Here is a 230,686-nt window from a genome sequence, read left to right as displayed (position 1 = left end):
TCCGGATCGACAATGCTTATGCTCTGTCTATTCCCCAAGTCAGCATAAATCGATAGTTTGTCTACCTTGCTTGAATCAACGGCGAAAATTTGCTCCGTCGTTTCTTTATAATTTTTCATTTCATAGAGTGAAGCATACTGGGGTTTGAATTCGTTTATATTCACTTGATAGTTCCTCACCAGCTTACTACCATCTTTCATCTTGTAATAGAAAAAGATCTGCTCGCTATCTTCAGGGGTTGCTTTATTCTGATCTTGGTTGTTAACGATTTCTTCATGAAGGTCCAGAACCGCTTCAATTGTTTTAGGTTCGCTTATAAATGGTTCTTCAATGAGTGTTTCTGGATTGTCTGTCAAGGAATAATAGCTTGGGCTTACATGCACTTTTTCTACATCTTCCAATTCAGGAATCTTCTTTTCATATTGAAATAAATCGAACTGAATGAATAAACCGATAAGAGAGATGACCACGGCAAACCCGGCGTATCCCTTCCAATGATGGAACACTCTCCAATGTTTTTGTAAAACCATTTCTGCAAGATAGTAGCCAATGAATGATCCAATAAAATAGCCAAATACTGTCCATTCTAGCTCTTGGTAGACTCCATTAAAGTACATACCGCCGACCAGCATGAAACAGAAAGCGACTCCATATTTGAATAGGGGTCGGAGGACAGGAAATACAATGGCAAGTGACGCTGCTTCTACTTTTCTCGTTCTATACAATACATACGATAAAACATAGAAAATAAGAGTAATAGCTATGAAAAGTGTTACATCTATTCCGGAAAAGATTTTATTCTCAAGATATACGGCCTTGATGACTGGGGAATATTGTTCAATTTGGATATTGAAAAAATAATCCTCTGGAAATCCATATAAAAGATTTTTCAAGCTAAAGCATACGAGCATAAACATTCCAGCCGGTAATAAGAGCAGGATGTAAGTCATTACTCCTTGTACAGCTGTTAGTCCCGTTATCATGGCCACAAAGGTAGAAGCTATAAACAGAAGGATGTTCATAAGGATCGTGATGCCGCACCAGATGAAAATGTCTTGAACATCAATAAATTGATGAAGATCCGTTAATGAATAAAGGGAAAGTAGAATCGCTGTATTCAGTACAATTGGCATGATGAGAATGACAAATCCTGTAACGGTAAAATGGTAAAACAATTTGCTGCGTGTCAGCGGAAGACTATGCATGAAGTCTGCAGCCTGTTTTACATGTAAATAACGAAACAGAAATAGAGATAGGATGACTGGAACGAACAGCATCAAACCCATTTGGATCGGGTATTGCATTTTAAATAGGTTTTCGTAAATGGCAATCGGATAGGGCTGATTGTCGTTAGATAGTTTACCGATAATGTCAACCGGCAAAGAAAAGAGAAGTCCGATAAAATAAACGATCCCTACCCACCCAACATTCCGAAGGCTTTGAATGATGACTTCCTTATTGATCCATGATGTTTTGGATGGCATATCCGACGTCCTCCATTTCATAAACAAATATTTCCTCAAGGGTCAACGGTAACATATCGAAAATCACCGGATGATAAGGCTGGATCATGCTTCTCACATGTTGTTCGTCACCTCTTACGATACAGAGGGATACGCTTCCCCTGGTCTCTTCGTGCAGAAGGTCCAACTCGGTAAAGAGCTTCTGAGGTGTCTCACCTTTGAAGGCCAACTGAACTTTATGAATCCCGGATTTTAAATCATCAAGCTCTTTCTCCAGTAAAAATCTTCCTTGATGTAAAATTCCGATATGATCACATATATCTTCCACTTCACGCAGGTTGTGAGAGGAAATGAGGATTGTCATTTCCCGGTTGGCAACTTCTGTGATCAGTACGCTTTTTACCTTCTTACGAACGACAGGGTCTAATCCGTCAAGGGGTTCGTCCAGAATGAGCACATCTGGTTGAGTGGATAATGCAAGAATGAAAGCTGCTTGACGCTGGACACCTTTGGAAAATTTATGAAGCTTTTTGTGAGGATCTACCCCAAATAGGCCGGTTAGAGATTTATATTGATGCTCATCCCAACGACTATAGGTATTTTGATAAAATTTTGCCATTTGATTTAAAGTATAGTGAGCGAAGAAAAACGGTTGATCAGGAATGAAAACCAGGGTTTCTTTCGTTTGGACATTTTCAAAGACCGGTTGATCTTTTAAATAAATGTCTCCATTTTCGGGCTTCAGGATTCCAGAAATGGATTTAAGTAGTGTCGTCTTTCCTGCCCCATTCGATCCGAGCAGTCCATAAATCGATCCTTTTTGAACAGAGAAGGAAACGTCATGAATGATTTTAGTACCTTCAAAGGATTTACTTAATGATTTAATCTCTATCATCAGATTGATTCCCTCCTACCGATGCCTCGATGTCAGCAATCATCTGCTTTAAATCTTCAGGCGTGATCCCTAAATATAGAGCTTCAGACAAAAGTTTAGATAACTCTTCCTTTACTTTCATGATTTTCTCCGCGTTTTGAATGTGACTTGATGGATTAACAAAGCTACCCCGTCCTTTCACAGAATAAATGTATCCTTGGGTTTCAAGTTCCCTATAAGCTTTTTGGATTGTGTTTGGATTTATGGTCAGCTGCTGAGCCAAGGCACGAACGGAAGGCAATTGTTCGTCAGGCCTCAACACCTCATTAATGATTAACTCTTTTAATTTCTCGACTAATTGTTCATAAATGGGCTTTCGACTTCTTAAATCAAGCTCAAACATATCCACCCTCCCAACTGTATACAGTGTACTATGTGTCTTAATACAGTTAAAGTATATAACAAGTTCTTCCAGTTTGGAAGAGGGGAAATGAAAAAAATTGAGAGTGACGAGTTAACTGTCTTTTGTGAATAAGGTCTCTAGGAATTGGAAGCATAAGAATGATACAAACACAAAAATAGATATAAAGCATATATATACAAAAGTGAAAACACGTAGTAAATATGAAATATGACATTTCCTTTGACAAAGAAAGTTTCCTTGATACAAAATGGTGGTATTCAAAATTTTTGATCGGAGGAGAGGGTTGGCATGTTCATAGATTGGTTAAGTGGATTCAATCCAGCTGTGCAGGCACTGTTTGGCGGTACGTTGACATGGGGGTTAACCGCACTGGGAGCTGCATCGGTTTTTTTCTTCACCAAAATTGAAAAGCATACATTGAATATGATGCTTGGATTTGCTGCAGGCGTCATGATAGCGGCATCGTTTTGGTCACTTCTTGCTCCTTCTATAGAGTTCAGTGAGCAAAATGGTCAGATCCCATGGCTCGCTCCTGCTATTGGTTTTTTGCTCGGTGGCCTCTTTATTAGACTGTTGGATTTTGTAGTACCTCATTTGCATCTCGGGAACTCAGCGGAAAAAGCCGAGGGACCTCCTACTAAATTTAAAAAATCAACCTTACTATTTCTTGCGATCACTCTTCATAACATTCCTGAAGGTTTAGCCATCGGTGTGGCTTTTGGGGCGGCGTCAATGGGACTTGGTGACGCAACATTGGTAGGGGCAATCGGGCTGGCAATCGGAATTGGCATACAGAACATGCCTGAAGGTGCGGCACTGTCCATTCCATTGCGCGGAGAAGGAATGTCACGTTTGAAGTCCTTCCACTATGGGCAGCTTTCAGCCATCGTAGAACCCATTGCTGCCGTAATCGGTGCAGCTGCTGTCCTATTAGTGCAGCCACTGCTTCCTTACGCGCTTGCTTTTGCTGCAGGGGCCATGATTTTCGTGGTGGTAGAAGAGCTGATCCCGGAGTCTCAATCTTCTGGAAGTACGGACTTGGCTACATTGGGACTCATGCTTGGATTTGTTGTGATGATGATTCTGGACGTATCGTTGGGTTAATAAAAGTAAGCATGCGGCTTATATCGCATGCTTTTTTCTTTTCCAAAAAACTCTCTTGTCGTAAACATTGTTGTTTTTTAACATAAGTTTTACCAAGGCTCCGTCAATTAGTGTGTGCTGGATGGTGAGGGGAACCGCTTCGCTTGCAGCTAGCGTTCGGCCGAGCCTCCTGTAGCGGAAATCAACTACTACTTTCTTCACTAAGAAAGCCACAAACTTTGAGAGAAGAGCCTTCCAAAAATAGTATAATGGTAGTGAAGGGGGCCGAAGTATGAAGATTGGTCTCGTAAGGCATTTTAAAGTAACAAGAGGATACCCTGATAAATTTGTGACATCCGTGAACTAATGAAGTGGGTAGAAGAAGTACGATGAGTCTGATGTAGAAGAGAATGAGGTTGATCTTCATGATATTGAATGGAAGAAGTGCTACGCAAGTGACTTAACCAGGGCAGAAGTAACGGCTCGAAAAGTCTATGCAGGGGATATCGTATCGTTGAAGGAACTACGTGAAATTAGACTATCTCCCTTGTTCAGTTCCAAGAGAAAGCTTCCACTGTTTTTACATTTGTTTATGATCCGGGTAGCCTGGTGGTTTAATCATCGTTCTCAGCCTGAAAGTAAGAATGAGATCCTTAAAAGAATCAACGGGATTGTCGATGCAATCATACAAGAGGGTGAAGACGTTCTCATTGTAGGCCATGGCGGGATTATGATGTTTATGAGAAAAGAGCTGATTAAACGAGGGTTTAGAGGCCCTAAGTTTAGAAGACCAGCAAACGGGAAGCTATATGTTTTTAAAGACAAAAAAGGATGATTCCTGGGAATCATCCTAAGTCATTTCTTTATAAGGTCAGTTCTTAACAATCAATAATATCTTTCCTTCATCGAGCTTTTCTTCGTACTGATCCGCTTCTTCGTGGGAAAATCCAACTTCCATCAGCTTGTTTCGGAGTTCGTCACCTTTTTTCAGAATCATGTTCCCTACTGCAGTCCCGATACCTGTTTCCTTGACACCAATCTCATTGGCGTCAGCCCGATCAGCGACTCTGTCCGTCCGGTCATCATCATGGGATAATACATAAAGATTGTGTTTGTCGATACCTTGAGAAGAAAGCTTTTTAACTTCTGTAATTAATTCCTTATCGTCATAAAATTCCTTAACAGTCGGTTTCATTTCAATCTCCTCCATCATTCAAATTGATTTGTCGTTTATCTTTTCCCACGGGTTCCTAATGGTAAACCTTTGGAGATGTGGGTATACCTATTATTAATGTGAAATCAGAGAAGGGAGATCTCAAGATATGGAAGAAGTTCATTCTTTAGAAACCATCAATGCTACACTTGCTGCAGAAAAGCTGGTGTTACTATACATATCCAGACCCAACTGTTCTGTTTGTCACGCTCTCTTGCCACAGGTGAAAGGGTTACTAGAAGAGTTTCAAGATGTTATGTCCATCCATGCCGATGCAGAAAAAATACCGGAAATAGCTGGTGAGTTCTCCATCTTCACTGTGCCGGTCGTCATCGTTTTTGTATATGGAAAAGAAATGTTCAGGAAGGCACGCTTCGTTCCAATCGAGGAATTACATAGCCAAATGACTCGTCTGGTGAAGATGTTAGACCACTAAACAAACGTTTGATTAAGATTGGAATTTGTTGATCTGACAAGGTTGAAAGGGTTAAACGGTTGTTTAATACTGTGGAAATTTAAAATCGAGAGCCGTTTTTATTTGAAGTTCTATAGCAATAAAAAAAGAGCTGCTAAAAAAAGTGGCTCTTTTGTCATGGTTCAGTGAATAGGTATATAATAGAAAGTATAGGAGTATAGTAGTTGTGAAGAAATTAAAGGGGGCTTGATGAATGATCAGATTGTCTGGAACAAAGAAAGTCATGTTACTGGGTTTAGCAATCATCCTCATAATAGTAGCCAACCGGATTTCTAGTGTACAACACCTGACAGCAAGAATCGCCACCAACCTGTATGTGAGCCTAAAGTATCAAGATCTGGATCTCGAATACCAGAACGTCGAATTTTCACCCCAGTTTGGAGATTATTCTGTAGCGTATAAGGACAAGGACGGAAAAGTCTATGGATTCATGGTTACCCCTAAGTCAATGCCCGTCATCATACTTCATGACCCTCTTAATGAGTCACCTTAAACAAGAGCGAAATCAAAGAGTGAACCTATCTATCTTTCATAATTTCATTCTTCATGTATAATAAAATATAACAACTTTATAAACGTTACCACAAGGGGAGCGAAAGCTGAGAGTGAACAATCTGTTCTGACCCTATGAACCTGTTAGTTAGTACTAGCGTAGGGATGTGGAAAATAAGCGGCATCTTGCTTATTTTGCTTTTTACATTCAGCCCCCTTATGGTTTCGTTTCATCAACCCTAGGGGGATTTTTCATGAAAAATATACGTCTTGTCATTTTACTTGAAGCCTCATTGATGGCGGCATTCGCCGTTATCCTTGATATGCTTCCGTCTATTAAGCTATCACCCAGTATCTCCATTTCGATAGCAATGGTTCCTATTTTTCTATTGTCCTATCGAAGAGGATGGAAGGCTGGGATACTGGCTGGATTTGTATGGGGGCTATTGCAGATTGCCTTGGGTGATGCTTGGATTGCAACTCCTGTGCAGATGGTAGTTGAATATTTCATCGCCTTTGCCTTTATTGGTCTTGCCGGAATCTTTTCCGGTAAGATCCAAGCCTCATTAAGAAGTAACCATCGATCTAAAGCGGTAATGTGGATAGTGGCTGCTACTTTTTTAGGCAGTCTGGCTCGATATTTTTGGCACTTTATCGCAGGCTTTGTCTTCTTCGCAGAATATGCGCCGAAAAGCATGTCGCCACTACTTTTTTCATTAGTAGCAAACGGAATCACCATGCTGGGCTCAGCTCTTCTCTGTACAATCGCTCTGCTGATCTTACTCAACACAGCGCCAAGGTTGATCAGAGTTAGGATATCTCCACAAGAAAGCAGCCGAAAGGCATCATAAAGTTATCTGGACCCGCCCCTACAAAGAGGCTGGTCTTTTTTATGTGAAAATACTCCCCAGGTCCTAGAAACATTTACTTCTACGGCTTCTGTTTGCATGTTGGCGATTTTTTTATACTTAAGATATTCGTTCATATAGGAGTGACCTTGATGGAAGAAATTATGTCAAATATAGCGGCTGAGTGGGGAATATGGGGTGTATTGCTTTCTCTATTTATTGAAGGAAGTGCTTTCCCTTTTGTAGGCACTTTTTTTATCGTAACAATGGGATTTATTTTAGAATTAACGTGGATGGAGATAGGAGTCATTTCTCTAATAGGAAGCTTTCTTTATACAGTGGGGAGCTATATTCCTTATTTTATCAGTTTAAAATTAGGTGCGAAGCTGGAGGCAAGGTTGAAACCTGAAAAACGGAAGAAGCTCAAAGAAGCTCAGGAAAAGTTCAACCGCTACGGAATCTGGAGCGTAGCAATCGCAAGCCCCCTTCACTTAGGAAATGTCATTCCCTTCATGGCAGGCATGGCAAAAATGAATCTGAAAGTGTATTCCCTCCTTACTATGCTAGGGATCGCTCCGTCTACCTTTTTTTTCTTAAGTATTGGCAAGTTTTATGAGGGTGATAAAGAAGTGATCCTGGGGGTGGTAGAAGAATATCAAATGTTGGTTCTGACAGGGTTTGTGCTGGTAACTGTTTTGTACACTCTTTTCAAAAGGAAGAGAGAGAAGGGCATAGGAGGATGATTAGTAAAGATTCGGAGTCTAGATTTTTCGACAAGTTGCTCATAATCCTTTAAAAGTGGCTCATAAATCCTGAAACCGGCTCATAAACAGCCGGAACCAGCTCATAAATCCCTCACCAGCTCACTTGGTCGGCATTCAATATTCATTTTTGGGGGAAAGGTACATTTTCCCGAAAGATTACCCACTAATTCAACCCAAAAACCCTCTACACAGATTAAATCTACGTAAAATCATCCCGTTCCTCATTGATTACACCCCTTCTTTCCTATAAACTAGACCTATTCAAAAAATAGCACGTGTGGAGAGATCGTATGGAAGCAAAAATGATAAGAAGATATGACATTATGGAGGTCAGCTTGCTGGCGGGTAAGATCATGTTGCAAAGTGGTGCAGAGACGTATCGCGTCGAGGATACGATGATGCGCATCGCCGCTTCTTATGGGATTTCAGAATCTCACAGTTATGTGACGCCTACCGGGATCATCTTCTCGATTGAAACGTCTGAACCAACGAAAACGAAGTTGATTCGAATTAACGAGCGATCGACTGATCTTGAAAAAGTAACCCTCGTGAATAGTATTTCAAGGCAAATCAGTAAGGGGCACCTCACCGTTGAGGAAGCATACAATGCCCTGGAAAAACTGGATCAATCTAATCTATCATACTCCTTTGTGATTCAAGTATTGGCCGCTTCGATTGCCAGTGGATGTTTTCTCATCATGTTCCAGGGAGTGTGGAAGGACTTCATTCCGGCACTGATCACGGGAGGAGTCGGGTTTACGAGTCTGATTTATTTTCATCGCCTCGTTCCCATCAAATTCTTTGCTGAGTTTCTTGCTTCCTTTATTATTGGAATGCTTTCCTATGGATTCGTCCAGCTTGGAGTCGGACAGGAGTTGGATAAGATTATTATTGGATCAGTGATGCCCCTGGTTCCTGGGCTCCTTATCACAAATGCCGTGCGGGATTTAATGGCAGGACATTTGGTGTCGGGTCTATCGAAGGGAGCAGAAGCTTTTTTAACGGCGTTTGCCATCGGGACGGGTATTGCCGTAGTTTTCACTTTGACGTAGGGTGACTTTGTTTAGTATTAGGAAAAAAAGATTGAGGTGAAAAGGGAATGCTCATAATCGAACAATTAGTGACCAGCTTCATCTCCGCTGCTGCATTCGGTATAATTTTCAACGCTCCAAAGCAGTCCCTTTTCAAATGTGGAATTGTTGGAATGTTAGGCTGGATCATTTACATACTAATGAGTTTAAACGACGCCGATGTGGTTCTTGCGACGTTACTTGCATCTTTTGTCGTGGCTGTAATCAGTCAGATATTTGCGAAAATGTATAGAACCCCGGTCATCATCTTCTCTGTAGCCGGCATTATACCCCTTGTACCTGGAGGACTTGCATACGATGCCATGAGAAACTTCGTTCAAAACGATTACAATGCCGCCATCAACCTGGCAGCAAAAGCCTTCATGATCTCAGGCTCCATCGCCATTGGACTTATCTTCTCAGAAGTCATCAACCAAGTCATCCGAAACGCACGACTGAACGCAAGCGCAAGAAGAATGAGATAGAGGGATGGACCTTACTTTTGTGGGGTCTATTTCTTTTTTTAAGACTCTTTTCGTAAAGATTGTTGTTTTTAACATAAGGTCTGCTTGAGCTCTGTCAATCAGTATGTGCTTATGGTGAAGGGGATTTCTTCGCTTGCAACTAGCGTTCGGCCGAGCCTCCTCAGCTTAGCCTAACGGGTTCTCGCCACGACCAAAATCCGCCGGAGTCTACCCAGTTCCCCTCACCATCTTTAAGAGATTTTTCGTGACAGATCTAGAAAGTGTCAAAAAACAATTTCTAAAAGTTTTGGTTTTTATTTATTTAAAGAAACATGCTCAGAAAGTTGATTCTCGCTGCAGGTGCTCGACTCCTGCGGGAGAAGCGGGACAGTACGAAAAGCGGAGGGGCTTTGCACAGGGGCGACAAGCATAAGTCGAGTCTGCTGAAAAGGCGCTTTTTGCCTTTTTGGCAGACTTGGCTTATGACCTCGAGCCCCTAAGCCCCGTAGTTGGACAGGTGAGACCCCGGAGGCGTGCCGAAGAGGTTCACCGCCAGCCCCGCGGAAAGCGAGCATCCTGTAGCGGAAATCAACTACTACTTTCTTCTCTAACATAGCCACAAACTTTGCGAAAAGAGCCTTTTTTAAACAGTCGATAAAATTCCAGTCCCCTCCAAAAATTACTCTTTCATACCACAACTTCCACCATATGACCCATGTAACATTTACCCCTCCAGAACGTCTAATCAACAAATAAGAAATAGAGGAGGGTCATACATGAGTAAGAAATCGTATTTGCTCATTATTGCTGGTATTGCGCTGCTGATGGCACTTGGAACGTTTGCGTATAGTCAAAGACCTGTTGTGATGGCCGAGGGGAAGATGGATGGGAATCTTCTCGTGATGGAGAATAACTCCTGGAATCTGCAATTTTCAACGGCACTAAATAAGGAAACGGTGACGCCCCAGAACATTTATGTAGAAGACACCAATGGAGAGAGGATCAATGTTTCCCTCAAGTTGAATGAAAATCGAAAGACCCTGCAAATTCAAGCACCGCCAGGAGGGTATCCTTCTGACCCCCACCATTATACACTTCATATTTCTCCGAAAGTGAAAACCAAATGGGGTTTTTCTTATGACGGAGACACAGAATTACCCTTTTCTGTAACCTCTAAACTACCCAGTATTCAATCCAAGGAAGAGCTAACGAACTATTTTAAACAAATCTTAAAGAGTAATAGGGAAGATACGGAGTTTTCTCTTTTCGGAAGAGAAGGAAATATGGAGTCCAAGTCATCGGAAGATAGTGCGGCTGGGGAGTCGTCTCAATCGGGATCCCATTTTTCTGAAACGAATAATCAGGTTCAAGGAGTTGACGAAGGGGATATAGTGAAGACCGATGGAAGCTATATTTACCAATTAACCGACCGTAGGCTGCTGATTACTAAGGCAAATCCTGTGAAGGAAATGAAAGTAGTATCTTCTACCAGCTATAAAGAAAGTATGCAGCCTCATCATCTATTTTTACAGAAAGATAAGTTGCTCGTCATCGGCAACAACTGGGGGACTGCCCATTTTCAAGAGGGTAAACAAGAATCATTTGCTTCCACTATGCCTGTAGACGGAACGACTGTTGCGCTTCTGTATGATATCTCCGATAAATCAAAACCATCTCTCCTCAGAAAGGTAGAGCTTGAAGGTCAATATTTAACGTCCAGGAAGATTGATTCCACTGTATATTTAATTTCGAATTTGTATCCAAACTACTGGATGCTTGAACAGGGGAAAAACCCTGATCTGAGACCCCGGGTGAAAGATAGTTTGACAGGTGATGAAACGACACCACTTTCAATACAAGATATTAAGTATTTTCCGCAGTCCCAGTCCCCTAACTATACCTTATTGACAGGAATGAATATGGAGGATCCCAAAGCTTCTCTAAACATTCAATCCTATCTCGGAAGCGGTGATAAAGTGTATATGTCTAAAAACAATCTTTATGTGGCTGTAGAAAAATACAATGAAGATGGTATGAACGGTTGGACCTCTTCAAATACGGAGATTTATAAATTTTCCGTCCGTGATGGGAACATTGCGTATTCTTCATCAGGGAATGTAGAAGGAAGGGCGTTAAATCAATTTTCCATGGATGAACATGATGGCCACTTTCGGATTGCAACGACGAAAGGGGAGGTATGGAACAGTGATTCACCTTCTTCCAATGCTCTCTATATTTTAGATGAAAACATGAAGAATGTTGGAGAAGTAACGGACTTAGCCCGGGGAGAACAGATCTATTCTGTCAGGTTTATGGGAAATAAGGCATATATGGTCACCTTTAAACAAGTCGATCCCCTTTTTGTCATCGATACGGCAGATCCGAAAGCTCCAAAGGTTTTAGGGGAGTTGAAGATTCCTGGTTTCAGCACCTATCTCCACCCCATTGACGAACATCACCTCATCGGGTTTGGTTTTGATACGAAAGTGGTGGATGATAACAAAGTAACCAATGAGGAACCCAGAGTTGTTAGAAACGGAATGAAGATTTCATTGTTTGATATTACAGACTTTCAGCATCCAAAGGAAACGGACACTGAAATAATAGGGGGGACGGGTACTCACTCTTATTTGTTGGAAGATCACAAAGCATTGCTTCATGAACCTTCAAGAAATCTATATGGTTTTCCCATTTCTGTTTATCATGAAAAAGAAGGAAGCCGGCATGAACTGGAGTTTGACTATCAAGGTGCCCTCCTTTATGAAATCACACCTGAAAAAGGAATTGTTTTAAAGTCTCAGCTCACAGAGGAAGAAAACAAAAACAAAGAATATTACGAACAGTGGGAAGACCAGATTCAAAGGCTCCTATATATTGATAATCAGCTTTACACAGTATCACATAAGAGAGTGACTGCTTACTCTTTAGACGATTTTAAAATAGAAAACGCGATTGATTTCCCATGATGAAAACCCTTAAGGCGCTTTGCCTTAAGGGTTTTCTATTACTTAAGACTCCCTGATGAATCATTTAGACTATCTTTTTTTGTCAGGTTTTGAAAAAAAATCTTTGGGTAGATAATTATTAGCATTATACAATTTCCATAATTGAAGGGAGAACATCGAATGAACAATGATATAACGCAAGAATGGTATGGGTACTTAGGGAAGCTTCCTGATCTGTTATTGGCTCTATTAGTGTTATTAATCGGGTGGATCATTGCAAAGGCTGTTGAAAAAGCCGTTTACGGAATTTTAAAACGGGTGAAGATCGATGACAACCTTTATTTTGGCAGCAGGAACGGAGAACGGAAATGGACATCGGAGAAAGTCATTAGTAAAATTGTGTACTTTATTCTGCTTGTGTTCGTGTTTATTGCCTTCTTCAATATGCTTGACTTGAACTTCATTGCTTCTCCTTTAGTCGGTATGTTGAGTACGATGGCAGCAGCGATTCCAAACGTATTAAAAGCAGCACTTATTCTATTATTTGCATGGATAGTTGCTTCTGTACTGAAGGTATTGATAGAGAAACTGGGTACGAAACCTTCAGTTAAAAGTACGCTGGTAAGATCTAAATTAGCGAAAGATGAGAACGATGTACATCGCTATGTCTATACGGCTGCCAGGATTGTGTTCTATCTCGTACTGCTCATTTTCTTACCGGGAGTGTTAGCGGCTCTTAATATCACAGGAGTGTCAGAACCTTTCACGGAAATGTTGCAAAACTTCTTAGGGTTTATTCCTAAACTGTTTGCCGCAGCTATCATTCTCCTGGTTGGCTGGTTTGTAGCCAAAATCGTCCGGGATATCGTCACGAACTTTTTACAAGCGATTGGAACGGAGAGAGTCGCTGAACGATTCGGCATTAGCAAGCTCTTTCAAGGAACAACGGTTTCATCGGTCATTGGTACCATTGTATTCGTCCTCATTATGATTCCGGTTACGATTTCTGCATTAGATCAGCTGGACATTCGTGGGATTTCAGAACCGGCGATTAACATGCTCAATCAGGCCCTTGTGATGCTTCCAAATATAGCGATTGCTATTCTACTCATTCTTGCGGGAATCTGGGTTGGTAAATGGGCTGGAGCCATGATTGCGCGTTTATTGAACCGGGTAGGATTCAATTCTCTATTACGTAATATGGGTATAGGACGAATAAATACTAATAACAATCCGTATGAACCAACTGGCTCAACTTATATGAATCTATCAGGACTCGTAGGTAGAGTCGTTCAAATGATCATTGTTTTCCTCTTTGTAGTAGAAGCCCTGGAAATTGTGCGATTGGAATTCCTGGTCGCTCTGGCAACAGGCGTCCTTGCGTATTTACCACATGTATTAGCAGCCATCGTCATTCTTGGGGCAGGTTTATACTTAGGTAACTTAGTGAAGAGCATCATATCCAACGTATTGAGTGATCACTTCCAAGTACTTTCGACCATCACGAAATATGCAATCATTGCCCTAAGTTTCTTTATGGCCTTGGATCAATTAAAAGTGGCGGATTCCATCGTCAATATTGCCTTCATGCTGATTCTGGGTGGATTGGCACTAGCCTTCGGTTTGGCCTTTGGTCTAGGTGGAAAGGACTTTGCGCAAAAATATCTTTCTAAACTGGATCGGAAAATTGAAGAAGAGAAGAACAGGCCTAATAATGGCGGAACGGATACACCTCCTTTCAATCAATAAGCGTAAAAAAAACCACACGGTCCTTTTAGATCGTGTGGTTTTTTGTTAGGAAACAGATTAGATAAATTTGATGAGAAGGACCTTCAGCTTCAGCGGTTCGAAGCTCGAGGTCAAAAGACAAAGGCAAAGAGCCCCTTTCAGGTAGTTCGCCATTTGCTTGTCACCTCTGTTCGAGCAGCTTCCGCAATAACACTTCCAACTACCACACGGCATAAAAAAACGATATGATGATACATATGTAGATAATGGAAGCTTTTTGTCGGAGGGGTGTTCATTTGAAGGTCATACGTTTTTTAAAGCCTTACCGTGTTGCCATGGCGGTTGCCTGGAGTTTAATGCTGGTAGAGCTTGCTGTAGAACTATTAAATCCGCTGTTTATGGCACGGATTATTGATGAAGGAATTATGAATGAAGACTTGGACGTGGTGATGAAATGGGGTTTCATCATGGTGGGGATGTCTCTCCTCGCGTTTATTTCAGGCGTGACGAATTCATTTTTTGCAGCTCATACTAGTCAGGGATTTGGCTATGATGTGCGGGAAAGCTTATATAAAAAGGTTCAGTCGTTTTCCTTTGCAAGCTTTCAAAAGCTCCCGGCATCATCATTGATCACCAGGATGACCAATGACGTAAGGCAGTTGCAGAATACGATCTTCATGAGTTTGCGCATTATGCTAAGAGCCCCGCTACTTGTTGTCGGATCAACGATCATGGCACTCATCGTCAATGTTCGTCTTGCCCTTATTTTATTAATCGTGATTCCGGTTTTATGGCTGTTCCTGTTATGGGTACTGAAACGTGGATGGAGCCTTTTTGAAAGAGTTCAATCCCGTCTCGACAAAGTAAACGAGGTCATGAAGGAAAACCTCTCCGGGATGAGGTTAATTAAAGCTTATACACGAAGCAAGTATGAAGAAAGCCGATTTCATGGTGCAAATGAAGATTTGAAGGATCGGACTGTGAGGGCTCTTCGTTTTATGGAAATCATCATGCCACTTCTGATGCTCGTTATGAATCTGGCCATCCTATCCGTTTTGTGGTTCGGAAGTATAGATGTGGCCTCAGGTGGAGCAAAGGTAGGAGAAGTCGTAGCGATTGTCACATATGTTACGAGAATCTCTTCTTTTTTTTCAATTTTCTCATTTATTATTACGAGTTTTTCAAGAGCAAGAGCTTCCGCCGGCAGGGTAGAAGAGGTTCTGCAAACCGAAATTGATTTGAAAGACGGAGAGGAAGTACGACAGGAAAACACAGTGGTGAACGGAGAGATTACATTTAAAGATGTGTCGTTTCAATACCCTTCAACCCGTGGGAAGGTGCTTGAAGGAGTATCGTTTAAAGTGGAGGCTGGCGAAACGGTTTCGATTCTGGGAGCAACCGGATCCGGTAAAACATCCCTGTTCCAACTCATTCCACGCCTGTACGATGCGACGGAAGGGTCTGTTGAACTGGACGGTCAATCCATCCGGTCCATCTCTTTGGATCACGTAAGGAAAAATATTGGGTATGTGCCCCAGGAAGCGGTCCTGTTTTCCGGGTCAGTATCAGAAAACCTCCTATGGGGAAAAGAAGATGCCACCAGGGAAGAAATGATACAAGCTGCAAAGGATGCCAAAATCCATGAGACCATCCTGAATCTTTCCCATGGATATGACACAGTTCTCGGTCAAAAAGGGGTCAATCTTTCAGGAGGACAGAAACAGCGTCTGTCGATTGCGAGAGCACTCATACGAAAACCAAAGATTCTATTACTGGACGATAGTACGAGTGCTTTGGATTTGAAAACAGAATCTAAGCTGCTTCAAGCTTTGAAGCAATATGAATGTACGACGATGATCATTACACAGAAAATAAGTACGGCCATGGAATCAGATACGATTCTGCTCCTTGAAGATGGAGTGTTAATCGGAGAGGGGAACCATACAACCCTATTAGAAGATTCCTCTCTTTATCAGCGGATTTTTCAATCTCAATTCGGAGAGGAGGAAATGCATCATGTCTAAGCATGTGCGAAAGAAACTGGGGAAATACGATAAAGCGAAAGATGCAAGAGGGACGCTGCGTCGTCTTTGGAACTACCTTTCCGAAATGAAAGTGATCCTGTATCTCGTGATTTTAATGGTGTTCATTAGTTCAGTAGCAGCTCTTCTTGGGCCTTTCCTTGTGGGAAAAGCGATTGATGAATACATTGTAACGAAAGAGACTTCTGGATTGATTGGGCTTGTTTTAGGTTTAATAGCAGTGTACATCTTCCATTCCCTGTCCGTATGGTTCCAAAATTATTGGATGATCGGTGTGGCTCAGGATACGGTCTACCGCTTGCGGAAGGACCTATTTCATCAATTGCATCAACTATCGATCCCTTTCTTTGACAAACGGAAGCATGGAGAGTTAATGAGCAGAGTGACAAATGATATTGATAATGTGAGTGCCACGTTGAATAGCTCTTTCATTCAAATCATATCCAGTGTCCTGACATTAGTGGGGACCGTCTCGATCATGCTCTGGCTCAGCCCGTTGCTCACCTTGATCACATTAACCATCGTTCCTCTGATGGCTCTCGGCATGAATTGGATTACGAAAAGGACAGGACGTTTATTTAAACAATATCAACAAAATATCGGAGAGCTAAACGGCTATATCGAAGAGACGATTTCGGGGCATAGCATCATCAAAACCTTTTCCCGTGAGGATACTGCCATAAAGGATTTTGGAGAAAAAAATCAACGATTGAGAACGGCTGCTTATTGGGCGGATACCTATTCCGGGTTCATCCCGAAGCTTATGAATGTGTTGAACAATTTGAGTTTTGCCGTCATTGCCGGAGTCGGAGGGATCTTTGCATTAAATGGCATGATAACCATTGGTGTAATGGTGATATTTGCTGAATATGCCCGGCAATTCACCCGTCCGTTGAATGAGCTCGCGAACCAATATAACACGTTATTATCAGCCATTGCCGGTGCTGAGCGAGTATTTCAAATTTTAGACGAAGAGGAAGAAGCCAAGGATGAAGGGGATGCCGTGGAAATCGATTCCGTTGAAGGGAAAGTAGAATTTCAACACGTTTCTTTCTCGTATGAAAAAGGGGATCAAACTCTTCAGGATGTATCCTTCACCATTACACCGGGTGAGACCGTTGCTTTGGTCGGACCGACAGGAGCAGGTAAAACGACGATTACCAATCTGCTGTCTCGTTTCTATGAACTGAATGAAGGCACCATTGAGATTGACGACCAGAATATCCAAACCATTAAACGAAAGAGTCTTCGTCAGCAAATGGGATTTGTCCTGCAGGATAGCTTCCTGTTTCAAGGAACGATTGCAGACAATATCCGTTACGGAAGACTCGATACGGGCGATGAAGAAGTAAGGGAAGCGGCAAAATTGGCCAATGCCCATTCCTTTATTGAGAAAATGCCTGAGGGCTACGATACTTTGTTAAGACATGATGGCAGTGGGATCAGCCAGGGACAGAAACAGTTACTATCCATTGCAAGAGCGATCCTTTCAAATCCTTCCATTCTTATTCTGGATGAAGCCACGAGCAGCATCGATACGATTACAGAGCTGAAGATTCAGGAAGCCCTCAAACGATTAATGATGGGGAGAACAAGTGTAGTGGTGGCCCACCGTCTTAACACCATCCGACAGGCCGATCAAATTCTGGTACTTGATCAAGGAAAGATCATTGAACGGGGATCTCATGATGAGCTTCTCAAGCAGAAAGGGTTCTATCATGGGTTGTATCAAAGTCAGTTGATGGAGAGCAGTTAGGGTGTGGAAAGAGACGTGGCAGAAGATTAAGCGAGGAGAATCTTCGCTGTAATTCCCGATTTGAAAATAAAACATGAAAATGAAAAAGAAAGTCATCGGAATTGAAAATTAAAACCGAAATTTGAAAAGAAAAGTGGCAAAATTGAAAAAATGAACTGTGGTAAGAAGGTAAAATGCGCTGTAGAACCCTATAAAACTGCCTATTAAATAAAAAAACACCTCAAAAGTCAGCACTTTTGAGGTGTTTTTTATTATAAAGGGGCTAATCTTCCCGTTAGCGATCCCTTTGGTGTTACCTTAATCGGATAAAGGCAACTCTGTAACTTGCAACATCACAAGTAATATATTTATATCTTGAACGTTGTTTGCAGATAATAAACAGCCGCGGGCAATTCCTTGAGTCGTTTGATATACCTAAACGACGTAAGCCCTACCTCTCTTACATCCTAACGGCTCCGAAGCCGATCCAGTGTGAATAAGTTGTTAAATCAAAACAGAATAGAATTACGAATTATCTTCTCTATCGTTTTAATGTATGTTACAAGATTACAATAAATAAATATAACATCAATATTAAAATGTGTCAAGGGGATTTTCGATTATAATTCCAGTGACTGCGGCGAATCCTCATCATCGTTCATTAAGCGGATGCTGATAGGTTGAATTTTTAGGACAATGTAATCCGGATCGTCTGGACCCTCAAACCATCTTTTCATATGGTCGTTCCACAGTTTTTCCTTATAATGAGCGGACTCTTCAATGGAGGCGCGACCTTCGATTTCGACGAAGGTATCACCATACCCCTCTCCTTCGTAGCCAAGAAGAATATGCACATTAGGATTGTCCTCAATTTCATCTGTCTTATGCGTTTCCTTGTTTGTTGGCGTATATAGAGTCAGCTCATCATGTGAAAACGTCATATAACGGGAATGAGGTTTATTATTTTTAACCGTTGCCAGTGTCCCTACTTTGCTTTCATCGAGCACCTTTAAAATTTGTTGTTTCAGTTCAGCTTGTGACACACAATCCATCTCCTTTAAATGTTCATTTATATCCATACTATTCCTTTTCTTAAAGTGAAATAAACATGGGAATGTGTATTTCGGGTGCTGTCCGGGAATAACGAAAATAACAAATAAACAAAGGATGATGCGTGTGATACCGGAAGAATTAGTCGTTCTCTGCAAGAAAAGGATGGAGCCGTATTCCTGTGAGGGGTTTGTATATGGACGCGGCCCGGATAAGCCGACGATCATGATTGTCGGAGAAGCTCCGGGTGAAACCGAGATTCATAATGGAATGCCGTTTAGTGGACGGGCAGGAAAAGTACTGGATGAGTTCTTTCAGTATCTGGAGGTTCCAAGGGAAGACATTTATTTTACCTCAACGGTCAGAAGCAGACCTTATAAAATTGTCCCTAAGAAAGTAGGGGGAAATGAGATCGTGGAGAAGAAGTATAACAGGGCCCCGAATCGTAAAGAACAGCTGGCTCATGCTCCGATCCTGGATTACGAGCTGAAGCATATTAAGCCAAAACAGCTTGTCACCTTGGGGAATATCGGGTTACAAAGACTATTGGGGAATCAGTACACGATATCACAAATGCACGGCCGGCTGATTCACGCTAAAGTCAGGCGATTAAAAGACCTTGATTCAAATGAGTGGATCATGAGCGAAGAAAGCTACTCCATATTTCCGACCTTTCATCCTGCATCGATTTTCTACAATCGCTCATTAGAAAAAGAAATCTATAAAGACCTGGATAAGTTGAAAGAAATCCTCCGGGGGAAATAACATAAAAGAAGGCTGACATTTATTTAAGTGTCAGCCTTCTTTAAGCTATTTTTTATTTAAATTTTCCTGAGCCATTCTCACAAGCTCCTTCACCATGTTACCGCCAATTCTTCCACCTACTTTTCCTGCTTGCTCAGACGTTAATTTTCCATTATAACCTCTTTGTAGAGGAATACCTTGTTCCTTGGCGATCTCATATTTCGCTTCTTTAGGATCTGGCGTACCAGAAACTTTCGCTTTTAATTGATCCATCGCAGCCCGGGATTCAGGTACAAGAAGTTTTCTTCTCGACATAATATCACCCCTTTTTTATAGATTGCCCAGAATTTTTTTTGGTAGTACGAAGCCTGTCTTATAAGGGTTTTTGTTCCTATTAAAAAGAAGAAGAATAAAAAAAAGATTGTCTAATTTGTGTCAAATAAAATATAATTCTTAATAGTTGGACAATTTTTGTAAAGAAAAGGGGGAAATGCCGTGGAAGAATTAGTTGGCAAATTGGTAGGAATACTTTGGTCTCCGGTCATGATTTACTTCTGTTTAGGTGTAGGCTTACTATTTTCTATTTTAACGAAGTTTTTACAAGTGCGGTTGATCAAAGATATGGTGGTTCAAATGTTTAAGGGTGGTAGCTCCAAAGCAGGTGTATCTTCATTCCAGGCCTTGGCACTGTCGTTATCAGGGCGTGTCGGGACGGGTAACATCGCCGGTACAGCAACAGCCATTGCTTTCGGTGGTCCAGGGGCGGTTTTCTGGATGTGGACGATTGCATTTATCGGTGCGAGCAGTGCCTTCATTGAGTCCACACTTGCTCAAATTTACAAAGTGAAGCAGGATGGGGAATACCGTGGAGGACCAGCCTATTATATTGAAAAAGGGATCGGTTGGAAATGGTATGCCGTTCTTTTCTCACTTGCTACATTGCTTGCGATGAGTATTTTAATGCCTGGTATTCAATCAAACTCCATTGCGTTAGGTCTTGAAAATGCATTTGGACTCAGTACAACGATAACGGGTATTGGTCTTGTCGTGATAATCGGGGTCATTATTTTCGGAGGAGTCAAACGTATCGCTGGAGTTGCTTCTTACGTAGTACCATTTATGGCGATTGCCTATATTCTTCTATCTCTTATCATTGTAGGAATGAATATTACTGAAATCCCGGCAGTTTTAGCGCTTATCTTCAAAAGTGCATTCGGCTTTGATTCAGCATTCGGTGGAATCATCGGGATGGCCGTATCTTGGGGAGTAAAACGTGGAATTTATTCCAACGAAGCAGGTCAGGGTACAGGACCACATGCTGCAGCGGCAGCAGAAGTTTCCCACCCTGCGAAACAAGGGTTGGTTCAAGCGTTTTCCGTTTACATCGATACTCTTCTGGTTTGTTCGGCTACAGCGTTCATGATCTTATTTACGGGATCCTTCAATACAGAAGCTCCTGATGGAACAATGCTTGCGAACAATTTAGAAGGAATTGAAGCCGGGCCTGGTTATACACAGGCAGCCATCGAATCAGTCATCCCTGGATTCGGAGCATCATTTGTCGCGATCGCATTATTTTTCTTTGCTTTTACAACTATTATGGCTTACTACTACATGGCCGAAACGAATGTTGCATACCTATTGAGAGGCAAGAATTCAAAGGTGGCGATGACCATCTTAAAGTTCGTCCTGCTTGCTGCCACATTCTATGGAGCAGTGAGAGAAGCCGCTTTAGCATGGGCATTGGGTGATATCGGTCTCGGAATCATGGTGTGGCTGAACTTAATCGCCATTCTTATCCTTGCCAAACCTGCCTTGAAAGCCCTCAAGGATTATGAAGAACAGAAGAAACAAGGTCTTGACCCGGTATTTAACTCTACAAAGCTTGGTATCAAGAATGCAGAGTTCTGGGAGCAAGAGTATAAAGTAGAAGATAAAGAAAATGCTTCTTAACCTATAAAAGAAACCTGTTGCCTATATGGCAGCAGGTTTTTTCATTCAATACAGACCTTGTTGTTTAGAAACCGGACTTTCAATTTTAGAATAAAGCCGGTCACCGATATACTTCTGAAACGCATACATAAGTAATGATTTAACAAAAAACAGGAATGATAGCTGATACTGTTTTAATCGAATTAGCTTCCACACACCGAGTTTTTTGAATAGGGAGTAAAAAGGGTATGTAAAAAACGTATCAACCAGAACATTGACAAACAAATAAAGATAAATATTTTTATAAGTGAATTTAAGGATCCATACAGAACCACTCAGGAATACCCCAATGACAAAAGGCATAATGCCATTTACTTTCGGGAAGATTTTTGTCTTGATCGTCCACCATTTAATTCTTTCTGCCATCACATTTTCAGAATACACGAGAAATGACATAAACATAGAAGCAGGTAAATATTTTTTTAAGCTCTCTTTTCCTGCAAATAAGAGAAATACCCAAGAAATAAGCATTAGAATAAGTATGTAAAGTTTATTTTTGTTGTGGCTCACAGTGATTCCCCCCTAAAGGTACGAGATATCATACTCTTAGAATGGTTCATTAGAAAATGATTTATACGGAAAACGATAAAAATGTATTCCGATCAGATTAGTAAACAATATCTTTGAGTTAGACATGTGAATTGATTATGATAAATAGAAGAAGTAAAAACGTGATCTTTATCAGGAGGTGCTGTTTTAATGGATTTATATGAACCGTATATACAGAATGACCGTCAAAGACAGCTGGTTGATTTAGCTGGTGAGCTTGCTGATGCGTTTGATGAACGAGGGGAAGCATATGACCGTGAAGATGCCTTTCCTTATGAAAATTTCAACGATCTGAAGAAAAAAGGGTATGGAACATTATCTCTTCCTAAAGAATACGGTGGAGGAGAGATCAGCTTATATGAGCTCGTGATGATTCAAGAAAGGCTTGCAACAGGTGATGCAGCGACGGCATTATCCATTGGTTGGCATCTTGGTGGATTAATGGAACTGACGGAAAGCCGGACGTGGGATGAAGAGGTGTTCAAGGAACTCTGTAAGGAGATTGTAGCAAACAGCGCGCTCATCAATCGGGCAGCATCCGAACCGGCAACGGGGAGCCCCACTCGTGGGGGGCTTCCCGAAACCAAAGCAGTGAAAACGGAAGAGGGATGGAATTTAAACGGAAGGAAATCCTTTACTTCTATGGCGAGAGTTCTGGATTATTCTTTAGTATCAGCGACAATCGGTGACACCGAAGAGAAAGGATTCTTCTTGGTGAATCATGACCTGGAAGGAGTAAGCATTGAAGAAACTTGGGATACGATTTCCATGAAAGGAACGGGCAGTGATGATCTCGTTCTCAGGGATGTTCATCTTCCATCTTTCGCCCTCGTCGAACGTGATAGTGTAAATCCAAGAGGAAAGAATGCTCTCCCTAAAGCATGGCTCCTGCACATACCCGCTTGCTATATAGGGGTTGCGATAGCCGCGCGCAACTATGCCATCCAATTTGCGAAGGACTATTCACCAAACAGTCTGCCTGGGCCCATCAAAGATGTACCTGAAGTTCAACGGAAAATTGGTGAAATAGAATTGGAACTATTTAAGGCCAGACAAATACTCTATTCAGTGGCTGATAAGTGGGTAAAGGAGCCTGAAAAACGGAAAGACATGGCTTCGGAGCTTGCTACTGTAAAACATGTTGTGACGAACAGCGCCTTTCACATTGTGGACATCGCCATGAGAATTGTTGGAGCAAAAAGTCTTTTCCGCTCGAACCCGATGCAGCGTTATTATCGTGATGTCAGGGCCGGTCTTCACAATCCACCAATGGATGATATGGTGATAGGAATGTTAGCGAATAACGCTTTAAAATAAATAGTCATAGGAAGAGGTATAGATTCTGTTTTGTCTATACCTTTTTTGAGTGTCTATGGGTTCAATGTTTTCTCTAGGACGGTTTGGTGCTGAGCTTCTAACACATGTATTTCACTGAGCTCCTCTAAAAGGTCGTGAATGGATAGTAATTCGTATAGCAAGACCGTTTCACAGGAAAAGTGATGCTTCATGGACTGAAAGGGTTTTGTATGAAGACCTTCATGATTGTCCCAGAATTCCTCGAGTAAATCTTTCATAAGAGTGAAATGTTGTTCAGGTATGTGAAACGAGGGATGATGCATGATCCCTTTCAACGATTGAGTTGCATGTAAGATACGATCTTTCTCTTCTTCACTGAATGAATACTTAACAGGTAAGTAAATTAAGTTCCCAATATGAAATAGGATTTGCCTTAAAAGGTTAAGTTTTTTGTACTCATAATGGAAATAACGCAATTCCTCACGACTGGAGCGGTGAAGCTTCCATTCTTCCTTTTGATATTCGCAAAGGGTGTCCGTCGATTCAATATCCCTTAAAATATCATTGAAGATTAATTTGGTATCCCGGTGAAGAGAGTGATTCTGAAGAACTTCAGAGCCTCTTTTTTCTAACAAATTCCCCGTTTTGAAATAAAGGTTATGAATTTTGGTCGTAATCGTTTTCGAGTATTTGGGTGGGAGTATCCACAAGTTTACTAATGTTGATACAATCAGGCCGATGGTCGTGGTGCCCAGGCGAATGAAAAAGGTAGCTACATAGTGATCATGTATGGTGGGAATCATGGCAATCCCTGTTAATGTAGCGACCAGGATACCTGCCCCTAAATGAAGTCTGTGGCAGGTGATGATGGTGAGCAGCGCGACCAGTGCATATGTAATCGGGTGATCACCGAAAGTGGAAGCGATGATCACGGCAAAGAGTGCTCCTATCGCAGATGCAGGGAAGCGAATGAATGCTTTCTTGATAGAATTGGCGGCTGTGGGCTCGATTGTGACTATGGCTGTAATGACGGCAAAGGTCGCTGGCCAATTTAAAAGCTCACACACAAGAGCCGTTAAAAAAACGGCAATACCGGTTTTAGCTATTCTACCTCCAACAAATTGAAATTTTTTCAGAATTTCCATGATTTAACCCTCTTTTATAAATGGCTGTCGCCTTCATTATAAAGTAAGAAAAACCCAATTGAAATGAATGGACAAAAAAAGAACTGTTCCCGGAACAGTTCTTTTGTTATATGATAACTCATCTTAGAGGTAAAGGACGTAACATAATCTTGATTGATTTAGGCATCTTGTGTTCACTCTGAGCCTCTTTTAAATACTTGAACATTTGTTTACCTGCACCAGAGTTGGCGGAATGAATCGTAATTCGTTCTGCAAATAGCTGCTTTTCTACCATATAGTGTACGAGCATTAATCCATTACGGGTCTTGCTTTCTAAGTCATGATCCAATGAAAGATGAGCGATAGAAAAATTCAGAAGCAGGTCAATACATTCATCGATGTCTTTCGCGAGAATGTACCCTTGAGGACAGTGGCGGTAATCGTCTAAAAATACATTTACTGTCATATTCATTCTTCTTTCGTCATTTGACTTAATTTAAGCCTAACAGAGATTGACAAATACTTATATAGGTCAATAGTGTGAAAATTACAAATATATTTGTAATTTTTTTGTAATATGGGGGTTAATCTTTATGGAATTGCTAGGTGATAGAGGGAAATGACTATTTTGTTAAGCTTGTTCCTATTTTAGAGAAGAAAGTAGTAGTTGATTTCCGCTGCAGGATGCTCGCTTTCCGCGGCGTGGGCAGTGAGCCTCCTCGTTGCTGCACTCCTGCGGGTTCTCACCTGTCCAGCTACGGGGCTTAGGGGCTCGAGGTCATAAGCCAAGTCTGCCAAAAAGGCAAAAAGCGCCTTTTTAGCAGACTCGACTTATGCTTGTCGCCCCTGTGCAAAGCCCCTCCGCTTTTCGTACTGTCCAGCTACGGGGCTTAGGGGCTCGAGGTCATAAGCCAAGTCTGCCAAAAAGGCAAAAAGCGCCTTTTCAGCAGACTCGACTTATGCTTGTCGCCCCTGTGCAAAGCCCCTCCGCTTTTCGTACTGTCCAGCTATTCCCGCAGGAGTCGAGCACCTGCAGCGAGAATCAACTTTCCCAGCGTGAATTACCCAATAGAATCAAAATAAAACAACAACCTTTTAGAAAAGCAGGGGATCATTCATCTTTTATCTAGTACTTCGAATAATAAATCAGGGTGTTATGATATCGTCAGCGCCCCTTTTTACGAGCTTTTCCATGATTTTTTTGTCATTAATCGTCCAATAGTGGACGTGAAGGCCCCTGTGATGAAAAGGGAGATTGTGAAATTTTTTGGATGTTTTACTTCTTGAGGTAAAAAAATTACGTTTTAATGATAAAAATTATTGCTTCTAGAAGTAAAATAGATTACTCTATGAAGTGAGGAGGGGGTGTTTACCATGAAAGAGAATCTAAGGTTGAATGTTTCATTGCTGCGGCGTCGTGTACCCAATATAACATCAGCTGCCAAAACAGTAGGGTTAAGACCTGCAACGGTATCCAATCTATGTACTGGCAAAATTTCTGTAGGACGTGCCGAAGTAAAAACAATTGTAACATTAGCAAATTTGGCAAATTGTACGCTGGATGAATTAATTATTCAAGGAGGGAAATTAACTATGATTGAAACGGGAATCAAACCGCTCGATTTGTTTGCCCCGATTGTCCAAGGTGGAACGAATGGGTTCGTGGCGAGATCACAGGTCGGTCAATTTGTTGTTTTAGCGGAAATGACGAAAGTGCTGAAAGAAAAAGGATATCAATCGATCTTATTGACGCCGGATAAAACCTATCCTGGTTTGAGTGACCTTGAAGGATTTGTTGATGCGAAATGCCACTCGATTGATGAAGCATTTGCAGAAGTTAGCCTTATTGAGGATAAAGACAGAATTCTCTTATATGTTGACCGTTCCTATATTGTGTCAGGAAAATTGTATGAATTGAGAGAACGATTTGAAGGAGAGAGCTATCCAGAAATCACTACTGTTTTATTTGATCCCACCGGTGAAGCAGTAGATGAAGATGACCCGTTCGGTCCACTTGACACCTTATGTTACTTCGATATAGATCTCTCTACCCGGGGTATGTACCCAGCCATCCACCCAGTGCAGTCTACATCGATTTTACTTGAAGATGACGCCCTGGACACCAACCACACGACTATTCACAAGAAAGCGAAGAAACTGCTAAGACGCTACAAGGAAATTCGCGTCCTCATGAATACAATCGGCAAAGATAAAATACCTGAAGCCGATCTAAATCTATTTCAGATAGGAGAACGACTGGAAGCCTATTTGAGCCAGCCATTCTTCGTGGCAGAAGAATTCACCAAAACAAAAGGGCAAACCGTCCAAATCCAACAGACCATCCAAGACATTCAAAAAATACTCCAAGGACAATACAATCACCTTGAGCCAAAAGATCTCACCTACAAAGGTAAGCTAAATTAGAGTTTCACTTAAGGGACGGACTTCGATAGCAACGCTCGATATCCGTCCCTTTTCCGTTACTTATTTCTTGATTTTGTGGTAGATGAAAGAGGATTTACGAGAATTTTGTCGTATGTGTAAAGTAATGACTATATTTAATGGGAGACAAATCGATGATTATCGAGAAATTATTATTACATGTATTGATTATATTGGCTCCTGTTCTCATTCAAACTTCACTCCTTGAAAACAATAGGCTCGGGAAATCACCTGTTTTCATCGGTGTATTACATGGGATTGCAGCGTTTATGTGTTTACTATTCGCTTATGAAAGTTTCGGATTGTATTGGGATTTCCGCTACATTCCACTGGTTCTTTCAATGCTATATGGAGGGAGAAAAGCTGGGGTCATTGTTCTTGTATTTATTTTAGCCGCACGGATCATCAACGGCGGGGATGCCATCATTTTCGGATTTGTAAGTGCGTTTCTTGCGGGGACCCTTCCTTTCCTGATTTCAAATAGGTTCTGGACATTTCCACCAAAGAAACGGGTAACATTTGCCGTGTTACTTGGATTTTGGCCAGCGTTGGTGATGCTGGGAATTCTTCTTTCATTCGCATTCATTGCGGGTGTTCCTGTTTCGGGTAATAAAGAAATGGGCATATACGTTCTGATATTCGGCGGCATCCAGGTGTTGGGGGTCGGTATAGCTGCACAACTCAATGAGTGGATGATTGAGAAACGATTGCTACGTGAAGAGATCCTGAAATCTGAAAAGCTCAATACCTTGGGAGAACTTGCTGCTTCCATTGCTCATGAAGTGCGAAATCCTCTAACCGTTGTCAAGGGATTCCTTCAACTAATGAAGAAGCAAGTGACAGGGACTCACGATGAATATCTGAAAATCGTATTGAGTGAGTTAGGTAGGGCAGAGGAAATCATTAATGATTATTTGAATTTTGCCAAGCCTGAGTTCGAAAAGATAGAGAAAATTAATGTGAAAGAAGTTCTCTCGGATGTCACGGTCCTCCTGAACGCGTATGCCCTCAAAGAGGGGGTTTACCTTGAAGCGGACCTAAAAGATGATGGATTTCTTTTGACAGACCGAAATAAGTTGAAACAAGCATTCGTCAATATCATAAAGAATGCCATTGAAGCGACTCCACCTCAAGGAAACGTAAGCGTAAATTTAGAAGTCGCCGATACACAAGCCATCATCACAGTAGAAGACACAGGAAAAGGGATGACTAAAGACCAAATCTCAAGGATTGGCACATTGTTTTTTACAACAAAGGTCCAAGGTACTGGATTAGGAACTTCGGTGTCATTGCGCATCATCGAAGCCATGGGCGGTCATATCCATTATTCAAGTATGGTTAATAAAGGAACAGTCGTTACGATCGATCTTCCATTAAATAGTGATAAGGTTGTAAAATTTAATTCCAATCTCCCAAATACATATATGAACAACCAAAACGCTTAGGAAAATCACTAAGTGTTTTTTTTATGGAGCAACAAGACAAAATAAATATCAATCAACTCCATTTCCCGTACATACGTTCCATGATAGGATAGAAGATATGAATAATAAAACCAAGCGTACAGGCGACAATCACCGTTCCGACGCCAACTGCTCCATGAAACAGCATGGCTAACGTAATGGCAATCGCTTCGTTCAATAAACGGGAATTTCGTAAATTCAAACCGAACCGTCTATGAATCGCCACCATAAATGTATCCATCGGGCTAGAAGGAAGCTTGGCTTGAAGATAAATGGAGATTCCGATGCCGAGTAGCAATATACCTGTCAGCACAAGAAACAATTGTTGAACAAATCCGTCCGGTTCAAGTGTATTAAGACCGCTCGTGATCCAATAATCAACCATCATCCCGATGACGAAGATGGAGAGTGCAGCTAACCATTGAATGGGCTCCTTTAATAACAGAGCGTTTATACAGATGAGAATACATCCATTAATGAAGATGCATGTCCCGATTGAAAGGTTGAACAAAGTAGATTCACCGACGGCCAGAGCATCCCAGGGAGCCGCCCCCAAATCACCTTTAATAATAAGAGAAACACCTAATGATAATGCCAGTAATCCTATACAGTAAAAAATGAATTTTGCATTCATTCCCCGAATCCTCCGTTCAAAAAAGCTTGTCTAATATATATGTTCACTGAAAAAAATTAGAATGATAATTTGTGTGAGAAAGCCAGAGGTGAGACGTCACATGAAGAAAACTGTCAAGATTTCAATAAGGGAATTAGTAGAGTTCGTGTATAAAGAAGGAAGCATAGATGTCAGGTTTCAAGCCCGTTCTTCCATGACCATAGGAACAAAGCTTCATCAAAAACTACAGAAAGAATACAAAGAAGGTGATGAGAAAGAAGTCTTTCTAAAAGGAGAAAGAGTGGTAGAGGATATTGTCTATCAACTGGAAGGCCGCTGTGATGGGATCCTCTATGAAAACGAGGAAGTAATCGTAGAAGAAATTAAATCAACGGCAAGAACTGTAGCTCAGATCGAAGAAGGTGCCCGTGTCCACTGGGCTCAAGGTGAATGCTACGCTTACTTATTGGCAAAAGAAAAGCAGCTAAAGAATATTGGTGTGCGGCTCACGTACATAGAGGTCGAATCTGAAAAAACGAAGTCTTTCACCCGTACTTATACAATGGAAGAGCTCCAACACATCGTTGACGAGACCCTGGTTGCGTATACTCCATTTGCTTCACTTTTACTCACCAACCAGGAAAACCGAATAAAGAGTATTCCAGACCTGGTATTTCCTTACCCTTCCTATCGGAAAGGGCAAAAAAACCTCGCTGGTGCTGTCTACAAAACGGTTACTGAATCCAAATCTTTGTATACTAATGCGCCGACAGGAACTGGGAAAACCATTTCAACCTTATTCCCGACGATTAAAGCGATGATGAAAGGACATTCAAAGTGGTTTTATGTGACAGCCAAGACCATTACCCGTACTGTTGCAGAGGAGGCGCTTCTTCTTTTAGAACGGGAAGGATTGACACACAGGGCCATTACTATTACGGCAAAAGACAAAATCTGCTTTCAAGAAGAAACGATTTGTCAGAAAGAGTATTGTGAATTTGCGAATGGCTATTATGATCGAATTAACGGGGCGCTCATTGATATATTAACGGAAGAAACCATCATCACACGTCCAATCGTTGAAACATACGCCAGGAAACACCGGGTATGCCCATTTGAATTTTCAATCGACCTCTCCTATTTAGTAGACGGTGTCATCTGTGATTATAACTACATCTTCGACCCGAAGGTTTCATTAAAAAGAATGAGTGATGAAGGTAAGAAAAAGACGACTCTTCTCATTGATGAAGCACATAATCTTGTTGGCAGGGGAAGGGAAATGTATTCAACCACCCTGAGGAAGTCCGATTTTTTAGAAATCAAAAGAATGTATCCGGAATATGTGGCCTTGAAGCAAAGTATTGTCGCAGTTAATAAGCAATTCCTCCGTTTGAAAAAAGAACAAGGAGACGATGTGCGGAATGAGTTGGATGCAGAGTTAGTTGATGTGGTGGAAAGTTTTGTTGAGATAGCAGAAAAATACTTGGGAGAAGCGGAAGGGGATTGGACTGAGGAATTTCTTCAATTGTACTTTGATGCATTAAATTTTGTGAGGATTTCCAACCTCTTTTCTGATGAACATCGCTTTGTGATCAATCAAACGCCTAAAGATGAAGAAGTGAAACTATTTTGCATTGATCCTTCAAAGCTTATTAAACAAATAACGAGGTCGTTTCAATCATCAGTATTTTTCTCAGCTACGCTTCACCCCTTTTCGTACTATTTTCAGCAACTGGGTGGGTGTGAAGAGGATTATCGGTTTCTAATTCCTTCGCCATTTGAAAAAGAACAATGGCAGGTTGGGATTCATCCGATTTCAACCCGGTTTAAGGACAGAGAAAGAACCCTTTCCTCGATCACACGTTCCATTACAGAAGCGTTCAATGAGAATAAAGGAAATTATCTGGTCTTCTTTTCATCGTACGCCTATATGCGGGAAGCCTTCGGGGAAATGAATCAGGATGCAATGAATGCAGAATTCATCATTCAGGAGCCTGATATGAAAGAAGTAGACAGAGAGAAATTTCTAAACGAGTATCAAAGCGACAGAGACTGTCCGGTTATTGGATTTGCCGTATTGGGAGGGATCTTCTCAGAGGGTATCGATCTGAAAGGAGATAGATTAAAGGGTGTAATTGTTGTAGGAGTAGGGCTGCCTCAGCCAAGCAGGGATCATGAAATCATTAAGGACTATTTTAATGAACTGGGGTTAAATGGATTCAATCATACTTATGTCTACCCGGGATTAAATAAAGTATTTCAATCTGGAGGGAGACTCATCCGTTCAGACGAGGATACGGGAGTCCTCAGATTGATCGACGATCGTTATCTGTCACCGAAATACCAGTCATTATTGCTTGAAGAATGGAAGGATTATCGAATCATTACATGAAAAAAGACCGCTGATATAGCGGTCTTTTTTCTTATTAGTTAAAAGAAGGATCCTTTAATAAGCGATCGAATTCTTCAAGGTGATGGGTTTCATCTGCAATCATGTCATCGAGTTTGATGCTAAGCTCAACGAGACCCAATTCTTCTGCTTGCTCTTTACGCTTCTTATAACGTTCGATTGTATCAGCCTCAGCTTTACGACCTTCCTCTAACATTTCCTTCACATCATCTGTTTGTTTAACGGCAGTTGGAGTGGTCGTTGGGTCTCCGCCCAATGTTTTAATTTTTTCGGCTAAGTATAAAGCATGTCCCTGTTCATCCGGGATTTCCTCTTCGAAGAAAGGCTTTAAGATTTGACGATATAAACCACTCACGACAGCAGCGTAGTTTGTGTAAAGTATAACTGCAGCATATTCATTCGCTAAATCTTCATTTAATCCATCGATTAACTCTTTTAATTTTGCGTCATCCATTTGAATACCACCCTTTTATTTATTGTTATATAAAGTATTTACCCGGCAAAGTGAAAAATAAACATTCCGAAATGAATCGAATACCCTTCAAATATTTTGCCTGGAAATGGGGATTCTAATTCTATAAAAGTCAGAGGAGGGATGAGAGTGTCTAAACAGGGAAAAAAGAGTATGGACCAAACATCAGAACAGTTAGCAAAGCAAAAGGCAAAGAATGATGTGGAATTCGGATCTGATATTCAGGTGGGGAATTCAAAAGGCCAAAGTCAGAAAAAAAGTGGTAAACAAGTAAATAAAAAATAAATGACGAATATCTTTTTCCCCGAAAGAAAAACCTATATGTAGAACCAGGAGGTGTAAAGGCATGAGAATTGGTGTTGAACAATCCTTACAAAACGTCGTGCAAGCCTTACGTGAAAAGGGGCATGACGTCGTTGAACTAAAACAGGAAACAGACGCAAATGGCTGTGACTGCTGCGTAGTGACAGGGATGGATTCCAATGTAATGGGGATTCAAAATGTAGCTACTCAAGGATCCGTGATTGAAGCAAGTGGACTAAGTGCTGATGAAGTATGTCAGCAAGTTGAGAGTAGATTACAATAGTAGAAAAAAGAACAGTCATTGATGGCTGTTCTTTTCAATAGCATAGTAATAAGAAAAGTGAGTGCACGATTTTAGGCATTCGAGTGACGTCCGTTTCACTCGCCTTTCAGCATAGTTGAAAGGTCGCTTGAACGAAAAGAACCTCCGGCACAAATGCATTTATGCCGGAGGTTCTTTTCGTTCAGGCGGAAATGAGCCCAAAATCAAATAGTCTAAAATCCATCACCCAATCTGAGCAAGCGGCTGTTTTTTCAAATGCTCTCTCAGTAGGTCAGGTGCTGTTAAAAACAACAGACCATTTCCTTCCAATGTTTTTGAGAATCCGAGCGGAACGGTGCGTTTAATAAGTTGTGCATACACTTCGGTTTCTGAAAGTTTACGGTCAAAAGATACTTGTTCGAATTCTTTAATGAGGGCTAATGCTCCGGACACGTGAGGAGCTGACATGGAGGTACCACTGAGCTTAGCGTACTTTTCACCAGGAATGGTTGACAAAATTTGTTCACCAGGTGCCACTAAGTCGACTTCATTATTGGAATTCGTAAAGTAAGAAGATTTTCTTTGGAGGTCGATAGCTCCTACAGAAATCACTTCATTGTAACAAGCTGGAAAAGAAAACTCATCGGTGCTGCTGTTCGAGTCACCTTCGTTACCTGCTGCACAAACAACTGATATATTTGCATCTACCGCTTTTTGAATCGCTTCGTGAAGAGGCTTGTGGTCGGTGGGGCCTCCCAATGACATGGAGATGATGTCCACCTTTTGTTCGATCGCATACAGAATGCCGTTCACAATCCAATCGTATTTACCACTCCCACGGCTGCCTGCCAGTACTTTAATAACCAATAAATCGGCCAGTGGCGCAACCCCGATTACCCCATCACCATTTTCACTTGCAGCAATCGTACCCGCCACATGGGTACCATGCCCGCTATAATCAGTAACGTTATCTTCAGCACCGTTGTCATCGTCGGTGAAATTGCGGAAACCCCTCACTTTCCCTGCCAGATCCGGATGGTTCATATCGCAGCCTGTATCCAGAACGGCGATTGTCGTCCCTTTTCCTTTGTACCCATTCTTCCACATGCTAGGAGCTTGGATTAAATCAACGCCTTTAGGAATTTCATTTGCATCAACAATCATTTCGTCCATGAAATATGGAATTAACCTAATTTCACCTTGCATATCAATCCCTCCTAAAATAGTACTTCATAATAAAAATCTGAAGTTTCTGAAAATATAACATTTTTTGGACAGAATAAAAAGTGATAATAGTAATAGGGAAATAAAACCAATCATATTTTTTCCTCTTTAAGCATAGGGGAGGGGATTTTTAAAATTTCAAAGATAGTATTCAATGGAAGAATGGGTGAGAACCTCCAGGATAGCAGTCAATATGTCAATCTCATTAGCGGGAATTTAAACAAACGTTTGACTGATAGGATGAACCATTGAGTAGAAAAGGTTTTCAGAGATTAAACAAACGTTTGGTTAAAAAGTGACGTTCTGTTTTTTTCATCATGTCACCCAGACTTTCTACATAAAATGTCTTGAAGGAAGGTGATCCAATGATGAATTATTACCAATATGGCTATCCTGGTTATTCATATTATCGAAACGCTCCTCACATGGCCTTCGCTCAAATACAGGGAGGTCCATTAGCACCAGGATTGCAAGGATATGTTTTTTTTCGGGAAGTGCAAAATGGGGTGGAAGTATATGCAGAGGTAACTGGTTTACCATCATATAAGGAAGGCAAAGGTGATCAAAATCCGATTGGGCCTCATGGATTTCACTTACATGAAAAGGGAGTTTGTGAAATAGGTGATGCAAAGGAACCCTTTTCTTCTGCCGGGGGACATTGGAATCCGACCGATCAGCCTCACGGTAATCATGCGGGTGATTTTCCTGTACTGTTCTCAAACGACGGATACGCAAAAATGTCCTTTTTTACGAATAAATTCAAAGTGAAAGACGTCATAGGCAAAGGGGTCATCATCCATCAAAGCCCGGATGACTACAGATCACAGCCCTCAGGAGATGCGGGGAAACGGCTCGCATGCGGAGTCGTTATGGGGTATGGGATCTAACGAAAAAGGGTTGACCTCTTATTGACAGGTCAACCCTTTTTTATCATCTATTAGAATAGGCCTAATACATCAAGCATTACAATAACGATTAGCAACGGAGCCACAAAACGAATCAGGAAGAACCAGGTTTCGAATAATCCCCGCTTCAATCTACTTCCTTGCTTCAACTCTTCGTAAAGTGCTGTTTTCTTCATTTTCATAGGTACGAACAATGCAATAAGCAGTGCTCCAATCGGAAGCAGCACATTGCTGACAGCGAAATCAGCCAAGTCAAAAACGGTCTTACCGAATAGCGTGATATCTCCAAGTATCCCAAATGATAATGCCGATGGAATACCGACAACAAAGATGGCAAGTCCGATGATCCAAGACCATCTTTTGCGCTTTTCAGGTTCTCCTTTTGAAATGACCGAAACAATGATCTCGAGCATGGAGAACGCGGATGTTAACGCAGCGAACAAGAACAGGACAAGGAATGCAATAAAGAAGAAGATCCCAAAGGGAAGTTGACTGAACACGGTAGGTAAAACATTAAACAGTAGTACCGGGCCCGCCCCAGGTTCTAAATCAAAGGCAAAGACTGCCGGGAAAATGGCCAAGCCTGCTAACAGTACGATGAAGATATTCATAGCCACAATGGATATGGCTGATTTGGGCAGGCTCTGTGTTTTCGGCAGGTAAGAACTATATGTCACCATCACCGATACACCCACACTTAGCGTGAAGAACGATTGTCCCATCGCTTCTAATATCGTTTGTGATGTCACCTTTGAAAAATCAGGTTGCAACAGGAATGTGATTCCATCCATCGCATTATCAAGGGTTACAGCACGAACGACCAAAAGAATAAATAAAATAAATAATGCCGGCATCATAATTTTACTGGCCAGTTCAATCCCTTTTTGAACCCCTTTAGCAACCACGATGATGGTCATCAAGATGAAAAGGAATTGAACAAATACACTTGTTACAGGATTTGAGATCGTTGCACCAAATACTTCTGCGTATTGGTCCGAGGAAAGATTGTTCAATTGACCTGTAATGGCTTTAAATAAATAGACAACAATCCATCCGCCAATCACGCTGTAGAAGGAGAGTAAGATAAAGGATGTAACCATTCCAAGAATCCCGACCCAGTGCCAGCGTGTACCGGGGGAGATTTTTCGATACGCATCAACGGCATTGGTCCCGGCAGTCCGTCCGATGGAGAATTCAGCCAGTAGTAATGGAAGTCCGAGTAATAAAGTAAATAGAATGAAGATCAGGAAGAATGCTCCTCCTCCATTTTGACCAGCGATATAAGGGAATTTCCATATTGCCCCCAATCCAATCGCAGACCCTGCTGCCGCTAATATAAAGCCAATCTTTGATGACCATTGTTCACGTTGACTCATTCTCATTCTCCTTTCTGTTTATTATTGATGTGTGGGGGGCGCTTTCAACCAACATAAAAAAATCGCCCCTACATATCGTAGGGACGATTTGGATATCGCGGTACCACCCTAGTTATGAGAAAACGATTCTCATCACTCTTCACACATAACGGCATTAACCGTCTTTTGATCTCGTCAAAAGAAGCTCCGGAATCGAAATTCACCAATCATTTTTGTACCGGTTCACACCGACCACCGGCTCTCTTTAACAGGGAAATGTTCGCTACTTGTTTCCATCTAAGCTTATTCAATATTAGGTTATACAATTTTTATCATGAAACAAAACAACTTGTCAATGTATTTCGAAAAAGTAGTGAGAATTGTCTGGAATTGTTGGTGGTTTTTGGTGTTGTCAGGAAGTTAGTTGTACCAGGCACGGATGCTTTGAAATGTACCAGGTACAAAAAGGTCAAATTGTACCTGGTACAACAAAATCACTCTCCATGATAACCGCACCTCCATTGAGTTCCCCTTTCTTCTCAAGTAAAATAAAGAAAAAACGTAATGAAAAGGTGTTTTAAATGAAATCATATATTGTTGTTGGAGCTGGAATTCTTGGTGCTTCTACGGCGTATCATCTTGCGAAGGTCGGGGCAGATGTCACAGTAGTGGACCGAAAGGACCCTGGGCAAGCAACCGATGCCGCAGCGGGGATTGTCTGTCCGTGGCTGTCCCAGCGTCGGAATAAAGTGTGGTATCGACTGGCCAAAGGTGGGGCGAAGTATTATCCGGGCATCATTCAGCAGCTGGAAGCAGATGGAGAAACAGAAACAGGGTATAAGCGTGTAGGGGCGATCAGTCTGCATAAAGATGAAAATAAGCTTCGAAAAATGGTGGAGAGAGCGGAAAAACGCCGGGAGGATGCACCTGAAATCGGTGAACTCACTATTCTTACGGCTGAGGAAACACGTCAACATTTCCCACTTTTATCGGAAGAATATCAAGCTGTTCATGTAAGTGGGGCTGCACGAGTGGATGGAAGAGCGATGCGGCAGGCGCTTATAAATGGAGCCAAAAAGAACGGGGCGACATTCCGACAAGGGGATGCCAAGCTTCTGAAAGAACATAACAGGATCACAGGCGTCACAATAGACGAAGAAAAGCTTGAAGCAGATGAAGTGATTGTCACAGCGGGTGTTTGGGCGAAGGAACTTTTTGAGCCACTGGGAATAACCTTTATGGTGTCTTCCCAAAAAGCACAAATTCTTCATTTAGAGGTAAAGGGAGAAGAAACGAGTGGGTGGCCTGTCGTCATGCCGCCGAATGACCAATACCTTCTTGCTTTTCCTGAGGGAAGAGTTGTAGCAGGAGCCACACATGAAAATGATAGGGGGTTCGACCGTCGGGTGACAGCAGGTGGTTTACATGAAGTCCTTCACAAAGCGATTGAAGTAGCACCTGGCATCCATGACAGTACAGTGATTGAAACGAGGGTGGGGTTTCGCCCATTCACTCCCGGTTTCCTCCCCGTTTTCGGAGCGATGCCAGGATTGGATGGGGTGTTGGTAGCGAATGGACTTGGAGCATCTGGACTGACGGTCGGCCCATATCTTGGTTCTGAGCTTGCGAAGCTTGCACTCGGTGAACCTACTGAACTGGATCCTGCTGACTATGATGTAACAGGGGCCATCGAGTAAAGGGAGAAAAAAACACCAGCTCATTTCCCCCTATCTTCTAAGCGTAAGGACCCTTATAATAAAGGGAGCGAATTTTAGTATATAAAGAAAAGGTGTTTACAATATGAGTTTATTATCAGTTCAAAATTTGACTCACGGTTTCGGTGACCGTGCAATTTTTAATGACGTTTCTTTCCGTTTGTTAAAGGGTGAGCATATCGGCTTGATCGGTGCCAATGGAGAAGGAAAGTCTACCTTTATGAATATCATTACAGGAAAGCTTGAGCCCGATGAAGGAAAAGTGGAGTGGGCGAAGCGTATTCGTATCGGCTACTTAGATCAGCATGCGCAGCTGAAGCAGGGAATGACGATTCGAGATGTATTGAAAACAGCCTTTCAATATCTTTTTGACATGGAAACAGAAATGAATGAGTTATTTGCAAAAATGGGTGAGGCAACACCAGAAGAGCTGGAAGGATTGCTGGAAGAAACCGGGACTCTTCAAGACGCCCTTACGAATAATGATTTTTATATTATTGACGCAAAGGTAGAAGAAATTGGGCGAGGTCTGGGATTAGATGATATTGGCTTGGATAAGGATGTTCACGATTTAAGTGGAGGACAAAGAACGAAAGTCTTACTGGCTAAGCTTTTACTGGAAAAACCAGAAATTCTATTACTCGATGAGCCGACCAACTATCTTGACGAGCAGCATATCCAATGGTTAAGACGCTATCTTCAGGAATATGAAAATGCGTTTATCCTGATCTCTCATGATATTCCTTTCTTAAATAGTGTTATTAATCTTATTTATCATATGGAAAATCAAGAGCTGAATCGTTATGCGGGTGATTATCATGAATTCAAACGCGTCCATGAAATGAAGAAGCAACAACTTGAGTCAGCATTCAAGAGACAGCAGCAGGAAATTTCCGAGTTGAAGGATTTCGTTGCCCGTAACAAAGCGCGAGTATCCACTCGAAACATGGCGATGTCCCGTCAGAAGAAGCTGGATAAGATGGACATGATTGAACTGGCTGCCGAAAAGCCGAAGCCTGAGTTTCATTTCAAACAAGCAAGAACCGCCGGCAGGGTTATTTTTGAAACGAAGGATCTTGTGATCGGTTATGATGAACCATTGTCCAAACCACTCAATCTCAAGATGGAACGCGGTCAGAAGATTGCTCTATCTGGAGCAAACGGTATCGGGAAGACGACTCTACTACGAAGTATATTAGGAGAAATCAAACCCATTTCAGGTTCAGTGGAGCTTGGAGACTATCTTTGTATCGGTTATTTTGAACAGGAAATCAAGACAAAAAATAATAACACGTGTATTGAAGAGGTGTGGAATGAGTTCCCATCCTTCAATCAAGCGGAAGTGCGTGCTGCCCTGGCGAAATGCGGCCTGACGACAAAGCATATCGAAAGCAAGGTAGAAGTGCTGAGCGGTGGAGAAAAAGCGAAGGTCCGCCTATGTAAATTGATGAACAAAGAATCGAACGTCCTTGTATTCGACGAACCGACCAACCACTTGGACGTTGAGGCAAAAGAAGAATTGAAACGGGCCCTTAAAGAATACAAAGGCACCGTTCTCTTAATCAGTCACGAACCTGAATTCTATGAGGATGTGGCGACAGAAGTATGGAACTGTGAAAACTGGACGACGAAATTATTCTAATTGTAAAAGCCGATTCCCACGCAAAGACAAGGTGGGAACCGGCTTTTTACGTACATGAATCTACTAAAACAGACTCAAGCGATGAATACCCATTATCCTCCAATCGCAAATCATCAAAACTATGCTTCATATGAAGGTCGATCAGTTCCAACAAAGTTTGCTGATCTTTGTTTTCAATCGCCTTTACCATTTCTTCATGTTCGCGGATACGGACGTTCTCACCTGGTTCCACATGATAAAACACATCAAATAAAAACAGATAGACGTTAGACTGAGTAAGCATTTCATCCATATATCGTATCAGGAATTTATTCCCGCTGACTTCTGCGAGGAATAAATGAAACTGCTTATTGAGCTCGACGTATTTTAAGAGATCCTTTTGTTTGTAGGTTTCCTGTTCATTCTCAAGAAACTCATAAAGCTTTGACATATGTGTTTTTTTTACCTTTGGGAGACCGTATTTTACAGTAAGGAATTCTAGTTCTTTCCTTAATTCAAAGAAAGATATAATCTCTTCTTTTGTAGGATGGACGACAAATGCGCCTCGATTCGGAATGATCTGAACCAGTCCTTCGGCTTCCAGTCGTTTCAACGCATGTCGGATGGGAGTTCTGCTCACATCCATTTTCTCAGAGATGATTTGTTCCACAAGCTGGGTTCCCGGAGCAATCTTTCTGGCAAGTAAGGCATCTTTCAGTTGCCCATACACTCTAAACTCTGCGGTTTGTCTCTTCTTCACGTTCATCATCCATTCAATCTATTATTTCATAATGTCTATCATATACGAAAAAGAGGCTGATCCAAAATCAGGTGTCTCCAAATTCCTAATATGACACCTGACCAGATCAGCCTTTTAAGCAAATGATTTAAAATTCTGTCCCCAAATTTCGTTCATGCTGTGTACGGTGATAAATGCTTTATCATCGGTTGATTGAATATATGATTTCAATTTCGAGAATTCTTTACGACCAAGAATGGTTGTGATGACTTCTTTTTGGTCATCTGAAAAAGCACCTTTTGCTGAATGGAGAGTGGCACCTTTTTCAAGGTCTCCGACGATAAACTGCTTAATTTCCTCACTGTGTTCGCTGATGATCACCACTTCTTTGTTTTCATTGAAAAATTGAAGGGTCCGGTCAATCATCATTCCTTTTAATAACAATCCAAAGAATGCATACAATCCGATTTGCAGTCCGAAGAACCAGGCAGATGAAATGACAATTAGAATATCCGAAGCGAGTACTGCCCATCCGAGCTCAAGACCAGTGAACTTGTGAATAATCTTCGCAAGAACCCCCGTTCCCCCGGCAGAAGCTTCTTGGTTAAAGATCATGGCGACACCAATGGCCCCAATAAGCGTGCCAATCACAATTTGGATGAGAACGTCATGGCCAATGGGATTATGGAGGGGATGATATACCTCTAAAGCCCATACCATGCCACTTAGTGAGAGGCTTGCGAAGACCGACTTCAGACCGAAGCTGGGGCCAATCAGAAGTAAGCCGAGAATAAATAAAATCATATCAAGTGTAAACATAATCACACCAACAGGTAAGTCCATGAATTGTGATAGAACGATACCCGCCCCACTGGTTCCGCCTGTACCAACCTTATTTGGTGATAAGAAAAAATGTATATTCAACGCAATCAAGAAAGCGCCAAGAGCGATGTTTAATAAGGATTGAACTTGTTTCATCATGGAGCAAGCTCCTTTCAATAACCGTAGTTAGAAAAACAATCAACCCGATTATAAAGAGTGAAAACTGCGATGTGAATGGTAAATTCCCATGTAAGCATTTACGTATAAAAGTTTTTATTATGGATTTTTTCTGACTTTTTTTGAACGGATTTGGGGAGGGAAAATCGTTGACTTTTTTACCTAACCTAATTAATATTTAAATAGATTAAATATTAATGATATGAAAAGAAATGGAGGAGCAAGATGGACTCGAAGCATATCCAGCATTCTTATATAGATCGATTGTTCCATGCATTTCAAATCTCGAACAGACATATTCAACAAGATCTGACTTCTACATTAAAAGAAATGAATTTAACAGGTCCTCAGTTTTACATTCTTTATCTCCTATCTGCATCAGAAGGTACAAAATCGACGGAGCTTGCAGATAGGTTGGACGTAAAGCCCAGTGCGATTACGGTCATGATCGACCGATTACTCAAAAATGACTTTGTCATCCGGGAAAGGGATGAAAAGGACCGACGGATCGTAAAACTGGATCTAACAGCAGCGGGGCGTGAGGTTTTTGAGAAGGCGAAAGCCAAAAGAAGAGAAATTTTTTCCCGTTATCTGGCTTTTCTTGATGAAGAAGATGTCAATCAACTTGTCATGATATATGAAAAGCTCGCTTTAGCCGTGGAAAATAAAACAACAGAAGAATGAGGAGAGAAACATATTATGTCAGTACAACCAGGAATCAATAAACGCTTAGTTCTGACCGGCTTGATTATCGGAATGTTCTTTAGTGCCCTTGAACAAACCGTAGTAGGAACAGCAATGCCAACGATCATTGCTGAATTGAACGGTTTTTCCATTTTTGCGTGGGTGACCACGGCTTATCTGATTACTTCTACTACCGTTACTCCAATTGTAGGGAAGCTATCGGATTTATATGGCAGGAGATTATTGTATTTAATCGGAGTCATCATTTTTATTATTGGATCAGGATTGTGTGCAACGGCCACTTCCATGGAACAGCTTGTGTTATATCGTGGTCTTCAAGGGATTGGTGGAGGAATGATTATGCCTCTATCCCAAACGATCATTGGGGATATCTTCACGGCTGAGCAGCGTGCCAAGTGGCAGGGGGTCTTTGGAGCGCTATTCGGCTTAAGCTCCGTTATCGGTCCATTTATTGGAGGCTTTATTGTTGATACAATCAGCTGGCACTGGATTTTCTTAATTAACGTCCCATTTGGTTTATTATCAGCGCTTCTATTGTTCATCGGTTTGAAGTATGAAAACGTTGGACGCACGACAGAGAAGGTGAGTATTGATTATTTAGGGATCATTACCCTGATCCCAGCGTTAGTACTTTTACTTATAGGATTAAATTTCGGGGGCGACAAATTCGAGTGGGCGTCAGGAACAAGCTTTACGATTTTTGGTGGTTCCATCGTGTTACTGCTTCTGTTTGGTTTCATCGAAAACAAAGCAAAAGAACCAATCTTGGATCTAAGCCTGTTTAAAAATAGAGTGTTTGCGACGACGAATGCGTTAGGTTTCCTGCTTGGACTTGGAATGTTCGGAGCGATTATGTTTGTACCGATGTTCATGCAGGGAATTCTTGGGGTTACACCTACTCAAGCAGGTTCTACCATGACTCCAATGATGATCTCGATGATTATGGCAAGTATCATCGGAGGCAGATTATTACTGAAACTGAAATACCGCACCGTCCTTACAGCAGGTATGCTCACTACTGTAGTCGGCTTTTTCTTGATGAGTACGATGGGGCCGGATTCTAAAGAATATACAGCATACTTTTTTATGGTGGTCATGGGATTTGGAATGGGATTGGTGATGCCAACACTTATGATTGCTGTTCAAAATGAATTCCCTAAGTCCCGATTGGGGGCTGTCACATCATCGGCAACCTTCTTCCGTTCAATCGGCGGAACGATTGGGATTACAGTATTGAACGCCGTAATGAATCAATCACTTCAAGAGAATATGAAGGAAGTGACGGCACAGCAGGATAATCCAGCTGCAAGTCAGATCCTTGCAGGGTTAAGTGAGAAAACAGATGCCCTGTTCGGACTGCTTGTAACACCAGGTTTATTGGAAGTTCCGAAAGAGATTGGCAGCATCGTCATTGCTTCCATTGAAACAGCATGGTCTGATGCTTTCACAACTGTATTCTTAACAGGTTTAATCTTCATCGCGATTGGCGTGGGAGTGGCCCTTTCAGTCGGTAATGGAAGAATCAAACGAGATAAAGAGTTGCAGGAAGAAGCGCTCAAAGAGGAGACAACGTTTAAACCGGCTACTGAATAATAACAAAAAGCTTGCTTTGAAATTCAAAGCAAGCTTTTTATTAGTTGTTTTTTTCGACCTAGATTGAGATAAGTAAGCATCCTATACGAGAAAATCGATATTTTTGTAGAAAAAGACTCTCAGAAAGAGTATTACACAATCATATTACTCACTTATCAAAAAAATCGATATTTTAGTTGGTTCATAGAAACTTACGTTAGGATAACGGCGAAATCTCACTTTTATCAGCGAAATTCTAAATATAACGGCGAAACGGATTCTCACGCCGATAAAAACACTCTATGCCCTACATCCAAGAAGGATCCCTTTCCGCAAGCTCGCTTTTCACCTAGCCGCCACCGAATTTGCTTTGATGAAATTTTCTGAAAATATATTGACAATTTCCAGCAGAAACGTTATCTTTTGAGTAGATAAATATAACACATAATTACATAAACGAATTAATAACGTTATATAAATATATTTTTATATAGTGTCAGGAGGCCGATACGTTGATTTTGCATGAGATTGAAACTGCCAGTCGATCGCAAATGGAACGCCTTCAACTAGAGAGATTACAACATATTGCTGCTTATGTGTATGAACGAGTCCCTTTTTACCGTGAACAATTTGACCTGAGAAGTCTGAAGCCACAGGATATAAAGTCTTTGTCAAACCTTAAAATGTTACCGCTTACAAAAAAGAAGGATTTAAGGGAGCATTACCCTTTTGGCCTGTTCGCAGTCAAGCGTGAAGAAATGGTAAGGGTCCATGCATCTTCCGGAACAAGTGGCAAGCCAACGGTTGTAGGGTATACCCAGAACGATATCAACATGTGGGGAGAAATTGTGGCCCGGGCCATTTCCATGTCAGGTGGAAAACCGGGGGACGTCCTGCATAATGCATATGGATACGGACTATTCACAGGTGGTTTGGGGCTGCATTATGGAAGTGAGAAGCTGGGGATGATCACGGTGCCGGTATCGGGTGGAAACATGTCCAGACAAATCACTTTATTGGAAGACTTTCAGCCCACGGTCATATGCGGCACGCCCTCTTACGTTCTCAATTTAGCAGAATCAATGGAGGCACAGGGGAAGGAGCCGGCTTCACTATCTTTACGATATGGAATATTCGGGGCCGAGCCCTGGTCGAATACGATGAGAGAAACATTGGAAAGAAAGCTGAATATTAAAGCGTGTGACATATATGGCTTAAGTGAAGTCATCGGCCCTGGGGTTGCCATGGAATGTCACGAAGCACAGGATGGCCTTCATATTGCAGAGGATCATTTTCTCGTGGAAGTCATTCATCCTGATACATTAGAGCCGCTGCCGGAGGGGGAAGTCGGGGAACTTGTCTTTACGAGCTTAACGAAGGAAGCCTTTCCAATTATCCGCTATAGAACCGGAGATATCGCTTCGGTTCAGCAAGGAACATGCTCATGTGGACGAACGACAGTGAAGATGTCTCGTGTTAAGGGAAGAGTGGATGACATGCTCATCATCAGGGGAGTGAACGTGTTTCCATCTGAAATGGAACACTTCCTGCTTCAGATAAGTGAGCTTGCGCCACATTATCAGGTTCACTTAAAGAAAAAAGGGGCACTCGATTTGGTGGAGCTGCAGGTTGAGGTCACGGATGAATACTACCAAGGAATGTCTCAAGATTTAAAACATGAAGGAATCAATCAATTGGAAGCAAAAGTGAAATGCCTCATGAAAGAGCGATGCTATGTTTCCATGGATGTGAAAATCAGGGGCCCGAAAGAAATCCCCCGTTCAGAAGGAAAAGCCATTCGGATTGTGGATCTTAGAGGAGAAGCCATGTTTCAATAAAATTTTTTGAGAAAAATAGTTATCACACAATACAGTTCCCGCGTAGTAACTGTGTGATAAAGGAGGGGCTACAATGAGTGACGTATTATCAAATCAACAACTGACAGAAGAAGAGCGTATGGCTCATTTTATGAGAAAGATTGAAAATGACGAAAAGATTGAAGCGGATGATTGGATGCCGGATGAATATCGGAATGCACTGATTAAGCTGATTTCCATGCATGGGATAAGTGAAATCATGGGGGCACTTCCCGAGAAGGAGTGGGTACCGAAAGCACCTACACTAAGAAGGAAGCTTGGTATCATGGCAAAGGTACAGGACGAGATGGGCCATGGACAACTTCTGCTTCGTGTAGCGGAAGATTTAATGAAGCCTTATGGGAAAACAAGAGAGCATATTATGAGAGATTTATTTTCAGGAGATTTAAAGTTTCATAACGTCTTTCACATGGAAGCACCTACTTGGGGTGACGCTGGGTTAATCGGCTGGCTTGTGGACGGGGCAGCGATCATCACTCAAACGAATATGCTCCATGCCTCATATGGTCCATATGCCCGGGCGCTCAAGCGGATTTGTGCGGAAGAAGTGTTCCACGCACAGCATGGTGAAGCCATCATCATGGCTCTTGCAGAAGGGACTCCCGAGCAAAGGGCATTAGTTCAGGATGCAGTAGACCGCTGGTGGGAATCGCTTCTTATGTTCTTTGGACCGGGTGATGCGAAAACGACAGGTTCCTCTAAGCAAGATATTACCATCAAGTACAACATCCGGACGAAAACAAATGAACAGCTGAGACAGGACTTTTTCACGAAATATGTTCCGAGGATGCTGTCGTTAGGACTGACTCTTCCTGATGAAACGATGTACTTCGATGAAGAAAAGGACTTATGGATCTATAAGCAGCCCGACTGGAACCGTTTCAAGGAAATCATTCGGAACAATGGGCCGAAATCAAAGGATCGCCTTCGTTTAAGAGAATTATCCTACGACAATAATGCGTGGGTTCGAGAAGCATTAAGCCCTAGTGACCAAGTAAGTTAGAAGGGAATGAGAAGGATGTCAGACAAGGGGCAAAACTTTTATCAGGAATTTGAAGTGTTTAGTAAGAGAACGGACGGGGCACAGATGCAGCATCAATTCAGTTTGTTAGCCCCCAACCATGAGCTTGCCATGGTAATGGCTCAAGAGAATTTCATGAGAAGAGAGCCGGTTTCGGATATATGGGTTCTGAAGCGGTCGGACGTGCGGATGATGACACCTGAGGAAAGAGAGAGTGTTGGCCGTCTTGATAATAAAGATTACCGGAACGCCAAAGGCTACGGTTATCTGAAGAAGAAGTGGAGACAGTACGAACAGGAAATGCTCGATGAGAAAGAAATCATGTCATGGGGAGAGTTGGTGAAGAAGAAATGAAAGTGAAAAGTCCAAATGACATCCCAAACGCAGATTATAAGGAAGCGCTTCTGAGCCTGCTCTATCAACTGGCCGACGATGATTTCATCCTTGCGTATCGCGGTTCTGAATGGCTGGGACTCGCTCCTCATATTGAAGAGGATGTCGCGTTTTCATCTATTAATCAAGACACGATGGGGCATGCCACGATGTTTTATCAGCTCCTTGAAGAGTTAGGGGAAGGGGATCAGGACCATCTGGCACATGGAAGGAAGGCGTCAGAACGAAGAAATGCCATCTTACTGGAAGAAGTGAATGGATCAGGACACTACTTACAAGAACCCCGCTACGACTGGGCTTTTGCTGTTGTAAGACATTATTTCTACAGCGTCGCCAAAAAGGTACGAATTGACTCATTAAAGAACTCCTCCTATGAACCACTTGCCGACATGGCAATCAAAATCAACACAGAATTATATTATCACCTGCTGCACTGGAAAACCTGGTTCATTCAATTAATGAATGCAGGCGGGGAAGCAAGGGAGCGAATGAATAAGGCGATTGAACGAGTATTAAATGAATTCCAGGGAGTCCTGACCCTGGGACCAATGGGTAAAGAAATGTCTCTTATGGCTCTGATCGAAGGAGAAGAAAGCTTAACGAAACGATGGGAGCTGGCCCTTCAACCGGTCTTCCAATCTACTCAACTATTCTTTCCTCCGAATGTAAGCATGAAAAAAGGGAATGGACGCTTAGGTGAACACACTCCTGAACTGGATACGGCACTTTTCACATTAAGCGAAGTCTATAACACAAATCCCGCAGCAAGCTGGTAAAGGATGAAGGAAAATGACTGCAACCGTTTTAGATGTTCTTCAAACTGTGAAAGATCCGGAAATAGATTCCATCAGCATTGTGGATCTTGGAATGGTCAATCGTATTCATCATTACGAAGATGCTGTGATGATTGAACTCCTTCCAACCTTTGTAGGCTGTCCTGCATTGGACATTATCAAAGGAAATGTGGAGAAGGCTTGTCGGGATCAGCTTGGAATTCAATCCGTACAGGTACAATTCGTTTATTCTCCTCCCTGGACATCCGACCGGTTAACCGAAAATGGCCGGGAAAGACTGAAGGAATTCGGCATCGCACCTCCGCCTGAACATTTCACCGGGGAAGAAGAATGGGAGATTCATTGTCCATATTGTGATTCCCCCTATACTTCAATGGAGAATCTGTTCGGTCCCACCGCCTGCAGAAGCATTCTATACTGTAAGCAATGCCGCAACCCGTTCGAAGCCATGAAGCCAATATCAACAATGATGTGAAGTTTAGTAAGTTTTAGCTTTTAGCACCGTTTATCTAAATCTATCTTTTTACAAGGCTATTTTCTAAAAGATTGTTGTTTTGTAAGGGTTTTGTTAAAGCAAACCGGATTCTCAGAAAGTTGATTCTCGCTGCAGGTGATCGACTCCTGCGGGAATAGCGGGACAGTACGAAAAGCGCAGGCGGCTTGATCAGCCCCGACAAGCATAAGATGAATGGGTCGGGAAGGTGCTCTTTGCCTTCTTGGACCATTTAGCTTATGACCTCGAGGGGCGAGCCGCCGGAGCCAGACAGGTGAGACCCCGGAGGCTCGCCGCCAGCCCCGCGTAAAGCGAGCATCCTGTAGCGGAAATCAACTACTACTGTCTTATTACAAATAGTACCAAAATAAACTTTTGAAAATCAAAGGAGAGATTCCACTATGGTAAAACTAATCGCATTGTATAAGCACCCTGAAAACAAAGAGAAATTTGATGAGCATTACTTCAATACCCACGCTCCGATCACGGCAAAAATTCCAGGACTTAAAAAGATGGATGTAACGAGAATCGTCGGTTCACCTATGGGTGGAGAAGGCAAATACTACTTAATGTGCGAAATGTATTACGACAATCATGAAGCGCTGAAAGCAGCCATGAAATCCGATGAAGGCAAAGCCTCCGGGAAGGACCTTATGGGCTTCGCCGCAGAGTTAGTCACTCTTATGATCGGTGAAGAAGTGAATGAGTAAAGCGTACGAATATATCGTAGTGAGCGAGAGGGACGGACTTGGTTTTATTGAATTAGATAGACCTAAAGTCCTGAACGCTATCAATCGTCCTATGGTATCGGAGTTAGTCAATGCTTTCGAGTCATTTGACCGGAACGACAGTGTGAAAGCAATAGTTTTATCTGGTAGGGGCAGAGCCTTTGCTGCAGGAGCAGACATTGATGAAATGGCAGAGGACGGAGCCATAGATTTAGAACTCTTGAATCAATTTACCGAATGGGACCGCTTGGCCTGGATTAAGAAGCCGATCATCGGAGCGGTCCAGGGGTTTGCATTAGGAGGCGGGTTTGAGTTAGCTCTTTGCTGCGACATTCTATTCGCTACTGAGGATGCAAGCTTCGGGTTTCCAGAGGTGAATCTTGGGGTCATGCCTGGAGCAGGCGGGACACAGAGGCTCACCAAGCTGATAGGGAAATCAAGAGCTATGGAATGGCTGTTATCGGGAGACCTGTTTACATCCACGCAAGCTCTCGAGTGGGGAGTCATCAACCGGGCGATTCCAAAAGAGTTATTAATAGAAGAAACCGAGAAGTTTGCGAAGAAATTAGCTGCAAAGCCACCGCTTTCCTTGAGATTGATCAAAGAATCTGTCCATAAAGCCGTTGATTCTTCGGTTTATGAAGGGATGCAATATGAGCGGAAGAACTTCTATCTTCTCTTTGCCTCTGAAGATCAGAAAGAAGGCATGAAGGCTTTCGTGGAAAAACGCAAACCGGAATTCAAAGGAAAATAAGGAGGCTGCAGAATGTACGAAACCCTTAAATATGAAGTGAAAAATAACGTAGCCTGGATTACCTTGAACCGCCCGGATAAGCTGAATGCTTTCATTCGTCAACTAAATCTGGAAATCCAAAAGGCCATGAAGGACTCTTCACGAAATGAAGAAGTAAGAGCCATTGTGATAACAGGTGAAGGCAGGGCTTTTTGTTCGGGACAGGATTTAAGCGAAGTAGATGAATCGATGGATCATGGAGAGGTCCTTCGAAATAACTACGGACCGATGGTGAAAGAAATTGAGCAGTGTGAAAAGCCGGTCATTGCAGCCGTCAATGGAGTGGCGGCAGGAGCGGGATTCAGCCTGGCCTTGGCATGTGATTTCAGGATCGTGTCAGAGAAAGCGAGCTTTGTGCAAGCATTTGTACATGTCGGATTAGTCCCAGATTCAGGGAATCTTTATTATTTATCAAAGATTGTTGGATACGCAAAAGCGCTGGAACTGGCGGTGTTTGGAGAGAAGATAAAGGCGATCGATGCAGAAAAGCTAGGTCTTGTCACGAAAGTCATATCACTTGAAGAGTGGCAGGAAGAGACGGTTGCGTTTGCCGAAAGAATCGCCTCCATACCAACGAAGGCAATCGGCTTGATGAAGCGTTTGTTAAAGGGCAGCGCGGATCTATCCTTCAACGAATACTTAGAAAAAGAAGCCTGTGCCCAGCGGATCGCAGGCCAGACAGAAGATCACCGCGAAGGTGTGACAGCATTTATGGAGAAAAGAAGACCAGCCTTTCACGGAAAATAATTCAATCAAAAAGGAGATGGAGTTATGTCTACAGTAAAAGAGCAAAGCTTTGAAGTCCTTGAAATGAAAAGAGAACATTATTCATTGGTGATCAACGGTCAACGTATGGAAAGTGGTTCAGGTGAAACCTTTACAACGTACAATCCAGCGACAGGTGAAGCGATTGCCACCGTTTCACTGGCATCTGTTGAAGATGCTGAAAAAGCGGTTGAAGCAGCGAGAAACGCGTTTGACTACGGTAAGTGGAAGAAGTTCCCGATCAATAAGCGTTCCCGCGTGCTCAATAAAATTGCAGGCATTATGAGATCACGTTTCAATGAACTTGTCTCACTTGAGATCATGGATAGCGGGAAATCACTATCCGCCGCACAAGGTCAAGTGATGCAAGCGATCGAAGACTTTGAATTCTATGCAGGAGCGATTGTGGGCCATCGTGGAACGGTCAATAATGTACCAGGTCAATTCATGAATGTTGCGGAGAAAGAGCCGGTCGGTGTATGTGCTCAAATCATTCCGTGGAATTATCCATTGATGATGGCAGCGTGGAAAATTGCGCCTGCCATTGCGTCAGGCTGTTCGGTTGTGGTGAAACCAGCGACTCTTACACCATTAACAGCGATTGTCTTGGGTGAAATCTGTATTGAAGCCGGCGTTCCTGAAGGAGTAGTCAACATCATCCCGGGTGCAGGTTCTTCTGTCGGTAATTACTTAGTTGAGCATGAAAAGGTTGATAAAGTAGCCTTCACAGGTTCTACTCCTATCGGTAAAAACATCATGGAAAAAGCGTCTCAAACCCTAAAGAGAGTTACTCTTGAATTAGGTGGGAAGTCACCAAACATCGTATTTGAAGATGCAGATGTCGATGCAGCGGTGGATGGTTCCCTGTTCGGAATCTTCTATAATACAGGCCAGTCCTGTGAAGCACGCTCCAGATTATATGTTCACGAAGACATTTATGATGAGTTCATGGAGAAATTCGTTGAGAAGACGAAGAAGCTGAAATTGGCTGACCCACATGATAAAGGAACTCATATCGGGGCGATCATCAACCAGGAGCAGCTGGACACGATCGACGGTTATGTTCAATCTGCTAAAGAAGAAGGGGCAACGATCTTAGCCGGGGGAAGTCCTGCGAAGGTTGAAGGCTTCGAAAAAGGCTATTGGTATGAGCCAACCATCATTACAGATGTGAATCACGACATGAAGGTTGTAAAAGAAGAAATCTTCGGACCAGTTGTGGTGGTAATGAAATTCAAAGATGAAAAAGAAGCGATCAAAATGGCCAACGATAGCGAATATGGACTCGGTTCAGCGGTATGGACTCAAAACCATGGCCGTGCGACAAGAGTATCGAAAGCGATCCAGGCCGGAATCGTGATGGTGAACTGCCCGTTCTCCGCATTCCCGGGTACTCCATTCGGAGGCTACAAGCAGTCCGGATTTGGCCGTGAACTTTGCGTTGAAACGCTCGATCTTTACACAGAAACAAAGAGTATCATTTCTTACTTCGGAAGCCGTCCGTTAAATCCTTTTGGTGTGTAAGAAGACATAAACAAGCAGGGGGGGGTCCTATCAGGGTCAACCCCTTATTACAAGAAAGGGGAAAACAAACATGACGCAGCATATCGTGGTAGTTGGTTCCGGAGTAATGGGTAGAGGGATTGCCTATGTGAGTGCAGTTGGAGGCTTCCGGACCACACTGGTTGATATTAAACAAGAGCAGTTGGATCATGCCAGGAATGAGATTCAGCTCATTTTCCAAAAAGGAATTGAAAGAAATAAGCTCACTCAGCAACAGTACGTAGAAGCAAAAGAGTTTATGAACTATTCAACGAATCTTTCGATTGCTGTACGGGATGCCGATGTGGTTATCGAAGCCGTTCCGGAAAAAACAGACATTAAGCGTGGCGTATTCGAAGTACTGGATGCTCATGCCCCGGAGTATTGCTACCTGGCAACGAATACCTCCACCATGAGCCCGACTGAAATCGGCTCCTTTACGAAACGACCTGACAAAGTCATTGCTATGCACTTTTTCAACCCTGTACATAAAATGACACTCGTTGAAATCGTGAAGGGATTGGAAACAAGTGATGAAACGACGGAGGTCATCCAGCAAGTGGCCCGACTGATGGGGAAAGAAACGGTAGTCATCAATGAGTTCCCTGGTTTTGTCACAAGCAGAATCTCTGCCCTCGTTGGGAATGAAGCCTTTTACATGCTCCAGGAAGGACTCGGTTCTCCTGAAGAAATCGATAAAGCAATCAAGCTCGGCCTCAATTATCCAATGGGGCCATTTGAACTTGGGGATTTAGTCGGACTGGATACGCGATTGAATAATCTTAAGTACCTTCATGAAAAGCTTGGAGAAAAGTATCGTCCGGCCCCTCTTTTAGAGAAATATGTGAAGGCAGGACGTCTTGGCCGAAAAACTGGTAAAGGTGTTTATGATTACTCTGAAACAAAGGAAAAGGAGCATCAGTCATGAGAGAGGTTGTCATTGTCGATGCTGTCCGGACCCCGATTGGAAAATACAAAGGCTCTTTAAAAGAGGTGCGCCCTGATGATTTGGGTGCACATGTTATTAAAGCGCTCATCGAACGAAATCCCCTCGTCCCGGTGGATACGATTGAAGAGGTGGTACTTGGAAATGCCAACGGTGCCGGGGAGGATAACCGGAATGTAGCCCGGATGTCGACACTCCTGGCAGGTCTCCCTGTTGAAGTCGGGGCCACCACCATCAACCGTTTATGCGGTTCTGGACTGGACGCTGTGAACTATGCGGCGAGAGCAATTTTGGCTAATGAAGGAGATGTTTTCATTGCAGGCGGGACTGAAAGTATGACACGGGCTCCGTATGTCATGGCAAAGCCTTCAAAGGATTTCCCAAGAGGCAATATGGAAATGTTCGATACGACGATCGGGTGGCGCTTCGTTAATTCCCGTCTGAAAGAAAAATACGGGACCGATTCCATGCCGGAAACAGCAGAAAACGTGGCGGAACAGTTCGGCATTTCGAGGGAAGAACAAGATCACTTTGCTTACTGGAGCCAAATGAAAGCGAAACGTGCCATGGATGAAGAACGGTTTAAAGAAGAAATCGTGCCCGTTGAATTACGTGACCGTAAAGGGAACCTATCTACGTTCCAGTTCGATGAACACCCAAGACCCGATACCAATAGTGAGAAACTGCAGAAGCTTAAGCCCTTATTCCAAGGAGGAACGGTGACGGCAGGGAATGCATCAGGAGTCAATGATGGTGCATCTGCTCTTTTATTAATGAGCAGGGAGAAGGCAGAAGCATTAGGCGTTACACCGCTGGCCCGCTACATGACATCGGCCACTTCAGGGCTTGAACCTTCTGTGATGGGACTGGGACCGATCTATGCCACACAGAAGGTACTGAAACGGTCCGGCCTTGCTCTTGACCAAATCGGCTTAGTGGAGCTTAATGAAGCATTCGCTGCACAATCCATTGCCTGCATCCGTGAGCTTGGGTTGAATGAAGAGATTGTCAATGTCAATGGAGGAGCCATCGCATTCGGTCATCCACTTGGAGCAAGTGGAGCACGTATCCTTACCACCCTTCTGTATGAAATGAAAAAGAGAAAGGTACGCTACGGCTTGTCTACCATGTGTATTGGTGTCGGCCAGGGGATTGCGACTTTAATAGAGAGTATAGAATCTTAATAGCTTGAGTCCTGTAAGTGCAGGACTCTTTTTGTGATTAGAATCTACCCTTTTTAGAAAAGATAGAAATGAGGTGAGTGAGATGGAATTTGAAATCATGACAAAAGAAAGCGAGATTCCTTGTCTCGTAGTCGCGGATGAGGATAACGGAAGGTATTTAATAAGGAAAGCCGATACGAGTGGGGAAGTGTTCAACAGTCAGGAAGAGCTTGTGAGATGGATCGAGGCGAATTGGTCGCAGGAACAGGTTGTCAATTCGTATGAATTTGTTAAAATGCTGGAGATGTTGAGGATGTATCATTGAGGGTCAGGCTCTATAAGGGAGCCTGATTTTTTTTGTGCCTGAAATTCATATACAAACTTAAAAATCATGAATATTCATATGTTTTCATAGAATGTTTATGATAATATATAAATCAAACGTAAATTAAACGTCATAAACAAACGGAATGAATCTAAAGGAGAGGCACCGATGAATACAAGATCAATGATCTTTACACTATATGGGGACTACATTCGACATTACGGAAATAAAATATGGATCGGCAGTTTGATACGTCTTCTGAATGAATTTGGTCACAACGATCAAGCGGTCCGTGCAGCAATTTCAAGAATGAATAAGCAAGGCTGGGTCCAGGCAGAGAAACAAGGGAACAAAAGCTACTACTCCCTCACAGAACGCGGTGTGACTCGAATGGAAGAAGCCGCAAAGAGGATCTTCAAGTTGAAGCCGGAGCAATGGGACGGTAAATGGAGAATCCTGATGTACTCGATTCCGGAAGAGATTAGAAGCATCCGTGATGAACTGAGGAAAGAACTGGTATGGAGCGGTTTTGGAACCCTTTCTACAAGTACGTGGATCTCTCCTAACAATCTGGAAAAACAAGTCCAATCCCTGATTGGGAAATACGAGATTAAAGACTATGTCGATTTCTTCATTGCTGAATATGAAGGTCCCAATGAGAATCAGCGTTTGATCGAAAAAAGCTGGGACCTGAAAGAAATCAATGACCGCTATCAGGAATTCATTTCTCACTACAGCGAAAAATACATGATCGATAAAAGTAAAATCGGAAAAGGACAAATGAGCGACGCTGAATGCTTCGTTGAAAGAACCAAGCTCGTCCATGAGTATCGCAAATTCCTTTTTGTCGATCCCGGTCTGCCGGAAGAACTGCTGCCTGAAAAATGGCTCGGGGCACACGCAGCCTCCCTGTTCGGAGAATACTACAAAGAACTCGCAGAACCGGCATCACGATTCTTCGAAAGTGTATTCGAAGACGGCAACGAACTCAAAAACAAAGACCTGAGCTACAACGTCATGACCCACCCATTATTATTAGACTGATAAAAACCACTTGCCAGTTTGGCAAGTGGTTTTTTGAGGGACGGACCTCTATTTTTTCAGAAGATAAGAGATACCAAATAATGATGCTCCGGTAATGAAAGAAGCATACCATGGAAAAAGGAACGATGGACCAAGGTCAGGAAGGAAGTAAGTGGCGCAAATTATGACGCCCATTGATACCATACCCATTGTACCTGCTTTGATGGAATCTTTCACAGGGGTTTGTTTCTCCTTGAATAAAGATTGTTTAATAATCGAGAAAATGATTTTTACCCCAATCAAACTGGAACAGAAGATGATAAATGCCATTATGCCGGAAGTGACTGGATATACTTCACTGTTTATATCTTTAAACATCGGCCCAATCAATAATAAGAGTCCTCGAATCAACAAGAAATATCCCAATAAATTAAGAGCTAAAGATGATACGAATGTTACGATGCTCCTCTTTCTTTCTGTAGGGAGCTGTTCAATGATATCATCAGCGTAAGCCTTAGGATCATCCCCTAAAATCATTCTGGCTGTTTTCCCTTCACGCTGCCCGTCAATAATATGATCCAGGATTTCCATTAATATTTCCTCGGTCTGCTGCTCCGATAATGAAAGCTGTAGGCGCATGTATATCAAAAAATCCGAATAATACTTCTCATTCTCTTCCGACAATCCTATTCGTTTCTGATTGTTCAATTCAATTAACTGCTTTGCTTCAATCATCAAGGTTCCCCCTTTTTAATAGTGCTGTGACCGGTGATACGATTTGTTCCCATTCCCTTGATATATCAGAGAGTGCTGAATGTCCTTCATCAGTTAAATAATAGTATTTTCGGTTAGGTCCGGAATCAGATGGCTGCATTTCCCCACGGATCAGATTATTTTTCTGGAGTCGTAACAACACTGGATAAATGGTCCCTTCGCTCACATTCTGTAAACCGGAAGACTGCAATTTTTTGGAAAGTTCATATCCGTAGACCGGCTCTTTTTCAATCACAGATAGGACGCAACCATCTAATATACCCTTTAATAGCTGACTGCGGATAGACATATAGTGCCTCCTTTTTTAATACATGGCAATACAAGGTACTGATGTAAAACACAGCTACCTTGTTTTACAAAGTAGCTGATTTTAGAATATGTGTTTAGGTAGAAAATGTCAATGTTAAATTCAAATTGGTGAAAATTTCTTTCGGTACTTGTCGTACAATTCGAAAGAGTATAACATTAATTTAACGAAGGGGGATTTTTATGAATAACTTAACGGGCTTATTACATATAAAATATCCAATCATTCAAGGGGGAATGGGAAATATCAGTAACGCCTCCTTGACGGCGGCAATCTCGGAGGCAGGTGCATTGGGAACAATCGGTGTCGGTACTATGGGCGTGGAGGAAGTGGAAGGGATCATTATTGAAACTAAAAAACGGACAAATGCTCCCTTTGCACTGAATATTCCCATCTCGATCACCCCATACCTGCAGGAGATGATCAAATTAGTGGTCACTCATGGAATACCGGTCGTTTCCTTATCAGCAGGAAATCCTGCCCCGCTCATTCCGTATTTCCATGAGCACAACGTGAAGGTAATCTGTGTTGTCGCTTCGAAAAAGCAAGGAAAGAAAGCGGAAGACACTGGTGCAGATGTGATCGTGGCGGAAGGATATGAGGCTGCAGGAATCAACTCCAATCTAGAAACGACAACGCTTGCCCTTATACCTCAGCTCGTCGACACGGTCAACATTCCTGTCGTGGCAGCAGGAGGGATTGGCGATGGAAGGGGGCTCGCTTCCATGCTTGCCCTTGGTGCCAGTGGTGTGCAAATGGGTACACGGTTCATCGCTACACAGGAAGCTCCTTTTCATGAAAACTATAAAACGACACTAGTAGAAGCAAAAGATGATAGCACCGTCATCGTCGGTCGTTCTGTCGGAAGGGTAAGAAGGGTCATGAAAACGCCCTATGCAGCACAATTGATTCAAAAAGAACAAATGGGGGTCGCTGTTGAAGAGTTCAGTCGAATAACCTCCGAAGATTATCACCGGGTAGGAGCACTTGAAGGGAAGCTGGATCAGGGATTTATCAACGGAGGACAAGTGTCCGGTCTAGTATCGGATGTCCCGACGGTGAAGGAATTGATAGATAGAATGATGATCGATGCCCAGGGGATTTTCAAGAAGCTATCGGGCAGCGGTGTGGAATCTTAATAGATTGTTGTGAAAAAGCGCTTTCCTTGATTGGGGAAGTGTCTTTTTTATGGTGGTGTTCACAATTTGGCACAAGTTTTGGTGAAATGGCACAACTAAGCGCTAAAGTAGCACAAGTATAGTAGATTCCGGCACAACAAAGTAAAAAAGAGAGATTCAAAGGGGAATACTATAGTACGAAACCATTAATTTAGCTGGATTTTCATAGAAAACGTTATTATAGTGACACTTTAACGATCGTTTCACCTATTATAATTACGTTTTCTTGTTGCATTCTCCATCAATCGCCACGTCCCAATAACAATCAAAATGATAAAACCGTAACCCTCATCACGTTCACCAACCCCATAGCAAAAAAATTTTCCCGCAATCCCTCTAGAAATCATCACCAATTACGACTATACTAGTATTAATTTTTAAATTTTCGGAATATTATTGACTATTTTGTGACAGGAGTGATAATATAACGTTGTATTTACGTTGGTGTTCATTTTTATCATACTTGGATTTGCTAGTCTACCAGACTACTGATCATATATTAGGAAGAGAAAAAGGGGGATTTCTGTGAAGAAGAAGAGTTTATTACTTGTTGTCATCTCTATGATGCTGGGAATGCTGGTTTTAGCGGGCTGTGGTAGTGATACAAGCTCAGGTGGAGAAGATGGTGAAAAGCAATATGTGATTGGGGTAACCCAAATTGTGGAACATCCTTCTTTAGATGCAGCATTTGAAGGTTTTAAGAAGGCTTTGGCTGAAAACGGTCTTGAAGAAGGCAAAAATGTAAAGTTTGATGTTCAAATTGCTCAAGGGGATCCTACAAATTCACAAACGATCGCCAAGAACTTCGTTGGTGATGGTGTCGACCTCATCTTTGCAAACTCAACCCCAAGTGCTCAGCACGCATTAAATGCTACAAAGGAAATTCCAATCGTCTTTACCTCAGTAACCGATCCCGTTGGTGCTGAATTAGTGAAATCTTTCGAAGAGCCGGGTGAAAATATTACTGGAACGACGGATACACACCCTGAAGCGATCTCTAAAACGCTTTCATTTATTACGGATGAAATGAAAGCGAAAAATATTGGGGTTATTTATAACTCAGGTGAACAAAACTCGGTTGTACAGGCTGAAGAAGTGAAAAAGCTTGCTGAAGAAAAGGGAGCGAAGGTAGTGGAAGCATCTGTATCTACGTCAGCAGATGTAAAACAAGCGGCAGAATCCCTGGTTGGTCGTGTGGATGCCATCTACATTCCGACTGATAATACCGTTGTATCTGCATTGGAATCAGTCATCAGTGTAGCAAATGATAAAGATATCCCTCTATTTGTGGGTGAACTGGATTCAATGAAAAAAGGAGCGATTGCTGCTAGTGGGTTCAGCTATGAAGATCTTGGTTACGAAACGGGACTGATGGCTGCAAAAATTTTAAAAGGTGAAAAGAAAACTTCTGAAATCAATGTTGAGTATCCGAAGAACTTTATGTTAATGATCAATAAGCAAGCCGCTGAAGAGCAAGGTGTAGAAGTTCAGGATGCATGGTCTGATTTAGGAGAGTTTTACGAAGAGAAATAAGAGAGGATGATGATTCGTGCCAACAGCAATATTCGCATCCTTTGAATCTGGAATCATTTACGCTATTATGGCCCTCGGAGTCTACTTGTCCTTTCGGATATTGGATTTTCCTGATTTAACAGTCGACGGCAGCTTTGTTACGGGAGCCGCTGTCGCTGCCACCATGATCGTTAGTGGCGTAAATCCAGTCATCGCAACCATAACAGCGATTGTCATCGGATTTGTTGCAGGATGTATAACGGGACTACTTCACACGTTTGGAAAAATCAATGCCCTATTATCAGGGATTCTCATGATGATTGCCCTGTATTCTATCAATCTCCGGATAATGGGAAGGTCGAATGTACCTTTACTAAGTCAGGATACTGCTTTTACAGGGGTGGAAGGATTTTGGTCACCTCTCGGGATCGATGCTGTACTCAATAAATTGTGGATGGCAGTGGGACTTGGTGAGCCTGTACCGGGGACGTGGAGCATTTTATTTATTATGATCATCATCACGCTTGTCATCAAGTTTTTAACAGACGGATTCTTGAAAACGGAAATCGGGTTGGCATTACGGGCGACTGGAGATAATCAGCGAATGATCCGTAGCTTCTCTGCTAATACGAACCTGATGATTATTCTGGGTTTGGGAATATCGAATGGGATGGTAGCACTGTCGGGAGCGTTGATTGCTCAATACAGCCGATTTGCTGATGTCGGAATGGGAATCGGGATGATTATCATCGGACTTGCTTCAGTTATCATCGGTGAAGCATTGTTTGGAACCAAGACGATCGCCCGTACGACGCTCGCAGTCATTGGAGGAGCGATTATCTATCGACTAGTCGTATCCATGGCTCTTCGCGTCGATTTCCTGGAAACAGGGGATATGAAGCTTATCACAGCGACAATCGTGATCCTTGCCCTTGTCATGCCTAAGGTGATGGACCGTTACAAGGACAAGAAACGAAAGGCCCAGCGAATGGCAGAACGATTAGACAGGTCTTCAATCACAGATGGAAAGGGTGAGAGCGGTGTTACAATTAAATAGAATCCACAAAGTATTTAATGAAGGGACACCCGATGAAAAAATCGCCCTTGATGACATTCAACTCTCTTTAAAACCTGGGGATTTCGTCACAGTGATCGGAAGTAATGGAGCCGGGAAATCGACATTGATGAATATCGTTTCAGGTGTACTGCTGCCTGATGTGGGAAATGTTCTGATTGACGATCATGATGTTTCTAAGGTGTCCGAGTATAAAAGATCTAAGCTTATCGGTCGGGTGTTCCAGGATCCAATGGCAGGCACTGCACCCACTATGACCATCGAAGAGAACCTGGCCATGGCGTATTCCAGAAATCGTACCCGCACCTTTAAAATGGGTGTGACCAAAAAACGGAAAGTGTTTTTTAAAGAAGTACTGGAAACCCTTCACCTCGGGCTTGAGAATCGATTGAATGCAAAGGTCGGGTTGCTATCTGGAGGGGAAAGACAGGCGCTCTCTCTACTGATGGCCACATTCACCGAACCGTCGATCTTATTGCTGGATGAACATACGGCAGCATTGGATCCTGCTAGAGCGGACCTCATTACGAACCTTACGAAAGAGATTGTAGAGAAGTATAAGCTTACCACGTTGATGGTCACCCATAATATGCAGCAGGCGCTGGACCTTGGCAACCGATTGATCATGATGGATAAAGGCCAGATTATATTAGAGGTAAATGAAGAAGAGAAAAAACACCTCACAGTCGAAGGACTTCTCCACGAATTTCAGCGAATCCGTGGAAGCAAACTCGCCAGCGACCGGGCACTTCTCTCATAAGCTTATAAAAACAATAAACAACCTTCTACAAAAAGCAACGAAACTCTGTTTCGTTGCTTTTTATTTTTGAGAATATTTTGATTACCTATCTGGAAAAGGGAATCGTCTAGCTCCGGCGACTAGAGGCTCGAGGTCATAAGTTGAACTTACCAAGAAGGCAAAGGGCGCCTTCCCGGTAAGTTCGACTTATGCTTGTCGCTTCTGATCAAGCCGCCTCCGCTTTTGAGGGAGGGACGGACCTTCGTCTTCGCCGATAGGTCCGTCCCTCTGCATAACTTATATTAATATAATATTTTAAATTTTAACAATTTATTGACTATTTATAAAACAAAATGTTATTATATCGTTGAATTAACGTTATATAAAAATATATAATTTTTTGGTTTAAAGGGGGAAAGCAATGAAGCCTGGATTAGCAGAAGGACATACCGCCGTCGTCACGACAGAAGTAACCCCCAGCATGTATGCCCAGTTTGAAGGAGACGTGGTACACCCGGTGTATTCGACCGTCTCAATGGTTTACCATATGGAATGGGCATCAAGAAAGATCATTCTACCCTATTTGGAAGATCATGAAGAGGGAATGGGAGCCAAGGTGAACGTCGAGCATATGGCTCCGGCGAAAACGGGTTCCTCTCTTGAAATTAAAGCGAGCGTAATTAAATATGAACGAAACATTATTGTAACCGAAGTGACTGTCAGAGATAGAGAGAATGACAGGCTCATTGGGAAAGGTGAAGTCAAACAAGTGTTACTGCCGAAAGAGAAAATTAATGAAAGAATAAAAGAGAACTAGTTTTGATCCACTTCATCAATAGGAGTGTAAAAGGAGGAAGCTTAAGTGTCTAACGTATTCACTAAAATGGAAGCGGTTACAAACGGAGAGCTTGTAGGGGGCGGAGAATTGGATATGTTCGAAAAAATACAAAATCATGAACAGGTTGTATTCTGCAATGATGAAGAAACAGGACTGAAAGCCATCATCGCCATACATAATACGACTCTTGGACCTGCATTGGGCGGCTGTAGAATGAGACCCTACACATCAGTAGATGAAGCACTTGAGGATGTTTTACGTTTATCAAAAGGAATGACCTACAAATGTGCAGCAGCCGACGTGGACTTCGGTGGAGGAAAAGCCGTCATCATCGGAGATCCTGAAAAAGACAAACATCCTGAGCTGTTCCGTGCTTTTGGCCAATTTGTTGAATCCCTGAACGGAAGATTCTATACCGGGACAGATATGGGCACGACTCCTGATGATTTTGTTTATGCCTTAAAAGAAACGAATTGCATTGTAGGCGTCAATGAAGAATACGGTGGAAGTGGAGATTCATCCATCCCGACTGCCATGGGCGTGATCTACGGCTTACAGGCAACCAATCAAAACGTATGGGGCTCAAAAGACCTTCATGGAAAAAGCTATGCCATTCAAGGGTTAGGAAAAGTAGGCTTTAAAGTAGCCGAGCGTCTACTTGAAGAGGGAGCAGACCTCTATGTAACGGATATCAGTCAGAAATCCATTGATCAGTTAGTGGCCAAGGCAAACAGGATGGGAGCAGCCATTAAAGTCGTATCCGGAGATGAGATCTACTCGGTTGATGCAGATGTCTTCATTCCTTGTGCCATCGGTGGAATCATTAATGATCACACGGTAGATCAGTTGAAGGTAAAGGCGGTCGTCGGTTCTGCAAACAACCAATTATTAGACCTTTCACATGGAATGAAGCTGCACGAAAAAGGAATCTTATACGCACCTGACTACATCGTCAATGCAGGCGGATTGATTCAAGTAGCGGACGAATTGTACGAACCAAACAAAGAACGTGTCCTGCAAAAAACAAGCGCTATCTATAATAGCCTGCAGAATATTTACCTGCAATCAGAAAACCAGCATATGACCACAGTCGAAGCAGCCAACCGGTTCTGTGAGGACAGAATCCATGCACGCACAAGAAGAAACAGCTTCTTCTCCCATGCGAAACGTCCGAAGTGGTCTGTGAGAACGTAGTTTGTATCAGTCGGTAATGTATGGGGCAAAAAATAGGGGTGTTCACAATTTGGCACAACAAACGCTCAAAGTGGCACAAGTTTCAACATAACCTATCCAATAGCATATCAAAGAGAGCCATTTTTATTCTATAAGAACCCTATCGTTCACGAATGAAACACCTCAAGAATATCTAAATCTAGTCACTTTTTAATAAAAATATGAATATCCCAAATCTTCAACAATAAAGCACCACAAGAGGTGATGAAATGATCGAGGAATTTCAATTGGTCCAGGTGATGGACCAACAAGGACAACTGGTTCAAAGCGCGTATGAAAAGGACATTTCAGAAGACTTGGCCCGCACTTTTTATCGTCATCTGATCAGGATCCGTACCTTTGACCGCAAAGCCGTTAGCCTGCAGCGTCAAGGCCGGATCGGAACATACGCACCATTTGAAGGGCAAGAGGCATCTCAAGTGGGGAGCGCCCTTGCACTGAAAGAGAAGGACTGGTTATTCCCGTCCTATCGGGACCATGGGGCTACCATGACATTCGGTCATTCCCTGCTTCATATCCTCCTATTCTGGAAGGGGAGAAATGAAGGATGCGTGCCTCCGGAAGGAAAGAATATTTTCACTCCTGGCATTCCAATCGCGACACAGCTTCCACATGCGGTAGGGGCGGCTTACGCGGAGAAAAGAAAAGGGACCCGGAATGCAGCCATTGTATATTTTGGTGATGGCGCCACTTCTGAAGGCGACTTTCATGAAGGATTGAACCTGGCCAGCGTTTGGGAGGCCCCGGTCGTCTTTTTCAATCAAAACAATCATTACGCCATCTCCGTTCCCATGCACAAGCAAATGAAAACCAAAACCATTGCCCAGAAATCACTTGCCTATGACATTCCAAGCGTACGCATCGACGGCAATGATATTTTTGCTGTTTATTTTGAAACGTTGAAGGCGTTGGAGAGAGCACGAAACGGGGACGGACCTACCTTGATCGAGTCCGTGACCTGGAGATACGGTGCCCATACAACCGCAGATGATCCGACAAAGTATCGTGATCAACAGGAAAGTGAGTCCCGACGTAAGGATAATGACCCTGTCGATCGCTTAACGAAATTCATGAAGCATAGAGGCTGGGTTGACGAAGAGTGGATGACCTCTGTTCAAAAGGAATGTGCGAAGGAAGTAGATCTTGCTGTTGAGGAACTGGAAGCATATCCGGCAGCTGATCCTAGTGTGATCTTTGATTATGTGTTTGCGACACCGACCTGGACGATCCAGGAACAAAAAGAAAAGCTCCTTGAGCGATTGAGAGGTGAGTAGAATGAGCACCTTAACGAAAATGAAGACGCTGACGATGGTTCAAGCCATAACGGACGGCCTGAGAGTGATGCTGAAGGAAAACGACAATGTCCTCTTAATGGGAGAAGATATCGGCACCAATGGGGGGGTGTTTCGAGCGACTGACGGACTGCAGCAGGAATTTGGAGAAGATCGAGTCCTCGATACCCCGTTAAGTGAAGCTGGTTTCATTGGAGCAGCCATTGGGATGGGATTGAACGGATTTCGTCCAGTGGCAGAGGTCCAATTCTTAGGATTCATCTATCCGGCATACGAGCAAATAATGACTCATGCTTCCCGCCTCCGCGCCCGTACCCTGGGACACTTCACCTGTCCATTGGTCATCAGGGCTCCGTATGGGGCTGGTGTAAGGGCGCCTGAGATTCATTCCGATAGCACCGAAGCACTTTTCACTCATATGCCGGGAATCAAAGTTGTTTGTCCCGCAACTCCATATGATGCAAAGGGACTTCTGATTGCAGCCATCGAGGATCCTGATCCCGTTCTATTCCTGGAACCTATGCGATGTTACCGATCTTCCAGGGAAGAAGTGCCTGAAGAAAAGTACACGGTGGAAATCGGGAAAGGCAAGGTAGTCACAGAGGGGGAGGATGTCACAATCATTGCGTGGGGAGCGATGGTTAAAGTAGCCGAGGATGCAGCCAAGGAAGCCGCTGATAAAGGTATTTCCTGTGAGGTCCTCGATCTTAGAACACTCTATCCCCTTGATAAGGATCTCATTTCAAGTTCTGTTCAGAAAACGGGGAGAACCGTGGTTGTGCATGAAGCACACGCCACTGGTGGAGTCGGAAATGATGTACTGGCGATCATCAATGACAAATCCTTTTTATATCAGAAAGCACCGACTGAACGGGTAACGGGATTCGATACACCTGTCCCATATTTCGGATTTGAAGATTTCTATTTGCCTGACAGTAAACGTGTGCTGGCTGCAGTGGAGAATGTAGCCCGCTATTAGACAAGGAGGGAGTTCATGGAAGTTAAGCTTCATGATATTGGGGAAGGAATGACCGAAGCCAATATCAATCACTTTCTCGTAAAAGTGGGGGATGTCGTGAGAGCGGATCAACCACTGGTAGAGGTACAAACAGATAAAATGACGGCAGAGATCCCGGCACCATTTTCAGGTGTGATCAAGGAGTTTACGGTTAGTGAAGGGGAAACGATTCCGGTGGGATCTACGGTTCTGTTGATGGAAAAAGAACACGTGATGGAGTATGGAGGCGAGCGCTCCATTCCACAAACAACTCAAGTATTGAAGAAAAGAAGGATCCTTGCATCCCCGTATACGAGGAAAATAGCAAGGGAGAAGGGTATCAATATAGAAGAAGTGGTTGGTTCCGGAGCTGGTGGGAGAATCCTTGATGAAGATATTTTCCTTTATCTGAATGGAGAAAGTCAGTCGGCGCAAGCGGTTGAAGAACCTAAACCTGTTGCCCCTGCAGCACTGACTGAACCTGACGCTAAAACGATTCCTTTCCGGGGCAGACGCAAACAAATTGCTTCCAAAATGTCACAGTCGCTCAGAATCATCCCGCACTGTACCCATTTCGAAGAAGTCGACGTTACGAATCTATTAGTCTGGAAAGATACCATGAAAGCGAGTGGTCAATCCATTTCTATGGGAGCTTATTTTATCAAAGTCATTTCTGTCTGTTTAAAAGAGTTTCCGATCTTCAATGCCCGTCTCAATGAACAGGAGGAGTGTGTCGATCTTCAGTCCCATCACAATATAGGAATCGCTGTAGATACAGACGAAGGACTGATCGTCCCTGTCATCAAACAAGTTGAACGGAAAACAATGAAGGACATTCACGGCGAAATGAAGGAACTGACCGTTAAAGCACAGGAAGGCAAGTTAACGATGAAGGATATCAAAGGAGGAACCTTCACGGTCAGTAACGTAGGACCGCTGAACGGATCGATTGGAGCCACTCCGATCATTAATGAGCCTGAAGTAGCCCTCGTCGCCTTCCATAAAACGAAGAAGCGTCCGATGGTGAACGAAAAAGATGAAATTGTCGTCCGTTCCATGATGAATGTTTCGATGTCCTTTGATCATAGAGTGGTAGATGGCGGGACAGCCGTGAAATTTACGAATCGATTACGGGATCTGATTGAAGAACCTCAATCCATGCTTTTGGAGTTGATGTAAATGGTAGTAGGAGAGATTACGGAAGATAAAGACATTGTCGTCATCGGAGGAGGTCCTGGGGGCTATCACGCAGCCATCAGAGCCGCGAGCCTCGGTAGACAGGTGACGTTGATTGAACGGGAGGATGTAGGCGGGACCTGTTTAAATAAAGGATGCATTCCGTCAAAGGTATTCACCCATTTTGCCCAGGAATATAAAAAGACTAAGCATCTGAAGGAAATGGGAATGGAGTTTGGTGAAGTGGAAGCAAATCTTTCTTCTCTTCAATACTATAAAAATAAAAAAATCACCCAACTCCGAACAGGGGTAGAATCACTGTGCAAAGCGAATAAGGTTGAAATGGTAAAGGGCTCGGCATCCTTCCTATCAGAATCCCGTATTGGAGTTGAAAACGGTCATGAGTTTTCCCTTTTTAATTTCAAACAGGCAATCGTTGCGACAGGTGGTGAGTTTCAGTACCCAGATGGAATTGAATTTGACTCGGATCGTGTCCTAAAAGAGAAAGAAATCTTTCAGCTCGAGGAAATCCCTGAGGAGCTGATCATTTATGGGAACGATTATATTTCATTGGAGGTCGCGTCTATTTTCTCCATATTGGGAAGCCGTGTCACCCTTATTTTGAACGGGGAATTTCCATTTGACTCTGCCCTATCAAAAGAACTGTTCAGACAGTTAAAAAAGCAGAAGGTCAATGTAATCAAGAATTCTACGCTGCAAGCTGCGAGTCAAGCTGAAGCAAAAGTCACAGTGAACATAGACAAAGGGAACGGGGATGTCGTTTCAATCGAAGGCTCTCACTTTGTCATAAGTGGAAAAGTTAAGCCGAACCTATCAGACCTCGGGCTTGACCGACTCCGTGTTAAATTAACGGAGGAGGATTATATCTGGACAGATCGGGAGGGACGGACCTCCATTCCGCATATTTGGGCGATCGGGGATGTCACGGAAGGTCCGTCCCTCGCAGTCAAAGCGATTAAACAGGGGAAGGCGGCCGCCGAGGCAATGGCTGGGCTTCAAGTGGAAGTAGATCTGCAGTTTGTGCCGATGGTGGTGCAGATGAGTCCTCCTATTGCATGTGCAGGGTTGACGGAGGAAGAAGCAAGACGGGCAGGTTATTCTGTTACAGTGAGTGAGAACCCTGTCAGAGGAAACGGGTACGCTCAGCTGACGGATGAAAAGGATGGATTCGTGAAAGTCGTGTCGGACAGTGAAACGGATTTGATTCTTGGTATTCATATGATGGGGAAGGGAGCAGCCGAGCTGATCACATCAGGTGTGCTCGGCCTTGAGATGGCAGCGAGAGATGAGGACTTTCGTTTTCCACTTTATCCCCATCCAAGTATGAATGAAAGTTTACTCGAAGCGGTCGAAGGATTAAAGGGAGACGCCGTGCATATGCCTCCCCGAAAAAAAGAGCTGGCCAGGTAAAGTGAGGAGACGCTTTTACACAGAGAAGCGTTTAAGCTTTACTAGCCGCTCTTGAGAAGTTCTACAAAACTATTTAATATAATATTCAGAATATAATAACGTTTAATGGAGGGATTAGGATGCAAGAGAATGTAGCAAAAAAGCAGGTTAAAGTAGAAGATGTCTTCCCGGTAAGAGATGTTGATTTTTTAGAGTACTATACGGGTAATGCAAAGCAGGCCGCTCACTTCTTCTGTACAGCATTCGGTTTTAAGACCGTTGCCTATTCAGGGTTGGAAACAGGAAATCGTGACACAGTATCCTATGTACTGCAACAAAACAAAGTCCGCTTGGTTATAACGGGAAGCCTGCACGAAGGCAGCCGAGTGTCCCAATTCGTGAAGCATCACGGAGACGGCATTAAAGATATCGCCCTTGTGGTGGATGATGTTGAAAAGGCTTACACTGGAGCAGTATCCCGCGGTGCAATTGAAATCATGCCCCCTTCCACGTTAGAAGATGATAATGGAAAATTGAAAAAAGCCATCATTGGTACATACGGGGATACGATTCATACCCTTGTGGAACGTAAAGATTATAAAGGGATCTTTATGCCAGGTTTTGAAAAATATGATTCAGCTCTTAAACATGAAGATGCCGGTATCATCGCTGTGGATCACGTAGTTGGAAACGTGGAGAGCATGGAAGAGTGGGTAGAGTACTATGAAAAAGTGATGGGCTTCAAGGAAATGCGCCACTTCACAAATGAAGACATTACAACTGAATACTCAGCCCTTATGTCCAAGGTTATGCATAACGGAGGTCGCATTAAATTCCCGATCAATGAGCCTGCTGAAGGAAAACGCAAATCACAAATTCAGGAATATCTTGAGTTCTACGGTGGTCCAGGGGTGCAGCATATTGCCATTTTAACCGAGGATATCGTGAAGACAGTTGGTATCTTGAAAGAGAATGGAGTAGAGTTCCTAAATACGCCTGACTCCTATTACGACATGCTTTCAGAGCGTGTAGGAGAAATCGACGAAGAGATCTCCAAGATCAAAGAGTTGAATATTCTAGTAGACCGTGATGACGAAGGCTACCTGCTTCAAATATTCACAAAGCCAATCGTCGATCGTCCAACCCTATTCATTGAAGTGATTCAACGTAAAGGTGCAAGAGGATTCGGAGAAGGAAACTTCAAAGCATTATTCGAATCCATCGAGCGCGAGCAGGAACGCAGAGGAAACCTATAAAATTAAAAATAGATAGATAGAGCATATATAACGGGGGTCAAAGGACCGGTCAGGGGGTTAACTCATGAAAAGATTAGCTGCTTCTACTTATAATATCGTACAGATTGCAGGTACCATATTTGAACGAGAAGATAAGCTAACACGTGAGTCGACCCCCTTCATCCATGAGGAAGGCGAGGATTCATGTATGACATTAAAGTTTAAAACAAGAGAAGCGGTCACACATATCGCTCCATATGCGCTGGGGAAGACGATTGGCGACTTACAGAAGGAGCATGGTCTGACCTCAATCAGAAAGCTCTCAGAAAATGAAAATATATATGGCTGCTCCCCGAAAGTGAAGAAATGGTTTAAAGAAAACGGGAGCGACCTGTTTTTGTATCCGGACGGAGCTGTTGTCGATCTTAGTCAAAAGGTTTCAGCGTTTCTAGGGGTTCCGAAAGAACAGCTCGTATTTGGGAATGGATCGGATGAAGTGATCCGACTGCTGACGAGGGCATATTTGAGCGCTGGCGACGAAGCCATTATGGCCGATGTTACGTTTCCTAGATATCAAACCAATGTGTTTCTAGAGGGAGGCACTCCGGTCATTGTCCCTCTCGTAAACGGTACCCATGACTTACAGAGGATGCATGACCACATCACTCCAAAAACGAAGCTGATCTTTGTGTGTAATCCCAACAACCCAACCGGAACCATTGTCGGGAAGAAAGAACTTCTGCACTTTATCGGGAGCGTACCGTCTCACATCCTGGTGGTGGTGGATGAAGCCTATATGGAGTACGTTACAACCGATGACTATCTAGAAACCCTGCCTCTTCTGTCAGCATTCGAAAACCTGATCGTTCTTAGAACATTTTCAAAAATATATGGCCTGGCAGGTTTAAGAGTCGGGTTCGGTGTCATGAATGAAGAAATAGCTGAACAGCTTCGAAAAGTGAAAGATGTCTTCAATGTGAATACCGTTGCCCAGAAGTCAGCGATCATTGCCCTGGAAGACCAAGCGTTTATTAGGGAGTGTGCCCATAAGAACGAGCAGGGGCGTCATTATTTGGAAAGTGAATTTGATCGTCTGGGGATATCCTATTTCCCGTCTCAATCGAACTTTATCATGGTCGACACGGGAATGAATGGTGACACGGTCTCATATGAACTTGTGAAAAGGGGGCTCGTCGTCCGTTCAGGAACTCTTCTTGGATATCCAACCACGGTTCGTGTCACGATTGGAACACAGGACGATAACAAGAGATTCGTAGGAGCACTGGAAGACATTTTGCAAAACGAAGGGGTGAACTAAATGGATATCAAACCCCAGACGTTGGAGTGGCAGTCTGCCTATAAATTAATGATCGGCTCGATTTTGCCCAGGCCGATTGCCTTTGTTTCATCCCTTGATGAAGATGGGAATGCGAACCTGGCACCTTACAGCTTCTTTACGGCGATTTCTGCAGAGCCTATGCTGGTCTGCTTCTCCCCCATGAGAAGAGGGAAGGATGGCAGCAAAAAGGATACCCTAGAAAATATCGAGAAAACGAAGGAATTCGTCATCAATATCGTAAGTGAAGAGTTTGTGGAGGAAATGAATAACTGTGCCATTGAATTTGAATCGACAATTGATGAATTCGAGCAAGTCGGTCTGACGAAGAAAGAGTCCATTACGGTAAAACCTCCAGGCGTATCTGAAAGCAAGGTGCAATTGGAATGCGTTCTTCATGAGGTTCTTCACTTCGGAGATCAACCTGGTGCAGGGAGCCTTGTCATCGGGAAGGTAGAATGTGTGAGAATCGATGATGAACTCTATTACGACGGAAAAATAGATTCAAAGAAACTCAAGCCGGTGGGAAGACTTGCCGGTCAGATGTACACCAAACCATTATCCGATTCATTTGAATTGATTCGAAAAAGGTGATGTTACGTGAAGCTGGTTAGTTTTTTAAAAGAAGGAGAAGTAAGGGCAGGGATTGTTCAGGATGATCTTATAGTGGACATCCATGCTGTAAGCAATGGGTCGCTCCCTAAAGACATGTTATCAATTATCGATCTTGGAGAAGAAGGCATGAAAAGGATGAAGGAGCTCGGTACCTTGTCGGAAAAAGACAAGGGAGTGCATTCATTACGTGATGTCACCCTGTATTCACCAATTCCAAGGCCTGTCAGCATCCGGGATTTCTATGCGTTTGAAGAGCATGTGAAAACGGCCCGTAAACGGAGGGGACTGGATGTTGTGCCGGAATGGTATGACATCCCCGTCTTCTATTTCACCAATCATTTGGCAGTAAAGGGTCCTCTCGATCACATTGAAAAGCCGGCTGACTGTGAGTGGCTGGATTATGAATTGGAAATCGCCTGCGTGATTGGCAAAGAAGGAAAAAACATTTCAAAAGACAACGCGGAAGACTATATTTATGGTTATTTCATCATGAACGACTGGAGTGCTAGAGACATCCAGAAGCATGAGATGAAAGTAGGGCTTGGTCCAGCAAAAGGAAAGGACTTTGCCACTTCTTTCGGTCCTTATTTAGTGACGAAAGATGAACTGGAGACCTATAGAAAAGGAGACCGTTTTGACCTGCCTATGACGGGGAAGGTGAATGGGAAACTCTTATCCGAGGGGAATTATCAGGATATTCATTATACATTTGCAGACATGATCGAGCGTGCCTCCAAAGACGTCACCCTGTATCCCGGTGAGGTAATTGGATCCGGGACTGTAGGAACCGGATGCATTTTAGAGCTGGGTCCTGAGACGCATCCTTGGTTGAAGCCGGGGGACGTAGTGGAATTAGAAATTTCGGGATTAGGTGTTCTGCGTAATACAATTGTAAGCAGAAGAGAGGAGGAAAACCATGTACTATCGTCAACTGGGGAAAATACCTCACAAACGTCACACCATGTTTAAAAAGGACGATGGCACGCTTTATAGAGAGCAGGTCATGGGGACGAAGGGATTCTCGGGAACACAGTCGATTCTGTATCATCATCATTTGCCGACGGCTGTGGCAAAAACCGAATATTTAGGGAGTTATATGCCGGAGTTTGAGGAAGAGGGTGCACTACGTCATCGACATTTCTTTACAGACAGACTCGAGAAAAAAGGCTGTGCCTTAAAGAGCCGTGAGTATTTACTTGGTAATTCGGATCTATTGATTGGAACCGCCTATGTCACAGAAGAGATGACAAGCTTTTACCGAAATGGTGATGGAGATGAAATGCTTTATATCCATTATGGTAAAGGAAAGGTGGAGACGTTGTTCGGAACGATCTCCTATGGAAAAGGGGATTATGTGGTGATCCCAATCGGGACCATCTACCGTGTCGTTCCTGAAGAAGAGACGAAGATGCTGATCGTCGAGTCCTTCAGTCAGATTACCACCCCTCGCCGTTATCGCAATGAGTACGGACAGTTACTAGAGCACAGTCCTTTTTGTGAACGGGATCTACGAGGACCTGAGAAGCTTGCAACCATGAATGAAGAGGGCGAATTCGAAGTAATCACCAAATCAAGGGGAGGGCTTCATTCCCATGTGTTAAATCATCATCCACTGGACGTCGTCGGCTGGGATGGCTACCTGTATCCTTGGGTGTTCAACATTGAGGATTTTGAGCCGATTACAGGACGCGTGCATCAGCCGCCTCCTGTTCATCAAACGTTTGAAGGGCATAACTTCGTTGTCTGCTCATTTGTTCCAAGATTATACGACTACCATCCGGAATCGATTCCGGCTCCTTATAATCACAGCAACGTGAACAGTGATGAGCTGCTGTACTATGTTGAAGGAAACTTCATGAGCAGAAAGGGAATCAAAGAAGGTTCGATTACCCTCCACCCGAGCGGGATTCCACACGGTCCTCATCCAGGAACGACAGAAGCCAGTATCGGGAAAAAAGAAACCCTCGAGCTAGCCGTGATGATCGATACCTTCAAACCGTTGAAGATCGTTAAAAAAGCAAAGGATGTCGAAGATCCGAATTATATGTTTACATGGGTATAAAAGAAGAATCAATCCAAAGACCATCTGGTTGCTTGGATTGATTTTTTTATTTGTATAAAGTATAAAAAAGAGTCAATTCCATTTTGGGAGAATATATTTCTTCACGGAAGATTATTCATGATAGTAGAGAAAGTGGACTAAAAATCCTAGGTTGAAAAGTATGACGGAATAAAAGATTAGAAGGAGTTGTATGGAATCCGTTTCTTTTTGCTGCTCGTTTTTCAGGTTAATAAAAATTCATTCTTTCTATTTAATAGAGAGGTGAATTCTCATTTATGAATAATCAGTGAGAATCTATCAGTCATATACACACAGGGACAAACTCCCCGAAACCCCATTCTCAGAGGATTTTGTCGAAAAATTTTCAAAAGAGATCCCCACCAGAACTGAAGCGTCATTCCCCCATTAAATAAAAAAATTTCAAAAAAATTTTTCTCCCGACAAACTCTATAAGGACAAAGATGTAAGCGTTTACTTATAATCAGATTAATCTAAATAGTCAAATAATTTATAAAAAGCCTGTTGACCTTCCTTAAAAACGGGAGTAATATTGTCCTCAATAAAAAAATCTGAGCCAGCAGTAAACAGCAGGAATACCGAATCAAGCCGGCTGTACGAATGAGCTCCAAGTCAACGGTCTTTCGTTGCAAAAATAAAATTCCGAATAATCAAATAAACTTCAACCAGGAAAGGAATGATTAACATGAACGAACAATGGATCTACTTAGACGGACAATACGTAAAAAAGGAAGACGCAGTTGTATCTGTGTACGACCATGGTTTTCTATATGGAGATGGAGTGTTCGAAGGGATTCGAATGTATGATGGGAATGTGTTCCGTCTGGAAGAGCATGTTGATCGCCTTTATGACTCAGCAAAATCCATCATGTTGCATATCGAAGTGTCGAAAGAAGAAATGTGTGACATTATCGTTGATACATTGAAAAAGAATCAACTCGAGAATGCCTATATACGAGTGGTCATTTCTAGAGGTGTTGGAAACCTGGGATTGGATCCATTTTCTTGTAGGAAGCCACAAATCATTGTCATTGCAGAACAATTAGCCCTATTCCCTAAGAGCTTATACGAAACGGGTATCGATATCGTTACGGTGGCCAGCCGTCGAAATCGTGCAGATGTTCTTTCACCAAAGGTTAAATCCTTAAACTACTTAAATAACATTCTCGTTAAAATCGAAGCGAACCTCGCTGGTGTAAGCGAAGCATTAATGTTGAACGATCAAGGATATGTAGCAGAGGGATCCGCAGACAATATCTTCATTGTCAAAAAAGGAAAGATCCTCACGCCTCCCGGATATGTAGGGGCCCTTGAAGGAATCACCCGTAATGCCATCATCGAGATTGCCGGGAAATTAGGATTCGAGATGAAGGAAGAAGTCTTCACCCGTCATGATGTGTATACAGCGGATGAAGTGTTCTTAACAGGGACAGCCGCCGAAGTCATTGCCGTTGTAAAGGTTGACGGACGTGTAATCGGTGAAGGAAAACCTGGAAAGTATACAACCCAATTATTGCAGGAGTTCAGAAACACTGTCACGCAGGATGGAAGAAAAGCTTACAAACAGAATGCTCAAGTTGGCTAAGTTGGAGGTGATGACGTGAGAAGTGACATGATCAAGAAAGGAATCGACCGGGCTCCCCACCGCAGTTTACTATATGCGACGGGAGTCAAGCTCGAAGACATGGAAAAACCATTTATCGGGGTGTGCAACTCATACATCGATATCATTCCCGGTCATATGCATTTAAACGGATTTGCCCAAGTGGTAAAAGAAGCGATCCGGGAAGCCGGCGGGATTCCATTCGAATTCAACACAATCGGTGTGGATGATGGGATCGCCATGGGACATATCGGGATGAGGTACTCATTGCCAAGCCGGGAACTGATTGCCGACTCAGCAGAAACCGTCATCAACGCTCACTGGTTCGACGGAGTGTTCTACATTCCGAACTGTGACAAGATCACACCGGGAATGCTCATGTCAGCGGTTCGAACAAACGTCCCATCGGTTTTCGTATCGGGAGGGCCGATGGAAGCGGGGGTTTCCAGTGAAGGGAAACCATTATCACTCGTATCCGTTTTCGAAGGGGTCGGTGCCCATCAGTCAGGAAGGATGACGGCGGAACAACTTCTTGATATTGAAGCCAATGCGTGTCCGACATGCGGATCATGCTCAGGAATGTTCACAGCAAACTCCATGAATTCCCTGATGGAAATGCTTGGAATGGCTCCTCCGGGAAATGGCACGATTGTTGCCACATCGGAAGAGCGGCATCAGTTAATCAAGGATGCAGCCAAATATTTAGTGGAAATGGTGAAAAAGGATATTAAACCAAGAGACATCATAACGGAAGACACCATCGATGATGCCTTCGCGTTAGACATGGCCATGGGAGGTTCTACCAATACCGTCCTGCACACATTGGCCATTGCCAATGAAGCAGAAATCGATTATGACATCAACCGGATCAATAAAGTCGCTGAACGAGTTCCCTATTTATCTAAAATAAGCCCGGCCTCAGATTACTCCATGCAGGACGTCCATAACGCTGGAGGGGTCAGCGCCATCATTAAAGAGCTATGTGAAATGGAAGCTGTACACAAAGATCGCATCACCATTACAGGGAAGTCTCTTTATGAAAATGTGAAGGATGCTCATATTCAAAATGACGATGTCATCCGTCGCAGGGAAAACGCCCACAGTCCTGTCGGAGGATTATCCATCCTCTTTGGAAATATCGCTCCAAACGGTGGAGTCATCAAAGTCGGAGCAGTCGACCCATCCATTAAAACCTTCATGGGTGAAGCGATTGTATACGAATCTCAGGATGACGCACTTGCCGGCATCGAAAGTGGAGAGGTGAAAGAAGGGCATGTAGTGGTGATCCGGTATGAAGGGCCAAAGGGTGGTCCGGGAATGCCGGAGATGCTGGCACCGACGGCAGCCATTGCAGGAAGGGGCCTTGAAAAGAAAGTCGCACTTATGACAGACGGTCGATTTTCAGGAGCATCCCGGGGCATTTCAATCGGTCATGTCTCACCGGAAGCTGCCGAAGGAGGACCGATCGGTGTGGTTGAAAATGGAGATCCCATCTTCATTGATCTGACGAATCGAACGATTTCCCTCATGGTTTCAGAAACAGAACTTCAGTTCAGGCAAAAGGAGTGGGTACAGCCCCCACCAAAGATCAGAAAAGGTTACTTAGCAAGATATGCCAAGCTTGTCACGTCAGCCAGTACAGGTGGAATTTTGAAAACGGAATAGAGTAAAGCGTTGAAGAGGTAAAAGGATTGGAAATCGTATTTTCAGAGAGCTGGTGGTGCTGCAAACCAGTAATACATCCAATACCGACATCCCCTCTGAGTATCGTTCTGAACCTCTAAAAGTAGGAACGATCGAGTAGATGATACTCGTTACAAAAACAAAGGCTGGTGAAACCAATCAGTCTGCAAAGGGAGATGATATCCGTTGTCTCTGAATTAGGGTGGTACCGTGGAAAGGATGAAGACCTTTTCGCCCCTGCGAAAGATGAACTCTGTCGTAGTGGGTGGAAAGGTCTTTTTTGTTTGGGAAAGAGCTCATTAAGTACATTTGATTGGTAGGAAAATTGTTAACTGAAATTATGGTGTAGAGTCCCGGCGGCTAGTCCCTCGAGGTCATAAGTCAATCTCGTCAAAAAGGCAAAGAGCCTTTTAAAGCGTCCTTGCCTTATGCTTGTCGGGCCTGACCAAGCCGCCTGCGCATTTCAGATTAAGGAGGAGATAGGCAATGAGAGCGAAGGTAGAGGCAGAACCGGCTTCACAGACACTAACAGAAAACGTCAACGGTGCTGATATGCTCATGAAAGCTTTGAAGGAGGAAAAGGTTGAGATTCTGTTTGGGTACCCTGGAGGAGCGGTCTTGCCGATTTACGATGCTCTATACAAAGCCCCGATCAAGCACGTTCTCGCTCGTCATGAGCAAGGAGCCATCCATGCGGCAGAAGGGTATGCCCGTGTATCAGGGAGACCGGGTGTGGTCATTGCCACGTCAGGACCGGGAGCAACGAATTTAGTAACAGGGATTGCCGATGCCATGATGGATTCACTGCCTCTTGTTATTTTTACCGGGCAGGTGGCTTCAGGGGTCATCGGAACCGATGCTTTCCAGGAAGCGGACGTAGTCGGGATTACGATACCGATCACCAAACATAATTATCAGGTGCGTGATATTAAAGATTTACCGAGGATTGTGAAGGAAGCCTTTCATATCGCATCAACGGGCAGGCCCGGACCAGTACTTGTCGACATTCCGAAAGACTTGACACTGCAGCAAGCTTATCCGGTAAACGATGTGGAAATGGACTTACCGGGGTACCAGCCTAACTTCTATCCCAATCCACTCCAAATCAAGAAACTGGTGGAAGCCATCAAGGTATCCAGGCAGCCGGTCATCTTAGCTGGAGCAGGAGTCCTTCACGGAAAAGCAACGGAGGAACTGAAGACTTTCGCAGAACAATATGACATCCCGGTGATTCACACCCTCTTAGGTTTAGGTGGATTTCCGGCAGATCACCCGTTGTTTCTCGGCATGGCGGGGATGCATGGGTGTTATGCAAGCAATATGGCCCTCCACGAATGTGACTTACTTATCAATATTGGTGCTCGATTTGACGACAGGCTGACAGGGAATCTCGCTACCTTTGCACCACGGGCCAAGGTGGTCCATATAGACATCGATCCCGCTGAGATCGGGAAGAACGTCAAAACGCAGATCCCGATCGTAGCCGATGCCAAACAGGCACTGGAAAAACTCCTTCAACATGCGGAAGAGAAGCCTGATTTCGATGCCTGGCATCATCATCTCAAGTCATACAAAAGGGAATATCCTTTCTGGTATAACCAGGCCCACGATGTTCTTTCACCTCAACGCCTCATCGAACAGGTGTATGAAATGACAAACGGGGAAGCGGTTGTCACAACAGACGTGGGGCAGCATCAAATGTGGGCGGCACAGTATTACTCTTTTAAAAAGCCGAATAATTGGGTCACTTCCGGCGGCCTTGGCACGATGGGATTCGGATTTCCGGCAGCGATCGGGGCTCAGTTAGCGAACCCTTCAAGTACAGTGGTTGCTTTTGTAGGCGATGGCGGATTCCAGATGACTCTTCAAGAGCTGGTGCTGCTAAAAGAGTTGAACCTTCCTGTTAAAGTGGTGCTTCTCAATAACGGTACCCTCGGAATGGTGAGACAGTGGCAGGAGACATTCTTTGAAGAAAGATACTCACAGTCGGTTTTCGCTATGCAGCCTGACTTTGTGAAACTGGCCGAATCATACGGAATCAAAGGACATCAAGTGAAAACCCAGGAAGACGTGGATTCTGTTTTAAAAGAAGCATTAACAAGTGATGAACCGGTACTCATCGATTGCTGGGTGAATCCTAAGGAAAATGTCTACCCGATGGTGGCTCCAGGAAAAGGATTACACGAAATGTTAGGAGTGAAACCATGAGGAAACGGATTGTAACGGCTCTTGTTCATAACCGGAGCGGTGTCTTGAATCGGGTGACCGGATTGTTTACAAAGCGTCAGTTCAACATCGAAAGCATTTCAGTAGGCTACACAGAAGTCGAAGGGATTTCGAGAATGACTTTTGTCGTCAATGTTGAAGACGATCGCAAAATTGAACAGCTCTTAAAACAGCTTCATAAACAAATTGATGTCCTCAAGGTCTCCGACATCACGGATCAAGGCGTAGTTGCAAGGGAACTGGCACTCATCAAGGTGTTAAGTACAGGGCAGACCCGATCTGAAATCAATGGAATCGTAGAACCTTTCAGGGCCGCCATCATTGATGTGGCAAGGGACAGCGTAACCGTCCAGGTAACAGGCGAAACATCCAAAATTGAAGCCATCATCGATCTGTTAAGACCATACGGAATCAAAGAAATTGCCCGAACAGGCATCACGGCATTCGCAAGGGGAAATGGTAAATCGGTAACGGATTTAAAACAGTATTCAATCGTGAATTAGAAGTTGAATGGATGCTTTAAAAAAACGTATTATTCAAAAAATGGAGAGGATGAGGGAAATGGTAAAGGTATATTATAACGGAGATGTAAATGAAGAGGTTTTAAAAGGGAAGAAGGTAGCGGTTATCGGTTATGGTTCACAAGGTCACGCACATGCTCAAAACCTGAAGGAAAGCGGATTTGATGTGGTAGTGGGGTTGAGAAAAGGAAAGTCGTGGGACCAGGCGGAAAAAGACGGATTTGATGTCTACTCCGTCCGGGAAGCAAGTGAACAGGCAGACGTCATCATGGTACTCCTGCCGGATGAGCATCAACCGAAAGTGTATGAGGCAGAAATCAAGCCGGCCCTGTCAACAGGGAAAGCACTGGCATTTGCACACGGATTCAATATTCATTTCCACCAAGTCGTTCCCCCGGAAGATGTAGATGTATTCCTGGTAGCACCGAAAGGACCGGGGCACCTGGTAAGAAGAACATTTGAAGAAGGAGCCGGAGTGCCCGCACTATTTGGGGTTTATCAAGATGCTTCAGGTCAAGCCGGTGAACTGGCGCTAGCGTATGCAAAAGGTGTAGGGGCAGGACGCGCAGGAATCCTGGAAACATCCTTCCAGGAAGAAACAGAAACCGATCTATTCGGGGAACAAGCAGTCCTGTGTGGAGGGGTAACATCCCTTGTAAAAGCAGGATTCGAAACGCTGGTCGAAGCCGGTTATCAAAAAGAGGTCGCCTATTTCGAGTGTTTACACGAATTGAAGCTGATCGTTGACCTAATGTATGAGCAGGGATTAGAAGGAATGCGCTTCTCAATCTCAGACACGGCTCAATGGGGAGACTTCGTTTCAGGTCCACGGGTGGTGAACGAAGAAACGAAAGCCCGCATGAAGGAAGTATTAACGGATATCCAAACAGGAAAATTTGCGAAGGGATGGATCTTGGAGAACCAGGCAAACCGTCCGGAGTTTAACGCCATCAACCAGCGTGAAAGTCAGCATCCGATTGAAGTCGTTGGAAAAGAGCTTCGTAAAATGATGCCATTTGTTCAGAAACCTTCTACTAAAGAAAAGGAAGTGGTTGCGAATGCGAACCATTGAGATTTTTGACACAACCCTACGGGACGGTGAACAGTCAGCGGGTGTAAATCTAAATACGATTGAAAAGATCGAAGTAGCAAAGCAGCTGGAAAGGCTGGGGGTAGACGTAATTGAAGCCGGGTTTCCTGCAGCTTCAAAAGGAGACTTCGATGCCGTGCAGAGAATCGGTTCCACGATCAAAAACAGCTCTGTTACAGGGCTGGCACGAGCCCAACTACGGGATATCGATGCGGTTTGGGAATCTCTTAAGGGTACTGCGGAACCAAGATTGCATGTGTTCCTTGCAACCTCACCCATTCACATGACCCATAAGTTAAAGATGTCCCCTGATCAGGTCATTGATACAGCCGTTCAGGCCGTTCAATATGCTAAGAAATTTTTCCCGGTTGTTCAGTGGTCGGCAGAAGATGCGTGCCGAACAGACTTGAATTTCTTAGTGAAGATCATGGAGAGAGTCATTGCAGCAGGGGCTTCGGTCATTAACCTGCCCGATACGGTAGGGTATATTACTCCCCAAAAATACGGAGAACTCTTTCGATACGTAAGAGAAAACGTTCCGAATATTGACGGAGTAAAGCTATCGGCTCATTGTCATGATGATCTGGGAATGGCGACAGCCAATTCACTGGCTGCCATTGAAAACGGAGCCGATCAAATTGAAGGAACGATCAATGGGATCGGAGAAAGGGCTGGAAATGCAGCTCTGGAAGAGATCGCAGTGGCTCTTAGAATCCGGGAAGATTTTTACGGAGCCACCACCCGCCTGAAACTAGATGAAATTAAGAAAACAAGCTCTCTTGTCAGTAAGCTGACGGGGATGAGAGTACCAGCTAACAAAGCGGTTGTAGGTGATAATGCTTTCGCTCATGAATCAGGTATTCACCAGGACGGAATGCTGAAGGAAAAAACAACGTACGAAATCATCACCCCTGAGTTGATTGGAGTGAATGCAACCCGCCTGGTTCTGGGAAAACACTCCGGACGTCACGCCTTTAAAAATAAGGTAGTTGAATTGGGATTTGAACTTTCAGATGAGAAGCTTAATGAAGCATTTCATGCATTCAAGGATCTGGCGGATAAGAAGAAGGAAATCGTCGATGAAGATCTATTCAGCATCCTGACGAATAAGCAAACGGAAATGGCCGATGGAGTCGGCTTTACGTTAGAAAGAATGCAGGTCCAATATGGCATGGACAATATCCCGACGGCCACGATCGAATTGAAGTTTGAGGATGGAAGTGTAACCCAGCTCGCTTCAACGGGTTCAGGAAGTGTAGAAGCCATCTACAATACAATCGAAAAGATACTGCCAAGTCCTTCTAGATTATTAGATTACAAGATCAACTCAGTCGGAGGGGGCCGGGATGCCCTTGCAGAAGTCTATGTCCGACTCGAATATAACGGAGAAAATACAAGTGGAAGAGGAACCGCCCAGGATGTATTAGAAGCATCAGCCCGTGCTTATCTGAATGCAGTGAACCGATCAGCACAACGGAAATCACAGTCCATGGAGAAGGAAGCAGTGGAAGCCAGCTTGTAAGACAGAGAAGCCTTGTATACCAAGGCTCTCCCATAAGACCAATCAAAACAGGAGGTAATTCTAATGAAGAAAAAAATCGCTGTACTACCAGGAGACGGTATCGGTCAAGAGATTATGGACGGGGCATTAGAAGTACTGAACGCAGTGGGTGATTGGTTCGGTCATGAATTCGAAGTCGAAAAAGGTCACATCGGCGGGTCTGCCGTCGATCGCTTCGGTACACCCTTACCTCCTGAAACAATCAAGCTTTGTAAAGATAGTGATGCCGTATTACTTGGGGCCGTTGGAGGACCAAAATGGGAACATCTTCCGAAAGAGCTTCGTCCTGAAAAAGGTCTCCTGGCGATCCGCAAAGAGTTCAACCTTTTCGCGAATCTGAGACCGGTGAAAGCATTTGAAAGTTTACTAGGTGCATCCCCACTAAAACAGGAGATTGTAGAAGAAGTAGATTTGGTGATTGTCAGAGAACTGACAGGAGGATTGTACTTCGGTCAGCCGTCCGGTCGTCAAGGGAAGCGAGACGAAGTTGCAGTTGATACCCTTGTATATGAAAAAAGTGAAATCGAACGAATCGTTCATAAAGCCTTCAAGCTGGCTCAAAAGCGCAAGAAAAAACTAACGTCCGTCGACAAGGCAAATGTTCTGGAAACAAGTCGAATGTGGCGTGAAGTCGTGAATGAAGTCGCCGTTGAATACCCGGATGTGGAAGTGGAGCACATGCTGGTCGATGTAGCGGCCATGAAGCTGATGTATCAGCCGAAGCAATTCGATGTTTTAGTAACTGAGAATATGTTCGGGGATATCCTGAGTGACGAAGCCTCCATGATCACAGGCTCACTCGGAATGCTCCCTTCCGCCAGTTTAAGAGGGGACTCCTTCGGGCTTTACGAACCGGTACACGGATCTGCACCTGATATCGCTGGAAAGGGAAAAGCTAATCCACTGGCCATGATTCTATCGGTTGCTATGATGCTGCGACACTCCTTCGGTTTAAAAGAAGAAGCGGAAATGATCGAAATGGCCGTCCAGGAAGTATTGAATGCAGGCTACCGTACAGGAGATCTTTGGACGATGGGACGCGGAACCGTTGTAGGGACGGGTGCCATGAGCCAGCTGGTTGTAGAGCGCTTAGAAGCGGATCATGCGCTGTCTTCAATCTTGGCGGCTTACTTGTAGGGTAGAATGTGCATGTCGGATTTTGCAGAGGCGTTACTGAAATTGGTTTTGTGGAAGCAAACAGATTATAAAGAAGTTGATTGAAGCGGAAGGCACTCGACTCCTGCGAGTATAGCGGGACAGGTGAGACCCCACAGGCGCTTGCACCGAGGAGGCTAACCGCCCGCCCCGCGGAAAGCGAGTGCCTGGAGCGGAAATCAACCACTACTCGCTTAGCAACAATTCTATCAATACAGTCTTAACTGAATAAAAATCTTACCAAACCAGGAGGGAGTTCATGGCAGGGAAAAATATCATCGAAAAGATATGGGAAAAACACATTGTACACAGAGAAAAGGGAAAGCCGGATTTACTGTATATTGATTTGCACCTTGTACATGAAGTTACGTCTCCCCAAGCATTTGAAGGTCTTCGAATAAAGAATCGCAAGGTGAGAAGACCTGATTTAACTTATGCCACGATGGATCACAATGTACCGACGAGAGAGCGTCACATCATCAGAGATGAAATCGCTCGACTGCAGATGGATACGTTAAAGAAAAATTGCGCAGAATTTGATGTCACTCTTGCCGATATTCACCATCCTGATCAAGGGATTGTCCACGTCATCGGTCCAGAGCTCGGTTTGACACAGCCGGGGAAAACCATTGTTTGCGGAGACAGCCATACCTCAACCCACGGAGCCTTCGGAGCACTGGCCTTCGGGATTGGCACGAGTGAAGTGGAGCATGTATTAGCAACTCAAACCCTCTGGCAATCCAGGCCGAAAACTCTTCAAGTGGAAGTGACGGGAGAGTTGGGATTCGGTGTCACAGCCAAAGACGTGATCTTAAACATCATTTCTACCTACGGGGTAGGATTTGGAACCGGATATGTCATCGAATTCACCGGTGAAGTGATCCGCAATCTATCCATGGAAGAAAGAATGACCGTCTGTAATATGAGCATAGAAGCAGGAGCAAAAGCGGGATTAATCAGTCCTGACGAGACGACCTTCGATTATTTAAATGGAAGAGAATATCTTCCTAAAGATAAATCGTTTGAACAATGTAAAGAAGAGTGGAGATCCTTAACGAGTGACAAGGACGCAACCTATGATCACAAAATTGAGGTGAAGGGTGAGGAGATTGAACCTCATGTAACATGGGGAACCAATCCTGGAATGGGCGCATCGATTTCGAGGTCCGTCCCTCATCCGGAACAGTACGTAGACCCTTCTGAAAGAGAAGGGGTTGAAAGGGCGATCCATTATATGGGGCTCGAGTCGGGAATGAGAATCGAGGATATCGAGGTTGATTATGTGTTTATTGGCTCGTGTACGAATTCTCGTTTGAGTGACTTGAGGGCGGCTGCGGAGGTGGTAAAAGGCCACACTGTAAAGCCGGGCGTAACCGCTTTGGTTGTTCCGGGTTCATTTAAAGTGAAGAAAGAGGCGGAAGAGGAAGGGTTGGATACCATTTTTAAAGAAGCCGGATTCCAGTGGAGGGAAGCAGGCTGCAGCATGTGCCTGGCTATGAATGATGATATCGTGCCTCCAGGCAAACGCTGTGCATCGACTTCCAACCGGAACTTTGAAGGCCGGCAAGGAAACGGATCGAGAACCCATTTATTGAGCCCGTCCATGGCCGCAGCGGCTGCCGTGACTGGAAAACTGACAGATGTACGAAAGCTTGAAAAGATGCCGATTTCTTAGGAGGTGAAAAGGTGGCGATCAATCATGTGGAAGGAAAAGTGTTTCCTCTCAGAAGAGACAATGTAGACACCGATCAAATCATACCGAAACAGTTTTTAAAAAGGATTGAGCGTAAAGGCTTCGGCCAGTACTTGTTTTATCATTGGCGGTTTGAAGACGATGGGAAGTCGCTAAGAGACGATTTCATATTAGACACACCTCAATATCAAAACGCCGAGGTCCTCGTCGGTGGAAAGAATTTCGGTTGTGGATCCTCAAGGGAACACGCACCGTGGGCCCTTCAAGACTATGGGTTTAAAGTAATCATCGCCAAAAGCTTTGCTGATATTTTTTATAACAACTGTTTGAAAAATGGGATCCTGCCCATTCAACTGGATGAAAAAACAGTGGATGCACTTTTGAAAAATGAGAATCATGTAGATTTATATAAAATTGAAGTGTCCCTTGAGCATCAGACCATTTGTGATTCAGAAGGACTTCGCTTCTCTTTTGACATTGACCCTTACTGGAAGACGATGCTTTTAAAAGGACTGGATGAGATTGATTTGACGTTACATTACGGAAAAAATATTGAAGAATACGAAAAAAATCATGAGGTGAGTGGCTTGGGAATTTAATGGATAACACTGAAGTTGTAGAAGCAATGGAAAGAATCAGTCATCAGGTGCATCGAACACCGTTAAAGCAATCATCGACGCTGAATACGTTCACAGGTGGAGAGATCTATTTGAAAATGGAGAACCTGCAGCGAACAGGTTCCTTCAAAGTAAGAGGCGCAATGAATAAAATCATGTCATTGTCTGAAGAAGAAGCGGGTAGAGGCATCATTGCCGCATCTGCAGGAAATCATGCCCAAGGTGTGGCACTGGCTTCATCCCTGCGCGGAGTTCCGTCGAAAATCTTCATGCCGAAACGGACACCTTCCACAAAAATAGCGGCAACGAAACATTACGGAGCTGAAATTGTTCTGACTGGAGACACCTATCAGGAAGCCTACGGGGCAGCACTTGAAGAGAAAATCAGAAATGGCTCGACGTATGTTCATGCATTTGATGATCATAAAGTGATGGCTGGGCAAGGCACAGTCGCACTGGAAATGCTTCAGCAACTCAGTGATTTAGACATGATCCTGGTACCTGTTGGCGGAGGAGGCCTGTTGGCCGGGATGGCACTGGCCGTAAAAGCCTTTAACCCCCGAGTACAAATCGTCGGCGTACAGGCACTGGGAGCCCCTGCTACGTATAACTTTTTTACAGGAAGAAACAAAGGATCCCTGGAGCATGTACACACCATTGCGGACGGGATCCTCGTCAAGAAGCCTGGAGAGCTCACGTTTCCGATCATCCGTCAGTATGTAGACGATATGGTCACCGTTACGGATGAAGAAATCTCCTATAGTATCATGTTTATGCTTCAACGGGAAAAAACGCTGGTTGAAGGAGCAGGAGCAGCATCCTTAGCGGCAGCCATGTGCCAAAAGGTCGAGGTACATGGAAAGAAAGTCGGCTGTGTCATCAGTGGAGGAAATGCCGACCCAAGTAAGATCCCTGTGTATCGTGATCTATCCAAAATGGCCAGACAGCTGCACTATATTGTGTAAAAGAAGGACGGCTCTTAACTGCATGTTAGTTAGGAGCGGTCCTCTGTTTTTACTAGCGTTGGGGCAGTTGTTAGGTGTTCGAGTTTGTTCACAATTTGGCACAACAAACGGTAAAAGTGGCACAAGTTTGGTGGAAAGTGGCACAACAAATCGCAAAAGTGGCACAAGTTTGACCGAAAGTGGCACAATATCAGCGATCATGACGATGTACAAGCAGTGAAACCAACCCAACTAGCACATAGCACCACATTATGCAGGAAAGGTACATTTTAAGACAGATACTTTAGCAACACAGTCTTAATTTGCTCGTATAAAAATAATTCTCCCAATCTATGAATAATGAAAGCTCTTACATTCAATAAATACGTAAATACCTATTGTAATAGGTAATTTTTTCAACTATAATGTCCACTATACAAGAACAAATGTACATATGAAATAAACAAATGGAGGTTTTCGGCTTATGGAATCAATTTCAATCGGACTTTTAGGACTCGGAACGGTGGGAGCCGGAGTGGTGAAGATTGTAGAGAATCATCAGGATAAACTGTCCCATCAAATCGGCTGCCCTGTGAAGGTAAAGAAAGCCCTTGTTCAGGATTTAGAGAAAGATAGAGGACTGGAAATGGAAAACAGCATACTGACCTTAAATCCTGAGGACGTCCTGTTTGATCCTGAAATTGATATTGTGGTCGAGGTAATGGGAGGAATCGAAGCGACGAAGGAACATCTCCTCCATGCACTGCACCAGAAGAAGCATATCGTAACGGCAAACAAGGATCTTATGGCGCTTCACGGGCCGGAATTACTAAGGACAGCCTCAGAAAACGGCTGTGACCTATTCTACGAAGCCAGCGTTGCAGGGGGTATCCCGATTTTAAGAAGTTTAGTAGATGGCCTTGCCTCCGATCGCATCACGAAAATGATGGGAATCGTCAACGGAACGACGAACTTTATTTTGACGAAGATGACGAAAGAGGGACGGACCTTCGATGATGTTCTCAAGGAAGCCCAGGACTTAGGATATGCAGAAGCGGATCCGACGGCAGATGTAGGCGGCTTGGATGCAGCGAGAAAGATGGCGATTCTTTCAACATTAGGGTTTTCTATGAACGTCGATTTAGCCGATGTGAAAGTGAAAGGGATTACGGAAGTGACGGGTGATGACATCCAATATGCCGAGCAATTCGGCTACACAGTGAAGCTCATCGGCTACGCTCACCGTGAAGGAGATAGTGTTGAAGTGAACGTGGAACCCACTCTGCTGCAAAATGAACATCCACTCGCATCCGTTCATGATGAATATAACGCAGTGTACGTATACGGGGAAGCGGTTGGTGAAACGATGTTTTACGGTCCGGGGGCAGGAAGTCTTCCAACTGCCACAGCCGTCGTATCAGATATGGTAGGAATTATGAAGAATATGAGATTGGGAGTCACGGGTAAGAGTGCGGTGAACCCGCAGTTCCCTAAAAAGTTAAAAGAACGGAATGAAATTCATTCAAAATATTTCTTGCGTCTGCACGTTCAGGATGAAGTAGGCGTTTTAGCAAAACTCACTTCCATCTTCTCGAATCACGGTGTCAGTTTTGAGAAGATTCTGCAGAATCCGTTAGACAGTGATGAGTTTGCTGAAATTGTCCTTGTGACTCATAAATCATCTCTTGATCATTACGAAGACATTTTGATGGAGCTGAAGGATTATGAAGCGGTTCATTCGATCGAAAGTTCATACCGTGTAGAAGGGGGAGACAAAGGATGAGATGGAAAGGGTTACTGGAGCAGTATGGAGAGCATCTTCCATTAAATGATGACACGCCTCTTTTAACTTTAAATGAAGGGAATACTCCCTTGGTTGAATTAAAAACGCTGTCCCGGGAATGGGGCATCGAGTTGAATGTAAAGGTAGAGGGAGCAAACCCTACCGGATCCTTTAAAGATCGCGGTATGGTTCTCGCCGTTGCCAAAGCGGTAGAGTCAGGGAGTTCGACGGTCATTTGCGCCTCTACTGGAAATACCTCTGCTTCAGCAGCGGCCTATGCAGCGAGGGCAGGAATCAAATGTATCGTGGTCATCCCCGAGGGGAAAATTGCTCAAGGGAAATTAGCTCAAGCTGTCATGTATGGTGCCGAAATCATTTCCATCGAAGGGAATTTTGATGAAGCCCTGGAAATCGTCCGTGAGTTGAGTAAAACCGAATCTGTGACTCTGGTGAATTCAGTGAATCCGTATCGTTTGGAAGGACAGAAAACAGCCGCTTTTGAAGTCATCGAAGGGTTGGGTGAGGCCCCTGATGTGCTTGCGATCCCTGTCGGTAATGCGGGAAATATTTCAGCATACTGGAAAGGATTCAAAGAATATCATGAGCTCAAAGCTTCAACTTTACCACGAATGTTTGGCTTTGAAGCATCTGGAGCAGCAGCTCTGGTCCATGACAGGGTGTTTCCTCAGCCTGAAACGATTGCCACTGCGATCCGAATCGGGAACCCGGCAAGCTGGACATTAGCAATCGACGCGTTGAAGGAATCAAACGGATATATTGATGAAGTAACCGATGACGAAATTCTTGAGGCCTACCAGCTGCTTGCAAGTAAAGAAGGGATCTTTGCCGAGCCCGCTTCATGTGCATCGATTGCAGGAATAAAGAAATCATTAGATAAAGGCTTGATCGAAAAAGGTTCAAAGATAGTGGCGGTGCTGACAGGTAACGGCTTAAAGGATCCGGTTACGGCCATGGAATGCAGTCCGGTCATACCGGTGAAATTGCCAAACGATCGTGAAATGGTGAAGGACTATATTAAAGGGACAATTGGCGTATGAAAAGACATGACTCCCGCTCCTGGAAGATCATTGTCCCTGGAAGCACAGCCAATTTAGGCGCTGGATTTGATTCTCTAGGCTTGGCGTTAAATGTATTTTTAACCGTTGAGGTACATGAAGCAGAAGATTGGCAAGTGATTCCCCTTTCTTCTGCCCTGGAGGTCTTTCCGACTGATGAGTCTCATTTTATAGTAGAGGTCGTGAAAGAGGTGGCAGATGACTATGGTAAGAAGCCTTCTCCTTGTCACCTCTACGTATCCAGTGACATTCCGTTAACGAGAGGGTTAGGCTCCAGCGCAGCCGCGGTTGTGGCGGGCATTGAGCTTGCCAATGCCCTGTGTGAGCTGGATCTGACCCAGGAAGAGAAACTGGCACTTGCGAATCGATTTGAAGGTCATCCCGATAACGTGGGAGCTTCACTATATGGTGGGTTTGTAGTCAGCTGTCAGCATGAAAAGGGTGTGAGTCTTTTATCGATTCCCGATCTGCCGATTGATGTGGTATGCGTGATTCCTAAAGCTGAACTGAAAACATCGGATTCCCGAAATGTACTTCCCGCCAGTCTTTCCTTTGACGAATCCGTGGAAGCCGGAGCGATTTCAAATGTACTGGTGGCAGCGTTTCTAACGGGAGATTGGGAAACAGTTGGGAAAATGATGAAGCGAGACAGGTATCATCAGCCCCACCGAAGAAAGCTGCTTCCTCACTACGATGCAGTAGAAGGGGTAGCGGGCCGTTTCGGGGCATTCGGTGTCGCCTTAAGCGGTGCCGGCCCGACGATTGCCTGCTTTGTGGAACGGGAAGCAAGTGAATGGCTCGCACGGCAGTTGGAACAGTCCTTCCCAAGCATGAACGTCCGCAAACTATCCATCTCACCATCCGGAAGCAGCATCACCACCCAACAACTAAAGGTCCGTCCCTCGTCGCTTTGAAACAGGCGAGGGACGGACCTTGTTTGGTTGAGGAGAAAGCTTGGTTCGTATGGTTATTTTTCTGTTGAAATCATAAAACAATTATCTGTTTCATTTACGATTAGGTAGTAGGGTGATTGATGGGACATGCCCATTTCTTCGCGGAGTTCTTTTGGGATATGGACGGTTCCTTTTTCTGAGACGTAGCGCTTGTTATGAGTAGAGTCTTTGACCGCTCGCTTAATGTATATACAGTTGTTTTGGTAAACGAGTTCTGCAAGTCTTCCTGGAACTAGTCCAAACTGGTCTCGCCATTTGTGTGGGAGGGTAATCGTACCGCTTTTACTGAATGTTTTGCTACCATACATCGTGCTCAACATGTAGCATCACCTGCTTTCACTATCATTGCTTCTCTTTTTTCCTCTTCCATGAAATATAAACACAATTTTGAAAAAATAGGAAGAAGGTTGGGGGGTGTTTAAAGTTAGGAGGTCAGTGGAATAAAAAGGTATAACCCCTAGTACGGAGGTGTGAATCATCGATCCAATCCAAATTTTGTTTTTGCTTGTAATTGGCTACAGTGTTTTTACCATTGATAATAAGAAAAAGAATGTTCCTGTTCCAGTAGTCTTACTTCTGTTTGGAATAGGGCTGTCGTACGTACCTGCTTTTTCTGACGTCAACTTAACGAAAGACATTATTTTTGAATGGTTTCTACCATCCTTATTATTTATTTCCGCATATCAATTTTCAACAAAATCCTTAAAAAAGCATGTTGGAATCATCTCTATCCTTAGTACAGTGGGGATTATTATTACGACCCTTCTGATGAGCCTGCTCTTTTATTACGGTTTACATCCGTGGCTTTCCATTTCGTTTGTAGAGGCTCTATTAATCGCAACGATCCTGACGCCTACGGATCCTGTTTCCGTTGTATCTATATTAAAAGAATCTTCCAATCACCAGGACATAGCAGATGTTGTAGAAGGTGAGTCAATGATCAATGATGGGACAAGCATCGTGCTCTTTACGGTTGTGGCAGGAGTCTACTTTGGGGAAAGATCCATTTCAGTGCCTTCTTTTCTTTTGGAATTTCTTTTGGTTTCCTTAGGGGGAGTCGCGATTGGTGTGTCACTCGGTTGGCTGGCGAGTAAAGCCATCCACTTCACAACTGATTCCAGATATCAGATCATGCTTAGCATTATTCTTGCTTATGGAACCTTTTACATAGGGGAAGAGCTTGGTGTTTCAGGCGTACTGGCTACTGTATTCTCAGGGATCATGCTTTCGTATGAATACGGAAGAACGATTAAAGAACATCATTTTAGAAAGGATCTAGATGGTTTCTGGACAGTCATGGAACCGACCATTCTCACCTTTTTATTCCTATTAATCGGGATCCAGGCGACACAGTATTTGTCTTTCTCACTAACCGGGTGGATCTTCTTCCTATTTATTCTCTCCTTAGTGGTTCGCTATGTTATTATTATTGGTGTTGTCAAAATGAAAAAAACCTGGAGAAAAAAGTACGGATGGAAGGAAGTATTCATATTAACTTGGTCCGGTATTAAAGGAACTATGTCTGTTGCCTTATTACTAAGTATAGATGGACAAGGACCTCAGCTACTCCATTCCTTGACATTTGGAGTCATCCTGCTTTCTCTCATCATACAAAGCATAGGAATTTACCCTTTGACGACTTTCTTTTTGAAAGGAAAATAAGTCTTCAAAGAATTTATGATAAATTGGTAAGAACTGAGAAACCATAGGAGAAAGACTATTTTGAATTTAGGTGAACTCTCAACGATGAAACAAGCAAAAGACATTGCCTTGAAAATTTCCGTCACCTACGTATTATTAGGCATCCTGTGGATTATATTATCAGACTATTTTTCCATGATCATCGCTCATGAAAAGCTCAGCATGTATATTTATTTTCAGCGCTATAAAGGCTGGTTATTTACACTAGTAACAGGTATGATCATTTTTTTATTGGTTTATCGGAGAACCAGTGAATTAATAATCTCGAATGAAAAGTTGAAGAAAAAAGAGAGACAGCTTCAGATAAGGAATCAGCATTATCATTCTCTATTTGAACAAAATCCGGATGCAGTCTTAGAGCTTAGCCTGGATGGCAATGTGGTATCTGTGAACTCTGAAGCTGAAGGATTGCTGGAATCAACTCATGAAGAGTTGAAAGAAGTGAAATTCAGTAAATTTTTGGATGAAGTCGAGATGAAAAGGGTAACGGAGTACTTTTTCCAAACCTTCAAAGGCTGGGCGTCAACCTTTGAAACGACCATTCATTTAGCCAATAACAACCGGAAAATACTTCGCTGTTCACTTGTACCGATTATTGTTAATCAAAAAGTGACGGGAATGTTTGCCATTGCAAGAGATATCACACTTCACCGGAAAAATGAAGAAATGGTGATCGCATCCGAAAAGCTTTCTGTCATTGGCCAGCTAGCTGCGGCTGTTGCACATGAAATCCGCAATCCCCTTACTTCCCTTAAAGGATTCATCCAACTTATGCAAATCAGTAATCGAATCAACCATGATCATTTGGATATCATGCTCTCTGAAGTCGACCGGATTGACTTGATCTCAGGGGAGATGCTGATTCTGGGTAAACAGCAGGAGTTCGACCTTCGTCATGAAAAACTGGATGATATCCTGAAACAAGTACTGGTGCTGATGGAAGCACAGGCTCATCTTGATAATGTATCCATTCAATATAAAAACCTGGCGGAAAAGCCTTTGTATGTATTGGGTGAAGGAAATCAACTCAAACAGGTGTTCATTAACATTATTAAAAATGCAGTTGAATCCATACCTGATCACAAGGATGGAATCGTTTCGATTACATTGGTCACTCGAGGAGATGACGCCCATGTTGTAGTGGCGGATAACGGAGTAGGTATGGAACCGGAGAGAATCGGCCACCTTGGAGAACCCTTCTATTCAACGAAAGAAAAAGGAACGGGTTTGGGACTGGCCATCTGTCAAAAGATCATTGAACGACATAAAGGATATATACACTTTCAAAGTGAAAAAGAAAAAGGAACCGCAGTGGAAATCAGCTTGCCAATCGTGGACGAAGAGATTCCTGCTGCCTCTGCCGATTAAGAAAGGACTAATAGCATGAACTCAATTCCAACTATTATCAATACCCCATCAATCCAAAAAAACTGGGAAGAATCAGGATTCACTTCTTTAACTCCTGTTCAGGAGAGTGTGGTACCTCTCATCATGGAAGGGAAAGATGTTGTTTGTGAATCGCCGACTGGAACAGGGAAAACGTTGGCGTATCTCCTTCCAATCATCCAAGCCATTGATCCATCAAGAAAACAGGCTCAAGCTGTGATACTTGCTCCATCAAGAGAGCTTGTCATGCAAATCCACCAGGAAATCCAGAAATGGGCGAAGGGAACCGACGTCACAAGTGCTGCCTTCATAGGAGGAGCAAACATTAAAAAGCAAGTCGAGAAGCTTAAGAAAAAACCACATATTGTAGTGGGAACAACGGGTCGCTTGATCGAACTGATGAAAATGAAAAAATTGAAGATGCATGAAGTGAAAACCATCGTCGTCGATGAGTTCGACTTAATGATCTCATCAGAACATATCCGTGAAGTGAAGGATATCATCAAAGCCACCTTAAAAGAGCGTCAGGTTCTATTCTTCTCGGCCACTTTGTCAGACGAAACCGAGAACGTAGCAGAATCCCTATTGCAAAACCATGAAATCGTCAAAATGGAAGCGAACCTTGATAACCCGAAAGTGGATCATGTGTATGTATACAGCGAGCTGCGGGACAAAATGGAAGCTCTAAGAAGCATCTCATATTTCAAAGGAATCAAGGCCCTTGTATTTTTTAATCAACTTGAAAAGCTCTCTGAAATAGAAGAAAAACTGAAGTATAAGGGAGTCGAACTGGAAGTACTGGCAGGGGAATCAAACAAGATGGAGCGCAAGCAATCACTGGACCGCTTCCGTTCAGGAAAAGTGTCCATGCTTCTGACAACAGACGTCGCAGCACGTGGTCTTGATATCACAGACGTCACACACGTTGTCCATTACGACTTCCCAAGCGATACGAAACAGTACATTCACCGCTCAGGGAGAACCGGGCGCATGGGGGCGGAAGGAACCGTCATCTGCCTCGTATCTAAACGCGAACTGAGCTTCCTCGAGAAACTTAGCAAAGAACTCAATCTCCCATTCCAAGAAAAAACCATTCGAGGCGGGGGACTTCAAGCACCGGAACAAAAATAAGATGAATAGGTAGAGGTCCGTCCCCAGGTTTTGAGGGACGGACCTCTGTTTTTTGATGACAAAAGTACGCTTGATGTGAGATTTTTATTAACATTAAGTCAAACTGTAGTGTATGATTGGGTTTGGGTCATCTTGGTTGTAATTATTAGCCTGTTATAAGCAGGAATTCAAATATATGGACCGGAATTCATGAGTTATGAACCGATTTCTATGACATATGAACCGAAATTCCAATTTATGAACCAAAATTCAAATATATGAACCTTTTGTCGAAAAATCTTTATAACACCACCATCTACCCATCCAAAATTTTAACCCTATCCCCCATACACGACGTTACCATCCATCATTGTCATCCAAACACCAGTCTCCAGGATTTCTTCTGTTTTCCCTTCAAAGAGATTACGATCCAAGACAACTAAATCAGCTTTCTTTCCAACTTCGATTGTTCCTAAGTCGTGTTCTCTAAAGTTACCGTAAGCAGGGGATTTCGTGTAATGCATCAGGGCATGTGCCATTGAAATTTTCTCGTTAGGATTCCATCCTCCATGTGGGGTGCCGTCTTCGTGTTTACGTGTAACCGCCCGGTAAAGACCAAGCATGGGATTCAGGTCCACAATCGGAAAGTCCGTTCCGAACGCGATACGGGCCCTATGATTCTGCAAGGACCCAATCGGCCAAGTGAATCGAGCCCTTCCCGGACCCAGCCTGTCTAAATAGGCATGCGTATCCATGGACCCTGATGTCAGGTGTTCAGGCTGAATGGATGCAATGACGCCTAAGTTCTCAAACCGATCGAAGTCACTTGGATCGCAAACTTCAATATGCTCGATTGTATGGCGGGAATCCCGCATGCCATTTACACTCTGGGCATGCTCATACAAATCCAGGCCCAACCGGACCGCTGCGTCTCCACATGCGTGTAGGCGAATCCTGAAACCTTCCCGGTCAGCATCATCAATCCATTCTTGGTACACATGAGGATCATAGATGGTGCCGCCTGTTTCAGAAGGACGGTCAAAGTAAGGCTGAAGTAAAAAGCCGGTATAGGTGAGGGGGACACCATCCAGGAACTGCTTCAAGCCGGAAAATTGAAGCTTATCGGATTGATACTTTTCCCTGAATTGAATACCACGCTCAAGGTTTCCGTCCAAAACATCCAAAAAATGAATTCTCGTCGTCAGCGTTCCTTTTTCCTCAAAGGTCCTATAAAAAGCTGGATCCCCTAAGGTATATCCGGGGAGAGGAAGCATATCAGAAACAGAGGTTATACCGTAGGATGAAGTCTTTGCCAGCATCCCGTTCATCAGCCTGTTTTTCACTTTTTCATCAAACGAAAAAGCTTCTATTACATACTGAACAGCCGTCTCATACAAAAAGCCGGTCGGCTCCCCCTGCTCGTCTTTTTCAATCTTTCCAAAAGGAGGCTCGGGTGTATCACGGTGAATCCCTAATTTCTGAAGGGCAGCTGTATTCAGCCAAGCGCTATGAGCTTCTTCATTCAGAAGCACAACAGGACGGTGTGGAATGTACTGATCCAGAGAGTGACGGGAGGGAAGAGTCTGACCAGGCCAGCGTACGTGATGCCAGCCGAATCCAAGTACCCATTGATCGTTCGGGTGGTCTTTTGCATATTGCGCAACCATTTTCGCTGTTGCATCTTCTGAATACCCGAATGTCAGCTGACAGAACCCCTCAAACATTGCCCCTAAAAACAAATGAAGATGAAAGTCGTGAAATCCTGCCGTCACCAGGCGGTTTCCGACATCCCATGTTTCTGTAGACGGTCCTATAAAGCTTACCATCTCTGAGAGGGGACCAACTCCAATAATACTGTCATCCCGAACAGCCACGAACCCATCAAAAGGGGTTAAAGCATTTCCGGTAAATATGGCTTTACTTATAATGATTTTATGAGCTTTATGATCCAACATCGCTTCTCCAATCCTTTTCATCTTATTAAATCGATTGTAACCAGAATAAGGAAAGAATACAAACCAACGTTTCTAATCACGAGTATAAGATTTTATGAGAATTTCAATTTTCAAGAAGGCATTAAAAAATACAATGTTGAATAGTAAAAGAGAACAAGAAGAAAAGGAGAATGATTATGCTGACAAGAACCTTCCCGGTGCTTGAAACAGAAAGATTCCGCTTAAGGAAGATGGAAGAGGGAGATGCTCCCCAAGTATTTGACTATTTTTCAAAAGAGGAAGTCACTCGATATTATGATTTAGAATCTTTTCAAGAAGAAAAACAAGCTATTGAAATCATCAACAGATGGAACGGGAGATTTCAGGGGAATGAAGGGATCAGATGGGGGATTGCTTTAAAAGAGACAGACGAAATCATTGGAAGCTGCGGTTTTCATCAGTGGGAAAAAGAACACTTTAAAGCCGAAGTGGGATTTGAGGTTCACCCAACGTATTGGAGGCAGGGAGTTATGACCGAGGTGTTAAGACCGATCATGCAGTACGGGTTTGAAGAAATGTCCCTTAATAGAATAGAAGCTTTTTATGATCCGGAGAACAAGGCTTCAAAGAAATGCCTTGAAAAAGCAGGGTTTATGTTCGAAGGAGTATTGAGAAAAGCGGCATATGAAAAGGGTATCTTTTGTGATGCAGCTGTTTGTTCCCTGTTAAAAGAAGAGTTTTAAACAAAATTTAAGACGCTGCTTATGCCTATATCACATAAACAGCGCCTTAACTTAAGTAAACCTTATTCAATTAACTTTACTATCCTTTCTTACTAATACACATACTTAACATTCTTTTGAATTAATGGTATTGCATGTATTATTTAGTTTATTTTCTCTTGCCGCTGATTTTCCCACACGCCCACATGTTACGAAGATAGTTTTCACGGGCTATCTTCTTGCGTACCATGATGTTAGCATGCTTCGCTTACACTCTTCATTGGAATCATCTCCTGAAATAAGATTGCGCATTCCCGCATATCCACACATCTTGAAATCAGTTTTCACGGGCCGATCTCAAAAGCGAGATGTGATGCTGACATGCTTTGCTAGCTTACTTCATTGGAATCACGCCTTCCTTTAAAGTTTGTGTGTTTGTTAATCATTTATTAATTATATATTAACAAATTATAAAATTAATGCAAATGTTCAGAATAATCAATATAATGCGGTTTGGGCTATTTTTTACGATAAAATAGTCGGTTATCTCACTTTATCTCAATCTTTCTTATTATTTGATTAAAAGGAAAGTGCTGTTGCTCTGTTTAATTAGTTAAGGTGCTTGATTGTAAGGGAATTCGCTTCCTTTCGGCTGACGAGCGGGCAAGCCTCCTCACTTCGCTGCGGGGTCTTTCCCAGCCCGTTTTTCCGCAGGAGTCTCGCAAATTCCCTTACAATCTTCAAGAGCTAAAGGTGAACAGAGCTACAAGAATGTAAAGTATTAGGAAATGACATTTAAAGCAAGGTTAAGTTAAAGCTTATTAGTAATTTTTACACTAAGTTGATTGGAGCGGAAGGCACTCGACTCCTGCAGGAATAGCGAGACTGGTGAGACCCCACTGGCGCAAGGCGCCAAGGAGGCTCACCGCCCGCCCCGCGGAAAGCGATTGCCTGGAGCGGAAATCAACTACTACTCGCTATTTAGCAACAAAGTTTATGAAATTAGTAAAATTAGAGCCATTAATATAATCTTCTATTAAGATAATTCATTTCCAAGTCAAACTCCCGGTTCACGAGGAGTTCCATTTCCTCAAGATGGTGTGTTTCCACCACAGGATCAAGGTGGGACCAGTGAACTTTATTGACGAAGTAATAGTTTCTGATCTTCCTGAGGATGACAAGGGAGTGGGGGAAAAGATCAAATTCTGCTTTTATGCTGTTGAAGCGGGTAAAGCCCCATTTTGTTAGATTCATCATTTATCACCTAATGTTCTATTACCTTTTCTATCAATATGTTAATCCTCAGGGGGCATATCCGATTTAAACAAACGTTTGATTAGTCTTTCAAAACATTTATTCTACTAGGGTTCAAGGGATTAAACAATCGTTTAACAGTATTTATATATCTAGTAGTCTATCCCTATCATCCTGAGATTGTCATTGCTATTCACAAAGGGCTCTTGTTATGATGAGAAGGTTATGAATCGTAAAGAAAAGCTAGGAGAATGAGCTTTGAATAAAGTATTAACCAACTATTCTATTTATCCATATGAAGCGGAAAAGAAGGAAATCCCGGTAGCGCCACTCCATAAAGGGGAAACGACGAAACAACTGATATCCTCCCATGAAGAGGATTCTTTTTTCTTTCGGACGATGGAGGAAGCAGGCATTCATTTGAATGCTTCTCAGATAGAGGCTGTGCGCCATGTGAAGGGACCGTGCTTAACCCTGGCTGGTGCAGGTACTGGAAAGACGACGGTCCTCGTTTGCCGGGCAGGCTACTTGATGACCGTGAAGAATATTGAGCCGAGGAATATTTTACTGGTGACATTTACAAAGAAAGCGGCGGAAGAAATGAAGCAGAGGATTTCAAGTCTGCCGGGGACGGAAGCTGGCGGACAGGTTCATGCCAGCACGTTTCATGCCCTGTTTCTTTATTTATTAAGATCCCGTCATTACACACAAGAAGTTATCGGGAACGAGCGCTATAAACAAATTATCTTGAAGCAAATTCAGAGAGAAATGAAGATATATGACCCTTATGATGCGGAGACGCTCCTCGCAAAACTCTCTCATTATAAGTTGAACCAAAAAGATATCAGGGATCTTCCACAGAAATCCAAATCAGAAAAAGAAGTGCGTGATATTCTCTTAAAATATGAAGAGTGGAAGCGAATGAATCATAAAATGGATTTCGATGATATTTTGACAGAGGCATATCAATTATTATTGGGGAACCCTAACCTCTTGACCTCTCTTCAGCATCGTTTCCAGTACGTGATGGTAGATGAATTCCAGGATACGAATCTTGTACAATATGAGCTTATGAAGTTGATTGCCGCTCATCGAAACTTGTTCGTAGTAGGGGATGATGACCAAACGATCTACACCTTTAACGGCGCCAGAAACGAATTTATTTTGGGTTTTGATGAAGAGTTCCCGGATGCAAGGGTTGTAACTTTGAAAGAGAACTACCGATCTGATGCCTATATCATCGGGTTGGGCAATAAAGTGATCGGACAGAATGAACACCGTCGTGTTAAAGAACTCATCGCCACTAAGGTGGAAGGACAAAAGCCGCTTTATTCAAGACCGGCAACAGCAGATGAAGAGGCGGTTTGGATCACAGAAGAAATCCGTCGGTTAATAGGAGAAGGCTATACGTACGGGGATATGACGATTCTTCACCGCACCATGAGCAGCGGGCGGGCAGTCTTTGAGCAACTGCTATTAAAGGAGATTCCTTTCACGCCTTATAATCAAAAGGATTCCCTCTTCTATGAAAACTGGACGGTGAAACCGGTGGTGGATTACTTGCGGTTATCGATTGTTCCAAGGAATTTTTCAGCCATGGAATCACTACTGCCGACTCTTTTTATAAGAAGGGACCGGGGGATGGCTCATATTCTGGAGGAAGATCGTAAAGAGAGAAAGAAATATCCTCTCATCCATTTAACGACATTATCAGGATTGAAGAAGTTTCAGGTGAAGAATATAAAAGAACGGATGAAATTTCTAAAGTCGATCGGAGACCAGTCACCGGAAGCTGCTATCAAACGGATCAGGAAAGAGTTCTATCATCAATATATTGATGCCCAGGAATCACATGTGGTAACAGAACAGAAGGAACTTATTAAAGAAATGCTGGACGAGCTTGAAGGATCGGCGAAGCGCTTTGATACGATTTCGAGTTTTATTACCTTTATTGATGAGATGAAAGCAAAGTATGAGGAAATCTATTCAAATCAGAGTCAAAAGAAGAACACAAACAGCGTATCGTTAATGACGATTCACCGTTCCAAAGGGTTGGAGTTCCCCGTCGTGTTTTTAATTGGCGCCATTGAAGGAAACCTTCCCCACAGCTCAGCACTGAATGCCAATAAGCTTGAAGATAAGGTATACAAAGATCCGAAACAAAAAGAAAAGACTTTGGGTGCAGTAGAGGAAGAAAGACGGCTCGCGTATGTAGCCATCACGAGGGCAAAAGAGAAATTGTTTATTTCTTCTCCTGCCTATTATCAAGGTGAACAGCGGAAATGCTCCCGTTTTATTGCAGACTTATTTACGAATACTCCCCACACGGATCAGCCGAAAATAAATAAAAAGGCGAGGAGTGGGAAGGTGAGTAAGATCTTGGCCTGGGTTTGCACAAATACCAAGTGCATTGCCTGGCAGAGACCGGAAACCCATGAGGATACGGAATCCAAGGTTTGTCCCCTATGCTCAAGTTCAATGAAACTGGGTGAAAAGGAAATCACTGAATAAAAAGAGCCCGAACGTCCTGGAAGAGAGGATGCCCGGGCTTTTTGCCTTGATGATCGACCGCCTTCTTAAAGATATCAACCGTTATACGGATTTATCGACCTTTATAGAAAGATATCAACCTTTATTAAGATTTATCAACCGTTCTTTCATTTTATCAACCGTATTTTCAAGATATCGACCGTTCTGCAATAAACGACAATTTTCGCAGCGGTCTTTAATACAAACCATCATTGTGAAAAATGATCATGATCATGAGAGTCAATTTTTTTCGAATCATTTGAATCCAAAGCTTGTCTTAAGAAATAAATAAGAATACCCAAAATCATTCCCAGCATCACGATTAAACCCAAAGTGATTGTGATTCCCATTGTGCCGCCTCCTTTTTAAATTAGCTATGGTCCCATTTTCACCATTTTAAACATCTATATCGTTAGTCTATGAATAGGAGGAGGGAATATATGCGATTGAAAACAATTTATAGGCGGGGAAATTCAGTAAAAAGGAACTATTTTCTAAATATGCTCACAATTATAGAACGTACGTTCGTTTTTTATGTTAAAATAAGTGTACGGTGTACATAGCTGGGTGGGCAAGAGGCAGCTCCCTTAAGATGGGAGGTGATGAGCGGGAATGATCGAAACGGCAGACGTACTGCAATTGATGATTGCCTTTGGTACCTTAACAGTAGCAATAATCGCAGTCACGCAACAAAAAAAGAAGTAACCCACCCACTATGACAACTGCAAAGGAAAGGTTACTTCTATCTTATTAAAGGATAAAATTGCTCACGGCAATGTATACTGTCAGAGTTCTGGTGGCAGCCAGGACTCTGTATTTAATGAATGAACTTTTCTATTATATTATACAAAATGAAGGGAAAACCTGTAAAGGAATCTTATCATGTTCGATCCATTAAAATGGCTCGGACGGGAGATCCATCTCCTTCTTTAAGAGGGAGGGGAAGGGCCACCAATTCATATCGTCCAGGCTCTACGTGGTCAAGGACAATCCCTTCCAATATTCCGATGTCATGTTGCCGTAATAAATGGTGAGCAGTCAGCTCCTTACTATCCAATGGATCCACTGAAGGAAGATCCACTCCAATCAGGTCCACGCCTTTTTCCTTCAAAAAAGGTGCGAGTTCTTTCGCAATGGGTGGAATGCGTTCGGGAAACTGCTCAGGATTCTTCCAGGCATGAGTCTTGAAAAGTACCTTCTTAACGCCTGAAAAGTCGACCTCCTCCATTAGTTCACTTCTTATTTCTGAAGCATTTTCCATCGATACAACGATGGCCGGTCCCATAAACCTCTCTAATGGCAGGTCCAATATTCTCTTTCCATCTTTATCAAAGTGGAAGGGGGCATCGACGTGTGTTCCAGTATGAGAACTCATGGTAAGCTGACCTACATTCACGGATCCCGTTTCCTCCTTCGTCCAATTCAATGAGAAAGAAAAGGGAGTGTCCCCTGGCCAAACAGGAGTATCATTGTGCAACGGGCGGGAAATATCAATGATCTTCAAACGGTTTCATCCTTTCTAATCAAAAAGAAGTTACGCTACAACATTCCGCGTATTTTCAAACTTTTTATATTCTTCCTTGTCCATGATGGTTTTCAAAATTTGGATAGTCTCCCACACATCTTCATATGAAGAATAGAGAGCCACGGGAGCCAGTCGAATCACATTTGGTGAACGGAAGTCAGGTGTGACTTTGTTCACCTTTAAGGATTTACAAATTCTTGCCGCCTCTTCATGCTTTAAACTAATGTGCCCACCTCTCTGATCATCTTCAAGTGGGTTACAGATTGTAAACCCATACTGTGAAAGTTCTTGTTGAAATAGATCCATCATAAATCGTGTAAGAGAAAGGGATTTTCTTCTCAGATTCTCAATGCCGGCTTCTTCAAATAACTCCAGCGAGCCAAGTAAAGGAGCACTGCTTAATATATGCGGGGTCCCAATTTGGAAGGCACCTGCAGACTCTGCATGGGTCAACGTATGATCCATATCAAACTGCTTATCCTTGCGGGAGCTGAACCATCCGGAAAGACCAGGTTTTTTCCCTTTATGTCTGTTATGAACAAATAATCCACCTACACCACCCGGGCCGCTATTTAAATATTTGTAATTGCACCATACAGCAAAGTCTACTCCGTCATCATGTAATTGATGAGGAAGAGCTCCAATCGAATGGGCCAAATCGAATCCAATCACAATGCCACGTTTATGGGCTTCGTTCGTCAAGCGCTTAATATCCAGGAGCTGTCCGCTTCGATAGAGAACGGAGGGTAATAGAATCATAGCAATATCATTCGTCATCTTCCCGATGATGTCCTCTTCTCTTAATGTGTATCCGTCTCTGCTTATTACCTGAATCAGATGTTCATCAGGGGTGTAGCCTTTTAACTCCAGCTGACTTTGGATCGCGTAAATATCCGACGGGAAAGTCAATTCATCTGCTAAGATTTTGGTGCGTTTTCCCTCAGGTTGGTAGAATGTGGCGAGTAACTGATGAAGGTTCGTCGTAATGGAACCCGTCACAATCACTTCTTCCTTTTCTGCTCCAACTAAAGGGGCCGTCATTTCACCAAGCTTCTCAGAATAATAGAACCAGGGCTCCTGCCCATCCATCCAGCCATCGATCCCATGTTCCTTCCAATCTTCCAATGACGTAAGTAACGACTTCTCTGCCCGTTTAGATAATAAGCCTAAGGAGTTCCCATCCATATAATAGTGACTTTTCTTTAAGTAAAATTCATTCCGGAAATGGGCCAATGAGTCCTGCCTGTCCAGTTCCTGGGCGTGTTCCAACGTCAACTTCTCTCCATGTTTCATCCTTATCCCACCTTAAACAGTCTTACCAAAATGATAATCGAAATGATTTGAATAGTAAAATAATTTCTCAACCTATTATAGTAAAAAGTATTTATTTATGAATAAATTATTCAAAAATGTATAAAAAGTCAAAAAACTTTGGTATAAATGAATTAATATAAAATTAATCAGGATAATTATTCATTATTGAATAATTTCAAGACTTGCAAAGGGGATGCTGTCTGTGACTGAAATGAAAAAAAGTTGGAATGAAAATGAAGCGATTCTTCATTCGCTGCAAGATGATATTTTAGTAACCAATACAGATGGGATTATCTTGAAAGTAAGTGACGCAACCGGAGACATATATAACGTGAACTCGGCAGAAATGGTAGGGAAATCTGTATATGATCTGGAAAAAGCAGGCGTTTTTTCTCCAATATTAACTCCGATTGTTCTAAAGGAAAAGAAAAAAATAACGTTGGTCCAGACGAGTAAAGAAGGTAAGAAACTGCTTGTTACAGGGATCCCGGTATTCAATGAAACGGGTGAACTAGTGAGAATCGTAAGCTATTCCCATGATGTAACGGAATTATTGAATATGAAAAAGTATTTAACGGAAATGGAAGATGAGATGGAGAGGGTGAAAAGCGAACTTGAAATCCTAAGGAGCCGTCATTACTATTCGGAAGGGATCATTGCCTCAAGTGATGAGATGAAAAAGGTGTTACAGGTTGCCCTGCAAGTAGCAGAAGTCGATGTGAACGTCCTACTGCTAGGGGAATCCGGTGTCGGTAAGTCCCATATCGCGAAATTCATACATAACAAAAGTCAGCGAAAAGGCGGCCCGTTCATTGAGGTCAACTGTGGAGCGATACCAGACTCGTTATTTGAAGCAGAGTTCTTTGGCTATGAACCCGGATCTTTTACGGGAGCGGACCGCAAAGGAAAGATAGGATTAGCAGAACTCGCTGAAGGCGGTACCCTTTTTTTGGATGAAATAGGGGAGTTATCTCTATCGAACCAGGTCAAAATTCTAAAGTTCATCCAGGAGAAACAATTTTATCGCGTAGGCGGTACGAAGCAAAGGAAGGTTGACTTCCGGGTTCTGGCAGCTACGAACAAGGATTTAGAGGCGGCTGTAGAGGAGAAAGAATTCAGGAGGGATTTATTCTTCCGTTTGAATGTGGTCCCTATTACGATTCCTCCATTGAGAGAGCGAACATCAGACATTATTACGATGATCGATTACTTTGTAAACCATTTTTGTGAAAAATATCATCGCCAAAGAGAGTTAGATGAAGGGGTTGTTCATCAGTTGTTGATTCAAGACTGGAAAGGGAATGTCAGAGAGATAATGAATTTAATTGAAAGGCTGATTGTAACATCTTCTAAGCCATTAATTGAAATGGAAAACCTGCCTGGTCCATACATAAAGCATAGTGCTGATATTTCAGGATTTGAGCACAATGGTCAATCATTAAAAGACATTCTTGAATCAGTCGAAGAACAAGTATTAAAGAATGCGAGGGAGAAGCATAAGACTACTACCCAAATGGCTCAAAACTTAGGAATTAGTCAACCTTCAATAGTCAGAAAACTTAAAAAATACAAAATTAAATAAAATATTGGCATGGAACTTGCAGGTAGAAAGGTGAAAAGAACTGAAAGGTGGAGAAGGGGGATATTAATACGACGCATAAGTGATTCTCGAATGTTTAGGGGTTATGGATAAATTTTAAAGGGGTGTTTGACAATGGAAGTAGGAAAACAAAATGTTAGCCAATTAGAAACCCGGTCAGGCAAAACGGCAAGGGAAGCAATGAAGTTTATCATTCCGTCCTTATTAGGGGTATTGTTGTTCTTAGTGCCTGTTACGTATGAAGGGAATATGACAATCGGGGTAGGGATATTTGCTTCTTATTTTCAAGGGATGCTGGAAGGGGTACTGCCATTATTCATGACAGTGGTTTTTGGTGTATCAGCTCTTATGGCTATTTATACAAAAGTTTTTAAACCTCAGTGGATTGTCAATCAATCATTCTTAAAAGGACTATTCGACGTAGGCTACTTTTGGATCGCTGTTCGTGTCCTCGGTTCGATATTTGCGGTTATGACGGTAAATGGAAGAGGTCCTGAGTGGATTATTTCTGACTTTACGGGAGGAACCGTATTGTATTCGTTAGTTCCTGTCTTAGCCACTTGGTTTTTATTTGCAGGCTTATTGATGCCCCTGCTTTTAGATTTTGGATTGATGGATTTCTTCGGTACTCTGTTGCAGAAAATCATGAAGCCGCTTTTCCAATTGCCGGGACGATCGTCTATCGATGCTCTTGCATCCTGGATGGGGAGTGGAACCGTCGGCGTATTGATTACAACGAAACAATTTGAAGAGGGCTACTACACAAAGCGGGAAGCAGCAGTCATTGCGACAAACTTTTCCGTTGCTTCGATCGCTTTTAGTCTTGTGATTGTCAGCTTCATCGGATTGGAATTCATGTTTGTTCAATTGTATGCGACAGTGGTTATTGCAGGGATAGCAGCTGCGGTCATATGTCCGCGTATTCCGCCTCTTTCCCGCAAAAAAGACACCTATTATGAGCCGGTTGGTATGCAAATCTCAGAAACCGTTCCTGAAAATGTATCTCGTTTTCAATGGGGCTTTGAAAAAGCAGTAGAAAAAGCATCAGAAGTGAAAAGTGTCGGAGAGGTAACAAAAAAAGGATTCCAGAACGTCCTGGATATCTGGTTTGGTCTTATTCCTTTAGTAATGGCCCTTGGAACTATTGCTTTAGTGGTAGCGGAATATACTTCTGTGTTTAATGTATTGGCTTATCCGATTGTTCCACTATTAGAGCTATTGCAAATTCCACAGGCGTCAGATGCGGCTCCTGCCATGATCGTTGGTTTTGCAGACATGTTTTTACCTGCTGTAGTAGGCAGTGGGATTGAGAGTGAGTTAACAAGATTCGTCATTGCCGCCATGTCCTTGACTCAATTAATTTACATGTCTGAGATTGGTATTCTATTAATCAAGTCCAAGATTCCGGTCAGCTTTTTAGATTTATTCATCATTTTTATCCAACGTACGCTTATTACTTTACCTATCGTAGCTTTATTGGCTCATTTCTTCTTTATGTAAGAGAATCAATAAAAAACAAATTTGTCTGTCACAAATATGGAGGTTACTAGAATGGAACAAACATTTGAACAGCTTATTCAAAATATGCCTAATCGTCTGGCACCCAGTATGGCAAAGGATCACCCGAACTTACCGGTAGTAAAAGAAGAGGGGTGCTATTACTACGGGTTGGACGGAAAGAAATATCTTGATTTTACCTCTGGAATTGCCGTAACGAATGTAGGACATCGTCATCCAAAAATTGTACAAGCGATTAAAGATGCAGCAGATGGGCTGATGCACGGCCCTTCAGGTGTGATCATGTATGAATCGATCCTTCGATTGGCTGATGAGCTGGCGGAGATTCTTCCAGGAGATTTAGATAGTTTTTTCTTTGCCAATAGTGGTACTGAAGCGATTGAGGGAGCAATCAAGCTTGCGAAATATGTAACGAAGCGTCCTTATGTCGTTTCCTTTACCGGCTGTTTTCACGGACGTTCACTTGGTGCGTTAAGTGTCACGACTTCTAAGAGTAAGTATCGAAAGTTTATGCAGCCATCAGGCCTGACTTATCAGGTTCCATATGCGAACGAACGAGAGTGTCCTAAGGGACTTGACTCAGTCCAGTATGTTGTTGAGAAGCTTGAAAAGGATTTCGAAACTCTCTTTAATCATCAGGTCACTCCTGAAGAGGTAGCATGTGTCATCTTAGAACCTGTTCTTGGTGAAGGTGGGTATATCGTTCCTCCGAAAGCATGGCTCAAAAAAGTAAGGGAGGTATGTGATCGTCACGATATTTTACTGATTTTCGATGAAGTCCAAACAGGCTTTGGACGTACGGGAAATTGGTTTGCCGCTCAAACCTTTGATGTAACACCGGATATCATGGCGATTGCAAAAGGGATTGCCTCGGGGCTTCCCCTGAGCGCGACGGTCGCATCCAATAAGCTCATGAAACAATGGCCTCTTGGGAGCCATGGGACGACGTTTGGAGGAAACCCGATTGCGTGTTCCGTTGGACTTGCTACATTAGAAGTCATGAAGGAAGAAAAACTTCTCGATAATACGAAAACGATGGGGGCTTATGCCGTTTCCAGACTCGAGCTTTTGAAGGAGAAACATAACGTGATCGGTAGCATTCGATCAGTCGGACTGATGATTGGCATTGAAATCGTTCATCCTCAAACAGGAAAACCAAATCAAGAAGGCTTAATGGACATCCTTGATCGGGCCCTGGATAAAGGAGTGTTATTCTACTTGTGCGGCAATCATGGTGAAGTGATCCGTATGATTCCGCCACTTACTGTAACAAAAGAACAAATTGATGATGGACTGCGGATGCTGGACGAAGCAGTAACAGAATATGAAGAATTATTAATGAGCCATTTAGATTGATATTTCCCAAACATGAGAAAGGCATGACTCCCGGTACACCATTGTACCGGGAGTCATGCCTATTTACATTTTTTTATGAAGTTTGCTGCAATTGAACATCATTCTTATTTGTTGTCATAAGAGTCACTACGACCAACACAATAACAGCTAACGGAACAGCAATAACAACACTGTTTAGATCAAATGGTTTTTGAAGGACGATTTCCCAAACTAATGTAGAAATGACCCCTGCTAACATAGAAGAAACTCCTCCGGCGGCATTCACTCGTTTCCAGAAGAAAACGGCTAAGACCGCGGGGGTAATGCCGGCACCATAGACGGTGTAAGCGTACATCTGAACATCCAGCACACTTGGGAAGTAATTGATAATAATAAAGGCTACAGCACCCAATATAACAATAAAGATCTTTGTTAACTTCAACTGTTTTTCATCAGAAGCATTTGAATTGATATATTTTCCGTATATATCATAGGTCAGATTGGTTGCGGCAGACAATAGGTACGAATTTCCTGTTGTAATGATAAATGAAGCCGCTGCAGCTAAAAGAATTCCTCCGATTCCAATCGGCATCACAACCGTCGTTGCCATTAATGCCATCCCCGGGTCAATATCCGGGAATAGAGAACGGGACGCAAAGGCAATTAAGGAGATGGCTGGAGAAATGATGATCATTGCAATGAGCCATCCAATTTGACCTTTTCTTGATGAAGAATCTCCTTTAGATGATGCCAGGCGTTGGTACATGTTTTGGTCACCAAGCAATAAGAATAGAGATGGCAATAAATAACCGATTAATTGAATGATTGATAAGTTTCCAGTAGCTGTCATATGAGATGTTGGTACATTATTAACAATCTCATCCCATCCCCCAGCAATAAAGAAAATGGTAGGAACAGTGATGATTAATCCGCCGACCATTAGGAATCCACTGAGAGCATCCGTTTGCGAGACAGAACGTAAGCCGCCAATCATGGCTAGAAATATAATCAGGACTGCACCAATTGTCGTACCCAGTCCAACAGACATGCCTGTTGTTAAGTTAAGGATGAAACCGAAACCTTTCATTTGGTAAGAGACGATACCAACATAAGCTAAGATAATAATGACGCTTGAAAGATTACGTGCAGTGGAACCATACTTCTCCTCAAGGATCGCTGAAACTGTATATTTACTGAATGCACGTATTTTAGGAGCAACTAGGTAAAGAATTCCGATTCCTACAAGTGTCGGAATCATAAGCATTAACGAAGGAATGAGTCCAAAGTTGTAAGCAACAGAAGTTTCTCCTCCTGATATACTTCCGCTGCCAGTCCATGTAGCAAGTAATGTACCCATTAATACAAATGGACCAAGACTTTTTCCAGCTAAAATAAAATCATTGCTGCTGGATACTTTCTTTGACATATACGTCCCGATACCAATCATGAGTACTGCATAAATTCCAATAAACCAAAGTAACTGTGGGTTTTGTTGTATTTCCATAAAACGATCATCTCCTGAACAATATTTGTTCACGCGAGAGAACGTTGATTCATTTTTTAATCACAATGTTGATCACCGGTGAAATGTTACACACATTTTAGCCTTGAAGGAAGGTATAAATGATTCTACCAACAATTAAATAATCTAAAACTATCAATTATGAGTTTAGAGGTAGAAAGAGGCTTGAAAATGTCTATCGTTGTGATGTTTTTCATGAATGCTTGTCTCACGTAAAAACATTTCTCATTAACCTTAGCATATATTCGTTTCGATAAAAAATGCTGGAAAAACCTGATTTGACAAGTTTTTTAGACGGTGATGATGTCGTGGTGAAAAATGGATTACCCTTTAATCCTATACAGGGCAATTGGTACAGAAATAGAAGGAATTATTAGAAATATTAAATAAATGATGACAAGGAAAGAGTGTAAAATCATTCTTTATACCTATTATTAAACCTGTTTTTTGGGTATAAATGACTATGTTAGCGTTTGCTTTATGAGTTTTAGGTAATAAATGATGGTGCTAAAAAGGTCGATCAGTTTTCACTGATCGACCTTTTATAGTCTCTTAACCGAAATAGCTTTCCTCATTTTCCGGAGTGCATCCTGACCTTCCATTTCCCTTCTCATCATCAAATTGACATATAGAGCATCAATTAATGTTAACTGTGCGATTCGGGAGGATAGGGCTTCAGAGCGATAATCGGTTTCTTCTGAGACAGTGAAAAGCGGTGTATCGACTCTTTGGCTCAAAGGAGATTTTGCAAAATTCGTAATGCAAATCGTCTTGGCTCCTGTTTCCTTGACAATATCAAGAACCTGGAGAATATCTTTCGTTGAACCGGAGTGGGAAATGAATACAGCACAATCTTCACTCGTCATTTGGGATGCGGTCATCAGCTGGATATGACTGTCGCTTGCAGCATGAACGCGCAGACCGGTTCGAATGAATTTATGATAGGCGTCAAGGGCGATGACGCCTGATCCGCCACTACCGAAAAATTCGATTGAGCGTGCGCTGCTCATAATATCCACAGCTTTTAATAGTTTCTTTTCATCAACGACCATTAAGGTGTCTTCGATGGTTTTGATGTTCGATCGGAATACTTTTGTGGCAATTGTTTGTGCCGTATCCCCCTCATTGATGCGCTCGTGGATATCCTTAAGTCCCGTCACAATTTCTGAAGCAAGAGCGATTTTCATCGCTTGGTATCCTTTAAAGCCGATTCGTTTACAAAAGCGGAAGACAGTGGAGTCCGCGACTCCTAAATCTTCTGCTAAACCATTAATGGTTGAATGAATAATCTCAGTTGGATTTTCAAGTATATAGTCGGCAATTTTTTTCTCGGTCACGCTAAATTGAGGATAGTGTGAGCGTATACTGGCTAAACAATGCTGATGTTGACTCATAGACATCACTCCTGTAAGGGTTTTCATAGTTTTATTATACAAGAATAATAGAAAAATAAAAATAATTTCTGTAAACGGTTGCAAAAAGAAAAATATTTTTTATAATAGAGATATACAGAAAATAATTTTCCTGATTATCTTACACTATGAAATGAACTTCCTTTAAGCCATTTCCGTTTAGTAGGTCAGAGAGTAGAAGTTACATAGAGGAAATTGTAAACGTTTTACTTTCCCGGGTAGTCAGGATCAATCGTTATAAAAAATCTGGCAGCCAAGCTGTCGTCATGAAAGAAAGGTAGGGATAGAGATGTCTGATCAAATGCTTATTTTAGTTGCATTAGCCGGAATTTTTCTTCTATTATTTTTAGTTATCAAAACGAAGCTTCATGCTTTTGTTGCCCTATTATTAGTAAGTTTAATTGTAGGGATCGCCGCAGGGATGCCTCTTCAGGAAGTTGTTGCTTCGATTCAAAACGGAATGGGAGGAACCCTCGGGTTTGTCGCAGTGGTTGTTGGTTTAGGTGCAATGTTCGGTCGTATGCTTGAGGTTTCAGGCGGAGCGGAACGTCTCGCTCAAACTCTGATTAATAAGTTTGGTGAAGACAAGGCCCAGTGGTCGTTAGGTATTACAGGTTTCTTAGTAGCCATTCCTGTATTCTTCGATGTCGGATTCATCATTCTTGTACCAATTGTATATGGATTGGCAAAGAAAACTGGAAAGTCGCTATTATACTATGGGATTCCTTTACTTGCGGGTCTTGCTGTAACACACAGCTTCATTCCGCCCACTCCAGGACCGATTGCTGTTGCTGATTTAATTGGAGCGGATCTTGGCTGGGTCATCTTATTCGGTACTCTTGCCGGTATTCCATCCATGATTATCGCTGGTCCACTTTTTGCAAAATTCATTTCGAAACGAATTCATGCAGTGGTTCCTGATTATATGCAAGTGGAAGAGATTGAGTACGATAAAGAACTTCCGAGCTTTGCGATGATTGCGTCACTTATCTCTATTCCCTTAGTGCTCATTTTATTGAATACGCTTTCGGGTGTTTTGCTAGATGAAGGAAATACCATTCGTTCGATCTTAACTTTCTTAGGTCATCCGTTCGTAGCGTTAACGATTGCGACTCTACTGACGTTTACATTATTAGGAACGAAACGTGGATATTCCCGTCAGGAAGTTCAGGATATTGCGACAAAAGCACTTGAGCCGGCTGGAATCATCATCCTTGTTACAGGTGCCGGTGGAGTATTCAAGCAAGTTCTGATCGACTCAGGTGTCGGTGAAGTACTTGGGGAAATGATGGCCGGTTCAAGCTTACCTCCTATTGCCCTAGCTTTCTTAATTGCCATGGTGGTACGGGTTGCACAAGGTTCAGCCACTGTATCCATGGTGACGGCAGCGGGATTAATGAGTCCATTAATTTCCACGCTTGGTTTAGAAGGGCCGGTCCTTGGTTTAATGGTTATTTCCATTGCTGCAGGAGCAACTGTCTTCTCTCATGTAAACGATAGCGGATTCTGGTTAGTGAACCGTTATTTTGGATTAGATGTGAAAGATACGTTAAAATCATGGACGATGATGGAAACGCTCATCGGGTTTGTTGGGTTTGCCGTAGTATTCATTTTAGGGATTTTCATTAGTTAAAATAGGATAGAATATAGTGGAAGAGGGAAGAGCCATGTCGCTTCTTCCTTTCTCTATTTATTTAGGAGGAACGAAGATGTCAGAATTTATGATTGGTGTCGATATCGGGACAACCAGTACAAAAGCAGTACTTTTTAATGAAAAGGGAGAAGCGATCGATCGTCATGGGGTCGAATATCCATTACATACACCAGCACCGGGAACCGCTGAACAGGATCCCGAAGAGATCTTCCGTGCCGTCATCAGTTGTATAAAGGAAGTGACCTCGAATACAAATGAGAAAATTTCGTTTGTGTCGTTCAGCTCTGCTATGCACAGCTTGATCCTGGTGGATGAGAAGGACCAGCCATTGACTCCTTCCATTACTTGGGCTGATAACCGAAGTGCCGAATGGGCGGATAAGATAAAAAAAGAAATGAATGGATTGGAGATTTATCGTAGAACAGGGACTCCTATTCACCCGATGTCCCCGCTTGTAAAGCTTGCATGGCTGCAGAGTGAAGAACCGGAATTATTTGGGGAAGCGGCTAAATTCATATCCATTAAAGAATTTGTGTTCCATCGCTTTTTCGGAAAATATGTCGTGGATTATTCAATCGCATCTGCAACAGGTATGTTTCATCTGGAAAACCTGGCTTGGGATGAAGAAGCGTTGAAGGTGGCAGGTGTCACAAAGGATCAACTTTCGGTTCCTGTCTCAACGACTGAAAGCTTAGTTGGATTGAAATCTGAGTATACGGACATGATGGGCCTATCAGCCGACACACCGTTTGTCGTCGGAGCAAGTGACGGAGTTCTATCGAATCTTGGCGTCGATGCCATTGAACCAGGTGTCGTAGCCGTTACGATCGGCACGAGTGGTGCGATTCGTGCTGTAACGGACCGTCCGGTAACGGATCCGAAAGGACGTATTTTCTGCTATGCCTTGACGGATAATCATTGGGTGATTGGCGGCCCTGTCAATAACGGTGGCATGATCTTCCGTTGGGTGCGGGACGAACTGGCTTCTGCAGAGGTCGAGGTGGCGGGCCGGTTAGGTAAAGATCCTTATGAAGTCCTTACGGATATTGCTTCTCAAGTAGAACCGGGCTCAGAAGGATTACTCTTCCATCCATATATGGCAGGGGAACGGGCACCTCTTTGGAACGCAAAAGCACGCGGATCCTTCTTCGGACTCGGCATGCATCACAAAAAAGAGCATATGATCCGTGCCGTTTTAGAAGGAATTGTCATGAATTTATACAGTGTTCTTCTGGCGCTGGAAGAATTAATAGGTACGCCGACAAGAGTGCAGGCAACCGGTGGATTTGCCCGTTCTAAAATTTGGCGTCAAATGCTTGCCGACGTATTTGATCAGGAAGTGGAAGTGCCGGAAAGCTTCGAAAGCTCTTGTCTCGGGGCGGTGGTGCTCGGAATGTATGGCAGCGGAATGATCGACTCACTTGAAGAAGTAAGTGAAATGGTCGGTTCTGTACATTCTCACCAACCAGATCCAAAGGCTACAGAAGCATATCGTAAGCTCATGCCGATCTTTATTCGCTTGCCACGTTTATTAGAAGCAGAATATGAAGCGATTAGTGCTTATCAGGAAGGAAGCTGACTCATATGAGTTGGCTTTTTTCAGGTAATGGTGGCAAGGAATCACTTAGCCAAAAATAGTTTTTTTCATGTATAATAGTAATGAAAATACCTTTTAAGATTGAAGCAGTAGTCATAGATAAATGTGAAAGAGAGTGAAACAATATGGGACGTAAATGGAATAACATTAAAGAAAAGAAAGCGTCTAAGGATGCGAATACTAGTCGTATTTATGCGAAGTTCGGTCGCGAGATTTATGTTGCGGCAAAGCAAGGCGAGCCGGATCCAGAACTTAACCAAACGCTGAAATTTGTTCTTGAGCGTGCGAAAACATACAGTGTTCCGAAACACATCGTTGACCGTGCCATTGAAAAAGCAAAGGGTGGTTCAGAAGAGAACTATGACGAACTTCGCTATGAAGGCTTTGGTCCGAATGGTTCCATGGTCATTGTTGATGCCTTGACGAATAACGTAAACCGTACAGCTTCCGAAGTACGTGCTGCCTTCGGTAAAAATGGCGGTAACATGGGTGTAAGCGGATCGGTTGCCTACATGTTCGATGCAACAGCCGTTATCGGTATTGAAGGGAAATCAGAAGAAGAAGTAATGGAGATTCTGATGGAAGCGGATGTAGACGCACGTGATATTATTGAAGAAGATGAAGCTGTGATCGTTTACGCTGAACCAGATCAATTCCATGCGGTTCAAGAAGCGTTTAAAGGTGCCGGTATCACTGAGTTTACAGTAGCGGAACTGACAATGCTTGCGCAGAATGATGTCGAACTTCCAGAAGACGGTCAAGCTCAATTCGAAAAAATGATTGATGCGATTGAAGATTTGGAAGATGTTCAGCAGGTATATCATAATGTTGATTTAGGTGAGTAATAGAATGAAGGACCTCTGATGCTGAGCGCATTAGGGGTTTTTTATTGGGAGAAGGAATGGATCTTTATGATAGAGTTGGTTGTCATTTTCCTAATATTGTTAAATGGCGCACAACTTTAGTAAAAAGACGCATAAATTCTGAAAATGACGCATAAATCAAAAAAAAGACGCATAAATCCGGGAAACGACGCATAAAAAATTTAGCCCCAATCTCAATCAAACCAAACCCTCTCACGGAAAGAACATCCCCGCTGATTATGTCACTTTACCACTTTATTTGTCGAATAGATTGAAAATTCAGCAAAATACTTCATTCTCCTTATCTGCTTTGTTATGCTAAAGAAGAATCTGACTAAAACGTGAAAAGGGAGAGGGAATTATGGGACTAGATCAACTCGAATTGCAACAAGCAGAACAGAACGTGGATCGAAAGGAAAAAACCAAACCCTATCTAACGGCATTGATCGGTTGGAGTCTGCCGGCAATCGAAGCGTGTACGAAGTTAAATAGACCTTTCGTCGTAGTCGGCCCGCGTGATTTTGAAGCATATGCAGAAAAACATGAAATTGCCTTTATCGGCTGGGACTTTGATCGGTTAAATGAAGGTTCAGATCATCTTTATAAGCAGCTGAAGGCAATGGGGGCAGAAGTGGCTGTTCCTTTGTATGAAGAGTGTGTGGAGTGGTCCGGGGCATTAAATTCCCGTTTCCGTAACGAACCACGCGTCTTCAACCGTTCTCTTCTATTAAGAGATAAAGGGATGATGAAGCGTAAAGCGCAAATTGCCGGAATCAAAGTAGGTGTATTTGAAGAAGCACGGGACAAGGAAGATGTAAGGCGCTTCTTGAAACGTGTGAATGAAGCCCTCTTGAAAGTCGAAGGAGATAAGAACGATCCCATTCACGTAAAACCTCTTGATAAAGCAGGGTCTGTCGGACACCGTGCCATTGAGAATCCGGAAGATATCGATGCTCTCACTGAGTCTGAGTTTCCGCTTCTGATGGAAAGTCATTTAGACGGACAGGAATTCTCGTGTGAAGCGTTTATTCATAATGGAGAGATCCAATTTTTAAATATAACGGAGTATGTGCGATTAGGCTACTCTAATTTCGTACCGGCATCTCCAACCCTTGAAGAAAAGCGGCCGATCATCCGTGAGGCGATTCAACAGCTCATTGATGCGTTTGAGATTGAATACGGTGTTATTCATCCGGAATATTTCATTACATCCGATGGTACGCTTCATTTCGGTGAAGTCGCAGCCAGAGTCCCCGGCGGACATATCTTCGATTTGATTGAGCGGGCATATGGATTTAATGCATATCAAGCTCAAATCCTTTGTAGTGATCCCAATACAACAGAAGAAGAGCTGAGAGAGTTTTTCCCTTCTACAGGTGAAAAGGCAAAAGCCCATGCAGGTTGTTTAATGGTCCATCCTCATGTTAATTATGTGGAGAAACTGGAGGTACCCGATGAACTGGAGAACCATGCCTATTTTGAAAAACATGATATGTTCAGTCCGGCTCAAGGGAAAGTAGCTCAGCGAATCGGCTTCGGTAATCATTACGGAACGATCTTCTTCTACGGGGAAGACAGTGAAATCATGAGGGGTCTATTAAAGGAATATGAACAGTTTAACTTCTATATCTAATTCCATAATCCACAGGTATTCTGATCGATAAAGGAGTTTTGAAATGGCATTTGAATTAACGTCTAAGCTGGAAGATCGATTTCTGCAAGCGCTTAATGATCTGGAGAGCGCGGCTTCATTTGCAAAGTCAATGTATCAAACTGACGTCTATCAGGAAGCGCAAAGATTGTTGGATACGGATGAAGGACTGGAAATTTTATATCGAAGCGCAAGTCGCTTTGAAAAGGCCGGGGTCTTCCAGGACGGTCCCTGGGAAAAGGCGTCCAAGCTTCAACCACCTCTTGTGGCCGGGTCACTTCAAGCGAAGGGGCTTCCTTCGATCATTGAAATTCTTAGTGAGTTAAGAATGCTATCCATTGCCGAAGGTCAATATAAACATCCCGATGTTTCGACTGAAATGGCAGAGGATTTCCTCAATGAAGTAATGGTTCTGAATCTGAACCTGCTTTTCCCTGAAGCAACAGAAGCAGCACGGATTGAAGGTGGAGAGCAGAGTGAAAGAGCAACGGAGTTATTTCGATTTCTATCTGATAAGCTTTCCTATCAAGCACTTACGACTACACTGATTAAAGAAATTGAACGGTTGACTGCACAACGTCCAATCATGGTGAAGCGGACAGTGTCGATGATTGAAACAGCGAAGAAGATGCTTCATTCAGACTTAAGCGTAGCGGAACGACTTGTTTTAGATAAGTATGTGTCTGCTATTGAAGGTCCGTCCCTCTTAAGCAAAAGCATTGTCCAACCGGGTGAATACCGTAAGAAGCTTATGAATTTGTCTCAGGAAGAACTGGAGAAGGAAGCTGTTGCCTTTGCCCGATCCATGCGTGAAACGGGGCTCGTCGCACCTCAGCATGCGATTTTACTAAGGTTCCTAAGCAGAAAGGTTCAAGAGCTTATTCCGGCTGCCCTTCAGTTAAATGACAAAGGAAAAGCAAATTTGGATGAACATTCAGAGCTTGTCTCCCAGCTCATAAAAGTGGCAATCTATCCAGCCACAAAGCAATCGGTTTACGGACTAGCTCTTATGCTTGAACGGGGAGTATTATCATCATCTCCAGTATCACCGGGATTGAAAAGGCTGATTGAACTTGATATTCGACCGGAAGTACGGAAGACGCTCCTTAATTCGTGTAAAACTGGAGACGGAATTACAGCAAATTCTGTCCTTCTTGCCGGTGTCATCAATGTCCTCGGTCAACCTATCGGGATAGGCCAAGGCTTAAATCCGACCTGTCAAACAGCACGGGGTATCAGCCTTTGGGCACAGCATGCTCCGGGATATTTACTCGAACTGATTCCAAGGGCTGCGAGGGATGGAGATATCGATATTATGTTTGAAGGTACACCGGTCCATTCGAAAGACTTAAGTGGAGGGCTGGCGCCTGAGCTTCATCAAGAGCTTGATCCTGTGTCACTTGTTCTCGTTCCTCATCTTGATCGTATTTATAGTGAGATGATGAGACGCGTATCGCTTAGAGGGGAAGATGGACACCGCTGGGTGAATCCGGAATTTTATGGAGATTGGGTTCAAAAAGGGTTTAGCACAGTCATTGATTCACTAACAGGTCTCATCTCTGACTATCCGGGATTCGTTCGCCTGTTCTATGCCACTCACCACCCCGAATACAATGATGACTACGGCTTGATCTATCCGAATCCGGTCGGGATCTTCATCACAAATGTTCATGGAAAGCTCCTTGGATTCCATGCCGTTTCGATTCTGAGAATCACTCAAGATCCCAAGGGAGAATATCGGATCTATTTCTATAATCCGAATAACGATGGCTCTCAGAACTGGGGTCAGGGTATCGAACCTTCCGTCATGGAAAACGGGGAACTAGAAGGAGAATGCTCTCTTCCATTTCACGAGTTTGTTTCCAGGCTTTACGCTTTCCACTACAATCCTTATGAACAGGGAGATGCTTTTGCTGTGGAAAATGAGATTGTTGATAAAATTAAAGATCTTGCACGGGATAGCTGGGGAAGGGATTATACGTGGGTTTGAAGATGAATCGGGGCGTTAAGCAGCATAAGTTGCTTAACGCTTTTTTTGATCCACATGAAATTTGGATGATTCTTTTATCAGTAGCCATACTAAATATAATAATGGAGGTGGAATAGATGAGAGATCATAAGAAACCTGAAGATCTACGTATGGACACACCGCTTAATCCTGAGTTTACACTGAACAATGAGGTTCGCAACCCTAGTCAAGTGTATGTGCCGGGAGAGTCAGTAGAGGAACATCATGCAATAGAAGAAGGAAACGGTTTCATTGCAGAAAAAGAAATCGGACAAGCCATTGAAAATAGTTAGAGGTGAAAAAAGATGAATAAAGAGTTTCCGGTGGCAAACCTATCAGAAGATACGTTAAATCAAGTGTTGAATATGGAGAGTGAACTTCGTCAGCAAACGAAAGAGGATATTATTCTAATCGCTTATAAGAATGGTGGTGAAACGATTGAAGCAGGAAGGTAGAGTGAATAAAGGAAATGAAGACATGCCCGATTTCAAACAGTTAAACGACCGTGTCATAGCAGAGGAACCAAAAGGACCGTTTCTCGCAATCAAAACTAATATGGATACGGCAGGAGTCAAGGACAATCCATATGCGTCGGAAAATGCAGATCCAGAACAAGACGAGAAATTACAGCAATTTTTTGAGGATGAAGAGTTGTAGGTGACGTGAGAATAAAGAACTTTAATCTTTTGTTTCATTATACAAAAAAGTGTCAGTCACATGATTGGCACCTTTTTTGTTTGAAGTATTTTTTAAATAGATAAAAAAGCCCTATACTAGGTATTAGACATAGTTACTTGGAAGAGAGGAATGAAAATGTCGAAAGTAGCGTTGGTAGCAGGATCCACGGGATTAGTTGGTTCCCATTTGATTGAAATACTACTCAAGGGTCCCGAGTATAAAAAAGTGATTTCGTTCGTGAGAAGAAGCAGTGGAGTGAAGCATGAAAAGTTGGATGAACGAATCATCCCATTCGATCAGATGAAGCTCCTGCCCCACGAGGAAATCGATGATGTCTTTTGTTGTCTTGGAACGACCATCAAGAAAGCGCAGACGAAGGAAGCGTTTAGAAAGGTAGATTACGAGTACCCCGTTCAACTAGGGAGGCTCGGTAAAGATCATGGAGCCAAACAATATATGGTCATATCAGCTATTGGGGCGAGCTTAGGTTCACCGTTCTTTTATAGTAAGGTGAAAGGGGAGCTCGAGGAAGACTTAATAGCACTCTACTATCCAGCCCTGCATATTTTCAGGCCAGCCCTTCTATTAGGGGAAAGAGATGAATTCCGCCTTGGAGAAAAAGCGGGAGAACTCTTCTCCAGAGCCATCCGTCCAGTAATGATAGGCAGGTTGAAAAGATACAGAAGCATCTCGGGACGTCAGGTGGCTTATGGAATGTACCGTGACGCCAATGGCCCTGGCGGTGAAAAAGTAACCATTCATGAATCGGATCAAATTCAGCAGCTGTAAAAGGGGAGGATAAAATGAAGAGAGTACTTAGAGGACATCATCTCCTTTGCACCCATGGGTTTAAAGGTATGGGGTACAGTCCTGAATTTGTTAAGGTGATGGCTGACATAGTGAGAGAGATACGAAACGACGATTTGGATTTCCCAATCCAGATTGTTCAGTCCTTCGATGATGCCTGCCAGGCCTGTCCTCATAAGGGGAAATCAGCATGTGAAAAAAGTGCGGACTCCAATGATCATGTACTTTCGTTAGATAGCAAAGTTCTTAACCATTTAGGCTTGAAACACGGTGACGTCTATATGAAATCGGCATTGATCAGTGTAACGGCCCAAAAGGTAAAGCCAGAGGACCTTGACCAATTATGTGAAGGCTGCTCCTGGCTAAAGTATGGGGTTTGTAAGGAAGGGATCGGAAAGTTGAGAGAGAATGTTTTGGCTTAAAGATATTTTCTAAAAAGAGTGTTGTTTTATAGATATTATTATAAGAAACCTAGACTATGAAATTTGGTTCTCATTGCAGGTGCTCGACTCCTGCGGGAATAGCTGGACAGTACGAAAAGCGGAAGGGCTTTGCCCAGGGGCGACAAGCATAAGTCGAGTCTGCCGGAAAGGCGCTTTTTGCCTTTTTGGCAGACTTGGCTTATGACCTCGAGCCCCTAAGCCCTGTAGCTGGACAGTACGAAAAGCGGAAGGGCTTTGCCCAGGGGCGACAAGCATAAGTGGAGTCTGCCGGAAAGGCGCTTTTTGCCTTTTGGCAAACTTGGCTTATGACCTCGAGCTCCTAAGCCCTGTAGCTAGACAGGTGAGACCCCGGAGGCTCACCGCCAGCCCCGCGGAAAGCGAGCATCCTGGAAAGGAAATCAACTACTACTTTTTCTATAAAATAAAAAAGACCCGCATTTGAACTAAGCGGGTCTTTCGTGGTCAGAATGTATAATAATGTCTCAAGGCATTCACGAGATGCTTCAGCGACGGGTCCTCTTCAAGATTCACAATCATTCCTTTAATAACGACCGGCCGGGTTACATCCTTTTGAATTTCCTCTTGAATGACTTCTAACGAAATCTTGGTATTTTCGTCCTCTGCCACTTCACGTGCGTCCTCGATCATATGAACAAGTGTAGACTCATTTATCCTGTTAGATAAAGTGAAATCCTTCACCAGATCATCCAATTTTTCAAAGGAAAGAACAGGCTGATCCCCGCTTTTTAGTAGACCTTCCACTAAATCATCGGTACGCTTCAATATAAAGTGGGATAAATAGGCAAAATCCAATTCGATTTTATCAAGCATCACCAATTCTAAATAAGAATGGAAAAAACCTTGAATCATCATGGTGATATCCCAGAAGTAGGGCTCGATTTTTTTTCCGTATATCCCATATAATCTTCTTTTATAATAGCGATGGGTGTCCATTTTCATCTCACTGAGGAGATCATGGATTTCATCGTTAAACGGCATGGCATTCTCTCTGATCTGCATAATGATAAACTCTTTATGTTTACAAATTTCAATAAACTGACATTCTAATTGCTTTTGGAATTTTTCATAAGGAGGCAAATCCTCGTTTTCAATCTCATTTACTTTAGCCGTGATCATTTTAAAATAGTATTTCATGATGGCTAACAGAAGAGCTTCCTTTGATTTGAAATACAAATAGAATGCACCTTTTGATATCTCACACTCGTTCACGATTTCTTGCACCGAGGTGGCGTTAAATCCTTTCGTGGCAAACAGCTTAATCGATGTTTCAATAATTAATTTCTCTTTTTCCTTCATGCTTTCCTCTCCTTGACTCTATTATGACCGATTGGTCACAATAAATAAACCTTTTATTTTATAAGTATATTGACTAATGACTGATCGGTCAGTTATATTAGATTATGTTATGACTAGTCGGTCAGAGAAATGAGAGAAGGGACGAATAAAGAGTGAATAGTATTATTAATTTCGTACTCAAGAATAAGTTTGCCGTATGGTTAATGACCATCATCGTCATTATTGCAGGCTTATATTCAGGATTTAATATGAAACTCGAAACCTTACCAAACATTAATACCCCGATTGTAAGTGTTACGACGGTGTATCCGGGAGCTACGCCTGAAGATGTAGCCGAAAAGGTTTCAGAACCAATTGAAAAACGTTTGAAGAATTTAAATGGGGTAAACGTTGTCAGCTCCACGTCTTATCAAAATGCTTCAGCCGTTCAGATAGAATACAAGTTTTCGAAAGATATGGAAGAAGCAAAGACTGAAGTTGAAGATGCTCTTTCGGATCTTTCTTTTCCAGAAGGGGTGAATGAGCCGGAAGTATCAAGATTAAGCTTTAACGCTTTCCCGATTATCGCACTCAGTGTAGCAAATGATGACCAATCTCTTGCTCAATTAACTTCGACTGTAGAAGAAACGATCGTGCCACAGTTGGAAGGAGTGGATGGGGTAGCATCTGTTCAAGTTTCAGGTCAACAAGTTCAAGAAGCACAAGTCGTTTTTGATCAGGAAAAGCTTGCTCAATACGGCTTAACCGAAGAAACGGTCCAAAATATGATCAAAGGTTCTGATGTGACAGCACCATTAGGCCTTTACACGTTTAAAGACAGTCAGAAATCTGTGATGGTTGATGGAAATATTACAACGATCGAAGATTTGAAAGAGATGAAAATTCCTGTGACGCCTTCAACTGGTGGGTCTGTGGAAGCTTCACAAGGGCAAACACCTGGGGGGCAAGCTCCTCAAGCTCCGCCTGCCGGTGAAGCACCTGCCGGGATCAAGATTCCAACCGTACAACTATCAGACATTGCTGATATCGAACTAAAAGGGAAAGCCGAATCGATTTCAAGAACCAATGGGAAGGAATCCATTGGACTTCAAGTGGTGAAAACAGCAGATTCCAATACGGTAGACGTTGTAAACGCGGTAAAAGAAGAAGTGAAAGCTTTTGAAAAAGAGCTGGATGGGGTTGAAATCATCTCTACCTTTGACCAAGGTGAACCGATTGAAGAATCAGTCAGCACCATGCTGAACAAAGCATTATTTGGTGCCATATTTGCGGTCATCATCATCCTGCTATTCTTACGGGATATTAAATCGACGCTAATCTCCGTCGTATCGATTCCACTATCGCTACTAATCGCGATTTTACTTTTAAAACAGATGGATATCACGTTAAATATTATGACTCTCGGTGCCATGACTGTAGCCATTGGACGTGTCATTGATGACTCCATCGTAGTAGTAGAGAACATTTACCGAAGGATGTCCCTTAAAGGTGAAATGCTGAAAGGAAAAGAATTGATTCGGGAAGCAACGAAGGAAATGTTCGTTCCGATCGCTTCTTCTACGATTGTAACGATCGCTGTGTTCCTTCCATTAGGATTGGTTCAAGGAATGATCGGGGAATTATTCCTTCCATTTGCATTGACCATCGTATTTGCCCTATTGGCTTCACTTCTTGTGGCAGTAACAATTGTGCCGATGCTTGCCCACTCGATGTTTAAAAAGGGTGTAGGGAAGAAGCATGTGGAAAAGCAAAGTCGTTTAGCCCAGTGGTACAAGGGCGTATTAAATTGGACGCTGAACCATAAAATCATCACGTCAATCCTGGCTGTCGCGATGCTGGTTGGAAGCTTGTTCCTGGTTCCGCTCATAGGAGTAAGTTTCCTTCCATCAGATGAAGAAAAGATGATCATGGCAACGTATAAACCGGATCCGGGTCAAACAGAAGAAGAGGTAAATAAGATCGCTCAAGATGCAGAAGAGTATTACCAAGGACGTAAAGGTGCCGAAACGATTCAGTACTCGGTTGGTGGAGAGAACCCAATGAGTCCGGGAAGCTCGAACAATGCAATATTCTATGTTCAATATAGCGACGATACAGAGAAATTCTCTGAAGAAAAAGAACAAGTCATTAAAAAACTGCAAGAAACAACAGATAAAGGGGAATGGGCTTCACAAGATTTCTCCGCAAGTGCCGGCAGCAATGAAATTGTCGTGTACGTGTACGGTGAAAGCCTGAAAGAAATCGAACCTGTTGTAAATGATATTCAAGCTATGATGGAAGATAAAAAAGATTTTCAAAAAGTAGGATCAAGTATCTCTGAATCGTACGATGAGTATTCGTTCATCGCAGATCAGGAAAAACTGAGTGAGCTTGGCCTGACAGCGGGTCAAATCGCCATGGAACTTGGTCAGTCACGTCAGCGTCCAGTCCTCACCACCATCGAGAAGGATGGAGAAGAGGTAAATGTCTATTTAGACGTTGAAAAGGAAGACTACGAAAGCATCAACGACTTGACGGATAAAACCATCGAATCGCCACTTGGAATGGAAGTTCCGATTAAAGACGTCGTTGAAGTTCAAGAAGGTAAGACATCTGATACCGTTTCAAGAAGGGACGGAAAAGTATTTGCTCAAGTGAGCGGAGAATTAAAATCGGATGATGTATCAAAAGCTTCGCAAGACATTCAAAAAGAAATCGAAGAGCTTGATTTGCCAGCGGGTATCAACGTAGACATGGGTGGAGTAACAGAAGACATCCAGGAATCCTTCACACAATTAGGATTAGCGATGCTCGCAGCCATTGCCATTGTGTACTTGATCCTGGTGATCACGTTCGGCGGAGGTCTTGCGCCATTTGCGATTCTGTTCTCGTTACCATTTACGATCATCGGGGCATTGGTTGGACTATTGATCGCAGGTGAAACGATCAGTATTTCTTCCATGATTGGTGCTCTCATGCTGATTGGTATCGTTGTAACCAACGCAATCGTCCTGATTGATCGGGTGATTCATAAAGAAAACGAAGGTCTATCAACAAGGGAAGCGTTACTAGAAGCCGGTGCCACCCGACTTCGACCGATCCTTATGACAGCTATTGCGACAATCGGGGCCCTGTTCCCATTAGCATTAGGTCTTGAAGGAAGCGGATTGATCTCGAAAGGTCTGGGTGTGACCGTGATTGGCGGCCTGACAAGTTCGACGCTATTAACACTTGTCATTGTGCCGATCGTGTATGAAATCCTGATGAAGATAAAAGGAAAGACCAGTCGACGTAAACGTAAGGTAGTAAAAGGGTAAGTCGAGGAAAGCAGTCCTGTTGAGGGGCTGCTTTTTTCGTATTTTTTTATAGGGTTTGTGAAGGTTGTTCACAATTTGGCGCAACAAACGGCAAAAGTGCCGCAATAATGTGGAAAATTGCCTCAAAAGTACCACAACAACCTCGCGACCGTCTTCTTTTTTAAAAAATACCCCTTAGTATGATTTCAAAAGTTTTATGCTTACTCCATGATGGACACGCGACCCTTCACATATTCCCCGGACAACCATCATAGAATAGACCATCTAAAACAAAGGCAGGGTACAAACATATGAGTTTGTTTTTAAGGGGTACATTGGTGTTGGTGGTGACGGCTTTTTTAGGTGAGTGTTTGGAGTTTGTGATCAATATGATTTTGGCTCGTGAGCTTGGGGAAGCTGGTCTTGGCTCGTATATGTCGATTCTGCCGACTGTGTTTCTGATTGTCATTTTATCAAGCATGGAGCTGCCGATCAGTCTTTCCAAGTTCTTTGCCGAACGGGAAGAAAAGTATCATAGGGGCATGCTTCATTATGCATTTCGATTTGCGGTTATAACCACGTGCGTATTATTAATCCTCATGGTGATGATATATGCCTGGACTCCTTTGTTCGACGGGTACCATCCAGGGATTCGCTGGCTTATTTTGGCTGTGATTCCCATTGTTGCGTTTACCTCGATTACGAGAGGCTATTTTATGGGGATCCAACAGATGGGCAAAATTGCAGTGGCTAATTTTCTGCGGAAAGGAATTCAGCTATTTTTATTAGTTTCGATCTATAATTTTCTATCGTTTGGTATCAATACATCGATCTTCATCGCCCTTGGGACGATGATTGCCAGTGAAGCGGTCGTCTTTGTTTATTTAATTCATGCTTACTTTCTGGAGATTAGGGGTAAAAGAAAGAAGAGCCATTCTACATTATCAACAATTGAAATGAGAAAGTCAGTATTATCTGTATCGATTCCGACGACGTTGTTGCGAATTTTCCACGCTCTCACCCATGCGGTTCAGCCATTTTTGATCAAATGGGCGTTAGTTCTTTCCGGTATGGGGGCGTTGGAAGCGAATGAGCATTTCGGGATGCTGGCTGGAATTGCCCTTACCATCGGCTTCTTCCCATCATTTATTGCATTTTCGATGTTAATCGTGTTAATTCCGACTGTATCGGAAAAAGTGTCATCAAAGGACTTTGATGGAATCCTGACCCATCTTAAGCAGATAATGTGGATTACATTAGGATATGGTGTTCCGGCAGTATTCATTTACTATTTGCTTGGGGACTACATTACTGAAACGTTCTTTCATTCCGTGGCATCGGCCTATTATTTGAAGCTGCTCTGGCCCTATTTTCTTTTTCACTTCTTGGTGTTTCCTCTCCAAGCATTTTTAATTGGACTGGGGTTGGTGAAGGATGCTCTCCTTCATACCGTCTGGTCGAGCGTATTTTCTTTTACACTGATATACTTGCTCGGATCCCGTTTTGGGATGGAAGGAGTCATTCTTGGCATGAACGCAGGGGCTGTTCTGATTACCATGCTTCATTACTTTACAATATGTAGAGAATTGGAAACGACTCTTTGGTTAAAATCAGCAATTAAAATGTAAACTAAAAAAAACAGATGTGCCCTCGGAAGGCATTTGTTTTGCAAAAAGAGGGACGGACCTTTTATTCTATAATACGTACATACATTCTACTGTTATGGCTGATTTCATAACCTTCAAAGGAGAAAGCTATGATCGATTCTATTTTATTCAACATCATGTTAGTCGGAGTACTCGGGATTGCTTCCCAATGGATTGCCTGGAGGTTCAGGCTACCTGCCATCGTCGTCATGTCGATTGTCGGGCTGCTTGTGGGTCCTATATTTGGTCTCATTAATCCAAAGGACGATTTTGGGGAAGTATTCAAACCCATTATATCCATGGCGGTGGCCATCATCCTTTTTGAAGGAAGCTTGAATCTTAATTTTCGAGAGGTAAAGGGATTGGGAAAGCCTTTATTTAGAATCGTCACCATCGGAGCTATTCTCGCTTGGATATTAGGTTCTCTCGGGGCTCATTATGTGGCCGGTTTATCCTGGGCTGTTTCCTTTGTCATTGGTGGATTATTTATCGTAACCGGTCCAACCGTCATTCTACCGCTGCTCAGACAGGCGAAGCTGAAACCTAGACCGGCAGCGATCCTGAAATGGGAAGGGATCGTTGTTGATCCATTTGGTGCCCTGCTTGCTGTTTTTGCTTTTGAAATCATTAATTTTTTTATAAGCGATGAAGTCACAGGATTAGCTTTATTACTCTTCTTTGCAGCTTCTCTATTTGCCGTTGTCTTTGGATGGGCACTAGGGAAATTCACAGGCTATATTTTTGAAAATGGACATGTACCGGAGTTCTTGAAATCACCTGTCGTTTTTGCGCTGGTACTTGCCTGCTTCACAATATCAGATCAAATCACACATGAAACGGGACTGTTAGCCGTTACAGCAATGGGGATGACCCTTGCGAATATGCATATCTCATCCATTGACGATATGCGTCACTTTAAAGAAAATATTTCGGTTCTGCTCATTTCAACCATTTTTGTCATGCTGACGGCATCATTAACTGTAGACACCCTTTTACGAATCTTTAACTGGAACATTGTCGCATTCGTCCTTCTTATGCTGTTCATTGTCCGACCGTTATCGATTTGGTTGTCTACGATAGGGACGGACCTCTCTAACAAGGAAAAACTTCTTGTCGGGTGGATTGCCCCCAGGGGAATTGTCGCGCTGACCGTTTCAAGTTATTTTGCTTCAGTACTACTAGAGAAAGGCTTTGAGGATGCGGCTATACTAACGTCCCTAACTTTTGCTCTCGTCTTCTCTACAGTATGTGCGCATGGTTTCTCCATTAAATGGCTGGCGAAAAAATTGGACCTTGCCATTGATGAAAGACCGGGGGTTATGATTGTGGGAGGAAGTAAATTCAGTACTGAATTTGCCAAAACCCTTCAAGACCTGAAGATTCCGGTCTTAATTTCGGATTCATCCTGGCAGCGATTGTTTTCAGTCAGAAAAGCAGGGATCCCATTTTACCGGGGTGAAATCTTATCCGAACAAACGGAATACTATCTGGATATGACGCCGTATGAATACATGATTGCGGCTACGGAGCTTGATTCATACAACGCTCTTGTTTGTACGACATTTGTTCCGGAAATCGGCCGTAATAATCTATTCCAACTGAGTCTGCGCAGCCAGCGGGACGATGATCTTGAAGATTTGGTTCATACGATTGGCGGACGGATCCTATTCCAAAACCACGTGACGTGGGAAGAGCTGAACAAACGTGTCGAACGGGGAGACGTATTCAGAAAAACGAATATTACTGAAAAGTACACCTTTGAATCTTATCTGCAGGAGCGGGATGAAAACACATTATTGATGTTTGCCCTTAAACCTACAGGGAAAATTGAATTCTTCACTGAAGGTGCTTCACCTAAAATTGAGCAGGGAGATGTCATTGTCAGTCTCACTCAACCCTGTAAGGAACTGAATAAGATTCAGGAGAAGCTTACCGTTCAACGTGAAAAAGAAATCATAAAAGCTCAAAATGAAACGAATCAAGAAAGCGCCGACTAAGTCGACGCTTTCTTTTTGTGGAATTTTACTTCTTTCCGCTATATTGCTCCCCTAGTAACTGTTTCACTTGATTATACGTCAGCCCTGAATGCTGATTGAGTCGTTTAACTTCATCAATATCCGTTCCGGAACGAGTGACGTTTCTCTTCTGCTGTTTCATACAACACACCCCCTATCACTTAATGTAAGTCATGGGAATGCATTCTATACAAAAAGGAAGGTCCGTTTTGAGGGACGGACCTTCGTTTGAGTTATGATTGACGCGTTCGCTTATAAACCAGGGCAAAGATGAGGATGATAAAGGCGAGGGCGTAGGCAGTATAGGAATAGGTTGAGTGTTCAGTCATGTTCTTTACTCCGATACCGACAAATGCCCAAACAAAGACAAGTGGATAGAGCATGTCATGCTGCCCGATGCGGAACAAGAAGGCAAGTATCGTTGCGACAATCAGTCCGAGATAAGCCCACACCAATTCAGAAATGCCGAACCAGCCCCAGCCAATATCCGTTAAGTAATACGTGATATTCACAATCGTGGCAATGGAAATCCATCCTAAGTATATCGAAAAAGGGGCTATATCCAGGAGAGGCGGACCTGTGCTCTTCACCCGTCTATAAAGGGCAATTAGAGTTAAAAGGAGTCCGATCATGATAAATACGGAAACGAGAAAGTAATGGTAGTGCCAAACGAATATCCATGCTGAATTCAATAAGCAGCTCAGAATGAATAGTCCGCTTGTTTCCTGATAAAGTGGGAGGTTTCTTCTGTCTTTAGGGAACTGGCGGATGATCCAAATCGCGAGCACCAGATAAATCAGGCTCCAGATGGAAAAGACATAACCCGCCGGAGTAATCATGATATCGAGCCTGTCACTGATTTCCCCCGTTGATTGATTATTCAAAGGCAAAGTCACAGCCAGCGTATTCATCACTATCACTAATGCGAATGCTAAAATATTCAAGATCAATTTCATTGAGTTTCCCCCCTATAAGTAGTGGTGTAAAATACTATTCCACTCTTATCATATTAAAAACCAAAATGAAGAGAGTTAGGGAAAAAGGATTAGTGAAAGATTGGGAAGGATTTAAGGGATTTATCGAGAATTAGAAATAGGATAGGGACAATGAGAAAATCTATTAGGGGGACATTATGGACCGTACAAATCAGACATATTCGGATGTTTGGGATTTAGATGTTTTTTTCAAAGGAGGAAGTGAATCACCGGAATTCAGAAAGCATCTCGATACGATAGAGAAAAAGAAAAATGACTTCGCAGAAAATGCACTGGCTTTTCATCCACCTCAATCGGCAAAGGATGCTGACCTGGTGTGGAACCTGATTGAAGAAGCAAAAGAAGTGATGCTATATCTGCGTCAGGCAGGTGCCTTCGTGAGCTGTCTTGAAGCTCAAAATATGCATGACCGAAAAGCAGATTCTCTCCGTGGAGAAGTGACGAGCCTAAGTGCCGACTTTTCTTCAACCTTTACAAAGTTTCAGCAGCAGCTTTCCGAGTGCAGAGAGGAGGTCTGGAATGAGCTGCTTCAGCATGATCAGCTAAGTGAAATTACCTTCGTCCTCAATGAGTGGAGACAAAAAGCGAAAGATAAGCTATCCAGCACAGAAGAATCACTGATTCAGGCGTTATCCGTCGATGGCTATCACGGCTGGGGACAGATGTATGACACGATTGTGGGGGCCATGGAGATTGAACACGATGGAAAAAAACTATCGGTCGGTCAGGCTAATAACCTGCTCTCCAGTCCAGATGCCAATACGCGCAAAGAGGTTTTTGAAAAATTAGAGAAGACCTGGGAACAAAATGAGGAACTCTTTGCACGGACCCTCAATCACCTTGGCGGCTTTCGCTTGAATGTCTATAAAAAGCGTGGCTGGGACGAATTGATGAAGGAACCCCTCGAATATAATCGTATGAAGCAAGAAACATTGGATGCCATGTGGGGAGCTATTTCAAAGAACAAGCAGCCTTTCGTTCAGTACCTCGATAGAAAAGCGAAACTAATCGGGAAAGAACGACTCGATTGGTATGACTTGGACGCACCCGTGGCAGAGTCGAAGAGCACCATGTCATATGATGAGGGGGCAAAATTCATTCTGAAGCAGTTCTCCCGATTTGGTGAGGAGATGGCTCAGTTTGCTGAAAAAGCATTTGAGAACCAATGGATCGAAGCGGAGGACCGGTCCGGAAAACGTCCGGGTGGATTCTGCACATCCTTCCCGTTAAGTGATCAATCACGTATCTTTATGACATATTCAGGCTCTATGTCGAATGTCTCAACCCTTGCACATGAGTTAGGGCATGCGTTTCATTCCTATGCGTTAAAACCGATGCACACATTGAATCGTAACTACGCCATGAACGTTGCTGAGACCGCATCCACTTTTGCCGAAATGATCGTCGCAGCTGCTGCCGTAAAAGAAGCGGAGACGAAGGCAGAAAAGATTGCCCTAGTGGAAGATAAATTGCAGAGGAGTGTCGCGTTCTTCATGAACATCCATGCCCGTTTCTTATTCGAGACACGTTTCTATGAAGAACGTAAGAAGGGGATTGTATCTGCTGATAAACTCAATGAACTGATGGTGGACGCTCAGAAGGAAGCATTCTCAGACTCCATTGGAGAGGTTCACCCGCGCTTCTGGGCATCGAAGCTTCATTTCTATATTACAGGAGTGCCTTTCTATAACTTCCCGTACACCTTTGGATACTTGTTCTCACTGAGTATTTACGCCAAAGCCCTGGAGTCAGATGAAAGCTATGAGGATAAATACATGGCCTTACTGCGTGACACAGCGGTCATGAATGTCGAAGAGCTGGCGATGAAGCACCTCGGTGAAGACATTACCAAAGAAGCCTTCTGGGAAAAAGGTATCAAGTTATGCATTGCGGATGTGGAAGAATTTCTTGAGTTAACAGAATAATGCTGGTAGGGTCCGTTCCATTTTGGGGACGGACCTTGTTTTTTTAGTGGAACGACTGTTATGAGTTTATCGACCTTTATAAAAATTTATCAACCGTTCTTTCATTTTATCAACCGTATTTTCAATAAATCGACCGTTCTTCAAAAAACGACAAATTTCGCGACCCCTCCCCAAAACACCAAAAAACGACAAGTCCTACCACTCCTAAGCCTCAAGTCTGATACGAAAATAAAGCTCTGGCTCGTTATGGGAAATCCGGAAAATAGATAGGATAGAGACATGAAGAAGAAAGGAGGCAACAACATATGAAGAAATTCGGATTGCTTTTAGCCGGAGGGATTGCAGCCATTGTCCTACTTGCCAATTTGGGACCGATTGTAGGGCTCGCCATCTCTTTAGTGATCATGTATTACAGCTTTAAAGGGTTTGTGAAAACAGATTCCACAATGAAGAAAATCTTATGGGCACTGATCGGACTTGCGGCATTTAGTGCGACCATTTCCAACTTCCCGGCGATCATCGGATTGGTTGCTCTATACGTTCTATATGTGATCTACAAGAACTGGAAAAAAGAAGAAGTCATTATAGAAGAAAAGTCATCGGATCCATTCACTAATTTTGAAAGAGAATGGTCTCAATTAAAAAACTAAAGGAGAGATTACACTATGGCAAACTTATTTCAACGGATTAAAAATACAGTCATGTCCGACCTGCACGAAGCATTAGATAAAAAGGAAAAGAAAAATCCAATAGCTGTATTGAATCATTATTTAAGACAGTGTGAGCAGGAAGTAGAAAAAGTAAGTAAGCTGGTAGAAAGACAATATCTATTAAAAGAAGAATTCCAGAAAGAGTATCAGCAGGCTTCTGCATTAGCTGACAAACGAAAATACCAGGCTGAGGTTGCATCGAAGGCAAATGAAGAAGGCCTGTATGAATTTGCCTTGCAGGAACAAAAATACTATGAAGAGCGTGCCGTGCGCATCCAGGAATCCAAGCTGAAAGCAACGAAAGAGCTTGAGGAGCTTGAGAGAAAATATGAAGAGATGAAACACAAGCTGAAGGATATGTACATCAAGCGAATGGAGCTGATGGGAAGAGAGAATATTGCCCGTGCCCATAACAAGGTGAATCACGTGCTTGAATCGTCTTCAGGTTATAACAACCAGGCGTTCTCTAAATTCGATGAAATTGAAACATACTTAGATCATTTAGAGCATGGTGTGAACTCCTCTTATTATCGAAATACGATCGACGCAAAGATCGCCAAATTAGAAAAAGAAGTGAAAAAAGAGGAAACAGAAGCCATTCCTTCGTAAAACATGGTATTCTAATCTAAGAAAACGAATAGTAACGATAAAAAGGGGGAGCCCAAATGGGTTCACCCCGTTTTATCATCATATATAAGTCAAGGTGAGGGCTTTATAATCCGGAATTTTGATTTTATGAACCGGATTTGGGAGTTATGACCCGAAATCAGAAAATATGATCCGCATTAAGAACTTTTTGATCCGGAATCCCGATATATGAACTTCTTGTCGAAAAATCTTCATTCCTAAAAATACATAACCAGAAAGGAGGAACCCCCTTGTTCAATCGTTTGCGCTCAGACGGGATCAGCTGGATCATTTTAATAGGAACCCTTTTAATACTATTGGAAGTATCTTTCTACGATGGGGGGGTTCTCGTCTTTCTCTCGATTGCGGCCTTCTGTATCTATATTGGAAGAAAGAAGCTTCCGAGTACTCTTGGAAAGCTCCTGTTGTGGTTTGGGATCATCAGCTTAGCGATCAATATCTTTAATACCGTAGCGTTTAAATTTTTATTGTTTGCCATTCTTCTATTTATCATCGTCCGTTTTGCTGATTCCAAGAAACATCCTAAATATATCACTCCGACGATTAAAGAAACGTTCACTCAAACGAATGAACCACTTGTAATGAAAAAGTCCGCTCTTCAAAACGAATGGTTCGGGCCGAAACGGACTCCGGAAGACGTATATGAATGGAATGATATCAACATTCAGGGTGTGATCGGAGACTCGGTCATCGATATTGGAAATACGGTGCTCCCTAAAGGGACGTCCGTCGTTTCGATTCGAAACATTTTAGGCAATATTGAAATTTTGATTCCATACGATGTGGAAGTGAGTGTCCATCACTCGGTACTTGCCGGTTCGATTGAGGTTTTTGAAGAAGTGGAGCCGAAAGCGATAAATCAGTCTCTTTATTATCAAACTCCTGGATATGATACGGCTGTCCAGCGGGTGAAGATTGTCACTTCTATGTGGATCGGGGATTTAGAGGTGAAGAGAATATGAGCACAGTCAGTAAGCAGATTGTTGCAGGCATTCTCTATTCCCTTGGGATGGTGGTCTTTTTATCGCTGTCATATTTTTATTTGTATCCCTTGGAGGATTGGTCCCTATTATGGGAAGTAGAGATTATGGATATACCGGGAGCAGGGTTTATCCTCGTTGTAAGTATCCTTATCGGAATTGTGTTTGGCATCCGGACAGGGTTGAAGGATAAACGGCAGTTAAGGGAGATAGAAGATGCCCTTATGAATGTGGAGCAGGGCCGCTCGATCACCTTTCCAGAAACGGCAACCTCGGAAGTGCAGCAGGTTTGGAAAAAGGTCGATGCGTTAGGCAAACATTTAACGGATCAAGCGCGATATTCCCAGAAGCTTGCCAATGAAAAGGCGGAGGAGCAGGAAAAGAGAATCCAGGAAATTGTTTCCCAGGAGCGGAACCGCTTGGCGAGAGAATTACATGACTCGGTCAGTCAGCAACTATTTGCAGCATCCATGCTGATGTCAGCCATCACGGAAACACCATCATCTGGTCGAACGCCTCATGAAGAAAAGCAGCTGGGCATGGTGGAGCAGATGATTCATCAGTCTCAGCTTGAAATGAGGGCTCTCCTCCTTCATCTTCGCCCCGTTGCGTTAAAAGGAAAGAATCTTCAAGAAGGAATGAAGGAGCTTTTGGTCGAATTAGCTCAGAAGGTTCCCCTTGATATTGAGTGGAAAATAGAAGACATGAGCCTTGATAAAGGAATCGAAGATCATCTCTTCAGAATTCTACAGGAGTCGGTGTCAAACACACTGCGACATGCGAAGGCGACTTCCTTGGATATTCGATTGATAAAAAGAGAATCCATTATTATTTTACGGGTAGTGGATGATGGTCAGGGCTTTGATGTGAACGAATCGAAGGTCACAAGCTCCTATGGGCTTCAGAATATGAGAGAGCGGGCCATTGAAATCGGTGGTACGTTTAAAATCATCAGTGTTCCGAATAAGGGAACACGCTTGGAAGTGAAGGTTCCCATTGTGGAGAATGAAGGTGAAAAAAATGATTAAAGTGGTATTTGTAGATGATCATGAAATGGTAAGGATCGGGGTTTCTTCTTATCTATCGGCTCAGGCGGATATTGATGTCGTCGGGGAAGCGTCGGATGGGAAAGAAGGCGTCCAGCTTGCCCTGGAGCTGCGGCCTGATATTATTCTCATGGATCTTGTGATGAAAGAAATGGATGGCATCCAGGCGACAAAGGAGATCATCCAAGAGTGGCCAGACGCAAAGATCATCATCGTCACCAGCTTCCTGGATGATGATAAGGTGTATCCAGCCCTGGAAGCCGGCGCGGTCAGTTATATGCTGAAAACGTCGAAAGCGAGTGAGATTGCCGAAGCGGTACGTAAGACGTACAACGGCCAATCGATTCTCGAACCGGAAGTCACGGGGAAAATGATGACACGCATGAGACAGAAGACCGTTTCTCATCCCCATGAAGAGCTCACCAACCGCGAACTGGAAATCCTTCTCCTGATGACACAAGGGAAAACGAACCAGGAAATTGCCGATGAATTATTCATCGCCCTGAAAACAGTGAAAACCCATGTGAGCAATATCCTCTCAAAGCTCGGAGTCCAGGATCGGACCCAGGCTGTGATTTATGCTTTTAAACATGACTTAGCTAAATAAAAAGAAAAAGTGACCCAAAAAGAAAACTTTTTGGGTCACTTTTTCGTATAGAAAGAAGAAAAAAACGAATCTCCTTCCCCAAAATGGCAAGCATGAGAATCCAAGCGTGAAATATACATCTAATAAGTATTGGTGCATTTTGGTAACAAGAGTGAAAAAAATACAAATCTTTCATCAACGGGAGGAGGAATAATGGTAGAATAAGCGATATATTGTCAAATATTGAAAAATAACCGGTAAGGGGCGATGACGTGAACGCAAAATTTAGTAAGCCTAAAGGGTTCGGTGAAATACTGGACCACACATTTCGATTAAGTAAGAACCGCTTTAAAGACTTTTTTCTTATTTTCCTTATTCTGTTAGGTCCTGTTTATTTACTGCAGGCACTCATTGAACTGGCAGCAGGGGTAAGCTTCTTTAGAACTGTCGGTAAAGGGGAAACCTGGTTCGATGGGATTGTCAACAGCTTTTCAGGCGAATTTACGGCCGAAGGGGGGCAGGAAGTGAATCTGGCAGCGGAGCTTGGTACAGGTCTTATCGGGCTCATCAGTATAATCCTGGCTCCAATCGCTCAAGCGGCGATTTTATTTGCCCTGAATCATATGAGAAAGAATGAAGAATTTACGGTGAAGCTTGTGATCAAAGAGGCATTCTCCCGTTTTTGGCCAATTATCGGAAGCAGTCTCCTATTCGGGGTGATTGTATTCGGTATCGTATTTGTTCCGATTTTCACATTTGGTATTGCAGGGGTATTTGGTGCTGCACTCATGGACCCGGGTGTCGGGCTTGTGATTGTCGGCATTGTCCTGGTGCTTGCATTCGCGGTTGCGGTAGCCTACTTCTTAACACGTTGGAGCTTCTATTTTGGAGCGGCAGCCATAGAAAATGACGCACCTGGTCTCGGCAGGAGCTGGAGACTGACGAAGAAGCGTGGATGGGTCCTTCTTGGATTATTCATTGTATTCGGCTTGATCATTGGAATCGTAAGCTCAGCCTTCGAATTAACGTTTGGATTGGTATTAGGGAATAGTGTCCTGTACGGCATGATTGTAAACGTTGTGTCTTTATTTACGACGATGCTGTTCGCCGTTGGTTTCGGGGTTATGTTCCTTGACCTTAAAACTAGACATGATGGAGATGATTTAAATGAAATGATCGATGATTATAACGCTATTCAATAGAATCATGCTTCTGTGAAAGAATGAAGTATCCAGTCTGGCTCCGGAGGCCTCATGCTTCCGGGCTTTTGATCTGAAAGCTAGGTGAAGTAATTGTTGAATGAAAACAGAGCAAGAGATCAAATTGAAGAAATCTTGGATGGGGAGGAATATAAGGCCTATCGTGATGAGTCTCAGGGACTGCTGGCCAGTTGGTGGGGGAAGGCAAAAGAATGGCTGGCTGAACAGCTGGAAAAACTGTTCCCTTCTCTTGAACCGACTGGCGGGGCGGCATCGGGCATCCTCATGACGTTGATTGTCATTGTAGTGGCCATTCTCCTCATTGTTGCATTCTTCGCCATTCGAAACGGAGTCCGAAAACGGAAATTCCGTTCGAATAAACCACTTCAATCCATGAATGAGATGGAGTGGTCCTATGATAGACATTTAGAAGAAGCTTATAAACAAGAGGGGCTCGAAGATTATTCGAAAGCAACCCGTCATATGTTCTTAGCCCTCCTTTTATACTTTCATGAAAGGGACTATCTCGAAGCAAAGGTCTGGAAAACAAATTGGGAGTATTATGATGAACTGCGTAAAGTGAATCGAGATTGGGCAGAGCGATTCTACAGGCTGGCACTTCTGTTTGATGAGGTGGCCTATGGTGAGCGGGAAGTGGAGGAAGAAGAGTATCTTCCCTATAAACTGGAAGCTCTAAGCTGGTTGGAAAATGAAACGGATTCATAGCCTTACGCAAAAGAGAAAGGAGGTAGGAACGAGCATTGAAAACAAATATAAAGGCGTGGGTCTGGCTCACCACACTTCTAAGCCTATTTATCATCATCGGCGTATTTCTTTCTCCTGAAAAGCCTAAGGAGTATCCAGCCTATGTTTCCGAGTCTCCCTCTCCTTCTGGAATAAAAGCCCTTTATACCTATTTGGAAAACGACGGTGTATCTATGCAACGCTGGTCTTTTTCACCTGATAGGCTGCCTGTAGCTGAATCTGATCAAATACTGATTATGATAGAACCGTTTTCAATCCCTGAACAAGAAGAAATGGAAGCTTACGAGAATTTCATGAAAGCAGGGAATACGATTCTTCTTTTAAAGGATAATCCAAAAGGGATGTTTGACACGAAGACGGTCTTAATAGGGGAAGGGGCCGGCCATCCTCTTATCCGTGATGGAAAAGGAAATACATATCAAACAGATCTATTATCAGACATAAGATTAGAAACGTCGGATGACGATACCGTTCTATTGGATGATCTGGATGGAACAATTGCCTACAGCTCTCCTATGGGAAAGGGTCAATTGATTGTCTCTACTACACCGGGATGGGTGATGAACGGGAATATTCTTGATAAGGATCATCTTCCGCTGGTTCTCACTCTATTAGAAAGCGGTGGAGCGGACCGGAAAACGATCCTGGTCGATGAATACCTCCACGGGGGAGAGAGTGAGGCAAGCTTTACTACCCTTTATCCCCAGTGGCTGTTGCTTATCATCCTTCAATTGCTGATCCTCACTGTCCTTTGGCTCTGGAAGCGGGGGAGACGATTTGGAGGTATTCTCATACCAAGGGAAGAGACGGTCCGATTCAGTGATGAACGAATCAAGGCGCTCTCAGCCTGGTACTTAAAAGGGCGCCAATACAAAGAATCTTTCGGGATTCAAGCCGAGTATGTCAGAGTTCTGTTCCAGGAACGTTGGGGGATTCCGACGAGTAAGGAATGGTCGGAATTGAACGAACCATTAGAACGGAGATTAACCACCGTTTCTAAAAAAGAAATCGATTCGGTTTTATCGGGGATAAGGGCTGTATTAGAGAAAGAACGCATCAGTAAACAGGAATACGTACTATGGTCGAAAAAAATAGAACTATTCAGGAAAGAGGTGGAGGATCGTTGAAACCAGAAATCACATCCTTAATGGAGAAATATGAAGAGCGCATTGTAGGTCAGAGCACGAATCTTAAACTCTTATTGTCTTCCATTCTGGCGGGAGGACATGTACTGATCGAGGGAGTCCCGGGGACAGGGAAGACACAGATGGTCAAGACCCTTTCCCGGTTGCTCGGGGGAAGCTTTAACCGCATTCAATTCACACCGGATCTGTTACCGAGTGATATCACGGGTAGTACGATTTACAATATGAAGGATAGCAGCTTCCAAACGATCAAAGGGCCGATTTTCACCAATGTACTATTGGCTGATGAAATCAACCGGACACCGGCCAAAACCCAGGCGGCCCTGCTCGAAGCCATGGAGGAAAAGCAGGTGACGATCCAAGGGGCAACGTATCCTCTTGAAGAGGTGTTTTTCGTGGTAGCCACCCAGAATCCGATTGAATTCGAGGGTACCTATCCACTGCCTGAGGCCCAGCAGGATCGATTCCTGTTTAAGCTGGACATCGATTTTCCTTCCTTTGAAGAAGAGAAAAACGTATTGAAACAAGTGATCGAGAATCATTATGATGCAAGTGAAGTGGGGGCGGTTCTCGACATGGAAACCTTCCTCTCCATTAGAAGGGAAATCGGGGAGGTCACACTTAGTGACGCGGTGTTGGATTATATTATGCAGATTGTGAGAAAAACCCGTGAAACGGAATCGATCCGCTTCGGGGCAAGTACCAGAGCGGCGATTTCGATTGGAAAAGCGGGACGGGCATGGGCCTATCTGTCAGGACGAGACTATGTCACACCGGATGATATCAAGATCGTGGCAAGACCTGCCCTTAGACATCGTATACAGCTATCCCCGCACGTAGAATTGGAGGGAGTGACCATTGACCAAGTCATCCAAGAGCTTGTTGGGTCGATTCCTGTTCCAAGATAAGGGGATATTGCCGACGGGGAAGTTGTTGATCTCGTATATCCTATTTTCCGTCATCCTTCTTGCAGGAACGTTTATTGGACTGTCATGGACGCTCATTTTTGTATTGAACGGCTTATTTATCGTCGTGAGTCTCATTGACCTGACTCTGTCGCCATCCAAAAAGGAAGTAGACATCAAGCGCCATATCCCGGATCAAATGGAAAGGGGTCTTGATTATGTCGTCGATCTGGAAATCATAAACAGATCTTCCCGTGGCATGGAGTTTCGGATCCTGGATGGTACCCCGCAAAGCTTTCAAACATCCTTTCCCTTAGAAGGGAAGCTTGAACAGGATTCAACAGGGACCCTTACCTATGATGTGGTGACACCAGTAAGGGGAGATTATAACCTGACGAAGCTGTATCTTCGCTATCGAAGCTCCCTCGGTTTATGGGAAAAACAAAAAACAGTGGAGCTCCATGATGGGGTGAAAGTCATTCCAGATCTCACTGAAACGAAAAAAGTATTGGAAAGTGCTCAGCAGTTTCTACTGTATGAAGGGGTAAAGATCCGTAAGCAGCAAAGCGGTGCCGGAGAATTCTCCAAGATTAGAAATTATGTACTCGGGGACGATCCTAGAAAGATCAACTGGCGTCAAACCGCAAAGCTCCGGGAAGTGATGACCAATGAATATGAACCTGAGCATGGAAAGTACATCATCATTCTCATTGATTGCGGAAGAATGATGGGAGTGGAACTGAAAAAAGGAAACCGGTTGGAGAAATCCCTGGAGGCTGCCCTGACCGTGACGGCAGCGGCCCTTCAAAACGGAGACTATGTGTCGGTCCTTGCTTTCAGTAAAGATGTCAAGGTTTATATCCCTCCGGCAAAAGGGATGGCGCATCTGCAAACGATTCTTCATCGTATTTATCATTTGGAAGTGGACGCAGCCGAGTCCAATTATGCTGCCGTCCTCCACTATGTTCAGACGGTTCAGAAAAAGCGGAGTTTGCTTTTATTATTCAGTGACGTACACACCTTCCTTCATGAAGACAGTGCCCTGTTTTATTTACAGCGCCTGCGGAAACAGCATCTCTTTTTAACGATTGGGATCGAAGATGAAACGTTGGTCACACGGATCAAGACAGAGCCTGTTGATTCTCAGCAGGCGATGATGAAGAGCATGGCCCAGAAGCAGATGCTCGTGAAGAAAAGGGAAAAAGCCAAGTGGGAAAAGCAGGGCCTCCTGATGGTGGAGGCCCGTGAAGAGAAACTGGCCGCAACGGCTGTATCTTACTATATTGATATGATGAACCGGGGGTTACTGTAGGCTCGCTTTGTTTAGTCGAAGCCTTCCGATTGTCATATAGAGAATCAGACCGATAACCGTTAAAAAGGCAACCATATATTTTGCGAATAGCGGTATGGCAGCAGGCGTTATGAAGCCTTCGATGATTCCGGCAATCACAAACAGGGGCACCGTCCCGAGGAGCAGCTGGACGGATCGTTTCGCTTGCTGCTTTAATTGATAGCCTCGTGTGAAACGTCCAGGTACAAAGAGCTTATAGCCCATCAAGAGTCCCGCACCGCCTGCAATAAAGATGGCTGTAAGCTCGATCATTCCATGGGGGACGATGTAAGCCCAGAATTCATAGCTCATTCCCTGGTGCCAGAAGACAGCGGCCAGGGCCCCTACAATGATTCCATTGTACACAAGCATATAGACCGTCAACAGGCCAAATGTCACACCGCCGGCAAAGGCAAGGAAGGCGACTTTGATATTATTGGTCATAATGGCAGCCGACATAAGTGAAGAATCCACTTGTCCGTCACTTTTCCCGAGATTAGAAGGATCCACCCCTTGAGACATCTCAGCTGGTAGAATGGAATAAAGGTGAAGAGGGTCATTCACGACAGAAATGAAGGCACCGAGTGCACCGATCGTAAATAAAAGCATCGCCGTTACAACGAACTTCCACTGTTCAAGCAGTAATCCGATAAATGTCGTGGAGAAAAAATGTCTAATCTGTTTTCCACTTGAGATTTGGTCTTTATATAATAAATTGTGAGACTTTGATACGAGGCCGTTCAAATAATCGGTTACTTCTTCGCGGGGAAAATAGGTCTGGCTGTAGGAAAGATTCTGGGCAGCCTTTTGATATAGACGGTTGAATTGATCAATGGCAGGGCCAGTGGTGTTCTTCCTCTTGCGAAGAGTACCGAGGAGATCTTCTAACTGCTTCCAGTCGTCCCGGTGCTGTTTAACGAATTGCTTCACGTTCATTATGACACCTACTTGTTCTTTTAATTTCTTATCTCTTATTATAGTAAGTTTAGAAAAAAATAGAAACCATTAAAGGTAAATTCATCCATAAGGAGGGGATTGTATTGCATGAAGAACAAGTCGATATTAAAACCCCCGAATATGTTTCCCTGCAATTTCAACCTGCAGGATTAGGCAGCCGGGCTGCAGCCCTAATGATTGATCAGCTGCTGTTAACCATCGTAAACATCTTGATCCTTGTACTCCTATTTTTTATTACGTCGGGGAATAATGACATATTTAGTATGTTGGAAATCAACTCGACACTTTGGGGGATCACCATCATCGCCATCTTCTTTCTCAACTGGGGGTATTTCTTTGCTTTAGAATTCTTCTGGGGTGGAAAGACTGTAGGAAAGCGATTGCTGGGGATCCGGGTGATGCAGGAAAACGGACACAGCGTCACTCTCTTATCTTGTTTCATTCGCAATCTATTAAGAATCATCGACATGCTTCCCGTCTCTTATTTCGTTGGTATGGTCATGATCTTCCTGCATTCTAAGCATAAGAGGGTGGGAGATCTCGTTGCCGGAACCATCGTTGTTCATGAGCGACGCGTCAAAGGAAAACGAAAAGAAAAAGCCATCGAGAAGGAAATCCGTCGTCGAGGCTTAAGGAAAGAGAACTTAATGGTGGAAGAGTGGGGATTAAAGCAGCTCGGTGCGAAAGAATGGAATCTGGTCAAAACGTACAGCAACCGATTTGTTCAGCTCCCCCTTTCAGAACGAAACCAATTAACCAAAAGACTTGCCCTTATCCTCTATCCTAAACTGGGATTAGAAATGCAGGATAAAACGTATGAGGAGCTTGAAGATACCCTTCTCCTTTTATACCTGGCATTAAGCGAAGAATGGGAATTTGAATTGTAGAAAGCAGCAAAGTCTGGGGAGGGCTTTGCTGTTTTTTATTTGTCAGAATGAAATGGACTTTATACCTAATAAAGATTCCTTGTGGCTATTAAAGCAATCTTTCACTAAAGCAGATGATTACATAGAAAATTAAGTAAATATAGTAGGATAATAGTGATAGAGGTTTACAGTCACTAATCACAATTTACAAAATAATAAGGAAAATAGTGCCCATTATCCCATTACATTACAAAATGCGACAAAATATACTTGTACTGTAATCATTTAAATATATTTGTTTTTTAACTGAAGGGGGAAAGGGTCTGATGGCGAAAAAGATTTCATTATCGATTATCAGTATTCTGTTTTTACTGACTGGAGGTTTCATTCAGCCTCAAGAAAGTATGGACAAGGGAGCGGCAGCTGCACCTCAGTCAGCAGTAATAAATGAAGTGGCCTGGATGGGGACCACGGGCTCTTACAACAATGAATGGATGGAACTATACAATTCCACTTCATCTGATCTTTCCTTGGCAGGATGGACCATTGAAGCACAGGACGGATCACCGAGCATAGCTTTAAGCGGATCCGTGCCGGCACAGGGTTATTTTTTACTGGAAAGGACAAGCGATGACACGATTTTAACTGTCACAGCGGATCAAGTCTATACAGGAAGTCTGGGGAACTCCAATGAAGTACTTTATTTAAAGGATGCGTCCGGTTCCATTATCGATGAAGTGAACGGCTGGTATGCAGGAGACAATACGACGAAAGCAGCGATGGCAAGGATTGATTCCTCTGCAAGCGGCACGGTATCAACGAATTGGAGTACAGCAACGGCTTCCTATGAAGGTGGATTTGGAACACCGAAAGCGGCTAATTCAGCTGTTCCTTCGGGAAGTGGAAGTGAATCACTTACCAATGTAAGCGAGGCGCCGGGTGCCATCAACGTCTACTTTAACAAAAGTGCATCGACTCAATATGCCATGCCGGGTAACGAAGCAAACTACAACGTGAACCTTGAAGATCGTCTCATTGAACGATTGAATGAAGCGACAACGTCAATTGACTTCGCCACGTATGAAATCAATCTTCCTAGAGTGGTCGATACGTTGATGAATAAAGCGGCACAAGGGGTAGACGTCCGAATTCTGGCTGATGCCAAGGATGGATCGGACCCTCATTACGCAGAACGATATGAAATCATGAGATTATACTTGGAGAAGCTTGTCCGCGGTCAGGATGGAGTAGTAGGATCAGCGGATGATGCTCATATTTTATCGGATTCCCCTATGTTTGTAGTGGAAGATGCCGTGAAGCGGGCAGCTTACGATTTACCTGCAAGCTTTAGCGATTTCCCACAGCGAAACGTGACGGTTGGCAGCACGGCGACAACAGGCTATATGTTTGTAGAAGGGGAATGGAAAGAAACGGACAGCTACTATTCTCCAGGGAATCAAATGCATAATAAATTTGCTGTTGTGGATGGAAAATGGGTTTTCACAGGAAGCTGGAATTTTACCGTAACAGGCTTATATGGTTCTGAGGAAAACATGAACCAGGGAATCCTTGATGGAAACCAGCAGCATGTCGTGGAGGTTCACTCTCCTGAACTTGCCTCCATTTATAAAACGGAATTTGAAGAAATGTGGGGGAGTGGATCCACGACTCCAAATAATACAGTATCGAACTTTAGCACAAGAAAAGTCGATAACACACCTCATACGTTGCCCATCGGCGGAAATACGGTAGAAGTGTACTTCTCTTCAGGAGACGATGCGGTTGGACGTATGACAGAGCTAGTGAAAACAGAAGCAGACGAAAATGCTTATTTCACTATTTTCGCATGGAGCGACCAAGCCCTTGTGGACGAATTGAAGAATAAGTGGGAAGGAAGCAATATGGATAACCAGGGAACGTTGACCGGCTTTGATGTGAAAGGTCTTTACGATGCCAGCTTCTGGAACCAATGGTGGTCAGCGAGTATTGAAATGACAGGAAGAACGGCTACACAAACGAGTACGAACAATCCAAATACGCGCTGGGCAAACCCTGCACCCGTGTACAAGGCAAATGAAAGCCGCAAGCTTCATGCCAAAACGATGCTCATCGATGCCGACACCAACAGTGATCCAACCGTTATCGTAGGGTCGACCAACTGGAGTGAAAACGGCAATAATGTGAATGACGAAAACATGCTCATCATCCATGATGATGCCATCACGAATCAATTTCTGCAGGAGTTCAATGCAAGATATGTGAATGCTGGCGGGGTTGTACAGTAGGTTGGATTAAAAGTTCCTTAAATATGGCATGGAACGAAAAAGGATGATTCTCTTTTGAGAACCATCCTTTTTGATTGGTGCCAATTCCTGCTTACTCCATCCCGGGAGCCTTCTGGATTTCAAAAATAAGTACAATTGCAGTGATTGCATGGGCAATCAATCGGATGACCGGGAAAAAGTTTAAGAAGGAAGCAAGGATACCGAGGGCACTTCCAAGGATCGGCTGATCTTCTGACCTTGAAATATACAACACGCTCGCATGCCAAAGGGCCACTAAACACAGGAGAAAAGGAATCGCATCACCAGCAATATTGCCAAAGATCGGAACAGCCAAAAACAATTCGATAGAAAAGGATAACCATTTAATTCGTGAAAGCACGGACACACACCTCCTTATTTCAGTGTATGACTATGTGAGGGGTGTGTGCTTGTTTGAAGGAATAGTTTTTTGAGGGGTGAGTGGTGGTTGTCGTGTGCGAATTTTGCGATAAACGTAGAATGGCAGATAACCAACATAAAAAAGCCACCGTCACATCCTAAGACGGTGGTCTTTTAAAGCATTTTTAAGCCAGTAACTTCTCCACAACCTTATGCTCATTTTCATTAAGCAAGTTCTTGCCGATCGTTTCATGAACCTCTTTATTCATGTTGTCTTCCAGCACAGCGGCCTCTTCTTTATCGCCAACGAGTACGATCCGTTCCCACTCCTCATCAGCGGCCTTTTTGTCAAGGATGCTGCCGAGGCTTTTCCACCAGCGTTGTTGATTGGCTTTGAGGCGATTTTCGAATTCTTCCTGCTGATTGGCTTTTCCGCCGCCGCTTCCCATGCTAACGTCTGAGTGGTGGGGGCCTTCATGCTTTCGCCAATCATCTGTTTCTAAATCGAATTCCATAAATTCGCTGGACTGAATCTCTCCAAAGGCGGAGGTGAGGATTTTGATTTGGTTTTGCTGAAGAAGCACCAATCCCGTGTAAGGATATTCTTTATGCAAGGATTTCAATTGATCGAGGTGAGGATTCTCCTCCCAATAAAAATTCGTTTCAACCGGTACTTGAAGCTCGAAGGTCTCCCAAATGCCACTATCGGCTGAAGCGAAGATGATAAAGCTTCTTGGCAGTTCACGTTCTAAACTATATATATAGTTTTCTACCTTCGGGCGGATCGATTGAAGCCTTTCTTTTTCCTCGGGAGCACTTTCAAGGTATTCTTCCAGGCGGTTGAATCCGTTTTTGAGGGCAATCTTCCACTCACCGCCCTGCTGATCGTGGTCGCTGCGGTCCGTATTCAAATAAACAGACAATAATTTATCAGGTTTCTGTAAGTACAAGTTTTCCAGTACGCTCAGTGTTTTTTTGAAAGACATGGAACTCCTCCTTATAGAATGCTTAATTTTCATATAAACGGTAGAGATCCCTCTTAAACATTGTTTTGTGAAAAAAAGGGAATTGACGAAAGGATTTTAATAGGAAAAAATAGAAGTGAAGGGAGGGACACCAATGAATATAGTGAAACAGTGGGTCCAGGAAGATAGTGATTACATACGTAAGAAGTTAATCGAATACAATATGTCACAAGTAGATGAGGAGACAAAGACGCCTCTGGAGCAAATCAGTTTTGTTATGAGGAATGATGAGGATGAAATCGTTGGCGGAGTGGTCGGAGAAATGTTCTGGTATCATCTCCACATTGATTTTCTGTGGGTGGCAGATGACTATCGGCATGGAGGATACGGCTCCAAACTGATTAACAGGATAGAAGCTTATGCCAGGGACAACGGTTGCCATCTCGTTATATTAGATACATTCAGTTTTCAAGCCCCTCATTTTTATCAAAAATTAGGGTATAAGGAATTCGGAATCCTTAAAGATTTTCCTAAGGGCCAGAGTCAGTATTTTATGGAGAAACGATTGTAACAACCAGCTGGGGCTGGTTGTTTTTTTCGACTGAAGTTGTTTTCTTCTATAAAATCTCCAATTGCTTTTAAGCCCATTTTCTTGAAGAAATCAGATAAATCATGTTTTATGTTCTTTACATCGGGTAAATATGTACTAAATAACACACGACGGGAGAGAGAAGCGTGAGCTATATTAACCAGGGTAAAGAACGTATTCAATTTGATCGTAAGGGTAAGAAAAAGGATTTACATATACTGGAGTGCACCCATTGTGAGAATGAATTCCGTACAACGATGAATGTAAATCAAATCGAGTGCTCTCATTGTTCTACATCTACAGATCCTAAGTTGGACCTATCGATTTTTAAAGTCATTGGATTTATTGAAAATCTTCAAGGGAGTGAAGTTCGTTGCTAAACAAGGACAAAATAGCCGATATGAACATGGATTTTAGCGACATTATTTGGATGAGTTCCGGAGTTGCCATTATTCTATTATTACTAGCTTTGGCGAATTTTTTTATCATAGCCTAACCGAACAGTTGAAAAGTCCTGGTGTAGTGCAGGGCTTTTTTTGTTGGGAAAAAACTCTGTACTGAAAAAGCCTGCCCGCTTTCATGATGGAAGCGGCAGGCGCTTTTCTTCTGGTTATTATTCTTTATAGTTTTCATCGTACTCAAGATAAACAACATGAGTTTCCAGGTATTCGTTAAGGCCGTGTTTTCCATCTGCTCCGCCGATTCCGGATTGACCGCGTCCAGCGTGGAAACCATTAATGGCTTCAAAGTTCTCACGATTCACGAAGGTTTCTCCGTATCGAAGTTCATTCGCTGCCCTCATGATTTCATGGAGGTTTTCACTGAAGATCGATGAAGAAAGACCATATTCCGTATCATTGGCAAGCTCGATCACTTCATCAAAATCCTTGTAGGTCATAATTGGGAGGACCGGTCCAAATATCTCTTCCTGAATGATTTTCATATCCTGTTTGACATCTACAAGTACGGTAGGCTCATAGTAGAAACCTTTATCCGCATTAACCGGCTTTCCGCCTGTAAGGATTTTTGCACCATTTTCGACAGCCGTATTGACCATTTCCGTTACGGTTTCAAGTCGATCCTTATTGACAAGAGGCCCGATGTCGTTATCTCGGTTGGTTGGATCTCCGACTTTCGTGTTTTTCATCGCTTCGGTCATTTTGCTGATGAATTCTTCTGCTACATCCTCATGAACATACACTCGTTCCGCGTTCGTACATGCCTGACCAGAGTTGGTGATTCTCGACGTTTTGATCTTTTCGACGGCAAGATCAATATTTGCATGCTTGGTGACGATGGCAGGGGCCTTACCACCCAGCTCCAGGTTTACTTTTGTAATGGACTTCGATGCGGCTTCCATCACTTTTGAACCAGCCGGGTAGCTTCCCGTCATAGACACCATTCGTACTTTAGGGTGACGGGACAATGGGTTTCCGATATCGGACCCTTTACCGGTTACAAGGTTGAAGACTCCTTTCGGTAGCCCGACTTCATCTATGATTTTAGCGAATTCACATGCAGTATTTGGTGTGTATTGACTTGGTTTCATAACAATCGTACACCCCGTAACAATGGCAGGAGCAACTTTCCTGGCGAGGATGAACATAGGGAAGTTCCAGGGTACGATTCCTGCTACGACACCAATCGGCTTTTTGTATACAAGAATGTTTTCATTGGAGCGTTCACTCTCAAGGATTTCGCCTTCATATCTTAATGCCCAGCCTGCCATGTAGCGGAAATACTCAATGGCAAAATCGAGCTCACCCTCTGAGGCATCCAATGTTTTCCCGTTTTCTTCTGTCAATATCTGAACAAATTGATCTTTCCGTTCTTCCAGCTTATCGGCTATTTTATATAAATAGGAAGCACGCTCCTTGGAAGGGACCTTCTCCCATGAGAGAAAAGCAGAATGAGCAGCATCAATCGCGTGATTGACATCCTCTTCCGTTCCCATCTGAATGGAAGAAATCGTCTCCTCATTCGCAGGATTGATCACGTCCAACGTATCCTTCGACGTACTATCCACAAACTCACCATTAATATACAACTGATACTTCTTCAAGATTACTCCTCCTTGTAGAACTGTTTCGTAACATATCTTCACCTTTTCCCGTTCCAGCGGAAGAAGTAAACATGGGAATGTGTGAGGGACGGACCTCGTTCCATTCATATATTAAGCTAAGACCTTGATACAAAGGGGGTTAAGTGAGTTTGTCAGTTCGCTTCCGGAAATAAAATGAAAAAGAAAAGATAGAGGGACGGACCTCTTCTACTCAATCCTTCAGCCAAAGCGCTGGTTTAATAGGATTTGAGTAAAAATGGAGGTCCGTCCCTCATAAGGGTTACTTGCTTGGTTCTGCGATTTTTACGAGTTGCTTGCCGATGTTTTTGCCTTGGAAGAGCCCGAGGAAGGCGTCAGTTACGTTTTCTAAGCCTTCTGTGATGGTTTCTTCGTATTGGAGTTTTCCTTGGGAAAGCCATTGGCCAAGATCTGTTGCTCCTTCTTTGAAGCGGTCGCTGTAGTCGTTGACGACAAAGCCTTTCATGAGTGCGCTTGATTTGATCAATTTTGTTTGAACGCGTGGTCCCAAATCACGATCTGATTTGTTATAAGAAGAAATCGCTCCGCACACTGGTACACGGGCATGTTTATTTAGTAAACTAAGGGCAGCGTCACCAATTTCACCACCAACGTTTTCGAAATACACATCGATGCCGTTAGGACAGGCATCTTTTAACGCAGCACAGATGTTGTCCGTTGTTTTGTAGTTGATTCCTTCGTCGAATCCAAGCGTATCTGTCAGGTAGCTTACTTTTTCATCCGAACCTGCAATCCCGACAACACGAGCTCCTTTGATTTTGGCAATTTGTCCGACAACAGAGCCGACTGCACCTGCAGCACCGGACACAACCACGGTTTCGCCTTCTTTCGGTTGACCGATATCGAGGAGTCCGAAGTAAGCGGTCAATCCAGTCATTCCCAGAATACTAAGGTGAGTAGAAATAGGGGCGACATTCGGATCGATGGAGCGGACCTGCTTCTCGTTGGCTAGTGAATATTCCTGCCAAGGTAGCATTCCTACAACGAATTCCCCTTTTTGGAAATGTTCAGATTCTGACTCGACGACTTCTCCAACCGCCCCGCCAGCCAACGCTTCGTTCAATTGGAATGGTTCTACATACGACTTGGCATCAGACATTCTGCCGCGCATATAAGGATCCACGGAAAGATAAAGAGTTTTGACTAATACTTGACCTTTGGATGGCTTAGGAACTTCAATCTCTTTGAAGTGGAAATCTTCTTTTACAGGCATTCCTTCAGGACGGGCGACTAATTGAATTTGCTGCTGTTTTTCGGGTAACATCTTGATTCCTCCTCGTAATTTAAGTTAAAAATTTTTTTTCCGATTACTTGAAACTTATCACATGGAGTTTAGGTTCTACAAAGAATAACACTTGAGAAAGGTGGGGTGAATGTGGCGAGTAGGTGGGATGCGGAGGTCGCCGTCACCATTGAACAGGCAAGATTATTAATCGGGGATCAGTTTCCGGAACTTCATCCATCAAGATTAGACATCATTGACTATGGATTCGATAATACGGTTATGAAAGTGAACAACGATTGGGTCTTTCGGTTCCCAAGACGGGATATAGCCGTGAAGCTTTTGGAAACAGAAGGGAAGCTCTTGCCACTACTCGATGAAAAGAATCTCGGACTCCAAATACCGGTTCCGACCTTTTTGGGAGAGCCATCCCCTCAATACAAATGGCCATTTCTAGGCTACCGGTTTGTTGAAGGAACGATTCCACCCCGAGCACATGAGGTGGTTAGAGAAGGGGAGTCAGCCCTTGAATTGGCTCGTTTTTTAACTAATCTCCATCATATGGATGTTTCAGAGGTTGGGAAACGTGGAGTGCCCTATGACGAAATGGCTCGTTTACAGGTTGAAATGCGGCTTCCTACATTGGAAAAAAACATTCATGAAATCGAAGAACTAAACCTTTTTCATCGGGTTGATAAGTTAAAAGACTACCTTCAGCACGTACCAAAAAAACCATTACCATCAGAAACCACGTTGGTTCACGGCGACCTTCATTTTAAAAATATTGTTGTGAATACGGATGGAATCTTATCAGGGGTTCTTGATTGGGGTGACGTTCACATTGGTCATCGAGCCATTGATTTAAACCTCGTGTACAGTTACCTCAATCCTGCGGGACGGGATTTGTTTTTTAAAGAATATGGAGAGGTAGAGGAAGTCGAGTTGGTATATGCACGGTTCAAAGCCATCTACACCAACGTCGTTTTGCTTCTTTATGGCTATCATGAAAAGCAGCCTCATACAGTAGTGGAAGCGCAGAGAAGTTTAGAGCTTGCATTAATAAGAGGGACGGACCTTGGTGAGTAACACAAGGTCCGTCCCTCTTCTGATTATTTAACGTTTTTTTGAATATACTTTACGATTTTTCTCAGTTCATTCGCATGTGGACGGCCAAATGGACTCGTTTGTCTTTGCTGGTACATAGTTTGTCCTTTTTCATTCACAAGGAAGTAAGCCGGTTCACCATGCTGCCCATGATCCTCATAAGGGGCATCTTCACCGTGATAGAACACATCATAGGCTTTAATTGCCTCTAACTTTTCGTCTGCTAAAACAGGGAAAGTTAAATCCTCTTTGTTTGCAAATTCCTGTAAGTCCTCCAGTTTATCACTGGAAATCGTCAGTATGTGAACATTATGTTTTTCAAACTCCTCTTTGTTTGCTTGTAGCTCTCTAAGTTCTTCCTGGCATACCGGGCACCATGAACCCCTGAAGAAAACAATGAGATGCCAGCTTTGATGTTCTTTTTGATGGTCCTCGAACGAGAACGTTTCACCTGAAACTGCCGGGAGCGTGAAGTTTGGTACCGTATCATTTAATTGAAAAGTTGCCATTATTCATTCCTCCTATTGTTTTCTTTCTAGTCAGATAGGCATTAGGACAATCCTAACCAGATTGAAATACATACAGTATAGTAATTTATTTTGCTTACATGGAGTGTATTTCCCTTTATGTGAGAAACAAAACGTACTAATGCGCAGAATGTGAATAGAAAGGACGAAGGATATGAGAAAAAATATGGCAGGTCCAAATCTATGTATTTTCCCAGAATACAAGTGGTGCGGACCAGGATGCAGCGGACCCGGTGCCCCCGTCAATTCAGTTGACGCAGCATGCAAGGCACATGACCTTTGCTATGAGTGCTACGGTCCAAGTTGCCAGTGTGATCGGATGTTCATGAGGAAGCTTAAGAACGAAATTGATCCCGAGACTCGAAAAGGAAGGCATGCCTTCCTTTTTTATCAATATATGAAGCTGCAGACGAGGGTTACGTGTCAGGGGGATCGGTGTGGAATAAATCGGTGTCGGGGGTCGTGGATTTAGGTATTAACCGCTTGGATTGTTCAAGCGGTCTTATTTTATTTGGAGTTAGGAATGCTTATGATCCAGTTATTACCTCTTCTTCAAGTAAGTTGATGTTGAAATTTGTCACTATTTGTTGAAAAATGGCTAGTGTACCCTATAAGACATTGTTCTTATTTTTGTAAATGATAAAGTAAAGCAATTCTCATTTAAATAGATTTTATACTGATTACTAAGGATTCTTTGAGGTATGGGGGTATGAAAGTCTACTAAAAGAATTTAGAACAAAAGTTACTTTTTAAATTTGTGTAGGGATTTTCATGCCTGATTCTATTACAATTACCTATGATATTGTCAGCAGGAAAGGGGAGAGAAGATGTCATCCATTTCAACAAAAAAGAAAAAATATCTTTTTGAAATACATTTTTTAAGAGCGTTTGCTTGTTTAGCTGTATTAGGAGTTCACGTATCAGCTACTTATTACTCAATGAATGATAATACGTTTAATTGGTTTTCATACTTCTTAAATCAAGTAGGTCGTTTTGGAACGCCCATATTTGTTGTGATTGCCGGGTTTCTATTATTCTATCAAGTAAAAAGAAACACGTATTCCTTTAATAAATTCGTTACATCCAGGATATCAAAAATCATTATGCCATTGATATTATGGAGCTTAGTCTACCGTTTCTTGCTCTATTATTTTGATAATCAACAGATTGGAGCAATAAAAACAGAACTTGTGAAAATCTTTACAGGCGGTCACTTCTATCATCTCTATTTCATTGCTATTATCGTCCAATTTTATTTTATCTTTCCTATCCTACAAAAAGTATTCAGAACAAAAATGGGATTGATTGTTTTAACCGTCATTTCATTTTTTATTAGTTACAATATGATAGGTTTTGATCCTGGAATTGAAGGATTTATCGGAAACTTTATGGCAAGTAAATCATTCATGCCGTTATGGATTTTCTATTTTTCTTTCGGTGGGCTATTGGCCTTTTTCTGGGAGGATATTAGAGATTTTGCAACCGACTTTCCTTGGATGATGTTAATCTTATCATTTCTCATTACAGCAGGAGCAATCGTAGAGTATTCAATCAATGGAGATCTTACGAACAGAAGAGCGAGTAATTTATTTAATATTCCTCTATTAAGCGTTGCTACTATTGGAATGTATCCTTTACTTTCTCAGTGGAGTGTCTTGAAAAAGCCTCTGACGTTATTAGGGAAGTATTCAATGGGGATTTACCTGATACATCCCTTTGTTCTACACTTGATGAAAATTTATTTGCCTGCTTCTACGTGGAACATGATTTATCTGCCGATAATATTTGTCACCGTATTATTAATTTGTGTAGGGTTGATCCGACTTATTCAGCAGGTTCCATTTAGCAGTTATTTCATTCCTGTACCAAAAATTAAAAAAACACCAAACAAAGAAAGTGTAGGGAATGTTTCATCAAAAGAAGCGACAGTATAGACGAAAGAACCGAGTTGATTTTTATAATCGTTCGGTTCTTTTTTTGTGTGATCCTACTGTCTCTACATAAAATGAGCCAGGTCGATGAGATCCGGCAACCTTTTCACCACAGGGAAAGAGTGTAGTGATACACCGTCTCTTCCTTTTTATAACCATTTTTTTCATACAATACCTGCGCATGAACATTGTCCCAGTCGGTTTCCAAAATAAGCGACTTTGCATTGGTTTGCTCAGCATGCTCTTTGGCAGCGTCTAATAGCATCTGTCCGGTACCTTGATTTCGTGCTTCTTGAGAAACATAGAGGTCGTTCAGCTTCCAAATTCGCTCCATGTGAATAGAGGAGAAAGAAGGATACAACTGGGTGAATCCTACATACCTTTCATTTTGGATCGCCACAAAAATGACAGATTCATCCTGAGATAATCGTTCTTCAAGATACCGTCTTGCTCCAGAACTATCCGACACCTGATGATAAAACATACGATAAGAATTAAAAAGGTCCACAATTCCTTCTAAATCTGAAAGTCGTGCCCGAGATATCTTCATCCAATCCCTCCCTACATACACTATTTTATGAGAGTGGGGAGAGAACATGCTTGTGATGATGAGAATGATGTGGGGGAGAAAAAGGTCTGTTTTTTGAGAGAAATAATAGGTAAGATCTGAAAAAGTGGTGAATGAGAGGGGAAATGTTGCATTGAAGGTGGATAATGAAAGCCAGGAAAGGGATAAATGTAGTTTATTTATGCGTCGTTTTAATAATTGCAGCATTATGTATAATGATATTGAAAGGTTTTAATTCTAACGATTTCAGGGCTTTTTTTAAAAAAGGGGAGAGAAAAACATGGGTGGGAAAGATGAAATCAGGCATAAGGTATGGAATCGTCTGACAGAAGAGAAATTAGGCAGGTTTCCATTTCCGTTAGTGGGCCGGATTCCGAATTTCAAAGGGGCAGAAAAGGCAGCCTCTTATGTTCAGAGTATGGATATTTACAAGGATGCTCATGTGGTAAAAGTAAATCCAGATGCACCTCAGCTTCCACTTCGGGCAACTGTGTTGAAGGACGGGAAAACCTTGCTCATTCCAACACCGCGCTTGAAGGACGGGTTTGTCATGATTAAGCCTGAATGGGTGCCCCGGGGAGAAGAGAGAAAGGCGGCGAGTATCAAGCATATGAACTCTTACGGTCAAGTCGTGCCGCTCACGGACATACCTCCCATTGACCTAATCGTCGTAGGTTCCGTTGCGATTCATCGTGATGGGAGAAGGCTCGGAAAAGGAGAGGGATATGCCGATCGTGAATATGCCATCCTGCGTGAAATCGGAAACACCCCAGTGCCGGTCATCACAACCATAAACAGTGAGCAGCTTGTAGGAGACGACATCCCAAGAGATTCCTATGACCTGGCCGTCGACTGGATCATCACCGAAGAAGGCATTACGGAAACCCACACCCCATACCCAAAACCACACGGCATCGAATGGGACCACGTAACCGAAGACGAAATGGAGAAGATGCCGATTCTGAAGGAATTAAAGATTTTCTCTGGAGGGACGGACCTTTAATTTATAATCAATTGGCAAGAATGCTATAGGGACTGGCATCTGTGGAAATTGGAGGTCCGTCCCTCAAAAAATCCCTGAAGGCAAATTCGCCTTCAGGGATTTTTTGGTTATGTTTGTCGCCTCTGGGCAAAGCCCTTCTGCTTTTCTAGATGTCCAGCTCCGGCGGCTAGTCCCTCGAGGTCATAAGTCAAGAACGCCAAAAAGGCAAAGAGCGCCTTTCCGGCGTTCTCGCCTTATGCTTGTCGGGCCTGAACGAGCCGCCTCCGCTTTTCTAGATGTCCAGCTCCAGGGCTTAGAGGCTCGAGGTCATAAGCTAAGGCACCCAAAAAGGCAAAAAGCGCCTTTCCGGGTGCCTCATCTTATGCTTGTCGCCTCTGAGCAAAGCCCTTCCGCTTTTTCTTAGTACCCCTCAACAACCAAATCAAGCTTTCCTGTTTCAGGGCTGATGACTAGTCCGTGTACAGGAATCTTTTTATCCATTAACGGATGATTTTTGATCATGTCGACACTATGGGCCACGCTTTCTTCTACTGAGCTGAAGCCTTTCAGCCATTCGTGCAGGTCGATGCCGGAATAGTTCACGGTGTCGAGTGTTTCTTCAGGAATACCACGGTCCTTCATTTTGTCCAGGATTTTGTGGCTGTCAATGGCGCTCATGCCGCAGTCATGGTGACCGATTACGAGTACTTCGTCGGCTTGGAGCTCATACACCGCAACGAGGAGGCTGCGCATGATACTACCGAATGGGTGACTCACGACGGCACCGGCGTTTTTAACGATTTTTACGTCGCCATTTTTCATATTCATGGATTTAGGCAGAAGCTCTACTAAACGGGTATCCATACAAGTAAGAATGACTAAGCGTTTGTCTGGAAACTTGGTTGTTCTGTACTCTTCGTAAGATTGTTCTTGTACAAACTGTTGGTTGTAATCAAGTATGTTCGTTAATAAAGTCATGTCGTCTTCTCCTATAAAAAAAATTTTGTCACTTCACATTTTGCTGAAGGTGATTTTCTATCTCTTTTATTTTATCCATAATTTCTTGTCGATTCCAATCAAAAGTATTGGAAAGCTTCAAATAAAGAGAAGATACTTTAGCCAGTACTTCTGTCAAATTCGGCTCTTTTCGTGGATATGTGGACTTACCCATGAGATCAAATAAGCCATTTATTTGATCTGACACTTTCTTGTATTGGGTGTCCTTAGAAATGACGGCAACATGGAAATCTTGCTGCATATCTGAAAACTGATAGAATATATCGAACAGCTCGAATGAATCATTTTTCTTCAGATTCAATTCCAGTTCACCGGAGGAATTTTTATGAATAATCCGTGCGAACTTTGGCGAGCTTTCTTCTTCTACTATAGACATGAAGTTTTCTCCAGGTTTTAAAAAGTCATAACCCGAATTAGAAGCATCCATTAAATTAAATTGCCTATCCAATAGTAGTAAGGAATCGGGCATAAATGAAAGTTTTCCACATGATCACTCCTTTAGGAAAGGTAAATGGACGTCATTGCCCCGTTCCTCTCTACAGAGAAGATTTCATGTGGGATAACATTCAGTTGAACCTTATTAAGTTTGGCTATATAAGATTAAGGAGCTAGTCTTTCTGGGAAACAAGCTGTTCAGGCATATCCGTCAGGTACGCATTGAGCTCTAACAAGTCATTAAAGCTGGTTACCTGTGATTTTTCCAGAAAATCCAGGGTATGGTTTGAAATCAATCGGCCCCCAACTAGAATTTCAATTTCTTGATTTTGCTCTCTAATCTCTTCGATGCACTCTTTCAATCGAATCAGTTCCGTTGTCATCCCGATGGAAATTCCAATGGCATGTGGTTTTCAGGCACTAATAAAGGTTAATGCATCTTTTACAGGAACGTATAAGGTAGCAAGTAAATATTTAAGGGTTGCAGTAGCTAAATGCTCATCTGCAACGGTAATTTGATTTTTCTCCCAAAGATCACCGATCCTAGACATAGATGGTTTAATAATGTTCTCGTAAAAACTAAAATTATCTATTTTTGAGTGAATAGAAGACGAATGTAATTGCAATAATGAATGCACGTCTCCCGCGAGGATAGACTTGGTGAAAGACTGGACCAGCTGATTCATATATGATCACTCCTAGCAAAAATACCAATTCCTATATTCAATAGATATAATTGAGATTCCTGCGCTACAGATTTCAATCTATAATTGGATTGACTTTCCCGATAATCTTATTTAATATAACCTCTGTAACACTAAATGTCGCTCAGCTATTGAGAGAGGTTCATAGCATTAACCCTCTATAAAAAACTATGGTTCTATGAATCTAACATGAGGTTTTCTGAAACATGTTATCATTTAAGCGTAACAGGATAGTACAATTTTTGCAATTTACCTGCCTGTTATGTCGATTCTTAGGCTAATGCTATGTCCTCCTTCATTCGAGGCACTTTGAAGGGGAGGATTTTTTACATGTCAGGAAGAAAAGACGAAGATTTAACAGATCTATCATTATTAGGAAATCAGGGAACGAATTACCTGTTCGAGTATGCTCCACACATTTTGGAATCATTCGACAATAAGCACCCAAACCGGGACTATTTTGTGAAATTCAACTGTCCTGAATTCACAAGTCTCTGCCCGAAAACAGGTCAACCGGACTTCGCAACCATCTACATCAGCTATATACCAGGTGAAAAGATGGTAGAAAGCAAATCACTCAAGCTTTACTTATTCAGCTTTAGGAATCATGGTGATTTCCATGAAGACTGCATGAACATCATCATGAATGACCTCATCGAATTAATGGATCCACGCTACATCGAAGTGTGGGGGAAGTTCACCCCACGCGGCGGAATCAGCATTGATCCATACTGTAACTACGGAAAGCCAGGTACGAAATACGAAACGATGGCAGACCACCGCTTGATGAACCATGATTTGTATCCGGAGAAGATTGATAATCGATAAGATGAGAAGGACGATTCTGCTTCAGGAATCGTTCTTTTTTTATTGAACGATAGGCGAATGCTTCTATTGCCGAAATAAATTTCGGGATTATACTTACGGGAAAGATAGAAAAGGAGGGAGCGGGGTGAAGCCGTTAAACGCATCTCTTTGTGTATTAATTGGAGCAAGTTCTTACGGGATTCATGCTTCTGTCGTGAAGCTTGGATTTGCTGAAGGGTACTCGGTTTCAGATGTAACGGGCATACAGTATTTATTTGGAGTGGCTATGTTATTCCTGGCCTTTCTTTTTACTAAAAAAATAAAGATGACAAAGAAGCATTGGGCCTCGCTCTTCGGAGTCGGAATCCTTCTTAGTTTAACGGGAATCTTTTATGGGCTCAGCCTTCATGAGGTTCCTGCTTCCATTGCGGTTGTCATGCTGTTCCAATTTACATGGATCGGCGTTTTGATTGAATCGATTTATTTGAGAAAATTCCCTTCCAATAAGAAGCTGCTTTCCGTTGTGTTCCTTTGGTTGGGAACTATGCTTGCAGGAGGGGTCATTTCTTCTGAACGTTTCAGTTGGTCTGAAAGTGGAATGGGAATTCTCTTCGGTTTCTTTGCAGCGATCACATTTGCCCTGTTTATTTTTTTCAGCGGTAAGGTGGCGAAAGAAGTGCCGACGATTCAAAAGAGCATGATGATTTCACTGGGCGGTTTACTTGTAGTCCTCATCGCGTTTCGTCCTTCTTTCATTCAGGAACCTGTTCAGATTGTTGAAATGGCTGACTTTGGACTACTCGTCGGTATCTTCGGAAGTATCTTTCCTGTCGTCTTTTTCGCGATCGGTACTCCACATCTCGATTCGAGTCTCTCGACGATTGTCGGTGCAGCGGAACTTCCGGCTGCTATACTGGCAGCCATGTGGATTCTCCATGAACAAGTGGTTTTATGGCAGTTCATAGGAATCCTGCTGATCTTGATCGGAATTGCCATTCCTCAATTGCATATGGGACCTGCCCGGAATCGGAAACAATTTGGGTAAACGGAAGCTCTCTTCATTGGTGAAGGGAGCTTTTTTTGTGGTGGAAGCTAAAATTCCCACTATACCCTAATGGTTAACCCCTAAACCAAAATCCCATCCTCATCACATCTGCAAACCCTTCCAATTTTCACAATTATTAAACCTTATTTTTTTGACCGGATTCCCTTTACAAAGGGTCTTGATGGGCTTTATAATCCCGTTGTTCAACTATTTACGGAAAACCAAAAAAATTTTAAAGAAAAAGGAGGTTGCGGTGATGCGACAAAGAATATTTTCCTTCTTAATGATGAATCTTGGTGCATTTCTAGTTTCGGTGAATGTCCATTTTTTCTTATCGCCTAATAATTTAGCGACAGGGGGAGTAAGTGGATTGTCAATCATCATGAACGATCTATTTCCGGGTCTTTCCCTTGGACTGTTCATGATCATAATCAATATCTTGTTATTTATCGTCGGTGTGATCTTTCTCGGCTTTAATTTCGGTGCGAAAACCATTTACGCAAGTTTCGCCCTTTCATTCTATGTTTGGTTATTAGAGAGATTTGCTCCAATGAGTGCGCCATTAAGTGATGATATCTTGATTCAATTGATTATCGGTCAATGCATTGCCGCAACCGGTATGGCCATTGTGTTCAATCAGCAGGCATCAACGGGTGGAACGGATATCGTGGCCCTGATCTTTAATAAATACTTCAATATAGATGTAGGCAGAGGCGTTTTACTGGCAGATTTATCAATTGCAATGTCCTCGGCTGTACTATTCGGTCCGCAAGTCGGAATGTATGCATTCTTCGGTGTCATCCTGAACGGACTGGTCATTGATTATGCATTGCAACAATTCAATTCAAACAAAGAAATCGTGATCATCAGCAGATACAGCGATGAAATCAAGTCTTATATCGTCCATGAACTGGGAAAAGGAGCGACGATTCATACGGCAACGGGAGCCTTCACTTCCGACGAAAAGGAAGTCATCACGACCATCCTTGGTCGAAAGGACTTTTCCAAGTTAAAAGGATTCATCACCCAAGTCGATAATCGTGCCTTCATCACCGTTCATACAATGAATGAAATACTCGGTCAAAACTTCAAACGATTGGCATAGAAACCAAGCTTCACCTCATAAGAAGGTGGAGCTTTTTCTTTGTCAAAGGCTCTTTTCGCAAAGGTTGTTGTTTTTTAACAAAAGGTCTGCTTCGGCTCTGTCAATCAGTATCTGCTGGATGGTGAGGAGAACTACTTCGCTTTCCGCGAACGTTCGGCCGAGCCTCCTCAGCTATCGCTTCCGGGGTCTCGGCACGACCGTATTTCCGCAGGAGTCTACGCAGTTCGACAGAGCTTAAAACTGACAAAAACAATCTATAGAAAACGGATCACTGCTCTCTTTACAAGAGGTTATTTACCGTGGGAGCAAAAAAGACTTTCTAAAGATAAGATTGTTATTCGATCCTATTTTTGTTATTCAAGGAAAGGTTATAGGCAATCATGGCGATAAACATTTGGTTCCATATGCCTTGGGGCTCCATACATGGATAAACAATAGGAGCCTTTTTGTGTTTGTCTATCTATACTTATAGGCAGTAAAAATGTAGTAGCACAGAGTGGATTGTAGCGGAAGGCACTTGACTCCTGCGGGAGATAGAGGAAAAGTCGAGACCCAAACAGACGGAACCTCGAGGAGGCTCGACTTCCTCCCCGGGGAATCTTGTGCCTGAAGCGGAAAGGAACGGTCCATGTTTTCACACTATTACTCATTCAAAAGATAAATTTACCTTTTGGGAATCTGCACATAATCAGTGGGAGAGATTCCAAAAGAGAGATGCTCACCGGCCGTACTTTCTCTGTGTAATGTTTACGAAAAGAGCCTTGTCAAAAAATATTGTTCTACTTTCCAGAAAATAAAGGAAAATTTTACACTCTTCCTGTATAAATAGAAGGTAGGGGGTGGAAATATGGAGAAAGAAGAGTTTGAACGCCTGGAACGGAAAATCAGCTTTCTGGAAAAAGAGTTATACCTGGTGAAAAGGCAGTTGATACAAGCGAAGAGCGAAAGTGAAGCGCCTGTTATTCAAAAAGCAGAAGTGTATACGGAACCTGAAAAGCAGTTCCCTGCTGAGAAAGATGAGCTATTCATCGAAAAAGAACCATTCGATTTTTCAGTGGAACGCTGGCTTCCGAAAGTGTTTCTATTTGTTCTTTTGATAGGAAGTATCTGGGGCTTTATGGCTGCTTCTCAAAATGGCTGGGTTACGCCCGGTTTAAGGGTGTTAACGGGGGCCGTCATCAGTATCGTGATGTATTACTTAGGAGAACGGTATAGCCGGGATCAGAGGAAATTATCCATCACGCTGCTATCGGGGAGCATCGTCCTTGCGATCATTACGTTATTTTCAGCAAACATTTTGTATGGATATATAGGCGGATTCATCACGAATCTACTATTAATCGTTATTATTTCTGTCGGACTGTGGACTTCGCATAAGCATGGTTCTGAAGTTGTTCTGTGCTTGATCGGGGCAGGGGCGTATCTGTTTCCGTTTATTTTTGCAGGGGACGAACGGAATGAGTGGTTGTTTTACGGATATGAGTTAGTGCTTTTCTTTGTGTTGATGACTTTCAGTACTGTGAAACGATACCGGATTGCCTGGAATATTCATTATTATTTACTTTATTTCTCATTGTTTTTCTTTGCGGCCTTTGGAGTAGGGGCGATGACGCTGACCGTTCTGATCCCATTTGCGATTCAGCACGCCTGTATTTTACTGTTGATCGTGCTCAACCGGGATGAGCGGGTGAGTGCCGAAATGATTCCTGCTTTGGTATCAGGCTCATTCATCCTTCTTGGATTATTGAATGATATTTACGTAGCGATCCCGCTCTTTTATTATGTGACTTTCGCTGCGGTGTATATCGGCGTATCGTTCATTGAACCGAAGGAAAAGAAACAAACAAAGGATGTCCTGCTGGTCTTAGGTTTCCTGCATGTGCTCCTCTTCTTATTTGAGCTATTCGAATACGATTGGCGCTTTGTCTTAGTCGGCATTCAGGCTACTGCCCTTTTATGGCTTGCGGGAAGAAGGGAAAGCTATATTGGTTTGGCTGCTTCCATTCTTTTGATGATGTGTTCATTCCTCGGAGTGCTGGTCGGTGCACCCGATGATTTCTTCACGATAGAACTGCCGATTTTTGTGATAGCTTTTGGGTATGTGTATCTGTTTTCCCATTATAATAAAATTGAGTCCTCTTTCTTAAACGTATCGAAAACGGCGATTAAAGTCGTGTTGACAGGGCTTGTGATGTTCTTCGTGTTACGTTTGACGGATTTCATTGTAATCGGCTGGGATTATACCCCACGAACAACCGCCTTCACCGTAGCGATTGCGGCTCTATCCATTGCTTATCTCATCTTCGGTGAAAGTAGGAAAGATGCGTTTTACCGCTGGGTGGGGATCAGCTTTTTAGCTCTGGCATTGGTTAAATTCTTCCTGGCAGATCTGGTGTTTCTGGATTTCACGATCCGTGCCATGATCCTGATTCCAATCGGAGTGATTGGTCTTGTGTTATCAAGAATTTTATATAAAAAGAAATAAACACATTGCAAAAGCTTTCAGAATAATTATATAATGGTGGTATTAACTAACGTGTAATGGAAAAGGAGGTGGAATTGAGATGAATCGTTCTGTAGGATTGCGTGGGAAGTATTTAGACTATATTTACATTTGCCGTGCAATTTTTCATGCATTTGCGTTCAAGGGGACACGTATGCCCTTTTTCAGCAAATGAATATGAATACTGAACGGTAAGAGGTCTCAATTCCATTCACTTTTCTATAAAGAATCGGAAAAAGGGGGCGTTTTCGCTCTCTTTTTTTATGCCTTCTTTTATAAAAGGGGAAGTGCGGTACAATCGTATTTCGATTAGCCATGGGTGAGCCTTCTGCTTCCTCATGGCTTTTTTGTGATAAAAACGGAACCTCTTACCTTAAAATAGATGACCGAAAGGAAGAGGAAAATGATACTATGCAGTGCACAGGAATTAAGCAAGATGTTTGGAGGACATTTAATATTTGAGGAGTTATCCTTTGAAATACCGGAAAGAGCAAGAATCGGTCTCGTTGGCAGAAATGGGACTGGGAAGACGACGATTTTTAAATTATTATCAGGAGTCGAATCACCTGATATAGGTCTTGTCCATTTAAAAAAGGGAGCCAAGGTAGGTTATCTCGCACAAATCCCTCACTTTTCGGAGGGAACGAAAGGGATCGACGTATTACGTTCTGCATTTTCTGATTTAATCAAGACAGGTGAAAGGTTAAAACAGTTAGAAATCCACATGGGGACGGAGCATGATCCTGACATCCTCGATCGTTTATTAGAAGAATACGGAAAAATCCAAGACCAATTCACGAACGCAGGGGGATATGAAATTGAATCCAATATTTCAAAAATCGTCAATGGTTTGGAAATCCGTGAACTGGTAGACAAGGATTTCAATGACTGCAGCGGCGGGGAACAAACCAAACTTTGTTTAGGCTTGATACTTTTGCAAAAGCCTGACCTACTGCTCCTTGATGAACCGACGAACCACCTGGATATCGGCGCCGTTGAATGGCTGGAGGATTTTTTGAAAGAGTATGAGGGCACCGTCGTGTGTATTTCCCATGATCGCTATTTTCTCGATAACGTGATTACAAAGGTGTATGACTTAGAGGACGGGGAATTGATGATTTATCATACGAATTACTCCGGTTTTGTGAAGGAAAAGGAAGAACGTCTGATGGTCGAATTTCAAGCCTATCAGGAGCAGCAGAAGAAAATCAAGAAAATGAAGGAAGCGATCAAACGGTTAAGGGAATGGGCGAATCAGGCCAATCCGCCTAATGAAGCTTTGCATAAACGGGCACGTAACATGGAGAGGGCGTTAGAACGGATGGAGAAGATCAAGCGCCCGATTCTGGACCGCAAGAAGATGGGATTGGAGTTTGAGAAAACGGATCGAAGCGGGAAAATCGTGTTTTCCATGGAGGGTGCTTCAAAGTCTTATGGAGACAAAAACTTGTTCAGTGACGCCGATCTCCTCGTCCATTTCAAGGATCGTACCGCGATTGTCGGACAGAATGGAACCGGTAAATCAACGATTATCAGAATGCTTCTGGGAGAAGAGACCGCCGATGCAGGTGTTGTGAAAATCGGAAGCAATGTGAAGTTAGGATACCTTTCTCAGCACTTTACGGTGGCGGATCCAAGTGTTCGTTTGATTGATGCGTTCCGGGAAGAGGTTCCCGTGACAGAGGGGGATGCCCGGCATATTCTCGCCAGTTTTTTATTTTATGGACCGAATGTGTTCAGGAAAGTGGGTCAGCTGAGCGGTGGGGAAAAGATGAGACTCCGCCTTGCCCAATTGATGTATCAGGACATTAACTTCCTTGTCCTTGATGAGCCGACGAACCATCTGGATATTGATTCACGAGAGGTGTTGGAGGATGCCCTGGAGGACTTTAAAGGCACGATCCTGGCTGTATCTCATGATCGGTACTTTTTAAATAAGTTATTTAAGAAAACGTACTGGATTCATATGGGCGAACTTTATTTCTTTGATGGCCCTTATAGCTGGGCAAAGGATAAGCTCCCTGAACTTGTTCCACAGGAAGTGCCTGCTGCCGTTGTGAAAAAAGAAGCACCCCCAAAAGCGGCCCCGGAAAAGCCGTCGCGGACGATGGAAGAAGTGGAGGCTATGCTTGTACGGGTTGAAGAAGAGATTTTTTCCATTGAAAAGATGCTTCTTACACAAGAGGATGTAGACATCCTTCAGGAGCTGTATAAGCAAAAAGAACAGAAAGAGCAGAATCGAAACAAAATGTATCAGGAGTTAGAAGAATTAATGGGTTAGTGTAGAAGGGGGATGACGACAGAGTCATCTCCCTTCCATTATTTCCAATGACCTTTGTATAATGAAAGAAGAGAGGATGAGAATGAATGTCGAAAAAAGAAGTGATCATCATCGGTGGAGGCTTGTCAGGAATCATGGCTGCCAAAACGTTAATGGATAATGGTATAACGGATTTCATCATCATTGAAAAGAGTAGAAGTGTCGGAGGGAGACTCGCCACAAGGCGGATCGATGAAGGAAAAGCGGATCACGGCGCGCAATTCTTCACGGTGCGCTCCACAGAACTTCAAAATGACGTTGAGAAATGGCTTCAGGCTGGCTGGGTCAAAAGGTGGTTCGGCAATCCCTACCCGCGATACACCTCCGTCAATGGAATGAACGCCCTGGCCAAAAAACTGGCCGAAGCACTTCCTATAAAGCTCAACACAAAAGTTTCCTCCATCCGTGATGAGAGGGACGGACCTCTGGAAGTGGAACTGGATAATGGTGAAAAAATCATTGGGGAACATATCATTGTAACGGCCCCTGTACCTCAGAGCCTTAAACTGCTTTCTAAAATCGAGAGCACGGAGCTGAACACTATCACGTTCGCTCCATGCTTTGTAGGTATGTTCACCTTTGATAAGGAGAGCATCGTACCTGCACCGGGACATAAGGACGAACAGTTGCCCCCGGGAGTAGAACGGGTGGTAGATCATCACAAGAAAGGAATTTCTTCTACAGTAACGGTGAGTGTGTATATGACGGGAGCTTGGTCTAAGAAGCGCTTTGACCTTGAGGACGACACCATTTTGGGTGAAATTCAGAAGGTTGCAGAACTTCATCTCGGAGAGGGAAATCAAATAGTTGATGCTCAATTGAAACGTTGGAAATATGCTGAGGCAGAAGAAGTCGTTCGCTCTCCTTATGTGGAACTTGGAAGGCATCAGCAGGTGATCGTTTGTGGAGATGTTTTTTTAAGAGAAAAGGATGAAGCAGGACGAACACGGTTTGAAAGTGCTTATTTATCTGGGATTTCAGCCGGAGAAAAAGTGGCAGAAAAGCTGAAGGGATCATCATCATTGGCATGATCCGTGAAAGGGTGATTGTGGGAATTCAGTATAACCACCATATCATCAAGAAACACTAGAAGAGTACATAAATTCAATGATAAGAAGAGGAAATGAAATGAACATACAACTAAAGCAAGCGAACCCTGACCATCTCGACACCATTATGGACGTTTACTTGAGATGTAAAAAAGATCTGGATGAAAAGGGATTGCTTCAATGGAATGATCACTACCCAAGCCGTGAATATTTTGAAGAAGAATTGATAAATGGAAATCTTTATGTATACATGATAGATGAAAAAATAGCAGGATCCGCGACCCTGAATGAATGGCAGTCCCCGGAATGGTCCGAGATTCCGTGGAAGCTTAAGAACGAGTGGGTGATTCATGCATTGTTTCTTGATCCCCTTCAGCAAGGAAATGGATTGGGTAAAGTATTCATGGAGAAGTGTAAAGAGCTCGCTCGTGAAAGAGGATTCGGGAGCATCCGGTTAGATGCTTATTCAAGAAACACGGGGGCTAATTACCTTTATGAAAAAATGGGCTATGAGTACCGGGGATCGGTCTATTTCACTTCTAAACCAGAGGGGCATCAGGAATATCGCTGTTATGAGAAAGCACTGACTCTTTAAGATTCAATCCTTGTTCAAATGTACTAAGGAAAGAAGGAAAGGATAAATGGTATACTTAAAGGTACAGTATGCGCTGAATAAGAAAGCAGGGAAGCGATTATATTGACACCGATTTTGGATGAGGCGAGGGCCTTCATTAAGCAATGTTATCAGGAATTAAATAAAAGCGACACTGACCTGATGCTCCGCTTACAACAAATAGAAGATGAACTCAGAGCAGAAGGAACCTATACTCATACGACAGAAGAGCTTGTGCACGGAGCCAAGATGGCGTGGAGAAACAGCAATCGCTGTATTGGCCGGTTGTTCTGGAATTCGCTGAACGTGTTTGACGAACGGGAAGCGTTGACGGAGGACGAGGTGTTCGGAGCGTTAGAGCGCCACCTTGACTATGCTTCCAATAATGGTAGAATCCGTCCGACGATTACCATCTTCAGACCCTCTCAGCCACATCAGCCTGACATCCGAATATGGAATCATCAATTGATCAGATATGCTGGATATGTTGAGGATGGGCAGTATGCAGGGGATCCACATTCCATCGATTTTACGAAGAAATGCGAGGAGCTCGGCTGGAAAGGGAAGGGGACTCACTTTGATGTCCTGCCTTTCGTAGTGCAGATCGGGGACGGACCTCCACAATGGAAAGAGATTGAAGCTCGACTTAGGTTGGAGGTTCCTCTCCGTCACCCTGAATTTGACTGGTTCCAGGATTTGGGGTTGAAGTGGTATGGAGTTCCGATCATTTCTGACATGGAATTGAAAATTGGGGGCATCGCATATAAAGCAGCTCCGTTTAACGGCTGGTATATGGAAACGGAAATCGGCGCACGGAACCTTGCGGATGAGAACCGCTATCATCTTTTGCCGAAAGTAGCGAGCTGTATGGGGTTAGATATGTCGAGAGCGGCAACTTTGTGGAAAGATAAAGCGCTGATCGAGTTGAATATCGCCGTACTCCATTCCTTTAAAGAAGACGGAGTCAGCATCGTGGATCATCATACGGCTGCTCAGCAATTCCGCTTCTTTGAAGAAAACGAGAAGAGCGCTGACCGTGATGTAACCGGGGATTGGACATGGTTGATTCCGCCTGTATCGCCGGCAACGAATCATATATTTCATAAAGAGTACGACAATACGTGGAATTCGACGAATTATTTCTACCAGGATGCGCCTTATTAAGGAGAGCTGTTTTCTGTTTCGTACAGAAAGCAGCTTTTTTAAAACGTAAAGGGCGGGCGTTTGGACACTTCATAATATTGAAACCAAAACCTGAATTCATCAAATAAAACAGGACCATCGAATGTGAAATTCTCAAAGAAATCTTCAAGCAATTCTGCGTCAGCATCATCCATAATACCGGTCACATAAAGAGGCGTCTTGAATCGTTTGTATAGATCCTCATATCCATAAAAGCTAAACAGATCTTCCAATTGTTGTTCGTTCATCATCTTCACCTTCCTTACTAGTAGGATTTCTCTATCTTGTAAAAATATCCATAAAAAAACAGCAGCGGAAGGAGTCCGTGCTGTTTGTCTATTGTTTCAATTCGGTATAAACGACCAGGTGCTTGCTGTAGTTTCTTGAGGAACGGTCAAAGTCACCTGTGCAAGTTATAAGGTTAAGGGTGCTTGCGTGAGAGTATCCTAAGATCGATTGAAGAGAGGCGTGATCCCATGGATATTCATTCATATCTGTCACGACGAAGATGCGTTTTTCGCCTACTTTATTAGTGACGATGATTTCATCACCTTTTGAAAGCTTGTTAAGATTATAAAAATAGCCGGTCCTTTTCGACTGTCCACATGGCCGCCGATGACGGCATTTCCTGATTCCCCCGGCTTGTATCCACCTTGATACCAACCGGTCTTCTCAAAGCTTTCCGTTACAGCCATTTCCCCGTTTTCTTTTAACGACAGCTTCTACTGGTGCCGATAAATCGATTGCAGGGTTTTCAATGGTCGTTGGCACGATTCCGCTTCGCTCATCTTTAATGATCGTATCCGCAAATGGGGAAGGGGAAGTGGTGGTACTCGCCATTTGAGCTTTCGGCTTTTCCCCTTGCTTTTCGGTTGTTTGCGTGGTCGCTTTTTCCTCTTGATAACTTAACTCCTGCAGAACAAGCAGAAATGGGCAATAGTACAAGCACAAGTAGTACAACCCTCATAGTATACATTATGTGAAGCCACTCCTTTCATCTTCACACTGGGGGACGGACCTTAATAGGTCCGTCCCTCTCATCTTTTAAAATTATTTTTTGTGTGTAGCGTATTTTTTCATTTCTAGTGTTGTTCAAAAGATGAGGCACTTCGCTGCAGATAAGTCTTCAGTATTTGCATTCAGGGCACCAACAGAAGAATCGAAATCTTCTGATCCGTCAATCCCGTTTTGCATTGCCATTGTTGCAAGGGCAGCTTGGAATTGATTACAAAAAAATCCCCCAAACAAATGGGGGATATCTTCTTCTTATTTTACTTTTTGTAATTTGTGAATCACGGATAGAGAGCGTCCTGTTCCGATTGCCACTGATTCTAGCGGGTTTGGAGCCAAGTGAACAGGTACGACGATTTCCTGGCTTAACCAATCTTGAAGTCCATTCAGAAGTGCTCCGCCACCAGTTAAAATCACACCACGGTCCACAATGTCCCCACTTAGTTCAGGAGGACAATTTTCCAATGTCGCACGGATCGTTTCTAAGATGTGAAGAAGAGACTCTTTCAACGCATCTTGAATCTCATTGGATGATAGTTCGATCGTTTTTGGAAGACCAGTCACCAAGTCACGTCCACGAATATCCATCGTTCTTTCTTCATGGTCAATCAGTGCTTGACCTACTTCGATTTTCACTAATTCAGCCGTTCTTTCACCAATCAGGAGATTGTAACGTTTGCGAACGTACTGAACGATATCCTCATCCATTTGGTCTCCGCCGATACGGATCGTGTTACAGGAAACAACGCCACCATAAGAGATGATCGCTACTTCCGTTGTTCCACCACCGATATCAACGATTACGTTGGCAACAGGCTCGCCTACAGGCAAGTCAGCACCGATGGCAGCAGCTACAGGTTCTTCAATAAGGGTAACGGATTTCGCGCCGCTTCCTCTCACGGCATCCTGAATCGCTCTTCTCTCGACACTTGTAGCACCAGAAGGAGTACAAACAACAACCGTTGGCTTGCGGATAGAGAATCCAAGTTTTTTACTCGCTTTTTTCATCACTTGTTTTAACATTTCAGTTGTCACGTCAAAGTCGGCAATCACACCATCTTTAAGCGGGCGTACTGCTACGATTTTTCCTGGCGTTTTCCCGATCATGCTCTTGGCTTCGGTTCCAACCGCCAATACCGTTTTATTCTCTGTGTCGATCGCGACCACAGAAGGTTCATTAAGTATAATTCCTTTATTTTTACTGTATACAAGTATATTTGCAGTTCCTAAATCAATACCAATTTCAGAGTTTGATAACATCAATATTCCTCCAACTTTAATAATTCTAGACAGTATAACCTTCTATACAGTATAGGAGATTTTTGAGGGTTATGAAGGTGGAGATATTTACCACCGACAAATTGTTACAAAGTATGACAGAAGTGAAAGCGTTTTGAAAAAAGCAAAAGTGTATGATGGAGGGTTTTTATATACCTGTTGGGGTACGTGGGGGCAGACCTTGATTCTTTGTTCGTTAAAAAAATTTAAACGTTCTGTAATATAGATGGGGATGTTTGGAGTAGTCGAATGGTGGTGAAGGGATCGTTGCGGGTGCGGGGATGGTCCTATGGGATGGTGCTTAGGTGAAAATGGAGGGGCAGGATGTGAGGTGGGACTCTTGAAGCAGATTAGCGTATTTCTTTTGATTACGATTGTATTTGGATATTCCCTTTTATCTTGGTGGAATCGCAATGCGAACGACCGATACGCCGTCAATATCAATCATTCTATCAAACAAAAAAATGCCCCACTAAGAGGCATTTTTCCATTATCAAAGCGTAAATCGCTCCAATTCTTTTTTCATTTCTTCTGTCATTCCGTTCAATTTTCCTACTTGTTCATTCATTTGCTCGAAGTACCTCAGCTGCTCTTCTGTAGATGAAGAAATTTCTTCAGTCCCGGCAGCCGTTTCCTCTGTGATCGCCGAGATGTTTTCAATGGCTGCAATCACCTGGTTGGTACGCTCATTCGAAGCATGCATGCCATTCTCAAGTTGCACTAAATTTTCATAAATTGTTGAAACATTTCCGGAGATTTCTTTAAACGCATGCTCTGTCACACTCATGGAGCCCACTTGCTGAGTAGAAAGTGATTTTCCCTTTTGAGAAGCTTCCATAATAGAGTGGATGCCATTTTTGATATTTCCGACCATGTTACTTATTCGCTCGGTTGCAACAGATGAGTCTTCTGCCAGTTTTCGGACTTCCTGGGCAACGACGGCGAATCCTTTTCCTGCGTCCCCGGCTCTGGCTGCTTCGATTGCTGCGTTTAGTGCTAAGAGATTTGTTTGATCGGCAATTTCCCTGACCGCATGGGAGGCATGTTCAATTTCACCGGTATATTGGGCAAAAGATTCGATGGAATCCATGATGGATGAAGAAGATTCGGCGATCATTTCAGCAAATTGCTGCTGCTTATTTAAGGATGCTCGTCCATGCTCAACCGAATCTAATGCCACTTTACTGCTAGCGGATGATTCTCCACTTTGTCGTACATTTTTGGCAAAATCATCACCCATCAGAGACATGAAAGCAGCCGTTGATTGGATGTCTTCTGAGATGGATTGACTTCCTTTGGCCAATTCTTCGGTCGAAACCGCCACCTGGTTGCTGCTTTCTGCCAAACTCGTCATTTGTGAGCGTACATCCTGAGTGAACTTCTCTACATTTGATCCGATATCATGGACGGATTGAACTGTACTCCGCAGGTTCAGAACCATATGGTGAAAAGCCGTTTGGAGTTTGTCCACTTCAAATTTACTGTTTTTCTCTTTAACCGATTCAACTGAAATCGTTAAATCACCATTGGCCATCTTTTCAGCGTTATCCACCATTATGTTTAAAGGCTTCACAATTCGTTGTGTCAGTAAGGTAGATGCTGCCATAGAGAGGATGATGGTTAAGATAAATCCGATCACTGACACCCATACAATAAATTCAATTTGCCTCTTGTTTTCTTTTAATAGGTTTTGATACCAATCATTTGTTTGTTTAGTTAATAGATACATATCGTTCAGGACTCCAGAGATACGGATTGACTGGCGCTTAATCTCCGCTTTGTTCATTTCAGTGAGAGCTGCATCTGAGGCAGTCTTCAAATCTGTGAATTTAGTCTCGATGGATGAAAGGGTTTCTTGCTGATTTTTAATTGTCAAAAGCTTTTTCAAATCTGAGATCTGCGAAGAGGTTTCTTCCAGCATACCTTCTACCATTTGTTTGTTTTCTGCTGTTGAATTGACGGAGTAATTGGATAGTGCTTGCTTTGCCACAATCAAATCTCCCCGCAATGTCTCTGTTTCAAGAAGCACTTGTACATCTTCATTTGCAGAATTTTGAAGAGAAATCAATTGAGAGACGATGTACCCAATGATAATCGTCGAAAGGATAAGGGGGATAAGTCCCAAAATCAGTAAACGTTTTTTTAATGCCATGAGAATACTCCTTAGATGAGATTTATTGCAATTTAATTGTAATGTCCCCAGAGATGATTTTGTTTTTAGCATCTTCTAGTTGTTTGGTTTCTTCAGGAGACAAGCTGGTGACACGAATGGGGGCTAATCCCACTCCATCTTCCTTGAGACCCAGCTCATAGCCTTGTTGAGTTATTTTTTGATTTGAAATGAGTTCTTTTGTAACGTTGAAAACCGCGTTATCCACTTTTTTGACCATGGACGTGGCAACCGACTTTTCGGCAATGAAGTATTGATCCGAGTCGACCCCTCCAGACAAAATGCCTGCTTTTTGCGCAGCCTGAATCGCTCCCACTCCTGTAAAACCAGCGGCAGGATAAATAAAATCTGCGCCTCGTTTCATTTGGTTCTCAGCTATTTTCCCGCCAAGCTCAGCGTCACCAAAGTTGTCGGCGTTGTCTTTCAATATCTTTATGGAAGGATTGATGTACTGAGCTCCTTGTTCAAACCCTTTTTCAAATCGTTGAATAACAGGAACATCGGCTCCACTAATGAATCCAATCGTGTTGCTTTTTGATTTCATAGCTGCAACCATACCGAGAAGGAAGCTGCCTTCATGTTCTTTAAACGTAATGGATGTGATATTATCCACATCAGAGAAACCGTCTATCAATAGAAATTTCTGGTCAGGATTTTCTTTTGCAATCTTTTCAATCGCATCTTGAATCGAAAATCCAAGGCCGATCACAAGCTCATGCTTCTGATCGACAAGCTCCTGAAGTGCTTCTTCAAAGTTCCCGTCAGGTGCTTCTCTATAATCAAATAAAATACCTAATTCATCCCTGGCCCGTTCTAATCCTCTAAATGCTGAATCGTTAAACGATCCATCTCCAAGCCCTGTGTCAGAGAGAAGGATTCCAATACTCTGCTGCTTTTCTATACTCGCTTCTTCCGTCATGGGTGTGGAACATCCCGCCACAACAAGCATGACAAGAAGAAACATGCTGATTATTCTTTTCAAAACGCTACCTCCAAATAAGTCAATGTTGAGACATTTCACATGTCCGTACTTCTGTATTATCGGAGGGACGGACCTATTTTGAAGGGGAGGAGGGAAAAAAAGTGTTGTGGGAGTGACTGGAGTTTATGGAGTGAGTGGTTTGGATGATGGTTATCGGACATTGGTGTTTTTTTGATTGGCAATGATATTTGGAAATTTACAATTGTCTGGGGGGAATCGGCAACTAAAATGGAAAATTACAATTGTCTGGGGGGAATCGGCAACTAAAATGGAAAATTACAATTTTCTCGGGTAGAATCGCTATTGAAATAATCGGAAAAGGGGGAGGGGATGGATTTTGGACAGAAATGAGAAGCATTTTAGGAAATTACATTTTATCGGCAAAATTTTCGATATATCAGCGAAATCGTATTATCAGCGAAACTCCACATATTTCAGCGAACGGCTGATTCCCCGTCTTAATTAAGACTATGAATTCTCGTACGTTAATAAGCGGCAGGAGAACGGAATCCAAGATAACGGCGAAAATCCCATTTTAACGGCGAAATTCTAAATATAACGGCGAACAGACAACTTTCAAGTTCTTTCTCAACAAAAAAAGAGATGCTCTCATCAAGCATCTCCCATTCATCAATACGCTTTACGGAAAAACTCCGCAAGTTCCTGACTATGTTTTTTACGGGCTTTACGGTGTTCGGCACGGTTCTTGGCGGTTTCGTTCAGCCATTTTTCTTCTTCGGTTTCCGGTACGACTTCCGCAATGACGGCTGGTTTATTGTCTTCTAAAGCAACAAAGGTCAAGAAGGAGATGGCAGCCACATTGGTTTCTCCTGTTAAAAGCACCTCTGAAGTGACCTTCACACAAACCTCCATGGAGCTGCGTCCGGTATACGTGACCATCGCTTCCAAAGTCACAGCATCCCCGACTTTGATAGGCTGCAGGAAGTCAACGGAATCTGTTGAAGCCGTTACCACGGGCTTGCGGGCATGACGGGTAGCGGCAATGGAGGCCACGTCGTCTATATAGGCCATCAGTTTTCCACCAAACAATGTACCATGATGGTTGGTGTCGGGTGGAAGAACGTGGGTCGTTTTACTTGTTTTCGTTTCTTTCATTAACTTTTTTTCTCTCAATGAATTCACCTTCCGTTGTCAATGTGAAAAAATATTGCTACCTTATACTATTCACTAAAGGGGGTCAGAAGAAACATAATTGCGAGAAAAAGTTATAGAAATATACTAATGATAATGGCCGTTATGAAGCTAGCCAGTGTACCAGCTACGATGGCCTTCAAGCTTAACTTAGAGACTGTTGGACGCTGTGTCGGCTCTAAAGAACCCAAGCCAACAATCAATTGACCGATCGAAGACAGGTTCGCAAAGTTACAAAGAGCAACGGAAAGAATCGCAACAGTCTTCGGTGAAAGCTCGCTCATCATTCCTGATAGTTCTTTGTATGCGACGAATTCATTCACAGAAAGCTTAGTCCCGATGATGGAGGCAGCACGGAACGCTTCATCCATTGGTATACCGACTAATAAAGCCAGTGGATAAAACAGGTAGCCGAAGACCGTGGAAAGACTCATATCGACAGCACCCAGTAATCCGTTGACGAGAGCGAGAATTCCGATAAAGGCGATGAGTAGTCCACCAATATTGATGGCCAGCTGTGTACCACTAAGGGCACCTTCTGAAATAGCTTCAAACACATTTGTATGTGTGGTTTTTCCTAATGAAATATCACCATTCGTCTTGGATTCTTCTGTTTCAGGTTCGATGATTTTGGCAATCACAAGAGAGACGATTGGTACACTAAAGACGGATAGAAGAAGAAATTTCATGTCGATTCCCATCAATGAATATCCGATTAATATCGCACCACTTGCTGAAGCTGTTCCCCCGACCATCACGGCAAAAAGTTCAGAACGTGTCAGTTTTATTAAATAAGGTTTAATCAATAGGGGAGCCTCTGCTAAACCAAGAAAGGAATTTCCAATCGCATTAAACGATTCAACCTTTGTTGTCCCAAGGATTTTACCCAACCCTATTCCGATATATTTTACAAAGAACGGGATGATGCGTAAGTAATATAGTGCTGAAATGAGTGCAGAAATAAAGATGATAGCACCTAGAACATTGATGGCGAAAACGAATGAAATATTCGTACCTTTTTCAAAGAATCCCCCGAACACGAACATGATTCCTTCATTGCTATAGTCGATGACTTTCTGTACGCCCAAGGCAGCTTTTTTCAAAATGGTTTGTCCGAATGGGACTTTTAATACAAATAAGACAAGCAGGAACTCCAGACAGATCCCGATGATGATCGTACGCCATTGTATCGCTGAGCGGTTGCTGCTCAACAGCCATGCTAAAAATAGAACTCCAAGTAATGATAAGACGCCATATACTAAACTCACAATACCAATCCCCCAACCTGTAATCTTCAACGAATTCTCAAGTTTACGTCGTATGATGTCAGACCTCTCAAAAAATAAAAAAAGTGCATGAAGACATTCTCTAAAAAATAGGGAAAGTCTCCATACACCAGTAGCATATAGAAAAGACTTTCCTTATAGTCCGGCACTTTACGGCTGCCAGGTAGAGACTTATGGTCCATATCACCATAGATATATAAGGAATTCGTATGAAGTTGATTTGAAATATGTTTTCTACTCTATCACACGTCTGAATACCATCACAATAGTTTTTTAAAAAGAAAAGCATGGAAAAACGTGGTGATTCCTTTTTACTATTTTTAACAATATTCCAAAAATAATAGTTTACTAGTATAACATTTGGGGAACTTTCGCAAACACATGTATAAATATGAAGGGAAGAGGATGCATGTTTGAAAGTGGTTTGCTATTTACACTATTGTCCTGTGTGTTCATTATGGGATCTGATTCGAAAGTTCACAGGATTCTAACATCCCGATTATCGTCGTATTATTGGTTGGGGTGTTCTCAAAACGCATCCCTGCTTTAGCCGCCAAAACAGTGATCATTCTTCACGTGTTCACGTATTATATGCTTGTATGGGAACAGGCGGATCTATTTGGATTCTCTATCAATGTTAACTTTATTCATATATATGGAATCCTGTTTGTTTCAGAGATTGTGTTGATGGTAGCAATCGGCTGGTGGAAGCCGTTTGAAAAAGCCATATGAATATCGATACAATCCAAAGGTGGATATGATGCCGAGGAAATACAGCATCTTTTCACCCATCGGACTGGCCTATGAATCAGGTGTCATTTCACCCTATTTCTGGCCTGCAGCTGGAGGATTAGTTGTCGTAACCACCGGCCTTAACTTCTGGTCACTAAAAAGCTGGAACAAGAAATACCAAGCCTACCTGCTCAAAAACAAACCATACAAACTAAACCGGACCAAAAAATACTCCCTGCAACAAAACCTGAATCCGATCTACTCTTCGAAACTGCTGGAATAAAAAAGAGGGACGGACCTTCATTCCTATGACCAGGTCATAGGAATCGAGGTCCGTCCCTCTCTAATATCTTCTTATTTTGTACGTTCTAATAGGTTTGCAAGAACGTGTTTTTTGTAGGATTCTACTTTGCGTTCTTCGTAGCGGCGTACTCCCGCTTTTTTTAGTTCTTCTACGTACCAGCCTTTGCTTCCGATATGCATTGAAATAAACATCCTTTCTTTGCGTGTTATTGGGTGGAATCTCCGACTAACTCTTAATGAGCTACGTTAAGATTGCTTACGGTTGTACATTGTAACATCTCATTTTTAATGAAAAAAGGGGGAAAAGGGAATTTTTTGGATTCATCCTTTTCTGAAAATTTTTTTGTGGGAAATGAAGAGTCTTCAGACAGCGAGTTCAACCTTGGTCTTTCTACAGATCTTGGTCTAAATACAATGCCTCAGTCTGACGAAGAAGGTTTTAATTTAGGACTGTAAAAAGAAAAGGGAATGATCCATTGCGGATCATTCCTTTTTTAATGAACAGCTTTCTTCAATTCCAGTTCTTCTTTTTCAAAGCGCTCGAACATGATGAAGAAGAGTCCCGCACTCACTAGAGCAAGGATCGACAGGATGATAAACGTCCAATCATATCCCACATAAAGCGATAGAGTGATAGATAGAGGTGCGATCGTTCTCGCAACTGTGAAGCGCAGACTGGCTGCGGCAAAGTACTGCCCCCGCATATGATCCGGAGCAAGCTTTGAAACGAAGCTTTGCTGGATACCGGCTGTCATGAGCTCCGCGAATGTGAACACAGCCATGCTAATAACGAACATCCAGACTGAGCTCGTTTGTCCAAACATAAAGATTGAAACGGCGTAGATGACAGAGGATAGGATGAACACATTACGCTCACGGAATTTCGTGATCCATCTCGTGATGACCACTGTAAGAAGGGCAACCAGGAATCCATTTTCAGATAAAATTAACCCGAATACCTGTTCACTCACAAGGGTCAATGACCAGTCCCCGAAGCTGAACAATGTGGCCTGATCCATCACATCTTTAATATATACGGGAATCAGCAGGTCCAGTTGCATAAACGTTTGACCCACGAGAATCCCGGCTAAAATAAATAATAAAAACGTTTTGTCTTTAAAAATGACGCTATAATCCTTCATCTGATCAGATATCACACTATGCCAGACTTTCTTTTTTCCTTCTGTCACTAATAGCTTACTAGTGTCTCGAGGTGCTGTTTCTCTCGTCATTTTATATAAAAGAAGAGCTAAGAGCATGCAAATAAGCGCAGCGGCAATTAAAAGCTCGAAGCGGTAATGAACATAGAAGATCCCGCCAAGTATCGGTCCGACCACGACGGCAATATTAATGGATGTGTAAAAGACGGCAAACACATGACTGCGGTCCTTTTCATCCACTACATCGGCGACCATCGCCTGACTTGCCGGCCAATAAAACGACCCAAATACCCCTACCAAACTAAAACAGATAAAGCCGATCATGGCTGAATCGAGCCAAGGCGAACTGGCAAGTCCAAAGATTAAAAAGGCAAAGCCTTGTCCGAATGCAGAGAACACCATCATTCGCTTACGCCCAAAGCGATCCGCGCAATAGCCTCCCATCAGATTCGCGAGTACGGCGAATACCTGTGAAAGAACCAATAATAATCCTGCCGTTTGCTTTCCGAATGACTCTGTAAAATAAATCGTCAAAAACGGAAAGAACATCCAGAACGTAATGTTGATCGCTGCTTCCCCAAACAGCCGGACCTTTAAATTACGGTCCCAATCCCGAATCCTCATCTATATTCCTCCCCTCATGAAACGCTAGATGAACTAGAATATCATAGCTCGATAGGACAAAATAAACAAGACTGATTTACTGGTATTTACAAAATATTTACTCATGAAGAAGTGCCGTCTAAAGATACCATTTTCTCCTTTCTGAATACATTAAAAGTATTGAATGGAAAGGAGCGGTGGGTGAAGTGATCGATAGGCTTATCCTTGTTACTGGTGCATGGACGCAGGTAATCGGAACGGTGATTGCAGCAATCGGAGAAACCATGGTCCTACAAGAAAAAAGAAACAGTCAAGAGCCTCTCGGGTTTCGTTTAGTCTCCATCGGAAACGGATTTGAAGCAGCAGGAAATGCACTTCTGGGGGTGGGAGCGGAAAAGCTGTCTGACGGTTCGTTTGGAGAAACGTTAAGAGTGATCGGTGGTTGGATTCAAGCTTCAGGAAACGTAACAAATGTTGCAGCAGCTGAACTCCAATTCGCAGGAAGAGAAGAGGAAGGATTGAATCTTGATATATTTGGAGACACTGTCCAATCCGTGGGGGCAGGACTGGAAGCATTTGGGGCCACGTTGAGTACGCGCGAGTTTTCAGATCTTCTGGCAGCCGGAAATTCACTTCAATCCCTTGGTGCAGCAATTGAAGCGATAGGAGAAGTATATACTTTAAAGGAAATGGAGGATATCGGATTGCAGATTACCGCATTCGGAAGCTATGCCCAGGCAGCGGGAGTGACGATTGCAGCCATTGCGTTGACGAAGCAGTATGGGTAGACGATTTTGACCCCAGGGGTAGGAAAAGTGATGGGTTTATATTGAAAATGGGGAGAAAGTGACCTAGATCCTGATTATTTCGTAGTTAGATAGGGTCAGGAGGATGGATGAACTTGTCACATTCTTGAGAGTACTGATTAATTGCGTCAATTCGGAGGGTTATTGCGTCAACATAAAATTTTATGCGTCGTTTTCGGATTTTATGCGTCAAAATTTCAATTTATGCGTTTTTCAACAAATGTACCCAATAGACCGAGCGCTCAGTCAACAATAACTATTGACCAATCCCCCTCCCAAAATAAAAATCCCAAAAGGCAGCCAAACCACCTTCTGGGATTCCTACAGCTAAATCTTAAAACGCCCAACCGCCATCGCGGAATACTGCTTCAGTCGAGCCGTCTACTTTCACTCCATCAATGTTCATTTTGTCAGAACCGATCATGAAATCAACGTGAGTGATACTGTTGTTCAAGCCGTTTTTCTCAAGTTCTTCTTCACTCATTTTCTTTCCGCCTTCGATACAGAATGCATAGGCATTTCCGATCGCAAGGTGATTTGATGCGTTCTCATCGAATAATGTGTTGTAGAATAACACATTCGATTGAGAAATTGGGGATTGATGGGGAACCAGGGCGATTTCCCCAAGGTAATGAGATCCTTCATCTGTATCCACTAGGCGCTTCAGGATTTCTTCGCCTTCTTCAGCCTTTACATCCACAATACGACCGTTTTCGAATGTAATCGTAAAGTTGTCAATTACATTTCCACCGTAGCTAAGGGGTTTCGTGCTTGATACTGTTCCGTTCACACCTGTTTTTAATGGAACCGTGAATACTTCTTCCGTTGGCATGTTCGCCATGAAAGTGGTTCCTTGTTCATTCACACTTCCAGCTCCTACCCACAGGTGACCTTGAGGAAGCTCGATCGTAAGGTCCGTCCCTGGTGCCGTGTAGTGTAGCTTTTTGTAGTTTTTGTCATTCAGGTATTCCACTTTTTTGTGAAGGTTTGCGTCGTGATCCTTCCATGCTTGGACAGGGTCAGCCTGGTCGGCACGGACTGCTTTAAAGATGGCATCCCATAATAGGTCCACTTGCTCTTTTTCAGAAGCATCCGGGAATACTTTTGAAGCCCAATCTTTAGATGGAGCGGCCAATACGCACCAGCTTACTTTGTCCGATTGAATGAATTGACGGTATTTGGACATTGCTTTTCCAGCTACTTTTTGGAAGTTTGAGATACGATCTGGGTCGACCCCTTTTAGCAAATCAGGGCTTGAAGATACGATACTCATGAATGCAGCTCCGCCTTCAGCAAGCTCTTCGACTTCTCTTGCTTTCCACTGAGGGAACTCCTGGAATGCTTCGTCTGGAGCAAGATCATATTTCGTACGGTTCACCACATCATCATTCCAGTTAACGTATACATGTTTAGCCCCAACTTCGTAGGCTTTCTTTACTACTAAGCGGACAAACTCTGCCGAATCGATGGAAGTGTTGATGACCAGGGTTTGACCCTTTTGAACATTGACGCCCACTTCAACAGCCAGGCTAGCGTATTTCTCAAGATTTTGTTGGAAATTAGACATATGTATTCTCCTTTTTTCAGAATGTTCTATTACATTCTTATTGTATCAGTGCCTACACCGTTTGCAAGTGTTTACACCCATCTTTCTATCGTATGCGAAAGAACGGAAAAGTATTTGTTTGCTACACGATGAAAATGAACGTTCTGTGGCATCCAAACAAGAAACATAGCGAACCAAGGGGCAACTATACTATAATGATTGAAGCAATACTCCAGATAAAAAAGGGGGAAGAAACAGTGCCGTGGAATGTCCTTTTATTACGAATGTCCGCCATCTATGGGTTTATTGGAGCGTTTCTCGGATCTCATATGGCAGGAGCCGGATCATATGCATTTAAACCGATTCACGCTCATATTTTGGTAGTGGGCTGGTTAAGCTTATTTGCATATTCTTCCTATTATCGTTCCTATCAAGTACCGAAATCTTCAAAACTGGCATTTGCTCACGTATGGACGGCAATTATCGGTTCGATCGGATTAACCGTCGGAATGTGGATGTACAACTTAAATCCATTCAACCTGCCAGGGAGCTTCACGATGGTCTTCTATATAGTAGGAGGAAGCACGTTATTACTCAGCTTTTTCCTATTCGTATTTATGACATTTAAATATAGTGAGAGTAAGAAGTAGGAGAGGGGCCTGTTTTCAGTTGGAAAACAGGCTTTTTGGTATGAGTGGTGAGTGATTTGTGGATAAGTTGTACCTGGTACATATCGTGTGAAATGTACCAGGTACAATCTGGACCAAAGGTGCCAGGCACTACTCCACTCCAATCCCAAAAAAACTCCTCCCCATCGAAATGGAGAGGAGTTTTCATACCTAGGTTGACGCTTCATCCTGCTGTTGCTCTTGAAATAAGAATCGGTAGTCCATCGGGTTTTGGATCAAATCGACCAGGGTGTATTCGTCAAGGACAGAGAGATAGGCGTTTAACGCTTTGCCGAGGACATGCTTTAATCCGCAGACGGGAGTGATGACGCAGTTATTATTTTTGGCGTCAAAGCATTCGACAAGGTGGAAGTCTTCTTCTGTGGTCCGGACGAGTTTTCCGATATTTATATCTTCTGGGGCTTGTGCCAGTTTGATACCGCCGTTTCTGCCGCGGATCGTTTCAATCAGACCTTTTTTCCCCAGTTCATACGTTACTTTCATCAGGTGATTCTTTGAGATGCTGTAGGCATCAGCGATTTCTTTTATATTAGAGAGCTCCTCTTTTGGTTTTGATGCCAGAAAGATTAGGACTCTCAGTGAGTAGTCAGTGTATAAAGTTAGTCTCATTTATCTCACCTTTCCGATCCGTTACGTTTATTATACAGAAGGAAGCCTGTTTGTGTCTAAATGTGGCTGTTTTGTTAAAGATGTATTTGGAATATTGCTTTGTGTTAAAAAGAGGAGTACGCTAAAGATGTATTTAAAATATATCTTTAGAGGTGACCAAAATGCTATCTCAAAAAACCATTGAAATCGTGAAGTCAACTGCACCTGTGTTAGAAGTCAAAGGAACGGAAATTACGTCTACTTTTTATAAAAATTTATTTACTAATCATCCAGAACTACTAAATATCTTCAATCATGCGAATCAAAAAAAGGGAAGACAGCAAACCGCATTAGCCAATACGGTGTATGCAGCTGCACAGAATATTGATAAGCTCGAGATGATCCTGCCGGTTGTAAAGCAAATCGCTCATAAGCATAGAAGTTTAGGAGTTAAGCCGGAGCATTATCCGATCGTTGGGGAGCATTTACTTCAAGCAATCAAACAAGTACTTGGTGATGCAGCGACAGATGAGATCATTGAAGCGTGGGGAGAAGCATACGGTGTCATCGCCGGAGTATTTATTGATGTAGAAGAAGAGATGTACAAAGAAACGGAGAACAAAGACGCTGGATACAGAGACTTTAAACCGTTTATCGTCGCGAAAAAGGTAGCCGAAAGTGATTGTGTAACCTCTTTCTATCTTCAACCAAAAGAAGGAGGAAGTGTCCCAACCTACATGCCGGGTCAATATATTTCTGTACGAGTGACTATCTCTGGTGAAGAGTTCACCCATATTCGTCAGTACAGTTTATCTAGTGCGCCTATGGAGAATTTCTTTAGAATTTCTGTTAAAAGAGAAGCAGAATTTGATCCTAAAGGAAAGGTGTCTAATTTCTTACATGACAAAGTAGCCGTAGGAAGTGAAATTGAAGTCAGTGCTCCTGCCGGCGATTTCTATTTAGCGGATGGCGACTCACCTGTTGCTTTTATAAGCGGAGGTGTCGGAATCACGCCTATGATGAGTATGCTTGAAACGGTCGCGCGAACAAAGCCGGAACGCCCAACTGCCTTTATTCATGGAAGTAAACATGAAGGGGTACATGCCTTTAGAAAAGATGTCGACGGTTTAATCGAAGAGTTAATGAATGGGGAAGCGTGCTATGTTTACGAAAATCCCCGTGACGAATCTCAAGGCCACTTTAAAGGATATGTGACCAAAGAAATCCTTTCTCAATATGTGGATGAAGAAACGGAATGCTATGTATGCGGCCCGGTACCATTTATGAAAGCTGTCATCACAACGTTAAAAGAGATGGGAGTTCCTGAATCTAACATTCACTTCGAGTTCTTTGGACCAGCGATGGATTTATCGAAGAAGGAAAGTGTGAGTGTGTAAAAAGCAGTTCGGGAATTGGATTTGAAAATAAAATGGGAAAGTTGAAAATAAGTGGGCCGAAATTGAAAATAAAATCGAAAAGTTGAAAATAAAAGTGATGAAATTGAAAATAAAACTAAGTTTTCGTCCCTTTCACATCTTGATTTGCCCCGATTTCAGCCAATCATACAGAAAAACGCCAGGAAATCCTGGCGTTTTTTCGTATTTATAAACGATGCTCGTCATTATCCACTCGATTTTTAAACGCTTCCTGGGTCACAATCAGTTCTTCATCCCCGGCTGGGTCTTCTGAGTGTTTTCCCTCTGGTGTACTATTCTGAGGGAAGTTTCCTGGATGTCCCTTTTTCTTTGATTCGAACGATTTTCCACGTGCCATGTCAGCCACTCCTTTTCATCCGTGATACAGGTAGTTTTTCCAGCTCATACGAAAATATGTGAAGAGGAATTGTCAGAAAATAGACGTATCTTACGCATACAAACCTGGAGTCTAATGGATATACTAATGGTAACAAGTGGGTAGTAATCGATACGTCAAAGGCCAGCCGCGTCCACTTTAGTTTAAAGCAGGAGGGGTTATGAATGGATTTTTCGATGATCATGTCCGAGCAACGAATTAAGAAGGCATATGATGATGGCGACTTTAAAGATCTGCCAGGCTTTGGTAAACCGCTTAATTTAGATGATGATTTAGGAGTGCCCCAGGAGTTGAAGATGGCCCATCGGATGATGAAGAATGCAGGCTATACAACGGATGAAATGAATGTGAAAAAAGAAATGATGCGCATTGAGGATTTGTTACGGGTATGTGATGATGACTTGGAGAAGCAGGAGCTCAAGAAAAGCCTGAGTGAAAACATGCTCAAATACAACGCGATGCTTTCAAAGAAAAGAATCAAAACGAATGGTTCTTTATTTAAAAACTATGAGCATAAAATAGAAAACAAGCTCCTGAAATAATGAAAACACCACTTTCGACAAGGAAAGTGGTGTTTCTTTATCTCTTCTCGGGTTCATCTTTAAATAAGAAGAATGAGATCACTCCGGATAAGAGTGCCGCTCCAATGATGATCATGGTTTTGGCTTCGGAAGGAATTTCTGAGTATCCTTTACCGAGCATCCAATTTGCTACCACGGCTACGATAAACATGATGGGAATCATCATGACGATTCTTCGTTTCAAGGTGCCACATCCTTTAGTACTCTAATGATGCTTTTAGTTTATCATATTTTAGACCTCGACACTGCGTTGAATTCGTTCTGCACTTGTGGCGGTGTCTTGAACATATTGAGCAATCATACGGTTATCACCATGAAGGGTTTCAATGGTAGCGCTGATTTCCTCAAGTCCTGCAGAGGTTTGTTGAATGACAGCTGCAAGCTCTTTTGTCGATAGCTCAGCTTCTTCGGTTTGGCCTCTTACTTCTGATGCCGTAGAGGTTAACGTCTTGAACTCGTTTGATAGTGAAGCAAGCTTTTGACGCAGTGTCGTGAAATAATCTGTTACCTCACCGGTTGCTCCGACATTTTCATCCAGCTTTTCTGAGCTGAGGTTCATGATTTCGACTGCAGAAGAGTTCACTGAGTTAACGGAAGCTAGATTGTCGTTAATACGGGTGGCTGTGTTTCGTGTTATCTCTGCCAGCTTCCGAATTTCATCGGCTACAATACTGAATCCCCGCCCGGCTTCTCCTGCTCTCGCCGCTTCAATGGACGCATTTAAAGCGAGCAAATTGGTTTGATTCGTAATGTCTTGAATGCTTCCAATGAACGTATTCGTTTCTTCAATTTTGCTTGTTAATTCGCTGAACGTTTGACGAAGGCCTTCAATGATATTCTTCAACTCAATCATGTTTTCCTGCAAGTAAGTGACACGCTCACTGCCTGAAACAGCAATGGAATTCGCTTGAGTAGAATGAACAGTGAGATTGTTTGAAAGCTTGGAAACCTCCTCCATTTTACTCATCGTCGTTTCGGAAACGGCAGCAATGTTGTTAATCTGATCACTTTGCGTGACACTTCCTGCAGATATTTCATTCACGGCCGTTCTCATTTCATCATGAGAGACGAGGTGAGTTTGAATCTGCTCGTTTACTTGATGAATGCTTGTAGAGATGGTTGATAATTCTTTTTGTAGAAAGTTTCGTTGTTCTTCTTTTTTCATGCTTTCGCTTTCTGTCATTTTGATAAATTCCTGAAGCTGCTTGAATTGATTGCGGTTCAAGTGAATCACCACTCCAAGGACCGTCCCCAATAGTACATAAACAAGCAAAGCCGGAATAAATAATTTCGTGAAAATCGGGTCGTTTGCAGGCGCAAGAGTTCCATTTAAGATGAACAAGGCAAGTCCGGACCCATAACCGATTCCAAAGATCACTGGATTAAAATGAATCGCACTGATAACGGCCAAAAATAATAAGATTACTAATTCGTTAGGATTAGATCCTTCTAAAAATAGCCAGATTCCGATGATGATGTAAACAGTAGGAATGCTGAAATAAACAAAGGAATGTGGCTTTTTCAACGTTAATTGCAACACAATGAAGTATGCCGCCAGAAAGATAATCTGAGAAGCGAAAACCGTTACGGTAATGATTCCTGACTCATTTATGATGGAATACGTCAGGGCTGCGACCAGGCTGATGGAATATGTGATCAGGAGCAGCAGATTTTTCCTTTTACTATCGATTTCTTTCAATTGCTTTGGGGTCATGACGGTTCTCTCCTTTAATATAAATACCTATATATTACATATATCGACATGAACAGGTTGTGCTTCATAACGTTTTACGGTAATTAATGAGAAAATTTCGAACGCTTTTGCCTCTCAATAATTAGAAGTTCCATCCGATATTAGTAGTAGACTACGATGAGTAAGGTGGAGCGATCGATGGATAAGACGTCTTTGATAGGAGTCATTTTAGGAGTGATAGCGGTTGGAGTGGGGATGGTTTTCAAAGGAGTAAGCCCTGTTGCTTTGCTTAACCCTGCAGCCATTTTGATTATTTTACTTGGAACAGTGGCAGCAGTGACCATTGCCTTTCCAACCCATGAAATTAAAAAAGTACCGAAGCTATTCGGCATACTGTTTAAAGAACAAAAATTGCAGGACCCGAAACAAACGATTCAATTTTTCTCCCAATTAGCAGATCTTGCCCGAAAAGAAGGACTTCTTGCACTCGAAGCCAAAACCCATGAAATCGAGGATCCTTTTTTGAGGGACGGACTTTCATTAGCGGTGGATGGACAAAGTGCCGATTATATAAGGGATGTGCTGCATGAAGAAATTGATGCGATGGAAGAGAGACATAGTGCAGGAGCGCTCATCTTTACTCAAGCGGGGACCTATGCACCGACCCTCGGAGTACTTGGAGCAGTGATTGGGCTTATTGCGGCTCTCAGTCACATGGACAATACGGATGAACTAGGCTATGCCATATCAGCGGCCTTCGTTGCTACGCTTCTCGGTATTTTCACTGGGTACGTTCTTTGGCACCCATTTGCCAACAAGCTGAAGCGCAAGTCAAAACGTGAAGTGCAGATGAAAATGATGATGGTAGAAGGGATTCTATCGATCATCGAGGGAGAATCGCCACGAGTGATTGAACAGAAGCTGGCATCCTATTTACCGGCAAGTGAACGATTATTGTTGTTAAAGGGGGATGAGGATGAGGCGGCGTAAGAAGAAACATGACGACGAGCATATGGATGAGTCCTGGCTGATACCTTACGCGGATTTGCTAACTCTGTTACTGGCTCTGTTTATCGTCCTTTATGCGTCAAGTTCGGTGGACGCTCAAAAATTCAGGGAACTTTCCCAGGTGTTTAGTGAAATCTTCACGGGAGGAACGGGAATGATGGAATATCCCAGTCCCGTAGCTCCTCAGAAGTCGAGCGATCAGGAAAGCAAACAGGCAGCCTCTTCTGGGGATGATGAGGAAAAAGAGAAGGAAATAACGATAGAAGACCTGGAAAAGCAAGCTTTCCTTAAGGATCAGGAAGAGTTAAGAGGAATTCAGGAAAAAATCAATCAGTATATCAAAACGAATAATTTAGAAGCTCAATTTGTCACGAAGCTTACCGATGAAGGATTGCTTCTCACGATCCGGGACAATGTATTATTCGATTCAGGATCAGCCATAGTCCAAGGGAGTGACCTGAGTGTTGCCGGGGAATTATCTGCACTACTCGAAATGAATCCGCCACGGAACATAATCATTAGCGGTCACACGGACAACGTCCCGATCAGTAATGCTGAATATGACTCCAACTGGGAGCTCAGCGTCATGCGTGCGGTCAATTTCATGAAAATTATTTTGAACAATCCAAAGCTTGAACCTCAGTGGTTCAGTGCAAAAGGATTCGGAGAATTTGAACCGATTGCCGACAACACTACACCAGAAGGTCGGGGACAAAATCGCCGGGTGGAAGTGTTGATTCTGCCCAGGGTACCAGAATAAGAAACAGGATCTGCAGTCAGAAGTTGGCTGCAGATTTTTCGTTGGGCAGAAGTTGCCGTATTTCCAGGGAAATGAACGGGTTTTGTCGAATGGTCTTTGATGGGTGATGCTATGGATGGGGGAAACTGGAGTGAGGAGGGCAATCGGCGGAATTTGTCGTATTCCGGAGAACGGTCAAAATAATGAAAGATTGGTTGATAAATGACAATACGATTGATAAATCTCAGATACGGTTGATAAATCCCAAAACACCCGATATCCCAAAGTGTTACACAAACCCCGTCCCAAAACCCATTCAAATAGGCTTTCACCAAATAAATTATCCTCATCCATCCTCATTTTCAAACAGAATGTTTCACACCACCCAATTTAGGGAAAAGTTTGAAAAAGCATTTAGAAGTAGTGGCTAATTTTTCAGGAACAGGGGTCTCAAATATGAGAAAGAAAGGTATTATACATACTTTTGCACGATCATTTACGTCTGCCCCATCCAACAATTCCAAACCTTAGCCACTGCCTCTACTAAAAGGAGGAGCACGATTGGATACGTTTTTTGACATCATAGGTAAAGTTTCGGCATGGTTATGGGGGCCTCCGTTAATCATTGTCCTGGGTGCAACGGGTTTGTACTTAACATTTTTATTGAAATTTATACAGTTTCGCTATCCTCTCTACATATTTAAGCAAACGATAGGGAGCGTCTTTAAGAAGCCAAAAGGCGAAGGAACGGTGACGCCGTTGCAGGCCTTGACGTCGGCTCTATCGTCCACCATCGGGGCAGCGAATATTGTCGGTGTACCGGCAGCGATCATGTTTGGTGGACCAGGGGCAATCTTCTGGATGTGGGTGATTGCCTTAATTGGAATGGCCCTTAAGTTTTCCGAGAGTGTACTTGCGGTTCGCTATCGTGAGAAGAACGAGAAGGGAGAATATGTTGGTGGTCCCATGTACTACATGACGAAAGGATTAAATATGAAATGGCTCGGTGTATGGTTTGCTTTTGCCCTTATGATCGAGCTGATTCCGAGTGTGATGGTGCAAGGGAATGCTGTGGCATCAACGGTAGAAGAAACATTTAATGTAGATGGACTTATCACGGGCATTGTCGTTGCCCTCATCGTTGTATTAATCGTATTTGGTGGCATAAAGCGTATTGGTAAAGTGACGGAAATCTTTGTACCGTTCATGGCTCTGATCTATGTAGGAAGCGCATTGGTCATTCTATTTATGAATATTGATGCAGTGCCGGAATTCTTCAGTCTGATTCTGTCGAACGCATTTCAACCCATGTCTGCAATGGGTGGGTTCGCAGGGGTAGCAGTGGCTGAGACGATCCGTTGGGGATTTGCTCGTGGGTTATATTCCAATGAGGCCGGACTAGGAACGGCACCGATTGCCCATGCGGCGGCACAAACCGACCATCCCGTTCGACAGGGACTTTGGGCGATTGTTGGAATCGTGATTGATACCATCATTGTATGTACAGCAACGGCGTTCGTCGTGTTATCTTCAGGGGTCTGGACTGCTGAGAATGCATTGGATGATCCTTCAGCACTAACAACAGAGGCATTCACAAGTTATTTCGGGGAATTTGGTGGAATCCTCGTTACGATTTCATTGATTTTCTTCGTTCTATCGACGATTATCGTCATCGTCTTTTACGGAGCAAAGCAAGCAGAATTCCTATTCGGGTGGAAAGCGGCCCAAGGAATCAAGATTGTATATACGGTGGCGATTGTGCTTGGTTCAGTTGGAGCAGCAAAAGTCATTTGGCAATTCCTTGACTTGGCACTCGCAGCGATCTTAATTCCGAATATCATTGCGGTTCTTCTCTTAAGTAAAGAAGTGAAGAGACTTACACATGAATTCTTTACGTCAGATGAGTATTACTTGAAAGACACTGGCAAGGTAAAAGAAAAGAAAATATCATAGTCCAAAAGGCTTGTTTTCTCGAGAGGGGAAGCAGGTCTTTTTTTTATTGAATTTTGGCTGCACTGCGTATTTCAGCCAGCTTTTCATCTGTGGATGATTATGGAATTAGTGATAATCATTTTCAATTAGTTATTGACACTGCTTGAAATCTTATTGTAATATAGGGTTGTATTAAATGATAATGATTTTCAGTATCAATCATATTCAGTAAATATTAATGAAAGTTTTGGGGATAGTCATGAAACAACGTTACCTTTTTATTGCGCTCATCTTGCTATCACTCCTGTCTTTATTTGTGGGAGTGAGCCATATTACACCTATGGATTTACTTCAATTTCAATCCGAAGAGACACAGATTTTTCTCATTAGTCGATTTCCCCGATTACTGGCGATCTTACTTGCTGGTGCGGGAATGAGCATTGCAGGGTTGATTATGCAAAGCTTGAGTCGAAATAAGTTCGTATCCCCTACCACAGTGGGGACCATTGATGCTGCCCGGCTGGGAATTCTTGTTTCTATGATTGTGTTTGTGAACGCCTCTTTACTTGAGAAGATGGTGGTTGCTTTTGCATTTGCGTTAGCCGGCACGCTGCTTTTTATGCAAATACTCGATCGGATCAAGTTCAAGGATGCTGTCTTTATTCCCCTCGTCGGGTTGATGCTTGGGAATGTGTTATCTTCGGTGACGACGTTTTTTGCCTACAAGGCAAATGTGATTCAAAATATGGCGGCATGGCTTCAGGGTGATTTTTCATTAATCATGAAAGGTCGATATGAACTTTTGTACATAAGCATTCCCATTATGATCATGGCTTACCTTTATGCGAATCGATTTACTGTCGCCGGGATGGGGGAGGACTTCTCCAAGAACCTTGGTATTTCTTATCGCAGAATAGTGAATATCGGTCTCGTTCTGGTTGCGCTCATTACGGTGACAGTCGTATTGACCGTCGGGATGATTCCATTTCTGGGGTTAATCATACCCAATATCGTTTCCATCTTTAAGGGAGATCACTTACAGAAGACATTGCCTCATACGGCCTTACTTGGAGCGATATTCCTTCTTATATGTGATATTTTAGGCAGGGTTATCATCTACCCGTATGAAATTTCGATTAGTTTAATGGTTGGGGTCATCGGCAGTGCCATCTTCTTATACTTGCTGGTAAGGAGGAAGGCATATGCGTAATCGGTGGAAAATGCTTATTTTACTAGTCGTTGCCCTGTTGCTTTGTGGGATATATTTATTTTACGAGCTAAATGGAAGCTATGATTATGCGCTGCCTCGACGGGGAATGAAGGTGCTTGCCATGGTCATTACGGGAGTCGCAATCGCTTATTCAACGGTCGTGTTTCAAACGATCACACATAATCGCATCTTAACACCAAGTATTATGGGGCTTGATTCTCTTTATCTCCTTCTTCAAACCGTGATTATTTTCTTCCTGGGATCGGATCACATTCTTGTCATAAACAAGAATATTAACTTTTTGATATCGGTTACAGCCATGATTGTATTTGCTCTTATCCTGTATCAATTATTATTCCGTCATAGTAATCAACCAATCTATTTTTTATTGTTAATCGGAATCATCGTTGGTACATTCTTTGGAAGCATCACCACATTCCTGCAAGTGTTGATTGATCCCAATGAATTTTTAATGGTTCAAGATAAGATGTTTGCGAGTTTCAATAACATTAATGCTGATCTGGTTTGGCTTGCCCTTATCGTTGTCACCATCGTGATGATGATTGGCTGGAGATGGATTCATTACTTGGATGTCATGTCATTGGGAAGGGAGATGTCCATTAATCTTGGCGTCCCTTACGATCGAATGGTGCGGCAAATGCTTGTGATCTCATCCGTACTCATAGCCGTTTCAACCGCTCTGGTCGGCCCTATCACCTTTTTCGGTTTGATCGTGGCGAATTTAGCTTATCAATTCTTTCGTACCTACAAACATAGCATTTTCATTACCGGGGCGGGCTTGATGAGTGTCATTGCCCTCGTTGGCGGACAGTGGGGGGTAGAACGGATCTTCACGTTTTCCACGACTCTAAGTGTGATTGTGAACTTCATCGGAGGAATGTACTTTATATATCTTTTGTTAAAGGAGAGTAAAGCCAAATGATACACATTCGAGGGCTGTCCAAGTCTTACGGGAAAAAGCTGGTGGTTGAGGATGTGACCGTCACGATTCAGCCTGGTCAAATCACTTCGTTCATTGGACCGAATGGTGCCGGGAAGTCGACCCTTTTATCAATGGTAAGCCGTCTGCTCGATTCAGATAGTGGTGAAATCATACTCGATCAGGCCGATCTTAAGAAAATGAATTCAGATGATCTTGCCAAAAGAGTAGCGATTCTAAAGCAATCGAACTTTCTTAACGTCCGTTTGACGGTGAGAGAACTGGTATCCTTTGGACGATTTCCTTATTCGAAAGGCCGATTAAAGGAAGAAGATGAGAGGGCAGTTAACCAGGCGCTTGACTATATGAATCTGGTGGACTTAGAGGGGAATTACCTAGAAGAATTATCCGGGGGGCAAAGACAGCGTGCTTTCATTGCCATGGTCATCGCCCAAGATACCGATTATATTCTTCTGGATGAACCCCTGAATAACCTGGACATGAAGCACTCCGTCCAGATCATGAAAATCCTGCGCAGATTAGTGGATGACCTGGGAAAGACGGTCGTCATCGTCCTGCATGACATCAATTTTGCCTCAGTTTATTCAGACCGAATCGTGGCGATGAAAAACGGAAAGGTCATAAGAGAAGGTTCAACAGATACCATCATACAAACCCAAACATTAAAGGAAATCTATGATATGGATATTCCTGTACAACAGATGAATGACAATCGGATTTGTGTTTATTTTAATTCATAAAAAAGAGGGGAAAAGAAAATGAAAAAATGGTCATTTATAATAATATTGCTTACTGTCTTACTAGTATTGGCAGCGTGCGGTTCTAAGGAAGAATCAACGACAGAAACGAAGAATTCAGGTGGAAATGAAGAATCGAAAGAAATCACAGTAAAGCATGAACTTGGCGAAACGAAGGTTAAGCAAAATCCTGAAAAGGTCGTCGTGTTTGATTTTGGTGTCCTTGATACGTTAGATGAGCTTGAAGTGGAAGTAGCGGGTGTACCGCAAGCAACGATCCCGCCATACCTTGAAAAGTACAGCAGTTCTGACTATACGAACGTAGGAAGTTTGAAAGAGGCGGATTTTGAAGCGATCAGCTCGATGAAACCGGATGTGATTTTCATCTCTGCCCGCCAATCGGAAATGTATGAAGAATTCACGAAGATCGCTCCGACCGTGTATGTTCAAACGGATTACACAAATTACATGGAATCGTTCACAAACAACATGGAAACTATTGCAGAAATCTTTGATAAAGAAGATGAAATGAAGAAGGAATTAGAGGCTGTTCAAGCTCAAGTCGACGGCATTAAAGAGAAGACCGGAAGCCTTGATAGTAAAGCGTTGATCTTGATGGGGAATGAAGGAGAAGTAAGTGCATACGGACCGGGATCACGTTTCGGAATTCTCCACGATGTGTTTGGATTTAAACCTTCTGATGAAAACATAGAAGAATCCACTCATGGGCAAAATGTGACGTTTGAATATGTATTGGAACAAAATCCTGATGTTCTGTTTGTGATCGACCGTGATGCTGCCTTTGATGCAAACGCAAGCGTCAAAGATTCAATTGAAAACGAACTTGTACAAAAAACGAACGCCTACAAAAATGAAAAAATCGTTTATCTGAATGGCGGCCCATGGTACCTTTCAGGAGGCGGACTTCAATCGATGAAGCAAATGGTTGAAGATGCGAAGGCAGGTTTATAATATGTTTTATCAAATAAAGAGATTGGTAGTGAAAGAAGGAACATCATCAAAAGTGGTTGAAAGGTTTTCTGGTGAGGGATTAATTGACAGGCAGCCAGGGTTTATCGACTTAAAGGTCCTCGTTAAAAAAGTCCGCCGTGGCGACGAAGAAGTCCTTGTCATGATTCAATGGGAATCGGAAGCCGATTGGAAAAATTGGGAGAAGAGCCCTGAGCATATTGCAGGTCATAAAGCGAGTGCAGGCAAACCTAAACCCGACCATATTCTTGAGTCCGGTCAGGATGTGTATGAGGTAAAAGCAAATAAATAAAGGTTCTTTTCTAAAGATTGTTGTTTTGAAAGAGGTTTAGTATAAGGGAATATATACTAGTAAGTTGATTCTCGCTGCAGGTGCGAGACTCCTGCGGGAATAGCGGGACAGGTGAGACCCCACAGGAGTAGAGCGACGAGGATGCTCACCGCCCGCCCCGCGGAAAGCGAGCATCCTGTAGCGGAAATCAACCATTACTCGCTTAGCAACAATGGTACGAATACACCCTAAATAAGAGAAAAAAGTGTCCCGCCATATTAGACGGGACACTTTTTCTTTTATTTACTATCTTGTCTAAATTCAAACAAAAGTTTAGAATATTAACAAAAGTTACTTTTCTTTATAGGGGTGGGAGCTTGTGAACGAAAAAGAAAAGCTTTTGTTGACGTATATTGAGGAAAATCCATTTATGACTCAACAGGAATTGTCCGAGCGAAGTGGGATGTCACGATCAGCGGTAGCGGGGCATATTTCGAATCTGGTGAAGCAGGGGAAAATCGTGGGGCGTGCGTATGTTCTTCCAAAGAAAAACGGGATCACGTGCATAGGGGGAGCCAATATCGACCGGAAGCTTCAGTTGGACGGGAAATTGATTGCAGAAACCTCTAATCCTGCGAAAACAGAGCAATCCAGTGGTGGCGTGGCACGCAATATAGCCGAGAACTTAGGACGGTTAGGAAAACAGGCTAATTTGATAACGGTGGTAGGAGAAGATACGGAAGGAAGCAGGCTTTTATCTCAAACGAAATCGTTTGCCGATGTATCTGCATCCCAACGACTTCTAAATGAAAGCACCGGGGCTTACTCCGCCATACTGGACGAAGAAGGGGAAATGCTGTTTGCCTTGGCTGATATGAACATTTATGAAAGCGTTGACATTGGTTTTGTTGATAAGAGATGGGGGTTGATTTCTTCATCGGAAATGGTGCTGCTCGACACGAATTTTCCAGAGGATGTGCTTAAATACATCATCCGCAGGTGTCAAACGGAAGGAGTGCCTCTTACGATCATCCCGGTTTCTGAACCGAAAGTGTTGAAGCTGCCTACATCATTGGAAGGGGTATCCTGGTTCATATGTAACAAAGGGGAAGCGGAAACGTATGTAGGAATGACGATTGAGACAGAGGATGACTATTTTAAAGCGGCCAAAGCCATCACTAAAAGAGGGGCGGAAAGGGTCGTGATTACCCGGGGAGATCAGGGGTTAATCTACTACACTACTTATAAAGAGGCGAGAGCGGTTTTACCTCCCAAGGTTGAAGTCGCTGACGTGACCGGTGCAGGAGACGCCCTTGTCGCGGGAATATTATTTGGATATTTAAAAGGATCCGATACAGACGGAGCTTGCCGGATTGGAGTGATCTGCTCGTCCATTACGCTGCAATCCAAATTTACGGTGGCACCTACACTGAACAAGACCAATCTTCAACAAGAGTTTAGTCATTACTATTGAGAAGGGGGAAATGTACATGAATATCAACTCATATATTGAATACTCGCAGGAAGTATCAGAAGCCAGAAAGACAGGAAAGGCGATTGTGGCATTGGAATCAACGATTATTTCTCACGGAATGCCTTATCCACAAAATGTGAAAACCGCCCGTGATGTAGAGGATATCATTCGTTCAAAGGGGGCAGTTCCCGCAACGATTGCCATTTTGAACGGGAAAATCAAGATTGGATTGTCCCATGAAGAGCTTGAATATTTAGGGCAGGCAACAGACGTAATCAAGGCAAGTCGCCGCGACATTCCTTATATCCTTGCTTCTAAAAAGGACGGAGCGACTACCGTTGCTGCTACCATGATCTGCGCCGAGCTTGCTGATATTTCGGTTTTCGTGACAGGAGGCATTGGCGGTGTTCACAGAAATGCAGAGGTGACGATGGATGTTTCGGCGGACCTTGAAGAGCTTGCCGTGACGAATGTGGCCGTTGTCTGCGCAGGGGCAAAATCCATTCTGGATATAGGGTTGACAATGGAATACCTTGAAACAAAAGGAGTGCCTGTTTTAGGATACGGAACAGGGTCCTTACCTGCCTTTTACACACGAAGTAGTCCTTTTTCAGTGAACTATAAAGTAGAGACCCCCGAAGAGACGGCTGATATTTTAAAAGCGAAATGGGATATTGGACTAAAGGGGGGCGTGGTGGTCGCTAACCCGATCCCTGCCCAGGATGCACTGGATGAAAACGAGATGAATAGTATCATAGAAAGAGCGTTAAACGAAGCGGAAGAACAAGGGATTGCCGGAAAGGAAGCAACGCCATTCCTACTGGGGAAAGTAAAGGAATTAACAGACGGAAAGAGCCTTACAGCGAATATCGCCCTCGTGAAGAATAATGCTCATGTAGGAGCGGAAATTGCGGTTCATTACAGCAGGCTAGCTAAGGTAGAAAGCTTCTAATCTATGTAAAAATAGTGAAACCTGGGCAGATTTTCAAGTCCAGGTTTTTTTATATGAAATATATTGGCCATTTATATGTAAGAAGAGGTAGGGTAAAATGGTGGTAAATAAAGTTACAAAAAAGGAAGGTAATATGGCTGATATGCAACCCTATCATGCATTTAGTGTTTATTCGATTCCAGTCCCGGCTGCAATAATAGATGTGAAAGGCAAATCATTTATAGAAGAGAATGAAGAATGGAAAGGATTGACCTTGCAAGAAGATAATCTACTTCAAAAAATTTTAGAAGAAAAGAGTTGTTCGATTCGCTTAAATCATTATACCTACATAGTTAAGCGAAAACAGATAGATGAGCAAAAAGAATTAGTGATGATTGTTCCAAAGGCATGTGGAGAGAAGCATGTTTCCCATGACTATTCGAATAATTCCCGCTCGGCCATATACGAGTCTCTTATTTATAACACACCGACTTGTGTTTGTATCCTTGATAAAAAAGGGAAGGTCGTGGAAATGAATCAGTCCTTTCAGGAGCTGTTTCATATACCGGATACCGTTCTTGGTGAGTCCCTGCGCAATCAAACACCCCTTCAGAATCAATCCTTTATCAATCTAGTGATGAACGGATTAAGGGGAGTGAATACAACAGGGGAAGAAGTAACCTTCAGAATGGACAATCAACGGAAGATTACATGCAATATTACAATCTCCCCGGCAAATTACAAAAGTGACGGAACTGTAGACAGTGTCGGAATCATCCTTCATGACATTACAGAGAAGAAAAACTATGAGAACGAACTGGTTTCATTGAAAGCGGAACTTGAGAACACGCTTCGGCTCCAAAAGACGATCACCTATAAAATCAACAAGAAAGACAATGAATTTGTGATCGAGATGGCGGCAGGAGAGCTATTGAAAAAATTAAATCTGACTCCTTCAAAGGTGATTGGAAAAACCATTGAAGAAGTGTTCGATTCCCATCACTTAGGGAAAATCCAACCTAAACTTCAACGCCTATGGGAAACAGGGGAAGAGTTGACGTATGAGGATGAATACAAGGAATTAGAATATATCGCCTCCATCGTTCCAGTGGTGCAAGATGGAAAAGTCGTGGAAATCATCTGCTCCATTTCAGATATTTCCCTGATCAAAGATATTCAGAGAAAACTGTTCGAAAGCGAGCAAAAGTATAAATCGATTGTTAAATACAGTCCTGATAATATTTATATGGTCGATACAAAAGGGATCATCCAGGAGGTAAATCCCGCTGTGAAAACGCAGTGGAATCATATATCTCCTCAAATGATTGGTAGTCACTTCAGTGAATTCATCGCGGAAGGCAGTAAGCATTCGGCCGTCAATCACTTTGAAGTCGCCCTTAAAGGAGAAGCGTCAAGGTTTGTCACCACCTTCGAGAATGGAGAAGGTGGCAAAAGCCATGTAGCGGTCACCAACATCCCGATCCGGGTTCAAAACAAGGTCATCGGAATTTATGGATTTGGACAGGACATTACAGAAAAACTGAAGATGGAAGAAGAACTAAAGGAAGCGAAAGAATTACTGGAAGCGTACTTCGAACATGCCGGAGACGGAATTGTCCTTTTAGATCCAGAGGGAAGCGTATTAAAGGTCAATCAGCAGTTTGAATCGATGTTCGGTTGGAATAAGGATGAAATTACAGGACGAAAAATTACCTTTATTCACCAAGAAGACCAGGTAGGACAATTCAAACAGAATTTAATGACCATCAAGGCCGGGAAGCGAATAAAGGATTATGAGACGGTGCGGTACCGAAAAGATGGCACGCCGATCGAAATTGCCTTTAACATGAACCCGATCTTAAATGGCGATGGAAATCTGATCGGTATTTCAGCCATCATTCGGGACTTATCCGAGAAGAAACGAAATGAAGACTTACTGAAGAAATCGGAACAATTAGCGATGATCGGACAGCTTGCAGCCGGAGTGGCCCATGAAATCAGAAATCCGTTGACGACACTGAAAGGCTTTCTTCAACTGATGAAAGAAAATGCGAAGGATGACTTTTACTTAGGGGTCATCCAGGGAGAGCTCGATCGAATCGAAATCATAACCAATGAATTTCTGGCATTGGCGAAACCAAGGGCCGTTCAATTTTCCCTGATGTCCTTAACGACCCTGCTCACAAGCTCTGTCGAATTCATTAAGATGGAATGCCTGAAGCAAGGAGTCGATGTAAGGTTCTCTGTGGAAGAAGCGGAAATTTATTGTGACTCCCATCAAATGAAACAGGTCATTTTAAACGTCATGAAAAATGCCCTGGAAGCCATGCCAAATGGGGGTCTCCTAAGTGTTCAACTTGAAAAAGAGGACGGTTATGCGAAAATCTCCATCCAGGACAACGGAAATGGAATACCGCCGGAGCGCATGAAACATTTAGGAGAACCGTTCTATAGCACGAAAGAAAAAGGAACCGGTCTCGGATTGATGATTTGCCAAAAAATCATCAAAGAGCATCACGGCTCACTATCGATTCAAAGCAATGTAACGGAAGGAACAACCGTTACGATTTTGCTGCCGATTGCAAATGAAAAATAGAAAGAACTCCACATGTGAGAGGGAACTCTTGCTGTGGAGTTTTTTTATTTTCCCAGCTATTGTCGATTTAACTAAGGGAAATCATCCGACAAAAACTGTAAATAGTGGGAGTGGTTAAAAGCTGAGATCGCTGATATTTTCCGGGAAATAGTACGTTCTACAAATTTCGTATTTCTCTTTTCATTCTTAAGAACTTGTCTACTCATGGCGATTGGATTGGAGCACATCGCCACGTTTCAACATCTTGGGAAAAGGTTAAAGAGAGAGAAAGAGGTGAAAGAAATGAAGACGAACGTCTTTATTAGTGGTGGAGGAATTGGCGGCCTGACACTCGGCTTGAAATTAGCACAGTGCAATATAGACGTAACGATTGTGGAACGGTTACCAGGTCCGAGCTCCGTATACAAGGGAGAGCTCCTCCAGCCCAAAAGCTTGGAAATATTTGATTCATTGGGGGTCATTGACTCCGTATTCGAAAACGGCCATATCATATCCGATTTGGAACTCATTGAATTGAAAAGTGAGAAATCAAAAGCGAAGAATTCCACGATGAGCTACTCGATTCTACCCAGTCGATATTCCTATTCATTAATGATCCATCATGAAACGTTAAAGGAGCTTCTACGAGAAAAAGGTCAGGAGTATCCTTCCTTTCATTATCGATCGAATACAGTTTGTAAGAAAATAGACGCTCATAAAGTGATCATCGAGGATCGCGAAACGAAAGAGGCTCAAGAGATTCTTAGTGATTTCATTATCGGGGCAGAAGGAAGAAGCTCTGTCACCCGTGACTATATGGAAGTGGATGTGAAGGAAAAAAAGTACAACCATCATTTCTTAACGGTGACATTTCCAAGGCCCAAGGAAATGGTGAAGGGACGTATCATTTCTACATATCAATCATTCTTGGGTCTATTCCCGTTACCAAACGATGAAGTACGATCCGTTTATCTCATTCCAGCGGGGGAATACAAGACTCTTCGAAAAAAACCGATTTCAGAATTTCATAAGCTCTATATTCAAATGTGCCCGGATCTGGAAGGGTATGTGAACCAAATAGAGGACTGGAAGAAAATCCAGCTGATGGTGCCCCTGAAATATCATGCGGAAACGTATGTGAAGGACCATCTTGCCCTGATTGGAGATGCGGTTCACACGGTTCACCCCATGGCAGGAGAAGGAATGAATATGGCCATACAGGATGGGAGCATTCTTGGAGAATTGTTGTGTGATATGTATTCGGCCGGTAAAGTAGATCCGGCTAATCTGGAGTGGTACCCAAAGGTGCGGAAAAGAAGGGTTGCCCATCAAATGCATCTCAGTCATTTATCGGCCCTCGTTTATTCGTATCCTTATCGCCCGGTTGGCTGGCTGCGAAATAAGAGCCTTCAGCGCATGGAGAGGGATTCGATCTCCCATTACAAGCAGATGCTGAACATATCCGGTCTCGGCATGTGGAGAGAAACCCTATACGACCGGATGGTCCAGGGGGGAGTGCTCCCAATCAGAAAGGATTCGTTGACAGAAGAAGAGAAATCAAACACTAAATTTACGGAAATCCAAGATTATCCTTGGAAAGGAAAGGAGGCACTACTATGATCGGAGAAATGGTGAAAGTATGGCGGGCAAGAACATGGATGAAAAAGAATGTGCCCTTTCTGTACAGCTGGCATGCCTATGTAGGGTATGAAATGAATCTGTTTGATAGTTTTACAAAGCCTGCCTCCATTCAGGAAGTGGCGCTTGAAAAAAACATCGAAATGGACCTCCTTGAACAGTGGGTAGAGGTCGGAATCACCATCAAGCATATGAAGCGGCTGGATGATGGGAAAGTCACAACGAGGAACCGCTGGAAGCTGCCGACATCAAAGAGGGACCCGCATTCATCAGGCATTTTGTTGAAAGAAATGATGGAGCTGCACATCCCGGCCTTGTTGTCGTATCCACAATTATTGCGTAATCAAACGAAGCAGCATTTCAACTCTGATGTACATGGTTCTACTGTAGCGAAAACGTCGATTCTGTTAGAGCGCTTTGCCTTTCCAAAGGTACAGAAGGCGATTAAAAAATACAATGTGAATTCTATATTGGATCTAGGCTGTGGTGAAGGCGGGTATGTGAAGAGAATAGGAGATCGCTATCCTGATAAGAGAATGGTAGGGATCGAGATTCATGAAGCCGTCGCAAAGGCTGCAGAAGAATCGCTTAGTGGTTTTGAAAATATTGCTATCCTTTGTAAGGACCTCCATGAATATGAGCCTGAACTGCTTTTTGACATGATCATGGCCAATAATCTCTTTCACTATATCGATCCGTCTGAGCGCCTGCAATTCTTTGAAAAAGCATCGTCGTGGCTTGAAAAAGAAGGCTTGTTCTTTGTTCTGACCCCGATGCAGAAATCAAAGCATGGTAAGCAGTTTTCCAGTGCCTTCAACAGCTTCTTTATGACCTTCCAGAACCTGTATCCGATTCCGTCGCAGAAGGAGATGGAGGCATTGGCCGGTAAAACAAATTTCAAAGTGGAGTCCGACGAACCGATCGTGAAAGAAGGCGGATGGTATGTGATGATTTTTAGGAAGAACGGATCCTTGTAGCGGGGCTTGGTTTTTTTGTTTGGGCGTGTGGAGGGTTGTGTCGATTTGTGTCGTTATATCCTTAGTCGATAATATAAGTGGCGAATAATAATTTGGTAATCCTTAAAAGACAACGGAAATTAAAAGGAGGAAAAGTAGTGACGGAAAAAAGGAATTTAACGTTGTCTAATTTTACTTATAAAGATCGTTTTGAACTAAACTCTTATCTTATTTATTTGTTCCATCAATTTTATGACGACATTCAGGATCACTAGGAAGATAAAAGCTTAACGATAGAATGTTTGTACTGACATTCCAATTAAACTACCCTTTTAATAGAATACGGTTATCATATTTAAAATAACCTTAAACATCAAAACCTTTGAACAGTTCCTATAGTGTTTAACATTATGCCATCTGCATCAAACACGCCTAAGTCAGTTGAATATTGCATTTAATTATGCTTTTTAAGCTTTATTCAATAGGGGAAGTTGATAAATTAAATAATATTTCTATTCAGACTCTGCTATATTACGACAAAATCGGTTTGTTTAAACCCGTTTCTGTAGATTCGACAAGTAATTACAGGTCCCACCATAGATTTTCCACTTAAAATAAGAACCTCCTAAGCCTGTTATTAAATGAAGGTAAGGAGGTTTTATTCTACTTTGAATTAAACTAAAGTTTTAATTTTGGCTAAAGCCTCTTTTGGAGGTAAATAATCACAACCAAGATCCCTTGCAACAACTTTGTATGTGATAGCACCGTTAGCTGTATTTAATCCTAACTCGAGTGCATCACTATCTGCAATTGCCTTTTTAACACCTTTATTTGCAATCTGTAATGCATAAGGTACCGTTACATTTGTAAGTGCTATTGTGGATGTACGAGCAACAGCACCTGGCATATTTGCAACAGCATAATGGACAACCCCATATTTTGTATAAGTAGGATTATCATGAGTGGTGATTTTATCAGCTGTTTCAATAGTACCACCTTGGTCAATTGCAACATCAACAACAACTGATCCTGGGCTCATAGATTTGATCATTTCTTCTGTTACAAGTTTTGGTGCCTTAGCCCCAGGTATTAATACAGCACCGATTACTAAATCAGATTCTTTAACTGCCTCAGCAATGTTTAATGGATTTGACATTAGCGTCTGGATACGATCGCCAAAAATATCATCAAGCTGACGTAAACGATCTGGACTTAAATCGATAATAGTTACATCTGCGCCTAAACCCATTGCAATTTTTGCCGCGTTTGTCCCAACAACTCCACCGCCAATTACAGTTACCTTTCCACGTCTTACACCAGGTACCCCTCCAAGAAGAATCCCTTTTCCACCTTTTGGTTTTTCAAGAAATTGTGCTCCAATTTGAGCAGACATCCGTCCGGCTACTTCACTCATCGGTGTTAGTAAAGGTAATGTCCTTCCTACTTGAACTGTTTCATAGGCAATCGCTGTGACTTCTTTTTCTACAAGTGCCTTTGCGAGTTTAGGTTCTGCTGCCAGATGTAAGTAAGTGAACAGGATAAGCCCCTTTCGGAAGTATTGGTATTCACTAGAAATTGGTTCCTTAACTTTCATAACCATCTCCACTTCCGACCAAACTTTCGATACATCCGTCTGGATAGAGGCTCCTACTTCACGATAGGACTCATCCTCAAATCCACTACCAAGCCCTGCCCCGGATTCAATGATTACCTGATGTCCTGCTTTTATAAGACTTAAAGCACCAGCAGGAGTAAGTGCAACTCGATTTTCATTATTTTTAATCTCTTTTGGAATACCAATAATCATTTGAATTTCCTCCCTTTAATCTTTTTCTTAAATTTAAAAGTTAATTATTATTAAAGATTACTAATTTAAGCTCTGTCATGTCTTCCATTGCGTACTTGATTCCTTCTCTCCCAACTCCACTTTCCTTGACACCACCGTAGGGCATATGGTCAACTCGGAAGGTTGGAATATCATTTATCAATACTCCTCCGACATGTAATTTCTTAGAAGCATGCATAGCTGTATGAACGCTTTCCGTATAGATGCCTGCCTGAAGTCCATAGCGTGAATCGTTTACTAAATCAATCGCTTCCTCAACAGATTCAACTTTATTTATTAAAACAATTGGAGCAAAAACTTCCTGACAAGAAACTTTTGCTGATTTTTCTACTTCTAGTAAGACTGTTGGATGTAAAATACTTCCCTCACTTGTACCACCTTCAGCAACTATTGCTCCTTTTTGTTTCGCTTCATCAATCCATGCGAGTGTTCGATCTACTTCCTTACGATTTATTAATGCCGAAACATCTGTATGAGGATTTAATGGGTCGCCTACTTTAAGACCTCTAGTTGCTTTCACAAATCTTTCTACGAAACGATCATAGCAATCTTTATGAACATAAATCCTTTGAAGAGAAATACATACTTGGCCTTGGGAACTAAATGCTCCCGTAATACAGCGTGGAACGATTTTCTCAATGTCAACATGTTTATCGATAATAACTGCTGCATTAGATCCTAACTCAAGAGTAACAGGCTTTAACTTTGCTTGGTTCCGGATACTAATACCTACTTTTGGGCTCCCTGTAAAGGAAATTTTCTTCACTCGGTCATCTTTGACAAGCTTCCCACCGACTACAGAACCACTCCCAGTTACCACATTAAGGCACCCCGGTGGTAATCCCGCCTCCTGTAAAAGTTCGGCAAGAAAATAGGCGGAAAGAGGGGTTTGACCTGCTGGTTTTAAGACGACTGTATTTCCAGTAGCGATTGCAGGACCAACCTTATGCGCAACTAGATTCATAGGAAAGTTAAAAGGTGTTATGGCGCCAACCACCCCAAGTGGTACTTTTAAAGTATAAGCTAATCTCCCTTCACCACCCGGAGCAGCATCCATTGGGACTGTTTCTCCATTTAATCTTTTTGCTTCCTCAGCTGCGAATTTATATGTTTGTACCGTTCTTGCTACTTCTCCTTTTGCATCTTTAAGAGGTTTGGCAGATTCTTTAGAAATAAGGATAGCAGCTTCATCTGCACGTTCCTCAAGTAAGTTAGCAAGACTTTCAAGAATCTTAGCACGTTGATGGCTTGGCATTTCTTCCATCGTATTTCTTGCTTGATAGGCAGCCTCTATAGCTAAATCTACCTCTTCCACAGTTGCTTCTGGGACCTTTGCAATCAACTCCCCAGTATATGGAGAGAAAAGTGGGGTATGATTCTTTGCTTCATACCACTCCCCATTGATAAACAATTGCTTTTTTATCACAAAATTAACCTCCTTAATATCAGCACTCTCCAGAACGTTATTAGTATAGAAAAGATACGATTAAAAAATAACAATTACTTATAACCTTTGTTCAATTGCATAAATAGAATTATGAAGAATTTCAATTAATCTATCTATCTCTTGTTTATTAATTGTTAATGGCGGTGCAAATACCAGCGTATCCATATCATCGAACACAACGGATCTACAAATAAGTCCTTGTTTTGCAGCCTCATTTACAATCATTGGAGATAATGGACCTTGAGAATACAGATTACTTTCAATCTCTACAGCCCCCATTAAACCGAGACCTCTAACTTCGCCAACAAGTTTTCTTTCCCCTTGGATCCATTTAAAGCCTTTTAGCATTTCCTCCCCCATATTTTTTGCATTCTCTACTAAGTTTTCATTCTCTATTATTTCAATATTTTTTAAGGCTACAGCACATGCCATCGGATGACCACTATAGGTATAACCATGCAAAAGGGTTCCAACTGACAATTCCTTAAACTCTTCAAACATAGATTTTGATAAAACAACCCCGCCAAGTTGGGCGTATCCACTTGTCACTCCTTTTGCAAAACACATCATATCTGGGGTAACACTATAGTGTTCGATTCCAAATGTTTTTCCTGTTCTACCAAATCCAGTAATGACTTCATCTGTAATAAATAAAATATCGTAGAGATCACACACTTCTCTTACCTTTTTAAAGTAATTTTCAGGTGCAATATGAACTCCCCCAGCACCTTGCACAGTCTCTGCAACAAAAGCAGCAATTGTCTCAGGTCCTTCTGCTTCAACCAAATCACGTAATGATTGAGCAGATAAATTTTCTGTATAATAAAAATCTGGTGCTAATGAATTTGTGAAGTCTCTAAACGGTTTAAGACCCGTTGCACTCGTTGCTCCCATTGCAACTCCATGATAGGATCTTTTCCGGGATATTATCTTCTTTTTTTCGGTTTTTCCTTTTAAAATCCAATAATGCCTGGCAAGTTTGTAGGCAGTATCGTTCGCTTCTGATCCTCCAGATGTAAAAAAGGTCGTATTTAAATCACCCGGAGCTATCTCAGCCATTTTTGCCGCTAGCCGAATAGCAGGCTCATTACTGAATGTTGCGAAACAAGAACTAAAAGCTAACTTATTCATTTGTTCCATCGCTACTTGCCCTAATTCTTTTCTACCATGTCCAATATTCACATTCCAAAGAGAGGACATCCCATCAATCACTCTTTTTCCGTCTACATCTTCAAGATGTACACCCTCACCCTTAGTGAAAATAAACGCTGGACCTTGTTGTTGTTGTTGTTGAATTGGAGAGGTTGGATGTAAAAAATGTTTCTTATCAAGATTTGCCAATTCTTGAAGTGAAATTCTACTTTCACTCATGATACTCACCTCGTTATCTCATAAATTTAAATGAAAACCTTTAGAGTTTGACTATGTTTTTTACAAGTACCTTCCTTTCCAAATAAATATTTGTTTACACCAATAAACAATGCAAGATTCATGCCAATTTTGTAATCTGCTTTTTAGATAAATAGATTGTTGATCAATTTGGGAGTTGAGCACCTTCCGAAAAATTGGTGCTCTTTATCGCCATCTTTCAACCCCTCTATTCACTTAGCTAAATAACATCAATAATGTTCTTTAACAGCGTGACTATATAAAATACAGCTAGTTTTTAGCAAAACCCAACTGTTGCGAATCCTTACTATACGACATCGATATTACGGTAAAGGTTGCTGTTGAGTGATACAATGGATGTTTCCCCCACCAACTGAAATTTCACGCGTGTTAACCGTGACAATTTTTCGATCTGGGAACATTTTTTTAAAAGTTGCAACAGCTTTTTCATCCTGAGGATCATTAAACGTAGGTAATACAACTCCCCCGTTACATAGATAACAATTTACATAAGTTGAGATAAATGTTACGTCAGGTGAACGGTCGTAACTATATCTAGAATAATCAATTTCCATACTTTCAGCTTCACTCAAGGAAATTTGTTCTGGCATTTGTATCTTATTAATCTTCAACTTTCTTCCTTTGGCATCCGTTGCCTCTTCCAATCGTTTATATGCATCTTGAAGTACAGCGTATTGTGGGTGACCTGGGTCATCTGTCCAACCAATCGCTACCTCACCTGGCTTAACAAAAAAGACAACTTCGTCAATATGACCGTCAGTTTCATCACCAACTAAACCGTCTTTTATCCAGATAATTTTTTCTACATTTAAATATTCAATTAGTTTTTCTTCAACTTCTTCTTTTGATAGATTTTTATTTCGATTGGAGTTTAAAACACACTGCTCTGTTGTAATTAGTGTTCCTTCCCCGTCTACGGTAATAGCTCCACCTTCAATAATGAAATCCGTGGCATCATATCGACTTACCTGCTCAATGTCCATTACTTTTCGTTTTACAAGTAGGTCCAAATCCCACGGGAAATATAATCCTTCCTCTAACCCTCCCCAAGCATTAAATCCCCAATCGACACCCCGAACTTCACCTTTATCATTTTTAACAAAGGTAGGCCCAATATCACGCATCCAAGCATCATTAGATGAAACTTCAACGATGCGTATATTATCTGGTAATAGAGCACGTGCGTTTTCATATTGCTCCGCCTTGACACACATGGTAACTTGTTCGAATTGAGAAATTACCTTAGCAACCTCAATATATACTCTTTGAGCCGGCTTTGCGCCGGATCTCCAAGTATCGGTTCGCGTTGGCCAAAGCATCCACGTCCCCTTATGTTCTTCAAATTCTCCAGGCATTCTAAACCCATCTTTTTTTGGTGTACTACTTATGGTGAAAACCATATCTGATCCCCCTTGTCTTAATAATTCCTATCGAAAGGTTAGTTGATTAAAATTGCAATCTGTTAATTACTGTTATCAAAAGTTTCCTCCTTGGATAGGATCTATTAAACTTCATGCAATTTTTGTGCCATATATTTCAACCCACTTAGGAATTCAAATTTCCGATACAATCTTCGGTTTTTCTATAACTGGATAACCATTAAGTAAGCAAATTTCAAGATTAAATTGAACCGATATCGAGTCAAAATTGTAATTTTAAAGGTTGTACTTTTTAATTCTTCTCATGAAAGAGGATTGTGTTAACCCTAATGATTGTGCAGCTTTCCGCGTAGATTTATGTTTCTTTTGAGCTTCAAATATGATTTCTTTTTCAATTTTTTCTAAATAATTCGGTAGACTTTGCCCATTTAAATGAAAGTATAGGCTTTCCTTATGTTCAATTTCTTCCAATACTTTATTTGAAAGAGCTGCTTTCCCAATAACGTTTGATTTTGCAGTAACAATAAGTCTCTCTACCATATTTTCTAATTCACGAATATTCCCTGGCCAACTGTAATTTTGTAAATAATCAAGTAATTCTTGACTTAAAACCGATGGCTTTCCGTACTTGGTCTTAAATAATTCAAAGTAATAGAAGACTAAGGGAATAATATCATCTTTTCTTTCCCTCAGTGCGGGGATATGAATAGAAACAACATTAATTCGGTAATATAAATCCTCACGGAAACGTTTTTCTTCAACCATTTGCAAGAGATTTTGATTGGTAGCCGTTATAATTCGAATATCTACCTTTTTTAGTTCAGTTGAGCCAATGGGAATAAAGGATTTATTTTGAACTAATTGAAGAAGCTTCGGTTGAAGTGTCAATGGAAGTTCTCCAATTTCATCTAAAAAAAGTGTCCCACCATTTGCTTTTTCAACTAATCCAACTTTTCCGCTGTTATTTGCCCCAGTAAACGCGCCTTTTTTATAGCCAAACAATTCAGACTCCAATAACGTTTCAGGGATTGCCCCGCAATTAATCTGGATAAAAGGCTTTTCAGCTCGATTACTTCTTTGATGAATTTCCCTTGCAATCATACTTTTTCCTACACCAGTCTCGCCGTTTAATAGGATGGTTGCGTCTACAGTAGCAACCCTACTAATTAAATCGAGCATTTCCTCATGCTGCTTACTTTTACCAATAACGAATTGATGGTCATCTTTTATATTTTGTTTTCGCTTTATTTGTTGGAGTTGCTCCCAATATTTTTGAAGAAGTGTTTCTGCTTGTTCTAGCTTAAGAGAGTTTTTTACAGTCTCTGTGACATCCTTTACATGTACTAATACATATTCAGTGTTATCTTCTTCAATATTCACTAAATATCCCGTTGCTATATATTGCCTCCCTTTTGATACTTGTACCTTTGTAACAGTCTCTTTTTTTTCTAATACAATCTTTGTTACAGAAGGAGTAAACATACCATTATTCTCTAGCTCCGTTACCGATCTTCCTATTATCTTAGATCGTGGTGCACCTTGCTGTTTTGTACTCGTATCATTAACCCATAAAGCCACTCCATTATTATCTGCTATGAAAATTCCGTCTTTTAACTTGTTAAAAATATGATAAAAATGTCGGTCTTCAAAAAACTTCTTCCCCACTTAACTCCCCCCTTGTGAGTTTCCTAACCAAAATGAATCGAAATCGCTTCAATATAATTCGAAACCGATTCACAATTGTTTATATAGTACTAATTTTCAGACTAAAAGTCCATGATCTGGTAGGTTTTTACCCGATTGTTTTCTTGGCATGCAACTTGCATGAGTTAATATTGAGGAGGGAGCATAATGGAATCATTACTGTTAGAGGTAAATAGAAAACGTTTACTCGAATCAATTAACATAAGCTCTTCGATTGGATCTTCTAAAAATGGAGGACTTAATCGTCTTGCCTTAACCGAAGAGGATAAAACCATGAGAGACATTTTTAAAAAATGGCTACATGAAGAAGGATTAGAAGTTCGGGTAGACGACTTTGGAAATATTTATGGAAGAAGAAAGGGGAAAATCAATAATGGACCCGTTATAGCTGTGGGTTCTCACTTAGATACCCAACCTTGCGGGGGGCGTTATGACGGAATTCTTGGAGTTTTAACAGCATTAGAGGCCATCCGGGTATTAAATGAAAATAATATTGAAACCCATTACCCAATCGAAATTATTAACTTTACTAATGAAGAAGGTGCTCGTTTTGCACCTCCAATGCTTGGTTCAGGCGGAATTGCAGGAGAATTCACAAAAGATTTCATATACAACAGAAAGGATAAAGCTAATGTTTTTTACAAAGATGCATTAAAGACTATTGATTACATGGGGGATGAAAAGAATCGATCAAAAGATGTAAAGTATTTCATTGAACTCCATGTAGAGCAGGGTCCTATTTTAGAGTCCCAAAACAAGTCAATCGGAATTGTGGAAGGAATTCAAGGCATGAGTTGGTTAAATGTTATAGTAACTGGCGAGACAAACCACGCCGGGCCAACACCGATGGAAAATCGAAGAGATGCTTTAGTACCTTCATCCAAAATGATTTCAAAAGTGAATGAGCTGACGAAAGAATTTGATGGGTTAAAAACAACCGTAGGTATGGTGAATGTTAAACCTAATGTTTCAAATGTAATACCTGGAGAAGTAGAATTTACGATTGATATACGGCACAAGGATAATGAAATTAGATTTGAGGCCATTGAAAGACTAAAAGAGCAGTTAAGTACAATTGCATTAATGAATAACGTCGAGGTAACAATTACAACGGATTGGCACTCTGATGCTGTTGAATTTTCGTCCGTTGTGATTGAGGCAATAGAAGAAGGAGCAGATAAGAAAGGTTACTCGTCTCTAAGACTATTTAGTGGGCCTGGCCATGATGCAAAATATATGAATAAAATTACGGATACAGGAATGATTTTTCTGCCAAGTATTAACGGAATTAGCCATAATGAAAAGGAACTTACGTTAGATGATGATATTGAAAGAGGAGCAAACGTTCTTCTATATGTTCTTAATAGATTGGCCAATACGAAGTAAATTCCTATAATTCTACCATTAAATTAACACTTATGAATCATATTTCACATGAAAAATATAACTTAGGAGTGATTGATATATATGAGTCAAAACCAAATTGTTGAAAAGAATAATCTCGAATCCCTTGCTACTGAATTATCAGAACTTGATCGTAAACATCTTCTTCACCCATCTACCAATCCAAAAGCTCAAGTTAAATTTGGGCCAAAAATTATTTTCACGGGTGGGAAAGGGATCAATCTTTATGATATGAAAGGTAACACTTATATCGATGGTGTATCGATGCTTTGGAATGTGAATCTAGGACACGGAAATAAGGAGTTGGCAGATGCATCTTATAAACAAATGACAGATATTGCGTATGCTTCAACTTTCTACGGATATGCCAATGAACCCACTGTCCGCTTAGCTGAAAAAATAGCAGCTCTAACACCAGGAGATTTAAATACCGTTTTCTTTACTTCTGGTGGTTCGGAGTCAAATGACACAGCATTCAAGCTATCAAGATTTTATTGGCAGTTACAAGGATATAAGGAAAAGAAAAAGATCATTTCATTAAGAAGAGGATATCACGGTGTAACTGTGGCAGCACAAAGAGCAACAGGAATTGATGTGTATCGTAATTTTTCTGGTTCAATTGACCCTGACATTGTAAACGCAAAAGCACATGTTACCGAATGCGAACTCGGTGACAAAAGCCATCCGGAGTACGAAGGCAGTATAAGAAGCATTGTCGAAAAAGAAGGAAAAGATAAAATTGCTGCTATTATTGTCGAACCTATTCAAGGAGCGGGCGGAGTTCATATTCCACCAGAAGAATACCTACAAGCAATTAGAAAACTTTGTGATGAAAACGATATTCATCTCATTGCCGATGAAGTTATCTGTGGTTTTGGTCGTACTGGAAAAATGTTTGGTGTTGATCATTGGAATATTGTTCCTGACTTTATGTCTATTGCTAAAGGGATTACAAGTGGGTATGCTCAGCTTGGTGGCGTAGTAATACGTGAAAATATTAGAGATGTGATTACGCAATTTGATGGGATGCTAGCACATGGATTTACCTACAGTGGACACCCAACGGCTTGTGCAGTCGGTTTGAAAAATATTGAAATTTTAGAGCGGGATGGTCTTGTTGAAAATGCGAAACAAATGGGACACGAATTAGAAAAAGCACTTCACTATTTAGAGGGTAAATATGATTTCGTTACAAAATCAAGGGTCAAGGGCTTATTAGCTGGATTTGATTTAATGAAAGATCCTGAAGCAAACATTCCATTTGATGAATCTGTAAAAGCATCTGTTTCCCTTGTTGATGAATGTTATCAAAGAGGATTACTAATCAGACCATTTGATTTTGAGCCAGGAATGAATATTGTAGCGATTGCTCCCCCTCTTATCATTACGAAGGATGAGTTAGAACGTATTATTCATATTGTAGATGACTCACTAGCTGCGTTTTCAAAAAAACTGTAAGTGAAAAATAATAGAATACAAATTTTGAATAGGAGGTTCACTGTGATAGATAACGCACTGAAATTACACCCGAAAGTGATTGAATTTTTAAAAGAACCAAAAAGATTATTTATTTATGGTAAAGAGGTTGAATCCGTCAAAGGGAACACATTTAATACCATAAACCCTGCTACTGGAGAAGTTCTAGCAATTATTCATGAGGCGAGCGAAATAGATGTTGACATAGCAGTTGAGGCTGCGTCAAAAGCTTTTGACGAGGGACTTTGGCCGAAAATGAGTGGGTATGATAGATCGAAATTAATTAATAAATTAGCTGATTTATTAGAACGAGATTTTGATGTTCTAGCTCAACTAGATACATTAGATAATGGTAAATCTATTAATGAGATGGTGAATGGTGACTTACCAAATGCTATCGAGAATCTTAGGTATTATGCTGGATGGGCAACAAAAGTGACAGGACAAACAATCCCTATTTCTCGTTCTTTTCTAAACTATACACAACATGAGCCTGTAGGTGTTGTTGGACAAATTATCCCTTGGAATTTTCCAATTCAGATGGCTATTTGGAAAATAGCACCGGCTCTGGCGACTGGTTGTACCATTATTTTAAAACCTGCTGAACAAACACCTTTGTCTGCCTTATATTTAGCCAAACTGATAGAGGAAGCTGGATTCCCTAAAGGAGTCATAAACATTATTAATGGATTTGGGAAAACGGCTGGAAATGCTCTTGTCAAACATCCTAAAGTGAATAAAATTGCTTTTACCGGGTCTACCCCTGTAGGGCAAGCAATCATGAAAGAAGCAGCGAATACGATGAAGCGGGTAACCTTGGAATTAGGTGGAAAATCACCAAATATTATTTTACCTGATGCTGATTTAGATAAAGCAATCCCTGGTGTTTTCTCTGGTATCATGGTTAACCAAGGGCAAGTATGTTGCGCTGGCTCAAGAGTATTTATTCCAGACCATCTATACGATGAAGTGATTGATAGACTAGTAGATTATGCGAAAAAAGTTAAATTAGGTAATGGACTTGATGAAACAACTGAAATGGGACCACTTATCTCCGAGAGGCAACAAGACATCGTAACTTCTTATATAAATAAAGGTGTTGATGAAGGTGCAAACCTACTAGTTGGAGGAGAAAGGTCAGAGAAAGGCTACTTTGTTACCCCGGCAGTATTTGCTAATGTGAAAGATGACATGTCAATTGCTAAAGAAGAAATTTTTGGACCTGTTGTTGCAACAATGCCCTATAGCAGCGTAGATGAGGTTGTCAGACGGGCAAACGCCAGTCCCTACGGATTGGCAGCAGGACTCTGGACAGAAAACCTAAAAACTGCTCACACCATTTCTCGAAAATTAAAAGCAGGAACGGTATGGGTAAATTGCTATAACTTAACAAATGCTGCCGCTCCTTTTGGAGGGTATAAACAATCCGGCTTCGGTCGCGAAATGGGATCCTACGCATTAGACAATTATACGGAAGTCAAGAGCGTTTGGGTAAATCTAGATTAATAGAACTCACCTAACAATTTTCTATAAAAAATAGAAATTGTTAGGTGCAATTTATCATTCGGTAATAAAACCATCTGATTTGAAAACGGATACAAAATACCACTATTTGAAAAAAGGGATTCTGACAACTCTTCACGAAATTAAATCGGTCGATAAAATAATAAACATTTTTTTTGAAGGAATGGTGTTATGAATGAAACAAATAAACTAAAACGAAAGTTAAACTTATTTCATGTGGTAGCAATAGGAATCGCATATATGTCGCCCTTTGCTGTATTTGATACTTTTGGCATTGCATCAGATGTATCTTCAGGACATGTGCCTGCAGCTTATATTGTCCTTTTTACTGCAATTCTTTTTACCGCTTTAAGTTATGGAAAATTAGTAAAAAGATATCCGACTGCAGGTTCTGTTTACACTTACACAAAAAATATTTTAAATCCATACTTGGGTATTATAGTGGGATGGGTCACTTTTATCGCTTATTTAGCTCTTCCAATGATTAACGCCTTACTTGCAAAAATTTATCTTTCAGCAGCATTACCACAGGTGCCTGAGTGGTTATGGATTGTTGGGCTAATTGTTATTATCAGTTTTTTAAATACTTTTGGAGTTAAGCTCGCAGCGTCAATTAATATGTTGCTCGTGGTATTTCAGTTTTTAGTTGGTACAATCTTTATTTACCTTACTGTTCGTTCAATAACAAAAGGACCTGAACACTTTATACCTTTAAATGATCTATTCCCTTCTAATATGGAATTTTCCGGAGTATTTGCAGGAGCTGCTCTACTGGCTTTGTCCTTTATAGGTTTTGATGCTATAACAACACTTTCTGAAGAAACCGTTGAACCTAAAAAGAATATTCCAAGGGCTATTATAATAGTTGCATCAATAGGCGGAATTTTTTTCTTCTCAGTTACCTACTTTATGCAATCCCTTTTTCCTAATATATCTGTGTTTAACGATATCAGTGGTGCCTCCCCTGAAATAGCCTATATCATAGGTGGGAATTTATTCCTCTCAATATTCACTGCTGGAGCTTTATTTTCAGTATTTGCCTCCGGTTTGGCAGCACAATTAAGTGCTTCCCGATTGTTATATGCTATGGGAAGAGATCAGGTCTTACCTGAACGTTTTTTTGGACATTTACATCCTAGACTTGATTCACCAGTACCAAACATTCTATTAATTGGGGTTCTAGCTTTGTCAGCACTTTTCTTAGATTTAACGATGGCAACATCTATTATTAATATTGGTGCCTTCACAGCTTTTTCTTCAGTTAATATATGTTTAATTGTAATCTATTTTAGGTCTAAAGATTCACGCACTTTAGGATTTACCTTAGGAAATTTGATAAGTCCCCTAATTGGTTTAGTCTTTATTATCTACCTATGGGCTAACCTTGATTTATTTTCTATTATAATTGGACTTGTTTGGACCCTGCTGGGTGTGGTGTATATGGTATTTTCAACAGACTTTTTCAAAAAAGAACCACCAAAAATTGATTTTGATGAACTGGAAATGTGATATAGAGAATTTAGTTTAGAGCATTATGGTTGGTAGTTTTGGCACTTTATTATTTTTTGAGGATCATACATGTTAGTCAGGACTAACATGTATGATCCTTTTATTCTTTTCATCAAAGGCGCCATCTATTACCCTCCATGCTTTTTTACCAGGGACAACATCTAGATTCCACCTGTATAAGTTGTGGTCTGGTCCTTCGCACAATACAATATATTTCTTAAATGCTCTAATTAACATTTAGTTTTCCTCCTTTTATTTGAGATATAACGTCAAGACGATTGGATTTGCTTCATTAGTGCAATCGAGCACGGTAGATCACTCCATTGCATTCCCTCTTTTTTGTTAAGACGGTACAGTTGAGTACTTTTTTGAATTTCTTCTTGAATGAAAAAACGAACCACTTCTTGAATCTCAGAAGTGATTCGTTCTTGAAATCTATCTATAACATGTTTGGTAATCGTCACGGGAAATCCCCCTCTAATTTAATATTTTATTAAAGTGAAAGCAGCGTACCTTTAGATACGCTGCTTTGAATACGTTGGAATTTTCCGTTATGAAGTTTGAAGGCTTTGTTCCTTCTATCGATTACATATACGTTCCATCTTGTATAATTTTCAATCCAATTACACCAATTTATGAAGAACTCTTTGGAATTTCGATTTCGGGCCTGTCCTAATAGATCGGGTAGAACTAAAATAATATTTTCGTATGGGAAGTTGTTTAGAGATGAAATAGGATTATGTTTAAGCATCCACGTGGCTGTCTGCATACTGTCATCCCAGCTGGAATTTAAAGAGAACCCAGACCGGGGTCATCATTTCTATACGGTGACGAGCCTGGAGCATTCTCACGGTGCAGGGGCAACGAACTTAGGGTTGGCTGTGGACCGGAATATTCAAATCATCAATGACATCGTTGGTGAAGAAGTGTATGAAGTGCAGAGGAACACGATTTTTTCTCAATTCACGACGGATAAATAAGGAGTCGTGTTTGAATTTATGCATGAAGGGTAAAGTACATGTGTGATAAAAAACAAACGATAACTAGGAGTGTTTCAATTTTATGGCTAAAATAGCAACGTTAATTACAGACATGTTTGAAGACGTAGAATTTACAGATCCTGAAAAAGCGTTTAAAGAAGCGGGTCACGAAGTTGTAACGATTGAAAAAGAAAAAGGAAAATCTGTCAAAGGGAAGCAGGGCGATGCTACGGTGAAAATCGATGAAAGCATCGAAGACGTCAATCCTGCAGACTTTGATGCCCTATTATTACCAGGCGGTTTCTCTCCGGATCAGCTGCGTGCAGATGACCGTTTCGTGAAATTCACGAAGCATTTCATGGATGAGAAAAAACCGGTATTCGCGATTTGCCATGGTCCACAATTACTAATCACGGCAAAAGCACTGGAAGGACGAAAAGCGACAGGCTTCCAGTCCATTAAAGTAGATATGGAATATGCAGGTGTGACGTACGAGGATAAAGAAGTCGTCGTATGCGGCAACCAGCTTGTGACAAGCAGAACACCGGATGATCTTCCTGCATTCAACCGTGAATCACTTGCGCTGCTTTCTAAATAGGACAAAGTAAATGAAAGGGGACATTCCCCAAGGTATTTTGTACCTTTGAGGGAATGTCCCCTTTTTACATATCGTGGTTGAATATTATTTACGCAGGTTACCCATTTCTTCAATGATTGCAGTCATTTCACTCGGGCTGAATCTGTCCTTGCGATCGACCATTACATAAAGGTCATGGAGATCTTCATACATTTCTTCATTGAAATCTTCAGGCTTTACGGCACCAGCATTGACTATTTTTAATTTTTCTTTAATGGCAGTGACCATGAATTCAATATTTTCGGTTGTGTTTTGAGATAAATCCATTTGGGATCGTCCTTTCTAACGTGCATTCATTACATTTATCTTTCCATGATTTCTCCACCCTGTCAACATAAGTTCTACCCGAGAAGGATTTTTTTCGGATAATGTTTTACACTATTAAGGAATGGGAAATGAGTAGGTAAGATAAAACGTTAGGAGAGGTACGTTCATGGTATCTGTGTTGTTTGTATGTTTGGGAAATATTTGCCGCTCCCCTATGGCGGAGGCGATCTTCAGGGCAAAGGTTAAAGAGGAGGATCTGGATGGCGTGATTGAGGTTGACTCCGCAGGCACGGGAGATTGGCATGTTGGGAAGAAACCTCATGAAGGAACTTTAGCCATTCTTAGAGAAAATAATATAAAGAGTGGAGGCCTGGCTGCACGGCAATTTCATGGAAAAGATAAGAAATATGATTACATCGTTGCCATGGACACTTCGAATGAACAAAACATGAAGAAAATCCTTGATAATGATCATCACGGAAAGGTGTTCAAGCTCCTGGACTTAGTGGAAGAAAGCCGGGAGAAAGATGTTCCCGATCCGTACTATACGGGGAATTTTCATGAAGTGTATAATTTAGTGGAGTCCGGCTGCAGCCAATTATTAGAAAAAATAAAAAAGGACAATCATTTGAAGGAGGGTAATACATATGGGAAGCAATAAATTTATTAAAGGGGTTTTGTTAGGTGCCGTAGCAGGAGGTCTTCTTTCTCTGCTGGATAGAACGACTCGACAGGAAATGGGGGCCTCTCTAAAGAACAGCGGGAATTATCTTTCAACGTACTCAAAGAATCCTCAAGCATTGGTCGAGTCATCGAAGGAAGTGTATGAGAAATTACGTACGACAGCCGATCAAGTCAGCAGGGATATTCAGTTTATCAGTGAAAAAGTAGATGAAATCAAAGGGATGACTCCACAGGTGAAAGAAATCATAGAGGAGACAAAAGAAACCTTTGAAGACTCTTCAGAAGCTTATAAAGATACGTTTTCAGATAGGGAAATATCCAATGAACTAACAACTCAGGACGAGGAGAGTCAACCTATTGCGTCTTCATTTAAGGGGTATTAACGAGAAATGAGGTGAGAACATGTCGGATGAGACGGTCAAAGGAGGATGGAAAGGATTTTCTAAAAATCTTTTCTCAAATATTAGTGCGAATGATGTAACGGGGCTAGCCGCGCAAATTGCCTATTACTTTCTTTTATCGCTCTTTCCACTGCTGATTTTCATCGTAACACTTTTACCATACCTTCCCGTCGATCAGGGGGACATACTGGGTCTGGTCCGGGATTTTGCACCAGGAGAAACGATGTCCATGATCGAGGAAACCCTTCAGGACATCATGTCTAACCGGAATTCCGGTTTACTGTCTGTCAGTATCATCGCCACGATTTGGTCGGCTTCCAATGGGATGAATGCCATCGTGAAAAGTTTAAACCGTGCCTATGATGTAGAGGAAACAAGATCATTTATTGCGACCCGTCTCATGTCTATATTATTGACACTAGCCATGATTCTTGTATTTGTCGTAGCTCTTTTACTTCCGGTATTCGGAAAACAGATTGGTCTATTATTATTTTCTCAATTCGGATTTTCAGAGCAATTTTTAACGGTATGGAACGGGATTCGCTGGGCGATCAGTCCCATCATTCTCTTTATCATTTTCGTAGGATTATATTACTTTGCTCCGAGTAAACGGATTAAATGCTTAAGTGCGTTCCCCGGAGCGATCTTTGCGACGCTTGGATGGGTATTGGCTTCCTTAGCCTTTTCTTATTACGTAGGAAGCTTTGGGAATTATTCAGCCACATACGGCAGCATCGGAGGGATTATCGTCCTCATGATCTGGTTCTACTTAACGGGAATCATCATTATGATCGGCGGAGAAATCAATGCACTCGTAACGATTAAAGATAAAGATTCGTGTTAAAATAGGGGAAATCACTCCCCGGACATAGTACAGGCACAAGTAGGGGAAGATTCTATTAAACATTCGTGTTTAAGGGGGTCTTCCTTTTTGATGTGAAATAGAAAGCGAGGTGGAGCCTATGTTGATAGCTGCGATGGTGGAGAGGCTTGGTATCATTGTGACCATAGCCTTTGTGATGACGAGGATCAGTTTCTTCCGTCATTTAATCGAGAAGCGGACACATGTGAAGAAAACCCAGACTCTGCTCCTCATATTGCTGTTTGGTTTCTTCGGGATCGTCGGTACATATACAGGATTGATTGTGAATCCATTTCAAGAAGAATATACAAAATGGCAGTGGCATCTTCAGCAGAATGAAGCGATTGCCAATTCCAGGGTGATCGGTGTCGTGGTCGCCGGGTTACTGGGTGGTCCATGGATCGGACTTGGAGCTGGATTGGTCGCTGGAGTCCACCGGTATTTTCTCGGCGGATTTACGGCATTCTCGTGCGGGATCTCGACGGTGTTAGCGGGATTACTGGCGGGGTGGATCGGGAAGCGGGAAAAAAAGAACAGGCTTGTTTCCCCTCAAAAAGCGTTTTTGGTTGGTTTTGTGGCAGAAGGGATGCAGATGCTTCTCATTCTTCTATTATCGAAGCCATTTGATGATGCTTATTTACTCGTTTCCGACATAGGCTGGCCGATGATCATTGCAAATGGAGTCGGAACCGGAATTTTCCTGCTGATCATTAAAAGTGTTTTTTATGAAGAAGAGCGGATGGGAGCGGTTCAATCCCAGAAAGCATTACGCTTGGCTGATAGCACGGTGAAATATATGCGAAAGGGATTGAATGCAGCCTCTGCACAGGCAACGTGTGAGATTCTGATGAGAGATGTGAACGCTCTGGCAGTTTCGATCACGAACACCTCCCACATATTGGCTCATGTCGGACTAGCTTCGGATCATCACCAGCAAGGGCGCCCGATTCAAACCGAAGCGACGAAACGGGTCATCGAAACGGGAGAGCTCATGAAGGTGGGAAGAGAGGATATTCAATGTGACCGGAATGGATGTCCATTAGGAGCGGCGATCATGGCACCTCTTTTAAAAGGGGATGAAATTGTCGGAACGCTTAAATTCTATTTTCATTCGGAAAAAGAAATCTCACCGATCCTGATGGAATTAACAAAGGGGATTGCAACCCTTCTTAGCCACCAGCTGGAGCTTGCTGAAATCGATACCCATAAAGAGCTTGCGAAAGAGTCAGAAGTAAAGGCGCTGCAGGCACAGATCAATCCGCATTTCTTGTTCAATACCATTAATGTCATCGTGTCGTTGACGAGGATCAATCCCGATAAGGCGAGGACCCTGTTGATTTCACTATCTCAATTTGTACGTCAGAATCTGACAGGAAGCACGAAATCCACCTCGACCCTTAAAGAAGAAGGACAGCATGTAAAAGCCTATCTTGCTATTGAAGAAGCACGGTTTTTTGACCGGCTGGAAGTGGTTTATGAGATTGACGAAGATGCCCTGCAGGCGAAAGTCCCTTCGATTACCCTGCAACCTCTTGTTGAAAATGCGATTAAGCACGGGATGAAGAATGTGGAAGAAGGATTTGTGTTGAAGATTTCGATTGAGTTGAATGGTGATGAGGTGACTGTTCGTGTTGAGGATAACGGTGCGGGGATCGATGAAGAGAGAGTGGAGAAGCTTTTGCTTGAGCCGGTAGAATCACAGTCCGGGACAGGTATCGGACTCTATAACGTGAACAAGCGATTGGAAATGATGATGGGGAAAGAAGCAGGTCTATCGATCAGATCATCAATAGGAAACGGAACCGCCGTTGAATTTATGGTAAGGAGTGAGAAAAAATGAAAGTCGCCATTATTGATGACGAACCATATAGCCGGGAGGAAATGAAGCATCTATTAAGCGGTTATTCATGGGTGGAAGTAGTCGGAGAAGCAAGCTCTGCTGAAAAGGGATTGGAAATCATTTTAACACAAGAACCCGACGTCTTATTTCTTGATATTGAAATGCCGGGCATGAGCGGGGTCGACTTAGCGGAAGCCTTGCAAAAAATGAAGCACAAACCGGAAATCGTCTTTGCCACAGCGTATCCGGATTATGCCCTTAAAGCGTTCCGTGTGGAAGCCATTGACTACTTATTGAAACCATTTGAAGAAGATCAGCTCGCGCAAACGATGGAGCGCTTGAAGAATCTATTGAAAGTGGGAGTGAAGGAGCAGAGCGAGAGCCCGTCGGTGGGGAAACTTGCTGTTCAGGATGAAGACAAAATTGTATTCATCAGCCCGAAAGACATTCTATATATCTTCCGAGAAGAGCGGGAAACCTTTATTTGTACGGAGAAAAAGAAGTATACGTGCCGCTTGCCGATCAAGGAATTGGAATCGAAGCTCAGTACATATCCATTTTTCCGGGTTCATAAAAGCTACCTCGTTCAGCTGCCCTTCGTGGAGGAGCTCATCCCGTGGGGGAGCGGCGTGTATCAGTTGAAGGTTCATGGAGCGGATGAGGCGATTCCGGTGAGCCGGAATTATGTGAAGGAATTGAGGGAGCGGTTGGAGTTGTAGGTGAGTGTGGTTTAATGAGTGTACCTTTTTTTGATTGTACCAGGTACAATAAGGAGTGTTTTTACCTGGTACATATTAGGGGATTTGTACTTGGAACATCTGCGGTTCATTGTACCTGGTACAATTTTGGTTTTGGGTGCCAGGTACCAAATCGGTCATCTGTACCCGGCACCCATCTCTTACTCCCTGCATGTTAATCCTCGTTCAGAACACCTCAACCCTGATTTCCGACATCTTAAACAGAATGTGACGAAACTGTGAATATGATTGCTATAATGAAAGCGTATTCACAAATGAACGAAAGGGGATCATAAGCATGGTCACATTTCTGGTCTCGATTGTTGTATTAATTATCGGTTATTTCACATATGGAAAATTAATTGAAAAGATTTTTGGAATCAATGAAAGTCGTTCGACTCCTGCTTATGCAAAAGCGGATGGAGTGGATTATGTTCCAATGAAGACAGGTAAAAACTCCATGATTCAGCTGTTGAACATTGCAGGTGTAGGACCCATTTTCGGTCCGATCATGGGAGCGCTCTATGGGCCGGTTGCCTTCCTTTGGATCGTACTCGGTGCGATTTTTGCAGGAGCGGTTCATGATTACTTAACGGGAATGATTTCGATCCGTAACGGTGGAGCTCATTTGCCGGAGCTTGCCGGACGATTCCTTGGTAAGACGATGAAGCATGTGGTGAACGCATTCTCGATTCTTTTATTAGTGCTGGTGGGTACGGTTTTCGTTACAGCACCTGCAGCATTAATCGCGAATCTGACGCCAGCCTGGATTTCGTTAGGTGTCATTATCGCCGCAATCTTTATTTATTATATTGTCGCAACCCTATTACCGATTGATAAAATCATCGGGAAAGTATATCCACTTTTCGGAGCACTGCTTGTAGTGAGTGCAGTTGGGATCGGTGCAGGATTAGTGATTACAGGGGCGGATATTCCTGAGGTCAGCTTAACGAATATGCATCCTGAATCAGTAGCGATTTTCCCATTATTATTCTTGACGATTTCTTGTGGGGCACTGTCAGGGTTCCATGCAACACAATCACCAATCATTTCAAGAACGACTCAAAATGAGAAGAACGGACGCAAAATTTTCTACGGTATGATGATTTTAGAAGCGATCATTGCGATGATCTGGGCAGCAGCTGCGATGAGCTTATTCCAGCCTGGTGAACTGAATGCCATCTTGAAAGAAGGCGGACCTGCAGCGGTTGTAAGTGAAGTATCGATTCTTATGCTTGGATCAATCGGTGGAACGCTGGCAATCCTTGGGGTTATCATTCTTCCGATCACTTCTGGTGATACATCATTCCGAAGTGCGCGTATGATCATTGCCGACTATATCAAAGTAGGACAAGTGAAAATCTCAAGCCGCTTATGGATTGCGATTCCATTGTTCGTGATCTCAGTCGTGTTGACACGAATCGATTTTAACCTATTATGGAGATACTTCTCCTGGGCGAACCAATCCACAGCAATGATTGCTCTTTGGGTAGGTGCCATGTATCTTGCCCTTCAAAAGAAACCGCACTGGGTCGCAACGATTCCAGCGATCTTCATGACAATGGTGACATTCACGTACATCCTGAGCGCACCAATCGGATTTGGTTTATCCATGGGTACAGCATATATGGGAGCAACAATCGTAACCATCGCAGCAATCTTAGCCTTTATTTACACATTAAGAAAGCGCTTAAACAATGGAACGGTCATTCAAGTCGACGAAGAGGTTCCTCAATCAGTAGCCTGATGGTGAAAGAGTTTTCCGGTAATTACCGGGAGACTCTTTTCTTTTTTTGGCACAAAATAAGAATGGTTCAAAAACCACAAGTTTTCTTGATGACGACTAATTATTAGGAGTGATTCAACATGACAAAGAAAACAAAAAAAGACGGCGGCACAAAGCAAAACGGCAAGCACAAACCGAAGCAGAAAACATCAGGTTCTGCTAACGGGCAGAATGGATACCACTAGAAAATGACGGCCAACCCTTTACGGGTTGGCTTTTTTATTTGGAACGCAGATGTTTTCTGGTGGTGGATGTATTATAATAGATGTAGTTTCAAAAATTTAGTAGTCTCAAAAGGAGATTCCATTATGTCAAATAATAATGATCAGCAAATACAGCCAGAAAAGAAAAAAATCAGCCTGCAGGAAGCGATGAAGCAGCAGCTGGCAAAGAAAAAGGAAGCACAAGCAGGTGGCAAACAAGCAACAGGCGGTCTGGCTTCCAATCAACGCATGCAAAGTCAACAAACGAAGAAGCCTAGCAATACTCGTCGTAAGATGGGGAGTTAATGGGGGAGAGCGCTCGGGAATTGGGGAGTGCTCTTTTTTTTGTTTTTGTGCTGCTGCTGCTGGGGGTCGGTTGGGTTTGCGAAATTTGTCGATGTGTGTAAAGTGGCAGATATATCAGGAATATGGCAGATAAAATGAAAAAACGGCAGGTAAATTTGAAATATGGCACGTAATTCGTAAGAATGGCAGATAAATTTGTCCAGAGCGACTTCTGCCTGTAGTTACGATATTATGTAAGTTTGCGGAGTTTGTCGTTTTATGAGGAGTGATCGATATATTGAAAATACGGTCGATATATTGAAAATACGGTCGATAAATTCAATTAAAGGTTGATAAATCCGTATAAGAGTTGATAAATCCGTATAAGAGTTGATAAATCCGTATAAGAGTCGATAAATCCAAAGTCCACCTCATCATCCCGCCAAAACCCCCTTCAAAAATCAATCCTACTAAATAAATCAAACTTTTTCCTTTCCACAGTCGTCAAAGTACTAGAAAAGAGGTGATCTCCCTTTGAATGTAGACCAGGCGCGCGAATTCACTCAGTCGAAGGATGAATTTCTGGAAGAAGTAATGAATGAATACGGCAAAGAGGTGTTGTATATCGCTTATTCCTACGTGAAGGATCAAAGTCTTGCTGAAGATATCGCTCAAGAGGTGTTCGTCAGGTTTTATCAGCGGTACGATTCGTTTTGGGGAGACTCCTCGGTGAAGACGTGGATTATCCGGATTGCAATCAATCAAAGTAAGGATCATCTCAAGAAGTGGGAGACGAGAAAGCTGTTTTTTACAAATAAGCTTAATGAATGGATTCAGGAGAGCAGGAGTCGGTGGCCGGAATCTCAAACTATACATAAGGAAACGGGCAGGGAGCTGCATACCAAGTTATTATCCTTGCCAATCAAATACAGGGAAGTCCTATTTTTGTATTATTACGAGGAGCTGAAAATCACGGAAATTGCCGAGTGCTTGGAGATCAACATCAATACGGCTAAAACCCGTTTGAAAACAGGGAAAGAAAAACTGCAAAAGATGTATCCAAAAGGGGTGCATAGGGATGGATAGGGAGCTTCAGCAACAGGTTAGAAAAATGACGGATGAAGGACTACAAGGATTCGATTTTAACAACCAAATGAAGGATCATGTAAGGAAAAGAGTAGCTGGGGGGAAGCAGGAAAAAGAGTATCGGCGCAGGTGGTATGCTCCATTGATCAGCTTCGCCATTGTTTTCATCGTCGTATTTGTGTTTGCCGTAGTGAAGGGAGAGCAATGGGGATTACTGGGGAGCGAGAAACTGAGTGGTTATTTTACGAATAAATCGAACTTTGATGTGGAGATCCGCTACGATGGGGGGACCACCATAAGTACTTTTACGGACACGATTATAAATGAAGAAGGTGAGGAAAAAGCGCTAACCTTCACAAAAAGCGAAATGAGTGAAATTTATATAAAAATAGAGAGCCTTAATTTAAAGAAAGAGCTTTCTGACCGTGAAGACTGCACTATACTGTCCACTAAAAATTACGTAATGAAAATAAGAAGGAACAATGATTTTTATGAGTACCGGTATTCGTACTGCCATACGACAGCTGACACCAGGGAACTCGACGAACTTCGCGAACTTATCATCACCATCATTAAACGAAAGCCTGGGTATGAAGAAATGTTGAAACAGAGACTGACGATGTGAATATTCCATTTACTTCCTTCCTCAATCATGATACCATAATAAAAATTTCAATTAAATGCCATGAAGAGAAGAGTAGATATCCTGAATTCTTTATCAGAGAGCTCCGGCAGCTGAAAAGGAGCAAGAGGGACGGTATTGAACCAAGACTCTGAGCAGTGCATCGGAACCGGGTCAGGGGATGGTGTGACGGGAGCTCCCGTTATGGGGCTAGGGTATAAGCCAGTTGGCCGTACCCGAAAAGGTTAGTATGGCGACATATTAACGAACTGGGGTGGCACCGCGATAGATAATCTCGCCCCCAAGATCAACGTCTTGGGGGTGGGATTTTTTTTTACAAAACATATCGCGGGGAGGAATAAACAATGGGCAATTGGAAGTATCCCTTATTGTTGATATCAGGCATCGGGATTTCGAATATCGGAGGGTGGATTTATTTGATCGCCCTTAATTTGATTGTATTGGATGAATGGGGATCACCTCTGTCAGTGGTGATATTATATGTGCTGAAGCCATTGGCTGCCCTTTTGACGAATGCCTGGGCCGGAAGCTTGATTGACCGGGTCAACAAGCGTAATCTGATGGTGGGTCTCGATATTTTCAGAGGCGTGATGATTGGAACCTTACCTTTTCTCTCGTCGAGTTGGTGGATGTATTTGGTTGTGTTGATCATCAATATGGTAAGTGCCGTTTTTTATCCGACGTCCATGACGTACATTACGACCCTTATTCCGAAAGAGAACAGACAGCGATTCAATGCTCTCCGGGGGCTGGTCGGATCGGGAGCGTTTCTCATTGGACCGGGAATTGCCGGGCTGATGTTCATGATGGGGACACCGACGTTTGCCCTTTATATGAATGCACTGGCCCTCTTTTTATCAGGAGTGATCACCCTCTTTCTACCGAAGCTTAAGGATGGACTCCCGGTTCACACGGGTGGTACGAAATGGGAAGTCATTAAAGGGGATTGGCATGAGGTGTGGAGATTCAGCCGGCGCGCTACCTATGTGATGGTTCTGTACGTCTTGTTCAGTAGCATGCTGGTGATGACGGCAGCGCTTGATTCCCTTGAGGCCGCCTTTTCTAAAGAGGTTTTGCACCTTTCGAACAGTACGTATGGATATCTTGTAAGCATTGCAGGGGGAGGGTTTGTACTGGGATCGATCCTGAACGCGATCCTTTCCCATAAACTCCATCACATGCACCTTATGGGATTTGGTTCTCTGGTCGTTTCCGGAGGATATCTGATGTATTCTTTCTCAGATGATTTCTTGTTTGCGGCAATCGGATTCGCTGTTTTATCCTTCGCGTTGGCCTTTGCCACGACAGGGTTTGAAACCTTTTATCAAGAACAAGTTCCGGTTGAGATCATGGGACGGGTAGGCAGTATATATGGATTGTTGGAAGGGATATTGGTTATCCTTTCTACGGTGCTTATTGGAGTGGGAGCCGAAGTGGTGTCGATTCGATTTGTTGTGGCAGCGGGTTCGATGATCATGCTTGGGGTCACAGTGATTCTATATATAAGCTCGACCAGGAATTCTTGGAAAAAACAGTTAAGACGTAATTCTGAATGTTATAATAAATAAAAAAGACAAAAGGGGGTCAGTGGATGAAGATGACGGCTGATCAGTACTGGGACCGGTGGGAAGAGTTGATGGGCCGGGAAGAAGCAAGTTATGAGAAGTGGAACGGTTTAGAGGATCTGTTGTTCATTGCGCAGAAAGAAAAGGACCTCTATAAGGAGTTTTGCTGCCGGTTCGGGATCATGAGGACCGTCAACTATCTTGGGGAGTATGAGGAATTATTCGACCATTTCGAGTGGTGCAACGGCTTCTTTTTAGATAATGAAGAGAACTTGCAGGATTGGGTGGAAAGCTTCTTCTGGATTTATAAATGGATGGCGGAGCATCTGGTGAAGATGCCCGGCATTGACACGGAACTGTTAGATGCCTTTTTCAGTGACTTTCAAGAAGCTTATGACCGTTATGGCTATAGTCTGCGTCCCTTTTATCAACATCAGCATAAACGGGCACTGAAAACAGGGGCTGCAGAAGAAGCGGAAGAGTATTATCAAAAGTGGATAGCAGCCGAAAGGGATTCCCTTTCGGACTGTGAAGCCTGTGAATACCAGACACAGCTTGAGTATTATTATTTTACCGGGGAAAAGGAAAAAGCCCGACCCATTGAAAAGCTTTTATTATCAAAAGAAGTGACATGTGGTGAAATCCCCCACTTGACCTATAGTAAGCTGCTCTTGCCTTATCATGAAGATGGTCGGGTGGAGGAAGCCTCGCACTATCAGTCAGAGGGATACTTTTTCATTTATGATAAACCACACTTTTTAGTCGAAGCTTCCGAACATATCAGGTTCCTTGCCCTGACCGAACCTGTGAGGGGAATCAAAGTATTGGAGCGTCACATCGAGTATGCGGATAGTGGGAAGGATCCTTATGGGATGTTCTACTTTTATATGAGTGCGATTACCCTTCACCGAAAGCTTGTCGAAGCCGGCCATCGTCCGGGATTTGTTATTGATGTGATGAGTGAGATTTCGGAAGAGATAGCCGGGGATTTTGATGGGAGGAATGGGAACGATTTCTTTAGTCGGGAGATGGAGAAAATGTATTCTCTGTAACAAATATTGACAGCCTCTGCATATCTATATATAATCATCTAAAATAACTGAAACATTGCCGAGGATCAGTAAAGGGATCTTGTCTTTTCAGAGAGGGAGCGGTTTGGTGAAAAGCTCCTATGGATGAACCTTTGAACCTGCCTCTAAGTTCTGTATCGAATGAAGATATCAGCGGTCCGATACCGTTATCATGGAATGAGTGTAAAGCTTTGCTTTGAATCAGGGTGGTACCGCCAGAAATGGTCCCTGATGAGAAGCAGGGCTTTTTTGTTTTATATACGGGTCGATCGGGCGATTCGCCGATATAAGTGTGATTTCGCCGTTATAACCAATCCCACTAAAAAATGAGGTGCTCAAAATGGCAAAAGAATTTGTAAAAGATGTAACGGGCATGGAGGAAGACTTCGCTCAGTGGTATACCGATGTCGTGACGAAGGCGGAGCTGATCGATTATTCGAGCGTCCGCGGGTCGATGATCATCAGACCTTACGGGTACGCACTTTGGGAAAATATCAAAGATGCCCTCGATGCAAAAATAAAAGAAACAGGGCATGAAAACGTGTATATGCCACTTTTCATACCTGAAAGCCTCCTGCAACGAGAGAAGGATCATATCGAAGGCTTCGCGCCTGAAGTAGCATGGGTGACCCATGGAGGAGAAGAGGAGTTAGGGGAACGGCTGTGTGTGCGTCCGACTTCTGAGGTATTGTTCGGGGAGCACTACAAAAACATCATCCATTCCTACCGTGATCTGCCTAAGCTTTATAACCAGTGGGCCAATGTGGTTCGCTGGGAAAAGACCACGCGTCCATTCCTGCGAACATTGGAATTCCTGTGGCAGGAGGGGCATACGTGTCATGAAACGGACCAGGAGGCTCATGATGAAACGGTGAAAATGCTGGAGGTGTATGCGGAGCTTTGTGAAGAGCTGCTGGCGATTCCGGTCATCAAGGGGCAAAAAACAGAAAAAGAAAAGTTTGCCGGTGCCAAATATACGTATACAATCGAAAGCCTGATGCATGACGGGAAGGCTTTGCAATCAGGAACTTCCCACCATTTAGGTGACGGATTTGCGAAAGCATTCGGCATCCAATTTACGGACCGTGATGGAAAGCTCCAGCATGTGCAGCAAACGTCGTGGGGATTCACGACCCGCATCATCGGTGCCATGATCATGGTGCACGGGGATGACCGGGGGCTGGTGGTTCCACCAAGAATCGCACCTACTCAACTGATGATTGTGCCGATTGCCCAGCACAAGGAAGGCGTCCTTGATTTTGCCTATAATCTGAAAAGCCAGCTTGCTAACGTTGCCCGCGTTGCCATCGATGCGAGTGATAAAAAGCCGGGCTGGAAGTTTAATGAATATGAAATGAAGGGGATCCCACTTCGCCTGGAGGTTGGTCCACGGGACATCGAGAACGGGCAGGTGGTATTAGCGAGACGTGATACAGGTGAGAAGATCACGGTCAAGATGGAAGAGCTGGAAGGGAAAGTCGCTGAACTACTGGAAGACATCCAACGCAATCTCTTAGAAAAAGCGAGAGCTCATCGCGATGAAAAAACAACGGTAGCCAAAACGTTTGAAGAATTCAAAACGACGGTTAGGGAAAAAGGCGGATTCGTCAAAGCGATGTGGTGTGGAGACAGGGCTTGTGAAGACAAGATCAAGGAAGAAACGAGTGCCACATCACGGTGCATGCCCTTTGAGCAGGAGCAGGTGTCGGATACTTGTGTGTGCTGTGAAAAGGATGCGAAACATTTGGTTTATTGGGCGAAAGCGTATTAAGAGACAAAAGAATGGTTCTTCCGTCCTTTTTCTTCCTAAAGCCTTCTTTTTCCCGTGTTTGATTAATAAACATAGGTAAAGGAGGCATCGATTATATGGAATTTGAACTCATCCTTGTTTTATTCATGGCAGTCGTGGTAATCAGCCTTTGGATCGTGCATTCCAAGCTAAACCGGATCACCGAGCATGTGCAGCAGTTGGATGAAGAATACTTATCCGATGAGCAGATTGAGAAGGAATTAGAGGAAGAATGGAATAAAGACAAGTAATGTTGAAGGCGTTTCTCAGCAGAGGGACGCCTTCCGTTTATT

Annotated in this window: 220 protein-coding genes, 2 riboswitches and 4 other annotated features (1 of these 226 only partly in view); of the genes, 156 read left to right on the top strand and 64 right to left on the bottom strand. The window is 42.7% G+C overall.

Annotated features, from left to right (window positions below):
* The 3 genes in view from AC6CIB_RS10620 to AC6CIB_RS10610 are tightly spaced (each overlapping or abutting the next) and all read right to left on the bottom strand, a layout consistent with a single transcriptional unit that may run on beyond the window.
* On the bottom strand, positions 1–1,484 hold the 5' portion of the coding sequence (locus tag AC6CIB_RS10620; RefSeq protein ID WP_498280376.1) for a hypothetical protein. The gene continues 487 nt to the left of window position 1, outside the view; only the first 1,484 of its 1,971 coding nucleotides appear in the window; the start codon lies at positions 1,482–1,484; its stop codon lies beyond the left edge, outside the window.
* The gene (locus tag AC6CIB_RS10615) at positions 1,456–2,358 is read right to left on the bottom strand and encodes an ABC transporter ATP-binding protein (protein ID WP_498280374.1); all 903 of its coding nucleotides are present in this window, start codon (positions 2,356–2,358) and stop codon (positions 1,456–1,458) included. The genes AC6CIB_RS10620 and AC6CIB_RS10615 overlap by 29 nt, the downstream gene beginning before the upstream one ends.
* Positions 2,345–2,740 carry a GntR family transcriptional regulator gene (locus tag AC6CIB_RS10610; protein ID WP_498280372.1) on the bottom strand — a complete coding sequence of 132 codons (396 nt, stop codon included), beginning with the start codon at positions 2,738–2,740 and terminating at the stop codon, positions 2,345–2,347. Before AC6CIB_RS10610 ends, AC6CIB_RS10615 begins: the two co-directional genes overlap by 14 nt.
* 309 nt (positions 2,741–3,049) lie before the next feature.
* On the opposite strand from AC6CIB_RS10610, the gene AC6CIB_RS10605 reads away from it, so the two are divergent.
* Together AC6CIB_RS10605 and AC6CIB_RS10600 are read left to right on the top strand one after the other, a co-directional pair.
* Complete coding sequence (locus AC6CIB_RS10605) at positions 3,050–3,865, top strand: ZIP family metal transporter (RefSeq protein ID WP_498280370.1); 816 nt, start codon at positions 3,050–3,052, stop codon at positions 3,863–3,865.
* A 409-nt stretch (positions 3,866–4,274) separates the two neighbouring features.
* The gene (locus AC6CIB_RS10600; RefSeq protein ID WP_498280577.1) at positions 4,275–4,679 is read left to right on the top strand and encodes a histidine phosphatase family protein; all 405 of its coding nucleotides are present in this window, start codon (positions 4,275–4,277) and stop codon (positions 4,677–4,679) included.
* A 36-nt stretch (positions 4,680–4,715) separates the two neighbouring features.
* Here the strand turns inward: AC6CIB_RS10600 and AC6CIB_RS10595 are convergent, their stop codons facing one another.
* Complete coding sequence (locus AC6CIB_RS10595) at positions 4,716–5,039, bottom strand: YflT domain-containing protein (RefSeq protein WP_498280368.1); 324 nt, start codon at positions 5,037–5,039, stop codon at positions 4,716–4,718.
* A 127-nt stretch (positions 5,040–5,166) separates the two neighbouring features.
* Here AC6CIB_RS10595 and AC6CIB_RS10590 point away from each other — a divergent pair, with 127 nt between their 5' ends.
* The 10 genes from AC6CIB_RS10590 (at position 5,167) to AC6CIB_RS10545 (ending at position 17,641) form a co-directional block, all read left to right on the top strand.
* Positions 5,167–5,493, top strand: a complete 327-nt coding sequence (locus AC6CIB_RS10590) for a thioredoxin family protein (RefSeq protein ID WP_498280366.1) — start codon at positions 5,167–5,169, stop codon at positions 5,491–5,493.
* 232 nt (positions 5,494–5,725) lie between these two features.
* Positions 5,726–6,025, top strand: a complete 300-nt coding sequence (locus AC6CIB_RS10585) for a hypothetical protein (protein WP_498280364.1) — start codon at positions 5,726–5,728, stop codon at positions 6,023–6,025.
* A gap of 83 nt (positions 6,026–6,108) precedes the next feature.
* Positions 6,109–6,207, top strand: a riboswitch (TPP riboswitch).
* Positions 6,208–6,278: 71 nt separating this feature from the next.
* Positions 6,279–6,875 carry an energy-coupled thiamine transporter ThiT gene (gene thiT / locus AC6CIB_RS10580; protein WP_498280362.1) on the top strand — a complete coding sequence of 199 codons (597 nt, stop codon included), beginning with the start codon at positions 6,279–6,281 and terminating at the stop codon, positions 6,873–6,875.
* Positions 6,876–7,024: 149 nt separating this feature from the next.
* Positions 7,025–7,615, top strand: coding sequence for a DedA family protein (locus AC6CIB_RS10575; protein ID WP_498280360.1), 591 nt, complete (start codon positions 7,025–7,027; stop codon positions 7,613–7,615).
* 311 nt (positions 7,616–7,926) lie between these two features.
* The gene (locus AC6CIB_RS10570) at positions 7,927–8,688 is read left to right on the top strand and encodes a threonine/serine exporter family protein (RefSeq protein WP_498280358.1); all 762 of its coding nucleotides are present in this window, start codon (positions 7,927–7,929) and stop codon (positions 8,686–8,688) included.
* Between the two features lie 47 nt (positions 8,689–8,735).
* Positions 8,736–9,191 (top strand): threonine/serine exporter family protein, encoded by a 456-nt coding sequence (locus AC6CIB_RS10565; protein WP_498280356.1) that lies wholly within the window; start codon positions 8,736–8,738, stop codon positions 9,189–9,191.
* A 755-nt stretch (positions 9,192–9,946) separates the two neighbouring features.
* The gene (locus AC6CIB_RS10560) at positions 9,947–12,136 is read left to right on the top strand and encodes a beta-propeller domain-containing protein (RefSeq protein ID WP_498280354.1); all 2,190 of its coding nucleotides are present in this window, start codon (positions 9,947–9,949) and stop codon (positions 12,134–12,136) included.
* A gap of 159 nt (positions 12,137–12,295) precedes the next feature.
* Positions 12,296–13,864 (top strand): mechanosensitive ion channel, encoded by a 1,569-nt coding sequence (locus AC6CIB_RS10555; protein WP_498280352.1) that lies wholly within the window; start codon positions 12,296–12,298, stop codon positions 13,862–13,864.
* Between the two features lie 245 nt (positions 13,865–14,109).
* Positions 14,110–15,867 (top strand): ABC transporter ATP-binding protein, encoded by a 1,758-nt coding sequence (locus tag AC6CIB_RS10550; protein WP_498280350.1) that lies wholly within the window; start codon positions 14,110–14,112, stop codon positions 15,865–15,867.
* Entirely contained in the window at positions 15,860–17,641 is a 1,782-nt protein-coding gene (locus AC6CIB_RS10545) for an ABC transporter ATP-binding protein (protein WP_498280348.1), read from the top strand. The genes AC6CIB_RS10550 and AC6CIB_RS10545 overlap by 8 nt, the downstream gene beginning before the upstream one ends.
* A 599-nt stretch (positions 17,642–18,240) precedes the next feature.
* Here the strand turns inward: AC6CIB_RS10545 and AC6CIB_RS10540 are convergent.
* The gene (locus AC6CIB_RS10540; RefSeq protein ID WP_498280346.1) at positions 18,241–18,663 is read right to left on the bottom strand and encodes a pyridoxamine 5'-phosphate oxidase family protein; all 423 of its coding nucleotides are present in this window, start codon (positions 18,661–18,663) and stop codon (positions 18,241–18,243) included.
* Positions 18,664–18,835: 172 nt separating this feature from the next.
* Between AC6CIB_RS10540 and AC6CIB_RS10535 the strand changes: the two genes are divergently transcribed.
* Positions 18,836–19,435, top strand: a complete 600-nt coding sequence (locus tag AC6CIB_RS10535; RefSeq protein WP_498280575.1) for a uracil-DNA glycosylase — start codon at positions 18,836–18,838, stop codon at positions 19,433–19,435.
* Between the two features lie 45 nt (positions 19,436–19,480).
* Here AC6CIB_RS10535 and AC6CIB_RS10530 read toward each other — a convergent pair whose 3' ends face one another.
* Positions 19,481–19,729, bottom strand: coding sequence for an alpha/beta-type small acid-soluble spore protein (locus AC6CIB_RS10530; RefSeq protein WP_498280344.1), 249 nt, complete (start codon positions 19,727–19,729; stop codon positions 19,481–19,483).
* A 180-nt stretch (positions 19,730–19,909) separates the two neighbouring features.
* On the opposite strand from AC6CIB_RS10530, the gene AC6CIB_RS10525 reads away from it, so the two are divergent.
* The gene (locus tag AC6CIB_RS10525; protein WP_498280342.1) at positions 19,910–21,367 is read left to right on the top strand and encodes an alanine/glycine:cation symporter family protein; all 1,458 of its coding nucleotides are present in this window, start codon (positions 19,910–19,912) and stop codon (positions 21,365–21,367) included.
* A 45-nt stretch (positions 21,368–21,412) separates the two neighbouring features.
* On the opposite strand, the gene AC6CIB_RS10520 is transcribed toward AC6CIB_RS10525, so the two are convergent.
* Positions 21,413–21,916, bottom strand: a complete 504-nt coding sequence (locus tag AC6CIB_RS10520; RefSeq protein ID WP_498280340.1) for a hypothetical protein — start codon at positions 21,914–21,916, stop codon at positions 21,413–21,415.
* Between the two features lie 189 nt (positions 21,917–22,105).
* On the opposite strand from AC6CIB_RS10520, the gene AC6CIB_RS10515 reads away from it, so the two are divergent.
* Positions 22,106–23,272: an acyl-CoA dehydrogenase family protein gene (locus tag AC6CIB_RS10515; RefSeq protein ID WP_498280338.1), complete on the top strand. Its 1,167-nt coding sequence runs from the start codon at positions 22,106–22,108 to the stop codon at positions 23,270–23,272.
* Positions 23,273–23,325: 53 nt separating this feature from the next.
* On the opposite strand, the gene AC6CIB_RS10510 is transcribed toward AC6CIB_RS10515, so the two are convergent.
* The gene (locus AC6CIB_RS10510) at positions 23,326–24,396 is read right to left on the bottom strand and encodes an aromatic acid exporter family protein (protein WP_498280336.1); all 1,071 of its coding nucleotides are present in this window, start codon (positions 24,394–24,396) and stop codon (positions 23,326–23,328) included.
* Between the two features lie 118 nt (positions 24,397–24,514).
* Positions 24,515–24,841 (bottom strand): cyclic-phosphate processing receiver domain-containing protein, encoded by a 327-nt coding sequence (locus tag AC6CIB_RS10505; RefSeq protein ID WP_498280334.1) that lies wholly within the window; start codon positions 24,839–24,841, stop codon positions 24,515–24,517.
* 908 nt (positions 24,842–25,749) lie between these two features.
* Here AC6CIB_RS10505 and AC6CIB_RS10500 point away from each other — a divergent pair.
* On the top strand, positions 25,750–26,799 hold the full coding sequence (locus AC6CIB_RS10500; RefSeq protein WP_498280332.1) for an ATP synthase beta subunit C-terminal domain-containing protein: 1,050 nt from the start codon (positions 25,750–25,752) through the stop codon (positions 26,797–26,799).
* A gap of 206 nt (positions 26,800–27,005) precedes the next feature.
* Positions 27,006–28,262 (top strand): ATP-binding protein, encoded by a 1,257-nt coding sequence (locus AC6CIB_RS10495; RefSeq protein ID WP_498280573.1) that lies wholly within the window; start codon positions 27,006–27,008, stop codon positions 28,260–28,262.
* A 52-nt stretch (positions 28,263–28,314) separates the two neighbouring features.
* Here AC6CIB_RS10495 and AC6CIB_RS10490 read toward each other — a convergent pair whose 3' ends face one another.
* On the bottom strand, positions 28,315–28,914 hold the full coding sequence (locus tag AC6CIB_RS10490) for a YczE/YyaS/YitT family protein (RefSeq protein WP_498280330.1): 600 nt from the start codon (positions 28,912–28,914) through the stop codon (positions 28,315–28,317).
* Positions 28,915–29,014: 100 nt separating this feature from the next.
* Here AC6CIB_RS10490 and AC6CIB_RS10485 point away from each other — a divergent pair, with 100 nt between their 5' ends.
* The gene (locus AC6CIB_RS10485; protein WP_498280328.1) at positions 29,015–31,285 is read left to right on the top strand and encodes an ATP-dependent DNA helicase; all 2,271 of its coding nucleotides are present in this window, start codon (positions 29,015–29,017) and stop codon (positions 31,283–31,285) included.
* A gap of 34 nt (positions 31,286–31,319) precedes the next feature.
* Here the strand turns inward: AC6CIB_RS10485 and AC6CIB_RS10480 are convergent, their stop codons facing one another.
* Positions 31,320–31,757 (bottom strand): ferritin-like domain-containing protein, encoded by a 438-nt coding sequence (locus AC6CIB_RS10480; protein ID WP_498280326.1) that lies wholly within the window; start codon positions 31,755–31,757, stop codon positions 31,320–31,322.
* Positions 31,758–31,904: 147 nt separating this feature from the next.
* On the opposite strand from AC6CIB_RS10480, the gene AC6CIB_RS10475 reads away from it, so the two are divergent.
* Positions 31,905–32,060, top strand: coding sequence for a hypothetical protein (locus AC6CIB_RS10475; protein WP_187443187.1), 156 nt, complete (start codon positions 31,905–31,907; stop codon positions 32,058–32,060).
* A 61-nt stretch (positions 32,061–32,121) separates the two neighbouring features.
* A complete protein-coding gene (locus AC6CIB_RS10470) occupies positions 32,122–32,361 on the top strand; it encodes a YkuS family protein (protein ID WP_113968558.1) in 240 nt (79 codons plus the stop codon).
* 222 nt (positions 32,362–32,583) lie between these two features.
* On the opposite strand, the gene AC6CIB_RS10465 is transcribed toward AC6CIB_RS10470, so the two are convergent.
* On the bottom strand, positions 32,584–33,546 hold the full coding sequence (locus AC6CIB_RS10465) for a S8 family peptidase (protein ID WP_498280324.1): 963 nt from the start codon (positions 33,544–33,546) through the stop codon (positions 32,584–32,586).
* A gap of 386 nt (positions 33,547–33,932) precedes the next feature.
* Here AC6CIB_RS10465 and AC6CIB_RS10460 point away from each other — a divergent pair, with 386 nt between their 5' ends.
* On the top strand, positions 33,933–34,451 hold the full coding sequence (locus tag AC6CIB_RS10460) for a superoxide dismutase family protein (RefSeq protein ID WP_498280571.1): 519 nt from the start codon (positions 33,933–33,935) through the stop codon (positions 34,449–34,451).
* 50 nt (positions 34,452–34,501) lie between these two features.
* On the opposite strand, the gene AC6CIB_RS10455 is transcribed toward AC6CIB_RS10460, so the two are convergent.
* Positions 34,502–35,845: a sodium-dependent transporter gene (locus AC6CIB_RS10455; protein ID WP_498280323.1), complete on the bottom strand. Its 1,344-nt coding sequence runs from the start codon at positions 35,843–35,845 to the stop codon at positions 34,502–34,504.
* A 76-nt stretch (positions 35,846–35,921) separates the two neighbouring features.
* Positions 35,922–36,133 (bottom strand) — a binding site (T-box leader).
* Positions 36,134–36,405: 272 nt separating this feature from the next.
* Here AC6CIB_RS10455 and AC6CIB_RS10450 point away from each other — a divergent pair.
* Positions 36,406–37,521 carry an NAD(P)/FAD-dependent oxidoreductase gene (locus tag AC6CIB_RS10450; protein ID WP_498280321.1) on the top strand — a complete coding sequence of 372 codons (1,116 nt, stop codon included), beginning with the start codon at positions 36,406–36,408 and terminating at the stop codon, positions 37,519–37,521.
* Between the two features lie 103 nt (positions 37,522–37,624).
* Positions 37,625–39,181 carry an ABC-F family ATP-binding cassette domain-containing protein gene (locus AC6CIB_RS10445; RefSeq protein WP_498280320.1) on the top strand — a complete coding sequence of 519 codons (1,557 nt, stop codon included), beginning with the start codon at positions 37,625–37,627 and terminating at the stop codon, positions 39,179–39,181.
* A gap of 46 nt (positions 39,182–39,227) precedes the next feature.
* Here the strand turns inward: AC6CIB_RS10445 and AC6CIB_RS10440 are convergent, their stop codons facing one another.
* Both AC6CIB_RS10440 and AC6CIB_RS10435 read right to left on the bottom strand, forming a co-directional pair.
* Entirely contained in the window at positions 39,228–39,920 is a 693-nt protein-coding gene (locus AC6CIB_RS10440) for a GntR family transcriptional regulator (RefSeq protein WP_498280318.1), read from the bottom strand.
* Between the two features lie 114 nt (positions 39,921–40,034).
* Complete coding sequence (locus AC6CIB_RS10435; RefSeq protein ID WP_498280317.1) at positions 40,035–40,880, bottom strand: YitT family protein; 846 nt, start codon at positions 40,878–40,880, stop codon at positions 40,035–40,037.
* 243 nt (positions 40,881–41,123) lie between these two features.
* Between AC6CIB_RS10435 and AC6CIB_RS10430 the strand changes: the two genes are divergently transcribed.
* The 15 genes from AC6CIB_RS10430 (at position 41,124) to paaX (ending at position 55,059) form a co-directional block, all read left to right on the top strand.
* Positions 41,124–41,582, top strand: a complete 459-nt coding sequence (locus AC6CIB_RS10430; protein WP_498280315.1) for a MarR family winged helix-turn-helix transcriptional regulator — start codon at positions 41,124–41,126, stop codon at positions 41,580–41,582.
* 15 nt (positions 41,583–41,597) lie between these two features.
* Positions 41,598–43,196 carry an MDR family MFS transporter gene (locus AC6CIB_RS10425; RefSeq protein WP_498280313.1) on the top strand — a complete coding sequence of 533 codons (1,599 nt, stop codon included), beginning with the start codon at positions 41,598–41,600 and terminating at the stop codon, positions 43,194–43,196.
* 491 nt (positions 43,197–43,687) lie between these two features.
* On the top strand, positions 43,688–45,013 hold the full coding sequence (locus tag AC6CIB_RS10420; RefSeq protein ID WP_498280311.1) for a phenylacetate--CoA ligase family protein: 1,326 nt from the start codon (positions 43,688–43,690) through the stop codon (positions 45,011–45,013).
* Positions 45,014–45,086: 73 nt separating this feature from the next.
* Positions 45,087–46,055 carry a 1,2-phenylacetyl-CoA epoxidase subunit PaaA gene (gene paaA, locus AC6CIB_RS10415; RefSeq protein ID WP_324746556.1) on the top strand — a complete coding sequence of 323 codons (969 nt, stop codon included), beginning with the start codon at positions 45,087–45,089 and terminating at the stop codon, positions 46,053–46,055.
* Positions 46,056–46,070: 15 nt separating this feature from the next.
* A complete protein-coding gene (paaB, locus tag AC6CIB_RS10410) occupies positions 46,071–46,427 on the top strand; it encodes a 1,2-phenylacetyl-CoA epoxidase subunit PaaB (RefSeq protein WP_498280309.1) in 357 nt (118 codons plus the stop codon).
* On the top strand, positions 46,424–47,242 hold the full coding sequence (paaC, locus tag AC6CIB_RS10405) for a 1,2-phenylacetyl-CoA epoxidase subunit PaaC (protein ID WP_498280307.1): 819 nt from the start codon (positions 46,424–46,426) through the stop codon (positions 47,240–47,242). The genes paaB and paaC overlap by 4 nt, the downstream gene beginning before the upstream one ends.
* A gap of 13 nt (positions 47,243–47,255) precedes the next feature.
* Entirely contained in the window at positions 47,256–47,735 is a 480-nt protein-coding gene (paaD, locus tag AC6CIB_RS10400; RefSeq protein WP_498280305.1) for a 1,2-phenylacetyl-CoA epoxidase subunit PaaD, read from the top strand.
* 419 nt (positions 47,736–48,154) lie between these two features.
* Positions 48,155–48,463, top strand: a complete 309-nt coding sequence (locus AC6CIB_RS10395) for an EthD family reductase (protein ID WP_498280303.1) — start codon at positions 48,155–48,157, stop codon at positions 48,461–48,463.
* Positions 48,456–49,235, top strand: a complete 780-nt coding sequence (locus AC6CIB_RS10390) for an enoyl-CoA hydratase/isomerase family protein (protein WP_498280301.1) — start codon at positions 48,456–48,458, stop codon at positions 49,233–49,235. The genes AC6CIB_RS10395 and AC6CIB_RS10390 overlap by 8 nt, the downstream gene beginning before the upstream one ends.
* A 12-nt stretch (positions 49,236–49,247) precedes the next feature.
* Complete coding sequence (locus tag AC6CIB_RS10385) at positions 49,248–50,021, top strand: enoyl-CoA hydratase-related protein (protein ID WP_498280299.1); 774 nt, start codon at positions 49,248–49,250, stop codon at positions 50,019–50,021.
* 24 nt (positions 50,022–50,045) lie between these two features.
* Positions 50,046–51,563 (top strand): aldehyde dehydrogenase family protein, encoded by a 1,518-nt coding sequence (locus AC6CIB_RS10380; RefSeq protein WP_498280297.1) that lies wholly within the window; start codon positions 50,046–50,048, stop codon positions 51,561–51,563.
* A 70-nt stretch (positions 51,564–51,633) separates the two neighbouring features.
* Positions 51,634–52,509 (top strand): 3-hydroxyacyl-CoA dehydrogenase, encoded by an 876-nt coding sequence (locus tag AC6CIB_RS10375; RefSeq protein WP_498280295.1) that lies wholly within the window; start codon positions 51,634–51,636, stop codon positions 52,507–52,509.
* Positions 52,506–53,711, top strand: coding sequence for a thiolase family protein (locus tag AC6CIB_RS10370; RefSeq protein ID WP_498280293.1), 1,206 nt, complete (start codon positions 52,506–52,508; stop codon positions 53,709–53,711). Before AC6CIB_RS10375 ends, AC6CIB_RS10370 begins: the two co-directional genes overlap by 4 nt.
* 82 nt (positions 53,712–53,793) lie before the next feature.
* On the top strand, positions 53,794–54,015 hold the full coding sequence (locus AC6CIB_RS10365; protein WP_498280291.1) for a hypothetical protein: 222 nt from the start codon (positions 53,794–53,796) through the stop codon (positions 54,013–54,015).
* 168 nt (positions 54,016–54,183) lie between these two features.
* On the top strand, positions 54,184–55,059 hold the full coding sequence (gene paaX, locus AC6CIB_RS10360) for a phenylacetic acid degradation operon negative regulatory protein PaaX (protein WP_498280289.1): 876 nt from the start codon (positions 54,184–54,186) through the stop codon (positions 55,057–55,059).
* A 48-nt stretch (positions 55,060–55,107) separates the two neighbouring features.
* On the opposite strand, the gene AC6CIB_RS10355 is transcribed toward paaX, so the two are convergent.
* Entirely contained in the window at positions 55,108–55,773 is a 666-nt protein-coding gene (locus tag AC6CIB_RS10355; protein WP_498280287.1) for a DUF1129 family protein, read from the bottom strand.
* Positions 55,766–56,101, bottom strand: a complete 336-nt coding sequence (locus AC6CIB_RS10350; protein WP_498280285.1) for a PadR family transcriptional regulator — start codon at positions 56,099–56,101, stop codon at positions 55,766–55,768. Before AC6CIB_RS10350 ends, AC6CIB_RS10355 begins: the two co-directional genes overlap by 8 nt.
* 200 nt (positions 56,102–56,301) lie before the next feature.
* On the opposite strand from AC6CIB_RS10350, the gene AC6CIB_RS10345 reads away from it, so the two are divergent.
* The 28 genes from AC6CIB_RS10345 to thrB all read left to right on the top strand — a co-directional run bounded on the left by AC6CIB_RS10345 (position 56,302) and on the right by thrB (position 89,701).
* Positions 56,302–57,258 carry an NAD(P)H-dependent flavin oxidoreductase gene (locus tag AC6CIB_RS10345; protein ID WP_498280283.1) on the top strand — a complete coding sequence of 319 codons (957 nt, stop codon included), beginning with the start codon at positions 56,302–56,304 and terminating at the stop codon, positions 57,256–57,258.
* Between the two features lie 600 nt (positions 57,259–57,858).
* Positions 57,859–58,830 carry an ABC transporter substrate-binding protein gene (locus AC6CIB_RS10340; RefSeq protein WP_498280569.1) on the top strand — a complete coding sequence of 324 codons (972 nt, stop codon included), beginning with the start codon at positions 57,859–57,861 and terminating at the stop codon, positions 58,828–58,830.
* 16 nt (positions 58,831–58,846) lie between these two features.
* Positions 58,847–59,866 (top strand): ABC transporter permease, encoded by a 1,020-nt coding sequence (locus AC6CIB_RS10335; protein ID WP_498280281.1) that lies wholly within the window; start codon positions 58,847–58,849, stop codon positions 59,864–59,866.
* Positions 59,850–60,644 carry an ABC transporter ATP-binding protein gene (locus AC6CIB_RS10330; RefSeq protein WP_498280279.1) on the top strand — a complete coding sequence of 265 codons (795 nt, stop codon included), beginning with the start codon at positions 59,850–59,852 and terminating at the stop codon, positions 60,642–60,644. The genes AC6CIB_RS10335 and AC6CIB_RS10330 overlap by 17 nt, the downstream gene beginning before the upstream one ends.
* 400 nt (positions 60,645–61,044) lie before the next feature.
* Positions 61,045–61,440, top strand: coding sequence for a thioesterase family protein (locus AC6CIB_RS10325; RefSeq protein ID WP_498280277.1), 396 nt, complete (start codon positions 61,045–61,047; stop codon positions 61,438–61,440).
* Between the two features lie 114 nt (positions 61,441–61,554).
* Positions 61,555–62,655 (top strand): Leu/Phe/Val dehydrogenase, encoded by a 1,101-nt coding sequence (locus tag AC6CIB_RS10320; protein WP_498280567.1) that lies wholly within the window; start codon positions 61,555–61,557, stop codon positions 62,653–62,655.
* 248 nt (positions 62,656–62,903) lie between these two features.
* Positions 62,904–63,968 (top strand): pyruvate dehydrogenase (acetyl-transferring) E1 component subunit alpha, encoded by a 1,065-nt coding sequence (gene pdhA / locus AC6CIB_RS10315; protein ID WP_498280275.1) that lies wholly within the window; start codon positions 62,904–62,906, stop codon positions 63,966–63,968.
* Between the two features lies 1 nt (position 63,969).
* Complete coding sequence (locus AC6CIB_RS10310; protein ID WP_498280273.1) at positions 63,970–64,965, top strand: alpha-ketoacid dehydrogenase subunit beta; 996 nt, start codon at positions 63,970–63,972, stop codon at positions 64,963–64,965.
* A gap of 15 nt (positions 64,966–64,980) precedes the next feature.
* Positions 64,981–66,162, top strand: coding sequence for a dihydrolipoamide acetyltransferase family protein (locus AC6CIB_RS10305; RefSeq protein ID WP_498280271.1), 1,182 nt, complete (start codon positions 64,981–64,983; stop codon positions 66,160–66,162).
* A complete protein-coding gene (gene lpdA / locus AC6CIB_RS10300; protein ID WP_498280269.1) occupies positions 66,163–67,590 on the top strand; it encodes a dihydrolipoyl dehydrogenase in 1,428 nt (475 codons plus the stop codon).
* Between the two features lie 119 nt (positions 67,591–67,709).
* Positions 67,710–68,825, top strand: a complete 1,116-nt coding sequence (gene hppD / locus AC6CIB_RS10295) for a 4-hydroxyphenylpyruvate dioxygenase (RefSeq protein ID WP_482630959.1) — start codon at positions 67,710–67,712, stop codon at positions 68,823–68,825.
* Between the two features lie 64 nt (positions 68,826–68,889).
* Positions 68,890–70,122 (top strand): histidinol-phosphate transaminase, encoded by a 1,233-nt coding sequence (gene hisC, locus AC6CIB_RS10290; RefSeq protein WP_498280267.1) that lies wholly within the window; start codon positions 68,890–68,892, stop codon positions 70,120–70,122.
* Positions 70,123–70,734 carry a flavin reductase family protein gene (locus AC6CIB_RS10285; protein WP_498280265.1) on the top strand — a complete coding sequence of 204 codons (612 nt, stop codon included), beginning with the start codon at positions 70,123–70,125 and terminating at the stop codon, positions 70,732–70,734.
* Between the two features lie 6 nt (positions 70,735–70,740).
* A complete protein-coding gene (locus tag AC6CIB_RS10280; protein WP_498280263.1) occupies positions 70,741–71,724 on the top strand; it encodes a fumarylacetoacetate hydrolase family protein in 984 nt (327 codons plus the stop codon).
* Positions 71,672–72,817 carry a homogentisate 1,2-dioxygenase gene (locus AC6CIB_RS10275; RefSeq protein WP_498280261.1) on the top strand — a complete coding sequence of 382 codons (1,146 nt, stop codon included), beginning with the start codon at positions 71,672–71,674 and terminating at the stop codon, positions 72,815–72,817. The genes AC6CIB_RS10280 and AC6CIB_RS10275 overlap by 53 nt, the downstream gene beginning before the upstream one ends.
* Before the next feature lie 703 nt (positions 72,818–73,520).
* Entirely contained in the window at positions 73,521–74,420 is a 900-nt protein-coding gene (gene ilvE, locus AC6CIB_RS10270) for a branched-chain-amino-acid transaminase (protein WP_498280259.1), read from the top strand.
* Positions 74,421–74,435: 15 nt separating this feature from the next.
* A complete protein-coding gene (gene ilvD, locus AC6CIB_RS10265; protein ID WP_498280257.1) occupies positions 74,436–76,103 on the top strand; it encodes a dihydroxy-acid dehydratase in 1,668 nt (555 codons plus the stop codon).
* Positions 76,104–76,363: a binding site (T-box leader), on the top strand.
* Between the two features lie 244 nt (positions 76,364–76,607).
* Positions 76,608–78,329, top strand: coding sequence for an acetolactate synthase large subunit (ilvB, locus tag AC6CIB_RS10260; RefSeq protein WP_498280255.1), 1,722 nt, complete (start codon positions 76,608–76,610; stop codon positions 78,327–78,329).
* Positions 78,326–78,850, top strand: coding sequence for an acetolactate synthase small subunit (gene ilvN / locus AC6CIB_RS10255; RefSeq protein ID WP_044339131.1), 525 nt, complete (start codon positions 78,326–78,328; stop codon positions 78,848–78,850). The genes ilvB and ilvN overlap by 4 nt, the downstream gene beginning before the upstream one ends.
* 7 nt (positions 78,851–78,857) lie before the next feature.
* Positions 78,858–79,940, top strand: a complete 1,083-nt coding sequence (gene ilvC / locus AC6CIB_RS10250; protein WP_498280253.1) for a ketol-acid reductoisomerase — start codon at positions 78,858–78,860, stop codon at positions 79,938–79,940.
* Positions 79,927–81,480, top strand: a complete 1,554-nt coding sequence (locus tag AC6CIB_RS10245; RefSeq protein WP_498280251.1) for a 2-isopropylmalate synthase — start codon at positions 79,927–79,929, stop codon at positions 81,478–81,480. The genes ilvC and AC6CIB_RS10245 overlap by 14 nt, the downstream gene beginning before the upstream one ends.
* Positions 81,481–81,543: 63 nt before the next feature.
* The gene (gene leuB, locus AC6CIB_RS10240) at positions 81,544–82,656 is read left to right on the top strand and encodes a 3-isopropylmalate dehydrogenase (protein ID WP_498280249.1); all 1,113 of its coding nucleotides are present in this window, start codon (positions 81,544–81,546) and stop codon (positions 82,654–82,656) included.
* A 277-nt stretch (positions 82,657–82,933) separates the two neighbouring features.
* Complete coding sequence (leuC, locus tag AC6CIB_RS10235) at positions 82,934–84,349, top strand: 3-isopropylmalate dehydratase large subunit (protein ID WP_498280247.1); 1,416 nt, start codon at positions 82,934–82,936, stop codon at positions 84,347–84,349.
* 11 nt (positions 84,350–84,360) lie between these two features.
* On the top strand, positions 84,361–84,966 hold the full coding sequence (gene leuD, locus AC6CIB_RS10230; RefSeq protein ID WP_498280245.1) for a 3-isopropylmalate dehydratase small subunit: 606 nt from the start codon (positions 84,361–84,363) through the stop codon (positions 84,964–84,966).
* A complete protein-coding gene (ilvA, locus tag AC6CIB_RS10225) occupies positions 84,966–85,949 on the top strand; it encodes a threonine ammonia-lyase (RefSeq protein WP_498280243.1) in 984 nt (327 codons plus the stop codon). Before leuD ends, ilvA begins: the two co-directional genes overlap by 1 nt.
* Before the next feature lie 463 nt (positions 85,950–86,412).
* On the top strand, positions 86,413–87,711 hold the full coding sequence (locus tag AC6CIB_RS10220; protein WP_498280241.1) for a homoserine dehydrogenase: 1,299 nt from the start codon (positions 86,413–86,415) through the stop codon (positions 87,709–87,711).
* A complete protein-coding gene (gene thrC / locus AC6CIB_RS10215; RefSeq protein WP_498280239.1) occupies positions 87,708–88,769 on the top strand; it encodes a threonine synthase in 1,062 nt (353 codons plus the stop codon). The genes AC6CIB_RS10220 and thrC overlap by 4 nt, the downstream gene beginning before the upstream one ends.
* On the top strand, positions 88,766–89,701 hold the full coding sequence (gene thrB / locus AC6CIB_RS10210) for a homoserine kinase (protein WP_498280237.1): 936 nt from the start codon (positions 88,766–88,768) through the stop codon (positions 89,699–89,701). The genes thrC and thrB overlap by 4 nt, the downstream gene beginning before the upstream one ends.
* 53 nt (positions 89,702–89,754) lie before the next feature.
* Here thrB and AC6CIB_RS10205 read toward each other — a convergent pair whose 3' ends face one another.
* Entirely contained in the window at positions 89,755–90,060 is a 306-nt protein-coding gene (locus AC6CIB_RS10205; RefSeq protein ID WP_498280235.1) for an AbrB/MazE/SpoVT family DNA-binding domain-containing protein, read from the bottom strand.
* 175 nt (positions 90,061–90,235) lie between these two features.
* On the opposite strand from AC6CIB_RS10205, the gene AC6CIB_RS10200 reads away from it, so the two are divergent.
* Genes AC6CIB_RS10200 through AC6CIB_RS10190 form a run of 3 tightly spaced genes read left to right on the top strand, consistent with a single transcriptional unit; the run spans position 90,236 to position 93,958 of the window.
* Positions 90,236–91,402: a cation:proton antiporter gene (locus AC6CIB_RS10200; RefSeq protein ID WP_498280233.1), complete on the top strand. Its 1,167-nt coding sequence runs from the start codon at positions 90,236–90,238 to the stop codon at positions 91,400–91,402.
* Positions 91,403–91,462: 60 nt separating this feature from the next.
* The gene (locus tag AC6CIB_RS10195) at positions 91,463–92,809 is read left to right on the top strand and encodes an ATP-binding protein (RefSeq protein WP_498280231.1); all 1,347 of its coding nucleotides are present in this window, start codon (positions 91,463–91,465) and stop codon (positions 92,807–92,809) included.
* Positions 92,810–92,824: 15 nt separating this feature from the next.
* Positions 92,825–93,958 carry a DEAD/DEAH box helicase gene (locus AC6CIB_RS10190; RefSeq protein ID WP_498280229.1) on the top strand — a complete coding sequence of 378 codons (1,134 nt, stop codon included), beginning with the start codon at positions 92,825–92,827 and terminating at the stop codon, positions 93,956–93,958.
* A gap of 317 nt (positions 93,959–94,275) precedes the next feature.
* Here AC6CIB_RS10190 and AC6CIB_RS10185 read toward each other — a convergent pair whose 3' ends face one another.
* Positions 94,276–95,892: an amidohydrolase gene (locus AC6CIB_RS10185; protein WP_498280227.1), complete on the bottom strand. Its 1,617-nt coding sequence runs from the start codon at positions 95,890–95,892 to the stop codon at positions 94,276–94,278.
* Between the two features lie 176 nt (positions 95,893–96,068).
* On the opposite strand from AC6CIB_RS10185, the gene AC6CIB_RS10180 reads away from it, so the two are divergent.
* Complete coding sequence (locus AC6CIB_RS10180; protein ID WP_498280225.1) at positions 96,069–96,614, top strand: GNAT family N-acetyltransferase; 546 nt, start codon at positions 96,069–96,071, stop codon at positions 96,612–96,614.
* A gap of 999 nt (positions 96,615–97,613) precedes the next feature.
* Here the strand turns inward: AC6CIB_RS10180 and AC6CIB_RS10175 are convergent.
* Entirely contained in the window at positions 97,614–97,847 is a 234-nt protein-coding gene (locus tag AC6CIB_RS10175; protein ID WP_498280223.1) for a protein YuzH, read from the bottom strand.
* Between the two features lie 258 nt (positions 97,848–98,105).
* Here AC6CIB_RS10175 and AC6CIB_RS10170 point away from each other — a divergent pair, with 258 nt between their 5' ends.
* Entirely contained in the window at positions 98,106–100,358 is a 2,253-nt protein-coding gene (locus AC6CIB_RS10170; protein WP_498280221.1) for a UvrD-helicase domain-containing protein, read from the top strand.
* 227 nt (positions 100,359–100,585) lie between these two features.
* Here AC6CIB_RS10170 and AC6CIB_RS10165 read toward each other — a convergent pair whose 3' ends face one another.
* The gene (locus tag AC6CIB_RS10165) at positions 100,586–100,726 is read right to left on the bottom strand and encodes a hypothetical protein (protein ID WP_187443189.1); all 141 of its coding nucleotides are present in this window, start codon (positions 100,724–100,726) and stop codon (positions 100,586–100,588) included.
* A gap of 262 nt (positions 100,727–100,988) precedes the next feature.
* Between AC6CIB_RS10165 and AC6CIB_RS10160 the strand changes: the two genes are divergently transcribed.
* The gene (locus AC6CIB_RS10160) at positions 100,989–101,081 is read left to right on the top strand and encodes a putative holin-like toxin (RefSeq protein WP_220154057.1); all 93 of its coding nucleotides are present in this window, start codon (positions 100,989–100,991) and stop codon (positions 101,079–101,081) included.
* 175 nt (positions 101,082–101,256) lie between these two features.
* Here the strand turns inward: AC6CIB_RS10160 and kynB are convergent, their stop codons facing one another.
* A complete protein-coding gene (kynB, locus tag AC6CIB_RS10155; protein WP_498280219.1) occupies positions 101,257–101,880 on the bottom strand; it encodes an arylformamidase in 624 nt (207 codons plus the stop codon).
* A gap of 30 nt (positions 101,881–101,910) precedes the next feature.
* Positions 101,911–103,194 carry a kynureninase gene (gene kynU, locus AC6CIB_RS10150; protein WP_498280217.1) on the bottom strand — a complete coding sequence of 428 codons (1,284 nt, stop codon included), beginning with the start codon at positions 103,192–103,194 and terminating at the stop codon, positions 101,911–101,913.
* Positions 103,195–103,426: 232 nt separating this feature from the next.
* On the opposite strand from kynU, the gene AC6CIB_RS10145 reads away from it, so the two are divergent.
* The 3 genes from AC6CIB_RS10145 to AC6CIB_RS10135 all read left to right on the top strand — a co-directional run bounded on the left by AC6CIB_RS10145 (position 103,427) and on the right by AC6CIB_RS10135 (position 107,689).
* On the top strand, positions 103,427–104,797 hold the full coding sequence (locus AC6CIB_RS10145) for a sigma-54 interaction domain-containing protein (RefSeq protein WP_498280565.1): 1,371 nt from the start codon (positions 103,427–103,429) through the stop codon (positions 104,795–104,797).
* A gap of 132 nt (positions 104,798–104,929) precedes the next feature.
* Positions 104,930–106,315, top strand: a complete 1,386-nt coding sequence (locus AC6CIB_RS10140) for a YjiH family protein (protein WP_498280215.1) — start codon at positions 104,930–104,932, stop codon at positions 106,313–106,315.
* 51 nt (positions 106,316–106,366) lie between these two features.
* Positions 106,367–107,689 carry an aspartate aminotransferase family protein gene (locus tag AC6CIB_RS10135; protein WP_498280213.1) on the top strand — a complete coding sequence of 441 codons (1,323 nt, stop codon included), beginning with the start codon at positions 106,367–106,369 and terminating at the stop codon, positions 107,687–107,689.
* 73 nt (positions 107,690–107,762) lie between these two features.
* On the opposite strand, the gene AC6CIB_RS10130 is transcribed toward AC6CIB_RS10135, so the two are convergent.
* Together AC6CIB_RS10130 and AC6CIB_RS10125 are read right to left on the bottom strand one after the other, a co-directional pair.
* On the bottom strand, positions 107,763–109,172 hold the full coding sequence (locus tag AC6CIB_RS10130; protein WP_498280211.1) for a sodium:solute symporter family protein: 1,410 nt from the start codon (positions 109,170–109,172) through the stop codon (positions 107,763–107,765).
* A 560-nt stretch (positions 109,173–109,732) separates the two neighbouring features.
* On the bottom strand, positions 109,733–110,584 hold the full coding sequence (locus AC6CIB_RS10125; RefSeq protein ID WP_498280209.1) for a MurR/RpiR family transcriptional regulator: 852 nt from the start codon (positions 110,582–110,584) through the stop codon (positions 109,733–109,735).
* Between the two features lie 307 nt (positions 110,585–110,891).
* On the opposite strand from AC6CIB_RS10125, the gene AC6CIB_RS10120 reads away from it, so the two are divergent.
* The 10 genes from AC6CIB_RS10120 (at position 110,892) to AC6CIB_RS10075 (ending at position 120,282) form a co-directional block, all read left to right on the top strand.
* Entirely contained in the window at positions 110,892–112,235 is a 1,344-nt protein-coding gene (locus AC6CIB_RS10120) for a GntP family permease (protein ID WP_498280207.1), read from the top strand.
* Positions 112,236–112,323: 88 nt separating this feature from the next.
* Positions 112,324–113,835: a gluconokinase gene (gntK, locus tag AC6CIB_RS10115; RefSeq protein WP_498280563.1), complete on the top strand. Its 1,512-nt coding sequence runs from the start codon at positions 112,324–112,326 to the stop codon at positions 113,833–113,835.
* Between the two features lie 143 nt (positions 113,836–113,978).
* On the top strand, positions 113,979–114,698 hold the full coding sequence (locus AC6CIB_RS10110) for a YebC/PmpR family DNA-binding transcriptional regulator (protein WP_498280205.1): 720 nt from the start codon (positions 113,979–113,981) through the stop codon (positions 114,696–114,698).
* A gap of 379 nt (positions 114,699–115,077) precedes the next feature.
* Positions 115,078–116,349: an ATP-grasp domain-containing protein gene (locus tag AC6CIB_RS10105; protein ID WP_498280203.1), complete on the top strand. Its 1,272-nt coding sequence runs from the start codon at positions 115,078–115,080 to the stop codon at positions 116,347–116,349.
* A gap of 43 nt (positions 116,350–116,392) precedes the next feature.
* On the top strand, positions 116,393–118,357 hold the full coding sequence (locus AC6CIB_RS10100; protein ID WP_498280201.1) for a hypothetical protein: 1,965 nt from the start codon (positions 116,393–116,395) through the stop codon (positions 118,355–118,357).
* Between the two features lie 116 nt (positions 118,358–118,473).
* Positions 118,474–118,668 (top strand): hypothetical protein, encoded by a 195-nt coding sequence (locus AC6CIB_RS10095; protein WP_498280199.1) that lies wholly within the window; start codon positions 118,474–118,476, stop codon positions 118,666–118,668.
* 12 nt (positions 118,669–118,680) lie between these two features.
* Positions 118,681–118,830, top strand: a complete 150-nt coding sequence (locus tag AC6CIB_RS10090; protein ID WP_498280197.1) for a hypothetical protein — start codon at positions 118,681–118,683, stop codon at positions 118,828–118,830.
* Entirely contained in the window at positions 118,814–119,032 is a 219-nt protein-coding gene (locus tag AC6CIB_RS10085) for a hypothetical protein (protein WP_498280195.1), read from the top strand. Before AC6CIB_RS10090 ends, AC6CIB_RS10085 begins: the two co-directional genes overlap by 17 nt.
* A 156-nt stretch (positions 119,033–119,188) precedes the next feature.
* Positions 119,189–119,842: an NAD-dependent epimerase/dehydratase family protein gene (locus tag AC6CIB_RS10080; protein WP_498280193.1), complete on the top strand. Its 654-nt coding sequence runs from the start codon at positions 119,189–119,191 to the stop codon at positions 119,840–119,842.
* Positions 119,843–119,856: 14 nt separating this feature from the next.
* Positions 119,857–120,282, top strand: coding sequence for a DUF1284 domain-containing protein (locus AC6CIB_RS10075; protein ID WP_498280191.1), 426 nt, complete (start codon positions 119,857–119,859; stop codon positions 120,280–120,282).
* A gap of 483 nt (positions 120,283–120,765) precedes the next feature.
* Here the strand turns inward: AC6CIB_RS10075 and AC6CIB_RS10070 are convergent, their stop codons facing one another.
* Positions 120,766–121,620: a TetR/AcrR family transcriptional regulator gene (locus AC6CIB_RS10070; RefSeq protein WP_498280189.1), complete on the bottom strand. Its 855-nt coding sequence runs from the start codon at positions 121,618–121,620 to the stop codon at positions 120,766–120,768.
* 152 nt (positions 121,621–121,772) lie between these two features.
* Here AC6CIB_RS10070 and AC6CIB_RS10065 point away from each other — a divergent pair, with 152 nt between their 5' ends.
* The 3 genes from AC6CIB_RS10065 to AC6CIB_RS10055 all read left to right on the top strand — a co-directional run bounded on the left by AC6CIB_RS10065 (position 121,773) and on the right by AC6CIB_RS10055 (position 128,538).
* The gene (locus tag AC6CIB_RS10065; protein WP_498280187.1) at positions 121,773–124,916 is read left to right on the top strand and encodes an efflux RND transporter permease subunit; all 3,144 of its coding nucleotides are present in this window, start codon (positions 121,773–121,775) and stop codon (positions 124,914–124,916) included.
* 290 nt (positions 124,917–125,206) lie between these two features.
* A complete protein-coding gene (locus AC6CIB_RS10060) occupies positions 125,207–126,523 on the top strand; it encodes a polysaccharide biosynthesis protein (RefSeq protein ID WP_498280185.1) in 1,317 nt (438 codons plus the stop codon).
* A 128-nt stretch (positions 126,524–126,651) separates the two neighbouring features.
* Positions 126,652–128,538: a cation:proton antiporter gene (locus AC6CIB_RS10055; protein WP_498280183.1), complete on the top strand. Its 1,887-nt coding sequence runs from the start codon at positions 126,652–126,654 to the stop codon at positions 128,536–128,538.
* A gap of 25 nt (positions 128,539–128,563) precedes the next feature.
* Here the strand turns inward: AC6CIB_RS10055 and AC6CIB_RS10050 are convergent, their stop codons facing one another.
* The gene (locus AC6CIB_RS10050; protein WP_498280181.1) at positions 128,564–128,698 is read right to left on the bottom strand and encodes a hypothetical protein; all 135 of its coding nucleotides are present in this window, start codon (positions 128,696–128,698) and stop codon (positions 128,564–128,566) included.
* A gap of 91 nt (positions 128,699–128,789) precedes the next feature.
* Positions 128,790–129,512, bottom strand: coding sequence for a TspO/MBR family protein (locus AC6CIB_RS10045; RefSeq protein ID WP_498280179.1), 723 nt, complete (start codon positions 129,510–129,512; stop codon positions 128,790–128,792).
* A 176-nt stretch (positions 129,513–129,688) separates the two neighbouring features.
* Here AC6CIB_RS10045 and AC6CIB_RS10040 point away from each other — a divergent pair, with 176 nt between their 5' ends.
* The 11 genes from AC6CIB_RS10040 (at position 129,689) to AC6CIB_RS09990 (ending at position 140,772) form a co-directional block, all read left to right on the top strand.
* On the top strand, positions 129,689–131,476 hold the full coding sequence (locus AC6CIB_RS10040) for a M3 family oligoendopeptidase (protein ID WP_498280177.1): 1,788 nt from the start codon (positions 129,689–129,691) through the stop codon (positions 131,474–131,476).
* 305 nt (positions 131,477–131,781) lie between these two features.
* Positions 131,782–132,126: a lmo0954 family membrane protein gene (locus AC6CIB_RS10035; RefSeq protein ID WP_498280175.1), complete on the top strand. Its 345-nt coding sequence runs from the start codon at positions 131,782–131,784 to the stop codon at positions 132,124–132,126.
* A gap of 15 nt (positions 132,127–132,141) precedes the next feature.
* Positions 132,142–132,795, top strand: a complete 654-nt coding sequence (locus tag AC6CIB_RS10030; RefSeq protein ID WP_482630998.1) for a PspA/IM30 family protein — start codon at positions 132,142–132,144, stop codon at positions 132,793–132,795.
* Positions 132,796–133,064: 269 nt separating this feature from the next.
* Positions 133,065–133,796 (top strand): cell wall-active antibiotics response protein LiaF, encoded by a 732-nt coding sequence (gene liaF / locus AC6CIB_RS10025; protein ID WP_498280173.1) that lies wholly within the window; start codon positions 133,065–133,067, stop codon positions 133,794–133,796.
* Entirely contained in the window at positions 133,793–134,842 is a 1,050-nt protein-coding gene (locus AC6CIB_RS10020; protein WP_498280171.1) for a sensor histidine kinase, read from the top strand. The genes liaF and AC6CIB_RS10020 overlap by 4 nt, the downstream gene beginning before the upstream one ends.
* Entirely contained in the window at positions 134,835–135,467 is a 633-nt protein-coding gene (locus tag AC6CIB_RS10015) for a response regulator transcription factor (RefSeq protein ID WP_113968787.1), read from the top strand. Before AC6CIB_RS10020 ends, AC6CIB_RS10015 begins: the two co-directional genes overlap by 8 nt.
* A gap of 251 nt (positions 135,468–135,718) precedes the next feature.
* Entirely contained in the window at positions 135,719–136,648 is a 930-nt protein-coding gene (locus AC6CIB_RS10010) for a hypothetical protein (protein WP_498280169.1), read from the top strand.
* A 93-nt stretch (positions 136,649–136,741) separates the two neighbouring features.
* Entirely contained in the window at positions 136,742–137,371 is a 630-nt protein-coding gene (locus AC6CIB_RS10005; protein WP_498280167.1) for a DUF4129 domain-containing protein, read from the top strand.
* 35 nt (positions 137,372–137,406) lie between these two features.
* Positions 137,407–138,537, top strand: a complete 1,131-nt coding sequence (locus tag AC6CIB_RS10000; RefSeq protein WP_498280165.1) for a DUF4350 domain-containing protein — start codon at positions 137,407–137,409, stop codon at positions 138,535–138,537.
* A complete protein-coding gene (locus AC6CIB_RS09995) occupies positions 138,534–139,463 on the top strand; it encodes an AAA family ATPase (protein ID WP_498280163.1) in 930 nt (309 codons plus the stop codon). Before AC6CIB_RS10000 ends, AC6CIB_RS09995 begins: the two co-directional genes overlap by 4 nt.
* The gene (locus AC6CIB_RS09990; protein ID WP_498280161.1) at positions 139,414–140,772 is read left to right on the top strand and encodes a DUF58 domain-containing protein; all 1,359 of its coding nucleotides are present in this window, start codon (positions 139,414–139,416) and stop codon (positions 140,770–140,772) included. Before AC6CIB_RS09995 ends, AC6CIB_RS09990 begins: the two co-directional genes overlap by 50 nt.
* On the opposite strand, the gene AC6CIB_RS09985 is transcribed toward AC6CIB_RS09990, so the two are convergent.
* Entirely contained in the window at positions 140,764–141,726 is a 963-nt protein-coding gene (locus AC6CIB_RS09985) for a stage II sporulation protein M (protein ID WP_498280159.1), read from the bottom strand. The two genes, AC6CIB_RS09990 and AC6CIB_RS09985, sit on opposite strands and share 9 nt — an antisense overlap.
* A 104-nt stretch (positions 141,727–141,830) precedes the next feature.
* On the opposite strand from AC6CIB_RS09985, the gene AC6CIB_RS09980 reads away from it, so the two are divergent.
* Together AC6CIB_RS09980 and AC6CIB_RS09975 are read left to right on the top strand one after the other, a co-directional pair.
* A complete protein-coding gene (locus tag AC6CIB_RS09980) occupies positions 141,831–142,634 on the top strand; it encodes an RDD family protein (RefSeq protein WP_498280157.1) in 804 nt (267 codons plus the stop codon).
* Positions 142,635–142,939: 305 nt separating this feature from the next.
* On the top strand, positions 142,940–144,898 hold the full coding sequence (locus tag AC6CIB_RS09975) for a phospholipase D-like domain-containing protein (RefSeq protein WP_498280155.1): 1,959 nt from the start codon (positions 142,940–142,942) through the stop codon (positions 144,896–144,898).
* A 91-nt stretch (positions 144,899–144,989) separates the two neighbouring features.
* Here AC6CIB_RS09975 and AC6CIB_RS09970 read toward each other — a convergent pair whose 3' ends face one another.
* On the bottom strand, positions 144,990–145,277 hold the full coding sequence (locus AC6CIB_RS09970) for a hypothetical protein (protein WP_044339178.1): 288 nt from the start codon (positions 145,275–145,277) through the stop codon (positions 144,990–144,992).
* 184 nt (positions 145,278–145,461) lie between these two features.
* Positions 145,462–146,262 (bottom strand): VLRF1 family aeRF1-type release factor, encoded by an 801-nt coding sequence (locus AC6CIB_RS09965; RefSeq protein ID WP_498280153.1) that lies wholly within the window; start codon positions 146,260–146,262, stop codon positions 145,462–145,464.
* Positions 146,263–146,395: 133 nt separating this feature from the next.
* Here AC6CIB_RS09965 and AC6CIB_RS09960 point away from each other — a divergent pair, with 133 nt between their 5' ends.
* Together AC6CIB_RS09960 and AC6CIB_RS09955 are read left to right on the top strand one after the other, a co-directional pair.
* The gene (locus AC6CIB_RS09960; RefSeq protein ID WP_498280151.1) at positions 146,396–146,812 is read left to right on the top strand and encodes a GNAT family N-acetyltransferase; all 417 of its coding nucleotides are present in this window, start codon (positions 146,396–146,398) and stop codon (positions 146,810–146,812) included.
* 164 nt (positions 146,813–146,976) lie between these two features.
* Positions 146,977–147,210: a hypothetical protein gene (locus AC6CIB_RS09955; protein ID WP_498280149.1), complete on the top strand. Its 234-nt coding sequence runs from the start codon at positions 146,977–146,979 to the stop codon at positions 147,208–147,210.
* Positions 147,211–147,443: 233 nt separating this feature from the next.
* Here AC6CIB_RS09955 and aldA read toward each other — a convergent pair whose 3' ends face one another.
* Both aldA and curA read right to left on the bottom strand, forming a co-directional pair.
* Entirely contained in the window at positions 147,444–148,892 is a 1,449-nt protein-coding gene (aldA, locus tag AC6CIB_RS09950) for an aldehyde dehydrogenase (protein WP_498280147.1), read from the bottom strand.
* 280 nt (positions 148,893–149,172) lie between these two features.
* Entirely contained in the window at positions 149,173–150,195 is a 1,023-nt protein-coding gene (gene curA / locus AC6CIB_RS09945; RefSeq protein ID WP_498280145.1) for an NADPH-dependent curcumin/dihydrocurcumin reductase, read from the bottom strand.
* 111 nt (positions 150,196–150,306) lie between these two features.
* Between curA and AC6CIB_RS09940 the strand changes: the two genes are divergently transcribed.
* Positions 150,307–151,239, top strand: coding sequence for a phosphotransferase (locus AC6CIB_RS09940; RefSeq protein WP_498280143.1), 933 nt, complete (start codon positions 150,307–150,309; stop codon positions 151,237–151,239).
* Positions 151,240–151,262: 23 nt separating this feature from the next.
* Here AC6CIB_RS09940 and AC6CIB_RS09935 read toward each other — a convergent pair whose 3' ends face one another.
* Positions 151,263–151,766 (bottom strand): peroxiredoxin family protein, encoded by a 504-nt coding sequence (locus AC6CIB_RS09935; RefSeq protein WP_498280141.1) that lies wholly within the window; start codon positions 151,764–151,766, stop codon positions 151,263–151,265.
* A gap of 172 nt (positions 151,767–151,938) precedes the next feature.
* Between AC6CIB_RS09935 and AC6CIB_RS09930 the strand changes: the two genes are divergently transcribed.
* Together AC6CIB_RS09930 and AC6CIB_RS09925 are read left to right on the top strand one after the other, a co-directional pair.
* Entirely contained in the window at positions 151,939–152,256 is a 318-nt protein-coding gene (locus AC6CIB_RS09930) for a phospholipase (protein ID WP_498280139.1), read from the top strand.
* A gap of 355 nt (positions 152,257–152,611) precedes the next feature.
* Complete coding sequence (locus tag AC6CIB_RS09925) at positions 152,612–153,718, top strand: acyltransferase (protein WP_498280137.1); 1,107 nt, start codon at positions 152,612–152,614, stop codon at positions 153,716–153,718.
* Positions 153,719–153,821: 103 nt separating this feature from the next.
* On the opposite strand, the gene AC6CIB_RS09920 is transcribed toward AC6CIB_RS09925, so the two are convergent.
* A complete protein-coding gene (locus tag AC6CIB_RS09920; protein ID WP_498280135.1) occupies positions 153,822–154,265 on the bottom strand; it encodes a GNAT family N-acetyltransferase in 444 nt (147 codons plus the stop codon).
* Between the two features lie 298 nt (positions 154,266–154,563).
* Between AC6CIB_RS09920 and AC6CIB_RS09915 the strand changes: the two genes are divergently transcribed.
* Positions 154,564–155,286, top strand: coding sequence for a 5-formyltetrahydrofolate cyclo-ligase (locus tag AC6CIB_RS09915; protein ID WP_498280133.1), 723 nt, complete (start codon positions 154,564–154,566; stop codon positions 155,284–155,286).
* A 399-nt stretch (positions 155,287–155,685) separates the two neighbouring features.
* Here AC6CIB_RS09915 and AC6CIB_RS09910 read toward each other — a convergent pair whose 3' ends face one another.
* The 4 genes from AC6CIB_RS09910 to AC6CIB_RS09895 form a co-directional block, all read right to left on the bottom strand.
* Positions 155,686–156,243, bottom strand: coding sequence for a beta-class carbonic anhydrase (locus tag AC6CIB_RS09910; protein ID WP_498280131.1), 558 nt, complete (start codon positions 156,241–156,243; stop codon positions 155,686–155,688).
* Positions 156,244–156,271: 28 nt separating this feature from the next.
* Positions 156,272–156,658 (bottom strand): hypothetical protein, encoded by a 387-nt coding sequence (locus AC6CIB_RS09905; protein ID WP_498280129.1) that lies wholly within the window; start codon positions 156,656–156,658, stop codon positions 156,272–156,274.
* 232 nt (positions 156,659–156,890) lie between these two features.
* Positions 156,891–157,100: a hypothetical protein gene (locus AC6CIB_RS09900; protein ID WP_498280127.1), complete on the bottom strand. Its 210-nt coding sequence runs from the start codon at positions 157,098–157,100 to the stop codon at positions 156,891–156,893.
* 30 nt (positions 157,101–157,130) lie between these two features.
* Entirely contained in the window at positions 157,131–157,403 is a 273-nt protein-coding gene (locus AC6CIB_RS09895; RefSeq protein WP_498280125.1) for a B12-binding domain-containing protein, read from the bottom strand.
* 348 nt (positions 157,404–157,751) lie between these two features.
* On the opposite strand from AC6CIB_RS09895, the gene queF reads away from it, so the two are divergent.
* From queF to AC6CIB_RS09850, 9 genes are all read left to right on the top strand, one after another.
* Positions 157,752–158,249: a preQ(1) synthase gene (gene queF / locus AC6CIB_RS09890; protein WP_206852090.1), complete on the top strand. Its 498-nt coding sequence runs from the start codon at positions 157,752–157,754 to the stop codon at positions 158,247–158,249.
* Positions 158,250–158,373: 124 nt separating this feature from the next.
* Positions 158,374–159,273, top strand: coding sequence for an EamA family transporter (locus tag AC6CIB_RS09885; RefSeq protein ID WP_498280123.1), 900 nt, complete (start codon positions 158,374–158,376; stop codon positions 159,271–159,273).
* Positions 159,274–159,529: 256 nt separating this feature from the next.
* On the top strand, positions 159,530–160,378 hold the full coding sequence (locus AC6CIB_RS09880) for a YitT family protein (RefSeq protein WP_498280121.1): 849 nt from the start codon (positions 159,530–159,532) through the stop codon (positions 160,376–160,378).
* A gap of 847 nt (positions 160,379–161,225) precedes the next feature.
* Positions 161,226–162,863, top strand: a complete 1,638-nt coding sequence (locus tag AC6CIB_RS09875; RefSeq protein ID WP_498280119.1) for a DUF2339 domain-containing protein — start codon at positions 161,226–161,228, stop codon at positions 162,861–162,863.
* 79 nt (positions 162,864–162,942) lie between these two features.
* A complete protein-coding gene (locus AC6CIB_RS09870; RefSeq protein WP_098351140.1) occupies positions 162,943–163,056 on the top strand; it encodes an RAxF-45 family protein in 114 nt (37 codons plus the stop codon).
* Positions 163,057–163,284: 228 nt separating this feature from the next.
* Entirely contained in the window at positions 163,285–165,162 is a 1,878-nt protein-coding gene (gene abc-f, locus AC6CIB_RS09865; RefSeq protein WP_498280117.1) for a ribosomal protection-like ABC-F family protein, read from the top strand.
* 86 nt (positions 165,163–165,248) lie between these two features.
* Positions 165,249–166,232 (top strand): NAD(P)/FAD-dependent oxidoreductase, encoded by a 984-nt coding sequence (locus tag AC6CIB_RS09860; RefSeq protein WP_498280115.1) that lies wholly within the window; start codon positions 165,249–165,251, stop codon positions 166,230–166,232.
* Between the two features lie 97 nt (positions 166,233–166,329).
* On the top strand, positions 166,330–166,845 hold the full coding sequence (locus AC6CIB_RS09855; protein ID WP_498280113.1) for a GNAT family N-acetyltransferase: 516 nt from the start codon (positions 166,330–166,332) through the stop codon (positions 166,843–166,845).
* 102 nt (positions 166,846–166,947) lie between these two features.
* Positions 166,948–168,027, top strand: coding sequence for a nitric oxide synthase oxygenase (locus AC6CIB_RS09850; protein ID WP_498280111.1), 1,080 nt, complete (start codon positions 166,948–166,950; stop codon positions 168,025–168,027).
* A 38-nt stretch (positions 168,028–168,065) separates the two neighbouring features.
* Here the strand turns inward: AC6CIB_RS09850 and AC6CIB_RS09845 are convergent, their stop codons facing one another.
* The 10 genes from AC6CIB_RS09845 to AC6CIB_RS09800 all read right to left on the bottom strand — a co-directional run bounded on the left by AC6CIB_RS09845 (position 168,066) and on the right by AC6CIB_RS09800 (position 175,906).
* Positions 168,066–168,296, bottom strand: a complete 231-nt coding sequence (locus AC6CIB_RS09845; RefSeq protein ID WP_498280109.1) for a hypothetical protein — start codon at positions 168,294–168,296, stop codon at positions 168,066–168,068.
* A gap of 85 nt (positions 168,297–168,381) precedes the next feature.
* Positions 168,382–168,585: a class F sortase gene (locus AC6CIB_RS09840; protein ID WP_498280561.1), complete on the bottom strand. Its 204-nt coding sequence runs from the start codon at positions 168,583–168,585 to the stop codon at positions 168,382–168,384.
* The gene (locus tag AC6CIB_RS09835; protein ID WP_498280589.1) at positions 168,567–168,740 is read right to left on the bottom strand and encodes a class F sortase; all 174 of its coding nucleotides are present in this window, start codon (positions 168,738–168,740) and stop codon (positions 168,567–168,569) included. The genes AC6CIB_RS09840 and AC6CIB_RS09835 overlap by 19 nt, the downstream gene beginning before the upstream one ends.
* Positions 168,718–168,996 carry a hypothetical protein gene (locus AC6CIB_RS09830; RefSeq protein ID WP_498280107.1) on the bottom strand — a complete coding sequence of 93 codons (279 nt, stop codon included), beginning with the start codon at positions 168,994–168,996 and terminating at the stop codon, positions 168,718–168,720. Before AC6CIB_RS09830 ends, AC6CIB_RS09835 begins: the two co-directional genes overlap by 23 nt.
* A gap of 141 nt (positions 168,997–169,137) precedes the next feature.
* Positions 169,138–169,293, bottom strand: a complete 156-nt coding sequence (locus tag AC6CIB_RS09825) for a hypothetical protein (protein WP_498280105.1) — start codon at positions 169,291–169,293, stop codon at positions 169,138–169,140.
* 18 nt (positions 169,294–169,311) lie between these two features.
* Complete coding sequence (gene mreBH / locus AC6CIB_RS09820; RefSeq protein WP_034761217.1) at positions 169,312–170,316, bottom strand: rod-share determining protein MreBH; 1,005 nt, start codon at positions 170,314–170,316, stop codon at positions 169,312–169,314.
* 511 nt (positions 170,317–170,827) lie between these two features.
* Positions 170,828–172,486: a methyl-accepting chemotaxis protein gene (locus AC6CIB_RS09815; RefSeq protein ID WP_498280103.1), complete on the bottom strand. Its 1,659-nt coding sequence runs from the start codon at positions 172,484–172,486 to the stop codon at positions 170,828–170,830.
* 22 nt (positions 172,487–172,508) lie between these two features.
* The gene (locus tag AC6CIB_RS09810) at positions 172,509–173,486 is read right to left on the bottom strand and encodes a BMP family lipoprotein (RefSeq protein ID WP_498280101.1); all 978 of its coding nucleotides are present in this window, start codon (positions 173,484–173,486) and stop codon (positions 172,509–172,511) included.
* A 630-nt stretch (positions 173,487–174,116) separates the two neighbouring features.
* Positions 174,117–174,620 carry an acyl-CoA thioesterase gene (locus tag AC6CIB_RS09805; protein WP_498280099.1) on the bottom strand — a complete coding sequence of 168 codons (504 nt, stop codon included), beginning with the start codon at positions 174,618–174,620 and terminating at the stop codon, positions 174,117–174,119.
* Positions 174,621–174,712: 92 nt separating this feature from the next.
* Positions 174,713–175,906, bottom strand: coding sequence for a NupC/NupG family nucleoside CNT transporter (locus AC6CIB_RS09800; protein WP_498280097.1), 1,194 nt, complete (start codon positions 175,904–175,906; stop codon positions 174,713–174,715).
* 136 nt (positions 175,907–176,042) lie between these two features.
* A riboswitch (purine riboswitch) is annotated at positions 176,043–176,144 on the bottom strand.
* Positions 176,145–176,446: 302 nt separating this feature from the next.
* Here AC6CIB_RS09800 and AC6CIB_RS09795 point away from each other — a divergent pair.
* The gene (locus AC6CIB_RS09795; RefSeq protein WP_498280095.1) at positions 176,447–176,656 is read left to right on the top strand and encodes a hypothetical protein; all 210 of its coding nucleotides are present in this window, start codon (positions 176,447–176,449) and stop codon (positions 176,654–176,656) included.
* Complete coding sequence (locus tag AC6CIB_RS09790; protein WP_498280093.1) at positions 176,640–176,939, top strand: hypothetical protein; 300 nt, start codon at positions 176,640–176,642, stop codon at positions 176,937–176,939. Before AC6CIB_RS09795 ends, AC6CIB_RS09790 begins: the two co-directional genes overlap by 17 nt.
* A 71-nt stretch (positions 176,940–177,010) precedes the next feature.
* On the opposite strand, the gene AC6CIB_RS09785 is transcribed toward AC6CIB_RS09790, so the two are convergent.
* Positions 177,011–177,139 (bottom strand): YflJ family protein, encoded by a 129-nt coding sequence (locus AC6CIB_RS09785; RefSeq protein ID WP_079530789.1) that lies wholly within the window; start codon positions 177,137–177,139, stop codon positions 177,011–177,013.
* A 314-nt stretch (positions 177,140–177,453) separates the two neighbouring features.
* A complete protein-coding gene (locus tag AC6CIB_RS09780; RefSeq protein WP_498280091.1) occupies positions 177,454–178,743 on the bottom strand; it encodes an MDR family MFS transporter in 1,290 nt (429 codons plus the stop codon).
* A 185-nt stretch (positions 178,744–178,928) separates the two neighbouring features.
* Between AC6CIB_RS09780 and AC6CIB_RS09775 the strand changes: the two genes are divergently transcribed.
* Positions 178,929–179,510: a DUF6944 family repetitive protein gene (locus tag AC6CIB_RS09775; RefSeq protein WP_498280089.1), complete on the top strand. Its 582-nt coding sequence runs from the start codon at positions 178,929–178,931 to the stop codon at positions 179,508–179,510.
* Between the two features lie 352 nt (positions 179,511–179,862).
* Here AC6CIB_RS09775 and AC6CIB_RS09770 read toward each other — a convergent pair whose 3' ends face one another.
* Entirely contained in the window at positions 179,863–181,095 is a 1,233-nt protein-coding gene (locus AC6CIB_RS09770; RefSeq protein ID WP_498280087.1) for an aminopeptidase, read from the bottom strand.
* Between the two features lie 236 nt (positions 181,096–181,331).
* Between AC6CIB_RS09770 and AC6CIB_RS09765 the strand changes: the two genes are divergently transcribed.
* The gene (locus AC6CIB_RS09765) at positions 181,332–181,724 is read left to right on the top strand and encodes a hypothetical protein (protein ID WP_482631037.1); all 393 of its coding nucleotides are present in this window, start codon (positions 181,332–181,334) and stop codon (positions 181,722–181,724) included.
* 189 nt (positions 181,725–181,913) lie between these two features.
* Here AC6CIB_RS09765 and AC6CIB_RS09760 read toward each other — a convergent pair whose 3' ends face one another.
* Positions 181,914–182,372, bottom strand: a complete 459-nt coding sequence (locus tag AC6CIB_RS09760; RefSeq protein WP_498280085.1) for an RrF2 family transcriptional regulator — start codon at positions 182,370–182,372, stop codon at positions 181,914–181,916.
* 161 nt (positions 182,373–182,533) lie between these two features.
* Here AC6CIB_RS09760 and hmpA point away from each other — a divergent pair, with 161 nt between their 5' ends.
* Complete coding sequence (gene hmpA, locus AC6CIB_RS09755; protein ID WP_498280083.1) at positions 182,534–183,748, top strand: NO-inducible flavohemoprotein; 1,215 nt, start codon at positions 182,534–182,536, stop codon at positions 183,746–183,748.
* A gap of 205 nt (positions 183,749–183,953) precedes the next feature.
* On the opposite strand, the gene AC6CIB_RS09750 is transcribed toward hmpA, so the two are convergent.
* Positions 183,954–184,124, bottom strand: coding sequence for a hypothetical protein (locus AC6CIB_RS09750; RefSeq protein ID WP_498280081.1), 171 nt, complete (start codon positions 184,122–184,124; stop codon positions 183,954–183,956).
* A gap of 203 nt (positions 184,125–184,327) precedes the next feature.
* Between AC6CIB_RS09750 and AC6CIB_RS09745 the strand changes: the two genes are divergently transcribed.
* On the top strand, positions 184,328–184,705 hold the full coding sequence (locus AC6CIB_RS09745) for a DnaJ family domain-containing protein (RefSeq protein WP_498280079.1): 378 nt from the start codon (positions 184,328–184,330) through the stop codon (positions 184,703–184,705).
* Between the two features lie 37 nt (positions 184,706–184,742).
* Here the strand turns inward: AC6CIB_RS09745 and AC6CIB_RS09740 are convergent, their stop codons facing one another.
* Both AC6CIB_RS09740 and AC6CIB_RS09735 read right to left on the bottom strand, forming a co-directional pair.
* Positions 184,743–184,928, bottom strand: a complete 186-nt coding sequence (locus AC6CIB_RS09740; protein ID WP_498280077.1) for a histidine kinase — start codon at positions 184,926–184,928, stop codon at positions 184,743–184,745.
* Positions 184,929–184,976: 48 nt separating this feature from the next.
* Complete coding sequence (locus AC6CIB_RS09735; protein WP_498280075.1) at positions 184,977–186,458, bottom strand: methyl-accepting chemotaxis protein; 1,482 nt, start codon at positions 186,456–186,458, stop codon at positions 184,977–184,979.
* A 177-nt stretch (positions 186,459–186,635) separates the two neighbouring features.
* Between AC6CIB_RS09735 and motA the strand changes: the two genes are divergently transcribed.
* From motA to AC6CIB_RS09665, 14 genes are all read left to right on the top strand, one after another.
* Positions 186,636–187,427 (top strand): flagellar motor stator protein MotA, encoded by a 792-nt coding sequence (gene motA, locus AC6CIB_RS09730; protein WP_498280073.1) that lies wholly within the window; start codon positions 186,636–186,638, stop codon positions 187,425–187,427.
* Positions 187,414–188,205 carry a flagellar motor protein MotB gene (motB, locus tag AC6CIB_RS09725; RefSeq protein WP_498280071.1) on the top strand — a complete coding sequence of 264 codons (792 nt, stop codon included), beginning with the start codon at positions 187,414–187,416 and terminating at the stop codon, positions 188,203–188,205. The genes motA and motB overlap by 14 nt, the downstream gene beginning before the upstream one ends.
* 540 nt (positions 188,206–188,745) lie before the next feature.
* Positions 188,746–190,137: an alanine/glycine:cation symporter family protein gene (locus AC6CIB_RS09720; protein ID WP_498280069.1), complete on the top strand. Its 1,392-nt coding sequence runs from the start codon at positions 188,746–188,748 to the stop codon at positions 190,135–190,137.
* 238 nt (positions 190,138–190,375) lie between these two features.
* Positions 190,376–191,326, top strand: coding sequence for an ABC transporter permease (locus tag AC6CIB_RS09715; RefSeq protein WP_498280067.1), 951 nt, complete (start codon positions 190,376–190,378; stop codon positions 191,324–191,326).
* Positions 191,319–192,269: an iron chelate uptake ABC transporter family permease subunit gene (locus AC6CIB_RS09710; RefSeq protein ID WP_498280065.1), complete on the top strand. Its 951-nt coding sequence runs from the start codon at positions 191,319–191,321 to the stop codon at positions 192,267–192,269. Before AC6CIB_RS09715 ends, AC6CIB_RS09710 begins: the two co-directional genes overlap by 8 nt.
* Positions 192,266–193,027, top strand: coding sequence for an iron ABC transporter ATP-binding protein (locus AC6CIB_RS09705; RefSeq protein WP_498280063.1), 762 nt, complete (start codon positions 192,266–192,268; stop codon positions 193,025–193,027). The genes AC6CIB_RS09710 and AC6CIB_RS09705 overlap by 4 nt, the downstream gene beginning before the upstream one ends.
* Before the next feature lie 18 nt (positions 193,028–193,045).
* Positions 193,046–193,996 carry a siderophore ABC transporter substrate-binding protein gene (locus tag AC6CIB_RS09700; protein ID WP_498280061.1) on the top strand — a complete coding sequence of 317 codons (951 nt, stop codon included), beginning with the start codon at positions 193,046–193,048 and terminating at the stop codon, positions 193,994–193,996.
* Position 193,997: 1 nt separating this feature from the next.
* Positions 193,998–194,306 (top strand): antibiotic biosynthesis monooxygenase family protein, encoded by a 309-nt coding sequence (locus tag AC6CIB_RS09695; protein WP_498280059.1) that lies wholly within the window; start codon positions 193,998–194,000, stop codon positions 194,304–194,306.
* A gap of 358 nt (positions 194,307–194,664) precedes the next feature.
* A complete protein-coding gene (locus AC6CIB_RS09690) occupies positions 194,665–195,759 on the top strand; it encodes a carbohydrate kinase (protein WP_498280057.1) in 1,095 nt (364 codons plus the stop codon).
* 16 nt (positions 195,760–195,775) lie between these two features.
* A complete protein-coding gene (locus AC6CIB_RS09685) occupies positions 195,776–196,711 on the top strand; it encodes a pseudouridine-5'-phosphate glycosidase (RefSeq protein ID WP_498280055.1) in 936 nt (311 codons plus the stop codon).
* Positions 196,712–196,808: 97 nt separating this feature from the next.
* Complete coding sequence (locus AC6CIB_RS09680; protein WP_498280053.1) at positions 196,809–199,286, top strand: PAS domain-containing protein; 2,478 nt, start codon at positions 196,809–196,811, stop codon at positions 199,284–199,286.
* A 282-nt stretch (positions 199,287–199,568) separates the two neighbouring features.
* A complete protein-coding gene (locus AC6CIB_RS09675) occupies positions 199,569–200,885 on the top strand; it encodes an FAD-dependent oxidoreductase (RefSeq protein WP_498280051.1) in 1,317 nt (438 codons plus the stop codon).
* On the top strand, positions 200,882–201,880 hold the full coding sequence (locus AC6CIB_RS09670) for a class I SAM-dependent methyltransferase (RefSeq protein ID WP_498280049.1): 999 nt from the start codon (positions 200,882–200,884) through the stop codon (positions 201,878–201,880). The genes AC6CIB_RS09675 and AC6CIB_RS09670 overlap by 4 nt, the downstream gene beginning before the upstream one ends.
* Before the next feature lie 439 nt (positions 201,881–202,319).
* Positions 202,320–202,472, top strand: a complete 153-nt coding sequence (locus AC6CIB_RS09665) for a MerR family DNA-binding transcriptional regulator (protein ID WP_498280559.1) — start codon at positions 202,320–202,322, stop codon at positions 202,470–202,472.
* 60 nt (positions 202,473–202,532) lie between these two features.
* Here AC6CIB_RS09665 and ald read toward each other — a convergent pair whose 3' ends face one another.
* The 5 genes from ald to AC6CIB_RS09640 all read right to left on the bottom strand — a co-directional run bounded on the left by ald (position 202,533) and on the right by AC6CIB_RS09640 (position 209,606).
* Complete coding sequence (ald, locus tag AC6CIB_RS09660) at positions 202,533–203,666, bottom strand: alanine dehydrogenase (RefSeq protein ID WP_498280047.1); 1,134 nt, start codon at positions 203,664–203,666, stop codon at positions 202,533–202,535.
* A 40-nt stretch (positions 203,667–203,706) separates the two neighbouring features.
* Entirely contained in the window at positions 203,707–205,131 is a 1,425-nt protein-coding gene (locus tag AC6CIB_RS09655; RefSeq protein ID WP_498280045.1) for an aldehyde dehydrogenase family protein, read from the bottom strand.
* Between the two features lie 78 nt (positions 205,132–205,209).
* A complete protein-coding gene (locus tag AC6CIB_RS09650) occupies positions 205,210–206,523 on the bottom strand; it encodes an aminotransferase family protein (RefSeq protein WP_498280043.1) in 1,314 nt (437 codons plus the stop codon).
* 341 nt (positions 206,524–206,864) lie between these two features.
* Positions 206,865–207,962, bottom strand: coding sequence for an agmatine deiminase (gene aguA / locus AC6CIB_RS09645; protein WP_498280041.1), 1,098 nt, complete (start codon positions 207,960–207,962; stop codon positions 206,865–206,867).
* 255 nt (positions 207,963–208,217) lie between these two features.
* Positions 208,218–209,606 (bottom strand): sigma-54 interaction domain-containing protein, encoded by a 1,389-nt coding sequence (locus AC6CIB_RS09640; protein WP_498280039.1) that lies wholly within the window; start codon positions 209,604–209,606, stop codon positions 208,218–208,220.
* A 186-nt stretch (positions 209,607–209,792) separates the two neighbouring features.
* Between AC6CIB_RS09640 and AC6CIB_RS09635 the strand changes: the two genes are divergently transcribed.
* The 4 genes from AC6CIB_RS09635 to AC6CIB_RS09620 all read left to right on the top strand — a co-directional run bounded on the left by AC6CIB_RS09635 (position 209,793) and on the right by AC6CIB_RS09620 (position 215,558).
* Positions 209,793–211,031 (top strand): M20 family metallo-hydrolase, encoded by a 1,239-nt coding sequence (locus AC6CIB_RS09635; RefSeq protein WP_498280037.1) that lies wholly within the window; start codon positions 209,793–209,795, stop codon positions 211,029–211,031.
* 81 nt (positions 211,032–211,112) lie between these two features.
* Positions 211,113–212,507 carry an aminotransferase family protein gene (locus AC6CIB_RS09630; RefSeq protein WP_498280035.1) on the top strand — a complete coding sequence of 465 codons (1,395 nt, stop codon included), beginning with the start codon at positions 211,113–211,115 and terminating at the stop codon, positions 212,505–212,507.
* Between the two features lie 45 nt (positions 212,508–212,552).
* Positions 212,553–214,031 carry an aldehyde dehydrogenase family protein gene (locus AC6CIB_RS09625; protein WP_498280557.1) on the top strand — a complete coding sequence of 493 codons (1,479 nt, stop codon included), beginning with the start codon at positions 212,553–212,555 and terminating at the stop codon, positions 214,029–214,031.
* 189 nt (positions 214,032–214,220) lie between these two features.
* The gene (locus tag AC6CIB_RS09620; protein WP_498280033.1) at positions 214,221–215,558 is read left to right on the top strand and encodes an APC family permease; all 1,338 of its coding nucleotides are present in this window, start codon (positions 214,221–214,223) and stop codon (positions 215,556–215,558) included.
* Between the two features lie 72 nt (positions 215,559–215,630).
* Here AC6CIB_RS09620 and AC6CIB_RS09615 read toward each other — a convergent pair whose 3' ends face one another.
* Together AC6CIB_RS09615 and AC6CIB_RS09610 are read right to left on the bottom strand one after the other, a co-directional pair.
* Positions 215,631–215,795 (bottom strand): hypothetical protein, encoded by a 165-nt coding sequence (locus AC6CIB_RS09615; protein ID WP_498280031.1) that lies wholly within the window; start codon positions 215,793–215,795, stop codon positions 215,631–215,633.
* Positions 215,796–215,827: 32 nt separating this feature from the next.
* A complete protein-coding gene (locus tag AC6CIB_RS09610) occupies positions 215,828–216,022 on the bottom strand; it encodes a hypothetical protein (RefSeq protein WP_498280029.1) in 195 nt (64 codons plus the stop codon).
* A gap of 252 nt (positions 216,023–216,274) precedes the next feature.
* Here AC6CIB_RS09610 and AC6CIB_RS09605 point away from each other — a divergent pair, with 252 nt between their 5' ends.
* Together AC6CIB_RS09605 and AC6CIB_RS09600 are read left to right on the top strand one after the other, a co-directional pair.
* Positions 216,275–216,538: a hypothetical protein gene (locus tag AC6CIB_RS09605; RefSeq protein ID WP_498280027.1), complete on the top strand. Its 264-nt coding sequence runs from the start codon at positions 216,275–216,277 to the stop codon at positions 216,536–216,538.
* An 82-nt stretch (positions 216,539–216,620) separates the two neighbouring features.
* On the top strand, positions 216,621–217,136 hold the full coding sequence (locus tag AC6CIB_RS09600; RefSeq protein ID WP_498280025.1) for a type 1 glutamine amidotransferase domain-containing protein: 516 nt from the start codon (positions 216,621–216,623) through the stop codon (positions 217,134–217,136).
* Between the two features lie 84 nt (positions 217,137–217,220).
* Here the strand turns inward: AC6CIB_RS09600 and AC6CIB_RS09595 are convergent, their stop codons facing one another.
* Complete coding sequence (locus tag AC6CIB_RS09595; RefSeq protein ID WP_044338940.1) at positions 217,221–217,442, bottom strand: DUF1128 domain-containing protein; 222 nt, start codon at positions 217,440–217,442, stop codon at positions 217,221–217,223.
* A 166-nt stretch (positions 217,443–217,608) separates the two neighbouring features.
* Here AC6CIB_RS09595 and AC6CIB_RS09590 point away from each other — a divergent pair, with 166 nt between their 5' ends.
* From AC6CIB_RS09590 to AC6CIB_RS09525, 14 genes are all read left to right on the top strand, one after another.
* A complete protein-coding gene (locus tag AC6CIB_RS09590) occupies positions 217,609–218,103 on the top strand; it encodes a low molecular weight protein-tyrosine-phosphatase (RefSeq protein WP_498280023.1) in 495 nt (164 codons plus the stop codon).
* Positions 218,090–218,509 (top strand): hypothetical protein, encoded by a 420-nt coding sequence (locus AC6CIB_RS09585; protein ID WP_498280021.1) that lies wholly within the window; start codon positions 218,090–218,092, stop codon positions 218,507–218,509. The genes AC6CIB_RS09590 and AC6CIB_RS09585 overlap by 14 nt, the downstream gene beginning before the upstream one ends.
* A 19-nt stretch (positions 218,510–218,528) precedes the next feature.
* Positions 218,529–219,371 (top strand): YihY/virulence factor BrkB family protein, encoded by an 843-nt coding sequence (locus AC6CIB_RS09580; RefSeq protein ID WP_498280019.1) that lies wholly within the window; start codon positions 218,529–218,531, stop codon positions 219,369–219,371.
* A 118-nt stretch (positions 219,372–219,489) separates the two neighbouring features.
* On the top strand, positions 219,490–221,229 hold the full coding sequence (locus tag AC6CIB_RS09575; RefSeq protein WP_498280017.1) for a LytS/YhcK type 5TM receptor domain-containing protein: 1,740 nt from the start codon (positions 219,490–219,492) through the stop codon (positions 221,227–221,229).
* Entirely contained in the window at positions 221,226–221,948 is a 723-nt protein-coding gene (locus tag AC6CIB_RS09570) for a LytR/AlgR family response regulator transcription factor (protein ID WP_498280015.1), read from the top strand. Before AC6CIB_RS09575 ends, AC6CIB_RS09570 begins: the two co-directional genes overlap by 4 nt.
* 90 nt (positions 221,949–222,038) lie before the next feature.
* A complete protein-coding gene (locus tag AC6CIB_RS09565) occupies positions 222,039–222,209 on the top strand; it encodes a hypothetical protein (RefSeq protein ID WP_498280013.1) in 171 nt (56 codons plus the stop codon).
* A 55-nt stretch (positions 222,210–222,264) separates the two neighbouring features.
* Positions 222,265–223,713, top strand: coding sequence for a carbon starvation CstA family protein (locus tag AC6CIB_RS09560; protein WP_498280011.1), 1,449 nt, complete (start codon positions 222,265–222,267; stop codon positions 223,711–223,713).
* Between the two features lie 347 nt (positions 223,714–224,060).
* A complete protein-coding gene (locus tag AC6CIB_RS09555; RefSeq protein ID WP_113968695.1) occupies positions 224,061–224,261 on the top strand; it encodes a hypothetical protein in 201 nt (66 codons plus the stop codon).
* A gap of 513 nt (positions 224,262–224,774) precedes the next feature.
* On the top strand, positions 224,775–225,326 hold the full coding sequence (locus AC6CIB_RS09550) for a sigma-70 family RNA polymerase sigma factor (protein WP_498280009.1): 552 nt from the start codon (positions 224,775–224,777) through the stop codon (positions 225,324–225,326).
* Positions 225,319–225,951: a hypothetical protein gene (locus tag AC6CIB_RS09545; protein ID WP_498280007.1), complete on the top strand. Its 633-nt coding sequence runs from the start codon at positions 225,319–225,321 to the stop codon at positions 225,949–225,951. Before AC6CIB_RS09550 ends, AC6CIB_RS09545 begins: the two co-directional genes overlap by 8 nt.
* 51 nt (positions 225,952–226,002) lie before the next feature.
* Positions 226,003–226,254 (top strand) — a binding site (T-box leader).
* Positions 226,255–226,313: 59 nt separating this feature from the next.
* A complete protein-coding gene (locus AC6CIB_RS09540; RefSeq protein WP_498280005.1) occupies positions 226,314–227,537 on the top strand; it encodes an MFS transporter in 1,224 nt (407 codons plus the stop codon).
* A 23-nt stretch (positions 227,538–227,560) separates the two neighbouring features.
* Entirely contained in the window at positions 227,561–228,586 is a 1,026-nt protein-coding gene (locus tag AC6CIB_RS09535) for a hypothetical protein (RefSeq protein ID WP_498280003.1), read from the top strand.
* A gap of 46 nt (positions 228,587–228,632) precedes the next feature.
* Positions 228,633–228,837 (top strand) — a binding site (T-box leader).
* Between the two features lie 107 nt (positions 228,838–228,944).
* Positions 228,945–230,375: a proline--tRNA ligase gene (gene proS, locus AC6CIB_RS09530; protein ID WP_498280001.1), complete on the top strand. Its 1,431-nt coding sequence runs from the start codon at positions 228,945–228,947 to the stop codon at positions 230,373–230,375.
* A gap of 95 nt (positions 230,376–230,470) precedes the next feature.
* Positions 230,471–230,644: a hypothetical protein gene (locus AC6CIB_RS09525; RefSeq protein WP_498279999.1), complete on the top strand. Its 174-nt coding sequence runs from the start codon at positions 230,471–230,473 to the stop codon at positions 230,642–230,644.
* The last annotated feature ends 42 nt before the right edge of the window (positions 230,645–230,686 follow it).

Source organism: Rossellomorea sp. GQ25 (genome assembly GCF_059758515.1).
Note: the sequence above shows the minus strand (reverse complement) of the source record. Positions and strands in the feature narration are given on the sequence as shown.

What these genes read in the sequence shown, in the direction of transcription:
- AC6CIB_RS10615 (WP_498280374.1), bottom strand. Translation starts at nt 2,358, where the DNA reads ATGATAGAGATTAAATCATTAAGTAAATCCTTTGAAGGTACTAAAATC.
- AC6CIB_RS10610 (WP_498280372.1), bottom strand. Translation starts at nt 2,740, where the DNA reads ATGTTTGAGCTTGATTTAAGAAGTCGAAAGCCCATTTATGAACAATTA.
- AC6CIB_RS10605 (WP_498280370.1), top strand. Translation starts at nt 3,050, where the DNA reads ATGTTCATAGATTGGTTAAGTGGATTCAATCCAGCTGTGCAGGCACTG.
- AC6CIB_RS10595 (WP_498280368.1), bottom strand. Translation starts at nt 5,039, where the DNA reads ATGAAACCGACTGTTAAGGAATTTTATGACGATAAGGAATTAATTACA.
- AC6CIB_RS10590 (WP_498280366.1), top strand. Translation starts at nt 5,167, where the DNA reads ATGGAAGAAGTTCATTCTTTAGAAACCATCAATGCTACACTTGCTGCA.
- AC6CIB_RS10585 (WP_498280364.1), top strand. Translation starts at nt 5,726, where the DNA reads ATGATCAGATTGTCTGGAACAAAGAAAGTCATGTTACTGGGTTTAGCA.
- thiT (WP_498280362.1), top strand. Translation starts at nt 6,279, where the DNA reads ATGAAAAATATACGTCTTGTCATTTTACTTGAAGCCTCATTGATGGCG.
- AC6CIB_RS10575 (WP_498280360.1), top strand. Translation starts at nt 7,025, where the DNA reads ATGGAAGAAATTATGTCAAATATAGCGGCTGAGTGGGGAATATGGGGT.
- AC6CIB_RS10570 (WP_498280358.1), top strand. Translation starts at nt 7,927, where the DNA reads ATGGAAGCAAAAATGATAAGAAGATATGACATTATGGAGGTCAGCTTG.
- AC6CIB_RS10565 (WP_498280356.1), top strand. Translation starts at nt 8,736, where the DNA reads ATGCTCATAATCGAACAATTAGTGACCAGCTTCATCTCCGCTGCTGCA.
- AC6CIB_RS10560 (WP_498280354.1), top strand. Translation starts at nt 9,947, where the DNA reads ATGAGTAAGAAATCGTATTTGCTCATTATTGCTGGTATTGCGCTGCTG.
- AC6CIB_RS10555 (WP_498280352.1), top strand. Translation starts at nt 12,296, where the DNA reads ATGAACAATGATATAACGCAAGAATGGTATGGGTACTTAGGGAAGCTT.
- AC6CIB_RS10550 (WP_498280350.1), top strand. Translation starts at nt 14,110, where the DNA reads ATGGAAGCTTTTTGTCGGAGGGGTGTTCATTTGAAGGTCATACGTTTT.
- AC6CIB_RS10545 (WP_498280348.1), top strand. Translation starts at nt 15,860, where the DNA reads ATGTCTAAGCATGTGCGAAAGAAACTGGGGAAATACGATAAAGCGAAA.
- AC6CIB_RS10535 (WP_498280575.1), top strand. Translation starts at nt 18,836, where the DNA reads ATGGAGCCGTATTCCTGTGAGGGGTTTGTATATGGACGCGGCCCGGAT.
- AC6CIB_RS10530 (WP_498280344.1), bottom strand. Translation starts at nt 19,729, where the DNA reads ATGTCGAGAAGAAAACTTCTTGTACCTGAATCCCGGGCTGCGATGGAT.
- AC6CIB_RS10515 (WP_498280338.1), top strand. Translation starts at nt 22,106, where the DNA reads ATGGATTTATATGAACCGTATATACAGAATGACCGTCAAAGACAGCTG.
- AC6CIB_RS10510 (WP_498280336.1), bottom strand. Translation starts at nt 24,396, where the DNA reads ATGGAAATTCTGAAAAAATTTCAATTTGTTGGAGGTAGAATAGCTAAA.
- AC6CIB_RS10505 (WP_498280334.1), bottom strand. Translation starts at nt 24,841, where the DNA reads ATGACAGTAAATGTATTTTTAGACGATTACCGCCACTGTCCTCAAGGG.
- AC6CIB_RS10500 (WP_498280332.1), top strand. Translation starts at nt 25,750, where the DNA reads ATGAAAGAGAATCTAAGGTTGAATGTTTCATTGCTGCGGCGTCGTGTA.
- AC6CIB_RS10490 (WP_498280330.1), bottom strand. Translation starts at nt 28,914, where the DNA reads ATGAATGCAAAATTCATTTTTTACTGTATAGGATTACTGGCATTATCA.
- AC6CIB_RS10485 (WP_498280328.1), top strand. Translation starts at nt 29,015, where the DNA reads ATGAAGAAAACTGTCAAGATTTCAATAAGGGAATTAGTAGAGTTCGTG.
- AC6CIB_RS10480 (WP_498280326.1), bottom strand. Translation starts at nt 31,757, where the DNA reads ATGGATGACGCAAAATTAAAAGAGTTAATCGATGGATTAAATGAAGAT.
- AC6CIB_RS10470 (WP_113968558.1), top strand. Translation starts at nt 32,122, where the DNA reads ATGAGAATTGGTGTTGAACAATCCTTACAAAACGTCGTGCAAGCCTTA.
- AC6CIB_RS10465 (WP_498280324.1), bottom strand. Translation starts at nt 33,546, where the DNA reads ATGCAAGGTGAAATTAGGTTAATTCCATATTTCATGGACGAAATGATT.
- AC6CIB_RS10460 (WP_498280571.1), top strand. Translation starts at nt 33,933, where the DNA reads ATGAATTATTACCAATATGGCTATCCTGGTTATTCATATTATCGAAAC.
- AC6CIB_RS10455 (WP_498280323.1), bottom strand. Translation starts at nt 35,845, where the DNA reads ATGAGTCAACGTGAACAATGGTCATCAAAGATTGGCTTTATATTAGCG.
- AC6CIB_RS10450 (WP_498280321.1), top strand. Translation starts at nt 36,406, where the DNA reads ATGAAATCATATATTGTTGTTGGAGCTGGAATTCTTGGTGCTTCTACG.
- AC6CIB_RS10445 (WP_498280320.1), top strand. Translation starts at nt 37,625, where the DNA reads ATGAGTTTATTATCAGTTCAAAATTTGACTCACGGTTTCGGTGACCGT.
- AC6CIB_RS10435 (WP_498280317.1), bottom strand. Translation starts at nt 40,880, where the DNA reads ATGATGAAACAAGTTCAATCCTTATTAAACATCGCTCTTGGCGCTTTC.
- AC6CIB_RS10430 (WP_498280315.1), top strand. Translation starts at nt 41,124, where the DNA reads ATGGACTCGAAGCATATCCAGCATTCTTATATAGATCGATTGTTCCAT.
- AC6CIB_RS10425 (WP_498280313.1), top strand. Translation starts at nt 41,598, where the DNA reads ATGTCAGTACAACCAGGAATCAATAAACGCTTAGTTCTGACCGGCTTG.
- paaA (WP_324746556.1), top strand. Translation starts at nt 45,087, where the DNA reads ATGAGTGACGTATTATCAAATCAACAACTGACAGAAGAAGAGCGTATG.
- paaB (WP_498280309.1), top strand. Translation starts at nt 46,071, where the DNA reads ATGTCAGACAAGGGGCAAAACTTTTATCAGGAATTTGAAGTGTTTAGT.
- paaC (WP_498280307.1), top strand. Translation starts at nt 46,424, where the DNA reads ATGAAAGTGAAAAGTCCAAATGACATCCCAAACGCAGATTATAAGGAA.
- paaD (WP_498280305.1), top strand. Translation starts at nt 47,256, where the DNA reads ATGACTGCAACCGTTTTAGATGTTCTTCAAACTGTGAAAGATCCGGAA.
- AC6CIB_RS10395 (WP_498280303.1), top strand. Translation starts at nt 48,155, where the DNA reads ATGGTAAAACTAATCGCATTGTATAAGCACCCTGAAAACAAAGAGAAA.
- AC6CIB_RS10390 (WP_498280301.1), top strand. Translation starts at nt 48,456, where the DNA reads ATGAGTAAAGCGTACGAATATATCGTAGTGAGCGAGAGGGACGGACTT.
- AC6CIB_RS10385 (WP_498280299.1), top strand. Translation starts at nt 49,248, where the DNA reads ATGTACGAAACCCTTAAATATGAAGTGAAAAATAACGTAGCCTGGATT.
- AC6CIB_RS10380 (WP_498280297.1), top strand. Translation starts at nt 50,046, where the DNA reads ATGTCTACAGTAAAAGAGCAAAGCTTTGAAGTCCTTGAAATGAAAAGA.
- AC6CIB_RS10375 (WP_498280295.1), top strand. Translation starts at nt 51,634, where the DNA reads ATGACGCAGCATATCGTGGTAGTTGGTTCCGGAGTAATGGGTAGAGGG.
- AC6CIB_RS10370 (WP_498280293.1), top strand. Translation starts at nt 52,506, where the DNA reads ATGAGAGAGGTTGTCATTGTCGATGCTGTCCGGACCCCGATTGGAAAA.
- AC6CIB_RS10365 (WP_498280291.1), top strand. Translation starts at nt 53,794, where the DNA reads ATGGAATTTGAAATCATGACAAAAGAAAGCGAGATTCCTTGTCTCGTA.
- paaX (WP_498280289.1), top strand. Translation starts at nt 54,184, where the DNA reads ATGAATACAAGATCAATGATCTTTACACTATATGGGGACTACATTCGA.
- AC6CIB_RS10355 (WP_498280287.1), bottom strand. Translation starts at nt 55,773, where the DNA reads ATGATTGAAGCAAAGCAGTTAATTGAATTGAACAATCAGAAACGAATA.
- AC6CIB_RS10350 (WP_498280285.1), bottom strand. Translation starts at nt 56,101, where the DNA reads ATGTCTATCCGCAGTCAGCTATTAAAGGGTATATTAGATGGTTGCGTC.
- AC6CIB_RS10345 (WP_498280283.1), top strand. Translation starts at nt 56,302, where the DNA reads ATGAATAACTTAACGGGCTTATTACATATAAAATATCCAATCATTCAA.
- AC6CIB_RS10340 (WP_498280569.1), top strand. Translation starts at nt 57,859, where the DNA reads ATGATGCTGGGAATGCTGGTTTTAGCGGGCTGTGGTAGTGATACAAGC.
- AC6CIB_RS10325 (WP_498280277.1), top strand. Translation starts at nt 61,045, where the DNA reads ATGAAGCCTGGATTAGCAGAAGGACATACCGCCGTCGTCACGACAGAA.
- AC6CIB_RS10320 (WP_498280567.1), top strand. Translation starts at nt 61,555, where the DNA reads ATGTTCGAAAAAATACAAAATCATGAACAGGTTGTATTCTGCAATGAT.
- pdhA (WP_498280275.1), top strand. Translation starts at nt 62,904, where the DNA reads ATGATCGAGGAATTTCAATTGGTCCAGGTGATGGACCAACAAGGACAA.
- AC6CIB_RS10310 (WP_498280273.1), top strand. Translation starts at nt 63,970, where the DNA reads ATGAGCACCTTAACGAAAATGAAGACGCTGACGATGGTTCAAGCCATA.
- AC6CIB_RS10305 (WP_498280271.1), top strand. Translation starts at nt 64,981, where the DNA reads ATGGAAGTTAAGCTTCATGATATTGGGGAAGGAATGACCGAAGCCAAT.
- lpdA (WP_498280269.1), top strand. Translation starts at nt 66,163, where the DNA reads ATGGTAGTAGGAGAGATTACGGAAGATAAAGACATTGTCGTCATCGGA.
- hppD (WP_482630959.1), top strand. Translation starts at nt 67,710, where the DNA reads ATGCAAGAGAATGTAGCAAAAAAGCAGGTTAAAGTAGAAGATGTCTTC.
- hisC (WP_498280267.1), top strand. Translation starts at nt 68,890, where the DNA reads ATGAAAAGATTAGCTGCTTCTACTTATAATATCGTACAGATTGCAGGT.
- AC6CIB_RS10285 (WP_498280265.1), top strand. Translation starts at nt 70,123, where the DNA reads ATGGATATCAAACCCCAGACGTTGGAGTGGCAGTCTGCCTATAAATTA.
- AC6CIB_RS10275 (WP_498280261.1), top strand. Translation starts at nt 71,672, where the DNA reads ATGTACTATCGTCAACTGGGGAAAATACCTCACAAACGTCACACCATG.
- ilvE (WP_498280259.1), top strand. Translation starts at nt 73,521, where the DNA reads ATGAACGAACAATGGATCTACTTAGACGGACAATACGTAAAAAAGGAA.
- ilvB (WP_498280255.1), top strand. Translation starts at nt 76,608, where the DNA reads ATGAGAGCGAAGGTAGAGGCAGAACCGGCTTCACAGACACTAACAGAA.
- ilvN (WP_044339131.1), top strand. Translation starts at nt 78,326, where the DNA reads ATGAGGAAACGGATTGTAACGGCTCTTGTTCATAACCGGAGCGGTGTC.
- ilvC (WP_498280253.1), top strand. Translation starts at nt 78,858, where the DNA reads ATGGATGCTTTAAAAAAACGTATTATTCAAAAAATGGAGAGGATGAGG.
- AC6CIB_RS10245 (WP_498280251.1), top strand. Translation starts at nt 79,927, where the DNA reads ATGCGAACCATTGAGATTTTTGACACAACCCTACGGGACGGTGAACAG.
- leuB (WP_498280249.1), top strand. Translation starts at nt 81,544, where the DNA reads ATGAAGAAAAAAATCGCTGTACTACCAGGAGACGGTATCGGTCAAGAG.
- leuC (WP_498280247.1), top strand. Translation starts at nt 82,934, where the DNA reads ATGGCAGGGAAAAATATCATCGAAAAGATATGGGAAAAACACATTGTA.
- ilvA (WP_498280243.1), top strand. Translation starts at nt 84,966, where the DNA reads ATGGATAACACTGAAGTTGTAGAAGCAATGGAAAGAATCAGTCATCAG.
- AC6CIB_RS10220 (WP_498280241.1), top strand. Translation starts at nt 86,413, where the DNA reads ATGGAATCAATTTCAATCGGACTTTTAGGACTCGGAACGGTGGGAGCC.
- thrC (WP_498280239.1), top strand. Translation starts at nt 87,708, where the DNA reads ATGAGATGGAAAGGGTTACTGGAGCAGTATGGAGAGCATCTTCCATTA.
- thrB (WP_498280237.1), top strand. Translation starts at nt 88,766, where the DNA reads ATGAAAAGACATGACTCCCGCTCCTGGAAGATCATTGTCCCTGGAAGC.
- AC6CIB_RS10205 (WP_498280235.1), bottom strand. Translation starts at nt 90,060, where the DNA reads ATGTTGAGCACGATGTATGGTAGCAAAACATTCAGTAAAAGCGGTACG.
- AC6CIB_RS10190 (WP_498280229.1), top strand. Translation starts at nt 92,825, where the DNA reads ATGAACTCAATTCCAACTATTATCAATACCCCATCAATCCAAAAAAAC.
- AC6CIB_RS10185 (WP_498280227.1), bottom strand. Translation starts at nt 95,892, where the DNA reads ATGTTGGATCATAAAGCTCATAAAATCATTATAAGTAAAGCCATATTT.
- AC6CIB_RS10180 (WP_498280225.1), top strand. Translation starts at nt 96,069, where the DNA reads ATGCTGACAAGAACCTTCCCGGTGCTTGAAACAGAAAGATTCCGCTTA.
- AC6CIB_RS10175 (WP_498280223.1), bottom strand. Translation starts at nt 97,847, where the DNA reads ATGAATCTAACAAAATGGGGCTTTACCCGCTTCAACAGCATAAAAGCA.
- AC6CIB_RS10165 (WP_187443189.1), bottom strand. Translation starts at nt 100,726, where the DNA reads ATGGGAATCACAATCACTTTGGGTTTAATCGTGATGCTGGGAATGATT.
- AC6CIB_RS10160 (WP_220154057.1), top strand. Translation starts at nt 100,989, where the DNA reads ATGATCGAAACGGCAGACGTACTGCAATTGATGATTGCCTTTGGTACC.
- kynU (WP_498280217.1), bottom strand. Translation starts at nt 103,194, where the DNA reads ATGAAACATGGAGAGAAGTTGACGTTGGAACACGCCCAGGAACTGGAC.
- AC6CIB_RS10145 (WP_498280565.1), top strand. Translation starts at nt 103,427, where the DNA reads ATGAAAAAAAGTTGGAATGAAAATGAAGCGATTCTTCATTCGCTGCAA.
- AC6CIB_RS10140 (WP_498280215.1), top strand. Translation starts at nt 104,930, where the DNA reads ATGGAAGTAGGAAAACAAAATGTTAGCCAATTAGAAACCCGGTCAGGC.
- AC6CIB_RS10135 (WP_498280213.1), top strand. Translation starts at nt 106,367, where the DNA reads ATGGAACAAACATTTGAACAGCTTATTCAAAATATGCCTAATCGTCTG.
- AC6CIB_RS10130 (WP_498280211.1), bottom strand. Translation starts at nt 109,172, where the DNA reads ATGGAAATACAACAAAACCCACAGTTACTTTGGTTTATTGGAATTTAT.
- AC6CIB_RS10125 (WP_498280209.1), bottom strand. Translation starts at nt 110,584, where the DNA reads ATGAGTCAACATCAGCATTGTTTAGCCAGTATACGCTCACACTATCCT.
- AC6CIB_RS10120 (WP_498280207.1), top strand. Translation starts at nt 110,892, where the DNA reads ATGTCTGATCAAATGCTTATTTTAGTTGCATTAGCCGGAATTTTTCTT.
- gntK (WP_498280563.1), top strand. Translation starts at nt 112,324, where the DNA reads ATGATTGGTGTCGATATCGGGACAACCAGTACAAAAGCAGTACTTTTT.
- AC6CIB_RS10110 (WP_498280205.1), top strand. Translation starts at nt 113,979, where the DNA reads ATGGGACGTAAATGGAATAACATTAAAGAAAAGAAAGCGTCTAAGGAT.
- AC6CIB_RS10105 (WP_498280203.1), top strand. Translation starts at nt 115,078, where the DNA reads ATGGGACTAGATCAACTCGAATTGCAACAAGCAGAACAGAACGTGGAT.
- AC6CIB_RS10100 (WP_498280201.1), top strand. Translation starts at nt 116,393, where the DNA reads ATGGCATTTGAATTAACGTCTAAGCTGGAAGATCGATTTCTGCAAGCG.
- AC6CIB_RS10095 (WP_498280199.1), top strand. Translation starts at nt 118,474, where the DNA reads ATGAGAGATCATAAGAAACCTGAAGATCTACGTATGGACACACCGCTT.
- AC6CIB_RS10090 (WP_498280197.1), top strand. Translation starts at nt 118,681, where the DNA reads ATGAATAAAGAGTTTCCGGTGGCAAACCTATCAGAAGATACGTTAAAT.
- AC6CIB_RS10080 (WP_498280193.1), top strand. Translation starts at nt 119,189, where the DNA reads ATGTCGAAAGTAGCGTTGGTAGCAGGATCCACGGGATTAGTTGGTTCC.
- AC6CIB_RS10075 (WP_498280191.1), top strand. Translation starts at nt 119,857, where the DNA reads ATGAAGAGAGTACTTAGAGGACATCATCTCCTTTGCACCCATGGGTTT.
- AC6CIB_RS10070 (WP_498280189.1), bottom strand. Translation starts at nt 121,620, where the DNA reads ATGAAGGAAAAAGAGAAATTAATTATTGAAACATCGATTAAGCTGTTT.
- AC6CIB_RS10060 (WP_498280185.1), top strand. Translation starts at nt 125,207, where the DNA reads ATGAGTTTGTTTTTAAGGGGTACATTGGTGTTGGTGGTGACGGCTTTT.
- AC6CIB_RS10055 (WP_498280183.1), top strand. Translation starts at nt 126,652, where the DNA reads ATGATCGATTCTATTTTATTCAACATCATGTTAGTCGGAGTACTCGGG.
- AC6CIB_RS10050 (WP_498280181.1), bottom strand. Translation starts at nt 128,698, where the DNA reads ATGAAACAGCAGAAGAGAAACGTCACTCGTTCCGGAACGGATATTGAT.
- AC6CIB_RS10045 (WP_498280179.1), bottom strand. Translation starts at nt 129,512, where the DNA reads ATGAAATTGATCTTGAATATTTTAGCATTCGCATTAGTGATAGTGATG.
- AC6CIB_RS10040 (WP_498280177.1), top strand. Translation starts at nt 129,689, where the DNA reads ATGGACCGTACAAATCAGACATATTCGGATGTTTGGGATTTAGATGTT.
- AC6CIB_RS10035 (WP_498280175.1), top strand. Translation starts at nt 131,782, where the DNA reads ATGAAGAAATTCGGATTGCTTTTAGCCGGAGGGATTGCAGCCATTGTC.
- AC6CIB_RS10030 (WP_482630998.1), top strand. Translation starts at nt 132,142, where the DNA reads ATGGCAAACTTATTTCAACGGATTAAAAATACAGTCATGTCCGACCTG.
- AC6CIB_RS10020 (WP_498280171.1), top strand. Translation starts at nt 133,793, where the DNA reads ATGAGCACAGTCAGTAAGCAGATTGTTGCAGGCATTCTCTATTCCCTT.
- AC6CIB_RS10015 (WP_113968787.1), top strand. Translation starts at nt 134,835, where the DNA reads ATGATTAAAGTGGTATTTGTAGATGATCATGAAATGGTAAGGATCGGG.
- AC6CIB_RS09985 (WP_498280159.1), bottom strand. Translation starts at nt 141,726, where the DNA reads ATGAACGTGAAGCAATTCGTTAAACAGCACCGGGACGACTGGAAGCAG.
- AC6CIB_RS09975 (WP_498280155.1), top strand. Translation starts at nt 142,940, where the DNA reads ATGGCGAAAAAGATTTCATTATCGATTATCAGTATTCTGTTTTTACTG.
- AC6CIB_RS09965 (WP_498280153.1), bottom strand. Translation starts at nt 146,262, where the DNA reads ATGTCTTTCAAAAAAACACTGAGCGTACTGGAAAACTTGTACTTACAG.
- AC6CIB_RS09960 (WP_498280151.1), top strand. Translation starts at nt 146,396, where the DNA reads ATGAATATAGTGAAACAGTGGGTCCAGGAAGATAGTGATTACATACGT.
- curA (WP_498280145.1), bottom strand. Translation starts at nt 150,195, where the DNA reads ATGTTACCCGAAAAACAGCAGCAAATTCAATTAGTCGCCCGTCCTGAA.
- AC6CIB_RS09935 (WP_498280141.1), bottom strand. Translation starts at nt 151,766, where the DNA reads ATGGCAACTTTTCAATTAAATGATACGGTACCAAACTTCACGCTCCCG.
- AC6CIB_RS09930 (WP_498280139.1), top strand. Translation starts at nt 151,939, where the DNA reads ATGAGAAAAAATATGGCAGGTCCAAATCTATGTATTTTCCCAGAATAC.
- AC6CIB_RS09925 (WP_498280137.1), top strand. Translation starts at nt 152,612, where the DNA reads ATGTCATCCATTTCAACAAAAAAGAAAAAATATCTTTTTGAAATACAT.
- AC6CIB_RS09920 (WP_498280135.1), bottom strand. Translation starts at nt 154,265, where the DNA reads ATGAAGATATCTCGGGCACGACTTTCAGATTTAGAAGGAATTGTGGAC.
- AC6CIB_RS09915 (WP_498280133.1), top strand. Translation starts at nt 154,564, where the DNA reads ATGGGTGGGAAAGATGAAATCAGGCATAAGGTATGGAATCGTCTGACA.
- AC6CIB_RS09910 (WP_498280131.1), bottom strand. Translation starts at nt 156,243, where the DNA reads ATGACTTTATTAACGAACATACTTGATTACAACCAACAGTTTGTACAA.
- AC6CIB_RS09905 (WP_498280129.1), bottom strand. Translation starts at nt 156,658, where the DNA reads ATGTCTATAGTAGAAGAAGAAAGCTCGCCAAAGTTCGCACGGATTATT.
- AC6CIB_RS09900 (WP_498280127.1), bottom strand. Translation starts at nt 157,100, where the DNA reads ATGACAACGGAACTGATTCGATTGAAAGAGTGCATCGAAGAGATTAGA.
- AC6CIB_RS09895 (WP_498280125.1), bottom strand. Translation starts at nt 157,403, where the DNA reads ATGAATCAGCTGGTCCAGTCTTTCACCAAGTCTATCCTCGCGGGAGAC.
- queF (WP_206852090.1), top strand. Translation starts at nt 157,752, where the DNA reads ATGTCAGGAAGAAAAGACGAAGATTTAACAGATCTATCATTATTAGGA.
- AC6CIB_RS09880 (WP_498280121.1), top strand. Translation starts at nt 159,530, where the DNA reads ATGCGACAAAGAATATTTTCCTTCTTAATGATGAATCTTGGTGCATTT.
- AC6CIB_RS09875 (WP_498280119.1), top strand. Translation starts at nt 161,226, where the DNA reads ATGGAGAAAGAAGAGTTTGAACGCCTGGAACGGAAAATCAGCTTTCTG.
- AC6CIB_RS09870 (WP_098351140.1), top strand. Translation starts at nt 162,943, where the DNA reads ATGAATCGTTCTGTAGGATTGCGTGGGAAGTATTTAGACTATATTTAC.
- abc-f (WP_498280117.1), top strand. Translation starts at nt 163,285, where the DNA reads ATGATACTATGCAGTGCACAGGAATTAAGCAAGATGTTTGGAGGACAT.
- AC6CIB_RS09860 (WP_498280115.1), top strand. Translation starts at nt 165,249, where the DNA reads ATGTCGAAAAAAGAAGTGATCATCATCGGTGGAGGCTTGTCAGGAATC.
- AC6CIB_RS09855 (WP_498280113.1), top strand. Translation starts at nt 166,330, where the DNA reads ATGAACATACAACTAAAGCAAGCGAACCCTGACCATCTCGACACCATT.
- AC6CIB_RS09845 (WP_498280109.1), bottom strand. Translation starts at nt 168,296, where the DNA reads ATGATGAACGAACAACAATTGGAAGATCTGTTTAGCTTTTATGGATAT.
- AC6CIB_RS09835 (WP_498280589.1), bottom strand. Translation starts at nt 168,740, where the DNA reads ATGGCTGTAACGGAAAGCTTTGAGAAGACCGGTTGGTATCAAGGTGGA.
- mreBH (WP_034761217.1), bottom strand. Translation starts at nt 170,316, where the DNA reads ATGTTATCAAACTCTGAAATTGGTATTGATTTAGGAACTGCAAATATA.
- AC6CIB_RS09815 (WP_498280103.1), bottom strand. Translation starts at nt 172,486, where the DNA reads ATGGCATTAAAAAAACGTTTACTGATTTTGGGACTTATCCCCCTTATC.
- AC6CIB_RS09785 (WP_079530789.1), bottom strand. Translation starts at nt 177,139, where the DNA reads ATGCATATCGGAAGCAAAGGCTGGTACGTAGAAGAACTAAAAAAAGCG.
- AC6CIB_RS09780 (WP_498280091.1), bottom strand. Translation starts at nt 178,743, where the DNA reads ATGAGGATTCGGGATTGGGACCGTAATTTAAAGGTCCGGCTGTTTGGG.
- AC6CIB_RS09770 (WP_498280087.1), bottom strand. Translation starts at nt 181,095, where the DNA reads ATGTCTAATTTCCAACAAAATCTTGAGAAATACGCTAGCCTGGCTGTT.
- AC6CIB_RS09760 (WP_498280085.1), bottom strand. Translation starts at nt 182,372, where the DNA reads ATGAGACTAACTTTATACACTGACTACTCACTGAGAGTCCTAATCTTT.
- hmpA (WP_498280083.1), top strand. Translation starts at nt 182,534, where the DNA reads ATGCTATCTCAAAAAACCATTGAAATCGTGAAGTCAACTGCACCTGTG.
- AC6CIB_RS09750 (WP_498280081.1), bottom strand. Translation starts at nt 184,124, where the DNA reads ATGGCACGTGGAAAATCGTTCGAATCAAAGAAAAAGGGACATCCAGGA.
- AC6CIB_RS09745 (WP_498280079.1), top strand. Translation starts at nt 184,328, where the DNA reads ATGGATTTTTCGATGATCATGTCCGAGCAACGAATTAAGAAGGCATAT.
- AC6CIB_RS09735 (WP_498280075.1), bottom strand. Translation starts at nt 186,458, where the DNA reads ATGACCCCAAAGCAATTGAAAGAAATCGATAGTAAAAGGAAAAATCTG.
- motA (WP_498280073.1), top strand. Translation starts at nt 186,636, where the DNA reads ATGGATAAGACGTCTTTGATAGGAGTCATTTTAGGAGTGATAGCGGTT.
- motB (WP_498280071.1), top strand. Translation starts at nt 187,414, where the DNA reads ATGAGGCGGCGTAAGAAGAAACATGACGACGAGCATATGGATGAGTCC.
- AC6CIB_RS09715 (WP_498280067.1), top strand. Translation starts at nt 190,376, where the DNA reads ATGAAACAACGTTACCTTTTTATTGCGCTCATCTTGCTATCACTCCTG.
- AC6CIB_RS09710 (WP_498280065.1), top strand. Translation starts at nt 191,319, where the DNA reads ATGCGTAATCGGTGGAAAATGCTTATTTTACTAGTCGTTGCCCTGTTG.
- AC6CIB_RS09705 (WP_498280063.1), top strand. Translation starts at nt 192,266, where the DNA reads ATGATACACATTCGAGGGCTGTCCAAGTCTTACGGGAAAAAGCTGGTG.
- AC6CIB_RS09700 (WP_498280061.1), top strand. Translation starts at nt 193,046, where the DNA reads ATGAAAAAATGGTCATTTATAATAATATTGCTTACTGTCTTACTAGTA.
- AC6CIB_RS09695 (WP_498280059.1), top strand. Translation starts at nt 193,998, where the DNA reads ATGTTTTATCAAATAAAGAGATTGGTAGTGAAAGAAGGAACATCATCA.
- AC6CIB_RS09685 (WP_498280055.1), top strand. Translation starts at nt 195,776, where the DNA reads ATGAATATCAACTCATATATTGAATACTCGCAGGAAGTATCAGAAGCC.
- AC6CIB_RS09680 (WP_498280053.1), top strand. Translation starts at nt 196,809, where the DNA reads ATGGTGGTAAATAAAGTTACAAAAAAGGAAGGTAATATGGCTGATATG.
- AC6CIB_RS09675 (WP_498280051.1), top strand. Translation starts at nt 199,569, where the DNA reads ATGAAGACGAACGTCTTTATTAGTGGTGGAGGAATTGGCGGCCTGACA.
- AC6CIB_RS09670 (WP_498280049.1), top strand. Translation starts at nt 200,882, where the DNA reads ATGATCGGAGAAATGGTGAAAGTATGGCGGGCAAGAACATGGATGAAA.
- AC6CIB_RS09665 (WP_498280559.1), top strand. Translation starts at nt 202,320, where the DNA reads ATGCTTTTTAAGCTTTATTCAATAGGGGAAGTTGATAAATTAAATAAT.
- ald (WP_498280047.1), bottom strand. Translation starts at nt 203,666, where the DNA reads ATGATTATTGGTATTCCAAAAGAGATTAAAAATAATGAAAATCGAGTT.
- AC6CIB_RS09650 (WP_498280043.1), bottom strand. Translation starts at nt 206,523, where the DNA reads ATGAGTGAAAGTAGAATTTCACTTCAAGAATTGGCAAATCTTGATAAG.
- aguA (WP_498280041.1), bottom strand. Translation starts at nt 207,962, where the DNA reads ATGGTTTTCACCATAAGTAGTACACCAAAAAAAGATGGGTTTAGAATG.
- AC6CIB_RS09635 (WP_498280037.1), top strand. Translation starts at nt 209,793, where the DNA reads ATGGAATCATTACTGTTAGAGGTAAATAGAAAACGTTTACTCGAATCA.
- AC6CIB_RS09630 (WP_498280035.1), top strand. Translation starts at nt 211,113, where the DNA reads ATGAGTCAAAACCAAATTGTTGAAAAGAATAATCTCGAATCCCTTGCT.
- AC6CIB_RS09620 (WP_498280033.1), top strand. Translation starts at nt 214,221, where the DNA reads ATGAATGAAACAAATAAACTAAAACGAAAGTTAAACTTATTTCATGTG.
- AC6CIB_RS09615 (WP_498280031.1), bottom strand. Translation starts at nt 215,795, where the DNA reads ATGTTAATTAGAGCATTTAAGAAATATATTGTATTGTGCGAAGGACCA.
- AC6CIB_RS09600 (WP_498280025.1), top strand. Translation starts at nt 216,621, where the DNA reads ATGGCTAAAATAGCAACGTTAATTACAGACATGTTTGAAGACGTAGAA.
- AC6CIB_RS09595 (WP_044338940.1), bottom strand. Translation starts at nt 217,442, where the DNA reads ATGGATTTATCTCAAAACACAACCGAAAATATTGAATTCATGGTCACT.
- AC6CIB_RS09590 (WP_498280023.1), top strand. Translation starts at nt 217,609, where the DNA reads ATGGTATCTGTGTTGTTTGTATGTTTGGGAAATATTTGCCGCTCCCCT.
- AC6CIB_RS09585 (WP_498280021.1), top strand. Translation starts at nt 218,090, where the DNA reads ATGGGAAGCAATAAATTTATTAAAGGGGTTTTGTTAGGTGCCGTAGCA.
- AC6CIB_RS09580 (WP_498280019.1), top strand. Translation starts at nt 218,529, where the DNA reads ATGTCGGATGAGACGGTCAAAGGAGGATGGAAAGGATTTTCTAAAAAT.
- AC6CIB_RS09575 (WP_498280017.1), top strand. Translation starts at nt 219,490, where the DNA reads ATGTTGATAGCTGCGATGGTGGAGAGGCTTGGTATCATTGTGACCATA.
- AC6CIB_RS09570 (WP_498280015.1), top strand. Translation starts at nt 221,226, where the DNA reads ATGAAAGTCGCCATTATTGATGACGAACCATATAGCCGGGAGGAAATG.
- AC6CIB_RS09560 (WP_498280011.1), top strand. Translation starts at nt 222,265, where the DNA reads ATGGTCACATTTCTGGTCTCGATTGTTGTATTAATTATCGGTTATTTC.
- AC6CIB_RS09555 (WP_113968695.1), top strand. Translation starts at nt 224,061, where the DNA reads ATGTCAAATAATAATGATCAGCAAATACAGCCAGAAAAGAAAAAAATC.
- AC6CIB_RS09545 (WP_498280007.1), top strand. Translation starts at nt 225,319, where the DNA reads ATGGATAGGGAGCTTCAGCAACAGGTTAGAAAAATGACGGATGAAGGA.
- AC6CIB_RS09540 (WP_498280005.1), top strand. Translation starts at nt 226,314, where the DNA reads ATGGGCAATTGGAAGTATCCCTTATTGTTGATATCAGGCATCGGGATT.
- AC6CIB_RS09535 (WP_498280003.1), top strand. Translation starts at nt 227,561, where the DNA reads ATGAAGATGACGGCTGATCAGTACTGGGACCGGTGGGAAGAGTTGATG.
- proS (WP_498280001.1), top strand. Translation starts at nt 228,945, where the DNA reads ATGGCAAAAGAATTTGTAAAAGATGTAACGGGCATGGAGGAAGACTTC.
- AC6CIB_RS09525 (WP_498279999.1), top strand. Translation starts at nt 230,471, where the DNA reads ATGGAATTTGAACTCATCCTTGTTTTATTCATGGCAGTCGTGGTAATC.